Raw genomic sequence first — 182,079 nt, 5'->3', positions numbered from 1 at the left:
ATTCCCCACACGCGAGGGCCGTCCTTCATTCCTCTCGACGAGGGTTGTCCTTGTTCCCCTCGCCGAGGAACGAGGCGAGGGTCAGCGCGGGTTGCGGGTGGAGCGGCGCATGGCGGAGAGGGGGTCGGCGTAGAAGACGCTCAGGGCCGTTACGGAGGCGGCGTGTTCTTGGACTCGGCCGCCGAAGCGGCTTATGCGGAGGTCGGCTGGGGGGAGGGTGGTGCTTTGGGTGAAAGCCTTTGCGACTGTTTCTATTCCGGGGCGGTAGGCGGTGAAGGCTTGGCCGCCGAGGATTACTCGATCGGGGTTGAACATGTCGCGGACCAGGGCCGCGGTGCGGCCCAGGATTTCGGCTCGTTCCAGGAGGAGGTCGCGGGCGGGGGCGGAGCCGGATTCGGCGGCGCGGTAGAGGTCGGCGATGACGGGGCGGCGGGGCGCCTCGCGTTTGGGGACGATGCCCGCTCGGACGGCGCGGGCCAGCAGAGCGCCCTCGCCGACGGTGACCTCCAAGCAGCCGCGGCGGCCGCACGAGCATTCGACGTCCGAGCCGGTGGGCAGGTGGGCGATCGAGCCGGGGCCGTTGGCGGGGGTGTGCACCCGATCGTGCAGTGTCACAGCGACTCCCGCGGTTTCACGGGCGTAGATGTAGAGGCTGGAACCGGGCCGCTGTTCCTCGGTCCCGGAGCTGAGCAGCAGTTCGGCGGCGGCCATCGCCTCGACGTGCGCGGCCACCGATACCGGCAGGTCCAGGACCGCGCCGAATACGGCGGCCACCGGCGCGGCCTGCCAGTCCAGCCGCGGATGATCCACGACACCGGCGGACGGGTCGACCCGCCCGGCCAGTGCCACACCGGTCCACAGCGGCCGCCGGCGTGGCAGCCGATCCAGGAACGCCTTCGCGCTGCGCGCGATGATGGTCAGCGCGGCCTCCTGACCCGCCTGCGGGGTGGCGATCTCGAGACCGCCGAGAATGCGGCCGGACAGATCGGCCGCGACGATACGGCTCACCGTGGCGCCGATGTGCACGCCGAGGGTGGTGTAGGAATCGGTGTCGACCTCGAAGGGCACCCGCGGCCGCCCGACGGCTCCGGATGCGGTGAGGTCGGCCCGCTCTCGCAGTAGCCCCGCCGAAAGCAGCGCGGATACTTGGCGATTCACGGTTGCGATGCTCAAACCCGTTGTCTGGGCGGCGGAATCGCGGAAGATGGGCCCGCGAGTGGCGGCCCGAAGCACCGCGGCCGCGGGATTGTCGGCGATGCGCAGTTCGGGCGGTACGGCCGGACGCGCGGGGGCGGTCCGGGCGGGCAGGGTGACGGTAGACGGTCGCTCGAGGGTGGGGCTCGTCATGTGCGAAGTCCTTGTTGTAGTCCCGTGATCACGGGACATGTCCGAAAGGGGCAGCAACAAGGCAGCGAGAAGGGCCCGAAATCAGTCGACGAAAAGGACTGGAGCGGTTCTCAGCTGCGCGGACGGGGACAACACAGTTCCCGCTGCCGCGGCAGCCGCACACCGAGCGCAACGGTCACATACGTGACGCGTGCGGCGTTCGGACGGCTGGAGGACATGCGTACGAAGTTATCATCCTATGTCTGCCCGACGCCAGACCAGGCGGTACGCATGCATTGCGATCTGCCTGAATATAACTTTTCGAGCAGGTCCGCGGGGTGGCGCAATAGCCGGGAATTCGGGCGTTCGGGCAGGACCGACCGCCCGCGAGGCGGCGGATTACCCACACCCGCCCTGCCACCCGGAAGCGACTGCCCCGGCCCGCCCGATTCACCCACCTACAGTCACAAACCGCAGGTGAACGGCGGAAGGAGACCGAGGTGACGCTGCAATCGGTGCGCGGCGCCACGGGCATCCGACGGGCCGACCGAGCCCGGCAGGTGGCCGATGTCCTGCGTCAGCAGATCCACGCCGGGGCGTTCGAGGACGCGCTCCCGGCCGAGGCCGAACTGGCGTCGGAATTCGCCGTCTCGCGCAATACCGTGCGCGACGCCTTGGCGCTGCTCAAGGACGAGGGCCTGATCGAGCGCGCGCCGAAGGTCGGCACCCATGTGGCCCAGCGCAAATACGAACACGGCCTGGATTCGCTGCGCGGGCTGAAGGAGACCCTGCGCGGCCACGGCGAGGTCCGCAACGAGGTGCGCGCGGCCCGCGCGGTGCCCGCCCCGCCCGCGGTGGCGCGACGACTGGGCCTGGCCCCCGGCGAACAGGCCGTCTATATAGAACGGCTGCGCTGTCTCGGCGATCTACCGCTCAGCCTGGATATGACCTATTTGGTCCCCGATATCGGCGCGCGGGTGATCGCGCGCGATCTGGAGACCAACGACATCTTCGCGCTCATCGAGGACATCAGCGGCGGCCCGCTGGGCTCGGCCGATCTGGTGCTCGAGGCGATCACCGCCGACTCGCATTCCGCGGCCACGCTCCAGATGCCCGAGGGTGGCGCCCTGCTGCTGCTCGAGCGGCTCACCCGGCTGGAGGACGAACGGCCGGTCGATCTCGAATACATCCGCATGCGCGGCGACCGAATCACCATGCGCGGCAGCCTGATCCGGCCCGCCGACAGCGATTGGAGGCTGATCTGAATGGCCCTGGTGAATCAGCGGGCCGATGTCCCGGTGACCATCGACGAATCCCTGTGCATCCAGGGGTGCACGCTCTGTGTGGAGATCTGCCCGCTGGATTCGCTGGCGATCAACCCCGACAACGGCAAGGCCTATATGCACGTGGACGAGTGCTGGTACTGCGGCCCGTGCGCGGCCCGCTGCCCGACCGGCGCGGTCACCGTGAACATGCCGTATCTGCTGCGCTGATCGGGCGCGTTCTCCGAGGAATCCCATGAAGTACCGTCCCGCCCGTCCGCTCTCGGCGGCCGCCATCGTGGCGCTGGCCGCGAGCGGTTGCTCCCTCGAATCGGCCGCCTCCGGCGATACCGTCCGGGTCGTCATCGGCTGTCGATCCAACACCAGCAACACCGTCACCGCCGGAACCCTGTTGAAAGCCAAGGGTTTCCTGGAGCAACGCCTCGCGCACATCGATGGTCACCAGTACCGGGTGGAGTGGCAGGACTACGACACCGGCGCCCCGATCACCGCGCAGATGGTCGCGGAGAAGATCCATATCGGTTCGATGGGCGACTATCCGCTGCTGATCAACGGATCCCGCACCCAGACCTCCGAACGCTCGCGCACCGCACTGGTGTCGGTGACCGGATATCAGCCCAAGGGTGCGCTCAATACGGTCGTGGTCGCCGCGAACTCACCGGCCCGCACAATCGACGACCTTGCCGGACAGAAGGTTTCGTCGAGTATCGGCGCGGCGGGCGACGGCACGCTGAGCCGGGCCGGAATCGATCCCGAATCGGGCGTCGAGGTGCTCAACCAACAACCGCAGATCGACGCCTCGGCGCTGGAATCCGGTAAGGTGCGGGCGCTGTCGCAGTTCGTGGCGTGGCCCGGCCTGCTGGTGTTCCAGAACAAGGCCCGGCTGCTCTACGACGGGGCCGAACTGAACCGAGGCGCCGCGCCCCCGGGAGGCCGGGTGGATCGCGGTGCGCTGCGCGCCGAAATACTCGCGGCCCTGCGCCATTCGGACGAACTGGCGGGGAGTGGACACCGATGATGATTCCGGACCTGGCCGACACCACCCGCCTCGACTGCGATGTGCTCGTGATCGGCGGTGGCACCGCGGGCACCATGGCGGCCCTGACCGCGGCCGAGGCGGGCGCGAACGTACTGCTGCTGGAGAAGGCCCACGTACGCCATTCCGGCGCCCTGGCCATGGGTATGGACGGTGTGAACAATGCCGTCATTCCCGGTAAGGCCGAGCCGGAGGATTACGTCGCCGAGATCACGCGCGCCAATGACGGAATCGTCAACCAGCGCACCATCTATCAGACCGCCACCCGCGGTTTCGCCATGGTGCAGCGGCTGGAGCGCTACGGCGTGAAATTCGAGAAGGACGCCTACGGCGAGTACGCGGTGCGCCGGGTGCATCGCTCCGGCTCCTATGTCCTGCCGATGCCGGAGGGCAAGGACGTCAAGAAGGCCCTGTATCGCGTACTGCGCCAACGCAAGATGCGCGAGCGGATCCGCATCGAGAACCGGCTCATGCCGGTGCGGGTACTGACCGAGGGCGGCCGCGCGGTCGGCGCGGCCGCATTGCACACGCGCACCGGGGAATTCGTGGCCGTGGGCGCGAAGGCGGTCATCCTGGCGACCGGACCCTGCGGACGCCTGGGCCTGCCAGCCTCGGGCTACCTCTACGGCACCTACGAGAATCCGACCAATGCGGGCGATGGCTACGCCATGGCCTACCACGCGGGCGCGGAGCTGTCGGGTATCGAATGCTTTCAGATCAATCCGCTGATCAAGGACTACAACGGACCGGCTTGCGCCTACGTCGCCAATCCGTTCGGCGGTTATCAGGTCAATGCCGCCGGGGAGCGATTCGTCGACTCCGACTACTGGTCCGGGCAGATGATGGCGGAGGTCGAGCGCGAGATCGAATCCGCCCGCGGGCCGATCTATCTGAAGGTCTCGCACCTACCCGAGGAGACACTCGACGCCCTGGAGGGCATTCTGCACACCACCGAGCGCCCCACCCGCGGCACCTTCCACGCCAATCGCGGCCACGACTACCGCACCCACGATATCGAGATGCACATCTCCGAGATCGGTTTGTGCAGTGGACATTCCGCGTCCGGCGTATGGGTGGACGAGCATGCGCGCACCACCGTGCCGGGCCTGTACGCGGCCGGTGATCTGGCCTGCGTGCCGCACAACTACATGATCGGCGCGTTCGTCTACGGCGATCTGGCCGGTTCCCACGCCGTCTCGACTCTGGCCGAAGTGGCCGCGCCCCAGGAACTTCCGGCCGACCAGCTAGCGGCCGCACACGAGCTGATCTACCAGCCGCTCCATCATCCGGACGGTCCGCCCCAGCCGCAGGTCGAGTACAAACTGCGCCGCTTCGTCAACGATTATGTGGCACCGCCCAAAACGGCCACCAAACTGTCGCTGGCTGTGGAGGCGTTCGAGCGGATGCGCGCGGAGATCGGTGGCATGGGCGCGACCACACCGCACGAGCTGATGCGCTGCGCCGAAGTGAGTTTCATTCGCGACTGCGCGGAGATGGCGGCTCGCTCCTCGCTCACCCGCACCGAATCACGCTGGGGCCTCTATCACGATCGGGCCGATATGCCCGAGCGGCAGGACGAGGACTGGCGTTACCACCTGAATCTGCGTAAGGGCCCGGACGGGCGCATGGAGTTCCTGAAGCGGCCCGTAGCACCGTATTTCGTGCCGGTGCCGGAATTCGCCGATATCCCGTCGGAGTCGCGGGAGACGCTGCCGGTGGACGAACCCGCACTGGTCGCGCGCCCGCCCCGGACCGGATCGGCCGCACCGGTCGTCACGCGATCGGCCGGTCATACGATCGAGGCCGAGAACGGTTCCGCCGCACCGCGTATCGCGCAGCTGCTGTCCCTCGATTCGCCCACGCTGTGCGAACTGGCCTCCTACCTGGACGATCCGGATCCTCGCGTGCGGGTCACGGCGCTGTCCACGGTCACCGAGGGAACGCCGGACGGCTTCGCGGCGGCCCTGATCAATGCCCTCGGCGATGCGGCCGCGCCCGTACGTACGGCCGCGGTATCCGGTCTGCGCGAATTGGTCGAAATCCTGCCCGACTCGGGCGAATTGGCCGAGCACGCCGATTCACCCGACCCCGTGGTCCGGGCCGCGGTCGTGGATCTGCTGCGGGCATTGCGGTCCGGTTCGACCGAGCTGTTCGGCAAGGCCGCCGTCGACTCCGACCATCGGGTGCGGATCGCGGGGGTGCGGGCGCTGGTCTCGGTGGACGACTGGAACGCGCTGACCGCCGTGGCACATGATGAGAACCGTGAGGTCCGCGTCGCCGCCGCGCACGGGCTGGCCACCGTCGGGCGCGGCGGCGCGCAGACCCTGCGGGAGCTGGCGGCCGATCGCGATCCGCTCGTGCGCGCGGCCGCACTCGCGGCGCTCGCCGCCCTGGGCGGTCCCGAGGATTCCGCGATACTCGCCGGGGCACTTGGTGATTCGGCCTGGCAGGTACGGGTCGGGGCCGCGCGCGGATGGGGTTCGGCGGGTGTCGCGGCGGCGGCCGAACCGCTGCGGGAGGCGCTGACCGATCCGCATCCGGACGTCCGCAAGGCGGCCGTGCTCACGCTCAGCGAGTGGTCGGGCGACGAGCGGGCCCGGGCGGCGCTGAGCGCCGCGCTCGACGATTCCGACGCCGATGTCCGGGCCTACGCGCGCCGGGCGCTGACCGCCGTTTGACCCGGTCGAGCCAGGGTAGGCGAACGATATGACTCATGCACAGGAGACCGGAAACGTCACCGGCACCAAGGACAAGGATTACAACCTGCTGTGGTTCACCGAGGCCGCACTGGACAATGCGCTGCGACTCGAGACCTATATCTCCGACGCCGAGCGCGAGGGCGATACCGAACTGGCCGATTTCTTCCGCAAGGCTCAGGCCGACAGCCGCAAGGGCGCGCGAATGGGTAAGGAGTTGCTCGCCCAACGACTGGGCGCCACACAGCCCTGAATCAGCGCGCCGCGCAGACATACGCCTGGATCGACGAACCCGAATCGCCCGGCAGATGTTTGCAATGCCCCTCGACCCACCGCACCCGGTCGTCGTCGGCCCGTGCGAGCAGCACGATTCCGATCTCGTGCCGAGCGACCATCCGCGCGAGATCATCCACCGAGATGGCCGGGGCCGTTCCGGTATAACCGCCGATCGACGGTATCTCCCGGCCGCTGACGAAAATGAAGGGCGAGGCCACCATCGAGGTGTGCGCGACGATCGGATAGCGCGCGTTCGGCATATCCTTGTCCAGTTTCGCGAGCAACCCACCTGCCTCGTCGAATGCCTCCCCGACGAAGCGCTGGGTGATCGCGCTGGTCTGCGCGGATTCGAACGGCATATCCAGACAGCCGTAACCGCCGACCACCAATGCGGCCGCGGCGACGGCCGGGGCCGCGAGCGCGGCCAGTAGCAGCGGAATCACCGCGCGGGTCGCCACGGCCAGCGCGCACAGGGCCAGCGCCACGGACAGTGTGACCCAGCGCAGCGTCGGCGGCGCGGGAGCCAGCAACCACCAGCCGTAGGCGACCGTCGCCAGCACCGCGACGAGGGCGACTCGGCGCATTCGCGTTGGGGCGGAGCCATATTCGGCCACGGCCATACCGATCAGCGCGGCGATCGGCGGCGCGAGCGCCGCCAGATAGTACGGATTCACCGTGCCGATAACCAGGAACACCGCGAGGTATACCAACAGCCAGCCGCCCCACAACACCAGCGCGGCGGTCCGCGGATCGGTGCGACCACGACGCCGGGCCAGGACCGCGAGGGCGATCAGGGCGGCCAGCGCCAGTGGAACCAGCCAGCCCGCATCGCGGCCGCCACCACCGGTGAAGATATGGGCGAGATGGTCATCGGGCCCGAGGACCAGGGCGGAACGGTAGTTGCGGCCATCATCGCCCACGGCGAAATTGGCCGCGCCGACGCTGAAGGCATTGTCGGTGCGGTCGGCGGCGTTGTAGAGGAACACCTGCTCGAACAGCGAATTGTCGTGACTGCCATCGACATACGGGCGATCGTGCGCCGGAACCAGGCTGACAACCGTCATCCAGCTCAGCGAAAACACCAGTGCCACAACGCCGAACAGCGCCGTATCGGCGATCCGGCGACGAAGCCGACCGGCGGGCGCGGTAACCAGCAACGCGACGCCGATCACCGGTACGACCAACCACGCCTGCACCATCTTGACCTGAAAGGCCGCACCGATGAGCACGCCCGCCCAGACCAGATCCCGTCGGCGATCCGATTCGAGCGCGGCCAGCACCCGATCGACCGCCGCGACCAGCAGCAGCACCAGCAGGCTGTCGGGTAGATTCCCGCGATTCAGCGCCACGGTCACCGGCACACAGGCCGCGACGGCGGCCGCCGCGACCGCGGGCCACGGCCCCGAAACCCGCCGGACCACCCGATACAGCAGCAGAATCGTCAGCACACCCCAGATCACCTGCGGCAGCACCACGGCCCACACATGCGCCCCGAAGATCCGCACCGACAACGCCTGCGCCCAGAACGCCCCCGGCAGTTTGTCGACGCTCAGCCGCGCCTCGGGATCGAAGGCCGCGAAGACGAAGTTGTGCCAGCTCATCGACATCGATCGCGCCACGGCCGCGTAGTACAGCTGCGGCTTCTGCTGCGCGATCCCCCACGCGTATGCCCCGCCCGCGACCGCGGCGATGAGCCACACCGCGGGCCGCGCCCACCGCCGGTGGTCACCTGCATTCGTCACCCCGCCCACGATCCGTGACCTGAACATGCAGGTCAAACGGATTGCGGAATTTCCACCCGAAATTCCACCCGGAGGTGGACAGGCGAGGGGATCAGGCGGCTCGGATGTGTTGCAGGCCCCAGGCTTCGGCGAGCAGGCGATGGGAGGTGAGGCGATCCCGATGGTCGTGGGTGACGCTGGTGATCACCAGCTCGTCCGCACCGGTCAGCTGCTGGAGGGCTTGCAGCCGCTGGGCGACGGTGGCGGGGGCGCCGACGAATTGGGTGGTCACCCGGTCCCGGACCAGACGCAGTTGCTGTTCGGTCAGGGGCGCCGCGGTGTCGGGATCGAGGTAGTCGGCCGCGCCCGCACCGCTGCGGATGCTGTAGACCCAATGGCCGTAGGTGGAGGCGAGATGGCTCGCCGTCGCCTCGTCCTCCGCGACGACCACATCGGCCGAGACCACCAGATAGGGGCGCGGGTATCGGTCCGAGGGCCGGAACGATTCGCGGTATGCGGCAACGGTTTCCAGGATCGTTCCGGGCGAGACGTGGTAGTTCGCGGCGAAGGGCAGCCCGAGGCGACCCGCGAGCTGGGCGCTCTCACCGCCGCTGCTGCCGAACAACCACAGCTCCACATCCGCGCCCTCACCCGGAACCGCCTGCAGCGCAATGCCGTCCGAACTGCGATACGTCCCGCCGAGCAGGGCGCGGATCTGTTCCACCTGCTCGGTGTAGTCCAGCGACTGCGCACCCGGCAGCACCAGCGCCTCGTAACCCGCGGCCACCCGGCTGGTGTCGAGCACCTGCCCGGGCGAGAACGGCGGCGGGATCACCACGCCGTCGCGCACCTCGGTCGGCCGCTGCGGCGCGGGGACCGGCGGCACCCCGGCCGAGCGGATCTGCGCGAGCCGATGCGCCGACCGCCCGAGCCCCAGATCGAGGCGTCCGGGGTAGAGCGCATCGATCGTCCCGAATGCCTCGACCACCGAGGCCGAGGTGTGCTGGCCCAGCTGCACCGCGGCCGAACCGACTCGAATCGACTTGGTGGCGGCCGCGATCAGCCCGATCAGCGTGGCCGTCGACGAGCTGGCCACCCGCACGAAATGATGTTCGGCCACCCAGTACCGCCGATAGCCCCAGCTCTCCGCGTGCCGGGCCAGGTCGACGGAATTGCGGATCGCCTGCTGCGCGGTGGAACCCGCGCTGATCGGCGACAGATCCAGAATCGACAGCGGAACACTCATCGCACGACCTTCTTTCGGGGATCGCGTTCACCGGCCGAGATCGCCACCGGCAGCCGATTCTCGGCGGGGGCGACCGGGCAGGTGGCGTAGTCGGTGAACGCGCAGGGCAGGTTCTGGGCGCGGTTGAAATCGAGCAGCACCCCGCCGTCGCCGTCGGGCACGCCGATCGGCAGCAATCGCGCACCGGGATAGGTGCTCACGCCGCTGGTGGCATCGGTGAACAGAATGCGCAGACCGGATTTCGCGTCGCCGAAAGCGATGAGCCGGTATTCGGCGTCACCGATTCGGAAGGTGATGGTTCCGGCGGCCGGATGATGATGTTCCAGCCCCTGCACCACCGCGCCGGTGGTCAGGGTTCGAGCGCTGTCGTACGGCTCGAATACGCCGATCACGGCCCAGCGCGGATCGGGGGCGAAGGTGGGGATCTCGGTGAACGCCGCCAGCGTCGCCGCGGCCGGATCGTGTACCCGCAGCGCGAACTGCCCGGTCCGCCGGATCACCTCGATACTGCGCTCGCCCACCCGGATCTCGAGACCCGCCGCACCCTCGGCGGGAGTGAGTTCGGTACTGCCGGAGAGGATGTCGCCATCGAGGGTCAACCCGTCCGCGGCCGCGCTCGTGACGACCACCTTCTCTCCCTCGACGCGCCAGCGTCCCGGCAACCCCGCGATACCCTCATCCGCCTCGCCCAGCCAGTGCAGCCCGGTCAGACTCAGCCAGCCCAGCGGTTCGCGCGCCCAGCGCTGCCGCTCGGCGTGCCAGTCCCGCCACTGCTGTTCGAATTCGGTGGTGACAGCGGTCATGACGCCCGGACTCCTTCACTGCTCTGATGCGGATGGCGCACGCCCAGATGTTCACGCAGGGTCGTGCCGGTGTACTCGGCGCGGAAACTGCCGCGCTCCTGCAGTTCCGGGATCACCTTGTCGACGAATTCGTCGAGGCCGTGCGGGGTGATGTGCGGGACGAGCACGAAACCGTCGGCCGCATCGCTCTGCACATAGCGGTCGATTTCGGCGGCCACCGCGGCGGGTGTGCCGACGAACTGCTGGCGCGCGGTCACCTCGATGATCAGCTGCCGAATGGTCAGCTTCTCCGCCTCGGCCCGCGCCCGCCAGGCATCGGCCACCGCGCGCGGATCCTTCGCGTGGCGCACCCGGCCGCGGGTGATGTCCACATTGTCGACCGGATCGATCTCTGGCAGCGGACCGTCGGCGTCGTAGCCGGAAAGGTCACGGCCCCACACCTGTTCGAGGAAGGCGATCGCGGTCTGCGGACCGACCTGCTGCAGCCGGATCTGGCGCGCCCGCTCCTCGGCGTCCTCGGCGCTGTCGCCGAGAACGAAGGTCGCGGCGGGCAGAATCTTCAAATCGTCACGGGCCCGGCCGTATTTCGCGAGCCGCGCCTTCACATCGGTATAGAACTGCTGCCCGTCCTCGAGTTCGCCGTGCCTGCTGAAGATGGCATCGGCCTTGGCCGCGGCGAACTCCCGGCCCTCATCGGAATCGCCCGCCTGGATCTGCACCGGGTAGCCCTGCGGGCTGCGCGGCAGGACGAACGGACCCTCGATATCGAACTGCTCGCTGGTGAAGCGCACGGTCGGGGCGGGCCGCGCGAAAACGCCGCGCTCCCGGTCGATTACGAGCGCGCCCTCGGACCAGCTGTCCCACAGCGCGCGCGTCGCGTCCACGATCTCGGCGGCGCGGCTGTAGCGCTGGGCGTGCTCGAGATAGCCGCCGCGCCGGAAGTTCTCACCGGTGAAGGCATCGGAGGAGGTGACCGCGTTCCAGGCCGCCCGGCCGCCCGACAGATGATCCAGCGTGGCGAATTGCTTTGCCAGTTCGAAGGGTTCGTTGAAGGTGGTGTTGATCGTCCCGGCCAGACCGAGCCGCTCGGTCACACCCGCCAGCGCGTTGAGCACGGTGAATGTGTCGGGGCGGCCCACCACGTCGAGATCGAAGATCCTGCCGCGATGTTCGCGCAGCCGCAGCCCCTCGGCCAGGAAGAAGAAGTCGAAAAGCCCGCGCTCGGCGGTGCGCGCCAGATGGACGAACGAGTCGAAGTCGATCTGACTGCCGGAATCCGGATCGCTCCACACCGTGGTGTTGTTGACGCCCGGGAAATGGGCGGCCAGATGAATCTGCTTGCGTACCTTGTTGTTCGGCATATCCGTCCTCAGGCGGTGAGCGCGTAGCGGTTGACCGGGCGCGGCAGGCCGAGCCGGTCGCGCAGAGTTGGTGCGAGCTGCGGCAACTGAGCGACGAAGGCGGGCAGCGCCAGTGGGCGCAGGACCACACCGTCGGCGGGCAGCTCGGCGAGCAGCGCGCGCAGGGATGCGGGAGTTCCGATGTGCCGCAGCGTCTCCGGCTTCGTGGCCGTCCACGCCTCGAGCTGCGCCAGCTCGTCCGCGGCCGCCTGTTCGCTCGCCGCGAGATGCACCTCGATATCGATCAGCACCGATACCAGCTCCGGATCGCGACCCGCCGCGGCGATCGCGGCCCGCAGTTCCTCGCGAATCCGGCGCGCGCCCTGCGGGTCCGGTGTGGAGACGCGGATCAGATCGGCGCGCTCGACCGCGACGCGCGTGCTGTGTTCGTCCTCGGCCCGCACCGCCACCAGCGGCTGTCCCTGCGGCGGTCGCGGTGTGATGGACGGCCCCTTGACCGAGAAGTTCTCCCCGACGAAGTCGATGTAGTGCAGCTTGTCGCGATCGAGGAAACGCCCGGTCGACAGGTCGCGGATCTCCGCGTCGTCCTCCCAGCTGTCCCACAGCCGGGTCACCACCTCCACCGCCTCATCGGCCTCTCGCCACCGCGCGGCCGGATCCTGTTCGGCCTTGCGCCCGAACAGCGCCGCCTGACCGGCGGAGACGGTGACCTCCCAGCCCGCCCGGCCGTGCGTGGCGAAATCCAGGCTGGCGATCGCCTTGGAGAGATGGAACGGCTCGGTGTGGGTCACCGGCGCCTGCGGAATCAGCCCGATTCGCCGGGTGGCCGCGGCCGCCCGCGCGGCGATGCCGACCGCCTCGAGCCGCCCGATCGCACCGGCCTCCTGCGGCGCGAACGAATCCGGTAGGAAGGCCAGATCCAGTCCCGCGGCCTCGGCGGCCCGGATCGCGTCGAGCCAGTAACCGGCGGTGAACAGCTCCTCGGCGCGCGAATCGGCGCGTCGCCAGGAGGCGGGATGCGTTCCGGTGCCGGACAATTCGACACCCAGCAGCGGTTGTGAATGGGTCATTCAGGCCGTCCTTTCGATGGCGGTCGGCGTCCGGGCCCCCGGTATGGCCGACAGCAGTTCGCGGGTGTACTCGTGGCGCGGATGCTGGAACAGCTCCGCGGTCCCGGACGTCTCGACGATCGCCCCGGCACGCATGACCGCCACCCGGTCGGCGACGCGCCGGACCACGGCCAGGTCGTGGGTGATGAACAGATAGCTCAGGCCCAGTTCACGCTGCAGCCGCTCGAGCAGGTCGAGGATCTGGGCCTGTACCGAAACGTCCAGGGCCGAAACCGGTTCGTCGAGAATCACCAGATCCGGATGCAGGGCCAGGGCGCGCGCGATGGCGACGCGCTGACGCTGCCCGCCGGACAGTTCCGCCGGTCGCCGTCGCCCATAGGTGTGCGACAAGGCGACCTGATCGAGTAGTTCGTCCACGCGGGCGCGCCGCTCGGCACGATCGCCGACGGCGAAGGCCCGCAACGGTTCCGCGATGGTCTGCGCGACGGTGAGTTTGGGATTCAGTGCGGCATAAGGGTTCTGGTGCACGAATTGGATACGGCGGCGCAGTTCGCGCAGCCGCCCGCCGCGCAGCCGCCCGATATCGAGTCCGTCGAAGGTGATCGTTCCGGCGTCGGCGGGTTCGAATCGGGCCAGGATGCGCGCGGTGGTCGTCTTGCCGGAGCCGGATTCGCCCACCACGGCCAGGGTTTCGCCGCGATCGACATGTAGCGCGACGTCGTCGACGGCGGTCAGGGTCTCGCCGCGGCCGATGCGGAAGCCGCGGCGCAATCCGGTCGCCGAGAGCAGCGGCGTCTCGGCGGCCGGGCGCGCGGGCCGCACGTCGGTGTCCAGACTCGGCGCGGCCGCGAGCAGCCGCTGGGTGTATTCGTGCCGGGGATTGGCGAGCACCGCCGCGGTGGCTCCGGTTTCGACGATCTCGCCGCCGCGCATGACCACGATGCGATCGGCCCGCTCCGCCGCCACACCCAGGTCGTGGGTGATCAGCAGTACCGCGCTGCCGGTCTCGGCCGTGCGCGCGGCCAGATGATCGAGGATGCGCCGCTGCACGGTCACATCCAGCGCGCTGGTCGGCTCGTCGGCGATCACCAGTTCGGGGCGGCAGGCCAGCGCGATTCCGATCAGCACCCGCTGGCGCTGGCCGCCGGACAGATCCTGGGGATACTGCCGGGCCCGCAGTTCGGGCCGATCCAGTCCGGCCTCGGACAGGATCGCCACGGCCCGGGCCCACGCCGTTTTGCGGGTGGCGCGACCGTGGATCCGCAGCGCCTCACCGACCTGATCACCGATGCGCAGTACCGGATTCAACGAGGTGCCCGGATCCTGTGGCACCAAACCGATACGCGCGCCGCGGATTCGGCGCAGGGACCGCTGCGACGCGTCGTCGATCCGATCGCCCGCGAAAGCTATCCGTCCGCCGGTGATCGAGCCGCCGGACAGCAGCCCGATCACCGCGTGGGCCAGGCTGGACTTGCCCGAGCCGGATTCGCCGACCAGGGCCACGGTCTCCCCCTGCGAGACCGTAAGCGAAACGCCCCGCACGGCAACGGTGTCGGTGGCGGGGTACTCGACCCGCAGATCCTCGATCCGCAGCAGCTCGGCCGCACTCATCGCGCACCGTCCTGTCCGATGGCACGCGCGAGGCGCTGGGCGGCGAGAACGACCGCGACAATGACCAGGCCCGGCAGGGTGGTCATCCACCAGGACGTGGCCAGGAAGTTGCGGCCCTCGGCGATCAGCGAACCCCATTCGGGAGTGGGCGGAACCGCGCCGTAGCCGAGAAAGCTCAGCGAGGACACCGCCAGCACCGCGACCCCGAATTCGACTGCCGCCAGGGCCGCGACGGGCGCATAGGCGTTGCGCAGAATGTGTCGCCCCAGCACGATCGGCCAGCGCACACCCGCGGCGAAGGCGGCCTCCACATACGGCGCGCGTCGCACCCGCAGCACCTCCGCGCGCATCACCCGGGCGAACCGGGCCACCAGCGCGAGGCCCACCGCGATCGCCACATTGCGGGTGCCGAAGCCCAGCACAGTCACCAGCGCCAGCGCGGTCAGCAGTTCCGGAATCGACAGCAGCACATCCACGATCCGCATGATCACCGTGTCGACCACGCCCCCGGCCGCACCCGCGATCAGCCCGATCAGCGCCCCGAGCACCAGTCCGAGCAACACCGCGGCCACCGTGGCGGTCAGCGACAGTCCGGCCGCGTGCACCACTCGGGTGTAGATGTCACGTCCGAGATTGTCGGTGCCGAACCAGTGCCGCGCACTGGGCCCGCGCAGCTTCTCCGCGGGCACGCCGATCAACGGGTCACGCCCCGCGAATACCGACGGCGCCACCGCCCAGCCGAGGGCCAGCGCCAGCACGAGTACCGACAGCGCCACGAATATATTGGCGCGCAATGTCTTTCCCGCCCATGCCCAGCCGGGCGCGCCGAGCCGGTCGAGATCCGGCCGGGGAGCGGCGAGCACCTCGGTCATCTAGGCCCCTCCAATCCGATTGCCCCGCACGACCCGCGGATCGAACAGGGGAAGTACGAGGTCGACGGCGAGATTCACCAGGACGAACGCCAGCGCGGTCAGCACGATGACGCCCTGCACCACGGGGATGTCCTGATTCAGCACCGCGGTCTGGGTCAACCGGCCGATGCCCGCCCGCGAGAACACGGTCTCCACGACCACCGATCCCGCCAGCACCGTGCCGACCCACACCCCCGCCACGGTCAGCGCGGGCGCGAGCGCCGGGCGCAGCACATGCCGCAGTTGCACCCAGCGCCGCGAAGCGCCCTTGGCGAAGGCCACTTCCACGAAGGGCTGCCGCCAGGTCTGCGACAGGCTGCTGTAGAGCACCTGCGCGATCACAGCGCCGATCGGGACGGCCAGCGTGATCGCGGGCAGTACGACGCCTTTGAATCCGGTGCCGCCGAAGGCGGGAAACAACCGCAGCCGGAACGAGAACAGCTGCAGCAGAAGCAGACCCACCCAGAAGGTCGGCGCGGCCGCCCCGACGGGCGGCAGTGAGGTCAAAAACCCTCGCAGCCAGCGCTTCTCGGTGTAGGCGGCGGACAATGCCAAGGCCGTGCCGAACACCACCGCCAGCGTCAGCGTCACCGTGGCCAGCGCGAGCGTGGACGGCAATGCCTCCCCGAGCGCATCGGTGACCGACTGACCCGTACCGATGGACCGGCCCAGATCGCCGCGCACCGCGTGTTCGAGCGCCGTCCAATACTGTTGCCACACCGGCCGATCCAGCCCGTAGCGCGCCCGCATCTCGGCGATCGCGGCCGGATCGACCGGTGTGCCGGGAGTGGCTCCCGCGGCCAGTTCCACCGGATCACCGGGCAGCAGGTACAGCACGGCGAAGGAGGCCGTGAACGCCGCCCACAGCACCGCGACGGCCTGGAGAAGTCGGAGGGTCACATATCGGGTCATCGGCTCATCGCCCCCGCAACCAGGTGTCGTGGAACTGCAACCGGCCCGACGCCTCGAACTTCACATCCGCCACGCTGTTCGCCACGCCGATGGACTGCGACAGCTCGACCGTCGGAATCCACAGCCCCTCGTCGAGCACCTGCCGCTGCGCCTGCCCGATCAGCTTCGCCCGCTCCGCGGCGTCGGTGGTGGCCAGCTCGCCCGAGAGCGCCTGATCCAATGGCGGAATCGGTCCGCGCCCGTTGAGGTTTCGCTGATCCAGGCCGAAGGTGGTGCGCAGAATGTCGCCGTCGGCGCGGGTGAGGTTGTAGTAGGTGGAGTCGAAGTCGCGGGTGTTCTGCCGGGCCGTGGCCTCGTTCTGCGGGACCGGTTCCAGCCGCAACTCGATCCCGACCTTGCGGACCTGCTGCTGCGCCAGTTCCAGAATGGCCTGATTACCGGCGAATACCGCGCTGAACATGACCCCGAACGACAGCCGCTGCCCGTCCTTGGCGCGAATGCCGTCCGGCCCGGGCGCCCAGCCCGCCGCGTCCAGTGCGCGCTTGGCCGCGTCGGGGTCGTAGCCGAGTTGTCCCGACTGATCCACATAGCCCGGTGTGGTGCTCGCCAAAGCGCTGGTGCCGGTCTTGAACTGCGGGCCCAGTACGGTGTCGACCAGTTCCTTGCGATCGATCGCAGTGCGCAGCGCGCCCCGCACCGCCGCATCGCGCAGCGGACCCCGATTAACATTGGGCTGCAGCCCGAACGGCAGCCCCGGATTGGCGTAGAACAGCACCTTCCCGCCGGTGGCCTCGATCTGCGGCACATCCTGGGCCAGGGCGTCGCTGACGGCATCGAGCTGTCCGGACGACAGGCTGCCGGTCCGCACGCCCGACTCGGGGATGACGGTGAAGGCGATGCGGTCCAGATAGGCGTCGCCGTGATTGGCGAATACCGCCGAACCCCAGCGATATCCGGTGCGTTTGGCCAGCGTCGCCGACGCGCCCTGTTTGTATTCGGCGTAGGTGAACGGCCCGCTGCCGATATTCGCGCCCAGGCAGCGGTCGTCGGCGGATTTCGCGGTGTCGGCCTCGGACAGGATGCCCAGCTGCGGCGTCGAGGCGGCCTGCAGGAATTGCGCGTTGGGCGTGGCGAATTCGACGCGGGCCGTCTGCGGGTCCACGACCGTGGTGCCGGTGTATCCGGCCAGATAGCTCGCCGCCAGCGGTGCCTTGGCCGCGCCGACGGTGTGCACGATGGCGTCGAAGTTCTTGCGCACCGAATCCGCGGTCAGCGGCGTGCCGTCGCTGAAGGTGATGCCCTCGCGCAGGTGGAAGGTGAAGCCGCGGGCGTCGGGTGCGACGGTCCAGGTGTCGGCCAGCCACGGCCGGATCTCGCCGGAGGCCGGATCCTGGTCGACCAGCGAATCGACGATCTGCCGTGTCACATACAGGGTTTGGTTGGTGCCGGACTGCGCCGGATCCGAGCAGGTCGGCGGTTGCGACAGACCGTAGCGCAGGGTGCCGCCCGAATGTGGCGGTCCGGCGGACTCGCCTCCGGCGGTGTCGGCGCCGCACGCGGCCAGCGAGACGGTCGCGGCGACGGCGCCGAACAGGGCCAGGGGTCGTTTCATCGGGGTGGTTCCTTCTCTACAAATGTCGCTGCGCGCCCAGAGGGCGGCTCGCGATGCGGCGGCGCAGTTCCGGGGCGACCTCGGCCTGAAACAGTTCGAGGCTTTCGCGGTGCTGTTTATCGGTGAGGCCGTCGCCGTCGGCGCTCAGGTGGATCACCTCGTGGCCCAGGCCCCGGTGATAGCGCTCGACCTTCTCCAATACCTGCTGTGGACTGCCGACCAGAGCGGAACTGCGCTCGACGAAATCCTCGACGGTGGGAAAGACGATGGGCAGGTTGTGTTCTCGCGCGACGGCCTGGCGGGCCTCGAAGATCGGCCGGTAGGCGCGCAGTGCGTCCTGTGAATCGCGGGTGACGTAGAACCCGGCGGTGCCCGCGCCGACCAGGGCCTGTGCCGGATCGTGACCGTATGCGGCCCAGCGCTCGCGGTAGTGGGCGATCAGTTCGGCGTAGGAGTCGATCGGATAGGTGACATTCGCCGAGAACACCGGATCACCGTGACGCGCGGCCAGTTCCACCGAATCGCGGCTGGTGGCGCTGCCGTGCCAGATGCGCAGGCGCGGCTGCAGCGGCCGCGGCAGCGCCTTGGCCTCGGTCAGCGCCGGGCGGAACCGCCCGCTCCAGGTGACCGACTCGTTCTCCCACAGCAGCCGCAGCAGGTCGTACCCCTCACGGTTGCGCTCCCACTGATCCTCGGCCGTGACGTGGAACAGCTTCGCCTGCGCCGCGCCGTTGCCCTTGCCGATGATCAGTTCGAGGCGGCCGCCCGACAGATTGTCCAGCGTCGAATAGTCCTCGAACGCGCGCACCGGATCGAGCAGACTCAAGGTGGTGACGCCGGTGAACAGCGCGATCGAGGAGGTCACCGCGGCGATATGGCTGAGCACCACCGGCGGGGCCGAGGAGATGAACGGATCCTCGTGGCGCTCACCGACCGCGAAGCCGTCGTAGCCGAGTTCCTCGGCGAGCCGGGCGGATTCGACCGCGCGACGCAATCGCCGAGCCGGTGATTCGACCGCGCCGGTGACGGGATCGGGCTGATGGGTGATGAGGGTCAGCAGCAGGAACCTCATGCGACAGACGCCTCCTCGGTCAGATACTTCTCGAACGGATGCAGCGCGCCGACCTCGGTGACGATGTCGCGCGTCAGGGCGGTGTAGCCGGTGGCGTTGTAGAGGGCGACGGCCTCGGGCTGGCGCGGGCCGGTGGTCAGATAGATCCGCCGGTAGCCGCGCCGGGCGATTTCGGCCTCGAGATGTTCCAGGACGATGCGGCCCAGACCTTTCCGGCGATGGGTGCTCGCGGTCCAGATGCGTTTGAGTTCGGCGGTCTGCTCGTCGTAGCGCTGAAATGCGCCGCCCGCCACCGGTTCTCCGTCCTCGAGCACCACCAGCAGCCCGCCGTGCGGCGGCGCGAAATGATCGGCCGGATAGGTCACCAGATCCGCGTGCACCTCGCCCGCGGTGCGGCCGTAGCGCGAGCTGTATTCGATGGCCAGCTCGGCCAGCAGCGGCGCGGCCAGGGCGTCGTCCTGGGCGATGTGGCGAACCGAAGTCATACTTCTCCCCTTCGAGGCGTGGCGGGCCGAGGCCCGCTCAGAGGACATGCGCGAGAAAGGATTTGGTGCGCGAATGGGTCGGATTGTCGAGCACCTGCCCCGGCGGGCCCTGCTCGACGATCCGCCCGTCGTCCATGAGCACCACGGTGTCGGCGATCTCGCGGGCGAAGCCGACCTCGTGGGTGACGATGACCAGCGTCGCGCCGTCGCGGGCCAGTGCCCGGATCACGTCGAGCACCTCGCCGACCAGTTCCGGATCCAGCGCGGAGGTCGGTTCGTCGAACAGCACCACGCGCGGTCGCAGCGCCAGAGCGCGAGCGATAGCCACCCGCTGCTGCTGACCGCCGGACAGCCGCCGCGGATATTCGTGGGCCTTCTCGGCCAGGCCGACCCGCTCCAGCAGTTCCACCGCCTCGGCCTCGACCTCGGCACGCGAGCGGCCCTGGGCCGAAATCGGCGCCAGCGCAATATTTTCCAGCACCGTCAGATGCGGAAACAGATTGAAGCTCTGGAACACGAAGCCGATGCGCGAGCGCTGCCGCAGGATCTCCCGCTCGCTCAGCTCGTGCAGTTTCGCGCCGCGGCGGCGATAGCCGACCAGTTCACCGGCCACCCGCACGGTTCCGGCGTCGACCTTCTCCAGATGATTGATGGTCCGCAGCAGCGTCGACTTACCGGATCCGGACGGGCCCAGGATCACGGTCACCTCGCCCGGGCGTACCGCGAGATCTATCCCGCGCAGCACCTCGTTGACCCCGAAATGTTTACGCACGCCCCGTAATTCGACGGTGTATTCGCTCATCGCCGCTCCCCCGTGATCTCGGCCACCTTGCCGCGCACCCGCTGCCAGGGCGTGGGCGGTAGGTCACGCTGACTGCCCTTGGCGAAATGCCGCTCGATGTAGTACTGAACGACGCTCAGCACGCTGGTGAGCACGATGTACCAGACCGTGGCCACCATCAGCAGCGGCACCACTCGACCGTTGCGGCCGTAGATCACCTGCACCTGGTAGAACAGCTCGGCGATCGCCATCACCGAAACGATCGAGGTGCCCTTGAACAGGCTGATCACCTCGTTGGCCGCATTGGGCAGGATGCCGCGCATGGCCTGCGGCGCCACGATGGTGAAGAACTGTCGCCGCCACGGCAGGCCCAGCGATTTCGCCGCCTCCAGCTGACCGGGATCCACGGATATGATTCCGGCGCGGATGATTTCGGCCGAGTACGCCGCCTGATGCAGCGCCAATCCGATCACCGCGGCGGTGAAGCCGCTGAGCACGCCGTTGACATCGAAGCTGAAAAACGCGGGGCCGAACGGGATTCCGATCGACAGGCGCTTGTACAGATAGGCGATGTTGAACCAGAACAGCAGCTGCACGATCAGCGGAATCGAGCGGAACGCCCATACGTAGGCCCACGCGATCACTTGCAGTACAGGGATTTTCGACAGCCGCGCCACGGCCAGCCAGATGCCGAGCAGGAAGCCGAACAGTGTGCCCCAGAAGGTCAGCTCCACAGTCAGTTTCAGCGCGGCGAGGACCGAATCGGCGGTGAAGTATCTGGCGAAAGTCGGCCAGTCCCAGCCGGGATTGGTGATCAGCCCGTGCGCGAACTGGGCGACCAGCACCAGCGCGACGGCCGCCGCGAGCCAGCGCCACGGATGCCGGGTGCGCGCGACCGGCAGCGCGTCCTCGGCCACCGCATCGGTGGTCGAGGGATCGATAGCGGCCACTGTGGTCATATATCGCGGTCCTCCATCGGTCCTGGCGGTAGCACCCGCACCCGGCTCGCGGGGGGTTGCTGCGGTCTCGTCGAGCCAGATCTCTCAACCGCTCTGGATGGTGAATTCGAACGTATCGGACACCCTTATCCGTGTCTGCCGTCCCGATCAGCGTGAATTCAACGGTTGGCAGCGGGCGGAAATGAGCTGTGTACAACCTTGTTCGCAATAGCTAGGGTGAACATCCATGAAGGATCTGTCCGGCCGTAAATGCCTCATCACCGGCGCGGCCAGCGGCATCGGCCGGGCCACCGCGCTGGCCGCCGCCCGCGCCGGAGCGCATCTGGTGCTCACCGATATCGCCGCCGCGGGACTGGCCGAGACGGTGGAACTGGTCCGTGCGGCCGATGGTGAGGTGCTCGACGCGCAGGCGCTGGACATATCCGACTACGACGCGGTCACCGCGTGGGCGCAGCGGGTGCACGACGCACACGACAGTCTCGATGTGGTCATGAATATCGCGGGCATCTCCACCTGGGGCACCGTGGAGAACCTCGAGCATCGGCACTGGCGGTCGATGATCGAGGTGAATCTCATGGGCCCCATTCACATCATCGAGAACTTCGTCCCGCCGATGGTGCGGGCCGGGCGCGGCGGACATCTGGTGAACGTGTCCTCGGCGGCCGGACTGCTCGCCTTCCCGTGGCACGCCGCCTACAGCGCGGCCAAATACGGGCTGCGCGGGATCTCCGAGGTGCTGCGCTTCGATCTGGAGCGCCACGACATCGGGGTCAGCCTGGTGGTTCCGGGTGCGGTGCACACCCCGCTGGTCGGCACGGTGCAGATCGTGGGCCTGGATCCCGACGATCCGCGCATGGCGAAGCTGCGCGGGGCGTTCGTGGGCCGCGCGGCGACGCCGGAACATGTGGCCGATCGAATCATCGCCGGTATCAAGCGCAATCGCTTCCTGGTGTACACCTCCACCGATATCCGCGTGGGCTACTGGTTCGCCCGCAAATTCGCCTGGCCGTACGAGACCGCGATGCGCTACGCCAACCGGCAGTTCAGCAAGCTGCTTCCGGCCCAGCAGGATTCGATGTCGCGCTGAGTTCGGCGCGGCGGCTCAGATATTCGCGTTCGGCGGCATTGCCGGTGCGCGCGAGGGCCTGTTCGAATGCGCTCGCGGCCTCGGCGTTGCGGCCGAGCCTGAGCAGCAGGTCGGCCCGGATCGCGTGGTAGAGGTGATATTCGGTGAGCGGCAACTCCGCGAGCAGCGCCAATGCCGCGGCCGGGCCGTCGATTTCGGCGACTGCGACGGCCCGATTGAGCGTCACGATCGGGCCCGGGGTCAGCGCGGCGAGTTGATCGTAGAGCCGCAGGATCTGATCCCAGTCCGTCTCGGCCGGGGTCGCGGCGTCGGTGTGCACGGCATTGATCGCGGCCTGGATCTGATAGGGGCCGGGATCGTTGCGGCGCAGACACTGCCGCACCAACCGATGCCCCTCGGCGATCAGCTCGCGATCCCAGCGACCGCGGTCCTGTTCGGTCAGCGGGATCAGCCGACCGTCCGCGGCCGTGCGCGCCGGGCGACGGGCCTCGGTGAGCAGCATCAGACCCAGCAGGCCCAGTGCCTCGGGTTCGTCCGGCATGAGTTCGACCAGCACCCGGCCCAGCCGGATCGCCTCGGTACACAGATCGCCGCGGGTCAACCGCTCGCCGCCGGATGCGGTATGCCCCTCGGTGAAGATCAGATAGATCACCGCCAGCACCGCGGCGAGGCGTTCGGGCAGATCGAAGTCCTGCGGTACGCGGTAGGGAATGCGGGCGGCGCGGATCTTCGCCTTGGCCCGCGAAATGCGTTGGGCCATGGTCGATTCCGAGGTCAGGAACGCGTGCGCGATCTCGGGGGTGGTCAGGCCGCCGAGCAGGCGCAGGGTGAGGGCGACCTGGTTGGCACGTGCGAGCGCGGGGTGACAGCAGGTGAAGATCAGGCGGAGGCGATCGTCGTGCACAGCGCCCGCGTCGACGGGTTCGTCGACGAAACGCAGCAGCGCCGACTGCGCGTACTTGTCCGCGCGCGACGCCTCCCGCCGCAGCCGATCGACCGCGCGATTACGCGCGGTCGTGATGATCCACCCCGGCGGACTCGGCGGAATCCCCTCCACCGGCCAGCGCCGCACTGCGGCGGTGAAGGCGTCCTGCACCGCGTCCTCGGCGAGGTCGATATCGCCGAAGACGCGAATCAGGCTCGCGACCGCCCGACCGTAGTGTTCGGCGAACACCGCCGAAACATCCGTGGTCACCGGCGAATTCATTCAGTCACCCACGACCGGGCGAACCTCCACCGGCAGCCCGCGCAGAATCGTCGCCAGCCGCCGCCCCCACATCAGGGCCTCGTCCAGATCGGCGGCCCGGATCAGGCTGAACCCGGCGATGTACTCCTTGCTCTCCACATACGGGCCATCGGTGATCAGCACATCCGCGCCCGCGGCCCGCACGACCGTCGCGGTATCGGGGGCGTGCAGGCCGGCCGCGAACACCCACGAGCCGGCCGCCCGCAGTTCGTCGTTGAGCGCCTCGACCTGGGCCATGATGTCGGCCAGATCCTCGGGCGGCTCCCCGGCCTCGGGCTGATAGATGTTGAGCAGATATTCGGGCATGGTGTGCTCCTTCGCCGTGAGCCGATCCGTCACCGGCTCGCACCCTCTACACGATCGGGCGGGCCCTGATTCGACACGGTCCGGGAGATTCTTTCACCGAGTGGACACGCAGACCACGAATCGCCGCTGGTCGTAGACGACGCCCCGGTCGGAGGCCGGACAGCCGTTCACGTCGGTGGTGTCCGGACGGATGCCCTGCACCCGCACCCGGCCGGGCGTGGCACAGTCCACCGACCGCGGCGCACCGCCGGACAGGTCCACGCAATCGCCGACCACCCAGTTGATGTCCAGGCACAGATTGTCCGGATCACCGCCGGGCAACGTGCGGGTATAGGAACGATCGGCATCGCCGGGACATTGCGCGCCCGCGGCGGCTCGCTCGGCCACGCGATAGCCGGAACCTGAGGCACACGAGGTCTTCTCGAGGGTGGTCTCGCCGACCGAGACGCAATCACCCACGGCCACATCGACTACCGGCTTCCCCTGATCGGCCCCTTTGTTCAGGACGAGCGGCGCGAGAGGCGGCGCGGACGAAACCGGCTGCGACGCGGTCGTTGTCGCGGATGGCCGGGCGGACGTGGCCGCGACGCCGGGCTTGTCGGCCCGGTGCTCGCCGTTCCCGCCCATCGACATCGCAATCCCGATGAGGCCCGCGGTCGCGATCGAGGCCGCGATAACGCAGCCCATCAGGATGATTCCGGCGTGCGCCCGTCGTCGTGCCACTTCCTGCCCTTTCCCATGATCCGGAAAACAAATACACCATGCGACGGCCACTCGTCGAGTTGTGAAATATGCCGGTTTTCCAACCGCATTCTCTGGTCGGATGACTAGGTAACAATAGGACAACGATGCTCGGATACAGCTCGCCGAATCCCCTTACGAGCAGCCATCTTCGAACGCTGAAGTGAAAGGAAACACAACTCGATGAGATTCGGCACGTTCGCCGCCACGGCATTTCTGACCATCGCCGCGCTCGGCGGCAGCGCGGTTTCGGTGAATGCGGAACCACCGCGAGAAATCGCCGCGACCGGCTCGGACAACGGAATCAATTACCGTACGGTACTTTCCGATGCGTCGCGAATATCGGAGACAACCGTCGTGGGCGGACATTTCACGGTTGCCGACGACCGGGTGGTGCTGACCTCCGATGTCGGCGACCGGATGGCGGAGATCCCGCTGACATATCGGATCTCATATGCCGAGGTTCATGTGGCCCAGCGGATTTCGCGCGACGGTCGGCAGTTGGTACTGGAACCGAAGGTGTCCGCGCGCGATATCGGCGAGATGGAGTCGCTCAGCTCGATGGCCAGGCTCACCGATGAGCTCAACCGCAATGTGGTCGGTCTCACCGTCGGCGGACTACTCGGCGGACTGCTCGGCACCGTACTCGGCATGGGCTTCTTCAGCCTGCTGACCGGCCCGATCGGCCTGGTGATCGGTGCCGTGGCGGGCGGATACGCCACCGGCGGGCAGTCGTTCCTGGATGCGATCGGGGCGGTGCTGCAGGGCCAACCCTGACCGAACGCTTGCGGGACGGTCGGATTCGTGGCTCAATCCGAAGGGGCGTCATCGCGTCCGACCGTACCGACCTGGGGGCCTCGAGGATGACCAGGGAATCGCACCGCTGGGTGCGGACCGCCGACGCCGATATGGTCGAGTTACGGGATCTGGTCTCCGGGCGCGGGGTGCGAATCGGGCGGCCGGATGTCGACGATCTGCCCGCGGGCTTCCTGCTCGAGATCGAATCGCTGGTGTTCCGCTGGGTGAATCTCGACACCCACGACGAGGCCGAGCAGGAACTCGAGACCCGGCGCGAACCGCTGCACACCCTGCGCGCGTTGAGCTGGCTGTGCGCGCTGTGGGCCGTGGTGTGCGAGACGCGCCTGGGCAAACCGGCCGACGACATCATCCGGGATCTGGACTACCGCGGCGGCTGGCGGCGCATCCGCACCGCCGAGGAGGCCCGGATCTGGACCGGGCTGACCCAGCGGGTGCGGATCGGAGCGCTGGCCGCGCTCACCGAGGATCCGCGGGCCTCCTCCGACTATCGCCGCGCCTGCACCGATCCGCCCGATGTGGCCCCGATGCTCATCCGGCACACGCTGATTCACCTCGACGGCTTCAGCCAGGACATGTACCGCCACGATATCGAGGCGCGCGGACTGGCCGCGGCGGTGGTCGAGCACACCAGTCCGAGCGCGGGGGCGCGGCGGCGATTGTGCTTCCGGCCCTCGCATCCGCTGTGAGCGGAGTTCACATCGGCGCGGGTCCGATCACACTGTCGATCCAGTCGAGGTTGACCCACGACCAGCGCCCGGAATCCTCCCGCTCGGTGCGCCAGTTCTCCAGCCAGCGTCGCGCGTCCTCGGCGAACAGCGCACGCAGCGAACGGAATTCAGCGTGCCCCATTGAGCACCTCCTCCGGATGCAGACGACGGAAGCGACTGCCGTGGAAGACCAGCGGATCGACCTCGGCGCGGGTGGCCAGGCGGTGGATGCGCAGGATAACGACCTGGTGGTCACCCGCGGGCACCTGGGTTTCGACGCTGCCCTCGATCCAGGTCGAGGCGCCGTCGACGAACAGGGCGTTGCCCGCGCCGCGATGTAGCCGCAGACCCGAGAAGCGGTCGCCGACACGGGAACTCAGCGAGCGGGCCGCACCCTCCTGATCGAGGCCGAGCAGGCTCAGGCCGAGATGGCTCGCGGCGGCCAGGCGCGGCCAGGTATTGGAGCTGTTCTGCACGCAGAACGACACCAGCGGCGGATCCAGCGAGACCGGCACGAAGGTGCTCACGGCCAAACCGTGCGCGGTGCCGTCGATTTCGGCGCAGACGGCCACCACACCGCTGGGAAAGGCCGCGAACGCGCGGCGCAGGCCGGCGCCGTCGGCTGGAATCTCGGTCAGCTCGGCCATATTTCACCACTCCGATCTCAGATCACACCGTGCAGCGGTGGCGGCGTTCCGCGCAGGACCGTGCGGCCGATGTGCTGGAACTTCCACCGCACCGGATCGTGCAGGGTGTGGGTGCGGGCATTGCGCCAGAAGTGATCCAGATTGAGATCGGCTGCCGCGCTGCGGGTCCCACCCACTTCGAACAAAGCGGCGGCCACCTCGTTGGCCGCGCGATCGGCGACGATCTTGGCCGTCGCGACGGCGATCGAGGCCGCGACGATATCCGGCTCGACCGCCGAGGTCGCCGCGTCGACGGCCCGTCCGGCGGCGGTGAGCGTCGCCTCGGCGGTCGCGACCGCGACCGCGAGTTCGCCGAAACGCTGAATCGTCAGGGGATCGTCGATCGCCCGCTCGACGCCCGCCTCGAACCAGGGCCGACTCTTCGTGCGAACGAATTCGGCCGCGGCCTCGAGCGCCCCGCGCGCGATACCGGTATCGATGGCCGCGTGCAGCAGTTGCGCGAACGAGCCGTACGCGGTCGGGGCACGCACCGCGCCCGAGCGCTCGACCAGCTGCGCCCGCTCGACGAGCACGCCGTCGAACCGGACGGTCCCGCTGCCGGTGGTGCGCTGCCCCAGCGCGTTCCAGTCGTCGATGATCTCGACCCCGGGGGTTTCGGCGGGCAGATACGCGATGTACTCCCCCGCGGCCAGCCCGGCGCGTCCATCCGGATCGTCGAGCCGCGTGAGCACGGCCAGCACATCGGCGAACAGCGAACCAGTGCAGTAGAACTTGCTGCCGTCGACGCGAAACCGGCCGTCTCCCAGTGGTTTCAGCGTGGTGCCCACCTCGGCCACGGTCGCGCCGCCGCGCTCGGACTGGGCATTGGCGATGCGAGCGCCGTCGAGCACCCGCGTGAAGTAGTGCGTGCGCTGTTGGTCGGATCCGGCCAATCGCAACAGATTCAGATAGACGAAGTGGCTGTGCGGGATCTGCGCGATATTCGGATCGGCCGTTGCCAGAATCCGGACCACCTCGGCGACCTCGCTCGGCGCGAGATCGGCCCCGCCGTGCGCGGCGGGAACGGTGACGGCCAGCAGTCCGCTGGCCGCCAACCGCTCCACTTCGCGAAACGGCAATCGGCGCAGCCGATCCCGCTCGGCGGCGTCGAGGGCGAACTCCGACGCCAGCCGGGCGGCCACCTCCCGCGCGTGGTCGGCGGAGGTGATGCGTTCCGCCGCGACGGCGGTCATCAGCCCGCCACCGCCACCGGCTGACGCTGCGCCTCCAACTCGCGCACCAGTGGCAGCACCCGCTTGCCGAAGTATTCGATCTCCTCCTGGAAGTGCAGGAATCCGCCCAGGATCAGATCCACGCCGCGGTCGCGGTAGGCGACGATGCGTTCGGCGATCTGCTCCGGGGTGCCGATCAATCGGGTGCGGAAGCCGTCGTTGTACTGCACCAGATCCTCGAAACTCGAATCGGCCCACATTCCCTTGCCGTCCCTGGTGGACGATCCGGCCTGCCGCACCGCGTCCCGAAACCCCTCCACCGCTGGCTTATTGGCCTTGGCGATGATCTCGCGCAGGGTGTCCTGCGCCTCCTTCTCGGTGTCGCGGGCGATGATGAAGCCGTTGAGACCGAATCTCACCTCCCGATCGTGCTGCCGCGCGACCTCGCGCACATCGTTGATCTGCTCGGTGACGCCGTCGAAATCCTTGCCGTTGGAGAAGTACCAGTCGGCGTGGCGGCCACCGTTGCGGCGGGCGGCGGTGGAGTTACCGCCCTGGAACAGTTCGGGATTGGGCCGCTCGGGGGTGTTGAGCGGTTTCGGCTTGAGCGTGAAATCGCGGATCCGGTAGAAGTCACCGGCGAAGTTCACATTGTCCTCGGTCCAGATCTTGCGGATGACCTCGAGGAATTCCGCACTGCGCCGGTAGCGTTCGTCGTGTTCGAGCCACGGCTCGCCCAGGGCCTGGAATTCCCCGGCGAACCAGCCGGAGACGACATTGATGGCGAACCGGCCGCCGGACAGATGATCCGCGGTCGCCCCGAATTTCGCCAGCACGGCCGGATGCCACAGGCCCGGATGAATGGCCGCGATGACCTTCAGCCGCTCGGTCGCACCCAGCAGGGCGAGGCTGAACGAGGTCGACTCGTGCTGGAATTCCGCGCCGTAGGAGGCGGTGTAGCGCACCTGGGACAGCGCGTAGTCGAAGCCGTTGTTCTCCGCGGTCTGCGCGAGCTTCTTGTTGTATTCGAAGTCCCAGCCGGTGCGCTGTTCGATATCACTGGTGACCAGGCCCCCGCTGACATTGGGCACCCAGTAGGCGAACTTGATCTGGTCGGCGATTTTTTCGGTCGTCATCCCTACTCCGTTCGAGGCCGCCCCCGGTGCGTGTCTTCACTTCAGCAGCACGCAGGGCGCGACACGAGGTTTTGAATCGCTGCGATCGCATCGGTCAGGCCCGGGCGACCGCCGCGTCGTAACCCGACCGCTCGAATCGGCCCGCGGGCTGGAACCGGCCCAGCAGTTCGGCGGCGTCCTCGCCGGTCACCCGGGTGATATAGGCCGCGGCATCCTCGACCGATCGCACGTCGAGGAACGGCTGCGGGCGGTGCAGCAGGCCCACCAGCGCCGAGGCGAAGCGCGGATCCACCGCGGCGGTGGCGAAGAACTGATTGCCGATATCGCCGAATTCGGGATCGCTGAGGAACAATCGGGTGGTCTTCGCCGCGGCGTCGGAACGGGCGGTCAGGAATTCCGCGTATCGCGCCCGCAACCAGTCGGCGTCGAACGGGCCCTCGTGCGCGGCGGCCGCGGCGACCAGAAGCTGGGCCTGGATCAGCCCGCTCTGCGCGCCCTGTCCGGCGATCGGGTCGTAGGCCACCGCGGTATCGCCGATCGCGGCCACCGCGTGCCCGCCCGGCGTCTCGCCCACGCCGATCCGCACCACCGGGCGCACCGCACCCTTCAGCCACGAATGCGGATCCTCGGTGATCGGCTGGGTGGCAAGCACTTCCGGCAGATCCCAGTCGATGTAGTCGCGGTAGAGCTGCTGCACGATGCGATGGGCCGATTCGGCGGAGTCGGCGGCGGCGAAGCGCTTCTCCCAATCGCTGCCCGGGCGCGCCCAGCCCAGGAACGCCCACGTGGGCCCGGCGTCCTTGTGCAGATACGGTCCCCACCAGGCCTCACCCTGTTCGGCGAAGATGGAGAAGCCGCTGTGCGCACCGCCCTGCGCGCTGCGATGGGCGAAAACCTCGGGGCCGTAACCCAATCCGGTGACCGTGACGGTGAGCAGGCTGCGCTGCGGCTCGTCGTAGACCGTGCGCTCGGGATCGATCGGGAACAGTTCGGACAGACCGCCGCGACCGGTGGCGACCAGGGTCAGATCGTGCGATCCGGCGATATCGTCCAGCTTTTCCAGATTGACGGCCTCGACGACGAAACGACCACCGCGTTCGATGAATGCTGTCAATCGCTCATCGGCCTTGAGCCGGGTGTCCACCGCGATTCCGACATAGCCGTCGAAATCGCCGTCGAATGCGATCAATTCGGCATTCTCGGGTCCGGCGATCCGCACGCTCAAACCGGTGTGGTTCGGCGCGCGGTCGACGAAGGTGTCCAGCCCGAGCGCGGCCTCGGCCGCCTGTGCCTCGCCGAAACCGAGGGCGGTCCCGGTCGCGGGCACATCATCGCGCAGGCTGCGCTGATCACGGTCGCTGTAGAGGGTTACGGCGAAGCCGGCGTCGAGCAGTCCGAGTGCGGCGGTCACCCCGGTCTGTCCGGCTCCGACGATGGCGGCGGTACGAGTCGAATTATCGTTCGTCATAACGAAATACTGCTTCCGAACGGATGCTCACCCGAGTGTTGGAATCACGAAGAATCGATCGGTGAAAATTCAGGCGGTGAATATTCAGGACGAGGATATCGCCGCGCCCAGCCGCGACTCGGAATCGGGCAATACCGTCGATCCGGACGCACCGATTCGATACCGCGCACCGCGATGATTGTCCGGCAATCGATCACCCGCACCGAACAGCGCGTTGCGCAGCGTGCCCGGCGTATATTCCGCCGGATACGCACCGCGCTCGGTGAGCACCGGAATCACATGCGCCACAATGTCTTCGAAACTACCCGGTGTGATCGCGTAGGCGAGGTTGAACCCGTCGACATCGGTTTCGTCCACCCACTCCTGCAGGGTGTCGGCCACGGTCGCGCCGGATCCGACGAAAACCGGTCCCAGACCGCCGATTCCGCCCCAGCGGGCGATATCGCGCACGGTCCACTCCCGGCCGTCGTCGTCGAATTCCTGGAAGGCCGCGACGGCCGACTGGATGGCATTGCTCCGCACATCGCCGATCGGATCGTCCAGGTCGTAGCGGGACAGATCGATGCCCATCCAGCCCGACATGAACACCAGCGCGCCCTCGGGGCTGGCATAGGACAGGTATTCCTCGTATTTGCGGGTCGCCGCCTCGTCGGTGGCGTCGGTGACGATCGTCGCCAGGGTGTAGATGCGCGCGTCGTAACGGCCGCGACCGGCCGCCTCCAAGGCGTCGCGAATGCGCTGGACGGTTTGTGCCAGAACACGTTTCGACGGCGCGCCCACGAAGATGGCCTCGGCGTTCTCGGCCGCGAACCGGGTGCCGCGCGGTGAGGCGCCCGCCTGATAGATGACGGGACTGCGCTGCGGCGACGGCTCGGACAGATGGATACCGGGCACGGTGTAGTGCTCGCCCCGATGCCCGATGTGATGCACCTTCGCCGGATCCACGTATACGCCCTGGGCGGCGTCGCGAACCACGGCGTCGTCCTCCCACGAACCCTCCCACAGCTTGTAGAGCACTTCGAGGTACTCGTCGGCCTGGTTGTAGCGCTCATCGTGGTCGAGTTGGTCGTCCGCGCCGAAATTCCTTGCCGCCGAGGGCAGGTAGCCGGTGACGACATTCCATCCGATGCGGCCGTTGGTGAGATGGTCGAGGGTCGACAGTCGCCGCGCGAAGGGATAGGGATGTTCGAAGCCGGTGCCGGTGGTGATGCCGAAGCCGAGATGTTTCGTCGCCGCGGCCATCGCGGTCACCAGCAGCAGCGGATCGGCGACCGGGATCTGCGCGCCCTGGCGCAGCGCGGCGATATCGTTGCCGCCGTAGACGTCATAGGTGCCGAGCACATCGGCGATGAAGATGCCGTCGAAGCGTCCGCGCTCGAGCAGCCGCGCGAGTTCGGTCCAATAACCCAACTCCTTGTACCGATGCGACTGATCGTCGGGATGCCGCCACAGACCCGGTGACTGGTGGGCCACGCAGTTCATGTCGAAGGCGTTGAAGTGGATGCGGCGGGTCATCGGGCCACCTCCTGCGACTTGCGCTCGCCCGCGCTCCACGCGAACGGCAGTGCGGTCCCGTTGAGCAGGTGATCACCGATCGCGCGCGCCTTCTGGATCGCCGGATTGTGCACCGACACGGTGCGGGCATTGCGCCAGTGCCGATCCAGGCGCAGCCGCTCGGAGACGATCGAGGCCCCGCCGAGTTCGAACAGCTGCGTGGTCGCGGCGAGCACGGTGTCGATCACCGAAAGCTGAGCCTGCGCGGCGGCGAGTTCGACCGCGTTCAAGTCGTTTTCGTCATCGGCCCCGGCGGCCAGCACCTCGTCGAGCACATCGGCGACCGCGAGGACCGCCGCCCGAGCGGAGAACGCCGCCGCGGACAACCGACCGACCACCTGCTGCACCAGCGGATCCTCGCGGGGCAGATCCGCGGCCGAATGGGTGTAACCGCGGGTGCGCGCCGAAATCCATTCCCGCGCATCGCTTTCGGCACGTTTCGCAATACCCGCGAGCACCGCCAATTGAACCAACTGCAGATAGCCGGTGGAATAGGTCGCCCCGGCCGCGCCGTAACCCGGGCCGAGAATACGGTCATCGGGCACCACGACATCGGTGAATTCGGTTGTGCCGCTGGCGGTCAGGCGCTGGCCGAAGCCGTCCCAGTCGTTGTGCTGACGCACACCCCGCGCATCGGCGTCGACTAGTACGCCGACCCGCTCGCCGTCGTGATCGGCGGCGACCAGGATGTAATCGGCGTACAGCGAACCGGTGCTGTAGTACTTCACGCCGTTGAGCAGCCGACGCGCGCTGTCCCCGGTCAGCCGGGTCTGATAACGATCCACCGCGCCCACGCCCGGTTCGGTGATGGCATTGCCGACCAGCACCCCACCGGCGACCGAGCGCAACCAGCGCTCCCGGACCGGGCCGGGCTCGGCCAGCAACTGATCCTCCACGAAGGAGAAGTGCACCCGCAATGCCTGCGGCAGATTGGATTCGGCCGCGGCGAGGTCGATGAGCAGCCCGAACAGCTGCCGCACGCTCGCGCCGTAACCGCCGTATTCGACCGGCACGCGCAGTGCGCCGAATTTGGCCTCGCGCAGCCAGCCGACCTCCTCGTGGGGCAGGCGGCGATCTATCTCGCGATCGACCGCGCCCGCGGCTATCCGCTCGAACAGGGGCGCGAAGACCGCGTGCAGGTCCGCGTCGGAGGTGGGGTGCGCAGCTGTGGAGGTCATACCCGACGATCGCGCGACCACGCGGTTCGCTCACGGGTTAGGCGCAGCGGGATCCGAACACACGACCGCCGCCGGTCCGGGACGAGGGGATCGGCGGCGGTAGCGTGGTGTGAATTACTTCGGGGCCGGAGCCGGGGTGAAGGGCGCGTTGATGGTCGTGAAGTACTGCGCCGCGGCGAGAATCGCCACCGGCGCGGTCACCAACAGCTGGCCGGCGAGGGTGCCCAGGGCGCCGATCGCCAGGATGCCCGCGATGCAACCACCCACGGCGCCGATCGGAGCGCCCAGCATGGCCGAGATCGGGCCGGTCAGCAGGATACCCGCAGCGCCGCCCAGGATGCAGCCCACGGCCGCGCCGCCGACGCCACCGACCAGGGTGCCGATGGTGGCGCCCGTGGAGATGGTGTCCTTCATGCGGTTCCAGGCGGCCTGCTCACGGTCGTACGGGGTCTTCCACGGCGCGGTGTCCTCGTAGGGCAGCGCGACCGGCTGGTAGACCGCCTTCTCCGCGACGAACTGCGGGGTCAGCGTGGCGGTACGCCCGTCGATCTTCGCGTCGATCGGGAAGACGAAATCGTCGACCCGGAACTTGAGATCCGTTCCGGCGAGCGTGGTTCCGTTGTTTGCCTTGATCTTGAAGACATCGTCCTCGACCACCATCGAGCCGGAATCGGTCGAGATGACGGAGGACTTCTCGTCGGTGACGGACTTGTAGTAGACGGCGTCATCGGCGGCGGGAGCAGCGTTCACGGATCCGGCAGTGACGCCCAACGCGGTGGTCACCAGCGCCGCGACCACCGCGAATTTCCTCATTTTCACTTGGCATTCCTCATCTTCGGGCCGCAGCACAAACGCACGGCGCAGCGTCACCTTGCACAAAGTTCGGAGAATCCGCAACTTTTAGCGACACCACCCCCCGAATGGGGGGTATTACCGTTCGGAAGTTATTGCGCTACCGAGAGTTTCGTTGCATCCTCCGCAACCGAACCGACCCGTCACCAGCGAAACCTGTTATAGGCCCGTGATCGGGCCCGAAAGCGCCCTGCCGCGACCGATGTTCGCATATTCGAACCACTTCCGCAGCGGGGCGCCGACGTCCCTACTTCGCGGGCGGCGTGAACGGGGCGTTGATGGTCGTGAAGTACTGCGCCGCGGCCAAAATCGCCACCGGCGCGGTCACCAGCAGCTGACCGGCCAGGGTGCCCAGCGCGCCGATCGCGATGATGCCACCGAGGCAGCCCACGACCGCGGCCGGGAGGAAGCCACCGAACAGGCCGACGATCGCGGCCGAGGCCACGGTCGCGCCCGCGATGCCGCCCAGAACACAGCCGACAGCGCCGCCGCCGATACCGCCGACCAGGGTACCGATGGTCGCACCGGCGCTGATGGTGCTCGTCAGTCGGCTCCAGGCCGCCTGCTCGCGGTCGTACGGCGTCTTCCACGGCGCGGTGTCCTCGTACGGCAGCGCGACCGGCTTGTACACCGCATGCGCGGTGTCGAACTTCGGGGTCAGGGTCGCGGTGCGATCCTGGACCGCCGCCTCGATCGGGAAGACGAAATCGTCCACCCGGAAGTTCAATTCGGCACCGGCCACGGTGGTACCGTCGGCCGCCTTGATGCGGAATACACCGTTGTCGACATCCAGCGAGCCGGAGTCGGTGGCGATGACACTCGAGGTTTCGGTCGTCGTCGCCTTGTAATTCACCACGCCGTCGGCGGCGGGTGCGGCATAGGAGGCGCCGGAGCCAATTCCCACCGTCGTGGTCGCCAGGGCCGCGACCACGACGTATTTCCTGATATTCACAAGCTATTTCCTTATTGTTGGTGGCGGAGCGCTCCATATATCGACCGAGTGCGACATATCGGACGGTTGCGGCCAGCCTCTGGTACGCGCCGTCGAGCGACGAGGGTTGCATCCAGGCAGATTCGAACTAGTGACCCCGCCGACCGGGACCGGCAGCATCGGTCGACGGGAGGTTTTGCGTTGTCTTCACTCGCCTTGCGGTCGACACCGGTTCGGCTGCCGCGTCTGCCGCGGGCCCGCTGGGCACGGCTGATCAGTCCGGTGCTGCTCATCGTGGCCTGGCAGGTGGCCAGTGCCACCGGAGTCCTGCCCGAACGGTTACTGGCCGCCCCGGGCACCGTGGTGAACACGGCCTTGGATCTCGTTCGCGACGGCACACTGCCGCACGCGATTTCGGTATCTTTGCAGCGCGCGGCCGTCGGTTTCGCGATCGGCGCGGTGATCGGCGTGGGCCTGGCGCTGGTGGCCGGACTGAGCCTGCTGGGCGAACATCTCATCGATCCGCCCGTGCAGATGCTGCGCACGCTGCCGTTCTACGGCCTCATTCCGCTGCTGATCCTGTGGTTCGGCATCGGTGAGCTGCCCAAGATCGTGCTGGTCGCCTTCGGTGTGGCCGTACCGCTGTATCTCAACACCTTCGCCGGAATCCGTGGCGTCGACGGCAAGTTGGCCGAACTGGCTCGTGTACAACAGCTTTCACGATTCGGTGTGATCGCCCATATCGTCCTGCCCGGCGCGCTACCGCAGGCGCTGGTCGGACTGCGGCAGTCCCTGGGCGTGGCCTGGCTCGCCCTCATCGTGGCCGAACAGGTGAATGCCGACGCGGGCCTCGGCTTCATGATCAACGACGCCCGCGAATTCCTGCGCACCGATGTCATCGTCGTCGGCCTGCTGGTCTACAGCCTGCTGGGTCTGATCACCGATGCCCTGGTGCGGCTGATCGAAAGGAGGGCGCTGGTATGGCGACGCGGCTTCTTGGGGAGCTGACCACCGATTCCGCTCCGGCGCGCGGCGAGCAGGAGGCGTCCGCGCGACATGTGGCGCGAATCCACGGACTCACCAAGGCTTTCGGCGATCGGACCGTCCTCGATCGCATCGATCTCGATATCGCCCGCGGCGAGTTCGTGGCCCTGCTCGGGCGCAGCGGCACCGGCAAATCCACACTGCTGCGCGTACTGGCGGGCCTGGACACCGCACACGAGGGTGAGTTGAGCGTCGACGGCGATATCGCGGTGGCCTTCCAGGAGCCGCGGCTGGTGCCGTGGAAGCGCGTGCACGCCAACGTAACCCTGGGCCTGCGTCACCCCGATCCGAAGGCGGCCGCCCGCGCGGCGCTGACCGAGGTCGGACTCGCCGAACGCGCCGACGCCTGGCCGCTGACGCTGTCCGGCGGTGAGGCGCAACGAGCTTCACTGGCACGGGCCCTGGTCCGCGATCCGGACCTGCTGCTGCTCGACGAGCCGTTCAGCGCACTGGACGCCCTGACCCGCATCACGATTCACGGCCTGGTACTCGAACTGTGGGCCAAACACCGCCCGGGTGTGCTGCTGGTGACCCACGATGTCGACGAGGCGCTGCTGCTCGCCGATCGCGCGCTGGTGCTGGCCGAGGGCCGCATCGCCCGCGACATCCGTATCGACCTACCGCGGCCGCGACGGCGTGAGCACGCCGAATTCGCCGCGCTGCGACAGCAATTGCTCACCGAACTCGGTGTGAGCACGCACGAAACCGAAGGAACCGAATGATCTCCCGACGCCTGCTCGCCGCTCTCGCCCTCACCGCGGTGGTGGCGACCGGGTGCGGCACCTCCGAAACCAAGGATGCGGCGGTGCGCTCGGACGGCACGGTCGATCTTTCCCAGGTGACCCTGCGTCTCGGCGATCAGAAGGGCACTGGACTGCAAGCGCTGCTGGACGCGGCGGGCGAGCTGAAATCGGCGCCCTACAAGATCGAATGGTCGCAATACACCTCCGGGCCGCCGATGCTCGAGGCGATCAACTCCGGCGCGGTCGATTTCGGTGGCGTCGGCAACGCGCCGCCGGTGTTCGCCGCGGCCGCCAAGTCGTCGATCAAGATCGTATCCGGGTACGGGGCGGGCACCGCCGGGCAGGGCATCGTCGTACCCAAGGACTCGCCCCTGCGCGGCCCGGCGGACCTGCGCGGCAAGAAGATCGCGGTCGCCAAGGGCAGCTCGGCGCACTATCACCTGCTGTCGGTGCTCGACAAGAACGGTCTGTCCTTCGCCGACATCGAGCCGCAATACCTGCAGCCCGCCGATGCCCTCGCCGCGCTGACCACCGGGCGGGTGGATGCCTGGGCCATCTGGGATCCCTACACCGCACAGGCCGAACAGCAGGTCGGTGCGCGAATCCTGGTGGACGGCAAAGGCTATGTGAACCCCGACGCCTTCTATGTGGCGGGAAACAAAGCGCTGGAGAGCAAGTCGCGCACCGCCGCGCTGCGTGATCTGCTCGCGCGTATCCATCGTGCCCACGCCTGGGTCAACGAGCACCCCGACCAGTGGGCACAGACCTACGCCCAGTCCAGCGGGTTGCCACTGGAGGTGACCACCGTCGTCGTGAAACGGGTTGTATACCAGGATCATTCGCTCGACCGGGCCGCCATCGACGCCGAACAGCAGGTGGCCGACGCCTTCTCCGACGCCAAGCTCGTCCCCGGCAAGGTCAAGATCGCCGACTTCGTCGATACCCGCTTCAACGACCTCTATCCCGCATCCTGAAGGGAGCAGCTCGCATGAGCCTGTCTTTCCACTGGTTCCTTCCCACCTACGGTGACTCCCGCAATCTGGTCGCGGGCGGGCACGGCACCTCGATGTCCGGCGACCGACCGGCCTCGCTGCGCTATCTCAACCAGATCGCCGGTGCGGCAGAGGAGAACGGCTTCGAGGCCGTGCTCACCCCGACCGGCGCGTGGTGCGAGGACGCCTGGCTGACCACCGCCATGCTGGTGGAAACCACCGAGGCGCTGAAATTCCTGGTCGCGTTCCGGCCCGGAGTGGTCAGCCCGACACTGGCCGCGCAGATGGCCGGAACCTTCCAGCGGCATTCGCGCGGACGGCTGCTGCTCAATGTGGTCACCGGCGGCGAACCGCACGAGCAGCGCGCCTACGGCGACTTCCTGGACAAAGAGGCGCGCTACGAGCGCACCGGTGAATTCCTGCATGTGGTGCGCGAGCTGTGGCGGGCGCACGCACCCTTCACATTCGAGGGCAAGCATATTCACGTCCAGGACGCGCTGCTCAACAACCGGCCCGACCCGCTGCCGCCGATCTTCTTCGGCGGTTCCTCCGCGGCCGCGGGCCCGATCGCGGCACAGTACGCAGATACCTACCTCACCTGGGGCGAACCGCTGTTCGCGGTGAGCAAGAAGCTGGAGTGGATCCGCAAGCTGGCCGTGGACCACGGCCGCATCCTGGACTACGGCCTGCGCATCCACGTCATCTCCCGCGATACCTCCGAACAGGCATGGGCCGAGGCCGACCGGCTGCTCGAGGCCGTCGATCCCGCGGATATCGAACGCGTACAGGAGAATCTGGCGCGCAGCGAATCCGAGGGCCAGCGCCGTATGCTCGAACTGCACGGCGGCAGTACCGAGCGGCTGGAGATCGCGCCGAATCTGTGGGCGGGCGTCGGCCTGGTTCGCGGCGGCGCGGGCACCGCACTCGTCGGCTCGCACGAGGAGGTCGCGGAGCGGCTGATCGAATACTCGCGGCTGGGGATCAAGCACTTCATCCTGTCGGGCTATCCGCATGTGGAGGAGGCGTACTGGTTCGGCGAGGGCGTACTGCCGATCCTGCGGCGACGGGGCTTGTGGAAGCATCCGTCGCAGCGAGAGATCCGGCCGGTGGCAACGCCCTTCGCCTCCGCGGCGGCCAGCAGCAGCTAGTCGAGGACTCGATGGGTCTTAAGCCCCGGCTAAACACCCTGATCACATGATCATTCGTTGGATACGCTGCTGCCCGTTCTCATGAGTGATCGTTCGGGTGATGAAGGGTGAGTTCCATGCGTCGATTCGGCCGGCGATCGCTCATCGCGGCTCTGCTCTCATTGACCGCGGCACTGGCCTTCGGCTGGTTCGGGGCGCCGGTCGCACTCGCCGACGATTTCGATCCGGGCGATACCCCGCTGAGCCGGTACGCCCCCTTCGGTCCGCACGAGACCGTCAGCACCGCCGCGGTCTACCCGTGCGCCGGGCTGTACGCGGCGTACAACGCGATCGGACATCTGGTCGGCAATCACTCCGAAATGACCTGCACACGTGAGTTTCCGGGTGGTTTGGATTCGCCGGTCGGCGTGGATTTCTACTACCCCCGCGACATCGACACGATGAGTCGGGTTCCCACGATCATCTGGGTGCCCGGCTTCAGCTCCGAACCGGGCAACTACGACTCCAGTGCCCGCTTCTGGGCCAGCCACGGATTCGTGGTGGCCATGCCGCACGATCTGGTCAATTCGACCTTCGAACTACCGCTCGCGGCCGCCGCGGCCCTGTCGCACGCCAACCGCGACCCGGCGAATCCGATGCACGGCCGACTCGACCTGAGCCGCACCGTGATCGGCGGTCATTCCGGCGGCGGTGGCGCGGCCGTCAACGGCGCGAGCATCCCGCCGAACGTCTACCAGCTGGTCGATCCGGATTTCCGCGTGATCGGCGCGATGCCCACCGAACCCGGCCCCGTGGCCGCCGCCTTCCTGGTGAACGTCCCCGCCCTCTACCTGGCCGGCTCCTTCGACCTACTGGTCCCGCACTTCCTACCGCGCATCGTCGAATACGAAGTCAACATCAACTCCCCCGCCTACTTCATCTGTCTCAAAAACGTCACCCACTTCACCCCCTTCGACGACGTGGCCCACAACGCCACCTCCGGCATCACCCTCGCCTGGCTCCGTTACCTGGTCGACGGCGACCCCACGGCCGCAAGCTATTTCACCGGCCCGAACTGGAAACTCCGCGCCGACCCCGCCGTCGACTACGCCCTGCGCAACGCCCGCGCGGAGCACTGGGGCGTATAAGCTACTTCTTCGCCTCGGCCTTCATCTTCTTCTTGAATTCGCGGACCTGCGAGAGGGATTCGGCGTCGCGGACGTCGGCGACCGAGCGGTGCGAGCCCTGCTCACCGTAGGCGCCGGCGGCCTCGCGCCAGCCCTTCGGTTCGACGCCGAGTTGTTTACCCAACAGCGACAGGAAGATACGGGCCTTCTGGTCACCGAAGCCCGGGAGTGCCTTCAGGCGCTTCAGAACCTCTTTGCCGTCGGGATCGCCCTCGGTCCACAGGTTTTCGACCTTGCCGTCATAGTTCTCCACGACATAGCGAGCCAACTCCTGTACGCGCCGCGCCATCGAACGGCCGTAGCGATGGATCGCGGGCGGTGTGGCGCCCAGTTCCTCGAATTCCTCCGGATCGGCCTCGGCGATCCGGCGGATATCGAAGCCGTTCATCCGGTCCGCGAGCTTCTGCGGGCCCCGGAACGCGTGCTCCATGGGGAACTGCTGGTCCAGCAGCATTCCGGTCAGCAAGGCGAAGCGATCCTCGGAGAGCAGCCGATCCGCTTCCGGCTCCTGCGCCAGGCACAGCTGATGTGCCGGATCTTGCCGCTGTCGTGTCATCGGGGCCTCCTGACCTGAGTCCTGTTGCCGGGTCCGGACATGGTCCGATCATGTCAGATTCGCGAGGGTGACAGATATCACATAGCTACGCGCCCGTAGGGTACCCGCACGCGTAGGGTGTGCGCATGCCCGAACCTATGGCAACACTTTCCGGCCTGCGTCCGGACCGTTTCGATCGGGACGGCCGGGATCAGCTCATCGACGTTCGTGACCTACAGGCGGCGCTACCCGGCCTTCGTCGACTGCGGCATTGGGCCCACGAGGCCCTGGCGGTGCGGCCCGGCGAGAGTGCCGTGGATATCGGATCCGGGAGCGGGTCGGAGGTCATGACCCTCGCGGACGCGGTCGGTTCGACCGGGACCGCGATCGGCGTGGAGCCGGATCCGAGTCTGCTCACTACCGCGCAGCGGCGGGCCGCCGCGGCCGGATCGGGCGCGCGATTCGTCCCCGGCGACGCCTACAACCTGCCGCTGGGCACCGGCGATTTCGACGTCGCCCTGTGCGAGCGGGTGTTCCAGCATCTGACCTCGCCCAACCGGGCGACCGCGGAGATCGCGCGGGTGCTGAAGCCCGGCGGGCGCGTGGTCGTGATGGACAGCGATTGGGGTACCGCGATCGTGCATCCCGGCGACCGGACCGTGGTGCATTCGGTGATCGAGACGCTGATCGCCAACACCACCAACCCGTTCGCGGGACGCCGCCTGCCGGGACTGTTGACCGAGGCCGGATTGGTCATCGATGAGGTCGGTTCGCATGCGCTGGTGCAGGATCGCAGCGTGGGCGCGGGGGCGCTGGTGGGGCGCGTCTCGGCGATGGCCGTGGCGCGCGGATCCATTACCGAGCAGCAGCGGCAGACTTTGCTCGACGAGTTGGACGGTGGCGCGCAGACCGGGGATATCCACCTGTCGGTGACCATGTTCGCGGTATTGGCGCACAAGGCGAGCTGAGGTTCTGGGCGGCCCCCAATGTTTACTCGTCGCGGGGAGCCCCAAACTTTGCTCGTCGCAGGGAGCCTCAACGTTTCCTCGTCGCAGGGAGCCTCAACGTTTCCTCGTCGTCCCGGCACGCTTTTCGCCGGGACGACGAGGACCCGCCCTACTTCTCCAAATACTTCTCGGTAGCCGCCAGCAGCACACACGTCGCCAGCCCGTTCATCGCCGATTCCAGATCGGACAGCGACGGAAAGCTGGGTGCGATGCGAATGTTCTTGTCCTCGGGGTCTTTTCCGTACGGGAAGGCCGAACCCGCTGGCGTCAGGGCGATTCCGGCCTCCTTGGCCAGCGCGACGACGCGGGCGGCGGTTCCCTCGAGCACATCCAGGCTGATGAAGTAGCCGCCCTTGGGCTCGGTCCAGGACGCCACCTTGGACGCGCCCAGGCGCTCCTCGAGAATGCGCAGGACCAGCTTGAACTTCGGTTCCAGGATCGCGCGGTGCTTCTGCATATGGGCGCGCACACCGTCGGCATCGCGGAAGAATCGCACGTGCCGCAGCTGATTGATCTTGTCCGGCCCGATGCTCCGCTTCGAGGCGTGCTTCAGATACCAGTCCAGATTGGCCTTGGACGCGCCGATGAAGCTCACCCCGCTGCCCGCGAAGGTGATCTTCGAGGTGGACGCGAAGACGAAGGGGCGGTTGGGATTTCCGGCCGCGGCGGCCAGACCAAGGATGTCCAGAACCGGATCGGCGGTATCGGTCAGCGGGTGCACGGCGTAGGCGTTGTCCCAGATCAACCGGAAGTCCGACGCCGCGGTGGGCATCGAAACCAGTTCCCGCGCAATCTCTTCGGAGAAGGTCACGCCGGTCGGGTTGGAGTAGTTGGGCACCGCCCACAGACCCTTGATCGCCGGATCGGACGCGGCCAGTTCGGCGATCCGATGCACATCCGGGCCGTCGTGGCCGATGGCGATCGGGATCATCTCCACACCGAGCGACTGGGTGATCGAGAAGTGCCGATCGTAACCGGGTGCGGGACACAGGAACTTGATGGGCTCATCCACCCAGCGCCGCTCGGAGTCGGCGGTGCCGTGCAGCATCGCGTACGCGATGACGTCGTGCATGAGCTCGAGGCTGGCGTTGTTGCCCGCGAGCAGATTGTCGACCGGAATGCCGAGCAGTTCGCCGAAGATCGCGCGCAACTCCGGAAGTCCGTGCAGGCCACCGTAATTGCGCAGGTCGGTGCCGGCGGCGTCGCGGTACTCCCCCGGCCCGGGCAGGGTCAGCAATTCATTGGACAGATCGAGTTGCTCCGGCGAGGGCTTACCTCGGGTCAGATCCAGCGTGAGCTTCTCGGTCTTCAGAGTCGCGTAGTTCGCGGTCTGCGTCTCGTGTTCGGACACGAGTTCCGCATGGCTCATCAAACCGATCTGCGTTTGCCGGGGCATCCTGAGCAGCCTTTCAAGCAGCGAGGTACAGGGCTTGCGGACCGCGGCTTCCGGCGGCGATCCAGCCGCCCACGTTACCCGCCGAAGTTCCCGAAATGCAGGCGAGTTTCGGATCCGCGGAACGCGGAGATGAAAGGGGACCCCGCGCACCCGGCAGAGCCCGTTGACCCTTGCTGCCTTCCGGCCCTGGGGGAGTTCACAGGATGCGCGCCGCGCGGGATCCGTGGGCCAGTGTAGCGGGTCGCGCGCACCGGCCGCGGTGGGCCCCCACAAGTTGCCCCGCGACGTGCGCGATTCGAATCGTTACGATCTGTCCGACATTTCGAGGGGGCTTCCGCGCCACAACGGAGGATGTGAGAGTGACAGGTACCAACCCCGGCCATCCGCAGGACGGACAGGGCAACGAAACCGTGCAGTGGTGGTCGACCCCGCCCGCGAGCACCAGCCCGGGCACGCCGATCACCGGCACGGAGCCGACCGTCCTGGGCGGCGGCCAGCACGGGCCGGTCACCGGCGCGGATCCGACCGTGCTGGGTGCGGGCTTCGACGCCTATCGCGGTGTGGCCCAGCCGCCGCCCTACCCGCAGCCCGGCTATCCGGCCCAGCCCTACACCGGCGCGCCCTACGGCCAGCAGCCCGGTTATCCCCAGCAGTTCCCGCCGCCACCGCCGCCGCGCAAGGGCGGCAGCGCCGGATGGATCATCGGCGGCGTGATCGGCCTGATCGTGATCATCGGCGCGGTCGCCGGTGTGGTCGCGCTGACCCACAAGAGCGGCGGCGGGGGCAGCGTCGTGGGCCCCGACAAGAAGAAGATCGACGGCAACTACTCCATGGCGACCGTCACCAACGCGTGCGCACTGGTCGACCCGACCGTCCTACGCAAGTGGGCCCCCAATCAGAAGGGCCAGCCCACCCACACCGAGCGCGCACCCGACAGTTCCTACGGCGGCGGCTCACTGGACTGCCGCGCCACCTACGACGGCGCGGGCAAATACGGCAGCCAGGGCTCGGATCTGAAGCTCGAGGTCAGCTTCCAATCCCAGTACGGCACACCGGAATTCAACAGCTGGAAGGATTACGACACCAAAACCACCGGCAGCGGCCGCGCCTCGGGCAGCATCGCGGGCATCGGCGAACAGGCCTACTACGCGACCTACGAGCAGACCTACGGCAGCTTCGTCTCCCTGGACTACACCTGCGCGACCCTGGACTCCAACATGTCCGCCAAGGTCAAGTTCTCCATCGAGACCGCCACCCCCACGAGCAAGGACGACGTGGGCGCCATCTGCAAGGACCAGCTCAAAAAAGTCCTCGCCGGCCTGCACAAATAGCCCCTGAACAGCCCGGTTTAGACTCCCCCGCCTCCACCCGGTATATTGCTCGACGGAGGATTCGCCTAGTGGCCTATGGCGCTCGCCTGGAACGCGGGTTGGGTTAACGCCCTCAGGGGTTCAAATCCCCTATCCTCCGCTGTGGCAAACGCCCCTGATCAGACCTTTCTTGGCTGGTCAGGGGCGTTTTTCGTAGCTGTACACCCGTGCGTCGCAGCGGCGTTGTGGAGTTCCGAGGAAGGGGCGGGTGAATGCGAGAAGCTCAGTGGTCGCCGACTTCGGAGGCCGTCGATCCTTCGCCTGGGCATATGACCGCGGATGAGTTTCGGAAATACGGTCGCGCAGTGGTCGATTGGGTTGCCGACTACTGGGATCGAGTGGAGTCTCTGCCGGTCCTGTCTCAGGTACGGCCGGGGCAGGTGCGCGAACAGTTGCCGGATCGGGCGCCCGAGCTCGGGGAAGATTTCCATGCCGTACTGGAGGACATGGATCGGATCGTGGTGCCCGGTCTGACGCACTGGCAGCATCCAGGATTTTTCGCCTACTACCCGAGCAATGCCTCGGGGCCCGCGGTGCTGGCCGAATTGCTCACGGCCGGATTGAATGTCCAGGGGATGATGTGGCAGACCGGTCCGGCGTGTACGGAACTGGAGCAGCACGTCCTCGATTGGCTGGGTGGCCTGCTGGGGTTGTCCGACCGGTTTCTTTCCACCGGCGATGGGGGTGGCGTCATCCAGGACACCGCCTCGAGCGCGATTCTGGTGGCCCTGCTCGCCGCGCTGCACAGGGCTTCGAGCGGGCAAGTGACACGCGAGGGTGTGGCGAGCGGCCGGTTCACCGTCTACACATCCGTAGAGGGACATTCGGCCTGCGAGAAAGCGGCCCGCATTGCCGGACTCGGCGCCGCGGCGCTGCGACCGATCGACACCCGCGCGGACCTCTCGATGGACCCCGACGCACTTCGCGCGGCGATGAAGCGCGATGTCGCCGCGGGATGTATTCCCGCAATGGTGATGGCGACCATAGGTACGACCTCGACCGGCGCCATCGATCCCGTGCACCGAATAGGGCCCGTCTGTGAGGAATTCGACGCCTGGCTGCATGTCGACGCGGCACACGCCGGGGTGGCCGCCATATGTCCCGAACTGCGCTGGGTTCATGACGGCGTCAACGACTTCGCGGATTCCTATGCCACCAATCCGCACAAATGGCTGCTCACCACATTCGATTGTGACGCCTGCTACGTCGCTGATCGTGACGCACTGGTCGGCGCCCTGTCCGTGCTGCCCGAGTATCTGCGCAACCGGGCCAGCGAGTCACGGGCGGTGGTGGATTATCGGGACTGGGGGGTGCCACTGGGGCGCCGGTTCCGCGCCCTCAAGCTCTGGTCGGTCATCCGCTGGTACGGCGCGACTGGTCTGCGCGCCCACATCCGACATCACGTCGCGCTCGCACAACAGTTCGCCGAATGGGTCTCCGGTGACTGCCGATTCGAGTTGATGGCACCACATCCGTTGTCGCTGGTATGTTTCCGGTTGCGGGGTCCAGACGAGGTGAATCGGCAACTCCTCGAAGCGATCAATGCGACCGGACGAATTTACCTTTCCCACACCAAAGTTCGGGACGCGTTCACGTTACGAATGGCCATAGGCGCGATTTCCACCCGAGACCGGCACGTGGCAGACGCGTGGAGACTGATCTGTCGCGAAGCCACGCGGCTTCGGACGGAATAGGCCGGACCCCCGCTCACGGTTCGAGCAGACGACAGCGAGAACGAGCAAGGCGAACCAGCGCCGTCGTCGCGGGCAGGGCACTGTGCTGAGCCATCCGCAGACTCGGGTTGTGATCGCCGTCGAACCGAGCGCAGATGCCTTGGTGGGCAAGGTAGACGGAGTGCAGCGTGGCGCTCAGCGCCTCGCCGTGTGCGACGAATTCCGCGGGCATGGCGTGCAACAGCGGTCCCACCGCTCGAAGCAGTGCGACAAGGCAGGCGTGGTCCGCGGACGCCAGACCGGTGAACTCCGTCGGCATAGCGGGACGGACTGTCCGGCGATAGTCGTGGGGAGGGAAGTCCGCGGTAAACCGCAGGCACGCTTCGGAACTGGCCAGCATGGTGGTGCCGTAGTCCAGCGCGGTGACCGCGTCATGCCACGCGGCGCGTTCCGCGGCGTCCAGAAAGCCGCGTAGCCCGATGATGACGCACTGGGTGAGTACGAAGAACGCACGGTGCCCCAGCCGCCAGCGTCGGTCGGGATCGGGAGCGGAGCGAGAATGCGGTAGCGGAGAGTATCGGCAAGGGGCGTATCCCTCGGCGGGGAACAGAAGGCTCAGCGTGCTGTGTATGCCGGACGTCAGGGCACGCCATTGCGTCGACGAGAGATTCGATCGAGTAGATCGTAGATTGTCGAGGATGCCGTGGGAGCCGATGAGGATGCCGTGGGCCAGGGCGTTGCGATCCCGAGTTCTGCGGACTCCGAAATAGGCGTCATAACGGGCTTGCGCGTTTTCCCGCTGTGCGGCAGGAGCTTTGTCGCGCACCATCATCAGCGGCGGAAGGCGCCCGAGATCGGGTAACGGCGCATACTCGTCGTCCAACGCTCGGCGAAGCCGCATCGCCATATCGGAGACGAGCGGATTCGGGGAAATTGCCAGCCGTCGTCCCTTCATGCCCGGAAGTCTCCGAGGAGACAGGAGAGGGAGGATGGGCAGGGTCACAACAACTCCGGGTCGCGAGGCGAATACAGCTCAAGAGGTGATCGTGAAGGTCCCTACGAGGGTCGCGGAGGTCACGCCGGGGCACGGTTGTTCCGATGTCACCGTGTTGGAGTCGGTGGCGGACTTGCCCTTGTAGTTTCCGGTGTCTATACGCGTCGGGAAGACGCCGGGGCGGGACTTCTTGTGCTTGTTGTGCTTGGCGTGCCCTCCGCTGCTCACCTTGCTGTCTTCACCGAAGGACCATGTGATTGTTCCCGTGCTGGTGTTGTCGGTCGTCTCCTGGCCACAACTGGCGGTCTCGGTGCCATCGTCGGTCTCGCTTTTCGGGATGGGAAGGCCCTTGTCCACGGCCGTACCGGTGCAGTTGGTGAACGTGATCTCATCGGTCCAATGGATCTTCGCGGGAGAGTCGCCAATTCCCGGCGCATCCCACCGAACCTTGCCGGTTTCATCGCACGTGAGTAGTGGGGCCGCGGCGTCGGCTGGCCCCGCAAGAGGTATTCCGGTAAGCGCGGCGAATACCGAAACAGTCAGGGCGAGAGTGAAGCGCGAGTTCACCATATCCGAGAGAATATCAACGGCGCGTCGCGGTAATCGTTGTTCGAAGCCTGTGTCGTATCAACAGATAATTCAGTCTCCGCGAAATGCCCGAATCCGGCTGAATTCCTGGTCGGGGAAACGTCTCGGATAGCATGACGGGCCATGACGATCAGCGGGGTGGCCGGGCACAGAATGACCGAGTCCGGCCTTACCTCACAAAGACTCGCGAGGATCGACGGCATAGATCTGGACGCGGGCCTTGCCATGCTGGAAGCAGTGGTCGACGAGATTCACTGGTTGGATCGCTCACCCTTCCTGGCCGCATCGGCTCGCCCATCTCTCGGCGATGGCCGCGGACCCGAACTACATGCCTTTTCCCCGCTTTCGAATGCCGACCGCGGTCGTACCGGAACCTCGACCGCGCGTGCGGTGTGCGTGGCGTTCGCCCCCGAACACGGCCCGACGGCCGGAGAGTGGGCCGCGGGCCGGGGTTTGCCGTTGCTGAGGCCCGACCCGGCCGTATCGGCACTCGCGGCGGACAAGCTCGACGCACTGGACGTGTTCGCGCAAGCCGACGTCGAAACACCGGAATGCGTGCGGGTGCCACACAACGGCCGTGCCGCCGCGAGACAGTACTGGCCCGGTGCCTGCGAGGCAGTCGTGGTCCAACGCCGCGAGAACAATCTGATCGGCAGAGGCACTCGTTTCGCACGCGATCATGATGAATTGCAGAACTGCCTCGACGACTGGGCCGGAAGGCAATTGCGAGTGAGCCGATATGTGGACGGCCCCTCGGTCACCGTCACGGCGTGCGTCGCCGCGAACGCCACGATCGTCTCGGCGGTGTCGCATCAACTCGTCGGCATGCCGGGTCTGACCACCGCCTGGGGCGCCCACTGCGGCAATCAGCTCATCGCACCCACCGACCTTCCTGCGGGCGCCTACGAGGCCATCCGGACGGTCGCGTCGCGAGTGGGAGATCAGCTGCGCCGCCGCGGATACCGCGGAATCTTCGGCCTGGACCTGGTATTGCAACGCGACCGGCCGCTGGCTATCGAGATCAATCCCCGATTCCAGACGGTCGTGTCGTTGGTGCAGGCCGCCGAGCAGCGCGCGGGCCTGTTGCCGAGTCTCGGCCTGCATGTGCTCGCCTGCCTGCTGCCGGAGCTGCCGGTCCGGACCGTCACCCCGCCGGTACCCACCCTCGGCCAACTGGTCGTGCACGCCGACCGGAACCGGCGGCTGGGCACCCTGCCCGACTCCGGCGCCTACCGGCTGGAACACGGCACCCCGATATCCGGCGAGAACCATTGCCTGGTAAATCTTCCAGTGGATCACGCGCTGCTGTGGGCGCACGCACAACCCGGAGCGCAGGTGAACGAGGGAGACGAGCTCGTCCTGATCCAATTCGCGGAGACCGTCGCCACCATGCGGACCCACCCGGAACTCACCGCGAGCGCGTCGGACTGGGTGGCGGCCGTGTCCGCCTGCGTCGATGGGCCGTCGTGCTGACACTGCCGCGGCTGACACTGCCGCCGGACCAGATGCGTGCGGCGGGTGACCGTGCGATCGAGCTGATCATCGAGCGCATGAACGAAGGGGAGTTCGGACCGGTGCTCGTCCGCCGGTCCCGCGATGACCTCGAAAACAATTGGGACGAGCCGCTGCCCGACCACGGCCGAGACCTGGTGGATCTGTTGGAGCGGCTGGCGGTCGACGCACTGCCGTCCGGGATGCACTCCGACCATCCGCGATGCTTCGCATTCGTGCCGACCTCCGGCAACTATCCGGCGGTGCTCGCGGACGCGCTGGCGACAGCGTTTCTGTCGGTGCCGGGAGCATGGCTGGTCGGCTCCGGACCTACCCAATTGGAGCTGGTCACGCTCCGGTGGCTGCGGGAACTCCTCGACCTCGATGCGCATTTCGGCGGACTGTTCGTCTCCGGCGGCTCGATAGCCAACCTCACGGCACTGACCGCGGCGCGCGACAGTCGGCTCGGCGGCGACCTCACCGCAGCACGCGCCTACTGCTCGACGCAGGCACACCCCTCGATCGCACGGGCACTCCACATCATCGGCCTGAGACGTGATCAACTCGTCGTCCTGCCACCCGACGATCGGCTCCGGCTGAACCCGGCACGAGTGGCTGAGCGAATCCGTTCCGACCGTAGCGATGGCTGGCGTCCATTCCTCGTCGTCGCGACCATCGGCACCACCAGCACGGGCGCGGTGGACCCGATCGAGGAACTCGCCGACGTCTGCGAGCGAGAACAGGTGTGGCTCCACGCCGACGGTGCGTTCGGTGCCGCGGCCGCAGCCACCGACCGCGGCCGCCGCATGATGGCGGGCTTGAATCGCGTCGACTCGCTGACCCTGGATCCACACAAATGGCTTTTCCAGCCCTACGAACTGGGTTGCGTCCTGCTTCGCCGGCCCGAGCAGCTGAAAGAAACCTTCGCAATGGCCCGCCACTTCCTCGACAGCGGCTACCTCACTGCCGCCGAATCCGATGGCCGAGAACCGAATCTGTCCGACTACGGCCCGCAGCAGACTCGTGGCCTGCGCGCACTGAAACTCTGGTTGTCACTGAAAACCTTCGGCGCGAACGCTTTCCGCGACGCCATCGACCAAGGAATGACATTGGCCGAACACGCGGCCGTATTCATCGACAACCACCCCGAACTCGAACCGACCAGCGAGCCGGGACTGGGCATCGTCACCTTCCGCTACCGCCCGCCGACCATGGCGGCGAGCACGGACCTCGACTCCTTCCACACCGAGCTGGCCCGCACCGTGCTGGAGGCCGGATTCGCCATGATCACCACCACCCGGGTCCGCGGGCGAATCGTCCTGCGAATGTGCACGATCAACCCGCGAACCAGCGCCCAGCACGTCGACGACACCCTCGGTCACATCGTCAACTGCGGTCGATTCCTCGCCGCTCGCGCCGACCGTTCGGCAGACGCGGACCGAGACGTCAGCTAGGCGGTCCCAGCAACCAGTTGCCCGGTGCGTTCTCGTCGTCGCTGAGGTAGAACTCGACTATGGCGGTGCGGAATTCGTCGTAGCTGAGCGAACCGTCGCCGTTGCGGTCGAGGCGGCGGAAGGCGTCGGTGGAATGGGCTGGGTCGATGCCGAGGCCCTCGTACATGCGCACGTACTCGTCGAAGCTGAGGGAGCCGTCGCCGTTGGTGTCGACGATGCGCATGAAGGCGTCGGCGATCGTCAGTACCGCGTCCTCGAAATTCTCCGGGGCGGTGACGCTCGACTCCATGACCTCGATGAATTCCTGACGGTCGAGCCTACCGTCGCCGTCGCTGTCGCTGTCGGCCACGAGCAGGTCCCACCACCTGTCGAACGCGCCGCGCAGCGCCTTCTCGTTTTCGGGAGCGTGGCCCCCGGGTAGGTTGGTGAACAGGGTGGCCATCTGCTGGAAATCATCCGCGTCGAGGTAGCCGTCGCGGCCCTGATCGAACCAATCGAAGAGGGTGTTGAACTTCTGATTCTTCACGCGATCTGCCATGGGTCTGTCCTTCTCGCCGACCGAGATTCGGTTCGTGGATTCGCAGCAGCAATGTGGCAGAGCCCGAACGGACACGCCACGCCTTTTGGGACCGAATGGTCGTAACCTCTTGTCCCACTGAAGAACAGCTCCATTATCGCTCGGAAACAACTGTTTTGTCGCCACTTCGGAGGACGTGGTCGGCATCGACGATCCGATTTGCTTTGGGTCGGACCCCTACCGCCGTGCAGCAAACGAACCGGAAACCCCAGTCGTTCAACAACTTCCGTGCTGAAATGTGAATCGAACGTGTGGAGTCGATGATCTCGCGAAGGGCCGACCGATGGTTTCTGCACCTGCCCTACTGGTCGCCTGGTTTCTCGCCGCGGCCGCGTCACCGGCCGATCCGACCGGTGCGGTCTGGCCGCACGACGACATCTATGTATCCGCCGGGGCGGCCCACGCCTACGTCGACGTGCAATGCCCCAGCGGACAAAGACATTGGACACTGACGGTCCGACTCGCGGCGTACCGACCGGGCCACCCCGCCGCCACCGGCTCGGCCACCACCTCGGACGTCATCTGCGACGGCGTTACGAAATGGCATCAGCATCCGATCGACGTTCGCCCCGACACTGCGCCGTTCTTCGCCACCCACGACGAGCGGAACGTGGGCACGGCCGAACTCCGGGACCCCGATGGCACGCTCGTCGCCACTCGCACTCGACGCATGCATTTCTATTCCTGGGATTAGCGCGGCGGCATTGTTCACACCAGGGTGCGTTCGAATGTGATCGGCTGGGCCCGGGTCAGATGCTGATCGAAGATCACGATTCGGTTCTGTCCCTTTCGCAGCCAGGGCGCGGGGCAGTACAGGCGCTGTTGCGGGCCGATCTGCCAATATCTGCCCAGATTACGACCGTTGACGTAGACGAAACCCTTGGTCCACCGGGACATGTCGAGGTAGGTGTCGGCGGGCTTGTCGAGCGCGACCGTCGCCTCGAAGAACACACCCGGCCTGGCCGGATCGGACAGTTTCGGTCGCAGCGCGGCCACATAGGCCTCGTCCATCGGCAGCAGATACATCTGCCAGCCGGTGAGTTCCCCGCTCAGGCGACCGGCATCGCGCAGCGCGACCGTGCGCAGAATGCCCTTCCGATCGACCAGCGCATGTCCGAAGTTCGTGCGGCCCATACCCTCGACCAGGATGTCGAGTACGGGCGCGTCGCCCACCGCGGCCGGATCCTGCAGTCCGAGCGGCGCATTGTCATTGGTCACGTGCAGCGCCCGGGCCACCGCATCGGGAATCCGCGTTCGGGAGAATCCGCCGGAGTACTTACCGTTCAGGAAGACCGTGGCGTAGTCGTGCACCCACTGGATATCCAACTTCCCACCGGAATAGTCGTGCAGTGTGAGGCGATACAAGGCGAAACCGAAGTTCTGACCGTACATTTCGAACGGCTGCGGACGAACCGTCCGCTCCGCGGGCAAGGCTGCGGGCAGGTTGTCCCAGACCGAGGCGAATGGTTTCGGGACGCAGGTCGTCTTGTCGAGTGTCGGTACGGGCGCGGGGATTTCGGGCAGCGGCGCGGGGAGGTAGCCCGCGATCAGGGATCGATAGCTGTGGTAGCGCGCGGTGGCGACGCCCTGTTCGGTGATCGGTGCCGAATAGTCGTAGCTGGTGATGTCGGGCTGATAGTGACCGGACAGGTCATCGGCGTTGGCGCCGGCGAAGAAGCCGAAACTGGTGCCGCCGTGGATCACGTAGATATTGAACGACAGCCCCTTGTCCATGAACGCCTTCAGATCCGCGGAGATATCCGAGCCGCCGCCCTGGAATCCGGGATCGCCCCAATGCGTGAGCCAGCCGGGATACACCTCCCCCGCCATGGCGGGCACATCCGGAAACGCCCTGCGCGCCTGCGCGATCGAGGCCGCGTCTCCCCCGCTCAACGCGATCGCGCCGCCGGACACATTGGAATGATTGGCCCGCACCTGATCCAGACCGTCCTCGGTATAGAACGGGCCGGTGATACCGCCGTCGAGCCACATCTGCCTGATCCGCGCCGGATAGCTGGAATCGTTGCCGAAGGAGCCGTACTCGTTCTCGATCTGGATCATCAGGATCGGACCGCCGTTGCCGATCAACAGCGGTCGCACACGCGGGACGAGCTGATCGATGTAGCGGCGTACCGCGGACAGATAGCGGGCGTCGCCGCTCACGCGCAGCGCGATATCGGAATCGCTCAGCAGATAGGACGGAATTCCGCCCAGATCCCATTCGCCGCATACATAGGGTCCGGGCCGCAGCAGCACCCACATGCCCTCGGCCTGGCACAGCCGCACGAACGCCTCGAAATCGCGTCGGTCGGTCCGGAAGTCGAAGACACCGGGCCGCTCCTCGACATAATTCCACATGACATACAGCGCGATGGTGTTCATCCCCATGGCCTTGGCCATGCGGATCCGATGCCGCCAGTACTCCACCGGAATTCGGGCCGGATGCATCTCACCGGCGCGGATCTGGAACGGCTTGCCGTCCAGCAGGAACGCGCTGCCATCGGAGGCGAATCCGAACGTATGCTCCGACGCGGCTCGCGCGGGCCCGCTGAGGGCCAGGGCGGCGAGCGGACTCAGGGCGCTGACGACGAGAAGACGGCGTCGATCCATATCTCCCCCAGGCTGGGTAGATCGAATTCGATTGTCTCCCAAGGGTATTCGAGAAGCGGTCCGCGGCCCTACCGAACGGAACCGACCCCCTGCCGCTCGCCGCGCGCCCCCAGGCACCTCGAACAGTCACAGCCGCAACGCGTTCCGTCGCAACTGGGATGCCTCACGCCACATACCGCGCAGGCGTTCGGCGAGCCGAACTGTCGGTACAGCCCGTACTCAGTGGCGATGAACAACAGGACGACAGCGAGACCCATACCGTCCGATCAGACCTCGCGCTCGGATTCGTCGATCGGCGGCAGATTCTCCACCTCGCGCGCCCGGTCCACAATGGCGGCGATACCCGCGAGCGTTCGCGGCGCCAGGCCCGACGCGCGCAGCGCGAGATTTCGGATCCCCGAATCCTTCATGGCCTGCAGCATGCTCAGCTGCGATTCGATCGCCTCGTCGGGGCCCTCGTCGACGAGATAGGACGCGGGGACGCCGAAGAATTGGGCGATGGCCCGCAGATGCGCCACCGTCGGATTGGATTTCATCCCCGAACGCAGTTGCCACAGATACGCCGAACTGATCGAGGTGCCGGTGTCCCGCGTAATCGCCTCGGCGGCAGCCGCGTTCGACAGCGGGGGCTCGGAAGGTTTGCGCATCACGTCGAACAATCGGTTGATCTTGTTCGCGAGTTCGGTTGGGACCTGCGCGTTCTCGGCCGATGTTCTGCCGTCGTCCACGATCCTCCGTCCCCAAATGGCCTACGGTTCTTGATAGTACACACGATTGCGATTGACATGTACCCACGTAGATGCGAAAGTATTCGCCATATACAGAGGTACGTGTTCGGCGTATCGACATGTACTGGCGTCGAGGGGAGGTCAGTACACCCGCACTGGCAACACCTAGGGGTCGACGAGATGGCGAGGACCGGCGCTATCGGATACCTGCGGCGCGATGTAGCCGGCTCGCGTCAGCACTGGGAGGAAATCCAAATCCGCAGTCTGGCAAAACGATTGGGCTACGATCTACGCAAGACCATCGCCTTCGGCGCGCATACCGACAACCCGGCCCACCGATTACGCGCCATCGTGAACTCCCTGGGCGTCGCCGCGGTGATCGTACCGAGTCTCGCGCATTTCGACGGCGGCGAGATTCCCGCCCCGCTGCGCGGCGCCACGGTGATCACGGTGGCCGACAACAGCCCCGCCGAAAGTTAGCCGCCCGCAGGAAGAAATATGCTCGCCCAGCCGATTCCAGCCACCGGACGCGGATCCGGTCACCGCTACAGCCTGCGCGATGTCGTGGCCGCCTACGGATGCGACGCCGTGCGCACCAGGATCACCGCATTGCAGGCCGCCGGTTGCCACCGGCTCGCACAGGTCATCGAGCGCGAGCTCGATCAACTCGAATCCCCATCGAGCAGCAGAAACATCTGCGGCACAAGCGATCCCGTCCGGTAGTAACTCCACCGCCACGGCGGCGTTGGTCTATGCTGCACGCAAGTGGTGCTCGACCAGCGGACGAACCCGCGGCGGCGGCGTTCACCGATGGTCGACCTCGAGGTGAGGCAGGGGTATGTCCGATCACGCGCAACCACCGGCGCTGAAAGACCGGTTGCAGCGGCTGTTCGACGACATCCGCCCCGACGGCCGGCACGGCCGCCGTTACACCAACGACGAGGTCGCCGCCGCGATCAAGGACAGGCATCCGGCCGTACGGATCAGCGGAACATATCTGTCGGCGCTGCGCACCGGCAGCAAGACCCGGCCGTCCCAGGATGTGCTGGCAGCGCTGGCGGAGTTCTTCGGCGTGAAACCGGGATATTTCGTCGATCCGGTCACCGCCGAGGAGACCGACGCCGAACTCGCCCTGGCCCGGACACTCGCCGATCTGGGCGTTCGCCAGATCGCCCTGCGCGCGGCGCGCCTGGAACCGGACCAGCGCGACCTGCTGACCCTGCTCATCGATCAGATGGAGCGGGCCGCCGGGACGCAGCAGCGACGAGGGCAGCGCAGTGCGCGGTGAACAGAGGGCGGTGAGAGCCGATGCTGGAGCTCAACGTATGGCACGTACGGCCCGCGGGGGATGACGGAATGAGCCGGCGATCCCAGCGGCGGCGCGCCGCACGACTTGTCGAGGAATTCGTCGGCGACCTGCGGTTGCCGACTCCCGCTGCGCCCGAACAGGTTATGGGCGCGGTCTGCGAGGTCCTCACCCGACGCCTCGATCACCCGGTCAAACGGATGGCCGTGAAATTCCCGGCCTCCCAGGGCGAGGTCGTCTTCGGACTGTGGGTGCACGCCGACGACGCCCATTACATCTTCTACGAGAAGGACACCAGCCCCTGGCATCAACTGGTGATCTTCTGCCACGAGACCGGCCACCTGATCCACGAACACGATCAGACGCCGCTACTGGAGGCCGACGCACCGCATCTGCTACTGCCGAATCTGGATCCCAGTGCGGTGCAACGCATCATGGCCAAAAGATCCGAACAGTGCCACGGACCGGCCGAGGTGCAGGCCGAGATGTTCGCCGCCCACCTACTGACCCAGGTCAGCAGATGGCTACCCGAACGGCATTGGCCGGTACAGGATTCCGACGCCGCCGCGGTGCATCGTATGGAGACTGTCTTCGGACTGCCGCAGGCGGACGATCGTGTATAGCGGTCTGTTCTACGCCGCGGCCGTGGTCAGCATGATCGCCCTGGCCTACAAGGTCGATCAGCTGCGTCGCGATCCCAGCCTGCAGCGCTGGGCCGTCCTCGCCGCGATGTCGGTCTGGACCGCGGTCTGCGTCTGCGTTCCGCCGCCGTCGGTTCGATTCGTCAACCGCGTCACCGGAATTCCGAATCTGGCCGGGCTGATCGTCTACATCCTGCTCATCGCGCTGGCCGGGGCGATCCAGGCGGTCATTCTGGTCTGGCAGCGCTCGCCCGCCGAGATCGGTCGCAAGATCCGGGTGCGGATGATCGGTTACGCGGTGATCGCGCTGGCGCTGGTGGCGCTGTTCTTCGCGGGCGACGCGTCGGCGGAACGTCCCGTCGACTTCGACATCTATTATGCGAAGGCCCCGTGGCTGGCCGAGCTGATCGTCCTCTACAACCTCGTCTTCGCCTTCGCCGCGGGCGATTTCGTATACAGCGCGGTGGCCGCCGCCCGCGTGACCGGGCGGCCGTGGCTGCGCCGGGGGTTGTATCTGGTGGGGCTTTCCGGACTGTTCGGCGTGGTCTCCATCGTGGTCCGCATGATCGCGGTGGTGGCCCGCTGGTTCGATGTCACCGATTTCGATCGCCTCGACACCGAGATCAGTCCCAGCCTGGCCGCCCTCGGCATCTTCATCGGCTGTCTCGGATACACACTGCCCGCCGCGGGGGAACGCACCACCGATCTGCTCGCGCGCATCGGCGAATACCGCGCCCTGCGGCCGCTGTGGCGCGATATCCGCACGGCCGCACCGGAATTGGCCTCGCCCATCGAGGCTCCGTGGTGGGATCTCAAGCTGCGCACCACCCGTCGACTGGCCGAGATCCGCGACGGTCAGCTCGCACTGCGCGCCTACACCCATCCCGCCGCGGAACAGCATGCGCGCCGCCTCGCCGAACAGGCCGGACTCGGCGATATCGAGCGCGCGGCGGTCGTGGAGGCCGCCGAAATCAAGGCGGCCGTGCGGGTGCGACTCGGTGACCTGCCCGCGCAGGCCGCGATTTCCGCCGCCACCGGTCGCGGCGGCAGCGACAGCGCCAGCGAGATCGCGTGGCTGACCCTGGTCAGCCACGCCTACGCCCACTCGCCGATCGTGACCGAAACCCTGCGCGCCCTGCGGTCCGACGGGGTGCGCCCGGATGAAGCGCCGGTCGAATGACAGGAGTTCGAGCATGCTGACGACGATCACCGCCCTCGTACTTTTCCTGGTGTGGCTGGTGGTGGCCTTCGGAGTACGCATTCTGATCGCGGTGCGCCGCACCGGCGAGACCGGAATCCGCGCACCGGGACGCTTCACCACCCAGTGGTGGGGCGAACGCTGCTTCCATCTCGTGGCGGTGCTCGCGATCGCGGGCGCGATCGTCGATCTGACCGGGGCGATGCCGCTGATCGGTCCGCTGGATCAGCCCGGCCTCCGGCTGGCCGGGGCGGTCATCGCCGTGGCCGGAATCGCCGCCACACTGGGTTGCCAACTGGCCATGGGCAATTCGTGGCGGATCGGCGTGGACGAGCAGGAGCGCACCGCCCTGGTGACGACCGGCATATTCGGCGTCATCCGCAATCCGATCTTCGCGGCCATCCTGCTCACCGCCTTCGGCCTGACCCTGATGGTGCCCAATGTCTTGTCGGTGGCCGGACTGATCCTGCTGACGATCACGGTCGAACTGCTGGTCCGCGCGGTCGAGGAGCCCTATCTGCGCCGCGCACACCCCCGCGACTACCTCGACTACGCGGGCCGGGTCGGCCGATTCGTTCCCTATGTCGGCCGCATCCGCGGCTGAGCGTCAGAACCGGTAGGCCTCGACCTCCGCGAGATAGCGTGCGCGGGTGGGCGCGTCGATGAAGGCCGCCTCGAAGGAATTGCGGGCCAGCAGCCTCAGGTGATCGTCGTCGAGCCCCAATGCCTTCCGGACGCCCTCGAGATTCTCGTCGACATAGCCGCCGAAATAGGCGGGGTCGTCGGAGTTGACCGTGGCGAGCAGGCCGAGGTCGAGCATCCGCCGCAGCGGATGGTCGGTCAACTGATCGACCACGCGCAGGCGCACATTGGAGAACGGGCAGACCGTCAGCGGAATCCGTTCGCGCACAAGGCGTTCGACCAGGCCAGGATCCTCGAGAACCCGAATACCGTGATCGATGCGCTCGACGCGAAGCACATCCAGCGCCTCGGCGATATAGGCGGGCGGCCCCTCCTCACCGGCATGGGCCACCGCGCGCAGACCCAGTTCGCGGGCGCGCTCGTAGACCGCGGCGAATTTGGCGGGCGGATGGCCGACCTCGGCGGAGTCCAGGCCGACCGCGATGATCCGATCTAGGTAGGGCTCGGCCGCGGCGAGGGTCTCCAGGGCGGACTCGGCGGACAGATCGCGCAGGAAGCACAGGATCAGCGAGGTGGTGATGCCGTAGCGCCGCTCGCTGTCGCGCAGGGCCGCCCACAGGCCCTCGATGACGGTTTCGAACGGCACACCGCGCGTGGTGTGCGCCTGGGGATCGAAGAAGATCTCCGCGTGCCGGACGCCGTCGGCGCTCGCTCGCCGCAGATACGCCTCGGCCAGATCGGTGAAGTCCCGCTCGGTGCGCAGCACATCGGTCAGGCGGTAGTAGAGATTCAGGAACGATTGCAGATCCTCGAACCGATAGGCGTGATGCAACTCGTCCACCGATGCGAACGGCAGGTCCGCGCCGTTGCGATCGGCCAGCTCGAATGCGAGCTCGGGTTCCAGGGTTCCTTCGATGTGCAGATGCAGTTCGGCCTTCGGTACGGGCATCGAGGGATCCTATCCCCCGACGCCCCGACCCGACTCAGCTGATCTGGACGTTCGACCCGAGGCTGAAGGTATGACCCTTGGAAGTGCAGGACATGCCGCCGCGCGGCAGGCCCGCGATGCAGGTCGCGCCGCCGTAATCGATTCGGGTGCCCTGATACTGCCGATCCGGGGGACGCGGGACGTCGGTGATCAACCGGCTGCCGGGGCGGCCGTGCGCGCCGGTGAGGCCGAAGGTCGGATGGGCGGGCAGGAACGGCACATCGATGGCGATGTCGGTGATCGGGACGACGCCCCACAGCGCCTGCCCGCCCGGACGCAGATCGCATCCCACGTCCCCGTTCGGGTGGATGGCACAGCTCGGCCCGCCGTATTCGGCGAAGTACACGGTGTCCCCGACCAGGAAGTCCGCGGGATCGGCCTGCACGAGATACGGGTTGTCCCAGTCCGGCGCGGCGGAGGCGACGGCGGCGCCCGTCATGGTGATCGCGACGGCGGCCACGGCCGCACCGAGAAGGGTTCGCGCTTTCATGAGCGCCGACCCTACTCCCGCAGCGCCGAAACGACCTCGGAGAGCGCGCGATCGAGCAGTGCGGCGTAGCGATCCGGATCGGGCAGTACGGCCGGGTCGGCGTGCACCGAGACGGTGATCGTCTCGCCGAGGCCGTGCACGCCGTGCGTCAGATGCATGACGGTGCCGAGCGCCGGGAAACCCGCGGTGAACCGGACCGGCGCGGCCGCGAGGACCAGATCGGCCGGGCCGCGGTCGACGCTGGAGACGACCGTATGCGCCGAGAGTGTCGCGGGCGGCTGATCCAGGCGGGCGGTGAACACATCGCGGCGCAGTATCGGGGCGGGAATGGCCTCGGTGACGTGGTTCTGGGCCGCCAGGAGCGGATGTCCGGCGCGGGTTCGGCGCGCGGTGAGGGTGGCGGCGATGCGGTCGGCGCGGCGGCGATGATCCGGTTCGCCGGTGTGCAATTCCACGGCCGCGTCGCGATAGTTGTTGCGGGACTTGCCACTCGGTCGAGCCATCGACACCTGGGCCGCGAGATCGGTCCGGACATGTTCGTGCGCTTCGAGGTAGCGCGCGAGGGCCGCGCCGATCGCGGTGAGCGCCACCACCGTCACGGTATGACCGGGCACCCGCAGATCCGTGCGGACCAGCATCCGGATCGCGTGCGCTCGCGGTTCGGATCCATTGTTCAGCGGTGTGGGCGGCGTTTCGGGTGCGGGCGCTGCGACCTCACCGCGCGCGGTGCGGGCGGCGAGTTCACGGCGAGCGCGATTCGCCGCGAGGCCGCGAATCACCGTGCGGCCCAGATCGACCGGCAATGTCGCGATCGAACCGATCTCGGCCGCAATCTCATTCAGCGTGCCGCCGGCGGATTTCGCGGGCGCGGGCGGCGGCGGCTCGGCGGCGAACAGATCCCGGGCGATGGCGGCGGCGCGGCGGCCGTCGGCCAGGGCGTGCGACAGCTGCAGCACGGCGATCAGGGCGGGATCCGCACCCGCCGGGCCGCCGCGGACTCCGCGATACAGGTGCAGCCGCCAGGCGCGCTCCCCCGCGTGCAGCCGCTCACCGGCCAGTTTCTCCAGTGCGGCAACCAGATTCGCCCAATCGGGTTCCGGCAGAGCGTGCACCACGATCTGATCGTCGGCGATCCCGCAGGGCGTCCAGGCGGGGTAGGCGAAGCGGCGCTCGCGCACGCGCAGCCGCAGGTCGGGAATTTCGGCGGCGCGCCGCGTCAGCAGCGCCTGCAGCTCGGCGGGGGAGCGGGCGGGCTCGTCGAAGCCGTAGAGCAGGAACAGATCGGTGCCCGTGCGGCGGGACAGCCAGTATCTTGTCGCATCCTGCGGCGTCAGCTCGGGCACCCGACGACCCTATCCGTCGAAGTGGGACAACGACTTACAAGGTACAGACGGCATGACAGGAATTTGCCAATTCCCTCGATCCACACCGCCCGAAATGCTACGGTCTGTAGTAGTAGCAACCGATCACCGACCCGGTTGGGGGTGACTGCCATGGCAGTTGGAGAGGGTGTTCTCGGCCGCAGGCTCGCGGAGCAGGCCGATGCGGCCGACTCGCGGTATCAGGCCGCCGCATTCCTGAAGAGATCCATCAACAAGGTTTTCCCGACGCACTGGTCGTTCCTGCTGGGCGAGATCGCGCTGTACTCGTTCATCATCCTGCTGCTGTCGGGCGTCTATCTGACCCTGTTCTTCGACCCCTCCATGACCGAGGTGGTCTACAACGGGAGCTATCAGCCGCTGCGCGGGGTCACCATGTCCCGGGCCTACGAATCGGCCCTGAACATCACCTTCAATGTGCGCGGCGGCCTGTTCATCCGGCAGGTGCACCATTGGGCCGCACTGCTGTTCGCGGCCTCGATCATCATCCATCTGTTCCGCGTCTTCTTCACCGGCGCGTTCCGCAAGCCGCGCGAGGCGAACTGGGTGCTCGGTGCGCTGCTGCTGATTCTGGCGATGTTCGAGGGCTTCTTCGGCTACTCGCTGCCCGACGACCTGCTCTCGGGTATCGGCCTGCGCGCGACCTTCGGCGGCATCACGATGGGCGTTCCGATCGTCGGAACCTGGCTGCACTGGCTGATCTTCGGCGGCGATTTCCCCGGCACGATCATCATTCCGCGGTTGTTCATCGCGCATGTGCTGCTGTTCCCCGGCATCATGCTGGCCCTGATCGCGGCGCATGTGGCGCTGGTCTGGTACCAGAAGCACACCCAGTTCCCCGGTCCGGCGCGCACCGAGCGCAATGTGATCGGCGATCGGATCGTTCCGGTGTTCGCGATCGATCAGGGCGCGTTCTTCATGTTCACCCTGGGCCTGGTCGCCCTCATGGGCGGCATCTTCCAGATCAATCCGATCTGGAATCTCGGTCCCTACAACCCCTCTCAGGTCTCCGCGGGTTCGCAGCCGGACTTCTACATGATGTGGGCCGACGGCATGGAACGCCTGATGCCGCCGTGGGAGCTGTACCTGGGCCGCTACACGGTGCCGGGCGCGTTCTGGACCGCGCTCATCATGGGTCTGGTGTTCACGGTGCTGATCACCTATCCGTGGATCGAGAAGCGGCTCACCAAGGACTCCGCACACCACAATCTGTTGCAGCGGCCGCGAGATGTGCCGGTGCGCACGGCGATCGGCGCGATGGCGATCGCGTTCTACTTGGTGCTGACGCTGGCCTGCGTCAATGACATCATCGCGTTCAAATTCGATATCTCGCTGAACGCGACGACCTGGTTCTTCCGCCTCGCGCTGCTGCTGGCTCCGCCGCTGGCCTACACGGTGGCCTACCGGATGTGTCTGGCGCTGCAGCGCAGCGACCGCGCGGTCCTCGAGCACGGTATCGAGACGGGCGTCATCCGACGGCTGCCGCACGGTGAGTACATCGAGTTGCATCAGCCGCTGGGCCCGGTCGACGAGCACGGCCATCCGATTCCGCTGGAGTACCAGGGCGCGGCGGTGCCGAAGAAGATGAACCGGCTCGGCCTGTCCGGCAAACCCGGTAGCGGCAGCTTCCTGCGGGCGGATCCGCCGGAGGAGATGGCGCAACTGCGGGCGGCCGAACACGAGCACGAACATCAGCAGCTGGCCGCGCTGCGGGAGCATCAGGAAAACCGTTGATTCGATGGCAGAACTGCGAAGGCCCCGAGTCGTTTCGACCCGGGGCCAGTTTTGCCCAGCTACAGCCGACCTGTCAGGCCCGCCGGAACTCCCCCTCGCTCACACCACCGACGAATGCATCCCATTCGCCGGGAGTGAACGCCAACACCGGACCAATACCCCGGTCCTTGGTGTCGCGCACGCCGACATTGCCGTCCACGAGAAACGCCACCTCTACGCAGTTTCCGTCGGGACCACTGTGTCTACTCTTCCGCCACTGGGCACCGCTGTAATCAACCTTCACGGCACTAGCTCCTTTGCTGCGTCGAGAACGAAAATTCCTGGCATCGTTCGTACTGGCAACGGGATTCTGTAGCGCTCGTCGAATCCCACCATGCGCCTGTGGTTCCGGCGCACTGTGCATTCGCTGTGCACGTCCACTTAGTGCACCTTTGGGGGTTTGCCCCCGATGTGCACCCTAGCAGGTTTTCGCAATGCGGCGCTGTTGTGTTTTCGTCTTCAATCATGCAAATCACAGCAGCACCGAAACGGACAATTGATAGCGGAAGTATTGCTACCCACAAGTATCAATGGCGTCGCAATCCGGAGAATTCGAAAATATTACACACCGTCGTATGAATGTCGAACACAACGCATTTCACACCGGGCCCGCCGATGTGGATGATGGAATACGTGGTCGAACGCGATCGAGACGATGTCGGACGTGCCCGGAATGCCCGTCCCCGGGACCGACTGGGACGCCCGCTGCCGCCGGGCAGTGTCGGCGTCGAGCGGATTCCGGACGATTTGGACCTACCGCCCGAGGAAACGCTGGCCTACGCCCAGCGACTGCTCGACGACGGCCGCGCGTTCCACGCCCACGAGGTGCTCGAGGCGGCGTGGAAGAACGGACCGTTCGCCGAGCGAATGCTGTGGCAGGGTCTGGCCCAGTACGCGGTCGGACTCACCCATATTCAGCGCGGAAATCCGAAGGGCGCGCGAACGCTGCTGGAACGGGCCGTCGGGCGATTGCGGGCCGCGGATCCGGCGCCCTACGACATCGATGTCCCAGGTCTGGTGGCCGTCGCCGAGGCTCTGCTGGCGGATCTGGACGCCGGACGCGAGATCGACGAGGATCGGCTGCGTCCACGTCTACGGGGCTAGACACGCCGATCGGTAGCATGGGCGGATGTGTCCAGCGATGTCGCCCAGCCGCCGATGATCGGCGCGGGCCGCTTCGCGCCCAGTCCGTCGGGCGATCTGCACCTGGGCAATCTGCGGACCGCACTGCTGGCGTGGCTGTTCGCCCGGTCCACCGCACGCGCCTTCGTCGTGCGCGTGGAGGATCTCGATCGTGTGCGCCCGGGCGCGGCCGAGCGCCAACTCGCCGATCTGGCCGACCTGGGCCTGGATTGGGACGGTCCGGTCGTATGGCAGTCACAGCGCATCGATAGCCACCACGCGGCCATCGATCGACTCACCGAAGCCGGGCTGACCTACGAATGCTATTGCACCCGAAGGGAAATCCAGCAGGCCGCGAGCGCACCACACGGACCGATGGGCGCCTATCCCGGCACCTGCCGCGAGCTGACCGATACCGAGCGCGCCGCGCGTCGCGCCGAGGGTCGTCCCGCCGCGCTCCGATTACGTTCGGCGATAACCGAATTCGAGATCGCCGATGAATTGCACGGCCGATATCGCGGCCTGGTCGACGATTTCGTGCTGCGCCGCGGCGACGGCACGCCCGCCTACAACCTCGCGGTCGTGGTCGACGACGCCGACCAGGGCATCGATCAGGTGGTCCGGGGCGACGACCTGCTGCCCTCCACCCCGCGACAGGCGTATCTGGCCACCCTGCTGGGACTTTCGGCGCCGCGCTACGCCCACGTCCCACTGGTGCTCAATCACGAGGGCAAGCGGCTGGCCAAGCGCGACGGCGCGGTGACGCTGGCAGATCGCCGGGCGCTCGGCGAAACTCCCACGCAGGTCATGGCGTTGCTGGCACGATCACTCGGATACAGTGCGAACTCACCGGAAGAACTACTCGGCATATTCCATCCGGAATCGTTGCCCAGGCAACCGTGGACATTCGATCCCCTTGGCGTGGTGCAATACAGCGGAAATCCGTAACGTACGCAGTCGTCGCCGAACCTACGACCATTTCAACGAGGACTTTAGATGACCAGTGGTGGGTACGACCCCAACCAGTATCCGCAGGGCGGGCAGCCGTACGGCCAGCCCGGTCCGCAGGGCGGGCAGCCATACGGCCAGCCCGGCCAGCCGCCGTACGGCCAGCAGCCGTACGGCCAACAGCAGTACCCCGGCGGCCAACAGCCCTACGGGCAGCAGGATCCCGCGGGCGGACAGTACGGTCAGCTGGGCGGTCAGCCGCAGTACGGCCAGCAGCAGCCGTACGGGCAGCAGCAGCCGTACGGTCAGCAGGATCCCTACGGGCAGCAGCCCTTCGGCGGCCAGCAGCCCTACCCGGGCGGTCAGAACTTCGGCCAGCAGCCCTACGGTCAGCCCGGCCTCCCGCCGGGGACCGTGCCCGGCGATCTGGGCATGCGCTTCCTGGCCCGCCTCATCGACGGGCTGATCGTGAACGTGCCGATCGGGATCGTCTTCTTCTTCCTCGGTCGCGGGACCGGTATGCAGCTCATCGAGGGCGTCGTCGCGACCATCGCGACCGTGGCCTACTTCGTGCTCATGGAGACCTCGCAGGGCGCGACGCTGGGTAAGAAGATCCTCGGTCTGCGCGTGCTGGCCCCGGGTGGTGGCCAGCTCGATCAGGCCACCTCGCTCAAGCGCAACCTGTGGGTCGCGGCTCAGATCGTGCCGTGCCTGGGCAGCCTGGTGTCGCTGGGGCTGGCCATCTACATCGCCGTGACGATCTCGCAGGATCCCAACGGCCAGGGCTGGCACGACAAGTTCGCGGGCGGCACCCAGGTCGTCAAGGGCTGATCGACCCGAAAAACGAAGGGGCGCACTCGGTTGCCGAGTGCGCCCCTTTTCGTTCCGGTCGTGCGGTCAGGTGGTGCTGCTGTAGGCGAACATGAAGACGAACCACAGCACGCCGAGCACCAGGGCGATACCACTGATCCAGATACCGGCCAGTGCCAGGCCGCGGCCCTCCTGACCGGTCTGCTTGATCTGGTTCAGCGCGATCGGACCCATGATGAGGCCGACGACGAAACCCAATCCGCAGGTGACGAATCCGATCAGCGAGGCGATCAACGCGCCGATGGCCAGACCGTTGGTGCCGCGCTGCTGCGGATAGCCGTACGGTTGGTAGCCCGGCGCCTGGGGATAGCCGTAGGCGGGCTGGCCGTACGGGGCGACCGGCGGCTGCTGGGGATAACCCGGATACTGCTGCTGCGGCGGCGGGGTCATCGGCTGCGCCTGGTAGTGCGGCGCGGACGAGTAGCCGGATGACGGTGCGGACGGCGCCGGCGGCGGCACCGAAGCATGGCCGCCGGACTCCGACGACACGCCCTCGCCACCGTACTGCTTCCACCACTCGTCGGAATCGCCGGGATTCGTCATCCTCACAGCCTATTCGACAGTGGGCGGCTGCCGGTATCGTCCAGACCTCGTGAGTGACACCAAGCAATCCCCGGAAGTCGAGGGGTCTGGACGCCCCGCGCCCGAACACGCAGCATTCGCGCGGGCCGCGGGGGGACCGTTCACCCTGATCGTGACGTTGTTCACGGCGACCCTGATGATCTCCAACATCTGCGCCACCAAGGGGGTGCAGTTCTTTCGCGGCGAACATCTGTCGCTGGGGCCCATCGAGCTCCTGCCGATCACGACCGACGCCGCGTTCTTCCTGTTCCCGCTCGCCTACGTCATCGGCGATATCCTCAGCGAGGTCTACGGCTTCCGGGCCGCCCGGCGCACGATCTACTACGGCTTCGGCATGCTGGCGCTGATGGTGGTCTGCTTCTGGATCGCCATCGGACTGCCCGCGGCCGATTTCTACGACAATCAGGACGCCTTCCGCACGGTCGTGGGCACCACGCCGCAATTGGTGGCGGCCGGGCTCGCGGGTTATGTGATCGGCCAGTTCCTGAATTCGATGACGCTGGTGCTGATCAAGGAGCGCACCAAGGAGAAGCATCTGTGGGCGCGACTACTCGGCTCGACGGTCGCCGGGGAGTTCGGCGACACGCTGGTGTTCTGCTCGATCGCGGCCACGGCCATCGGGATCAATACCTGGGGCGCGTTCTTCAACTACGTGATCGTGGGATTCGTGTGGAAAACCTCGGTCGAGGTGTTCATCCTGCCGATCAGCTATCGGTGCATCGCGTATTTGAAGAAGCGCGAAACCAGTTACGCGCCTTTGGACAAGCCCGCTATCTACAGTTAGCGCAGACGACCGCGCCAGCGTCCGAAGAACTCCGCCTCGAATTCGTCGAAGCGGTTGTCATCGATGCTGGCGCGGATATCGTCCACCAACTTCACCGTGAACCGCTCGTTGTGAATGGTGCACAGGGTCGAGGCCAACATCTCCTTGGCCTTGAACAGGTGATGGATGTAGGCGCGGGTGTAGTGCGCGCAGGTGTAGCAGTCGCAGTTCTCGTCAATGGGGGTGAAGTCGCGACGGAACCGGCTGGTGTTGATATTGAATCGGCCCTCGGGGATGTAGATGGCGGCATTGCGGGCGACTCTCGAGGGGTTCACGCAGTCGAAAGTGTCCGCGCCGTTGGCCACGGCGACGAAGATGTCCTCGGGTTCGCTGATGCCGAGCAGATGGCGCGGTTTGTCCTCGGGCAGTTCGTCACAGCACCAGCCGACGATGGTGCCGAGGTTGTGCTTCTCGAGTGCGCCGCCGATGCCGTAACCGTCGAATCCCGTGCCGCCGATGCCGCGCATGGCGTCGAGATCGCGACAGGCCTTGCGGCGCAGGTCCTCGTACTGCGCGCCCTGGATCACCGCGAACAGCGCCTGATAGGGCCGATGGGTGCGTTCGGCGGTGAGCCGCTCGTGCTCATCGATGCAGCGCTGCGCCCACTCGTGCGTGCGCTGCAGTGATTTCTCCTGGTAGCCACGGGTATTGAGCAGGGTGGTCAGCTCGTCGAAGGCGAACATGACATCCGCGCCGAGCTGATGCTGGATACCCATCGAGACCTCCGGGGTGAACCGGTGTTTGGACCCGTCCAGATGGGAGCGAAAGGTCACGCCGTCGTCGTCGACCACGGCCAGGCGCTCCTTACCCTTGGCGATCACATCGTCGCTCTGCACGCCGACGGCCTCCATGGCCAGCACCTTCTTGAAGCCCACGCCCAGCGACATGACCTGGAAGCCGCCGCTGTCGGTGAAGGTCGGACCGGGCCAGTTCATGAATTTGCCCAGGCCCCCGGCCTCGTCGACGATATCCGGGCCCGGCTGCAGATACAGGTGGTAGGCGTTGGCCAGCAGGGCCTGGGAACCCAATTCCTTCATCATCTCGGGGAGTACGGCCTTGACCGTGGCCTTGGTGCCGACGGGGATGAAGGCGGGGGTACGGATCTCGCCGTGGGGGGTGGAGACTACGCCTGTCCGGCCGTGTCGCCCGTCGAGACGAGTGTTGACGGTGAATGAGAACGAGGCTGGATCAGGCACCCAGCAATAGTGCCGCACGGGGACTACACCGCGTCGACCGGTTCCTCGTCGATCAGGTCCTGGTCCACCGCCGCACCCGCGAATTGAGCGTTGTAGAGACGCTGGTAGGCGCCGCGGCGGGCCAGGAGTTGGTCGTGGGTGCCGGTTTCGACGATGCGGCCGGACTCCATGACCACGATCAGATCGGCGTCGCGGATGGTCGAGAGGCGGTGGGCGATCACGAAACTCGTGCGATCGCGGCGCAGGGCGGCCATCGCGTGCTGGACCAGCAGTTCGGTGCGGGTGTCGACCGAACTGGTCGCCTCGTCGAGGATCAGGATCGACGGTTTGGCCAAGAACGCCCGGGCGATCGTGATGAGCTGCTTCTCACCCGCGCTGACGCCCGCGCCCTCCTCGTCGATGACCGTGTCGTAGCCGTGCGGCAGCGCGTGGACGAACCGGTCGACATAGGCGGCCCGCGCGGCGTCGAGGATCTCCTCCTCGGTCGCGGTCGGATCGCCGTAGGCGATGTTGTCGCGGATCGTGCCGCCGAACAGCCAGGTGTCCTGCAGCACCATGCCGATATGCGAGCGCAGCCGATTGCGGGTGATGGTGGTGATGTCGACGCCGTCGATGGTGATGGTCCCGGAATCGAGTTCGTAGAACCGCTCCAGCAGATTCACCAGCGTTGTCTTGCCCGCGCCCGTCGGACCGACGACCGCCACCACATGTCCGGGCTCGGCGACCAGCGACAATTCCTCGATCACCGGCGTATCCGGCTCGTAGCGGAACGACACCGCGTCGAATTCGACCCGGCCGCCCTCGAGCGAGCGGGAATCCTCGAGCTTGGGATCGGGCACCTGCTCCTCGGCATCGAGGATTTCGAAGATCCGCTCGGCCGAGGCCACACCCGACTGCAGCAGATTGATCATCTGCCCGATCTGGGTGAGCGGCTGGGTGAACTGGCGCGAGTACTGGATGAACGCCTGCACCTCACCCAGCGACAGATTGCCCGAGGCCACCCGCAGCCCGCCCACCACGGCGACCAGCACGTAGTTCAGATTTCCCACGAACATGATCACCGGCATGATCAGGCCGGAGATGAACTGCGCGCGGAAGCTGGACTCGTAGAGCTGGGCGTTGCGCTCGTCGAACTCCTGACCCACCTCGCGGTTGCGACCGAAGGCGGTGATCACCTCGTGTCCGGTGTATGCCTCCTCGACCTGGGCGTTGACCAGACCGGTGAACTTCCACTGATTCACGAAATGCGGTTTGGAGCGCTTGGCGATCACGGCCGTCACGATCACCACCACCGGAACCGTGAGCAGCGCGATGATCGCCAGCAGCCAGGAGATCCAGAACATCATGACCAGCACGCCGATCACCGTCAGCACCTGCACGACCAGCTGACTCACGGTCTGCTGCAGGCTCTGTGCCACATTGTCGACATCGTTGGTGACCCGGGACAGCACATCGCCGCGCGGGTTGGAGTCGAAGTAGCGCAGCGGCAACCGGTGGATCTTGTCCTCGATATCGGCGCGCAGCCGCTTCATCGCCCGGTTGATGACCGAGATCAGCAGATACGCCTGCAGCCACATGCACAGCGCCGAGGCCACATACAGCGCCAGCGCCAGGACCAGGACCCGGCCGACGGCCGAGAAGTCCACGCCCACACCGGGAATCACATGCATGCCGCCGAGCATGTCGGCCAGCCGGTCCTGTCCCTGCGCCCGCATCGCCGCGACCGCCTGCTCCTTGGACAGCCCCGCGGGCAGCTGCTTGCCGACGACGCCGTCGAAGATCAGATTGGTCGCCTTGCCCAGGATCTGCGGACCGAGCACGGTAAACACCACCGAGGCGGTGGCGAGCACGAGAATCGCCGCGAGATAGGCCCTTTCGGGCGCCAATCGGCGCAGCAGCCGCCTCAGCGACGGGCCGAACGATTTGGCCCGGGTGCCCGGGGCGCCCGGGGGCGGTGCGCCGGGCCTCATCGGGCCGCCTCCTCGGGACTGAACTGCGATTCCACGATCTCGCGATATTCCGCGCAGTCGCGCAGCAGTTGGTCGTGAGCGCCCAGTCCGACCATCTCGCCGTCCTCGAGCACCACGATCTGATCGGCGTCGCGAATCGTCGAAATCCGTTGTGCGACGGTGATGACCGACGCGTCGCCGGTTTCGGGCCGCAGCGCCTCGCGCACGCGCGCGTCGGTGGCGACGTCGAGGGCGGAGAAACAGTCGTCGAACAGATAGATCTTCGGCCGGCGCACCAGCGCCCGCGCGATCGCCAGGCGTTGCCGCTGGCCACCGGACACCGTCGTACCCCCTTGCGCCACTTCGGTTTCCAGACCGTCGGGCATATCGCGAACGAAATCGGCGGCCTGCGCGATCTCGAGGCAGCGCCACAGCTGTTCGTCGGTGGCCTCCGGATCGCCGTAGCGCAGATTGGAGGCGATGGTGCCGGAGAACAGATAGGCCTTCTGCGGCACCAGTCCGATCTGCGCGCGCAGCAGATCCGGATCCAGGTGGCGCACATCGGTTCCGCCGACGTATATCGCGCCGTCGGTGACGTCTATCAGCCGCGGAATGAGGTTGATCAGCGTGGTCTTACCCGATCCGGTCGCGCCGACGATCGCGGTCGTCGTGCCGGGTTCGGTGCGGAATCGGATGCCGCGCAGCACCGGCTTCTCCGCGCCCGGGAACTTGAATTCCGCGAAGGCCACATCCACGGTTCCCGGATCGGTCGTGAACGGCTGCGGCGAGGCGGGTGGCACGACCGAGGATTCGGTCTCGAGCACCGCGCCGATCCGCTCGGCCGAGACCGCCGCGCGCGGCGCGAGCATGGCCAGGAAGGAGGCCATCATCACGGCCATCAGGATCTGCAGGATGTAGGACAGCAGCGCCGTGAGCGAACCGATCTGCATATCGCCCGCGTCGATCGCGCGCCCGCCGAACCAGATCACCGCGACCGTGGTCAGATTGCTGATCAGCATGACGGCCGGGAACATCAGCGCACTCAGCCGCCCGACGTACAGCGACGCCTCGGTGAGATCGGTGTTGGCGACGCCGAAACGCCCGGCCTCCTGACGCTCCCGGACGAAGGCCCGCACCACGCGGATGCCCGTGATCTGTTCGCGCAGCACCCGATTCACCGCGTCGATGCGATCCTGTACGCGCCGGAAACCGGGCACCATTCGGGTGATGATCAGGCCCATGGTCAACGCCAGCGCGGGCACGGCGACCAGCAGGATCCAGGACAGTCCCGCATCCTGCCGCACCGCCATGATGATGCCGCCGACGCACATGATCGGCGCCATCACCAGGATTGTCACGCTCAGCACCACGAGCAGCTGCACCTGCTGAACGTCGTTGGTGTTGCGGGTGATCAGCGAGGGCGCGCCGAAAATGCCGACCTCGCGGGCGGAGAAGGTGCCGACCCGGTGCAGCAGCGCGGCGCGGATATCGCGCCCGGCCGACATGGCCGCCTGCGCGCCGAAGTAGACCGATACCGACGAGGCGAGTATCTGCACACCCGAGACCAGCAGCATCCAGCCGCCGGTGGACCAGATGTAGTCGATATCGCCCTTGGTCACGCCGTTATCGATGATGTCGGCATTCAGGCTCGGCAGATACAGCATCGCGATGACCGAGATCAGCTGCAGCACAACGACGCCCGCCAGCTGAATGCGATAGGGGGCGAGATAGGCGCGCAACAGTCCGATCAACATATGGGTGCAGGTTACCGGCAAAATGTGACCCACGCCGCCAATAAATCCGACCGGCCTGTCGAGGTCAGGAGCCGTCCGGCACCGCCCGACGCGTCCAGGCGTCCGGATTGCCGGTCAGTTCGGCCACGAAATCCGGCAGTTTGTCCCAGGCGATATCGGCGATCGATACCTGTTCGAGCACCGCGCGAATATTGACCCGCAACGCGATCCACACCCGCTGCAGCGGTTCGGCCGCCCCGGAATAGGTCACATCCTCCGGACGCCGCCCGCGCACCGAGGCCAGCGGACCCTCCACCGCGCGAATCACATCCGCGACGCTGATATCGGCCGCCGGGCGCGCCAGCCGATAGCCGCCGTCCGGGCCGCGGCGACTGGTCACCAAACCGGCGCGGCGCAATTCGGCCGCGGCGGATTCGAGAATTTTGGGCGGTATGGCCTGGGCGGTCGCGATGACATCGGCCTTGACCGAATCCGGCTGCGCCCGGGCGATTTCCAGCAGGATCCGTACCGCGTAATCGACCCTAGCCGAGATGTGCACGCGCGCTCCCGACCTCGTTGCCGAGGGCCAGCACCCCGAGCGCGGAATCCAGCAGCACCCGCTCGATCAACTCGTCACCGGCACTGGGCACCAATTCCTTCGACCACAGCACCCCGCCCAGCACCTCGAGCGCGGCGCTCGCGCGCAGCAGCGCCTCGTCGGAGGCGTTCGGCCCGGCGACCCAGCCGCACAGCCGCCGATGCATATCGACCATGTCCGGAAAGCGATTGCCGATGGCGTTGACGATCGCGACCGAATCGCGCATGCACATCGCGCCCGCGGTGCGATGCCGCAGCAGCGTGTGAATCTGCCGGGTGAGCACCTCGCGCACACCCTCGGGACCGTGCGGGGTCAGCTCGGCCGCGTCGACCGCGGCCTTCAGATCGTCGAAGATCGGCTCGATGATCGCCAGCAGCAGATCCAGCTTCGAGGCGTAGTGATAGTAGAGCGATGCTTTTGTGATTCCCACCGCATCCGCGACCTCACGCAGGCTCGTCTGATCGAAGCCCTTATGCGAAAACAACTTCACCGCGGCTTCGCGAATCGCATCCTTGGTCCCCCCACCTGCGGTAACGGTTCCGGAAGTACTTCGGACACTCATTCGACGATCCTCTCATCACCCTGCCCCGGAAGCTGCGGCGACCCGAGAACAGAGGTTGTTCCTCCGCTTACCGGTCGGTAGTCTACCTACCGCACGGTAGGCAGAAGGCGTTATTGGAGGCAGGAGATTTCCCCGTGTCCGTATACCTCTACCGGTGGGGCAAATTCGCCTTCCGCCGAAAATGGATTGTGCTGCCCGTCTGGCTGCTCGCGTTTCTGGTCCTGGGCGGCCTGGGCGTCGGGCTGAAGAAGCCGACCACCGACGACTTCTCGATGCCGAATCTGCCGTCGCAGCGGGCCACCGACATTCTGGACAAGCAGTTCCCCGGAGCCTCGGCGGCATTCAAATTCGACGCCGTGACCGGCACCTACGTGATCGGCGCACCGGCCGGGCAGAAGCTCACCGATCCGGCCGACCGGGCCGCGGTCGAGGCGCTGGTGCAGAAGCTCAACGCACTCGACATCGTCGATCAGAGCAAGAAGCCCGCCGGGCAACCGGGCGGCGTGGTGGTGAATCCGATCGACGCGGCCGCGGCCATGGGCTGCGTCAGCGCCGATCGCAACGATCCCGAATTCCCCTCGCGCTGCAGCCTCGCGCCGCTGAACGTGCTGGGTAAGGGCACGGCCGAGGCCGACACCGTGGCCTTCATCCAGGTGCCGTTCAAGATCGCGAAATTCACCGATGTCACCGACGCGCAGCGCGACGCGGCCTACGACGTCGCGAACGACGCCCGCTCCGCCGGTCTCACGGTCGAGATGAGCGGCACCATCGCGATGAAGCAGATGGCCTCGAGCGGTAAGGCCGAGATGATCGGCTATGTCGTGGCCTTCATCGTGATGATGGTGGCCTTCGGCGCGCTGATCGCCGCGTTCGTACCGATTCTCACCGGCATCGTCGGCGTCGGCTCGGCGTCGGCGCTGATCATGATGGGCACCTCGGCGATCGATATCCCGAGTTTCACCATGATCCTGGCCTCGATGATCGGTATCGCACTGTCCATCGACTACGCGCTGTTCATCGTCTCGCGATACAAACACGAACTGGCCGTACAGGATTCGCCGGAGGAGGCCGCGGGCATCGCGATCGGCACCGCGGGTTCGGCGGTGGTGTTCGCGGGTATGACCGTGATCATCGCGCTGTGCGGGCTGAGCATCGTGCGGATCAGCTTCCTCACCTGGATGGGTCTGGGCGGCGCGATCGCCGCGGCCTTCGCCATCCTGGTCGCGCTGACACTGCTGCCCGCGCTGATGGGCGCGTTCGGCAAATACCTGTTCAAGCCGAAACTCCCGCTGGTCGCCAAGCACGACCCCGAGGACGAGAAGTCGGTCACCAACGGTATGCGCTTCGGCCGTCTGATCGGCCGGTTCCCAGCGGTGACGCTGATCCTGAGCATCGTGGTGCTCGGCCTGCTGGCCGCGCCCGCGGCGAAGTTGAGCCTGGGCCTGCCCGGCGACGACAGCCAGCCCAAGACCTCCACCGTCCGCAAGGCCTACGACCTGCGCACCGCGGGCTTCGGCGAGGGCAGCAACGGCATTCTGACCGTGGTCGCGGATCTGACCAATGTCGTTCCGGCGCAACGGCAGGCGGCGGTCGACGCGCTGCGCGAGCGGTTGGGCTCCTACGACGGTATGGACTATGTCACCGCGGCCAAGACCAACCGGGTCATCGATCCGAAGACCATGGTCAACGATTACGCCGACAGCACCGGCGCGCAGTTGATGGCCGTGCCGAAGTCGGGCCCGAACAACACCGCGACGCAGGACCTGGTGCGCGACGCCCGCGATGCCGAGGGCGAGTTCAAGGCCAAATTCGGCATGGAATACGGCATCACCGGCACCACGGCCATCTACGCCGATGTGTCCAACGCGCTGCTGAGCAAGATCGCCCCGTATATGGCGATCGTGGCGGCGGCCGCGTTCATCCTTCTGGTCCTGGTGTTCCGCTCGATTCTGGTGCCGTTGACCGCGGCGCTGGGCTTCCTGCTGTCGATGGCCGCGACCTTCGGCGCGACCGTGCTGATCTTCCAGCAGGGCAAGCTGGGCCTGATCGAGGATCCGCATCCGCTGGTCAGCTTCCTGCCGATCATGTTGATCGGCTTGGTCTTCGGCCTGGCCATGGACTACCAGGTCTTCCTGGTGACCCGCATGCGCGAGGAGTACATGCACGGCAAATCGCCGAAGGAGGCCGTGGTCACCGGATATCACCACGGTGCGCGGGTGGTCACCTCGGCCGCGATCATCATGATCTCGGTCTTCGGCGGATTCATCCTGGAATCCGATGTGACCGCCAAGTCGATGGGCTTCGCCCTGGCGGCCGGCGTGCTGTTGGACGCGTTCGTGGTCCGGATGGTGCTGATCCCGTCGCTGCTGGTGCTGATGGGTAAGTGGTCGTGGTGGATTCCGAAGTGGCTGGACCGGATCCTGCCCGATATCGATGTCGAGGGCAGTAAGTTGCGCGAGCTCCAGCAACGCGCCCGCGAAGATGCCGAGAAGCGGGAGCCGGTCGCGGTCGGCTGATACCCGTCGAGTTCAAAGGCCGGGCCCCAAGGTCGGGGCCCGGCCTTTCGCGTTGTCTCTTGATCTTGTGGCTACTTGACAGCAGACTCGGACGTGTTGTTCTCCAGGCTCGAATCCGCGACCGCTAGGAGACGCCGTGTCCGTCTATCTGTACCGGTGGGGCAAGTTCGCGTTTCGCCGCAAATGGATCGTGCTGCCCGTCTGGGTGCTGCTGTTCCTGATCCTGGGCGGATTGGGGGCGAAGCTGCAGAAGCCGATGAACAACGACTTCACCATGCCCAATCTCCCCTCGGAGCGGGCCACCGACATCCTCGACCGGCATTTCCCCGGTATGTCGAAGTCGCTGGAGTTCGGCGCGGTCACCGGCACCTACGTGATCGCCGCGCCGGCCGGGCAGAAACTGACCCAGCCGGAGGCTCGCGCGGCCATCGACGGACTGATCGGCAAACTCGGCGGCCTGGCGATCGTGGATCATTCGAAGCCGCTGGCCGACCCGGTGGCCGCCGCCGAACAGCTGGGCTGTCTCACCGGTGACCGCACGACGGCCGCCTACCTCTCCAAATGCAGCAGCGCGCCGCTGAACGTGCTGAACAAGACCGACCCGGATGCGGTTGCGGTGCTGAGCGTTCCGTTCAACATCAAGGCGGTCACCGACGTCACCGCCGACAATCGCAAGGCCGCCTACGATGTCGCCGACGATGCCCGGCGCGCGGGCCTGACGGTGGAACTCAGCGGCACCATCGCCATGGAACAGCAGCAGCCCAGCGGTAAGGCCGAACTGATCGGCATGGCGGTCGCGCTGGTGGTCATGATCGTGGCCTTCGGCGCGATCGTGGCCGCGTTCGTGCCCATCATCACCGCACTGGTCGGGCTGGGCGCGGCCATGTCGGTGATCTTCCTGGGCACCTCGTTCCTGTCGGTGCCCAGCTTCACCACCTTCCTCGCGTCGATGATCGGTATCGCGCTGTCCATCGACTACGCGCTGTTCATCGTCTCGCGCTACAAACACGAACTGGCCGTTCATGATTCGGGCGAGGAGGCCGCGGGCACCGCGCTGGGGACCGCCGGTTCGGCCGTGGTGTTCGCGGGAGCCACGGTGATCATCGCACTGGTGGGACTGGCAATCGTGAACATTCGCTTCCTCACCTTCATGGGCCTGGGCGGCGCGATCGCGGCGGCGTTCGCGGTGCTGACGGCGATCACACTGATGCCCGCACTGCTGGGCGCGTTCGGCCGCTTCCTGTTCAAACCGAAACTGCCCGTGATCGCCCAGCACGATCCCGAGGACGATTCGACGATGACCAACGGTGAGCGGGTCGCCCGCGTGATCGGGCGCGCGCCCTGGCTGACCCTCGTCCTGGCCATCGTGGTCCTCGGACTGCTCGCCGCGCCCGCGCTGCATCTGCAACTGGGCCTGCCCGGCGACGACAGCCAGCCCAAGACCAGCACGATTCGCAAGGCCTACGATCTGCAGACCGCGGGCTTCGGCGAGGGCGCCAACGGCAAGCTGCAGGTGGTCGCCGATCTGACGAAGGTCGATCCGGCGCAGCGACAGGCGGCGGTGAACGCCCTGCGCGACAAGCTCGCCGGATATTCGGATATGGACTACGTGACCGAACCGCAGTTCAGCCAGGACGGCGAGGGCGCGCTGCTGATGGCGGTGCCCAAGACCGGCCCCAACAATCAGGACACCAAGGATCTGGTGCGCGATGCCCGCGACGCCGAGGCCGGACTGCGGTCGCAGTTCGGAATCAGTTACGGCATAACGGGTCTCACCGCGATCTACGCCGATGTCGATCACGCGCTGCTGAGTAAGATCGTGCCGTATCTGGCGATCGTCGCCGGTGCGGCGTTCCTGTTGCTGATCGCGGTGTTCCGGTCGGTGCTGGTGCCGTTGACCGCGGCGCTGGGCTTTCTGCTGTCGATGGCCGCGACCTTCGGCGCGACCGTGCTGATCTTCCAGGAGGGCGCCTTCGGCTTGATCGACGAACCGCGCCCGATCGTGAGCTTCCTGCCGATCATGTTGATCGGCTTGGTCTTCGGCCTGGCCATGGACTACCAGGTCTTCCTGGTGACCCGCATGCGCGAGGAGTACGTCCACGGCCAACCGCCGACCCAGGCGATGATCAAGGGCTATCACCACGGCGTGCGCGTGGTCACCTCCGCCGCGATCATCATGATCTCGGTGTTCGGCTCGTTCCTGCTGGAATCCGATGTCACGGCCAAGTCCATGGGTTTCGCGCTCGCGGTCGGAGTGCTGTTCGACGCCTTCCTGGTCCGCATGATCCTGATCCCGTCGCTGCTGGTGCTGATGGGACGGGCGGCGTGGTGGATACCGGGCTGGTTGAGCAGGATCGTGCCGGATATCGATGTGGAGGGCGCGCGGCTGCACGAGTTGCGCGAACCGCGCAGCAAGGAACCCGTTTCGATCGGCTGAGATGTGAAAGGCTCGGCCCCGCAGCCGTTTCGACTGCGGGGCCGAGCGCATTCCTCAGCCCAGCTTCGGCGCGACCTCCGCGGCGACCAGTTCCAGGTGATCGAGATCGGCGAGATCCAGCACCTGCAGATACAGGCGGGTGATGCCTGTCGCCTCTCGGTAGCGCTCGATCTTCTCCACGACCTCGCCCGGCGTACCGGCCAGGCCGTTGCCCTTCAGTTCCTCGACCTCGCGGCCGATGACCGCGGCGCGGCGAGCCACCTCGGCATCGTCGCGACCCACGCACAGCACCTGCGCGGCCGACCGGACGATCTCGCCCGGATCGCGGCCGATCGCCCGGGCGGCGTCGGCAACCCGATCGAATTGCGCTGCGGCGGTGGCGGAATCGGCGAAGGGCAGGTTGAACTCCTGCGCGAAGCGGGCGGCCAGCTCGGGCGTGCGCTTCTTACCGCCGCCGCCGATGATCACCGGCGGGCGCGGGCGCTGCGCGGGCTTGGGCAGTCCGGGCGCGTCGACCAGCTGGAAATGCTTGCCGCGGTAGGAGAATGTCTGCTCCGCGGGCGTCTCCCACAGACCGGTGATGATCTCCAGCTGTTCGGCGTAGCGGTCGAACCGCTCCTTCACCTCGTAGAGCGGAATGCCGAAGGCGGTGTGCTCATCGGCGAACCATCCCGAACCGAAGCCGAAATCGACTCGGCCGCCGGACATCTGGTCGACCTGGGCCACCGAGATGGCCGTGACCGCCGGATGTCGGAAGGTGGCGGCGGTGACCAGGGTGCCAAGCCGGATCCGAGAGGTCTCGCGGGCCAGCGCGCCCAGGGTGATCCAGGCGTCGGTCGGGCCGGGCAGTCCGGAGACCCCGCCCATCTTCAGATAGTGGTCGGAGCGGAAGAACGCGTCGTAGCCCGCGTCCTCGGTCGTCTTCGCGACCCGCAGGAGGTCGTCGTAATCTGCGCCTTGCTGGGGTTCGGTGAAGATCCGTAGTTCCACCCACCCCACGCTAGTCCTGGAATCTTTCCGTCCGGCAGCAGGTCACCCGATATCGAACAGATTCGGCTGACCGGCCCGGTAGCGGGCGGCATCGGCCTGGCGCAACGGATCCAGAGCGGCGATCGTCTCCCGGGTGAACAGCCGGGCGCGCGGGGCCGGTGAACCCGAGGAGTCCAGAATCGCGTTCACCGCGTGCCGCGCGGCCTCGTTCGCGCCCTCCATGGTGGCCAGGTCGAAATCGGTGCGCACATAGTCCGCGGCCAGGAACAGATTCGGGATCGCGGTGGTCGCGGTCGGCCGCTTCTGCCAGGAACCGATGGTGTTGACCAGCAGCGGTTCGTCGTTGTGATTCGCGTCGCCGGACCAGGTGATGCCGGGATCGAGCATCCAATCGGCCACGATGCCGTCGGGCAGTTGTACCGCGCCGTCGTCGTTGAGCGCGGCGGTCAGCTGGGCCCAGGTCTCGCGGTAGATCTCCTCGCGGGTACACAGTTTCGCGGGTTTGCCGAACAGGGCGCCCGGAGTGTCCCAGTCGGCGATATCGATGGTCAGGCCGTCCACGATCGTGCCGTCGCCGTACTTGGCCGCGTAATCGCCGGGCCAGAACGCCTTCTGCGTATAGGAGGTCAGCCGCCAGGGCGAATCGAGGTAGATGTTGTAACCGTGGCCGAGGTTCAGCGGCTGGGTGACGAACATCTGCAGGCCGTTCATCCAGTCCACGAACAGCCCGTCCATCGCGGCCAGCGCGGGATCCAGCTGCCGCATCTCCGCCGACCAGAGCGCGCGGGCGCGATCGGTCGGCACCGCGCACACGTACCAGTCGGCCTCGACGCGCGCGACCGCGCCGCTGGGCTGCCGGATGCGCACGCCCGCGACGCTGCCGCCGTCGAGGTCGAAACCCTGGACCTCGTGGCCGGTGTGGAATTCCACACCCAGGCCACGCAGCAGTGCGATCCACGGATCGAGCCACACCTCGTTGGTGGGTCCGTTGAGCACCTCATACACCTTGGGCCCGCCGGTGGCCTCGGCGAGCAGTGCGATCAGGAAGGCCTCGGCCATATTGCCGATCGAGCGGACGCTGGCGACGGTCTCCTTCGCGGCGACCAGCGCCCGGGTCAGACCGGTCGCGGCGAGGCTGCGGTACTCCGCGGAACGCGTTGCGGCGCCGACGAAATCCCACCACGCGACGTTTTCCCACTGACCGAAGCGACGCTCCTCGCAGGAGGTCAGATAGGCGACCAGGCGGCTCGCCAGATATATCGCCTCGGGCACCGGTATCGCGCGGCCCCTGGTGAACATCTCCACCAGCACGCGCTGCCAGCCCTGCGGGGTGAGCAGTTCCCTGGGGTCGAAGTAGAAGCCGAACATGAGCGGGAAGCCGTCGGGCAGATTGTCCGTGCGGGGATAGCGCGGATCGCCGACCGAGAACGGCACCAGATTGTCGTAGACGCCGTTGGCGTTGCCCGGCACCGGAATTCGATGCATGGTGTCGTGCACGTGGTGATAGAACGAGGTGAAGCCGCGGGCGCCGTGCTCGCCCGGGAGCGCCGCGCGGCCACCGGCGGCGCTGCCCGGCACTCCGATGGTTCGGGATTTGCCGCCGAGTTCCTTGCGATCGAAAACCGTGACCTCGAAACCTCGTTCGGCCAGTTCGTGCGCGGCGGTGAGCCCGCCGATGCCCGCACCCAGCACCGCGACCCGATTGCGCGCCGGGCCGTTGCGCCGACGGCCGCCCGCAAGCGGTGTGGCCTGCGCGGTCGTGCCGCCGGTCAATCCGATCGCACCCGCGGCGGCCGCGCCGCGTAGCAGTGTTCGCCGCGACAGCGGCTGTCCCCCAAGCTCTTTCGTCACCCCGACCCGCCTTGCTTCAAATCTGACGATTACGATAGTCATATTTACCAGAGGTATGCGGTCGCTCGCTGGATAATGGCGAGGAGAATCCACAGGGAAGGAGTTCCGGGTGCCCGAACCCGCCGAGGACTCGCCCCGGCGTCGACCCAGGCGGCGCTACGGCGGTATCGATGCCGAGTTGCGGGTGGCGGCGCGGCGCGAGCAGTTGCTGCGGGCGGGCTATGAGCTGTTCGGCGCCCGGGGCGTGCTCAATACCGGCGTCAAGGATGTCTGCCGGGAGGCCGGACTCACCGATCGCTACTTCTACGAATCATTCGCGGGCACAAGGGAACTGTTCGTCACCGTCTTCGACGCGGTAGTGGGTGAGTTGTTCGACGCGGTGGCCGCGGCCGTCGCCGCCGAACCCGCCGCGGGCGATCGGAAGCTGCGCGCGGGCATCGGCACCTTCCTCGAGGCGCTGGCCGCCGATCGACGCAAACTGCGCATCGTCTTCGCCGAACCCGCACCCGCCCAGGCCGAGGGCCGTATGCGGGAATCGTTGCGCCGCTTCGCCGAACTGGTCGCCGAGACCGCCCGACGCGCCCGGCCCGATGCCGCGCCCGACGCCTCGATCGAGATCTACTCCCATGCCGTGGTCGGCATGCTGCAGCAGGTCATCACCGAAAAACAGGACGGCCACCTCGACCTTCCCATGTCCGGCCTCGTCGATCACTGCACGGCCCTGGCCGCCGCGGGCCTGCGCGCCCTCTACTCCGGCGAACTCACCGAAAGACACGACCACTGAACACTCGAACTGATGTTCGAATTCGGGTACTGTCGGTGCATGCCTCCCGACCGCCACATCCAGTTCGCGCAACTGTGGCTGGAGCAGGTCCGCGACCGCCTCGCCTCGGCCGCGGCCACCAGCGACCCACTCGGCCCCGAACAGCTCAACATCCTCTCCGGCAAGGTAGCCGAGGGCCTGCGCATCTTCACCGAACTAACCGAACACCACCGCTCCGAGCACCACCGCTCCGAGGTCGCCTGAACCAACGGCCACGCCCGAGCCCGATCGCCTACTCCCGCAGCCCATTTCCCGCGTACGAGCGATCGCCGCTCCCGTGGCCCCGCGAAAGTGCCCCTCACCTGACCACCCGGTGAGGGGCACTTGCCCATCGGCTGCCGGGCGACAGCTGACGTGGCTGTCACACAACCGGATTCGCTGCGCGCGTCCCGGACGAGCGCGATATAAGCCGGGGCATCAGGCCGCTGTCAGGTTCGTGTCAGCCGGTACGGCGACTGTATTCACAGGCCATCCGCCGAACCCCGGATCGAACCCAAGGAGTACCACCATGTTCGACGCTCGCTCGACCAACGCAGCCTGGACCGGCATGGTGCCGGTCGACGATACGGCCCTGGCCGTTACCGACACCGGAGGTTCCGGCCTGCCCGTGATCTACCTCAACGGCCAGTTCGCCACCCAGGGCTACTGGCGCAGGGTCCGCGCCGAACTCGGCTCCGAGTTCCGGCACATCACCTACGACGAGCGGGCGCGCGGCAAGTCGAGGCGTTCGACGGACTACTCCTTCGAGGCCGCCGTGCGGGACGTGGATGCCGTACTCGCCGCCCGGGGCGTGGACCGGGCGCTGGTTGTGGGCTGGTCCTACGGTGCGGTCGTCGCCGCCCACTGGGCCGAGCGGAATCCCGATCGCACTGTGGGCGCGGTCCTGGTCGACGGCGGTTTCCCGTTCGACTGGCTGGACGCGGCCATGGAACAGCGCATCCGCAAGCTGTTCAAACGGCTCAACTGGTTCATGCCACTGCTGCGCCCGACCGGTCTGACCCCGCGCATGAGCGCCACGCAGCAGGCCGAGAGCAATATCGAACTGGGCAAACTCTCCCGCGAGCGCGAACTGGGCGCGGTGCTGGACCGCATCGCCGTCCCGGTGCGCTATGTCGTCGCCTCTGGGACGTCGTTCGGAAGCCGTGGCGATGAGCAGGAGCGAATCCGCGCCGGGCTCGACGCCGTGGTGGCGCGCAATCCTCGCATTCGGATCGCCGCGAAGGTGCCCAGCAATCACGGAGCCCTGCTCCGTAAGGATTTCCGGGCCATCGCCGACACTGTGCGCGAGGTGGCCGGACAGCAATGCCGAGACTAACAACCGGTCGGTTCTATATGATGGACTTCGCTGTGGTCCGCTTCACTCCACTCAGGGAAGGTGATCGGAAGCATGAGCGATAACGCTGTGAGCGATGCCCTTTCGAGCAGGATCCGCACCCGCTTCGACATGCTGGACGCCAATCACAACGGGGTGCTGGAGGAATCGGATTTCCATATGCTGGCCGAGCGAATCATCACCGGCTTGGGCGAGCCGCCAACCTCGGCCAAGGCGCGGGCCGTGCGGGAGTCGCATCAGGGCTATTGGCAGGGCCTGTCGGCCCATGCCGATAACAACGGCGACGGAGTGGTGGATATCGACGAATACCTCGCCGCAGTCACCGATCCCGCGGCGAACATGGCCTATCTGCGACCGTATGCCGAGGCGATGGCCGCGATCTGCGATCGCAACGACGACGGTTTGATCGACCGCGCCGAATACGCCGCCTACATGCGATTGATCGGTTTCGACGCCGATAACGCCGCCGCGATGTTCGCCAAGCTCGACACCTCGGGAACCGGTGCGATCACCGCGACGGAATGGGCCGAGGTGATCTGCCGGTACTACACCAGCCCCGCCGAGGACCCGATCGCCGATCTGCTCGTCGGGGCATGAGCAGCCCGTCCCCGGCCGCCGCGGCAACGAGACCGAGAAATCCGTTCGATGTACGCGGTTTCGACGCAATCGTGTTCGCGGTGGGCAACGCGTTCCAGTCCGCGCATTTCTTCGCCACCGCCTTCGGGATGAATCCGGTCGCCTATCGGGGCCCGGAGACGGGCAGTCCGGACGAGTGCTCGTATGTATTACGTTCGGGCGCGGCACGTTTCGTGGTCACCGGCGCCGCCCGGCCCGGGACGGAATTGGGTGAGTACGTTCATCACCACGGCGACGGCGTGATCGACGTCGGTCTGGAGGTGACCGATGTCGGTGCCGCCTACGAGCATGCGCTGGCTCGAGGCGCACGCGGTCTGGTCGAACCGCATCGGACGAGCGACCGGGACGGTTCGGTGCTGCTCGCGTCGATCGCGGCCTACGGGCAGGTCCGGCATACATTCGTCGACCGGTCCCGCTACCGCGGCGTCCATCTGCCCGGCTACTCGGCGAGGAGATTCGCCATGTCGGGCGCCCCCGCCCCCTACTTCCACGCCGTCGATCACTGTGTCGCGGCCGTGGAAGCGGGCCGGATGGATGAATGGGTGGATTTCTACCAGCGCATTTTCGGCTTCGCCACGATGGCGGAATTCGTGGACGGAGAAATCTCCACCAAATATTCGGCCCTACGCTCCCGGGTGGTCGCCGACCCGCGACAACGGGTGAAATTCCCGGTGGTCGAACCGGCCGAATCCGTCCGCGACAGTCAGGTCGACGAATTCCTCCGGTTCCACGGCAGCCCTGGTGTCCAGCACGTCGCCCTCGCCACCGACGACATCCTGACCGCAATCGACGCCATGCGCACCCGCGGCGTCGAATTCCTTCCGACCCCGCACACCTACTACGAGGACCCGCGCCTTTCCGACCGTCTGGGCCCCATCACCACGCCCATCCCCGAACTGGCCCGGCGAGGCGCTCTGGTAGACCGAGACGAACACGGCCACCTCCTCCAAATCCTCACCCGCCCTCCCCAAGACCGGCCCACCGGATTCTTCGAACTGATCGAGCGCCATGGGTCGCAGGGGTTCGGAGTAGGAAACTTTGCGGCGTTGTTCCAGGCGATCGAGCGAGAGCAGGACCTACGAGGGAATTTGTGATGCAAGGAGAATCAGGGGGCGAAGCGCCACGAAAACCGCAGGCCACGTGGGGTTTCAGCGCGGCTCTCGAGCCGAGCTGTCCGGGCTGGCCCAACCCTCTCCTCGACGCTCCGGGTGCGCTGCCCAGTACCGGGCGACCACGCCGTCGATCTCGGCTCGGCGACGAGGCTGACCCGTCTGCTCGCGTAGTGCGGCAGCCACACGCGACAGAGTTTCCAGATCCGCTCTGCTGGCCTCCCGCAAGATAGCTTCGGCCTCTGCGAGTTGCCGGGCATCGAGCTTGCCGCGCCGGGGAAGCCGCCGCGCCTCGCTCATGATGCGGCCACCGATCGCCTTGCCCGATGCAAGCGCCCGGCAGCCTCCAGGGTGTTCAGCGCCGCACGCTTCTGTCTGCACCGCACCGAGTCGTTGTGCAGGTGAATCTGCAACAACCGGTGCGCCTGCTCTGCCATGAGCGGACCCGGATCGAAAGCGCAGTGGTCGTAATAGGGATAGTCGTTCGGATCGTCCGAGCCCATTCTCGAAGCGGATGGGCACTCGAACGGTCGAAACATTCATGGTCCGGCCCCACCGTGGCCGGCGCCTCGAAACCTGATGGGATAGCGAACTCTTCGTGCGGATTCAGGCTGAGAGTACAGACACTTGCTGGAGCGAAATACACACAGCGGCTTGCTGTTTCAGCCGTTCACACGGCATGGAATCGAGATACGAGGCTTGCTGGGAACAGGTCGGACAGCCGAAGCGGGTCGACTCGCGGGCATCCCCGCCGGGACCCCTTCCGCTCCACAGTGGCGAATGATCGAACGCGTCACAGCCGGCGAAGTGCTTGCGGCGATCAACGAGACCGACGCCGCAACAGACGCATTCATCGACGCCATGCGGTCGGCCGAGCACCATCGGTTGCCACACCGGATTCAGCGAGTGCCGCACGACAAGGCCGGTCTGCGGGGAACCGACCAGCGAGGCACGGGCGACTCTACGACGCATCCGATCGTCGCTGGTGGCCCACTCGTAGCCAGAAACCGCACCCTGCCCCTGGCTCTTCGGCGGCAGTCGGGAAACTTCGCTCCTCAGGGGTGGTGCTTCGAATGTGTTGCGGCATCCGGACGATGCCGAGAAGTTCTTGCCAGGTGAAGGTCCAGGAGATCACTCCGCACGATCTTCGGCACAGCTGTGCGGGCTTGGCCGTCTCAGCGGGCGTGAATGTGCTGGCGCTGGCGCGAATGCTCGGCCACAAGGATCCGGCGATCACGCTGCGGGTGTACGCGGACCTGGCCGCCGAGCCGATGCACGCCGCCTACGCGGCCTGATGTTGGGAATTCGTTGGGAAACCCGGTCTTGCCAGGCTTGCTAGAGCAATGAGAAAAGCCCCTGACCTGCAACAGCAGGCCAAGGGCTCTTGGCGGTGGCGGAGGGATTTGAACCCTCGGTGGGGGGTTACCCCACACACGCTTTCGAGGCGTGCTCCTTAGGCCGCTCGGACACGCCACCGGTGGTGACTTTACCGGACGGACCCTGGGATCTGAAAATCGGCTGGGTGGCGGGGTGGGGAGGGGTCAGGGGCGGTGGGTGCGGAAGAAGGCGTCGAGGGTTGCGGCGCAGTCGGATTCGAGGATTCCGCCGCGGACCTGGGGGCGGTGGTTGAGACGTCGGTCACGGACCACGTCCCAGAGGGAGCCGACGGCGCCGGTCTTGGGTTCCCAGGCGCCGAAGACCAGGCGGTCGATGCGGGCCAGGGTCAGAGCGCCCGCGCACATGGTGCACGGTTCCAGGGTGACCGCCAGCGTCGCGCCCTCGAGACGCCAGCCGTCGCCGTGTACCCGGGCCGCGCGGCGCAGGGCCAGGACCTCCGCGTGGGCGGTGGGGTCGCCGGTGGCCTCGCGGGCGTTGGCGGCGCGCGCCAACTCCCGGCCGGAGGCGTCGAACACCACCGCGCCCACGGGGACGTCGCGGGGGTCGGCGGCCGCGGCCGCCGACAGCGCCGCGCGGATCAGATCCTCGTCGGAGAGCACCGGATCAGCGCGGGAGTTTGTCCAGGACCGCGGCGAGCTCATCGGCGAAACCGAGCCGCTGGGCGATCATGCCGAGCTGCTCGTCGGGGTAGAGATCGGTTTCGGCGAGGATCACACTGAGTACCGGTTCGGGCAGGCCGAGATCGGCCAGTACGCCCAGATCGCCTTCCTCCCAGGGCTCGATATCGTCGAGTTCGTCGGGGTCGATATCCGGAATCTCGACGTTGAGCGCATCGAGAACCTCCGCGGCGATGTCGTAGTCGATGGCCGCCGTCGCATCCGAGAGCAGCAGTCGGCTTCCGGTCGGAGCCGGTCGCAACACGATGAAGAATTCATCGTCCACATCGAGCAGTCCGAATACCGCGCCCGTGCTGCGCAGCTCGCGCAGTTCGTTCTCGGCCACGGTCAGACTGGTCAGAGCCGCTGGGCTGAGCGGGCTGCATCGCCATTTACTTTCTTCGTGGACAACCGCCACGGCGAAGCCTTCTACGTCGTCGTATTCGTCCGACGTCGCCCTGTTGGTGCTCGAGCGCTGTGCCATGGCCGCAACGGTAGTCCGCCTGAGCGGAAATGTTGAAGTCGTATGCGAATCTGGTCCGATGAAGACATCGGCGGTCTGCGTGCTGGGTGCGGGTTTGATCGGCGGATCGGTGCTGCGCGCCGCCACCGACGCCGGGTACGAGGCCTGGGGATACAACCGTTCCGAGGCGGGCGTGCGGGCCGCGCGGGCCGACGGTTTCGACGTCGACGGCGATATCGCGGCCGTGCTGCGGCGGGCCGCCGCGGCGGACGCGCTCATCGTGATCGGCGTGCCGATGCCCGCGCTGGATTCGATTCTGTCCGATATCAAGGAGTTCGCGCCCGGCTGCCCGCTGACCGATGTGATCAGTGTGAAGGCGCCGGTCGCGGCCGCGGTGCACCGCCACGAACTCGGCGCGCACTACGTGGGCGGCCACCCGATGGCCGGGACCTCCGAATCCGGCTGGGCCGCATCGACTTCGGATCTGTTCCGGGACGCGGCCTGGGCAGTCGGGGTGGATCCGGGCACCCAGGTGGAACCGTGGTCGCGGGTCGCGCGACTGGCCCTGGACTGCGGTGCGGTGGTGGTGCCGGTGATCGCGGCCGAACACGATCGCGCCGTCGCGCGGATCTCACATCTGCCGCATGTACTGGCCGAGGCCCTCGCGGTCACGGGTGCGGGCGGCGGCGATCTGGCGCTGGGTCTGGCCGCGGGCTCCTTCCGCGACGGCACCCGGGTCGCGGCCACCGCGCCCGATCTGGTCCGGGCCATCTGCGAACCGAATTCCGCGGCCCTGCTCGAGGCCCTCGACGACGCCCTGCGCCTGCTCACCGATGCCCGCGACCGCCTGGCCGCCGACCACACCCTCGGCCCGCTCATCGACGCGGGATACAGCGAACGCGACCGCTACGACACGCTCCGGCGCTGGGACATCACCGATATCCGGCCCGGCGACCACAATTGGCTGGAGCGGCTGCGCGAGGCCGGACAGCGCGGCGGGGTCATCCGCGTCCTCTGAGTAATACGGGTCGGCCTCAGATGCGCTCGGCCAGGCCCGGATAGTCCAGCAGGAAACCGTCGGAGTCGACCTTGACGGTCGCGCTCGACACCGGCGACAGCACGTGAATGCCGTCGGGCCCGCTGGAGTAGGTGAGACTGGCCTCCTGTACCAGCAGATCGGGCAGTCGCACGTAGACGACGGGCACGTGGACGTCCTCGGTGGCATGGGCCAGACCGTAGCGGCGGATCGGCAGGGTGTTGAAGAACGGGCTCAGCACCACATCGACATCCAGCGCGCCGCCGAAGGTCGAGCGCACATGGGTGCCGCCGGCGTCGATCAGCCAGTAGTTCTCCTGATCGCGGGCGATCGAGGCGTGCCGCTCCCCCGCCGCGACCGTACTGCGCAGCGACAGCCGCTTGGTCATACCGTTCTCGTCGGTGATCAGGTCGTAGGACGCGCTGAAGGCCGGGTGATCCTCGCAGCCACCGGCGATGATGCGGCCCGAGGCGCGAATCCGATTGCCGGACAGCGTCACTCGCACCGACTCCATACGCGAGGCGTTATGCGCCCGCCAGGTGAGAATCGCCGGCCAGCGCGACGTTTCCGCGGGCGCGTCCCCGCCTGGACCGCTCTCCGGGGCGGCCGCCGAATTGCCCTGGGCTGGATTGCTCACCCCTCTACCGTAGGTGACGCCCGCCGCCGCGGAGAGCACTGCCTTGCTCACATCCGGTTCCACTACACCAGCGATTCCCGCCACGCGGTGTGCAGTGTCGCGAAACGGCCCGTGGCGGCGATCAATTCGGCCGGACTGCCGTCCTCGACGATGCGACCGCCCTCGAGGACCAGCACGCGGTCGGCGATGGCGACCGTGGACAGCCGGTGCGCGATGATGACCGCGGTGCGCTCGTGCAATACGGTCTCCAGCGCTCGCTGCACCTGCCGCTCACCGGGGATGTCGAGGCTCGAGGTGGCCTCGTCCAGCACGATCACCGCCGGATCGGCCAGGAATACGCGCGCGAACGCGACCAGCTGACGCTGCCCGGCCGACAACCGGCCGCCGCGCTTGCGCACATCGGTCTCGAACCCCTCCGGCAGCGACATGACGAACTCGTACAGACCCACCGCGCGAGCCGCCGCGTGCACCTCGGCATCGGTGGCCTCGGGCTTGCCCAGCCGAATGTTGTCGGCGACCGAACCGGAGAACAGATACGCCTCCTGGGTCACCATCGCGATATTGCGGCGCAGATCGGTATCGGAGATCTCCCGCAGATCGACACCGTCGAGGCGGACCGCCCCGCCGCTGGGGTCGTAGAACCGCGCGATCAGCTTGGCCAGCGTCGATTTACCGGCGCCGGTGGCCCCGACCAGCGCCACTACCTGTCCGGCCGGAATGGTCAGCGAGAACAGCGGCAGCACAGACTTTTTCGCCGATGCGCCGTCGATCTCCCCATCGCCCTGCGTCTTTCGCGGCGGATACTCGAAACGCACATCCGCCATTCGCAATTCGCCGCGGGCCCGCTCGACCCGCGTCGGCGCGCCGGGCTCGGCGACGGTCGGGTGCTCCTCGAGCACACCGGAGATCCGCTCCAGCGCCGCGGCCGCGGACTGATAGGAGTTGAACACCTGCGCGAGCTCGTCCAGCGGTCCGTAGAACTGCCGCAGATACAGCAGGAACGCCGCCAGCACGCCGATCGCGGTGTCGCCCTGGATCACTCGCCACGCGCCGACCACCAGGATCACCACCGTGGAAGCGTTGTTGATCAACCGCACCAGGCCGATATAGCTCGCCATACCGCGCAGCGCGGCCGCATTGGCCTCGCGATATTCGGAGTCCTCATCGGCCAGAATGGTCTCGTTGCGCCGCTCCCGCCGGAACGTCTGCACCGCCCGGATGCCGCCCATCGTCTCCACAAAGTGCACGACGACCTTCGCGATCGCGCCGCGGGTGCGCCGATATCCGGCCCGCTGCCGCCGCTGCGCCCAGCGCGTGACGTAGACCAGCGGCACGAATCCGGCCAGCACCACCAGCGCCAGCGGAACATCCAGATACAGCAGGATGACGGCGATCGTGCCCACCGACAGCACCGCGCTCAACGCGTCGTTGAGCGCCCGATCGAGCAGATCCTCGAGCGATTCCAGATCGCTGGTGAGCCGCGCGACGATCTTGCCCGAGGTGTAGTTCTCGTGGAATGCGATCGACAGCCGCTGCACGTGGGTGAACACCCGCAGCCGCAGATCGAACAGCACCTGCTGGCTGAGCCGACCGGAGATCCGCAGGAACAGGAAGGTGGTCAGCCCGCCCAGCAGCGCGCAGCCGGTCGCGCCGCCGACCGCGAGAATCAGGGGCGCCCAGTCGCCCGCCGTCGCCCGGCCCACGCCGGTGTCGAGGCCGTGCGCGACGAACAGCGGCGCCGACACCATGGCGGCGTTATCGATGACGATCAGCACCAGCGACCACAGCGCGGCCACCCGATACGGCCGCACCAGCGACCACAGCAGCCGCCGCGAGCGGGCCGCGAGGGCAAGATTCACCGCCTCGGTCGCCTCGGATTCCTCGGCGGCGACGCCGCGCCACTCGGTTTCGAACGAATCCTCTTGGGCGGCGGCCGGTTCCCGAACCGCCAGCGCGCCGGTTTCAGCGCTGCCGTTCTGCGGCGAATTCGGTTGCTGCGGTCGAGTCATCGAGGTCACCTCCCATCAGTTCGCGATAGCGCGGACAGGTTTCGAGCAGTTGTTCGTGCGGGCCGTCGGCGATGATGCGGCCACCGTCGAGCACGGCCACCCGATCGGCCCAGGCGGCGGTGGAAGGACGGTGGGCCACCAGCAGTACGGTCGCGCCCGCCAGCGCGGTGTGCAGCCGGGTCTGGACCTCCTCCTCGGTGGTGACGTCCAGCGCCGAGAGCGGATCGTCGAGGACCACCAGATGCCCGCCCGCGTGTCGCTGCCGGTTCAGCACCGCGCGGGCCAGCGCCAGACGCTGCCGCTGACCGCCGGACAGGCTCAGTCCCTGTTCGCCGATGCGGGTGCGCAGACCCCACGGCAGCTCGTCGACGAATTCCGTGGCGCGCGCCACCTCGAGGGCCGCGCGGACCTGCTCGATCGTGGCGTCCGGATAGCCCAGCGTGATGTTCTCCCGCACACTCGCCGAGAACAGCACCGGATCCTCGAAGGCCACCGAGACCACCGTGCGCAATTCGGCCAGCGGCACATCGCGCAGATCGATCCCGTCGACGGTGACCGCACCCGAACTCACATCGAACAGTCGCGGTACCAGGCCCAGCAGCGCGGATTTACCACTGCCGGTCGCGCCCACGACCGCGACCGTCTCCCCCGGGCGGATCCGCAGCGAAACATCGTGCAGCAGATCGCGTTCGGCGTCCGGGAAACGGAAACGCACGTTCTCGAACCGCAATTCACCGCGCAGCGGGCGCGGCAGCGGCACCGGACGCTCCGGATCGACGATGGTGACCGGGGTGTCGATGATCTCCCAGTACCGCTCGGCGGCGGTGCGGGCGTGATTCAGCTCGGCCAGCAGGAATCCCAGGCCCATGATGGGCCACTGCAGGAAGGTGGCCAGCGTGATGCCCGCGACCAGCGTGCCCAGCGTCATCGCCTGCTGCACCAACAGATAGCCGCCGATGGCCAGCGCCGCGGCAATACCCAAGCCGGACAGCATGTTCAGGGCCGTCCACAACCGGGCGGCCAGGCGCACCTTGTCCATCTCCAGGCCCTGCAGCACCCGCGACTGGGCGCGGAACCGCTCACCGAACCACGGCCCGCGCCCGAACGCCTTCAGCACCCGGATGCCCTGGGCCGACTCCTCGACCGTGGTCGCGAGATCGCCGGACTGATCCTGGGCGCGCCGCGAGGCGCGGCCGTACTCCTGCTCGAACCGCAGCGACAGCAGCACCAACGGAACCGCGATCGCCGACTGCACCAGACCGATCTGCCAGCTGAAGACGAACAGCAGGCCCAGACCCACGATCAGACCGCCGATCAGCGACACCAGCGACGGTGCGACGAACGCGAAATACCGTCGCAGCGTGGACATATCGGTAATGGCGCGCGAGGTCAGCTGACCCGACTCCATCCCGTCGTGTGCACCCACCGACAGCGTCTGCAACCGGTGGAACAGCTTGCCGCGCAGATCCACCTCGAGCCGGGCGGCCGGGCGGGCGATGATCCAGCGCCGGGACCAGGCCGTGATCGTGCTGATCACACCGAGCAGGGTCACCAGCGCGATCGGCCCCCACACACCGGCGAAATCGCGATGCGCGACCGGGCCGTCGACGATGCGCCCGGTCAGCACCGGCAGCAAAATATCGCAGAGCATGCCGGTCCAGGACAGGGCGGCGCTGCCGAACAGCGCGTAGCGGTACCAACGGATATCGGGCCACAGCCGGCTCAGCGGACCGGTCCGAGACACCCGGGGCGGTTCCGGCCGCCGGGTACTGTCGGCCTCCGCATCGGACGAGGCTCCCGCCAGGGCGACGGACAACAGTTCTCCCCCTTCGTCGTTAGCAGGATTCGATCCCCTACCCATCGAACGTGGTCGTGCGGCGCGCACCTGGGGTATGGACCTCCAGGCTGCCAGCAACCGCGGCTCCCGCCAACCGATTTTTCGTCACCCGATGTCGAAGTGGTCCGTGCCGCTCGAGCGGGCGCGGGTTGTTTGGATTACGGCCTCGTCGCACCCGATCGGGTCAATGGTCGATGTCCATGAACGGTGGACCAGCCCTCATTCACAACCAGGCGGGCAGGGTGGGCAGCTCGCCGGTGAGGTCGGCGCCGTCCGAACGACCGATGAGCCAGGCCAGTACGTCGTAGGACGGTCCGGTGATCGTCGCCGTGGGCGCGGGGCCGATCGTCGCGGAATAGCCGGTGTCGGTGGTCTCGAGGACGAAACTCGGCGGAGCCGGATGCGCCGGATCGGTGGTCATCGGCTTGGCATCGGCGGGGCGGTTGGAGGCGGCCGCGTGGTCCAGGCCGGCGACCCGCTCGGCGAGCATGCGGGCGACGAACTCGGCGGGCCAGTCCTGGGGTGTGTAGCCGATATTCAGATCCACGTGGTGGATCTCCAACTCGCGCAGGCGAAGCCACGGTATCGCCGAGGCCGGGAGCTGTTTGCCGGTGCGGGCGCGAACCTCGTAGGCCCAACGATCGGCGGGCATGGTGCGCGCCAGGGCGAGCCAGCGGTCGGAGGCCGCGCGCAGATCGGTGAGCTGTTCGGCGATCGGGCGCGGCGCGCCGTTCTCGATATCGGAATCGCGCAGGAATTGGCTTGCGTACTGCGGGGTTTCGATGCCGGTGCGCGCCCACAGCAGCAGATTCAGCAGGCCGTCGGCATTGCGCGCCAGATGGGCCAGCAGGTGGCCGCGGGTCCAGTCGGGCAGCAGCGACGGGGCGGGGACATCGTCATCGGTGAGTTTGTCCACAGCGTTCAACAGGCGCTGTGTGGCCCGGTCGACGGTGTCGAGCATGGGTTCCGGCGTGTCGCTGGTCACGGAAGTCGAGATTACTCACCGAGACCGCCGCGCGTCCCACCGGATTCTCAGGTTTTTCCGATCATCGACACGGACCCCTGCCAGCCGGGACCGTCAGTCTGGATCCATGAGCATGATCATCGAAGTTGTCGTCCTGGGCCTGATGCTGGCGGTGTTCGCCGCGATGGCCGTCTCCGGCGCGCTCGCGTCCTCGGCGCCGCGATCGCTGGTGGCCGTGCGGGTTCGTCGTCGTTGAGCGCACGCTCGGCCACCCAGATCTGCACAGCCAGCGCGATCAGCCACAGCGACATCGATCCGACCTGGATCCGCTGGGCGATGCCGAGCGCGTAGTTGCCGGGCAGATTGTCCGCGATCAGCATCCAGGTCGTCACGGCCGAACCCAATACGAGAATCCACAGACCCGAATGCCGCAGGATCGGCCAGCGCCGATAGCGGAACGCGGCCAGGCTGAAGGCAATCATCGCCACGAAGATCGAGGTCACCGCCAGCGTGCTGGTCAGCGCGTGCACCTGATGTAGCTGCGGGAACAGACCGCTGTCGGAACCGCAGTCGGCGCACGGCCGTAGCGGCCACTGCGCGTCCGCGATCGTGGCGGCGCCGAAACATCCCAGGGCCACCCAGGCCACGGTCGACAGCGGCCGACGCGAGAAGGCGAACAGCCCCGCCAGCGCCGCGGCCAGGGCCAAGCTGCCGGTGATGGTGTCCGCGGTGGAGAACACCCAGCCGTACGGGCGGCCCACCGCATCGAGTTCGCTCAGAAACGATGTGACCGGATTCAGCCCCAGCGGCAGCACGAACTCCAGCACCCAGGACGAATAACACAGTCCGGAAAGGGCGATGGCCGCCGCGATAGACCAGCGCAGCACCCGGGGACGGCGATGTCCGGGCGGTGTCCGTCGTTCCAGAACGGCCACCGCCGCGCGGCTATCCTCGCTCGACGTCATTGCCCTCGTCCCTGCGGTCTCGTGGGCCCCGACCTGAGACTGGTCGGACGGTCAGCGTGCGTTCCCTTTCCATCATGAACTACCGACCGGCCAATGCCGCCTGCACTCGATCGGCCGCGTCGCCCGCGTCCTCGTGCTCCCAGATCCGAACCACCAGCCACCCGGCCGCCGCCAGCCGCGCATCTGTGTCCCGATCGCGGGCCACGTTCCCGGCCAATTTCTCGGCCCACCACTGGGCGTTGTTCTTGGGATGGGTGGCGTGCCGCGGGCAGCTGTGCCAGAAACAGCCGTCGACGTACACCGCGACCCTGCGGCGCGGAAAGACCAGATCGGCGCGCCGCCGCAGTCCGGGCAGCGGGGGACGATCGACGAAAAAGCGCGCGCCGCGGCGGTGCAGCTCCTTGCGCAGGGCCGTCTCCGGGGCGGTGCCGGTGCGTCGCTGACGGGACATTCGAGCGCTGGTCGCCGCGTCGGTGGTCGGTCGTCCGGCGGTCATACACGTCCTGTCCAGCGTGTTCGGCCGTGGAAATGTTCCCATTCCACAAGTGTGCTGGCCGAAATGTGAGGTCTTCGTGAGGCTCAGGCCGCCTCGCGGGGAAAGCCTCCCATTCGATGCAGATGGTTCTCAACGTCGAGGATGAATCCCGGCGGGAACCGCAGAGTGCCGCGGGCCGCCCGGCGCAGGAATCCGGCGGTGGCCCGAGCCGACAGCAGCCGCGCGTCGTCGAGGAACCAGCGCAGATCCTCATACGGCTCATGGACCGGCCAGGTCGACACCGGCACCCGATAGGCCTGCCCGTCCCGGCCCCACGCGGCGCCCGGCCAGGGCTGACCCGACAGCGGCAGTTCGTCGGGCAGCGCGGCGTCGGCGGAGGCGGCCAACCGTCCGCCGATCCAGGTGGCCATGCGGACGCTCACGGCATTGCCGACCAGTTTCCATCGATGTCCCGACCGCACGCCCGCGGCGTCCAGTGCGGGCGTCGTCCAATCCCGCGAGAAGCCCTGCAGCCGTTCGGCATCGGTGATCCCCGGGGTGACGATCTCACCCGACGGCAGGCGAACCGCGGGCGGACTGGCGATTCCGAGACCGGAGCCGCCCTTCAGCGTCGGCACGGCATTGACCGCCCAGCCCAGTCCGCGCACACCCTCGGTCCAGTAGAAACCGCACGGATCCGCGCCCGCGTCGCCGACCGTGCGCGGCCCGGCATCGGTCCCGAACAGCACCGGTCGCGGATCCTCGGTGCGCGAGGCCAACATCAGCACGCGCTGTCGGCGCTGCGGCAGACCGAACGCCCGCGCGTCCACCACCCGATAGGCCCAGGTGTATCCGAGTTCCTCGAGCGCGGCGGTGATGTGACGCATGGCCTGCCCGCGCCCCAGCTGCAGCATGAACGGCACATTCTCGATCAGCAGCCAGCGCGGCCCGCGCCGACGTCGCACCAGCCGGAACACCTCGTCCACCAAACCCGATCGCGCGCCGGTGATTCCGGCCGTGCGCCCGGCCTGGGACAGGTCCTGACAGGGAAATCCCGCGGCCACCAGATCGGTCCCCGACGGCAGGGCCCGCAATCTCGTGACGTCGCTGTGCAATTCGACCTCGGGGAACCGCGCGGCCAGTACGGCCCCCGCGCCGGGATCGATCTCACACAGCAGTTCGGTCTCCCACCCGTGCGCGGACAGGCCCAGCTCGAGTCCACCGATCCCGGCGAACAGCCCGACCATCCGCGCGCCCGTCACACCAGTCCTTTCGCCCGAGTCCCGAACCGGATCCACATCCACCGTGCGCGACCCGCGCAAGCACGTTACTCGAGCCGGTGGGTTCAGTCAGCGATCGACACCTGATCGACCGGCGGGTGCGCCGGAGTCAGTCCTCGAACTCCTCTTCGTAACCTTCTCGGACCAAGCAGTTCCGGTAGGGCTTCTTGGTCATCTTCGGATACTTGCCGCAGACCTCGTCGGGCAACCAGGCCGGTTCCTTCGCCTTGTCGCGCTCCTGATCCTCCTGGGTGATCCTGATGAACGCTTTCGCCTTCGTTTCGAAGAATTCGGCCAACCCCTCTGCGGTCAAGCAGTTGAACTTGTTTCGGCGTTCCGGCTCGACATCGACGTAACAGTCGGGCTCGAGTTTCCCTTGATGGCGATCACGTTGTCCTCGAGGACCGTTGTATACCTTTGCGGGTCCTTGCAGAACTCCTCGCGAGTTTCCGGCGTGACACACGTTTCCCTTCCGGCGCAGACGGATCCGTACGCACGACCGAACTACTATTCGGAAGGACCCGGGGGTGTGGATGGGTGGCGAATGTGAAGCCCAACCTTCTGATCCGTAGTCAGATGGACGCCGGGCTGAGAGCCCACATCCCACGGGTGTCACTTGTTGCATAGCCAGCTCATGGCTGTGATTTTATGGGATGTGAAGCAGTTGCATGCATCCTGATGTGACCAGTTATTGTGACCAGTGGCTTGTGACCAGTAGCGGTTTGCAACCAGTTTCCGACGGTCCGTACGGGCCCGGCTCTCGTTCCGAAAACGTTGTGAGGAAACGCCCGGTGAGCAGAACCACCACGAAGACGCGCGCGCCGAAGGGCACGGTGTCGATCCGCTGGGACGCCAAGCGCGGGGTCTACGCGGCCTCGCAGCGCAATCCCAATCCCGCAGCGGGCGGCCCGGTTCGGCTGAAGGCCTACGCCAAGGACTACGACGAGGCGCTGGAGAAGTTGCGCCAGAAGGTCGAACGCGCCCGCCGGGGCCTGCCGACCGCGGTCGACAAGTCCACGGTGAACGGCTGGCTGGACTACTGGCTCGAGAACATCGCCAAACGCCGCTGCACCCCCAAGACCTTCGTCGGCTACGAGTCGGTCGTCAACGCGCACATCAGGCCCCTGCTCGGCGAGCGACGCAAACGCGAGCTGAAGGTCGACGAGATCAACGCGATGTACGACGCGATCGTCGTGCGCGTGCGCACCACATCCAAGGGCCGCTGGAACGGCATCTCGACCGCCCGGCTCGCACATCGGGTGATGCACACCGCCTTTCAGGACGCCTATGACCGCGACGAGGTCGACCGCAATGTCGTCGACCAGGCCACGCCCCCGGATCCCAGCGACGCCAAACGCCGCGCCATCGCCGCCGACAACGCGAAGCTGTTGCTGCGCACCACGTATCAGCACGGGCATCCCTACACCGTCGCGCTGGCGGTCCTGCTGTTCACCGGCGTCCGGCTGGGCGAGGTGCTCGGCCTGACGTGGGATCGGGTACAGCTGTCCGATCGCGCCGACGGCACCGGCGGCTGGCTGGATTTCGAATGGCAACTCCAATCGCATTCCAAAAAGCACGGGTGCGGCCCCCAGCACACGGACGAAACCTGGCCGTGCGGCAAGGCGCGCGGATTCGCCTGCCCCGAGGGCTATTTCGACTTCCCCCTGGATTACGAGCATCGTCATTTGGTGGACAGTTTGTTTCTGACCCGTCCGAAACAGGGCGGTATGCGTATGCTCCCCGCTACCCCGCAACTGAACGCATTCCTGATGCTCCAGGCGCAGAAAACCCTTGGCCGCCCGGACAATCCACACAATCTTGTTTTCATCGACCCCCGCTACACCGACGAAATCCGCCCCCTGCCACCACGTTACGGCTGGGTGCTGTACAAGGAATGCGCCGAACTGGCCGGACTTCCCGCAGACCTACTCGTCCACGAAACCCGCCACACCACCGCGACCCTGCTCCACGAAGCTGGAGTCGACCCGAAAACCATCCAGATGATCCTCGGCCACACCGACGTGGCCACAACCATGATCTACACCCACATAGGCCAAGCCGTCGCCCAGGACGCCCTCAACAAACTCGACGCCTTCCTCGGCATCGACACCACCACCCTGCCCGCCCTCCCCGCGGCATAACCCAAAGCCCCCGCCGACCGAGGTCGACGGGGCCCAACCAACCCAACCAAGAGAAATGGGAGATAACTCGAGGAGGGTGGGGCAATTCTACTCGACACGCACCTGGGCTGTCCGCGACCGGACACAGCGGTGATCGGTCAGCGAATACTCTTGTCGTCCACAACTATTCACAACTCAACCCCTCTGCCCTGGGTGTAACGTGACCAGCGACCGGCATGGACCATCGACGTGGGGCGTAGGTGATGACCAAGACGGGGGCCGGCAGCGGCCACCGGCCCCACCATCTCGAATGACACCGCGCGCCAATTGGCGATCCTCGACGCCCGAACCCACGAATTGGTCCGGACGGCCGCGACCTGGCATGCCCCGAAGTCGGTGGACATGGACAAGACCGTACGAATCGGACTCGAACTGGGCAACGGGCAGGAACTCAGATCCCGCATAGCGGCCCTGCTACCGAACACCTCACCCATCAACGGGGGAACCGTTGAGGTGGGACCGACGGTCAAGGCGAAACTGCTGGTCGATTCGAGCGACGCCGTCCGCGATTGCCGCAGCCGTGATTGGTGCGGGCGGATGGTGGTGGCGGCGGTTGCACCGCAGGCCCGAGCCCGCGTCGAGCACGAAACGTCAACCGGTCAAAGCGAAATCCGCTCGTAGACGTAAACGCTCACCCCGATCACATTTTCGCCGATATCGCCAACACCTTGTGCCACAAAGCCTTTCAGTACGATAGAGGGTGGGCCTCGTCAGGCCGGTAAAACTGAATAGCGAAAGGTTCGTCATGGCCTACAAACAGATCAAGCTGCCATTCAAAAATCTGGGAGGGCCGATCGGCCTCGAGGTCGATTCCGCAGGCAACACCTATGTGTCCAACCAGCGTCCGCGCCAGGTGGAGAAGCTCTCGCTGGACGGGACGCAGGCCGCACTCCCGATGACTTTCCAGGGGTCGCCCGCCGGTATCCGAGTCGACCAGATCGGCAATGCCTACGTGGTCGACTACGGCGGCAGCCGCGTACTGAAGCTCGGCACCGACGGTGTCGTCACCGTGCTCCCGTTCACCGGTCTGGGACGATTCCCCAACGACGTCGACGTCGACCAGGCAGGAAATGTCTACGTCACCGACGGCAGCAACAACCGCGTGGTCCGACTCTCCCCCGACGGCACCCAGGTAGACCTCCCCTTCACCAATCTGCTGGTACCGCATGGCATCCGAGTGGACAAGACCGGCAACATCACCGTCACCAACAAGGCCGAGGGCTCGTCCTCGTCGGGCAGCGTCGTCCGCCTGACCCCCCAGGGTGTACAGACAACCCTGCAATTCCACAGGGTCGACGCACCAACCGGCATCGACGTCGACGCCCAGGGCAACACCTACCTCACCAACTTCGGCAACACCACCATCAGACACAACGTCGAAATACTCTCTCCCACCGGCACTGTCACAGAGCCGCCATTCGAGGAGTTCAGCGTCCTGCGCCCCATCGACATCCGCGTCGACGACTCCGGGAACGTCACCGTGCTGGACTGGGTGGGCACTGTGCACCGGCTGATCCCCACGGCATAGACGAGGCCCCCGGCAAACGTGCGGACAGCCAGCCGCGTTCATAGCCCTGTCCGAAGCGGCCGCCATTGCGGTACAGGAACTCTCAGGCCATCATGTCCGACACTGTGCTGCTACCGTCCTTGCGTGCACAGAGTTCAGACGCGCACCATTCTGGCTGGTGCGATGGGGGGCGTGGTGCTGGCAGCCACGGTCGGCTGCGGTTCCGACAGCGAGCCGAAGTCCGCCGCTTCCACCAGTACCCAGATATCAAGCGCCGCCGCGGCATACACCGTTCCCCGAACCACAGCTGTGGCGCAGCCACTCAGCGAAGACGACAGATTCGTCGGCTTGGTCAAAGGCAAGGGCGGCGCCCTGACGGCAGTGGCAAGCTCCACCCCGCGCGACAACCTGACCACGCTGGGCAGGACGACGGCGGATTCGGTCGAAAAGCTCACTCTCACAGGCCAACCGCTGGAGGCCGCCGGGCGCACGGTGGCAATGATGCTGCAGGACAGCTACCGCAAGGAACCGGATATCCGCCTACACATGACGCCATCCGAGGCTTTGGATTTCATCGCAATATCCATCGCTGTATACAAGCCGAACCTCGGATAGCGGATATGGGATAATTGTCAATTTCTGTGGATCTCGGGTGATTCAGGTTGCTCGCAGCCATTGATCAAGGGCTGCGATGTCCTCGTCGCTGAGTCCACGGAACGACTCGACGTGGCGGAGGAACGCGCGACCGGGATGCTGTGCGGAGACCCAATTGCGGTCGGCGTCGGTGATCTCGTCGTCGACCCAGGCGAATGGGCGTCCGGCCGCCCAGTCGACCAGTGTCCGGGTCTTCCAGCACAGCCCGAACCACTGGTCTTCGTGTTCGTGCTCGACGGAGGAATCGGGCCGATGCACGACCGGCAGCCGGGGTAGCCCGAGGCGCGGCGCGATCTCGGCATTCGCGTCGTCTTCCCATGTGGTGGCCCAAACCAGTTCGCACGGTAGTGCCGCCAGTCGGCGCCCGAGTTCGGGGCTGAGCCGCGACAGGTGCGAATGCGACACGACATCACGCGGTTCGCGTTGCGGGTTCTCACCGAACGGGAGAAGCGGCCCGTCGACATCGAGGAATAACAGCGGGCGGTCGGTCATGCTGCGGTGCCCTGCTCACGCTCGACGAGAATGCCTCGATCGAAATGTGCTCCCGCGCGGACGAGAGCGACCAGGTGCGGCGCACTGACCGCCCGCCACCGGTTCTGAGCGGACTCGAGCAGTTTGAACGCCATCGCCGGCAGGATCGTTGAGGAGAAACGTTGATGCTCACCGTTTTCCGGATCGACACGCTTGTCGTTGACCCGTGGTGCACGGACCTCGACCGCACCCGCGGAGGTGGTCACGGCGCGGGCGGCGTAAAAGCCGTTACGGACCACCAGTCGATGCCCGTTCTCGTCGAGCCGATCAGCGAATCGAGCGATATACGCGGCTACTTCGGCCTGCAACGCCGCCGCCAGCATCGCCCGCACACCCTCGCGCACAATCTCGTCAATCGGCGAACCCGGCTCGGCGTCGTTGTTGGAGCCGGCACCACCGTCGATTACTTCGAGCATTCGGGACATACCTTCCACCCGGCGTTGGCGCGCCAGGGTTGATCAGATCCAGGATTCGAAGATCATCCCGGAAGGTACTCCTTTCCGGTCATCCACAGGTTCTGATCATTGCTCTGAAAGAGAACTGCGGATACTGCAACCGAGCGCGAAACCATCTGCGCTGCCGCGCACGCCGCAAGGGCTCACCGCTGGTTGTCGGGGCCCGCCGGACACGCACGATGGGACAGGTACGTGGAGGGGAAGCGTGACGGATGGCTGAGGAAGCCTCCGAAAGCGGCATTTTAGCTCGCCATGATCGGCATCGTTGTCGTCTTCATGGTTCACGCCTGCGGATAAGGGGCGCTGACCGCAAATCTCCGCCGGCCCGCGAACGGGCCGGCGGAGATATCGCGGCCACTATGTGGCAGACAGGATTTCGCTCGTATAGGTCGCGTACCGGTACCGTCCGGGCTCATGGACGATCCCCAGCTCGACAGTACCGGCAGTCAGGTCCGGCTCATCACTCTTCGCCGAAACCTGGAGGTGGTGGATCTGGTCCTTCTTGCTCAGGTCCATGCGGATGTAGAGCTCGACGGTGCCCCATTCGTCGATCTGGCGCATCTTGTCGACGCGAACGAAACCGGGGATATAGATGTCGATCGGTGTCCAGCCGAGTTTGGCGGTCACGACCCGGGTGTGCGTTCCCGTCCACTGCGGCGGGATCGGCTCGGTGCGGTAGTACACGTAGAAGGACGTGCCGGTGAAGTCGTGGACCTTTCCGAGGGGGGTGAGGCCGGTCGACGTGTCGCTCGGGTCGGGTAGTGAGATCTCGAACTCCACTCGGTGGATCCCGTGGAGTTTGGTGTCGTCGTAGAGGATGGAGAAGTCGTACCAGCCTCGATTGTCGGTCTGGCGCATCTCTTCGATTTCGACGAAACCGGGAATCCAGAATTCCGGAGCCAGGCCGGAGGACATGACGATGTTCTTGATGGCCATTGGGATCAGCCCGCCTTCGCGGTCGTGACGATGGTGTCCTCGTACCGCACGTAGAACGACTCGCCGCCCTTGCGGTTGCCGATGCCGACCGTCATCGGAGACGGGGTCGGGTCCGGGTTGTAGTCCGAGCGGAATTTCAGGTGGTGAATCTCGTTGGTGCGCTTCGGGTCATAGACGATATGCAGCTCCAGCCGTTCGTCCGCGAGCTGACGGAAGTGATCGACGCGCAGGAAGCCCGGAACGTAGAAGTCGAGCCGGTCCATGGTGTCGGCGACGACCATGACGCTGATGCCGTCGCTGTCGGGTTGGGGGACCGGGCGGGCATACCAGTAGACGTAGAAGCGGGAGCCATTGGCGAGATGAACTGTGCCCAAGCGGATGTCGAGGGCGTTCGGGCGCATCGGGTAGTAGTCGCCGGAGAGTAGGACCTCGGAGACTTCGTCGAGTTTGGTGTCGTCGTAGACGATCACGAACTCGCACAGGCCGTTGTCGCCGATCTGGCGCATTTCGTCGATCTTGACGAAGCCGGGGATGTGATAGGTCAGGGCGGCGGGGAAGCCGGTGACGGTCACGATTCCGATTGCCATGGAATCTCCTATTAAGTTGTGTAGCAGAGTCTTACGGCCGTTTCAGAGCTTCAGGGTCTGGATGGCGCTGAGACCGTCGGCGATGTAGAGGACACCGTCACGGACGACGAGGTTCCCCGGGGTGACGAGGTTGCTCAGCTCGACCGGCAGGACCGATTGTTCGCCACTTGGGGTGAGCTTCAGGACCCGCGGATCGCCGGGGAGCGCTCCCGCGGCCAGGGCGACGTACACATTGCCGTCGGAGTCGATATCCAGGCCGGTCGGCTGATCGAGGTTGGTGAACGGCAGGACCGTTCGCGTGCCGTCGGTTTCGAAGCGGACGACCTGACTCGGTTCCATCATCGTCACCGTGATCGCGCCCGCCCGATCGATGTGGAGGGCGTACGGATAATCGAGTTGGATGGGCACGGTCTCCTGGACGCCGTTCGGCGCGATCCGGACGATGCGGCCCGCGTAGCCGTCCACGACGTAAAGATTGCCCGCCGAATCGAACCGCAGCTGAGTGGGCTTTCTGAGTTCGGGGACTCTGATGGTCTGCTGCGCGCCGTTCGGGCGAAGTCGAATGATTTCCTCCGACCCTCGCTGACTGTTGGCGATGTACACATTGCCCGCCGCGTCCACCGCCACAGCACTGGGTTTGCGAGCCCCGGCAACGGGCAGTTTCGTCTCCGCGCCCTGCGGGGTGAACTTCCACACCTGGTCGTATAGATTGCCGGTGGCGTAGATATTCCCGGCCGCGTCGAGCGCGACGCCGGTCGGCCGCCCGTACACCGTGTAGGTCGGATTTGTCATTCTGTTCGCTCCTTGCTGAATGTTCCGAATCGGAGAGAGATGTATTCGGTTACGCGGCAGGCAGATCCGGCAGTTCGGCATCGGTGGCCTCGGTATGCGCCTTCAGGTTCTCCAGGATGGAATCCAGACGCGAGAAGTCCAGGTTCTCGGCCGGGGGGTTCCTCTTCATGTTCTGGATCTCGGCGTGAATCTTGAGGACCAGGTCGCGCACCTGGCCGATGGTGGAGGCGATGGCGTTGATCTTGTCCTGGTTGCTCATGGGAATCTCCTTTGTCAGATGTTGAATTCGTAGATCAGGGCGCTGTAGCCCATCCCGTAGGTGATCGCGTCCTGAAGCAGCGCGTCGATGCGTTGCCGGTCGGCGGGATCGGTCGGCCACGGGAAGTCCTGCACGACCGTCGTGCCGGGCAGCAGATATCCGTTACGGTTCGGCTCGGTCACGGTCTTGCGGACGTATTCGCCGTCCTTGGTGGCAGTGCTCACCTGGACGGAGGGAAATCCGTTGGGGCCCTTTTGTACTGCCTCGACGATTGCGTATTCGGTCATCTCGATATCGTCGGGGGAGGCGGCGCGCTTGGTCTGGATCGGCGGCACGAATTTGCAGGCCCAGCCGATTCCTTGATGCCGCCCGGTGCTGGTCTTCTGCATCAGGACGGCGGTGGCGCCGGGAAAGCTTTTGTAGTGGCCGAGGACCTCCAGCGCTCGCACGTAGTACTGGTGGTAGTCACCGTGCTGCGGCGGGTCGTATTGCGCGGATTCGGCCACATGGCTACCGGGCAGATGGACGTTGAAGTCGGTCCCGCTGTCGGTGATCGGGCACACCTGCACGTAGACGAAATTGCCGTTCTGGGTGCGAGGATCGTGTTCGCGATAGACGATGCTGATGGTCCACAGCTTGTGCCCCTGGTAGTCCAGCGGCGGGTAGAGCCGGTAGTTGTCGTACTCGGTGCCGTCGGGCAGCATGCCGTGATAAAAGCGATAGGCCTGATTGCCGTCACTGTTCTTATCGGTCAAGGCGACTTCTCCGTATTCAATTGTGCTGCGAATCAAGCAGCCGGAAGGATTTCGTCGGTGGCATAGACGTATCCCCACAACCCCAGAGGGTGGATGAGGCCGAGATCGATTGCGCCCGCGGGAATTTCCTTGTCCGGCGCGGTGTACGTCACGCTCACCTTGTGAATCTCGGCCTTCTTGTCACCGGATGCACGCACATAGATCTCGACCATCTCGCCGTCGCCCTTGCCGGTCGCGCGCATCTTTTCGATGGCGACCAGTCCCGGCACGTAGAACTGCATCCCATAGGCGCGGCCGACGAATGCCATCGTCTTCTCGCCGCCCCACTTCGATGGAATGGGCGAGTACTGGTAGTAGGTGTATACCCACCGGTCTCCGAATATGCGGGCTTTCGGGAGCGGATAGAACGGATCCGTCGTCTGCGGTGGGTTCTCGCCGGAGTTGCTGACGAAGACCATCGATACCTCGTGCACCTTGCTCTCGTCGTAGACGACGTCGTATTCGGCGGCGAAATCACCGATTTGACGGACATCGTCGATCTTGACGAATCCTGGAATCCAGAACTGGGCATCCGTAGCGGATCCCATCAGCACGACAGTTTTCAACACGATTGGCTCCTTGGGTTGTTCGAACGGTGTTGGCACTAAAGGTCTCTGAAGGCAAAGTCGTCCAGGTCCGCGGAATAGGTGGCGGTGCCGGAGAATTCCTTGGACGAGGACGCCCACAGTCCGCCGTAGCGTCGGGTCGGTCCGGGCTTGACGTCCGCATCGGTGTCGGTCCACGTCGCGACTATGGTGGCGGCGGAGTCCGGGTTGCGGACGAGTTGGTAGATATTGCCCGATACCCGGAATTCGGCGATATCTCCGGGTTTGAAACTGGTTGTGGCGGCGCTTTTCTGCCGCGTCTGATCACCGGCGTCCATGGTCCAGATGCCGGACTTGTCACCGCTGGTGGTGATCTTGGCGATGACCATGTCCTTCAGGCCGGCGTTGGCGCGCACGATCAGTCCGGCCTGTTCGGCCGTGAGCGCGGTGGCGATGGTGACGCGCACGGCATGGTTGTCGGTGAGTGCGGCCGTGGCGGTGTAGCCGGCGGCCATCTCGTAGCCGGAGAGGAATCCGGCCGGTTCCCCGGCGTGGAATCTATTGGAATTCAGTGTCGGCACGGCGGGTTCGTCGTTGTATCCCGCAGTGGTCCAGTTGCCACCCAGGCTGGCGCGATTGAAGTTGTCGTTCACATTGGTCCCGGCGCTCCACAGCAGCGTCGTGCCGAGACTGATCTTCTGGATGGCGGCAGCGCCGAGGGAGGCTTTGGCGATGCCGGTGGCCGCGAGGCTGATTGCCATGGAACGATTCCAATGCGAGATGGAGGTCTAGGTTCTGACGAGCGGGGTGGGCAGGTACACGCGCAGGTAGGAGCTGGCGCTGACCTGCGCGGTGGGACCGTTGCCGAACATGGACTCACCGAGCGCCTCGACGCCGACGACGCTGCCCGTTTTGACGTCGATACCGCTGGCGACGACCTCGGCGGTGACGCTCCCCCACGCGGGCGCAGAGACCTTTCGACCCGCCGCGCCGACGGGCTTGTCGTCGAGGGTCAGGCGCATGGTGACGTCCTGCTTGTAACTCGAAGTCGCCGACCAGATGACCGAGGCCGCGATGGTGACGCCCTTCCCTGCGGCCGGGACAACCAGCTTGTTGGACGCCACGGCCGACCCCGGATATTTCGGATCGGCCTTCCAGCCCTGCATCAGCGCGAACGGCGATCCGGAGGTCGCCGCGGTGCCGACCGTCGCCCCGACGGGAATGAAAACGACCGCGCTCCACACGTCGATCGCACCAAGGCTGATCTTCTGAATATCGTTGCCGCCCAATGCGACTTTCGTGATACCGACCGTGCCGAGACTGGCTCCCATCAGGCAGTCCGCAGGTAGAGGGTGTTGGCGTCCTTGGTGGCGATCGCGTTGAATTGCGCCTCGGTACCGACCCAGAGGGTGAGCGTTCGGGGACCCGAAGTATCTTGTCCGGCAACATATCCGGTCGCCAGCTTCGACAATGCGATCGCGGCCCCACCGGCGATCTTGACATTGGTGACACTGCCGTCGACAGGCACTCGTTGATCGGACAGCCGCGCATCGTCCCCGGCGGCGGCCGTCCCCGCGATAGTGCCGAGAGTGAGGCTGGAAGTACCCGCACCAAGGGTCGAGCGCGCCGCGGCGGCGGTGGCTGCGATGAGGACCGCACGCCCGACGCTGGTGGCGTCGGTGATATCGACGGAGGCCGTGGTGACCGCGCCGGTGCGGCCGTTGACCGAGGACACCGGAGAGGCCGGGTAGGTGCGTTCGCGCCAATTCGCGAGCTGCCCTGCGGGTTCGGCGATGAGCTGCCAGTCGGTGCCCTTGTCGGTGCGAGTGCACCAGTCTCCCCGCTGCCCGCTCAGAGCGAGCATCGCGGACTCACCGGACACCGCACCGAGGAATTCCGTAACCGCGATGGCGGGCATGATCGCGGCCGAAATCTTGCCGGTGCCATCGACCTGCACGGCGGTATCGGCGCGGGTGAGGGAGGTCTGCACCGCAGAGTCCAAGTCGCCCTTGGGGATTCCTGCAGCGGGTTTCTGATAGGCCGAGTCCGCGTGCCCGAGCGAGGTCTGCACAGCCGCAGCCAGATCCGTGGCCGGGATGCCGTTGCCGGGCCGGGTGTATTTGGCGTCGACACTGGCCACGTCGGCCTTACCGGACCAGCCGACGACCACGGGATGTTCGAAGGTGCCGCCCAACTCGCCGGGGGTGCCGCCGGGCAGCATGATGCCGCCCTTGATCGTCTTGTCCGCGTTGGGAATCCCGCTGGAGACGGTTTCGGCGGCGTGCTCGGCCCAGTGTTTGGCCTCGGCCGCCGACGCCGCGGCATTGGTTTTGGCATCGGTGGCCGAGTCGGCGGAAGTCTTGGCGGTGTCGCGGGCCGTTTGGGCGTCGGCGCGGGCGGCACTGGCCGAATTCGCCGAAGCGACAGCGTCATCGGCGGCCGTGCGGGCCGCGGCGCGCGCACCGTCGGCGGTCGTGGCCGAGCTCGCGGCGGCCGAAGCCGATCCGGCTGCCTTGTCCGCGGCGGAACCAGCGTTGGTCGCCGCGGTAGTGGCCTGGTCTCGCGCACTGTTCGCGGTACTCGCAGCAGTGCCCGCGGTGGTAGCGGAATTGGCGGCATTGCGGGCCGATGTATCGGCGGCGGCGGCCGCGTTGGTGGCGAGTCCGGCCGAGGTCAGGGCCTCGTCGGCCTTGCTGGTCGCGGTGGCGGCGGCCTGGGTGGCGTTGGTCAGGGCGGGCACCGCGACGTCGACCGGGGTCACGCCGGTGGTCATGGCGAAGCGCAGGCCCGCAGGCGTGGCGGTGATGGAGTCGATGCCCCGGCCCGGATCGCCCTGGTCGCCCTTGATCGGCGCGCCTTTGCCTTTGGCCGGCCAGGCCGCGCCGTTCCAGAAGTAGGCGAGGTTGTCCTCGAGGACGAGGTAGCAGACCCCGTTGTCACCGGGCCCGAGCCCGGTGGGCAGATCGGCGTAGGTGTTCTTGACACCGGTGAAGCTGATGCCGTGGCCGTCGCGTCCGGCGACCGGAACCAGCACTCCCCCAGCGGGAATCGTGCCCGGGCCGAGGGCGGGCGTGGCGGGCGGCAGGCCGATGATCAGGGGCGCGCTCATTTGGCCTTCCACTGTTTGACCTTGCCCATTTCCAACTGGACAGGCAGCGCCGCGGCATTGGCCTTGAACATCAGGTAGAAGGCGGTCCGGTCCGGAATGGCCGCGGTCACTTCGGGTTTGATGGCGATGGTGGCCATATCACCGGAGATGGTGAAATCCCAGCGCTGCGGGGTGTCGTCGTCGCCGACAAGCAGATACAGCTGCGCTCCGGCGGGGAATTCGCCTGCATACCAACGGAATTGCCATTCCAGGCCGGAGAACTTCTTCAGGTTCATCGTGCCGACCGGCGGCGGCAGTCCGATCTGGCCGGGGGCGGTCATCGCGACCGCCAGCCCGGGTCGTCGGCATCCAACGCCGCATACAGGTCGTCCATGAAACAGCCGGTAGCGCCCGGCGTGCACATCATCAGATACAGGTCCCCATGCGGGTCGATGCGTCCGAGCGACTGCATATCGCGCTGCAGGTCGCTGACCCACGCCAGTGTCGCCGCATTCGTGGCGGCCTCGGTCGGCGCGCCCTGCGGGTCGTAGTCGGGATCGTCGGTCATGATCGCCGCATACAGTCCCGGCACCGCATAGTTGTGGATGTACTTGCGCGCCGGATCCAGATCGTGATGCCCGATATAGCGGCGGGATCCGAAGCCGTCGAGGACATTGGCGACGAAGAAATTCTTGATGTGCTTGAGCTTGTCGGCCATAACCTATCGCAGTACGTAGAAGGGGACCTTGTTCGATTCGTTGTAGTTGAGCGCGGATTCGCCGATCGCCGCGGGAATCGCGGAGAAACCACCGGCGTAGCAGTAGTTCTTGCGCGGGAACGCCGAGCTGATCTGCGGCGGAGTGATGTTGTTCATCGTGATGCACAGCAGCGACGAGCAGGTCTGCCCGAGGGCGGTGACCTGGAGCAGTCCGATCGCGAACACATCGCCCTGCTTGGCGGTGAGCGCGGTGCCCAGGTTGAACCGGTATTCGGTATTGGTCGCACCGAAACTGCCCTTCATATCCACCGCCGCGGAGACGGGATTGAGCAGCGTCAGGTTGCCGGTCGCGGTGTCGACCGAATACACCCCGATGTAGAAGCCGCCGATTCCGAAGGCGGTCACCGATCCGCCGGTGATGAATCCGACCTCGGTGTAGGTTCGGTCGCGTTGGGCCTGGATGTATCCCAGTTCGAGGTAACTCGCGCCGTGTCCGGCGGGCTGATAGTCCGGCGTGACACGCAGCGAATGGGTGTGGCTGTTGTTGCTGCCGCCGCCGGAGGAGGTCGACGAGGCGGCGCCGAAGGTCAGCTGGGTGCGGGGAAAGGTGGTGTCCTCGTTCGCCCGAAACGATTGCCACATCGGCGATCCGACCGGCACCTGCGACAGGGACGGCTTGTCCTTGATCGGATCCTCGACCTGATCTTTGTAGGTACCGCGCACATCGGTGAACTTCTGCTTGATGCCCCCGGTCATGATCGCGACCGCGGTGTCCTTGTTGAGGTCCTTACCGAACTTCGACCCGACCTGGAACGCGCCGTCGGGCGGATTGCCTACCGGGAATGTCACGCCTGCGCTCCTCGATACTCTGCCAATTCGGCTCGCAGCGCCGCGATTTCGACTCGACTGGCGGCGAGCTCACGTTTGGTATCCGCCAATTCGGTACGCAGGGAGGCAATTTCGGTTTGATAGCGAATGGCATCCTCTCTCGACTGGCGCAGCACGCCGTCCAACTGCGCGGCGACGCCGGACAATTGGACTGAGAGCAGTTCGACGCGCTGATCGTTGAGGACCGCCGCGGCGGCCTCGATTCGGGCCTGACGCTTGATGCGGCTCACACGGAATCCGTAGATGAAGTCGAGAAGCGGGCGGAGGAGTTCACGGACCTTCGGCACGGCCGCCGCCGCGATCGTGATGACCGCGACGACGACCGAGGCCCACACCACCCACGGATGGGTGTCGGGCACGGTGGCTTACCGCACCTGACCCGAGGCGGCCGCGTCACCGGCGATGTTGTGCAGCAGCGAGATCAGGGCCGCGAGACCGGCCGCGCCGAGGCTGGCGGTCCAGTTGGTGTCCAGCACACCGGTGAATACGGCCAGCGAGGCCGCGAGCGTCTGGGCGAAGGTCTTGAGCGCCCGCTTACCGGCGTCGACGAGACCGGCCTTGGTGAAAACATCAGCCATGGGAATTCTCCGTATCGGTGGTGGGGGCCGCGATCGGGCGCGCGAGCAGTTCGGTGAGCCTCTCGGCGAGCACCGCGTTCTCGCGGGACAGGGTTTCGACCTTGGCGTCGAGTTCCTGGATGAAGCGGGTGACCGTGCCGTGGAACACTTCCGCGCCGGGTTTGCCCGCGCGGATGTCGTAGAGCGACGGATGGCCCGGGTACTGGCCGGAGTCGCGGCCGCCGGTCAGCTCGAAGCGAATGTCTTTGATATCGCTGCCCATCGGGCCGACGTAGGTCTTCAGGCAGTCGAAGACGATCGCTTTGAGATCTTCGGGTGTGTAGGGCAAGTCGTTCTCCTGGGTGTCGAACAGGGCGGCCAGTTCGGCGGGTGTGCCGCGAAAGGCGTTGACGTCGAGTGCGTGTCCGGCGGCCAGGCCCCTGTCGGAGAACTGGAACACCGCGACGGAATTGCCGCCGTAGCCGTTCCAGCCGCGATGGGTGTCGCCGGGGTAGAGGGTGGCGGCGTAGCCGGAGCCGTCGACGTAGTTCGACGACATCAGCGGCGGCAGGCCGGTGAGGTCGGGGCTGCCCAGATTGCCGGACCAGTACCAGTTGGGCAGGTAGATCAGATTGACGCGGTAGCCGCGGGCGGTGAACTCGGCGACCAATTCACGGACGAGTTCCACACCACCGGAGCCGATTTCGACATCGAGCATGACCGGTATCGCCCGGTCCGGCTCGGCCGCGGCGTAGTGCTCGGCCTGCGCTGCGGCCGAACTGCCCTCGCGCACATAGTGATACGCGCCGAACAGCATTCCGGCCGCGCGCGCACCGTCGCGCTGCTCGCAGTAGAACGGGTTGACGTAGCTGTCGCCCTCGGTGGCCTTGGCCAGCACGTAGGCGAAGCCCTCGGCCTTGACCGCGGCCATATCCAGCCCGGCCTGATACGAGGCGATATCGATACCGAAGTAGGTCTGCGGCTGCGGCGGCACCGGAGCGCCCGGTTCGGTCGCACCGGCCAGCCACAGCGCCGGGTCGATCTGCGAGCCCGGCCGCCACACGCTCGGGTGTACCTCGAAATGGCAATGCGGGCCACTGGATTCGCCATTGTTGCCGACGTAGGCGATCAGCTGTCCGGCCGCGACCCAATCACCCAGTTTCAATCCGGTGGCGTGCGCGTCCCACATGTGCCCGTACACCGTGGTGCCGCCGCCCGCCTGCGCCGGATGATCGAGGACGATCCATTGCGCGAAGCCCTGCGCCGGCCCGATATAGGCAACGGTTCCGGCCTGCGCCGCGTAGATCGGAGTGCCGTCGGCGGCGGCGAAGTCCAGGCCGTAATGCATGCTGCCACCGCGGATTCCGAACCCGGAGGCGATCGTGTAGGTGCCTTGTTTCAGGGGCATGCATCGAATCAACGGGGAACTCCAACGAACCTGTGCGGGAAGCAGCGACGGCGAGACAGCTGCGGCCGCGGGGAGATCGCGGCCGGTTGTCTCCCGATTCTCACCTGCCGTTCGGGCGGGTGGTAGATGTTTCCCTCGGTGTCGGGACAGGCTCAGCCCTCGATCACACGGGCGATGTCGTCGTCGAGGACCGGCTCGGGCAGGTCGCCGCGGGCGCGGAACATCTCCAGCAGCGCACCGCGTTCCTGGTCGGTGAGGGTGTTGACGTCGGGCAGCACGACCGGTTCCGGATCGGGGGTGTCCATGGGCACCCAGCGCACCGCGGGATTCCACGCGTGGTTCGGGCCGCGCGCCGGACGCTGCAGCTTCTTGGTCTGCTCGGGCAGATTCTTCACGTCGATCCTGCCGTCCGCGTCGGCCAGCCGTCGCAGCCAGGGCGCGAACACATATCCGCATTCGACCAGGTGTTTGGAGATGATCTGCGCCCAGGCCAGCGGGATCGCCACACCGCCGGGGCCTAGTCCCGGGACGTTCTGCAAGGCGGCCGCGAAGTGGTCTTCGGGGTCGTCGAAATCGGTGTCCTCGATGGTCTTCAACATCGAAACGTATGTCCTCTATTCAGTTTTCGGTCACAGCACGCCGAGATCCTGTATCAGGCTGAGGATTTCGCGCAGTTGCTCCCATGCCTTGATCACGGGGTCCTGGTCTTCGCGTTGGCCGACGGTGATCTTCCAGCCGGGCGCCTGCTCGCGGTTCCATGCCAGCGACACCTGGGTGACGCGGTCGACGAATACGCGGCCCGGGGCCATACCGCGCACGGTGGAGCCGACGCGGTCGCCGAGGTAGAAATGTCCGAATCCCCGGCCACCGATATGGTACGGCGCACCATCGGCGACCACCACTTCATGACTGGTCGTCTCCCGGGTCGCCCACTGCCCGGCGCGCATCGCCAGCAGCCAGCCGAGGCTGTAGGCCTTGTCCGCGCCCTCCTGGAAATGCTCGTGATAGTGCGACCAGCCGAGTTTCGCCTTGCGGTCGGGAAATCCCCACTTGCCGAAGCTGAACAGCACATCGGTGTAGAGCGGGGCCAGGATCCGGTCCAGCGCGCCGCCGATCGGCGGGACGAAGACCGCGGCCGCGATGAGGTCGCCGACGGTCTGGATGGCCGCGCCGATCAGCTCGTTCACGCCCGCCGGTGAGTGGCCGCCCGCGATGACGCCGACGTCGGTGGCGGGTTTGACGGTGAACTCGCTGGTCTGGATGCCGGTGTGCGGGCCGTCGCGGTAGATCACCCAGGGTGCTTCCGGCAGTGTGCCTTTGAAGTCGGGGTCGCGGTATTCGGCCGGTATCGAGGGGTCGTCGATGATGTCGATGCCCTCTTTCAGGCCGTCGGAGCCGAGGTTGACGAACGCGCGGACCAGGCCGCCGAACAGATCGCCGAAGAAGCTGGTGCCCTTGGTGAATCCGGAGCGGTCCTCGAGGTCGATGACCAGACATCCGTAGCGCAGGTTCGCGCCGGGCCACGGTTCGGGGTCGCCGGGGAGGAATCGGCGGAAGGTCCAGGTCAACTGGGCGTCGGCGACGATCTTCTTACTGGCGTCGTGCAGCGACTTCATGCGCGAGATCACCAGCGCGGGAAGGGAATTGTCGATTCCGATCGGATCGGGCTTGACCACCATCGACCAGCTGGAGCGGCCGTCGGAGGGCCAGTAGGCGGGATCCATGGGGTCGGGGCTGAGGTCCCAGAACTTGCCGTTGAGCCGCATGATGTTCAAGTGGGCTGTCAGCTTCAGCGCCCACTTGGCCGGGCCGAAGCAGAACCACAACTTCGGGAACTGCACCTCCGGCGGCAGGAACGGATTCGGATAGCAGATGATGTGTTTGAGTTCTTCGTAGTCGTGTTTGAACGACAGCGCCAGCACACCCGAACCGTCGGCGTTCTTGCGGACGGTGAACGAATCCATCCGACCCGACCAGCGAATATTGTCCTTGTCCACGGTCAGGTGGATATTCGACGTCCGCTTCTCGAGGTTGACCACCCAATCGCTGATCCAATAGTCCAGCGGCAGTTCGATCGTGGCCATGCCGGTGTCGTTGTTGACCTCGTTGATCTCCGCGGACACGATGCGGGTGACCCGGCCGCGCAGCTGCCAGTTGCCGTCCCAGATTCGCACCAGCGGCGGTGCGAGCCGCCGGAACCGCTCATCGGCGGCGTTGGCGCGGAATCGTTCATAGACCGCGTCGAAATCGACTGTGGGGACGCTCATTCCAGCCCCCACGGTCGGCTCCACGCGCGCGCGCACCGCACCTGCACGCCGACTCCGGCGTCGGCTTCGGCCACCGACACCGGCAGCTGAATCCTCGTGGTGTAGGCGGGAAGTGGGTAGTTGAATGTCACGCCGCCCATCAGTGACCACACCTGCGTGCCCGCCGGGTCGCGCAGCATATCCTCGTGCGGATCGGTGTCGATGCGGAATTCCTGGCCCGGCTTCTGTTTGGGCATCTGTATCTTGCGGTCCTTGTCCTGTACCGCACGTCCGAAGGTGTTGTCGCCGAAGCTGAAATCGGGGATCGTCCATCGCGCGCCGCCCTGGAGCACCCATTTCATCCACACCGGCTGATCGGTGGGATTGTCGACGGTCACCGTGCCCGAGCCCGACGTCCCCGAGCTCAATACCCAGGTGCTGGTGTAGTCGCGTTCCTCGTACCACCAGGGGTCACCGCTGACGATGGTCATCACCACGCGCGCGGATTTGGTGAGGTTGGGATCCTTCTCCGGTTTGAACTGCGGCTGTTCGGACAGTCGCGCCTTCAGACAGCGGCGGCCCGACTCCTGGGTGGTGACCCAGATCTTGGTGTCCCGGTCGTAGGACCATGCCTTGCGCCACTCGCTGTCGTTGAACTGCCAGGTGTCACCGTTGAATCCGTCGATCCACACTCCGAATACGATGTCGCGCTTGAGATATCGCATTCCGGCGTAACTCGCGCCGATCTGGTGCGCATGCTCGGTGTAGATGGTCTTGACGGGCGCGTCGTAGATGCCTTCGAGATCGGTTCCCAGGATGATGCCCTGGTCGCCCATGCCGGGCCCGGAAATCGTGAACCAGCTGCCGTTGCAGCCTTCGATCTCCACGAGCGTGCGGTTGTCCACAGCAGTATTCGCCTATTCGGTTGTCGGTGGTCGGCTCAGCGCGCGATGAACGCGGCCGCGTTCTGACGCTGCCGAATCGCGTTCTTACGCAATGCTTCTTCGATATTGGTGACGTGATAGTGGATGTGTTCCTCGACCACCCGCGGCGCGTCGGCGATGGCCTTCTGGACGGCTTTGACCGTGTCGTTCTTGTTCAGCTCATGGGTGATGACCTGGTTGAGCTGGTTGTCGGAGCTCTGGCCCGCGGACACGATCTGGGAGAGGAAGCCGTTGCCGGTGATGCCCAGGTCGGAGGTGAACTGGTTCCAGGTGGATTTGAGGAAGCTCTTGCCCGCGGTATCCCAGATCTGCTGGTAGTGCTGGGGATCGCGGGTGGTCATGGCCGCTGTGCGGTAGGCCTCGTCGGCAGCGTCCTGGGTGTTCTTCTGCGGCTGGGTCGCACCCGCGGGGTCGCCCGGGGATGCCGGGGTCGGGTTGCCGAGGGTGCCCGAATTGTCGCTCTGGTCGGTACCCGTGGCCGGGGAGCCCTGGGCGAGGCCGGTGGCGGCCGATTCCGGGTCCGGGTTGGTCGGGGTGATGTCGCCGTCGCGGTTGCCGGTGGGCACCGCGTCGGTGTTGAGTTCGCCGGTGGCAAGGCCGTCCTTGGCCTGATCGACGGTGTTCGGATCGACCTTGGCCTGCGTGCCGCCGCCGCTGGCATCCGGTGAGGTTTGCGGCGTACTGCCCTTCTGGTTCAGCTTCGCCGTAGCGGCATCGCGCGCCTGGACCAGATCGGCAATCGCCTTGCCCGCGGCCGCCACGACCTTGCGCAGATTGTCGACGAATTCCGCGGGCCCGGTCGGCACCGTCATCTTGCCCAAACCCGGTACCGCAGAGGCTAACTCACTCAGCTGCGCGGTCATGAGCTGCCACTGCTCGTTGGTGAATACCGGCTCGGCCTTGCCCGACAGATTCCATCCCCAACCGCCGTGCGGCAGCCAGCCGCCCTGGTCGTAGCCGTGTCCCTGACCCCATTGCGCGCCGAGGTCGTTGCCGTAGCGGCTGCGGTAATACCGCAGCGCCGCACTGATATTCGCGTCCGGGTTGGTGCGATCGTTGGGCAGCGCCGGATTGCGATGGGCGGCGAAGGTACCGGGGGTGACCTGCAGCAGACCTATGGCCTCATTGCCGCCGGAGTTCACATCCTGGACCTGCTGGGTGATATTCGGATTGCCTGCGGATTCGGACTGGATCTGCGCCAGCGTCAGCCGGATATTGCGTTCATCGGCCGCCCAGCCCTCGCGCTCCAGTGCGGCAATCACATTCGGCCGCCACTGCGCGGCGCCCGCGGAGATATCGAACGGCGTCAGCCCTACGTCACTGGACTTGCCGACCATCTCCGAGACGGCCGACATCACCGTCGAGAGCATCTTCGACGGAATCTGCGCCATCCCCGCGCTACCCCAATCGGGCATGGAGGCCGTCAACTGCGACATGGGCTGCCACAGCAACTGCTGCACCTGCCCTATCGCCGCCGACAACCCGTCCCACGCCTCATTGGGAATCGTGGTTCCCGCCGCACTGCCCAGCGCCTGCGCGAGCGCCCAGTGCACGTGATTGCGATGCTCGGCCATCGTCGCGGGGCCGTACACCGAATTGCCGTCGCCGACATAGGCACGGTTCTTGATGTTGTGATTGAACGGCTGATGGATCAGCTCCATGGTGGAGCCGAGGAAGTTCGACGCGATCCACGCGGCCAGCCGCTGCATGCCGGGGGTGTCGTCGGTGCCGTCGGAGAAATCCCCCGCCTGACCGGTAGAGTGATAGCTGCCCGGCTCATTGCGGTAGCCGGAGGTCAGCTGCATTCCCGGGAAGCGTTCCTGGATGGCCGATTTCATCGTATCCACGATGCCGCCGTCGGCGAAGGCACCCGCGAATCGTCCGCCCAACTGCTGCTGAACCTTGTCCACGCCGCCGGTCCGCGCCGCCGAATTTACCCCGTGCACCCAATCGGTGCCGATCGCCCGCACGACTTCGGGGCGCAGGATGGCCTCGCCGCCGCCGACCGCGATGACTTGGGTGTCACGCCCCGGGGTGTAGCCGGGGATGACACCGCCGGAGTAATAACCGGTGATCGGCTCGACGGTGACCGTCCACTCCGGCAGCGACGGAATCACCTGCCGCACAGCGTTCCACGCGTTTTTCAGACCGCCGTTGAAGACGTTCTGAATCAGCCAGTTGATCGGTTCGGCGACGCCGCGTTTGATCCCGCCGAAACTCGTCGCGATCCCCGACTGGGTTGTGTTGAACTGGTTCCCCAGATCGGTCAGCGCCTGTACGAGCTTCGGAAACATGGTGTCCGACATCGCGGTGATATCGATACCCATGGTGTTGTAGAGCGTCTTCCACGCTTTCAGCGCACCGTTCTGGTCACCGAGGTTGTCGCCGAACACGATATTCAAACCGTTGACATAACCGGTGATCAGCTCGAACGCGGGTTTGGCGGTATCGGCGGCACCCGAGACCGCGGTGCCGAGCGCGTTCGCCTTATCGATGGATCCGGTGAAAGCGGGCAACAGCTTCTGGTTGTAGCCCGCCTCGACAGCGGCGACGTAATCGTTGTAGGCCTGCAGGCTGCCGCTGTAGTCGGGCACCTTCAGCTGAACGGGAACCACCTGGGGCGCGGGATTCGGCTGCTGAACGGCCGACTGCGGCGCGGGTTGTGGCGCGACTTGATTGGGCTGAGTTGCGGGCAGGCTTGGGAACAGTGAGGACAAGCCGCCCGGCTGGGTGTTCTGCGGAACACCTGGGACCAGAGCGGGAAACAACGCCGCGAGGGTCGGGTTGTTCGCTACCGAAGCGGGGACGGTCGGATCGACCGCGGTGGCCACCGCCTGATTACCGCCGCGCGCGGCATCGATGCGCTGCTGGAGGCTGTTCGGACCCAGCTGATATTGAGTGATCAGGTTCTCCAGTGCCTGACCCTCGCCCACGTACGCGGCGATTCGTTCCCGCACCGAGTCGGTGATCACCTGCGTAGCGTTCTGAGCGGCGACGGCCGCCGCACCCTCATTGTTGTTGACACTCAATGAAGCCTGATACGACGCCGAGGCCAACTGGTCGTAGCCACCCGCGACCGACAGCAGCAGAGCGCGGTATCGTCGGCCGTTCTCGCTCCGGAGGTTGATCTGGTCGCCTTCGAAGACCGTTCCGCCGTTCTCGACCGGCTTGAAGTTGTTCAGCTCGTCCAGCGCGCTGAAGGCCTGGGACTTCGCGTCGTCCTGGGTCATATTGTTCTTGCGTTGGCGCGCAAGAACACTGGTCAGTTTCTCGACCGCATCGGCGGCTTCGAGGTTCTTCGACTTCAACTCGTCGATGGTGTCACGCAGCCGCGATGCGGTCTTCTGCGATTCGACGAACTCGTCGCGAGTCCTCTGCAACTGCTCGGCCGCGATTCGGCCGCCCTCACTGCCGTCGAGCAGGCGCACCTTGAATCTGTCCCATTCGATATTCGAACCGGTCAGTGCGGAGGTCAGGCCTTCATTGGTGATCTTCAGATCCGACAACCGATCCTTGACCGCCTTGGCGGCGTCGGCGGCCTGGTCCAGCTTGTAGGAATCCGGAGCAGCTCCACCCGTCCCACCGAGTAGACCGCCGATGGCCATATCGCCACCGATCAGATTGATCAGGTGCTCACCGACATTCCACCAGTCGGTGTCTTTCCACTGCTCGCCGTATTGGTCGGCGAAACTGGTCTTCTTCGAGATCGCGGAGTCGAGTGTCTTCTGATACTGCTCGACCTTCTGGAGCATGACCCCCTTGACCTGCTCGTCGACCAGGCCGTCCGAATTGTTGAGCGCCTTGCTCAGGTCGAGCTTGAACTTCAGGTCGAACTGCTGCGCCTCCTGCATATCCTTCTTTGCCGCGGCGACCTTGTCGTTGAAACCGGATATGGCACTGGAGATCTGCGTGAAAGCCAGCACACCCGCGATCGCCACGACATTGAACCAGCCGCCCATCGCACTGACCAGCGAACTCGTCATCGAGCGAACGCCGCCGAGAGCGCTGGTGGCCGCGGTCTGGATACCGGAGAAGGCTGCGCCGGCCCGCGATTGCAACTGGCTGTAGCGCCCCCTGGCATCTTCGACGTGGTCTGCCTGGTGTCCCCGCATGAGCTGGTAGGTGCTGCGGGACTCTTCACGAATTCCCGTAAAGTAGCCGGTCATGTTCTGGCGGGCATTGATTGCCGCCACACCGATGCCGGTGTAGGCCGTCATCGCGGCGGACTTGATACCTGTGAATACCGTGCTCAGAGATCTCAGCGTGTACATGGCCGCGAAGACGGTCAGTACGCCCTCGATCAGCTTGGCCGTGGGGCCGAAGGACATGAGGGCATCGACGATCTTGGCGATCGCCGATGCCAATTTCTCGGCGACGGTCAGGGTGAATCCGAAGTTGTCCGCCACCGGAGCGACGATCGAGGCAACCGAGGAGACGATCGACTTGATGATCGACCAGACCTGCCCGGCCTTTTCGTTGATCGCCGCGAAGACGCGTTGGATCGAGCTCGCGCCCTCGGCGGATTTCGTCCAGGCTTCGAATCGCGCGGTGGAGTGATCCAGGGTGGCGAGCAGTCCGTCGCCTTCGCCGCGCAGGGCTTGGAAGAAGCCGCGCAGGCCGCCGAAGGTATTGCCGATGACGTGACCGAACTGCTTCATCTTCTCGATGCCGCGGTCGATGGCGGCATTCAGTTCACCGGTTTCGCGGGCTCCAGCGATACGGTCGGCCCAGCGTGATGCGCTGTCGGACAGGGCTTGGCCCAGTCGCGGCAGGACAGCGGAACCCGCGGTGGACAGGTCGATGAAGATTCGGGAGAGGGGCGCGGCGGCCTGCATCAGGTTCCGGAATCCGGAGGTGGTGTTGCCCAGGAATGCCGAATAGTCCAGCTGGGCTTTATTACTGCCGAAGACGGCGAGGCTCTGTTTGAGGCCCGCGTTGATTTCGTTGTTGATCGCCGCGAATCCGATGCGCATCAGCGGCAGCTGTTTGGTGGCGACGTCGGTGAATGCCTGGCCGAGTCCACGGGTCAGCGCGTCCTGGGCGGTGGTGCGCAGTTTGGTCCACTCCGGTCCCAGCGATCGCACCTGGTCCACCAGGTCGCGGGCGTGGGGTGAGAGCTTCCGGTATTCCTCGGCGAAGGTCTTGGCGGCCCCGGATTTTCCGAGTGTGTCCAGCACCTTCTGCTGTTCGCGCAGGGCGTCGTTATAGGACTCGACCGCTCGTTCGGCGCGCCGGTTGGCGTCGTCGTTGGCGTCGGCGACCTGCTGTACGACTTCGCCGACTCGCTCCTGCGCTTCGGCCAGGCGTGAATTGGCGTCGATCAGAGCCTGTTTGGCCTCGACGACCTGGTCGTCGCCTTCCACGCCTTTGGCATTGGCCTCGGTGGCGGCTTCGAGTTTCTTCTGATTGGCCGCCTGGACCTGTTCGACGTTGTAGTTCGCTTCATCGCGGGCCTGGACGGCCTCGGCGATGTCGAGCCAGTCGGAATCCGGATCCGCCGAGACTTTCCACAGGTTCTTCTCGGCACGCAGCGCCGACAGTTTCGCGCCGCGTTCGGACAGCGCGTTGCCTTTGAGGGCGTCGTTGAGGTCTTTGATCTTCTCCGCGGCGTCCTTGCGGGCGCGAGTCAGTGATTTCTGCGCGTCCTCGCTGGTGCGCTGGGCGCTCTGGACGGATTTCTCGGCATCGACGATCTGTCTGACGCCACTGGCGGCCGTGCGCGCGGCGTCGCGGCGCGCGGTGGCAAGGTTCTCGCCGGACTCCCGAACTCGGCGGTCGGCGTCGGTCTGCTTCTCGGCGGCGGACTCGGCGTCGGCGGTCGCTGATTTGCTGGCCTGGCCCGCGGCTTTGAGTGTGGAGAACAGGCCGTGCCCGCCAACGGCGATCGCGGCGATACCGGTTCCCGCCGCGACGATCACCGCGGGGAGCGAGGACAGCGCAGCGAGGGCCTGGCCCAGTGACGAGATCAGCGGCAGCAGGTTGACCGCGCCGAAGGCAGCCAGCGCGGCCGCGGAGGACATCGCGATCTGCCCGACCGAGGACAGGTAGCGGCCCATGTAGATCAGCTTGTCGTTGAGTGCGCCCCAACGGCTTTCGAGTCCGGAGCCGACGCGTTCCATTGCCCGGAGTACGGGGCTGACGTTTTCGCGATCTCGCAGCGATCTGTCGGCGCCCTGGTATCGGGTGGCCGCGACGTCGCGGTAGTGCTTCGTCGTGGAGACGCGCGCCTCGGCGATATCGCGGGCGCGCATGGCGTTGGTGAGTTCGTTGTTGATCGCGGCCAGGCGGGTGGCGTCGGTGATCGACTGCGCGTCGGCCTGGTGTTTGGCGACCGCGGCACGGGTGAGCCGTTCCTGCGCGCGGGTCCGTTCGATCTCCGCTTGGGACACCTTGCGTTCGGCGCTGTCCAGTTCGGCGGCAGCGGCAATGGCGGTCTGCGCGGCGTTCTGATCGTTGCGGTTCGCGCCTCGGCGTTTGAGCAGATCGGCGTTGCGGTTGGCGATGCCGATGACATTGGAATCGGAATCGGCTGTGCCGGAGTTGAAGTCGCGGCGTTGGCGGGCCTGCGCGGTGACATTTCTGACGATCGCGTCGAGTCGCGTCTGATCGTAGGACGACAGTGCGTGCGCGGACCGGAACTCACTCCCCGCCCGATCGGCCTCCGCCCGAGCCCGAGTGACCGCATCCTTTGCAACAGCCTTGCGGTCATTGGCAAGCCGCTGATTGTCCAGCGCATTGTCGAGCCGATTCTCGGCCCGACCGACCTGCCGCCTCGACGCATTGGTGGCGCGCTGCTGGGCCAGGTCGTCGATGGCGTTGTCGACATCGCGATCGGCTTTTCGTGAGGCCTGCACGGCTTTGGCGTAGTCGGCCGACGCACGGTCCTGGGCGGCCGCGGCCTTGCGCCAGGCGTCGGCCTGTTTGTTGCTGAATTGGGTGAGCTGCCCCGCGGAGAGGATCTGTTCCTGGACGTGCCGCGTGTATCCGCGCAGACGTCCTCGGGCGTTTCGGCCCGCGGGGTTGAGTGCGTCGGCGATCTGTTGCCGTTCGCGGGCGGTGCGCGCGGTGAGATCACTGTTGCGGGCGAGTTTTTCGGCATGCTGGGCGGCGCGTTTGGCGTCGTTCTCGGCCTCGCGTTCCTGCCGGGCCTGGCGAGTGCGATTGCGCCGCAGCCGCGCGGACTCTTCCTTGCGGATTTCGTCGTCGAGCCAGTCGGCGTCTTTTTTGGCGGCGCGGGAGCGCTGCCGGACGGGCTCGTCGTCGTCTTCGATCTTGCGGCGGATCTTGCGGCGCTCGCGCAGTTCTTTTTCGTAGTCGGCGAGCCGCTCGTTCATTCCGCGGCCGCGGCCGGGGCGGGTGTGTTGGTCGGAGGCGTCCTGGAATGCCTTGCCGTGCGCGACGCCTTCGGCTTTACCGCGCGCCCGGCCGCGTTCTACGGCGGCTTTGTCGTCGCGGGCGTTGTCGGCGGCGGAATCGCTTCTGGTTTTGCGGAATTCCCGCTCGACGGCTTCGGTGAAACCGCTCATGTCCGGGCTGACGGTGATCTTGATATGGCCAGCGATATAGGACATGTGTCGAACCTTTGGGTCGGAAGGTCAGGCGGAACGGTTCAGATGCCGAAAACCTCGAGTTGAGTGGCGAGGTCGGCGCGCTCACGTCGGGCGCGCACGACCTCGACCGCGGATACCGGCCGCGGCAGGGGATGGATCTTGGGCGGGGACTTGTCCGGCGGCAGGTTGACCGCGATCAGCGTGGCGTTGAGCTGCTGGATCAGGTCCGCGATGGTCATCAGCACCTGGACGTTGAGGTCGTAGCCCGCCGAGGACCGCAGTATCGGGCCCTCGTCGGCGGATTGCGCTGCCACGCCGCCGGTTTCATCCTCGACTTCGAGGATGTGTTCGGCGAGGTCGAGGTCCATGGCCTGGGAGGCGCGGTAGCGCGAGCCGTCGGGGACCTGGGCGAGGAACCGCCAGAGTTTGGTCCACGGCAGGCTGCCGCGGAAGAAATCGAGTAGGTCCACGCCCCAGTAGGCGTGCAGATCCCACTCGATGGCCTCGCAGTGCCGTTCGATCAGGACTGCGAGGCCGACTCGCCCCCCGGCAGTTCCTCTGCGCCCGCGTCGGCGCCACCGTTGAAGTGGCGGTTGAGGTCGTCGATCAGCGCCAGGGTGACCTCGATCGGCTCGTCGCGCAGCACGGCCCACACCTTGGGAAAGGCGTCCTCGCCGACCAGGGCCTCGATCATGTCGGGCAGGTCCTCGCCGGAGACCATGCCCGCGGAGTCGGCGAGGCGGGCCAGCATGAGGGTGCGTTCGATGCCGACGGGCGGGGAGATGAGCACCGGCGGCTCGTAGGCGTCGAATTCATAGGGCTTGGGCGGGTTGAGGTCCTTTTTCGCTTCGCGGACCAGACGCGCCCATTTGGATTCGACGGTCTTCTTCTGCGTGCTTTTCGCCGCAGCGGCCATGGTGCTCGACTCCCGGTATTGAGTTGTGTTGCGCCCGTTACTTTCCGGCAGGGCGGAGGACGGGCTTGGGCTTGCGGTCACCGGATTCGGTGTCGGCCTCGACGGGCTGGGCGACCGCGCTGGTACCACTCTTGCGGACATAGCCCGAGCACGCCAGATTATTGATCTCGGCGGCGCTGTGCGCGGTGACCTCGACGTTGTCGGGCGAGATCATGATGGTGGCGGACATATGCGAAAACCTTTCGGCGGGTTGGGTCAGACCGAGGCGGAGAAGCCCGCGGCCGCGGCGATCTTCTTCCAGCCCGGGCCGCCGAAGACGGTCTTGATCGCGTAACCCAGCTTGTCGTCCAGCTTCGCGCGGGCGGTGAACTGGTAGGACAGCGCCTCGTCCTGCTTCCAGGACTGTTCGGCGACCTCGACGATGGTCAGCTTCGGCACGACCTTGATCACGTAGATGGTGTCCGCGCCCGCGCCGTCGATGCCGACGAACAGCGCGCGGTGGTACATGAGCGACGGTTCGGTCGGGTCGGCGAAGGAGGTCTCGCCGGTGACCTTGTCGTAGGTGACCGTCGACAGGTCCCGGTTGTGGTACAGCTCCAGATTCGCCTTGTGGGTTTCCTGCCCGGTCCAGGTGATCTTGGTGTTGCGCTTGGTGATATCGGTGCGCGCGGATTCCAGTAGCCCCCAGCTCTCCACCTCGGAGGTCTCGGTCTCGGGCGTGAACGCCGGAGCGCCGTCCTTGGCGACGTGGCCCAGCGAGGTGAAGCCGGTGGTCTTGAGGTCGATCAGATCGGCGGTCTCACCGGCGGTGAACGCGGCGGGCAGATTCGTCGACAGCGGGGCCAGCAGGACAGCGCCGGCGAGGGGCTTGCGGATCAGGCTCTGCTGAAGATTGCGCAGGGCGGCGGTATCCACCATGGGGTGACTCCCTTTTCAGTTGTGTATTCCGAGGTAGGCGGCGGCGCGCAACAGCGTCGCCGGATTGTCTTTGAGCAGTCCGATGCCGGTATTGCAGCCGTGGCACAGCAGTCCGCGCACCTGACCGCTGCCGTGCTGGTGGTCGACGACCAGCGGCACGTCCTCGGCGGGTTCGGCGCAGATCGCGCACACGCCGCCCTGATCGGCGAACAGTCGCCGATAGCCGTCGCGCGTTATGCCGTAGCGGCCCTGAAGTTTACGATCGGCGGCGCAGTCGCGGCAGCGCCGTTCGATACCGTCGCGTTTGCTCGCATTACGGTGGAACTCGTTGGCGGGCCGGGCTTTCCGGCAGCCGGTGCAGGTATGAAGTTGTGTGATCACGGGTCTCTACCGGGCGCGGAAGCTGATCCAATAGGTGGATTCGACGAATCTGTTGTCGCTGTTCAGGTCCGGTTCCTGGGTGTTGCCGACTTCCTCGTCGGTGTAGTCGATCAGCACGCCACCGGCCTTGGTCGCCCCGGCGGACAGGATGCGTTCGCGGACCCTGTGCGCGCTGGCCCAGGCCTTGGCGCGGGTGTCGGCGACGACGACCACCGACATCAGCGCGCGATCGGTGATGCCGTCGCGGCAGCCGCCGCCGATGCGGTTCACGGCGATGATCGGCATGAGTGTGGGCCATTCGGCGGGGTCGGGCAGCGCGGTGCACGTCCAGCCCAGGTCGTCGAGCAGGGCCAGCAGGACGATTTCGGCGTCGGGGAAGGTGGCCATCATCGACCGCCGTACAGGCGCTCGATATCGGTGACCACCGATCGCAGCCGCCGGTTGTCGCCGCCGAGGACGTGGCGGCCGCCCACGCGGGGCGGGAACTGGCCGGGTTTGACACGGGTCCGCACCGGCGGGCGTCGATTGCCGTGGGTGGCAAGGTTTTTGCGACCGAATTCGACCGCCGCGGCGTAGTCGGCGCGGGCGTCGAACGAGACCGCGATGCGGCGGCCGTCGGAACCGACGGTTTTCAGCGGTTCGGGGTAGATGCTGGTGGAGCTGGCCAGGTTCCCGGTCCGGTGCGGGACGCGAGCGGCCCACAGCGCTCTGGCCTCGCGCGCGATGCCGTACAGGCCCGCGGCCATGTGCGGACTACTGGCGACCGTGGCCAGCGCGGGGTTGGTCGGAGCGCCCGAGGGGGCGCGGTCCTGCTCGCCGTACCAGACCAGCGCGCCGAAGCGGTACATCATCGGTGCCTCTATCCCTCGATCCGCCGCAACCGGACGATCACCCCGGGTGTCCATCCCGTCACCGGATGCTTGGGCCGCTGCGGCCGCCCGATGACGTGGTATTTCTCCCCGTCGGCCAGCTCGATCAGGTCGTTCGCCAGCACGTCGGATCCGACGGGCACGTACGCCGTCGCGTCGTAGCGGGCCATTTCCCGGTTCGAGGTCGCGACGCCGTTGGCGTTGGGTTCGTCCTGGTCGCCGAAATCAATGACGGCACAGCGGATTTCGTGGTGCTCGACGTAGGAGGTGTCGCCGAACCGGTCGCGGGCCGGACGCCGCCACACGGTCACGGTCTCGCCGTGTGGAGTGGGCAGCATCATGCCGACCACCGCACCGGCGCGATTCCTACGACTCCGTAGCGGCGGCGGCGTTTGCGCAGCGGCGCGAGTTCCTCTGGGGTGAAGAACAATTCGCCGGTCGACGCCTTGTCGGACAGTCGCGTGGTGTACCCGCCGGCGGCCTGGTAGGCGACACCGGCGGGGTTGCGCACCACGCGCAGCACGGCCGCGCAGACCGCGCGGGTGGCGTTGGCCTTCACCAGCGCGGGCAGGGTCGCCGGATCGACGGCCAGCCGCGGTACCTGCGTCATCAGCAGCGCCTCGGCCTCGACGATCTTGGTTTCCGCCCAGACGATCTGGCGTTCGGTCAGCTCACCTTCGTAGGAGGCGAGCAGATCCGCACGCGTGGCGAACACACCCACCGGCTAGGCCCCCTCGGTGGCGGCTTTGCGGGGACGACGTTTCGGCCCGGAACCCGCTTCCTGTTCTGCGGCAGCGGATGCCACAGCGCCATCCCAGGCGGCGGGGTTGGCGATCTGCGCGACCGCCCACTCCGGCACCGCGTCGCCGGGCCCGAACCATTGGTCCGCGCCGTCCGCGTCGCGCACGCAGACATACGAAATCAGTTGTGCCACTGCGCTGCCGATCAGCCGATGGTGGCGACGAACAGCGCCTTGGGGTCCTCGAGGACCGGCAGGCACAGCGCGTCGACCACGGTGGTCTCCTTGAACGGCGGGCCGCTCTTGACCACCACCCCCGTCAGGCCCGGCGCGTCGGCGAAGCTCATATCCGACTGCGCGGCATTGACCAGCTCGAGCGCGGTGGCGGTGATACCCCACTTCACCGAGCCGAGCGTGTTGGTCGGGGGCACGAAGATGACCTTGCCCTCGGGGATCACGCGCTTGTCGACCCCGTCGACGCGGATGACCGTGTCGTAGACCTCGGCGATGGCCGGGAGGTTGAAGTCGTCGAGGATGTTGTTCACCATGCTGCGCGACACCAGCTGCGGGGTGCCCGCAAGACTGGCCGCGTAGGTGCGGAATTCGGCGTTGCGCTGCAGCAGCGACGCGGTCTTGCGGCTGATGATCATGCCGCCCGGCGCGTAACCGGTGTCCTGGGTGTACTTGTCGACCCAGGCCGCCAGATCCGACACGATGGTCGCGGCCGGATCCGACCACGGCTTGGCCGCGGTGACGAAATGGTCTGCGGGAACACCGAAATCGGCGTTCAAATACAGGCCGTTCTCGCCATTGAGCTGGATCTTGCCCGAGTGCAGCAGCTCCCCGCGGGCCACCTCGATGCGGTTGCGGATCGCGCGGACCGCCAGGGTGATGTCGTCGTAGATGGCGGTGGTGATCGCCGCCAGCGAACCGCCCTTCTGCCGGGCGCGTTCGAGCTGCAACCGCTCGAGTTCGCCCTTCATGCCCTGCACGCTGATGGGCAGCAGGTCCACCTCGCGGGTATCGACGTAATCGCGCTCGAGCTGCGGGATATTGCCGTCGAAGGAGCGGAACGACGCGGTGCGGTTGACGCGGGTGGCGTTGACCAGCCGGACGGTCTGTTCCTGCACGAGCACATCGGGCAGGAAGTTGACCAGCTTGTGGTCGGCGGGCAGCGGCACTTCACGGGCAAAGACGGTCGCCGAGTCCGGATGGACCGGGGCGTCGAAGACTAGAGTCATTCGTGGCCTCTGTATTCAGTTGTCAATTCGATGGTGGGAGAAGCGGATTCGGTTCAGAAGAACTTGAACCAGGCGCCGAGCGCGGTCTTCGCCCCCGCATCCAGGCCCGAGCCGGTCGGCAGCTTGCTCTCCTTGATCGCACCCGGGCCGAACCACAGCGGCGCGGCCTCCTGAGTTCCCGTGGGGGTGAACGCATTCCACAGGAATCCGGCCGGAACCTTGCGGCCGTCGGTCGCGGCGGGATCGTAGGGCCCGTACAGGCCGGTGGCGTCGATCTTGCCCAGCACGATGCCCGAGGGCAGCGAGCCGGCGGCCAGCTGGGCCGCGGTGAACTTGCTCATATCCAGCGTCACCGACGCGCGCCCGGGCTGGCCGGAGACGTCGGCGTAGACGAATGCCCGCGAATCACCGCTGTAGGTGCCGGTGACGCGGGTTGCGATATTGCTCATGGATGCTCCAAACAGTTAGGCGGCCTTGGTGAATCGGCGTCGCGCCTCGGCCAGGCCGTCGGACTTGGTCGACTTCTCCGGATGCGCGCCGGACGATCCCTGCCCGAAGTTCGGGTAGGTGCTCGGCGTCGCGGGTTCCTCGCCGTACTGGGTCCGCAGGTGTTCGACCACCTTCGCGCCGTCGACACTGCCGTCCTCGGCGCAGAACGCGGTCACGTTGACCGTCGCGACCCAGCCGTCCAGGCGGGCGCCCTTGATCACGGTGGAGGCGTAACCGCGCAGCTGCGCCTCCTGAACCAGCGGCATCAGCTGCGCGCGGGCCTCATCGCGACCGGCGATGCGGGCCGTTTCGACCGCGTCGGCGTGTGCGCGTTCGGATTCCGACAGCTGTGCGCTGCGCAGCGCTTCGAGCTCCTCACGCAGGGCCTGCACCTCTTCGGGGGTGTGACCGGCCTGCTTGGACTTGGACCGCTGTTCGTGCACGCGCGCCTTGTGCTTCCAGTACGCCGCCTGCTGTTCGATGCTCATCTCGGTCAACGGGGTGGCGTCGGGGTAGCCGTAGCGGTTCAGCTCCTGCTCCCCCGCGGCGTCGGTGGCCTCGTCGCCGTCGACGAAATCCTCGGCCTCGGTGACGGTGTCCTCGATTGCGGCGTGCTGGTTGCTCATAGTCAGTTGTGATCCCTTGCCGGGTAATGAATTCGGTATTTCAGTCAGGTCTCGCCCATGCCGGGTTCGGCCCTGCTCGTCCGCCCCCGAATCGGGGTGGGAAGTCTCTACGCCGCCGATACGATGCGCTCATAGCGCCGCACCTGCCCCCGCTGCCACAACAGCCGCGGATCATCGGCGGCCAGCCCCTCGCGCTGCGTCGCCGCCAGCAGTTTCCGCATGATCGACAACTGCCTGTGCGTATTCGGCGTCGCGTCGTCGGCGATCGCGCCTCGCAACCGTGGCACCGGTTCGCCGCGGCGGACGGGTACCAGCAGCGCCTGCAGTTCGCCGTGCTCGTCGACGCGATATTTGGTGCGGTGCAACAGTTCTGCCGCCGTACCGCCCGCATCGCCGTAGATCCGGTCGAGGTCCTCGCGATTGAGCGAGCGCCCCGGATCCGAACCGTGCTTCACCGGCAGCACGGCGCAGTTGCACCCGGTGTGCAGCGGCTTCAACTCGTCGGTTCGATAGATCCGATCCGACGCGGCGACGCACAATCCGCAACTCCCGGTCCTGGCGAGCTCGGGGCGAATTACTCGCCGCCAGCCGATCACCTCCGGATCGACCCTGCCCGCACGACCGATGATCTGCGATTCCGCCTCCCGCTCTGCTAGGGCGACGTTCATAGCCAGTTCCATTTTCACACGGGCGGCGGTGACGTCCAGAGCTTCGTTCGGGTCGCGGCCATCCTCCAGCATCCGCCGGTAGCGCCGCGCCGGCCGGTTCCATACCTCGGTCACCGGCAGGCGCTGTGACACACCGGCACTCGTGCGAACCAGTCTCGGCTCGGCGTATCGGTAGGGTCGGGTGGTGGAGTACAGGCGTACCTCGTCGGGCACCTCGGGTATGAAATCGCCTATTTCGGTACCCATTTCGTGCAGGTAGCGGCGCTGGACCGCCGACACCAGCGAGACCGCGCGGCGTTGAGTCGCGATCGATACTCGCGCGGCGTCGTGCGAAAATGCTTCTACCGCGAAGCCGTCGGACGGATCGGTCATTCGCCAGCGCGCCTGAACCCGATCCTGCGCGTCCAACAGGAGCAGATGTCTGCGTCGCGAATGCGACAGCAGCAGACCCGCCAGCATCACGCCGCCGTCAGCAGTCGGGTCATTCGCGCGGCCGCGTCGCCGCAGGTGTGCCCGTCCCATTCGGCGGCCACATCCCGCGGCGGGATTCGGAACTTGCCCCAATGCTCGACGGGGTAGTGGTTGCTGATCTGGCCGCCCGGCAAGGTGGCCACGACAATGAACCAGCCACCGCCCAGACATAATTCGCCGTCGCTGTGGCGCAGACTCTTGTGCACATCGTGGCTGCCCGTGGCCGCCCATTCGTTGAACAGCAGCGCGTTGTACAGCATTCGGTATTCGTAGAGCTCGGCGAAGGTGTGGTGGCCGTCGGAGATCATCGGGCCGTCTCCACCGTCTGCTCGTCCTCGGCCCCCGGATTCTCCACGGTCGGCGCGGCACCGGCCGACAGATCGGGCAGCGGCGACGCGGCGGATTCGGAGGCCATGGCCTCTTCCAGCAGTTCGGTCTCGTTCAACTTCGCGACCACCGGGTCGAAGCCCAGAATGTCCACCACCTGCCGCTTGCGCGACAGAATCCCACGCGTCTTACTCGCCGCATCGGTCCGCGACGCCATCGGAACCCGTTCGGTCGGCCCCCACTGGATCCGCACATTCGCCGTCCGCCCCGCCTGTCCGGACAACCCGAACACCATCTGCCACAGCAGAATCCACTGCGGGTCCTGACGGCTCTGCCGATCCTCGATCTTGTCGGTCAACCCCTCGCGGGCCATCGCCGCACCCTCGGCGGTCTGATTGGCGCCATCCGGAGCCATCATGTGCATGGGAATCCTTGTGCACGAGGCGAATTCCTTTACGTCATCACGCACCGCCAGCAGCAGCGGCTGCAGATCGGTGGCACTGGATTCCCAGAACTCCACATCCGGCGGCACAATCCACAGACTGCCCGGATCGGCCTCGAATACATCCGACAGATGCGCGTCGGACAGATCTCTGATCAGCGAATCGGAATCGTCGCTGAAATCCGCGCCGCCATCCAGATCGCCTTTGATGGCCCGCTGCTTGAAGGACTGATACCAGGTGATGACCATCCGGTTCAGAATGCCGTCGGAGATGCGATCCAGCAGATCGATATACGGTTCGAACTCCCCCAGCCCCATCTTGTTGGTGAACTTCACCACCGGCACGCCGCCGAAATCGTCCAGCCCGGACAGGCTCGCCGAATCGGTCTTGGTCCACTGGTCGAGGGTGAACTGCTCGGTGAACTGGCCGGGCTCGCGGACGAAGGTGTGCTGCTGCCCCGGGACGAACAGAATCGCCTGCTGCCGATTATTGATCTTGTCGTTGAACACCTTCACGAATGCGACCAGATGCCGCGGATTCAACGGATCCACCTCACCCACACAGAACCGCGGATCCTCGGCCAGCAGCATCGGCACCGACCCCGCCGCGGCGCCCGGCAGCGGCGGCACGATGGTGACGTAGCTTTCACCCAGCGTGTACAGGTAGGTCTGCATATCCCGTTGCAGCGCGGCGAAACCCGACACATTCATCACATTGCGCGCGATATCGTCGCCGTCCAGATCCTTGTCCGGATCGGTGTAGATGCCCTTGAGCACCGAACGATCGGCCATCGCGTCGATCGCCATCATCGCGTAATTGGGGCGCGCCTTACGCAGTAGCTCCCGGAACGTCTCGCGATACTTCTCATTGATGTACGGCAACGGCGCGTCGCCGATGTAATACGACCACAGCAGCGCCAACCGTTCCCGCCGCGTCGTGGGCGTATGGGAGGTCACAACCCGCGGCTTACGCTCCAGCTTCTCGTTGAACCGCTTCATCAAATACTCGAACCACCACTCGGGCGGCTGCTGTTTCTGCTGCTGACCAGCCATTGTTCAGTTGTTCTTTCGCTCTAGCGGACTCGAACCGCGATCCGTTTGCGCTTCTTCCCGCCGATACCCTTGGCGACCGCGTCGAGCCGGGCCTGCCACGCCAGCGTGGCCGCGACGGCGGCATCGATCTTGTTCGCCGAATCCGGATGCTCCTTGCGAATCTGCACACCCTTGGTGGAAGCGAACCGCCGCGCATTGAGTACATGCTGGGTAAGGATCGGCGAACCGTCGTGACACAGCTCGCCATCGAGCACCGCGTCCTGGAACTTGCGCAGCGCCTCAACGGTTTTGAATGCCCGCGCGCCGGTCATCCACCATTCGATCGGATGCGGCTGCGTGGACTTCACCAGCAATCTCGCCCCGTACTTCGCCTCCCACTTGGCTACATAGGTTTCCCACAGCGCCGGATCGGCGTAGAAACCGACGACGTTGTAGGTGCGAAACGCCTGCTCGACCGCCGCGTCGACCGCGGTCGTATCGACCTCCCAGCCATCGGGATGATGCCCCGGCGGCTGCTCCCACACCTTGACCTCGAACAAACAACCGTCCGACACCCGACAACCGATCAGAGCCGTCGAATCGGTAATGCCGCGCTTGCGTTTACGAGAACCGTCGAAACCCAGCACGATCACATCACCCGGCTCGATCCGCCGGTGCGTGTCGAGATCATCGTCGATCGGTCCGCAGCGCGCCCATTCCCAGGGCGACAACCACGCATTCGACGCCGTCGACGGTGAATTCAGAAAGTACCGATACGACGCCTCGACCGGATTACGCGGATCCTGCACCTCGGTGACCAGCGCATCCAGATCCATCCACTTCGCCGCGCCGCCATAGGCCTCCGCCAGCGCCGCGCGCAGCTTCGGAGTATCGCCCAGATCGGCGGGCTCGATATCGCCGTACCGATAGTGCAGCAGCAACCGGTCGTTCTTGACCTTTCCCGCCCGGATCTTCAGCGCCAGCTCGTGCTGCTCCTGACAGATCGACCCGTCGGCGGGATCGTAGTAGGTCGACGTCGCAATCATCAGCGGCTCAGCGAATTTCGCACGCTTGCGCAGATTGCGGTTCACCACCCGGAACATATTCTTCAACTCGGGCAGCACATACAGATGGGTCTCGTCCGCATTCGCCGCGGTCTCGCGGCCACCATCCTTCGACGAGCCCGACGCGGTCGACGGGATGATCTCCCCGCCCTCGGGCAGCACGATCCGCGTGATACCGGCATTGTCCCGGCGACGCATCGCCTCCGACAGTGGACCGTCACGGAAGTTGTACAGGATGGATTCATAGGTATTCGACGACTGATCCGCCGCCGTCGCCAGGCACCGGATGAACGGATTGTCCACCGGACGCCCGAGCGGCTCACCCGGCTGGAATTCGTATTCGAAGCCGAGGCCCCACGGATCCCGATAGACCTCACCACCCTTGGCCCACCCGTCGAATCGCGACGGCCCGATGGCCTCCCACATCAGCATTCGCGCGGCGAGACCGGACTTGTCCGCACCCTTGGGAGCCAGCATCAACACCTCGTCGACCAAGCGTCGACCCTCATCCGGCTCACCGGGCGCGGCAAGGGCATACGTGTCGAGCAGAAACGCGGCCTGATCATCGATCAGCTCCACCGGCATACCGACCACGTCACCCGCGCCGTGCACAACCAAACTCTCGATCCAATTGATCGCCAGCCAACCCAGCGAACAACTGCGCGAGGAACGGCGAGGCTTGACGACTTCAACCGGCATCGCGGCTCCGGTCCTCGGCCATCAACCAGCCATCAGCCGCTTGCGACGATCCGCCAGCGACGCCACCCGCGCACTGCGGGCCCGCTGCTCGGGCGAGGCGTCCTCCTCGGTCACCGGCGCCGCGACCCGCACCCGGGCGCGCGCCAGATCGTCCTCGGTAAGGCGCAGCGCCGCTCCGAGAGTCGTCGTGATGGCCTTGTAGTTCTCCGAACCCGGACGCGTCAGATACCGCTCGATGAGCGGGAGCGTCATATGCAACTGAAACCAGGTACCCGGGCCGTACATCGCCGCCTGCGGTAACCGCGAAAGATGTTCGTAGACAGCGCGACCCGTCGGCCCCACCTCGATCCACTCGGGGATCTCGGGCACCTCACCCGTGAACGGCGTCGAACCGATCTCGGTCCACCCATCCGCGCCGACCAGCGGATCGACATTGCGTCGCGCCCGCTCCTCCGGCGATTTCGGCGGCGGACCACTCCTACGTCCAGCCATATCCAAGTCACTCCCGTGTCGGGTCCGCTCGCCGGACACAACAGGGCCCCTGACGGATCACATTGCGATACACCGGCATTCAAATCTCGCGCGTTGTTCTCACCCGCATCGCACACGCGGGCAGGCAGACGCACCCCTGCCACCCACCCACGGTATCGATACCGCGGGTGGGTGCAAGATGATCAGAACCAGCCCAGCACGATCGGCAGGACCTTCACGATCACACCGAGAACCGTGACCAGGGCCTGGCCCACGACGATCACATTGTCAACATCGACCGACATTGCTACCTCACTTGTATCCGGGGTGCTTCAACAACGAATTCGGATGCCGTGCCGCATGTTTCACCTCGGCCCGCGCCTGCGCGGACTCCGATCCGGTCTTCTTCCGATGACATGGCGCGCACACCGCCTGGAGGTTGTCGATCTCATCCGACCCACCCCGCGCATGGTTCACGATGTGGTCCACTTCGACCGCATCACCCGCGCACCCCGAAAACCGAAGCCGACACTGAAATCCGTCCCGCGCCAACACCAACGGCCGATTCCGCCGATGCAGCGCACTCACCGCACGCGTACCGCCGGAACCCCACGTCACGACACCACCACCTGAAGCACCTCCACCGATTCTCCCAGCGCCCTATGGCCGCAACCAGATCAATTGTTCGAATCCCATTGATACTCAGCGGCTTCCATCTATCAAGATCAACCACCTCGCCAACCAGGCCCTCCCGCTCGGGAGAGAGCGTGAAGGGGAGCCAGGCAGGGTAACCCCGTAACCGCTCGGCTACGGATCACCCCACGTGCACACGCCCGGTCGGTCGGATCGGATCGCTTCGTCGGACAACGGGCCCACGGAAATTACTCGGAGCCCCAGGACTGGGTCACTCCAGGAAGCCACTGCGACCAACCACGGCCGCCCCTGCCCGAGTCTGCCTTTACCAGGTGGACTCCCTGAATCGGGAACGAAAGCGAATGGCCCTCTGACGGCACGACGGCAACGCGGGTCAGGCGTCCCACCCGTTGAAAAACCCACGGGCGCAGGGGGTTGCGGCATGAACAGTGGCGCTCACCAACCGTACCATGCATCCCATGGGATATAGACGGCGTGACATGTACGCCGCCTGCGGTGAATGAGACAGTGTCGGTACACTCATCCACATGCCCACCAGCCTCGAACTTCGCACCAAGCTGATCGATGCGATAGCAGACGCCATCGAGGCCAAGGATGAGCAGATTCAGGAGATCGCCCTCGACACGGGCATTGATCGACATGAGGTCGGTCGGCTCGCGGATCGGAACGTCACCCGCTTCTCACTCGAGCGGCTTGTGAACTACTGCGCCCCCTTCGGCCTGACCGTAAGGATGAGCCTGGAGGGAGCGGACACCGAGCCGCACTCCATCGACGATCCCGCCTGGCTGGAAGCTCGAAACCGAAGCGCCGACACCGATTACACCGACAGCGGGTACATGAGCCGCGAGCTCGGCCTCGCGATTGCGGTCGCGGTCGATCGCTCACCGCTCACCCAAGGCGCTCTCGGCGACAGCGTCGGACTCCCTCGCACCACCGTCTCGAAGCTGAAGTCACGGCGCCCCAACCTCTTTCGACTGGACTCCCTGGTCGACTTCGCACCGAAGTTCGGCCTGACTGTGGACATCATCGCGGAACCAGCGCGTCAGACATAGCGTCACCGTGACGCTTTGACCGGGGGCCAACCCAGAAGCCCCCGAGAACCCGTACATCCAGCGATCACCCGAGTCATGCGCTACGCGCTCGCGGGCGCGGGGGAGGTCTCCCCCCCACCCCTCGAACCAGCAAGGTGCGAGCCGCATCCAGGCGCGCGAATTCGACCGCGCGGCAACCGTTTTGCCCGCCCGTTCGGCGCGAGTCCATGCACCGGATGACCCTGGTTTCGCGATGATTTCGCCCCCGAAGCGATGTATGTGTCGCACGTCACATCACCTTATTTGCGCAGGTCAGCGACATGATTTGGCGATGGCCCGCACCGCCTGATAACGCGCGCAGGATCCTCTACCCTTTTCAAAATCACTCACAGTTGACGTGTGCCAATCTTGTCCCCTAGCTTTGTGTCATCGCCGCACCGACCGGAGCGGCGACGGGGATCGGGTGAACGAACTACGCACCGCGACAACGCAATCCGCCACTTCCGTGGCGGTCGCGCGGCTCTCCCGAAGGTTCCAGGTCGATTCGACCAACTCTCACCACTCACTCATGAGGAGGCACCCCATGAACGGGGCAGCTAATCAGTTTGCGCAGGAACAGAAGTCGGGGACGGTGTATCTGGATGTCGCCACCAACGATCACGGCGACGAGAAAGGAATGCTTGTCCATCGGGCATTGAGTCGGATCGAGAATGATGTCCCGCATATCGTCGAGATCGGCCCGGGTGGCGGTGCGGCAGTCGAATACTTGACCGATCGACTGGTGGAAGGGTCGCGGACGGCGCGGCTGACCTTGATCGAAGCACCCGGTGTGGTCTCGCAATCGCTGCTCACCGCGATGGATCGGTTCAATACGATCGGTTCCAGTGCGCTCGTTCACGGGTGGGCGCAGGACATCGCGTCACTGTTGGATGAACCGGTCGATATGGTCTCGGCGTCGGCGCTGTTGCATGAGATCTACTCGTACGGGGACGCGTATACGGGACTGCATTCGATGATGCGGATTCTGCCGACTGTCATCCAGCCGTACGGCTACTTCGTGTATCGCGATGTGTACGCGGTCGATGCACCGAGTCTGCATGAGCGTGTGGTGCAGTCGTACAGCAGGCAAGCGTGGTTGCAATTCCTGCGGATGTTCCTGCCGCATTACCTGGCGACGGGTGCGCATCCCTATCACCATCACGCCGATGAGGTTGTGGTGCGGCAGAATTCGCGGATTGTGCCGCTCGCCGAGGTGGATACGCGGGTCTGTGCGGTGATCGAAGCGCCGATCGGCGTGTTTCGCGAGGTGCAGCGGCATTACATCACCTTCCGTGATCACGTGTGGCGGTCGGGTGTGCTCGGTTTCCATCCGAGCGTGGACGGTCCGCTGTCGCAGGATTGGATCGATTTTCGGTTCGGTCACAAACGTGTTCATTACTCGCTGAGCGATTCGGGCTGGATGTCGTCGGCACAGAGGGCGAATCTGTTGGCAGTGAGTGAACGGTTCACCGATCACTACGTCATCGACGGGGATCTGTTCGACGCGATGTCGGATGTGTCATTGATGGCATTCCTGGCATCGGCCGAGCGGGATGATCGAGATTGCGCGCCGGTGTGGGAATCGTGGCTTACTCGGGAAGGGCGCGAGACGTATGCGTATCTGACCATTGATGAGTTGCTCAGTGCGTTCGCCGTGAATTCGATCGAGGCGGGTATTGGTCAGGACAGTGTATTGATGCCGGTGAGTGCGGAGGACGTGTTCACTCGGGAGCGGCGGTACTACAACCGGTTTCTCACGAAGCGGTTGTCGAATCCGTTGACCGACGCGAAGCAGCTTGTGTTGTTCCAGAACATCCCGGTCGCGGATGCCGAGGCGGTACAGCGTGGGCTCGGTACGCTGCATCGGCTCTGCTCGAAGCCGAACCTGGCGCGGGTGCAGGGCGCGATTCACTGGCGAGAGTGAGCGCGTGACCGGTTGTGACCGGCGGTAGACGGTAGAGGGCTCGGATCATGGCTTAGATGATCCGAGCCCTCGCCCATCGTACCGAGGGGTGCGGGCGAATCCGCCCGCAGCCGTGCTTTCAGCGGTTGCGTGGGGTGTAAATACTCGCTGCGCCGCATTCTCATATCGATAAGTTGCTCATAGGAAAGCGCCAGATGGGCGCATCTGGTAGATGGAGATAGTAGAAATGGCGTGGAATTTCCGAACGAAGAAGACGAATCGTGTCGAGGTGGCACTGTCCAACTTCTGTGTTTGCGGTCGATGCCGTGGTAAGAAGGGCGCGGTCGCGGCGGTTATCGAATACGCCGCCCTCACTGGTCACGCTGGGAGCCGGGAGGATGTGTTGCTGTGGTTGGCCGACGCCGCGAGCAACAGCGACGGGCGGGAGCGGCTTGGTGAGGCGGTGGGCGATATGATTGTCGATATCGCGAAATACGCTGAGCGGCTCGGGGTTTCCGGAACGGCCGTGCTCGATAGCGCCAGGGCGCGTGTTGAGCGTGAGGCGACAGCGGTTGCGCGCGTAGACGATTCGCGTTGGTACGAGATCGAGATCGGTGGGCTGATCTGGCGGATCGGACATTTCCGAGGTGGGGCGATCGGTGGCGCGCACCAGGGCGTCTGGGAATACCGGGCGCACTGGGGCCGTGATCTGATCGATGACGGCGCGCTGTACTGCCCGCAGTTGATGACTCATTGGGAGGCGGCCGAGATGATCGCGGGTGATCCCGATGTTCGAGAACGGGTCGCCCTGGCCCACAGTCGGGCGGTGGCTTGTCTGGATTCGTTCGCTGGTGCCGGGCGACAGGGATGAGTCTGTTCGTCAGACCGGGTCCGCAGCAGGTCGTGGTATTGCTGCGAGCTGTCGCCGACGCGGTTCGCAATGGTGATGCGGGTGCTGCTCAGGCGGCGGTCGGCTGCGGTTATCTGCATGGGCTGACCGATGTCGAGATTGCGGCCGCGATCGAGTGCGGGCGGGCCGAGACCCCGATTGGTGGGCCGGTGTTGAGTCTCGAGGAATTGCGGCGTCAGCCATCGATGCGGCGATAACTGAATCCGCCCCGGGCGCACGGAAAGGACATTACGTGCGCCCGGGGCGGGGTTGGCTCGGCGCGGATCCGCGAGGCTCGAGCCGGGGTGCCGGGACTTCAGATCGTCACCGGCGGGTATTCAGTTGTGTATTCAGTTGTCCCGCTTACCACCAGCGGGTTCCCTAGGCGAAAGTGCCTGCGGGACGCTTGATTACGTGCCCACGGTTTCGAGGTTAGTGGGCTGGAGGTGGTTGTCACGATGTTTGAACACCCTTCGGAGGGGCCAGCTGCCGTCGGTGTGGGCGGCGCGGGTGGTCAGTTCGGTGGCTCGGTGCTGTAGTGCGGTGGCCTGGTCGCGGAGTTCGGCGGCTTTGCGGGTGGCCCAGTCGCGATAGTTGTCGGAATGGGTTTGGTGCCAGTCGGTTTGGGCGTTCATCAGCTGTTCGGGGGTGAGGGCGCCGATCCGGGGGTGGCGGCGGCCGAGGAGCCAGGCCAGGCGGGCGGCTGCCAGTGCGTCGGCGTCGGCGGTGTGTGCGTCTCCCATGGGGAGGCCGTAGTGGGCGATGGTGGCGTCCAGGCGTCGGGGGCCGGGTCGGTCCGGGTCGACGGCGCGGTCGATGACGTACGGGTCCACGGTGAGGCCGACGTGGAGGGCGGGCCAGTCGAGTGCGCGGCCTTGTCGGTCCATTACGGTGCAGTCGTAGGCGCCGTTGTACATGGCGATCGCGTAGCCGTTTTCCCACGCGCGGCAGAGTTCTCGGCGTATGTCGCGGTATCCGCTCGCGTAGTCGGTTCCTTCGGTGCGGGCTTGTTCGGTGGTGATGCCGTGTATGGCTGCGGCTTCGGCGGGGATGTCGATGCCGGGATTGAGTAGCCAGGTTCGCAGGCGGGGGCCGGTTGGTTCGATCAGTACCAGGCAGGCCGACACGATCCGTGCGGATTCGGGGTCGGGGCTTGTGGTTTCGAGGTCGAAGCCGCCGAGGGGACGCTCGATCCAGGGGCGGTCGGTCATCGTGATTGCCTTCCGATCCGACGTCGGTTCGACGGGTGAATGCCCGGTCGGAACCCAATAGCCTATGAACCATAACCGGCGCGTTGGGTGGTCCTGGCTTGGATTTACAGTTGCCCGGCCATGCACTCGGCATAAGTCGGCGCTGACTACCGCGACCCTGATTCGAGCGAAATGCCGGAAATGACCCGGTGTGCGGGGCGCGAAAAATATTGCGCGTCTGTGTGGTTATGAATTCAGAAGCCTGGGTAGACATGGATTACGAAGCACCGCACCGGAATACCGGACCATCAGAAAGGACACGCTCCATGTTGCTGCCCGTCGTTGGAAGTATTGCTGGTGTCGCCGTTGCCGCAGTGTCGGCTTTCGTCGGCGTCCTACTGGGTGCCGCGGTCGCGATTATCTGATCGCGGAAGACGTTCGTAGTTCGCATTCACGTTTCCCCAGGCCACGCACCTGCTGTGTCGTGTGCCTGCTTCAACGTTCGCACTGCAATTCGCCTACGAAAGGACCTGTCATGTTGCTGCCCGGTGTCGGAAGTCTGCTCGGCGTCGCTGTCGCTGCTGTGGTGACTTTCGCTGGTCTTCTGCTCGGATCTGTGGTGGCGGTTCTGTAATCGACTGCGCGGCCCTGAAAGCACTACCTACCTATTCACAGTCAACCGAAAGGAACGGTCATGTTGCTGCCCGGTGTTGGAAGTCTGCTCGGTGTCGCTGTCGCTGCCGCGGTGTCGTTTGTCGGCTTGCTGCTCGGTTCGGTGGTCGCGGTCGTGTAGTGGTGGGGTGAGCTTTTCGTAGGCCGGGCGCTATCCGGAGGGCGCTCGGCCTACCCATGTCTCCCAGCCTCAGAGCAAACTCGGGTTGGCCGCGCGTATATGCGCTATTGCTGTATCGGGGAACAATTCCCGCGGGTACGCCGTGGCACGGCCGCCGTGGGTCATGAGCACCGTGTGACGGCGGACGGTCAGTTTGGCGATTCTGTCGTATCGGATGTGGCTGTGCATTTCGGCGGTGCGCACCGCGAACGCGTCGGGTCCGAACCTGGTGGCGAGCACGTCGCCGTCGGCGGCGTAAGCGGTGAATCCTCTTTGCATGCGGGCGAAGTCGATCACCGCCGCGGTCAGGCGGGCGGCCAGCACGACGAGAATGATCACGCCCGCCGCGAAGGCACCGGCGGCCAGACCTCGTTCACCGCCGACCACTACGGCGGTGAGTACGAGCGTCACGGCAACGATGGCATTGAGCTGGGTCAGTTGCCGATTGCTTCGCCAGGTGACTGCCCAGGCAAGCTGCGAAGCAGTGTCCGGTCCGGCCGTGACCTGCGCGGTCGGCTGACCCAGCGGCGGGAGCGAGGGCAGCGGCGGCGGAGCGGCGACATCGTCATGTCCGGCTAATCGGGCGCGGAGGTAGTCGATCGCCGTGTCCGGGAACAGTTCTCGCGGGAAGGTGATCAGGGTGTTTCGCATGCGCAAGGTAATCGTTTCCGGCTCGACCTGAATCGCGCGGAAGCGGCTGTGCGGGAAGCGGACCCGGTCGCCGGGGCCTTGCAAGTCGAACGCGTCGGGACCGAATCGGATGGTCATCGACTGCCCGTCGAGTGGGATCACCGCGCGATAGGTCCGCGCCAGCGGCCCGATTCCCATCCACCGCAGGAATACCACGAAGGCAGCCACCGCGGTCACGGCCATCGCGATGGCGTCCTGGTGCAACACCCACAGCACGACCATCAGGACAAGCGGGATCGCGGCCGCCAAGCCCACCAATCGACCGTGTATCCGGGCACGCCGACGGACGGTCGTCATCAGCAGTTCGGCGTACTCCGGTTTACCCACCAGCGCGACGTCCGGCTGCTCCATCGCCGGAATCGCGGACAGCGGGCCGAAACGTCGAGTCTGGGCCGGGTTCGGTTGCGCCGCTTCGGGATTCTCGGTCGCGGACTGTGTCGGTCCGTCGATCTGATCACGCATATCACGCAAACTAGCCCAAACCTGGAGATCTCGCTGGCGTAGCGGTCTGGCTGAGTCGGCCAGGGCCGAGGATGTCGGGGTGCGTCGCTATGTTGTTGGCGATCAAAGGGATTGGGGATAACTGTGACCGAATACAGCTGGGAGCGATTGCTCGAGGATCTGCCGCTGTACCTGTACAGCCACGACGGCACCAACGATGGAAGTCTCGTCCAGATCCGCGACGTCGAGACCGGACATCGGGTGCTGTTCCACAACATGGCTGGAACGAGGTGATCGTGCCGATTCCCGAGGGTCCGGTGGCGGCGGGGCGACTGGTGGACGTGCTTCGGTCGAACCGGACGACCAATGTCGGTTCGATTCACCTCCCCTCGGGAGAAGTGCTGCGGCAGAAAGACGGTCCGATGTGGGGGCCGTCCTCGGTATTCAAGGAAACGCGCGATATGTCGGTGCGGCAGTGCAAGACCGGCTGGCCGAACCATGAACGGTTTCGCAAGGAGATCGCGGCCACGCTGGTCGAGGTGCTGCGGGATGGTTTGGGTGCCGCGCCGCAGCGGCTGCGGTACACGGCGGCCGATAACGACGGCCCGGTGGACGCGCTGTACGGGGGGACTCGGAAGCTGACATCAGTCGCTCCGGATCGCCCGTTTCACCGCGATGCGGCCGAAACCTGCATCGACTGGGGTGATTTCGCCGAGCGGCTGGATTGGGCCATCACGACCTTGCCGTCGGGCCAGGTGCTGAGCCTGCACGCGCCGAGTGAGACAGGCGATGCACCAGCATCGAATTCTTCAGTCAGTTCGAAATCCACAGCCAATGTCTGCTGGGTGGAGCGGTGTCACTCGATCGCGCGGAACTGCACGCTCGGATGGACTCGCTCAGATGGCATCGGGCACCAGAGGATTTCGGTGGCGTCGAGTACCCGATCTGGAAGGGTTCTCGCACACGGACGTTGCAGAACCGCACCCTTGGCGAGCTGGTCCCCCGCACGATAGCGACACTGCGGGATATCTTCGGCGCGCAGCATCCTCGGGAATTGTCTTTCGCCGCAGAGGGTTTGCGCTACCTGGACACCGAGCTCGGCGTGCGACGCCGACGCGACTGAACCGTACATGACCAGCACCGCTCCGCACCTGCGGGCTTGACGTAGTTCCCCGTTTACGTGAAGCTGATGCGAGCGCCATATCTGTGCGCTCATCAGGTCAGTGAGACTTCCTCTCTCTGAATAACTCTCACTCGAAGCCCCGACTCAGCGACCCGAGTCGGGGCTTCACGCATCTCAGCCACATCCCGCCTTTGTTCCCGCCCCGAGCCGTCGGCCGGTGAGCCGCAAGGACCGCCCTCCTGTCGCGCCCCGGCCCTCGGCGGGGGTGTGACCTCCGCCTTTGCATCCCGTCCACCGCTCAGGCCGCAAACATATTGCCGCCTGGGCTTTTTCATGCCCGCATGGAGTGTGATCAATGGCTCCCCAGCCGAACTCGTCGTCCGACTCAACCAAAACCCCCCCACTCGATCCAGGTGCAGCCGCGATATTGGGCGACCCGGCCGCGCGGGCCGCGATCCAGGCGAACAACGACAGAGTCGCCCAGGATCCGGTGTGGTCCACGATTGCCAACCAGCAACAGTCACAGTCTCCCGCCTCGAATTCTCAACCGGGACAGAATTCCTCGCGCCCACAAGCCTCGGACCTCCCGGCCTACAACCCGAACTCCCCAGGCCTGGTCCCCGCCGCGCCGCAACCGGCCCACACCTATCACGGTTACGACCCCAGCGACGGTAGCCGCGTCGAAATCAATGTCCCCGCGGAACAACCCCATTACGCCAGCGACCCCTACCCCGCCACTAAGACTCAGCTGGCCGATGGAGCCGATGGGAAGCCTCGCTACGCGGTTCTGAACCGCGCGGGTGAGTATCTGTACACCATTGACGGCCAGGGCAATCGAGTCTCATCGGGCAGCGACGGCGACGACAGGAGCGACGGTAACAGCACCGCGCTGTTGGGTGCGGGCGCAGGTGCGGCGCTCGGAACCGGCGCGCTCGAGGCAGGGGCGGGTCTCACAGCCGCCGAGCTCGCGACGATGGCAATCGAGGGAGGTGAAATCGGTGCGGCGGTGGGCACCGTCGGCGGCGGAGGCGTCGGAGCTGTTCCCGGTGCCGTCATCGGCGCTGGCGCGGCTGTCGTCGTCGGTCTCGGGCTTACGGCTCTGCACTTCTACCTGACACGCAACGACGACAAGCCCCGTAGCGAATCCGACGATCGCCTGGATCCCAATTCGCTGCCCGATACCCCCAGTCCCAACACCCGACCCGGTGCGACTACGACCGTAACCCCCGGCCCGAACGCGCTGAACCAAGGCAACCCCGGCACTGCGCCGACCACAATCCCCGGACCAGCAAACGATCCGAATACCAACCATCAGCGACAACTGTTCCCCAGTACGAAGCCTGGGCAAGCCTGGGTTCCGGTAGAAGGAACGTACTGGGACGGCAACACCCTGCGATGGGGGCAAGGAAACCCAGAGGGAAAACAGCCAGGCAGTTTCGCCGCTAAGGGCGACGGGAGGATCAGTCTCAGGTCCGAGTTGATCCGCCTCCTGAGCTGGAAATTTGAAGACTTGGACGAAGAGTATCGCCCACCTGTCTTGCTGGCCATGGGCGTCGTCGAGGTCGCCAAGATCTACCGGAACATGTTTTACAAGGGGATCGAAGGTCTGGCCTCAGGACTCGAGGAGCAGAACCCCAACCTCGACATCGATATCGGCAAACTCACCAGCAGCGACAAAGATGTACGCAATGCTCAGTTGCGGGATCTCAGCGACCTCGGATTGCCCACCGCCCCTCTGCAGGCAGCAATCGACGCCTGGTGGAAGGCGAAAGCCCCCGTGGACCGCGCCAAGGAACTGCTTGGTGAGGCCGGAGCGGTCGCGATGCTCAAATCCGACGGCTGGACAGTGAATACTCGGCCCTCTGGTGCGTACACGCATGACCTGGTCGCCGTGAAGAACGGCCAGATCATGGTCATCGAATCGAAAGGTGGCGATCCAGGCAAGCCCAGACCGGGCACCGCTATGGTTCCCGACGGTCCCGACAGCGATACGACGATTCGCGCTCAGCAGATGACCGACCCTTACCTGTGGGGCAAACTCAAGGAAGATGCGGCCAATGATCCAGCCTTCATGCAATGGCTGGTCGACAATGGAGTGTGGGACGCGGTCCAAAATGAAGACCCCGCCCGAGTCGGCTACCGCCTGATCAAAACCGACACCGATGGAAACATCATTATCTACGGCTCCAATCAAGAGCCGGCCAACGGTTGGACCCCCGGCGACACTGTCATAGGTAAGACAACTGGCCAAGAGCCAGGGCATGGCCCCACTATTCACGGAGTAGCGCAACCGCTTACACAACCCGCCCCCTACACCGACAACTCGTTGGGCGGCCTGCTCGGTCAAGCCACAACGTGGTTCGGAGAGCTGGTTCAGGGACGACTGCACGACGTGTCCGCTCTCGCCCAACTCCACATCCCCGTACCCGAGATTCCGGAGTTGCAGCAGGGGTTCTGGAACCGCCGCCGACCGGCAGATCAATCAATGGTGGTTACCATCGCACCCCGCCCAGCATCCGCCCAGGGTGCTCCTTGGGATGAGTGGCTCAAATGTCTCACTCACGGCGCTCATCTGTGAGCGCACCCTTCACGACCTTGTTGTGGAAAGCTACACCCACAGGGGGTGCTGTGAAGCCCCGAACCGCAGCAGCGAGAAAGTACTGTTCATACAGATGCGTACAGACATCGAACGTGCCGCGCAGATCGTGCGCACCGCAACGGAATTCGACTGGACCTGGACCGCGGCCGACCTCCCCGCCTTCAGCGACCTGGTCGGCTGGCAGCTGACCGGTCTGGATCAGACGTATCCCGAACTGACCACCGATCTCGACGTCAATCGTCGCGACACCATGCTGTCGGTCGACAACACAGTCGGAACCGGCGACTCACGTCCGCTCAACCATATCTGGTTCAGGACAACCGACGTGATACTCGACGATACGAATCTGAAGCCCGAGATCGACCGGGTATTCGATGAGCTCGCACAACGGGTGTTCGAGGTGTTGGGGCGACGGGCCGACGAGTGGTGGGTCGAACCCACCCGCGGCCTGCGCTGGCATTTGCCCACGATCGCAGTAGCGGTGACGACCAGTGCTCGCACTGTCTATGTCGAGTTGGTCAGTCCCGAGTATCAGAGATGGCAGGACAAAATCGAGGCCGACGGCGACGAATAGAAGCTGAGTGATCGAGCTCGCCGTGTAGATCGCTTGTGCGGCAACCGCGTGAATCTGGGGCCGGAACCGGTCCTAAGTGAGTAAACAGCACGCCGCATCAGAGAGGCGAGACGACGGATCGAGTGGGAAATGTCCCGACGACACCGAAACCGGCAAAGCCACTGGCCACTCCACCTGCGGACGAAATCTCGGAGCCGAGACTACATGGCGTCGCGCTGCCAATTCCCGCGGTCGCCGGCTCCGAGAACAGACCGCTCGACAACTTGCTCGCCCGGCTCGCAGCTGGCTCCGTGACCTTCGCTGTTGCGATCCCGCCGGTAACTGTCGCCATCGCACAACGCAAGCCTTCCGCCCAGGACACGACCCGAGCGGAAAGCCTCAGGTGTTTGACCTACCTATGAACACGTACCTTCACCGCGCGGTGCGAGGCGGCACCAGCCTCGCACCGCCCCGAACCGGCTTGCCCCACAAAGAAGAGCAGTCCATCCATGCGAGCAGACCTCGACCGTGCCATTCAGGTCATCCAGGGTGCCTTGGAGTTCAATTGGGCCTGGACCGTCGACGACCTCCCCGAATTCGTCCGGCAAGTTGGCTGGCAGCTGGCCAACCTCGACCAGCGCTCCCCCACACTGACTACCGACTTCGACATCAACCGAACCGACGTCATGGCATTCCATGACAACTCAGTCGATCCGGCGCGTCCAACAAAGCGGATCTGGATCTACTTCACCGATGTCATCCTGGATGATGCGAATGTAAAGCCACTGCTGTCCAATGCTTTCGACGAGCTTGCACAACGGATATTCCAGCTCGTCGGTCAACGCCCGCTGGTCGGTGGTGGCAAGATCCGAATCGGATGTTGCGTTGAGACTTGCCCGGACTCGTGCTGAAAATTTCGGTGAGCGACACCTCGGACAACGTTGCGCTGGTCAGCCCCGAATACCAGGACGATATCGATGATCGCATCGACCCCGATATGCACCCTGATCTCGCCAGTGTCTGGACCCCGCGGAGACTAGACTCTCACTTAGGTCACAGACAGGTGTGAGTGGGTGACCTCCACCGAAATCCTCTGGCGTGACCGGGTTTCGACATGCTGTGAGTGGCGATCGCTACTCGTCGGTGGCTGTGGGGACGAGGACAGCACCAAAGTCGAGTAGCTCAAATACCTGACGCACGGCGCCTTCCTGTGAAACGCACTTGCGCTCTCGGGTTATGGGAAGCAACAACCGCTCGTGATGGTCTGAAACCGAGCCGCCACAGCAAGAAAGCAGTGTCCCAAGATGCAGAGAGACATCGAGCGCGCCGCACAGATCGTCCGTGCAGCATCCGAATTCGAGTGGGCATGGACCGTTGCAGACCTGGCTGATTTCAGCGACCGAGTCGGTTGGCAACAGAGCCGACCCGAGGACCGATCCCCCTCCTTGACCACCGATCTCGCGATCGAGCGCACCGACGCCTTGCTGTATATCAACAACAGAGTGAATCCGGACGTGCCGCGGCCGTTGGAGCAGATCACGTTCAACGTCACCGATGCGATCGTCAACGATCCGGGGATGAAGCCTGAAATTGATAGGGTATTCGACGAACTCACGCAGCGCGTGTTCGAGGTGGTCGAGAAGCGCCCGGACGGAAGCTGGGTCGAGCCGACCCGCGGGCTGCGTTGGGATCTTCCTGGCATCGTGGTGACGGTGACCACGAGCAAGACCGGGGTGTATTTGAACTTCATCAGTCCCGCGTATCAGAAGTGGAACGACGAGAACGACGCGAACCTGGAAGAAGACTGAATCGATCCCGGTCGAGCAGAACACATTCCAATGCGATCAGACATCAGTACGGGGTCGCCTCGGAGTTCGATTGGACGTGGACCATCGATGATCTCCTCGGATTCGCGCAGCAAGTTGGCTGGCGAGTGACCGATCTCGACCAACGACCCCCGCACTGACTACCGACTTCGACCTCAACCGCACCGAAGCTATAGCCTCCTCGACAGGTTCCTCGATTGCGGGCCTCGGCCTGTCGATCAGGTCTGGTTCTACTTCACCGACGTGGTCTTGAATGACTCGAGCACAAAGCCGTTGTTGTCCAATGCTTTCGACGCATTGGCGCAGCGGATATTCGTGCTGGTAGGGCAGCTTCCGACAGGATGGTGGTGGCGAGATCCGAACCGAATGTTGCGTTGGGACGTGCCCGGTATTGTTCTGAAGATTACGGTGAGTGATGGCTCGGGCAATGTCTCGCTGGTCAGCCCCGAACCAGGCATGGCAGGACGAAACGATGATTGGATCGAGCCCGAAGCTCATCCCGATCTCGACAGCGTCTGGCCCCAGAACTGACCGCGGCTCCCCCAGTACCCGATGCGACAGGATATCGAGGCCGTGCAGATCTTTTGCGCAGCAATCGGATTCGACTGGCCGTGGCCTGTAGACAGGCCTGGCCATCTCAGCGAGCGACGCGGCTGGCAATTGGGCCGACTCGATGGCCGAACTCCGGTGTTGATCACCAGCCCGCAGTCGACAAGCCCGGTCGCGCGGGCGTTGAAGAATTTCTGGGTAGCCGGTCTTGTGCCAGCGGCAGATATTTGCGCTCATCATGACCTGGGAGACTCCTTCCCGCTGAAGGGCTCTCGCGAAGTCCTGACTCGATCCGAGTCGGGGCTTCACGCATTTCTACTCTTACCACTCAGGCGAAACATCCACCTGCATCCCAGCCATATCTCGCCATCGTTACCGCCTCCTGCCGTCGGCCGGTGAGCAAGTGAGCGACAGCTTCTCCGCTCTCAGCACAGCTCTGACAGCAATCCCAGGCGCGCCGAATCGACATGAACCGGGGGTCGACGCGACAATCGGTTGGAACCTGCCGAACGTGGTCGTCAATTTGTCTGCGATCCCCAATGTCATCAGTCTGGCTATCGTCAATCCCGAATATCAAGCGTGGCTTGATGAACCCGAGGACGAGTAGGAGAGAAGATGAGGCGCCCCGACCAGCCGTGATCGAATCCTCGGTTTCAAGGCTACGAAGCCGTGCTTCCAGACGGCCGACGATGTCCACCTTGAAAGCAGGAATCGGCTGGCCGGCGCACGGACGAGCATCGAATGTCAGGCGAGCCTTCAGTCTTTGAGTCCCAGTTCGATAGCGACGTAAGACATTTCGTCGAGGCGCGATCGTAGAGAAGTGACCTCGACCTGTAACCGCCGTAGGCTGTCGATGCCGTAGACCTCGCGGAAGGTAGTGACCGCACGGTATGCGGCGTTGTTCAGTACTGGTTTGCGCCCCGCTCGCCCGGTTGGTGGCGACCAGAGTTCGAACCTCGGGTAGCTGGTGGTTTCATATGTCCAACCCAACTCCGCCATGCGCCTGGCGGATTCGGCATTGCCAGGGTCGTGGCTGGCTTCGCAACTGAATGTTCCGTTGTACTGGTGTGTGAACTGAATTGTCTGCTGATCGGGAGCGGTGAGAGTGATCGCGCTCTGCGGCATGGTGTGTAGCACCCAGTCGAGCCTGTCGGTAAAGTCGTCCCAGTCCGTGCACCGCGCCGCGGCATTGCGACTTGTCGGCCAGTCGCTTTCAGTGTAAAAGAGCTGAGGTCCTTTGTCATCCCAAGCGCGGGATCGCAGTCGACGCATGTCCATGCCCAGCCCATTACACATGACTGTCACGACGGAAGCGGCGACAGCGGGGTCGCCGTGGAAATATCGCCAGCCGGTGTTCAACTCGTCGGCGTCGTCGGGCCACTACACGCTGTCCCTTATCCACATCCCGGCGGGCTGCTTCTGGATGATGCTGAGGGTGCGCTCGGCGACATCGGGATCTGGCGGGGTGGGTACGGTAATCTTCAGACCTTTTCCCTCCCCGGTGAAGTCGACGAAGTAGCCCGTCTCGAGATCTCGCAGTTGGAAACGTTCATTGGCGGGAATGATGTCGCCGCCAGCGGAGACGTCCGGCTCCAGAAAGTCTGGCATGACCTGGAGTAGCGTTGCCCAGTCTCGTGTCACAGTTCTCCTCCCGCCCAACAGAAATGAGCTTAGCCCGAGCGCGGTGGATGAACCGATGACCGGTACCCCGCGCCTCGACAGTGGACCGCCTCTGCCCAGTTGGCACCTTCTTCTCTCGCTGGGCATGTTTGAGTCGATGAGGCGACCTGGGCAGATCAGTTGCACCGCAATAGAATCCGGCTCGATCGCAGTAGGCGGAGGCGCACCCGTCAGCTTGTCAACGCTTGCCGATAACCGGGTCGATCGCGGTGCCGATCCGGGTGGCGATGCCACACTGATCTGATCCCGCGAAGACCGAGATCACCTCTACGCCCTGCTTCAGTTCCATGATCAGATCGCATTTGGACAGAAAGCCTTCCACCGACTTGGTGTACGCATTGCGGTCGTTGATACGCGCCGCCTTGACCGTTACGCCCTGTGCGATCTTCTGCTCTCTCGCCAGCTCCGACGAATAGGTCAGATTTGAAAGCTGGTCGAACCGCACCGATCCGGCGGGGTTCTTCAGCCCATATACGCAGCTCGGCGTCAGCGGTCCGGTCACTACGGTGTCCTGCTTGCTGGCCGGATCGATTCCCGCTTGTGTCAGCATGGTCGTGCTGAGGTCGCGGCAGGTGTCGAACGGGCCGGAGGGACGAGTCTCTTCGCTGCATCCCGCAAGCGCGATCGCCACGGCTACCGCGACCACGATCCGAGGCCACACGGACATATCTCCCCCTCCAGTGCACGTCTGCCCGCGCAGCTTAAAGCAGCTCGGCATAGCAGACAAATCAGGCGATAGGGGACGGGGACTACCACTGGCTCCACTGCCAATACGGGCCGATCCGGCTGTGCGCGTATGCATTCCGAGCCGGGTGGCTTACAACAGGGTTCAAGCTCGGTAGTTGATGGCGGATTGGCACACTTGCCCGGTCACAGGGCAGAGCAGTGCGTTGTAATCCTCGGCCAGGGAACTGAGCAATCGCTCGTTGGGTGCCCAGTTCCAGTTCAGCCACCGCGAGACGCACAGGACTGTCACAGTGGCGGCACCTGCTTGCTTGGCGGCGATGGCTGCGCCTTGAGCGCTTGCGCCTCTGGTCCACGTATCATCGACGATCAGTACGTTCTTGCCATCGACGGCGGAGCGCCATTTTTCCGGTACCAGGAAGCGGTCCTCGACCAGTTGATGTTTCGCGCTTATGACTGCGCCTGGGCCTGTCTCGAGAAGGAACCGGTCCAGGGGAGAAGTCGGCCCGTCGGGAGATTCCACGGCACGCGCGAGCGCAGCGACGGGATGGCTGGCGTCGGGCCGTTCTCGTGACGGAATGAAGGTGAGGGAATCCCAGGATATGCCGAGCCAGCCTTCGAAGCATGGCCGATGGATTTCGGCCGCGACTCGGACCATCAGTTTCATGTATTCCTGACACTCCGGGGAAGCGGGAGTACCGAAGTAGCCCTTGTACGCCCGGACGACATGGGCGGACTGGTGCGGGCCCCCCGGGTGCTTGCCCTGCGCATAGGTGAGCAGGATCGTGCGGTCGGCCAGTTGGTTTCCGTAGTCGGCGCGGTGGCTGCGGCAGTCATCGCAGAGGTTTCCATTGGCCGGCGCTCGGCATACCGAACAGATGTCGAGAGTGCCAGGGGCATAGGTGTTGCGGAAGAACGCTCCAACGCTGTCGCGAACGAGGCGTCGGACCAGTTGTGCGGCCTCGCTGATCTGGGGGTTCTCATTCATCTATCACTCGGATTCGCGGGCGTCCATCTCAGAAAGCGGGCGCGAGACCTCGATCACGCCGCTGCTCACCGTGCGGAGCCCAGCAACTGGGAGACCATCTCGCGATGATGCAGAATCTTCTGAACGTGCTCGAAGGCCTGTTGTGCCGATTCGGCTACATAGACGCCCGGTTCGTTTTGCAGCGCCCTTCCCCAGGTTGTCGAACCGACCACGGCGGCGTTGATGATGACTGGGCGGCCATGCGCGACCGCTTCGCGTGCTTGGATCCTCGTGCCGCTTTTCTCGCTGGCTTCGACGATCACGGTGGCTGTCCCGTATGCGCTCATGGTGACGTTCCGAGCCGGGAAGGACCACCGCGACGGCGGGTATTCGGGCAGGAAGTGTGTGAGCAACATTCCGCGCTCGGAGATTTCGTTTTGCAGGTCGCGGTTCTCTTGCGGATACACGCGATTCAGCCCGTTGCCGAGCACTGCCACCGTTCGGCCGTCGGCATCCAATGCTGCGCGATGGGCAGCGGTGTCGATTCCTTTTGCCAATCCGGCAATCACCGTCAGGCCGGAGTCGACCAAATATCGGCAGATGGTGCGCGCGAAGGTCAGACCGGCGTCGGTTGCGTTGCGTGAACCGACAACACAGATTCCGATTTCGCCCGGTTTCAGTTTTCCGTGTGTGAATACCATCGGCGGAACCTGACGCACCGATCGCAGCTGGGAGGGATAGGACCGGTCGGTGAAGGTGTGAAATTGGAACGGCGCGCGCTTCCATGTCTGGATGTCACGTTCGGCCTGCTGCAATACCGCCGCATCGCCGCCATCGCCGAACAGATCCTTCGGATGCTCGTCTTCCCACAGCAGCACCGCGCTCCCACGTTCGCTGAGTCGCTCGGTCAGCTTCGACCAATCCACCCGCTTCGACTCGAGCCGCATCATGGCTACCAGCGCCGCACGCTCCTTGTCGTTGCCGAGGAGCGATCCTTCGACCTCGCCACCTTCCCCCTGATGCGCGGCGTAGGAGTGTGTCACCTGACCTCCTCTCAGCTCAGGATCATCGAACATGCATTCGAATTATTGCACTCGGAGGCGACATAGACCGCCAGACTGCCATACTTACGAACTCTACGAGCCCTGCTTCACTGCGGTCGGAAACTTACGAGGCGACAGGCTGGGCTTTTCATGCTCACCAGCTATCCAGGGATGGATACGCGCGCGCCTGCCGGGCTCGCAGCCGCGGGTTCGTCAGTAGCGTGTGGGACATTTGCGCGAGGTGCGACTCCTGCCGATCGGCCAAAATGCCCGAAGCGTTTTCGGCTTGATACGGCGGCTTTCGCAGCTCGGCTCAGTCGTCCTCGTCGCCGGTGAAGGTGTCCTCGACGACCGCGGGGAGGTGGCCCGCCAACCCGCTGGCGGCGTGGTAGCTGATGCCCTCGGAGAGCGCGAGGTGGTAGCCGGTGCCGTGGCGGGCGGGGTCGAGGTAGGCGGAGAAGAGGATGTAGTCGGTGGCCAGGCCGCCGCTGGTTTCGTTGGCGAGCCAGCGGCGGATGGCGCGGTCGAGGTCGTCTCGGGGTGAGAGTTGTTCAGCCACTGGGGTTCTCCTGGCAGTTGTGGTGGAGGACTAGTTCGATGGCGTCGGCTCCGGCGATGGGTTCGGTGAGGCCCTCGAGGAGGAGTTCGCCGCAGCGGCGGCAGGAGTAGGCGTAGCCGTGGTCGCTGAGGATCGGGATGGCGCCGGTGGCTTGCAGGGGGGTGGTGGGCGTGGGGAGGTGGTCGGGGAGGGTGGCGCGGTGGCGGGTGATGGAGGCGATGGGGACGCCGAACAGGCGGTAGACGGTGCGGGTGAGGGTGAGGGTCATCTGCGTTTCAGGGTGGAGTTGTGGCGGGCGATGAGGATGGTGGTGCGGGGGTTGGTGCGGTCGAGTTCGATGACGCCGAATTCGGCGGTGCATTGGGAGTCGTCGCGCCAGGCGATGCCGTTGCCTGCGTCCATGACGTGTTTGATGAGGTTGTCGGCGTCGACGGGGCGGCGGGTGCTGCGGTAGAACACGCAGGCGACGGCGAGGTTTCCTGTCAGTGGTTGTGGGATCGCTTGGGCCAGATGCCATCCGGTGTGTGCTTCGGCGTTGTGGTCGTCGCGGGTGGTGAAGGCGCGGCGGCCGTCGAAGCGGGGGCGTTTTTTGGGGACCGGTTCGCCGGGGATGGTGATGGTGTAGAGCGGTTTGGTGAATGTTGCTGCGGCGGTAAGCAGTTCGGGCGGGGTGGTCATCGGGCGTTTCTGGCGATGACGCGGAGTCGGTCCAGTGCCCGGTGGTAGTAGATGGTGGTGGGTGATTCGGGGATGGGGACGCCGGCCCAGATCATGCCGCCGATGGTGGATTCGTGTTTGAGTGCGTAGGCGGCGCATTCGGGTTTGACGGTGCAGCCGCCGCAGGCACGTTCGAGTTGTTCGGCTTGGCCGCCGCCGCGGTTGTCGGCGTCGTAGGCGGCGTAGTCGTCGGTGCCGCGGCATTTCGCGCGGACCATCCAGTCTCGGTCGTGGGGGGCCATATGAAGTTGTGGGCGCTCTCTATTCCGGGCGTAGGCGGATGCCGCTGTCGAGGAGGGTGCGTAGGCGGTGCATGGCGGATTGGGTGGGTTCGTCGCTCGGTATTGCGCGGTCGAGGATTTGGGTGATGTCCTCGTGCAGGATTTCGGTGTCGAGGAGATGCATGGCGTGCGCCTTCTAGAATGGCGGGGCGTCGGTTGGCTGTCGGGCCGGTGCGGCTGCTGCCCACTGAGGTTGTGCGCCAGAGTTTTTCGTCGCGGACTTGGTGACTTTGGCTTGGGCGTTGCGGAGTGAGGGGCCGATCTCGTCGACTTCGAGTTCGAGGACGGTGCGTTTGTCGCCGTCCTTGGTGTCGAAGGTGCGGGATTTGAGGCGGCCGGTGACGATGACTCGGGTTCCGCGGGTCAGGGATTCGGCGATGTTCTCGGCTTGGTCGCGCCAGACGGTGCAGCGCAGGAACAGGGCTTCGCCGTCTTCCCACTGGCTGGTGGTCTTGTTGAACGAGCGGGGGGTGGAAGCGACGGTGAAATTGGCTACGGCTTGACCTTGGGCTGTGAAGCGTAGTTCAGGGTCGGCGGTTAGGTTGCCGGTGAGGGTTAGGAGGGTGTCTCCTGTGGCCACGGTGGTGGTCCTTTCGGTTGGCTGCTCCGAAAATACCTCACAGTTCATAGCCTATGGGATGTATAGACAGCTAAGCGGGTGGGAGGAACCGAAGACGCAGCGGCGGGGTCGCGGACAAAGCAGGTTCGGTGGCTGCCCTGAATCCGAAGGGCGCAGGGGCGTTCGTAGTCGCGTCTTCTTCACTGCCGCAACGATTTTCGAATCTGCCCAGCGAGATTTACGTTTCCAGCTGCGATGAACCGACGCCGCTGATCCATGGCTTGTTTGATATCGGTCAACGAGTCGAGGTTGTAGTCGAGCGCGATGGACGCCCCTTGCAGATCGGTTACGACGCCCCCTGCCGCATGCAGAATGTAGTGGCCCGGGGAGAGATCCCAGATCGCAAAGCCTTTGGCGAATTCGATCATCGCATCGGACAGGCCAGCCGCGACGTGGCAGAGGCCGATGGACCCGAAATCAACGCCGATGCGGCCGCGGGCCTTGCCGTCTGGCGATTCAGCGCTGAGGGCGGCGAGGAAGTCCTGCTGAGCGGCAAGGGGTTGGAATCGTTGTTCGGGTCGCATGAGGTAGTTCGTCACGAGCGCTGCGGGTAGTTGAACTTGGGAAGGGCGATCGAGGGTGTGTTCGTGGCCATCCCGCGTGAGTAGGAATGCGCGATCGTTGCCGTCTCGGTCCTGGGCTGCGACGTAGACCTGTAGGTGATGGAAAATGTCGCCGACCACGGCGATGGTGGGTCGGGCTTGTCGGCGTGAGTAGACCAGCACGTGGGTGTAGCCGTAGAGGCCGCGAACGGCGAGTTCGCTGGTGTCGAGTGGGTCCACGATGACACACAGGTCTGGGTCGGGGTCGTTGCCGATCACCTCCGGATCGGCTTCCTCGGAGGCGTAAACGAACGACGGGATGTGGCGGCTGAGGAGCTCTTTGTAGCGCTGGTGCATCCAGAGGTCGTAGCCGGACAGGAAGTTGTCGCTGTGGCGGCGGTTTTCGTTCTCGCCGCGGTCACCAGTGAGTGCGGTGGCTACATCGGTGATCTACGACGGCGCCGATCGGTGGATCGCGACGGCACCCTGGTAGGGGGTGGTGGTTGTATCGGTGAAAAGTGATGGCGTGATCTTGCTTGCAGTGCAAGGCTTCTCGTGCTTCGCGGTGCCGCGCTGGAAGAGAGTCGTCGTTACCTCGTGCGTCGAAGGTCGAGCTGTATGCCGCCATCCGGCGAGACGCGCGTGCGGGAATGTCGGGACGCCAGCTCGAGGCCAAGTACGGGGTGGGGTGGCGGACGGTGCGGGCCGCGGTAGACGGGGTATGGCCCGCCGAGCACAAACCGTATCCGCGGCGGGGATCGAAGCTGGATCCGTTCAAACCAGTAGTCGATGAGATCCTGCGAGCAGATTTAGACGCGCCGCGCAAACAACGGCACACGATCAAACGCATCTACCAGCGGCTGATCGACGAACACGGCATGACCGACGTCGCATATCAAACACTGCGAGACTACGTCGCCGTTCGCAAGCCGAAGATCCGGATCGAGGCCGGTCGTGGTCCGGCGCAGGTGTTCATCCCGCAGAGCCATCGCCCTGGTGAGGAGGCCGAGGTCGACTTCGGTGACGTGACGGTGCGGCTGCGCGGCGAACTAGTGCAGGTATACCTGTTCGCGTTCCGGATGTCGTTCTCCGGCAAGGCCGTTCACCGCTGCTTCCTCTCCGGTGGGCAGGAGGCGTTCTTCGAAGGCCACGTGCACGCGTTCACCGTGCTCGGTGGGGTGCCCTTCGGCAAGGTCCGCTACGACAATCTGCGCGCCGCGGTCGCCCGTGTGCTGGGCTTCGCTCGGATGCGTGAGGAAACCGATCGCTGGACCGCGTTCCGCTCGCACTACAACCTTGAGCCGTTCTACTGCCAGCCCGGTATCGACGGGGCACACGAGAAAGGCGGAGTGGAGGGACAGATCGGGTGGTTCCGGCGCAATCATCTTGTCCCCGTGCCGGAGATCGAATCGATCGAGGAGCTCAACTCGATGATCGACATCTGGGACGTCGCCGACGATGCCCGTCGAATCGGCGCCCGGCCTCGGACCATCGGTGAGCACTTCGCGGTCGAGAAGCCACTGCTCAAACCGCTACCTGTCGAGGAATTCGAGACCGGCCGCTGGTTCACCCCGCGAGTCGACCGTTACGCGCAGATCACCGTGCGCACCAACCGCTACTCGGTTCCGGTCCGACTTATCGGCCGCCCGCTGCGGGTGTTACTGCACGCCAACAACTTGATCGTCTACGACGGCCGCACCGAGGTCGCCCGCCACGAACGTCTGCTCGGCCGTGGGCTGTCACGACTGGAGCTCGACCACTACCTGGAAGGGCTGCTGCGCAAACCCGGCGCACTGCCCGGCGCGACAGCACTCGAACAAGCCCGCGCGGCGGGCAAATTCACACCCGTACACGACGCGTGGTGGGGCGCGGCCCGCGCCGCACACGGCACCCGCGAGGGCACCCGAGCGTTGATCGAGGTGCTCCTGCTACATCGGCACATGCCACACGACCACGTCGTCGCCGGACTTGCCGCGGCATTGAAGGCCGGCGCGCTGACCTCGGACGCGGTCGCCCTGGAAGCCCGAAAAATCGCTGATGTCACCCCGGCAGCCGAGACGGTAGTCGAGTTGGACGAACCGGATCCGATGCCGTCACTGACCGAACGTCGCCTGGCCCAGTTGCCACCCGATCGGCGTCCGCTTCCATCGGTGGCCGTCTACGACCAACTTCTTCGCCACACGCCCGTCACGGAAGGAAACACCAGTTCATGACTTCCACGACCAGCACGCCCCGCCGCCACGGCATGACCGAACAGGCCGCCGACGCCGCGGTTGATCAAGCCTGCCGCATGCTGCGGTTGCCGACGATCCGCACCCAATTCGGCGAGATCGCCGACACCGCGACCAAAGAGCAGATGACCTACCGGGCGTTTCTGGCCGAGCTGTTGTTGGCCGAATGCGACGACCGCGCCCGCCGACGCTCCGAACGCCGCATCCGCGCCGCAGGATTTCCACGTGACAAGTCGTTGCGCGCCTTCGATTTCGACGCCAACCCCAACGTCGACCCGGCCACTGTCCACACCCTCGCCAAATGCGAGTGGATCCGCAAAGGTATGCCGCTGTGTCTGATCGGCGACTCCGGCACCGGCAAGAGCCACCTGCTCATCGCAATGGGCACCGAGGCGGCGATGGCCGGATTCCGGGTGAAATACACCCTCGCCGCCAAGCTGGTGAACGAGCTGGTCGAAGCCGCCGACGACAAGGTGCTCACCAAAACCATCGCCCGCTACGGCCGCGTCGATCTCCTCTGCATCGACGAACTGGGCTACATGGAGCTGGACCGTCGGGGCGCCGAGCTGCTGTTCCAGGTGTTGACCGAGCGGGAGGAGAAGAACTCGGTGGCGATCGCGTCCAACGAGTCGTTCTCCGGATGGACGAAAACCTTCACCGACCCGCGGCTCTGCGCCGCGATCGTCGACCGGCTCACCTTCGGCGGGCACATCATCGAAACCGGCACCGATTCCTACCGGCTCGCCCGCACCCGAGCGATCAAGGGATGACACCGTTCATAGCCTTGGGTGACGCCGAAATTCACCGATACAACCGTGGTCATCGGCTCTCGAGTGCCGTCGGCATTCGCCGATAGATCAACCACGCGTCCGACCAGTTACGGCTCTCCGCGACCGTCCCGCGGCCCGAACGAGTCCAGTGCTTCAGCGTCCGACGCACGCGCGTGAAGGAAGTAGTCGCACCACTGCGCGGCCTCCGGATATCCCGACGACGTCACCACTTCAGCGCTGGCCGCAGCCGGATCGAACACGGTGCGGCGCAGCTGGACACCGGGCCCCAGCAGCGCCCAATGCGCGCCCGGCCGGCCATACGGCATCCCCACGCTGCCCGGATTCACCACGAACCGTCCGTGCGCGAGGCGGGCGAAAGGCATGTGGGTATGTCCACAGACCACCGTCTCGACACTGTCCGGCAGCCCGGCCAATACCTCCGCCCAGCGATGCAGACGGGAGTCGACCAACACCACCTCCTCGTCATCGCGCGGGGTTGCATGACAGAACAGAACCTCACCGAGGCCCTCGATACCCAGCGTCACCGATTCCGGAAGCCCCGCCAGCCGCTCCACCTGGTCCTCGCGCAGTCGCTCGGCAGCCCAGACCCCGATCGGATCCGGAATCGTGCTCCTGCCACCGCGCCGATACTCCACCAACTCCCGATCAGCATTGCCTCGCAACAAGATTACCCGCTCGCCCAGCACCGCCAGCCGGTCGAGTACTTCCCTCGGCTGCGGTCCGGCAGCGACGTCACCCGCCACCACAATCCGCTGCGCTCCCACCACATCCGGCTCCGCCAGCACCGCTTCCAACGCCGGGAGCACACCATGCACATCCGCCACAACGGCGACTCGCGAGTAAGTCATCATGCCGCCATCCTCACCGTTCGAGATCATTCGATGCTCCGATTACGGGCACCACCCCTGACGCTGCAAGGGTCCGACACGCCGATCCCGCAGTGACACAACGATTCTCTGCCGTCAATTTCCACCGATACGACACCACCCCCACACCCCAGAACGACGCCACCATTCACCAACAAACGACGTCAGACTTCACCGGCATAGCCAAGTGCGGCCTCGACGAGTCGAGGCCGTATCTCGTCCATGGCTTGGCGGACCATGGTGGTGATGTGCTGAGCGCGTTCGGGGATCGCGCTGGGGTTGTTCACTTGGTGGGCCCCTTTCGGGTTAGCGCAACTCGAGCGGCGGTTCGATTCCAGGCGGATTCATAGTGGCGGCGACGAATACGGCCTCGAACTTGGCGGCGCGCATAATCTCGGCGCCGGTCAGATCGTCGAAGCTGTCGACGGCGAGGTCACGGTCCTTGGTCATAGCCCCGAAAACGGCGAAGTAGAGTTCCGCGCCGGGATACCGCGCCCGGATCTGACAGGCGAGGTAACCGATGACATCGGCGTGTTTCACTTCGAAATCGCAGATGACGATGGTGGGTTCGGCTCTGGCGGTGGGGAAGAAGGAGGCTTCGTCGAGATCGATGCCATCTCGGATCTTGTTGCAACGCAGGTATCCGATGGGACATCGGCCGAAGCGGGCCGATGCAAGGAATGTAGCCATCACCAGCCCGGCTTCGTTGACGCCGAAACAGATGTCTACATCTAGGCGTTTGCCGACGTTCTTGATCTGCGTCGACAGCCGTTCGACGCCGAGCCCGAAAGTCTTCCACGTCAGGTCGAGCAATCGCCCCGGGTTCGGGTTCGGGTTCGGCAGGGTGTACACGCAGATTTCCGGGTTTCCGTACTCGACAGTCGGCACGGTGAGGGTGAACTCGCAGCCCTCCTGACCTGTCGGGTCGGCCGCATGATGCTCGCTCCGTGGGAGCAACTGCGGCTGTGTGGATGAAATCCTTCGTCCCGGGCCAGTGTCAGTGTCGAATTTTTTGAGGGACAGCTGGTCTTCGATCGGAAGCCGTTCGTAGGCTTCGGCGATCAGCGCGGCGGGCGAGATTGGTTCATCAGCGACGCCCAGGGGCCGCGGCCATAGGCGGCGCACAGGATCAGCAGGCTGGACAACGACGGTGGTGAGCCTTGGCCTCGACCTCGCGCCCAGGATTCCCATGCGTTGATCGTGGTCCCGCCGAGGCTCGTCTGATGACCAGTGACCTCGTTATAGCGCTCAGCGGCACCGTCTCGAGATAGGCCTGCGGCGTAGCGGTGCGCCGGCAGCCTCGGCACATCCGGGTACCGCGCCATTAGCTCCGTCGCTGCCAAAGCCACTGAGCCGAGCTGGGTCCAGAGCTTGCCGCCCACGGCTGCGATTGCCCTACCGCGCGCTTGTGGACTGACCGGACTCTGCGGTCGTGCGGGATTCGTATTGGGTGGGGTCGCGGAGACTTCCACAGTGAGTGGCCTCTCTTGTCCGGAGACAACGCCAACGCACTCAGATTACCCATTCGGATGGGCAAGCCTGGACCGGCAGGGCGGCATAACAGTCGAGAACAGCCCACAACCTCGGTGATTGTCGCACTGTCACGCAGGTGCCCCGAGCTGCCCTTGAATGCGACGGTGAACCGACGCTGCAGCGATCCCGAAGCCATGGGGCTTGAGTGGCGTGAAGGCTCCAGTTGTCTCGACCGAGACTGCCTCACCGCCAAGCGGATTCACACACAGCCTGATCCTGCGACAGCAACGGTTTTTGACCGCGGGTTTGATCCACACGTTCCTAACGCGGCCCGGATCTACGACTACCTACTCGGCGGAAAAGACAACTATGCGGCGGATCAGCTTGTGGCACAACGGATGTTGGCGATCGCTCCTGATACCCGCATGTTGGCGTGGTTCAGCCGTCAATTCCTGATCCGTTGTGTCGAGGATGCGCTGGATGAGGGCATATGGCAGTTCATCGACTTGGGTGCGGGTATTCCGATATCACCGGCGGTTCACGAAGTTGCGCAGAAGTGTGACCCGTTGGGCGCTCGTGTGTTGTCGGTCGACTACGACCCGATGGTGTTCGCCCACGCGAACGCGATGATTCCTGAGGATCCGGCAGTGCGGTCGGTGTTGGGCGACCTGCGGGATCCGCTGCTGATCGACCAGTTGCGCGACGAGAAGGTTGTCGACTTCGACCAACCGGTTGCAGTGATGTGTGTCGGCGTTCTGCACCACATCATGGACGGCGAGTGCCCGGGTGAGATCCTCGGCCGGTTTCGAAAAGCGCTGGCCCCGAACAGCGTCCTTGCCGTCACACATGGTTCCTCCGACAGTGATCGCGACTTCGTCGAGAGTGTGATTCGCGACACCGCCTGCAGCACAGCTGCATTCCGCCTGCGATCTGACGATGAAATCGTCGCGCTGCTTGACGACTTCGAGATCCTGCCGCCAGGCGTGGTGACCATTCAAGACCGGCTCGGCGGAGACCTGCCGCCGACAACGTTCCGAATCGTCGGTGGAATGTGCTACGTGCCGTGAGGTGAACAGACAAATCTACTGCAGCACAACAATATCCAAAAATTACAACGAGACGCAGGGTGGACGATCTTGTCCGGCGACTGTCGACCTACTGGGACGAGCCGGTCCCAGGCCCTGGCGAGCACGGGGTGCGACGGTTGGACGGCTCGGTGATCATCCGCCGTGACGACGATCTGAGTGTCGTCAAGCGGTATAACCCGAACGCGAGTTGAATGTCGTCGAGAAACCTAGGTGGGCCAGCCGTATTCGCTGAACGATGCGGTGGCCCCGGATAGAAATGCTCGGATACCTGTGGCTGCGTATTCGATGATGTCCATCGTGTGCAGTTCGTCGAACGAGACCCATTGGAGGGCAGGGCATTTGTCTGGTTCTTTGTTGGTGGGGTTGCCTTGCCAATGGGTGGCGTGGAAGAAGATGCCCAGTCGGGGTTCGTGGCCGGAACCGGTTATGTGGGTTATGTGGATGGCTTGGAGGTCGGAGGGGTTGATGGTCAGGCCGACCTCTTCGTAGGCCTCTCGGGCTGCGGCTTGGGTTAGGGGTTCTGCGGGGTCGAGTTTTCCGGAGGGGAGGTGCCAGCGGGTGGTGAATTCGTCTTGGCCGCCTCTTTGGGAGAGGAGTAGGTGGTTGTTGCGGGTTAGGAGGACGTGGGCGTCGATGAGGTGGCGGGCTGCCATGGGTTGGGCTCCTGGCTGGTTGGGTGTGCTCGGGGACGCTACGCCTGGGTGATGGTTTCGCTTGTTACCCATCCGGGTTGGGCTGTTGTGGCGAATGGATTGTCGGTGCTTGTTGTGGCCGCGGTGTGCTGTGACGAGGGCCGTCCGTGTCAGGTATCGGGAAAGGGGTAGGGGATGTTGGGTCGGAAGGTTTCGGTTGTCTCGTTCGGGGTCGCGGCGCTGGCTGTTGTGTTGCTTGCCGGGCCCGCTGGGGCGGCGCCTCTCAGTGCGGAGCAGAAGGAGCTGGCTGGGAAACTGAAGCCGGAGGTGAGTGAGTGTTTGAAGGTTGTTGCGGGGATCCCGCGAGATGAAGTCAAGCAGTTCATGGACTCATTCGGGAAGTGCATGAAGGAGAAGATGTTCGGCTCCGATAGTCAATTCAGTGAAGCGGAGCAGGACATGCTCGCACCGCGCCGGGGTCCATGTATCGAGAAGAGTCAGGACAGCAGTGAGGGCGACAGGTATAAGTTCGGTGATCAGTTCTTGAAATGCATGATCGACGCTTAGTCTCCGGCGGTGGGTGCCCGGGCCGGGTACCCACCATGCGGCGGATCAAGCTGCTGGCGTGAGGATTTCCGACGCCTGAGCGCGGTCGTGGATCGAGTGGCGCGAGATGCGGAAGACCAGTTCGAATTCGCCGTCGGAGTCGCCGATGACCGGTTGGGTGGTGCGGATTTCGGGGCCGTGGGCGATGGTGAAGACGCAGGAGCGGGTGTCGGTGGTGATGACTATGAGGTGTTCGTTGCCCCAGATTTCGAGTTCGGGTTTGGTGGGCATGGGTCAGGCTCCGATCTTGGCGTAGTTGGGGCGCCAGGGCAGCGTGATTGTGGTGTCGCGGGGGCCGGTGCGGTTTTTGGCGACGATGATTTCGACTTCGCCGGTGGGGATGCCGTCCATCTGGGGGTGGTGTAGGAGCAGGGCTACGTCGCAGTCCTGTTCGATGTCGCCGGTTTCGCGGAGGTCGGAAAGGATTGGGGGGCGGTTGGATTGGTCGGGGCCGCGGTTGAGTTGGGAGGCGATCGTGACGGCCAGGTCGAGTTCCTTACTCATTTTGACGGCCTCTTTCATGATGTGGCCCAGGGATTCTCGGCGGTCTCGGTGGCCTTTTGTGGCGGTGATGAGGCCGATGTAGTCGATGAATACGCCGTCCAGGCCGGTCGAGGCTTTCATTTGGCGGGCGATGGCGCGTATGTCCTCGATAGTGAGGGTGGAGTGGTCCATCAGCCACAGGTCGGTGTTGTCGATGCGGCCGCCCCGGTGGAACAGTTCGAGTTTGCGGCGGTCCCATTGATCGAGTTCGCGGCGGGTGATGCGGCCGTAGTTGGCTTCGGCTCCGGCGGACATGACGCGGGAGACCATTTCCAGTTCGGGCATTTCCAGGCTGAACACCAGTGCGCGGTGGCCGTTTTCGGCCATGTGGTGGGCGAGGTTGAGCAGGCCGATGGTTTTGCCGCCGCCGGGGCGGCCTGCGACGATGTAGACGCGTTTGGGGTGTTGGCCGCCGCCGATGACCTCGTTCAGTCGCACCCATGGCGTCGGGAAGATCCGGACCTGGGAGGGCGGGGCGTCCAGCCAGGTCCACCAGTCGGCCACCGCGTCGGACAGGCGGCGTGGACCCTCGGGCATGGGTGGTGTGACGGGTGGGAAGTCCTGCAGGCCATAGCCGTTGACGATGTGGTCGGCGGCGTCCTTTCCGACGGCCGGGCGTACCAGGGTGACCTCGGCGCGCCCCTCCAGCAGTGAAAGTGCCTGGCGAGCATGGGATTCGCCGATCTCGTCCATATCGCGGACGATGACGACCTTCTTACCGTGCAGCGGGGTCAAGTCGAACAGATGAAGTTTGCCCGCACCCATGGCGTTGCAGGTGGCGGTGCCGCCGAGCGATTCGATCGCCAGGACGTCCTTCTCCCCCTCGACCAGAAACACCGTATCCACGTCCGCCAGACGAGAGGCGCGGAACAGGCTGCGGCCCTGAGTGTTTCCCGTCTGGCTGAACTTCTTGGCGGGCGTGCGGCGCACGATGCGGCCGTCGTCGTAGCTGTAAGTAGCTCCCTGGGGGCTGTCGAACAGGTCGGGCATGGTCAGCCCGACGGCGTCGAGGACGGTGGCGGTGTCGTCGCTGTGGCTGTGGATGAGGACCTGGCCCTCGATGCCGCGGATCGACACCGAGCGATCGGCCGGGGAATGGCCGGGGGCCTGCGCGGAGGCGGTGTGGGTGCCGCGCTCGATCACGATCAGTCCGTGGGCGCGGAAGGCGTCGACGACTCGCTCGTAAGCGGTTGTCATGCGGTCAGTTCCAGTTGTTCGCCGTGGGCCAGGGCGCGCTGTTCGAGTTCGGCGCGATGGGTCGCGATCCAGGTCTTGTAGGCGGCGCGGTGGTATGCGCGCAGCGCGTCGGGGTCGTCGCGGTCGATATCGGCGGGCGGCGGGTAGGGCGGCGTCCAGGTCATGCCGGTGATGCGACTGATCGCGTCGGAGTACGGGTGGTCGGACCAGCGGTCGATGAAGGCGCGGATGCGTTCGGGGCTGCTGGTGACGGGCATGCGGCGCACGCGGGCAATGATGTCGCCGGGTTTGATCGGGAAGCGTTGGGGCTGGCGGTAGAAGTCCTTGACCGCCGCCAGGGCCTCGGCCGGGCCGATATTGTCGTCGACGAACAGGTCCGCCCACGCCTGCAGGCGGATCAGGTCGGCGGCGGGCATCTGCGGGTCGAGGGCTTCGGCGGCCGCGTAGGCGGTGGTGGCCGCCTCGATGTGACGAGGATTCATCGCGGTCCTCGCAGGGCGGGAAGTTGTTGTGCGGCTGCCAGTCTGCGGCCGAGTTCGACGGTCGCGCTCACCCGGGCGGTGGCATTGGTGCTGCGCGGGTCGGCGGGTTGGGGGGCGTCGAGCCAGCGTTCGCCGTTGAGCCAGGTCGCGGGGTGGGGTGTGTAGCGGTCTTCGCGGTTCGGGTCGTCGGCGAAGCGGTGGGTGGCCGCCATCAGGTCGTCGAAGCCGATCTTGGTGAGCGCCTTGGCGAATGCCTGCTGCGCGGCGCGTTTGGCTTGCTTGCGCGGCCAGACCGACCACCACGCCTCGAATCGAGCCGAATCGTGGGGTGCTACTGCGCGATGGGGTCGTTTCGGCTTTCCACCGCCGTGACAGACGATTCCCGCTGGGGTGGACCGTATTTCGATCAGCCCGGCGCGCTCCAGTACACCCGAGGTGACCTCGGAGGTGAACGACGCCCAGATGCCCGACGGCACGATGGTGGTGTCGTAGCGGGCACAGTACAACCAGCCGAGCAGCAGTGAATACTGGTGCCCACGTTCGAGTTCGCTGAAGCCCGGGCCGTCCGGGAAGTTGTCGGGAATGTGCACGAGGGTCACGCCGCGACCTCGAGAGGCCCGGCCGCGTCCATCTCGTGGCGGCGACTGGTACTCGGCGCGCACGGCCGGGCGCGGCGGCGATCCAGATCATCCTCGTCCCACTCCCAGGACAGATGCCAGCGCCGCGCGGCACCATAGCGGCGAGTCTGTTCACACGTGCCGGGAATCATCTGCAAGCTCGAGAAAGCACGCGCGAGCCGCCGCGCGACCTCCTCGGGAACGTCGCCGACCTGCCCTTCCGCGATTGCCGCTACCGCTTCGACGGTCAGCCGGGCCCGGGCCGCGATCTCGGTGATCGGATGGCCGTCGGCGATCAACGCACGCGCCCGGCGCAGCGAGCCGAGCACGTCGACATGTCCGGCGGGGATGCCGTCGTCGCCGGGGCGCACGCGCAGGATGCGTTCGTGGATATCGCGGGTGATGCGCTGATTGCGGCCGCGGTGGATCGCGACCACCGTGGGTCGGGCTATGCGGGCGGCGCGGGCTATGCGGGATTGGTTGCTGCCGTTGTCACATAGGAATTGGATGTGATTACGGGCCGTGTCGGCGGGTAGGAGGTCGACATACATTGCGGGCGAATCCATATCGAGGTCGAAGGTGGGACCGGCGGCGGTGTGGTCGGCGCTGCCGGTCGAGGGTGCGAGGCGAAAGATCAAGCGGCCGTGGGCCTGCCGGGCTGATGGGATTTCAACCAGCGCATCAGCTCGTCGTGCAGGATCACCTTGTTGCGACCGACCTGCAGGTAGGCCAGTTCGCAGTTGGTCATGGCGTCGTAGATGCGGCGCGGTTTGAGGCCGGTGCGGGCGGCGGCCTGTTCGGCGGTGTAGGAGATCTGTTCCATCACGGTTCCTGGTAGTAGTCGGCGGGTGCGTCCTCGACGTCGGGCGCGGCATTGCGGACCGCGACCTCGCGCATGTCCTCGGCGGAGGTGGCGACGAACTTCTCCAGCTGCCGGATGGCGACCTTGCGGTGCATCGGCGCACCGGGTGCGCGCCAGGGCGAGGAGGCGTTGTCCGCGCCGCGGGCCTTGGCTTTGGAGGCGGCGATCAGTTCGGGGGTGGCCTCGGCGACCGCGGTGACCGCCCCGTTGGGATAGACCGCGTACGCGTAGGCCGACACCGGTTCGCCGCGATCGGCGGCAGCGCGCTTGTGCTGCGGGCGATCGTCGAGGTTGGGGTCGTAGGCGTAGTCGTCGTTGGCGTGCACGACCTCGACCACCACGCGGGCATAGACGCCGGAGCGGTCGATGCGCTGCAGCACGCCCTTGTAATCCTCCCAGCCCTCGATCCGCGGACCCTTGGGGACCAGGTGGAACAGGCCCGAACCGGGTTCGTGGCCCAGGGCCGCGCATTTCATGAGCGTCTGCATCATCGACGCGCCCTGGTCGGCGCGGACGCGGTCGACCAGATCGGCATTGCTGTTGACCGCGCCGATGGCCAGGCGCAGCCAGCGGTCGATGCGGGCCTGCAGTTTCGGGGGCAGAACCGCGGCGATGTCGTCGCGGTACCTGTTGACGATGGACGCGGGGGTCAGCTCGGAGGCGTTGGCGGCGTTGGCGATCGAGCTCACGCGGCATCGGCTTCCGGGGTGGGCAGATAGCGGGCCCAGACATCGCAGCCGCGGGCGGCGGCCTCGAAGGCTCCGGCCGGTTCGAAGGAGCGCAGTTTGCCGCGGCGGATGTTGTTGGCTTGCGACGCGGCGACGGCCGGGTTGCCCGCGGTGAGGATGCGGCCCCACTTGTACGGGTTGGTGCGCAGGGTCGCGGCTTCGGCGGCGTAGGCGTGCGGGCGACCGCCCGTGGCGGTTCTCGGTGGCAGAGAGTCGGTGAGCTGCACGGTCATCCTTTCGGGAGGGCTTCGGTGATCGAGCCGTGGTGCGGGTTGGGTGCGGATTTGAGGAATGGGACGCCGTTGCCGCGGGGGCGTTGGCGCCAGGCGAGGGTTTGGTCGCCGCATTGCGCGCGCCAGGCGTCGCCCATGGTGTCGGCGAGTTCGTTGCGGACGTGCTGGAGTTGCCTTTCGGCCGTAGCGAATTCGGCTTGGGCGGTCCACCAGCGGTCGGCCAGATCGGCGGATATCTGGATCGTGCTGCCATCGATTTCGGGATGCAGGGTGCGCACGGCCTCGTAGGTCATGAGGTGGCTGTCGAGGTTGGGGGGCTGCCGGGCGGCGAGGGCGGCCATGAAGTCTGCGCCCGCGGTGATGAGAGTGTCGATGTCTTCGGCAGTGGGTTCGTAGCGGTAGGTGCGCCAGTCGCCGACGCCGAAGACGACGCGCAGATTCATGCCGTCGAGGCCGAGAACGATGCAGTACCAGCAGATCTGGGTCTTGTAGTAGATGGGGATGGCGTCGGTGCCCTCGGGTCCCCATTGATGATCGCGTGCGGCGCATTTGATTTCGATGCCGTCGACGAGGTCGCCGTCGGGATTCCAGATCAGGCCGTCGGGGTTTGCGATCATCCAGGGGCGGTCGATGTGGCGGTAGGTCCAGCCGGTGGTCATGGTGTGGTCGGGTGGGAGGAGTTCGCGTTCGTAGTGGTCGTAGATGACCGGCTCGAACAGCGAGCCCATGCGCATGTAGAGGTTTTCGCGGACCGGGGGCAGCAGATTCTGTTTGCGGTGCCACAGCGACCAGTAGGACTCCCAGGGGCTCAGGCCCAGGACCGCGGCGATCTCGCTGCCGCCCAGGCCGGTGGTGCGGGCGGTGTGCCATTCGGGTGAACCGGCGCGGAATCGGCCCAGCGGGACGGCGCAGCCGTTGATGGGCTGGGAGGTATGGGATGTCACGGGGTCCTTCGTCGACTGGTTCGGGGGCGTAGCTGCCCGAATCGCGTCCATGGTTCGGCGGGCGGCCGGGGGACGCTTCATCGGCGATGAGGATCGGGGCTCATCAGGTGGTTCACCTGATGCCGAAGCGCTCATGTTCCACGTACTATAGGACATATGGGACGTAACTGTCCAGTAGCGGAAGGCAGCTCGAGCTAAAGATCAGCGTGTGAAGCGTCCTACCGTCCCAAATCCCATGAACTCTGTGCGCTACAGTGGTCGGCACATCAGCGCAATCAGGGAGGACGCCCGGTCATGTCACGCGGAGAAATCGCGCCCGAGCCGTGGGCATCGGAAATGGCCGCGGCGGGATTCCTGCACCCGCGCACCGGGGTGCCCAGCCTCGCCCGGCTCGCCGAGGCCGCCGGGTTGGGTCCGAGCACTGTGCATCGACTGCTGACCGGTAAGGGCAACCGGTCCATTCCCGATGCGACGACGGTCATGAAGCTGGCGGATGCGCTCGGGATCGATCCGAAAGTCGTTGCGGCACGTCTGGATGTGAAGGCGCCCGCCAAGGGGTGGGCTCCTCCAGCCGGGATGGAGCTGCTGGAATCAGCGGATCTGGCGGTGCTGGAGGCCGTGGCGAAACGGCTGATCGCTCAGCGGCGCAAGGTTATTGCCGCCGAGGCCGGGCAGTTGGCGGCTGCGCAGCAGTAGCACAACACGATTCAACGCGAAGGCTCCAAAACTCAACAGACTGAACGAATCAGCTCCACCGCTTCGGTCATTGCATACCGATCGATCAGAAACCCGAGCACCTGTTCGACAGTCAGTGGCGGTCGCTCGAAGCGGACGATCATCGTTTCGATCGCATGCAACGCCGTCTCCGGAGAGACCGCGACAGTGTCGGCAGCGAACTGAGCTGCCGTCAAAATCTTGATCCGCGAAGGGATGAGGTCTTCACGCTCGGGAAAATCAGAGACGTTGTCGGTGACGATCGCCCCCGCGCCACCGACAACCGCCGCGGCGAGGACGTGCTCATCGTTCGGATCGGGCAGCCGGAATGTACCCTCCAGCGATTCCCAGTTCTCTACGCATGCGTCATCGAATCTCAAGGTCATCATGTCGATCAGATGACACGAGCGTTTTCGAGCTGTCTCCGGATCCTCGCCCCAGGCAACCAGTTTGGCGCTCTCGTGATATTCCAGCTCGCCGATGATCGCGCTCGACCATAGCGGCCGGTACATGCCCTCGACTGCCAGCGACAACAAGAAGTCACGTTGCAGGCTCGGCCAGAGCACGCACGTATCCAGCACTACGGCGAACATGTCCCGATTGTTTCAGTTCCGCCGCTCTGTCTTTCGGCGTTCGGCCATGATTCTGCGGGCTTGACGCAACTGTTCCCGAATCTCTTCCGGATCGTCCTCGGCATCGATGTCCACCGCGGTCTCGGCCAGTGCTTCGTACTGACGGTTACGTCTTGCTTCCCGGTAGACGAGGACGTCGTCCAGCCGCAATCGATGGCGATTACCGACCCGTTCGGCGGGCAGATCCCCTCTGTCGATGAGTCGTATCACCGTTGGGCGGCTGACCCCGAGCAGATCAGCGGCCTGCTGCGAGGTCAAGGTCATGCTTCGCGGCGCGACAGTTACCGCCTTGCCCGCCAGCAAGGCGGCAACGACCTGCTTCAATGCCTGATGAACTTCCTCCGGAAGCTCGATCCGGTCGTGCTCGTCGATGCCGACAAGGGCATAGCTCAGCTGCGCTTGTGTCCCCCAACGTTGCTCATGCGCCGTGAGGAAGCTCAATACTGGAGCCAAGTCCTGTGGATCACCAGCGGGGATGAAGGTTTTCTCTTCCAACGCTCGCCCACCCACGGTGCACACCTCCCTTGCCCGTTTGCCTCGGATGACGGACCATCGAACGATGAGAACGAGCTTTCGAAACTTGCGAATAGCTTCTCATGCCATCGCTCCGCGGCGGCACATATCAGTGGATACTGGTCCGCGTATCTATTGATACGTATCTGAACTTCGACGTATTCTCGGCTGGTGATCGAGTTCAACGTCACCCCGACTCGCACCGCATCCGGTCACCAGGACGACGCCGTGGCGCAGTCGTTGCGGGACCGAACCGCGCGCTGGTGGACCTGCTCGGATGTGAAACTCGAACAATTCGGCGATATCGCGCTTGCCGTCGAAAGCAACGTGGTGACCGGGGCTTTTGCCATCACCAGCTGGCAACGCGAGCCTGCCACCGGCAAGGTCGAGCTCACATTGGCCGATCTCCCGGCTGCCCACCTGGCCTGCGGGTGGGTTGGCCAAAGCGCGCCGATTCCGTGGGAACCCGGCCATCGTCAGCCCTTCAAATACGTCAGCCGTAAAGGTCTGATGCCCGCATCACCGTCCGATCAGGTCGGTCAGGACCCGCACAAACTGATCGCCGACCTGGCGCAGGCAGGGTGGTACCAGCTTTCCCGTGCGCACCGAAGCGATGCGGGTCCGATCGCCAGGCTCTCGCGTGCATACGAGACCTTCCAGCTCGTCGCGCGACTTGCGGTGCAGGGCACGCCGATTCCCGGCGGGCCCCGCTTACTCCAACCCATCCCCGAACTGGGCAAGACGGTGACACACGTCCGACGGGAACTTTCGGGCAAGATCGAGTATCTCCTGAGCAGGCCAGGCGTCGGCGCTGACGTGGACCTGATCATCGAGGAAATTCTCGAAGCTTTGCGGATGATCCATCGGAGAGCACTCGATTCCCGTCGGTCAGACGGTTGATTCATCCGGAGGCGTGCGAACGACGCCGCAGAAGATGGCCTGTCACGGGCAATCCACCGCGCGCTACCGAAAACCGATCCGGCAGCATCGCTTTCGATCGGTCAGGCCGCGGCCTCCAGGGCGAAGCGGACCCAATCGGCGACCAGCGCGACGCCCAGGCCCGCCGTCATGCCCGCTACAGCCTTGCTGTGACCGGGGGCAGAGTTGCGCCACCCCTTGAACTTTCCGAGGACGCTGCGGGGCGAGTGGAAGGGCGTAACCGCCTCCGGCTCGCCCGTGGCGGACCGGTACTCGGCCGCCATGCGATGCGCCTGGACTCCCAGGGCCGCGATGACGTCCGTGGCTTGGGCCGCGGTGATCTCGTCGGTCGTGCCGTCGGCATGCGTGATCACCACGTAGCCGGTTCCCTCTACCTGGTACGCCTCGAGGTGGACCTCGTGACCGCACTGGGTCACCAGGGTGGTTTCGCTCAGTGGGTCGGTGGCGGGGTCGCCGTCGGACATGGACGACTTCCTTTCTGGCGCAGCGTCATTGATCCACTGGGGACCGGGTTGTCGCAATGCTAGTACCGACCGTTCATGGAAAACAAGTCCGAACGGACCTTTTTGTGGAATCGGTCATCTTCGTACGAACCAGCAGGTTCGTGTTCTAGTTCACTTCACTGGGATTCGAGTAGGCCAGCCCGTGGAAACTCGATGAAAACCCCAGTTCCGAAGGGCGCGTGGGGAAAATCAGATGCTCCGCCGGGCGCACCGCCGCAGCGAGTGACCAGTCTTGTGACCACGTCGAGTGGTCCTTGATAGTGCAAATCCCCTATGACCAATGGTCACAGGGGATTTCTCTGCGCGCCCGGAGAGACTCGAACTCCCAACCTTCTGATCCGTAGTCAGATGCTCTATCCGTTGAGCTACGGGCGCAGGGTCGTATTCAGTTGTGTAAGCCCGACGGATCGGGCTTGGCGGAGGCGAGAGGATTTGAACCTCCGGTCCCCGTGAAGGGACAACTCATTAGCAGTGAGTCCCATTCGGCCGCTCTGGCACGCCTCCTGGAGCCTTCTCGTCGAGGGCCCGGTCCTTTCGAACCGCCGAGAGGCAAGAGTACAGATCGACCGCTCAGTAAGCAAAACGGCTGGTCATCGCAGGTGACAGTCGAACCAGTCGAAGATTCTGGTGCGGGCGTCCACGGCGGTGTGCGGGTCGTCGGTGTGGGCGTCGAGGCCGGGCTCGTCGGCGCGGTGGTGGAGGCCGGGGTAGGTGACCACGAGGGTGGCGGTGGCGGCGCGGGCCGCGGCCTCGCGCAGACTTTCGACCTCGCCGAAGGGGGTGGCGGCATCGGAGGCGCCGTAGAGGCCGAGCCAGGGGGCGCGTAGTCGGGGCGCGGCGCGCACGAGGGCGGTGGCCTGGGTGGTGAGCGGTTCGGCGATACCGGGGGCCGCGACGCTGACCGCGGCGCCGATCGGGCGGTCGGTGGCGACGAGCAGGGCCGCGGTGCCCGCGGAGTCGAAACCGAGTACGCCCACGCAGTCGGGGATGACGCCGCGGCCGACCAGCCAGTCGACGCACGCGTCGAAATCGGCGAACAGATCCGCGCCGAACACCTTGTCCGCGGGTGGGCCGGAGCGGTGGAACAGATTGGGCGCGACCACGATCCAACCCTCGCCCGCGAGCGATTTCAGGAACTCCAGCAACGCCTCGGCGAACTCGTGGGACTCGTGCAGGACGACGATTCCGCCGCGCGCGAAGCCGTCCGGTTCGAGGACGGTGATGGGCACTCGCGCCGGTGCCGCGTCCGGTTGCCGATCCGGATGTTCGGGACCGGTGTCGCGCGCCGACGCATGATCTCGATATACGCCCGACATGGATCCAGGGTAGTTCGCCTTTATAAAGTTCGGGACAACTCGCATGTAGGGGGTGGTCGGCGGAAAATTTTACGGCCACGACGACTGTCCGATCACGATCGTCCGGCACGTTCTAGGGTGGTTGATGTGACCGCTCGCATTCGTCCGGACCTCGAGTCCATCCCGGCATACACCCCCGGCCGCAGCAATCCCGGTGCGGTGAAGCTGGCCAGTAACGAGACCACCTTCGGCCCGCTGCCGACCGTCGCCAAGGCGATCGCCGAGGCGGCCGAGCTGGTCAACCGATACCCGGACAACGGCGCCGGCGAACTTCGCGCGGCCGTCGCGCGGTTCCACGATGTCGATATCGCGAATGTGGCCGTCGGCTGCGGCAGCGTAGCGCTGTGCCAGGAACTGGTCCAGATCACCTGTGCCGCATCGACGGACGAGGTGCTGTTCGCGTGGCGGTCGTTCGAGGCGTATCCGATCGTGACCCAGGTGGGCAATGCCCGGGCCGTCCAGGTTCCGCTCACCGACAGCTATGCGCACGACTTCGACGCCATGGCCGCGGCGATCAGCGAGCACACCAAGCTGATCTTCGTCTGCAATCCGAACAATCCCACCGGCACCGCCTACGGGCGCACCGAGATCGAGCGATTCCTCGACGCGGTGCCCGACCACATCCTGGTCGTGCTGGACGAGGCGTATTACGAATATCTGCGCGTCGAGGATCATCCCGACGGCATCGAGATCGGCCGCGGCCGTCCGAATGTGCTTGTGCTGCGGACCTTCTCGAAGGCCTACGGACTGGCCGGACTGCGCGTCGGCTACGCCGTCGGTGATCCCGAGGTGATCACCGCGCTGCTGAAGGTGCACATCCCGTTCAGCGTGAACCGGCTCGCCCAGGCCGCGGCCGTCGCCTCCCTCGAGGCGCGCGAGGAACTGCTCGATCGCACCGACAAACTCATCGCCGAACGGAATCGGATTCGCGAGGCCCTGCAGACCGCCGGGTACACCGTGCCGCCGAGCGAGGCGAACTTCCTCTGGCTACCACTGGGCGATCGCAGCGTGGCCTATGCCGAGGCCAGTGCCGACGCCGGAGTTCTGCTGCGGCCGTACGCGAACGACGGCGTGCGGGTGACCGCGGGCGATCCGCACGAGAACGACCTGTTCCTGGCCTTCGCCACCGATCCCGCGGTCCTCGCGCGTTTCCTCGGCTGAACCGCTAGCCCACGCCCAGCGCCTGTGCGAGAGTCGGCCAGGCCCTGGGCAATTCGTCGGCCCAGTACGGCCACGAATGGGTGCCGACCGGCCGCAGATCCGTCGCGGCCGGGATGCGCATGCGCTCGAGTCGATCGGCCAGGGCCATGGTGCAGGCGTTGGCGGCGGCTTCCAGCGGGCCGCCGAAACTGATCGAGGTCGGATAGTCCGGATGGCCCGGGGTGTCGTACGGGCCGGGCAGGCCGCTGGACGCCGAGAGGAAGATCGCGGTGCCGCGCAGGCTGTCGGCATGGGTCATCACGTCGTGGGCGAGCCAGTCCGGATCTTCCTCGTTGCCGAACATATTGTTCGGATCGCCGCCGTAGGTGCGCACCACCGCCCGCGCCTGGGCCTGGCCGAGATCCGAACCCATGGCGTAGCAACCACTGTGGGCCGCCACGGCGCGATAGACGCCAGGATTGCGCATCACCAGCATCATGGCCGCCTCGGCCCCCATCGAGACGCCCTCGATGGCGTCGCGGCCGTTGCCCTCGAAGGTCGAGTCGATCAGCGGGGGCAGTTCGCGGGTGAGGAATGTCTCCCACTGGTTGTTGCCCAGGACCGGATCCGTGCGCTGCCAATCGGTGTAATAGCCCGCCGGACCGCCGACCGTGAGAACGACATTGACCGGCTTGTCGGCGAAGAAGTCCACCGCGCCCGCGCGCTCGATCCAGTTGTTGCTGTCCTTGACGGCGCTGCGACCGTCGAGCATGTAGAGGGTGGGGCGCGGTTTGGAGCGATCGGCGGGCAACAGCACCTGCACCTGCACGGTGCGTTCCATCGCGGGGGATTTCACGAAGACCCGCAGGCGGCGTTCGGTGATCTGTTCGATGTGATCGATCGAGGCCACCGCCGGGCGGGGGTCCTCGGTCGCAGGCGCGGGACCGTCGGCCGAACCGGAGTTGACCGGCGGCGATGCCGGGGCGGCGTCGACGGGCGCCGCGTACAACACCGCACCGAGCAACAGTGCGGCGCTGGCGAGGGCGCCGGGCAGGCGGCGCCGGAACCGGCGACGAACCATGGCGCCATCCTGCCAGAGCGCATCGAATGCGTCGAAGCGGCTCATGGCCGCGTCGTCACAAAAGTGACCCGCGACACACGAATTGGATAGGGGTCAATCGGACAGGCGCGCGCCCCAGCGATGTTCGACATCGGCCAGCCGCCAGACGGCCACCGCCGCCGCCCACGTCAGCACGAACAGTCCGACGATGATGAAGCCGAGCGCGCCCAGATCCAGATTGCCGATCCAGGCCACGATCCCGGAGTCCACACCGGCCTTCTCGACCAGCAGCGAGATCAGCTCCTGACCGCCGACCAGCAACGCCACCGCGACCGAGAGGCCGGTGATCACCAGGTTGTAGTAGATCTTGCGGATCGGCCGCACGAACGCCCAGCCGTAGGCGTAACTCATGAACGAGCCGTCGAGCGAGTCGAACAGCGACATCCCGGCCGAAAACAGCACGGGCAGCACCAGAATCGCGTACCAGGGCAGTCCGGTCGCCGCCGCGCCGCCCGCGATCACCAGCAGTCCCACCTCGGTGACCGTGTCGAAGCCCAGCCCGAACAGCAGCCCGACCGGATACATGTGCCAGGGGCGACGCACGGTGCGCATGACGGGCCCGACGGCTCGCGCGAGCACCCCGCGCGGTTCCAAGGCACGCTCCAGATCGCCCTCGTTCACCTCGCCGCGGCGCATCCGCCGGAAAACGCTCCAAATGCCCAGCAGCGACGCCAGATTCAGCAGGCCGATGAGAATCAGGAAGACCCCCGACACGCTGGTCCCCCACACCCCGGTCCAGCGCTGCAGCGAGGAGTTGTCGTCCTCCAGATTCGCCGCCAGCGCCCGCACGCCCAGCGCCAGCAGGGCGACCAGGATGAACACCACCGAGGAGTGACCGAGGGAGAACCAGAATCCGACCGACTGCGCCTTCGCTCTGCCCTTCTCCGCCACCAGCTTTCGGGTGACATTGTCGATGGCGACGATATGATCGGCGTCGAAGGCATGCCGCATGCCCAGCGTGTAGGCGGTGATCCCCAGCCCCACCCCGTACACGGCCCCGTTGACCATGTGATGCTGCGGCACAACCAGAAACAGCAGCGTCCCCCAGCCGAGTACATGCAACCCCACGACGGCGACCGCCATCCCGACCACGCTGCGCACTGCCGAACCCCATTTCCCGATCGAGCCGAACAATCGTATCGCCGACCGATTGCGTACCGCGCCCCGACCGCCAGTACGCTGAAAGCGCTTCGGCTCACCCCCGAAGCGAGGTGGGTTGCCCGAGCGGCCTAAGGGAACGGTCTTGAAAACCGTCGTGGTTCACGCCACCGTGGGTTCAAATCCCACACCCACCGCACGGACTCGTTGCATGACCGAGAACCCGATGGTGACATCCGGGTTGTCGTTGAGGACCTCGCCGTAGAGCTCGGTCCAGGAGTGACATGCGTAGCGGGGATTGGTGCAGGTGCGTTCGCGGGCGATGATTGCCTCGGCGGGTAGGCCGATGGCCGACAGGTAGGCGCCGAGGGACAGGGAACGGTAGGCACATTCCGCTCGGAGGCATTGCTCGCAGGGCCAATTGGCTGAACAGGATTTCGCGGCGGGCCAGTCGGATCGCGACCGGCGGTGCCAGCGGGTCGGGGAGTAGGGGCTCGGGGGCGGGGCCAGGTCTCGGAGGTAGCGGTGGGCCGGTCCCCGGCCTTGGGCGCGGAGCAGGCGTAGCGCCGTCCAGGTTCGCCGGAGCGCGTAACCGCGGAGCCGATATGGCAGGCGGGGTGGCGGCGGCACGCCGTCGATATCGGACAGCATGGACTCGAGCCAGGGCGCCGGATCGGTCATCGGGCGTCCGTTCGCGCGAGCAGGCGATGTTCGGTGAGCTGACCGATCGGCTCGGCCAGTCCGGCAGGCAACAGCTCGGGACTCGCGTCGACGCGCTGTTCGAGCTGCCGCACCACTTCGGCTTCGGTTTCGCAGGTCATCGCGATCTGCACCATGAGCGTGGCGGTGGGGTTCAGTTGGAAGTAGACGCCGTCCCGGGTGTCCATGATGACGCCGACTCCGTCGGTGGTATCCAGGACGGCATCGTCGCCGAGTCGCAGCAGTGACATGGGTTATCAGCTCCTCACCGGTTGTGACGACCGGCTTTCCAGGCCGCGCAGAAACAGCTCCGTCATGGCGGTACAGATCAGGGCTTCGGCACTGCGGCGGATCGACAGCGGGTCGGCCTGGACGGCCGCCAAACCGCCGGGGGTCGACGATGTTCATCCGCGCCAGCATCGAGTCGTCGCCGAGGAGTTCGGCGAAGATCGGCGGATGGTTCAGCAGCCCGGCCAGCTGTGCGTAGCGTCCGCTCCGGAGCGCGGCGACGAGCCGGTCGACGAGCGGATCGTCCACGACGCCGGCGAGTGCGCCGCCCAGCGCGAGACAGGCGGGCTGCGCCGGGCGGGCTGATCGGGAACCGCGGTCCGTCCCCGGGCGAATTGCGGGAGTTCGGAAATGAGGCTTCGGACGACGGATAATATTCCTACCGGTCCGGTGAATTCTATTCACACGCGGCCGGTCCTGCACGGACTACGATGCGCCGCAAGAGATCTCGGAACCGAGTGCGGGCAACTGTCAGAACTCGACCGCAACCTCTGGAGGGTCTTTTCGTCGACCCCTATCCGGTATTCGAATGCGGAAGAATTCTCGTCCGGTACGCCGGCCGAATTATACTGTCGTGCATTTATTTTCGAATGGATCGCAATCCGCGCTACGGGCGGTTGTTGATCTCCTTATCGATGAGTTCGAAGACCTCGCCGATAACCGTGAGTTGTTCCGGGGTCAGCAGATCGATGAAATCGCGGCGGACGGCGGTCACGTGGCCGGGGGCGGCGGCTTGCAGGCGGCGGACGCCCTCCTCGGTGAGGTGGGCGCGCACGCCGCGGCCGTCCTCCTCGGCGCTGGTGCGCCGGACCATGCCCTGGGTCTCCATGCGGCGGATCTGGTGGGTCAGGCGGCTGCGGGAGGACAGGACGCCGTCGGCCAGATCGCTCATGCGCAGTGACAGGTCCGGCGATTCGGACAGCAGCACCAGGATGCGGTATTCGGGCAGGGTCAGGTCGCTGTCGCGCTGCAGCTGTCGGTTCAGTTCCGACATCAGGCGCTGATGTCCATCCATATAGGCACGCCACGCGCGCTGTTGGGCCGAGCTGAGCCACCTCGGCCCCGGCGCCGTGCGACCGCTCGGTTCCTCAGCCATATGGTCATTCTATTAGCAGGAAATCTTGGAATGTTGCCAGGTCAGCGCTGCGTCGACAGCAGCGTGCGATCGAGGTCGGCGATCGAGGCGCAACCGGCGAGACCCATGGTCTGATCGAGGTCGCCCAGCAGCAGTCGCAATGCGTGCCGCACACCGTCGCGCCCGGCCAGACCCAGGCCGTAGGCCCACGGGCGGCCGTACAGCACGGCCTTGGCGCCCAGCGCGAGCGCGATCATCGCATCCGAACCGCTGCGGATGCCGGAGTCGAACAGCACATCGGCGCGATCGCCGATGGTGGCCACGATCGCGGGCAGGGCGTCGAGCGCGGCCGCGGCGCCGTCGACTTGGCGCGCGCCGTGATTGCTCACCACCACCGCGTCCGCGCCCGCGTCGACGAGCGCGCGGGCGTCGTCGGGATGTAATACGCCCTTCACCGCGATCGGCAGATCGGTCCACTCGCGCAGCCGGGCCAGATCGGCCGGGCGCAGACCGTGATTGCCGAACAGCCCGACCCAGGTGAGCACGGCCATGCGCAGCGCCTCCTCGCTCTCCTCGGGCGGGGTCGCCAGCTTGGCGCGAAACACCGGATCGGACAGATAGTTCGCTATGCCCTTGCCCTGCAGGAACGGCAGATGCCCCAGCTCCAGATCGCGAGGACGCCAACCCAATCCGGGCGTATCGGCGGTGACGACGATCGCCCGGGCGCCCGCCTTCACCGCGCGCTCGACGAACGAGCGGGCCAGCTCGTGATCGCCCGGCCAGTACAGCTGATACCACCACGCCCCGGCCGCGGCCCCGGCCTCCTCGATCGTCGAGGACGCGGCGGTCGAAAGCACCATGCCGATACCCAATTCGCGGGTCACCTCGGCGACCAGCGTCTCGCCGCGCTCGTGCAGCAGTTCCAGCACGCCGATGGGCGCGGTCAGCACCGGCGCGGCCAATTTGGTGCCCAGTACCTCCACCGACAGATCGCGCGCGCCGGGCGCGGTGGCGCCCCGCCACATACGCGGTAACAGCCGATACCGGTCGAATGCCGCGAGATTGGCCGCCGCGGTGCGCTCCGCCGACGCACTGCCCGCCACGTACGCGAAGACGGCCGGGTCCAGCACCTCGCGGGCGCGCTGTTCCAATCCGGCTGCCGTCATGGGTAATTCGGGCACGCTACCGGACAATCCGGCCAGGTAGATCTCGTACTGGAAGTCGGCGAAACTACTCACCCGGCACACGCTAGTCCGCCGGATCGCGGTGCGGAGGCGAGCCGCCGAACTGGTGTCACCCGGGGCCGCACGGGTATTCGGTCGGCGGGCGGAAGGAGGTGCGATATGACCGATACCGAGCGATTGCAGGAACTGCGACGCCGGGGCGAGGCCGCGGGCATCGCGGGCTGTGCCGAGATGACCGCCGACGAATTGCGGGCGGCGCTGGGCCTTATGTCCAAGGGGGTGGATGCGGAAACGGCCGAACGTGCAGCGGTCGAGCGCTCATGACCACCCGAGCGTCGTAAGGTCGCGGGTATGTACGCAGTGACACTCGACGGATTCGGTGGGCCCGAGGTGATGCGGTGGGCGGAGGTGCCGGACCTACCGCCGCCCGGGCCCGGCGAGGTGGCGATCGATGTCACCGCGGCCGGGGTGAACCGAGCCGATCTACTGCAGCGCCAGGGCAATTACCCGCCCCCGCCCGGGGCGAGTGAGATCCTCGGTCTCGAATGTTCCGGGGTGATCGCGGAAGTCGGTGCGGGCGTGGCGGATCGGCGCGCGGGTGAGCGCGTGTGCGCCCTGCTGTCCGGGGGCGGTTACGCCGAGCGGGTGGTCGTACCCGCGACGCAGGTGCTGCCGATTCCGGAAGGTCTGGACACCGCGGCGGCGGCGGCGCTGCCGGAGGTCGCGGCCACGGTCTGGTCGAATCTGGTGATGCGGGCGGGTCTGCACGCGGGCCAGTTGCTGTTGATCCACGGCGGCGGCAGTGGGATCGGCACCCATGCCATTCAGATCGCGGTCAGCCGCGGCGCACGGGTCGCGGTCACCGCCGGTTCGGCGGGCAAACTGGACCGCTGTAAGGAACTCGGCGCGAATATCCTGATCAACTACCGCGAGGAGGATTTCGTCGCGGTCCTCGGCGAATTCGGTGGCGCCGACATCATTCTGGACAATATGGGCGCGGCCTATCTGGGCCGCAATATCGACGCCCTCGCCCCGGACGGCCAGCTGTGCGTCATCGGCATGCAGGGTGGTCTCCGCGGCGAGCTGAATCTCGCGACACTGCTCGGCAAGCGCGGCACCGTGCACGCCACCAACCTGCGTCGCCGCCCGGCCACCGGGCGCTCGAGCAAGGCCGAGATCATCTCCGAACTGCACCGCCACGTCTGGCCCTCGGTCGCCGACGGCACGATCGTCCCGGTCGTCAGCGCCGAGATTCCGGTCGACAAGGCCCCCGAGGCGCACCGGGCGCTCGACTCGTCGGAGACGGTCGGCAAGGTCCTGCTTCGGATTCGCGAGGATTGACCGCTAG

At 65.9% G+C, this 182,079-nt stretch carries 197 protein-coding genes, 5 tRNA genes, 1 other RNA gene, 2 pseudogenes and 1 riboswitch; of the genes and pseudogenes, 67 read left to right on the top strand and 138 right to left on the bottom strand.

Annotated elements, in window-relative coordinates; genetic code table 11:
• Positions 1–81 precede the first annotated feature (81 nt).
• The gene (locus NP4_RS20855) at positions 82–1,347 is read right to left on the bottom strand and encodes an ROK family protein (RefSeq protein ID WP_068000205.1); all 1,266 of its coding nucleotides are present in this window, start codon (positions 1,345–1,347) and stop codon (positions 82–84) included.
• Positions 1,348–1,826: 479 nt separating this feature from the next.
• Between NP4_RS20855 and NP4_RS20850 the strand changes: the two genes are divergently transcribed.
• The 5 genes and pseudogenes from NP4_RS20850 to NP4_RS20830 all read left to right on the top strand — a co-directional run bounded on the left by NP4_RS20850 (position 1,827) and on the right by NP4_RS20830 (position 6,594).
• Complete coding sequence (locus NP4_RS20850) at positions 1,827–2,591, top strand: GntR family transcriptional regulator (protein WP_068000204.1); 765 nt, start codon at positions 1,827–1,829, stop codon at positions 2,589–2,591.
• Positions 2,592–2,819, top strand: coding sequence for a 4Fe-4S dicluster domain-containing protein (locus NP4_RS20845; protein ID WP_040744775.1), 228 nt, complete (start codon positions 2,592–2,594; stop codon positions 2,817–2,819).
• A 25-nt stretch (positions 2,820–2,844) separates the two neighbouring features.
• Positions 2,845–3,516: pseudogene (locus NP4_RS20840) on the top strand (type 2 periplasmic-binding domain-containing protein); the annotation flags it as partial.
• A 107-nt stretch (positions 3,517–3,623) separates the two neighbouring features.
• Positions 3,624–6,323, top strand: a complete 2,700-nt coding sequence (locus NP4_RS20835) for a fumarate reductase/succinate dehydrogenase flavoprotein subunit (protein WP_068000203.1) — start codon at positions 3,624–3,626, stop codon at positions 6,321–6,323.
• A 28-nt stretch (positions 6,324–6,351) separates the two neighbouring features.
• A complete protein-coding gene (locus tag NP4_RS20830; RefSeq protein WP_068000201.1) occupies positions 6,352–6,594 on the top strand; it encodes a hypothetical protein in 243 nt (80 codons plus the stop codon).
• Between the two features lies 1 nt (position 6,595).
• Here the strand turns inward: NP4_RS20830 and NP4_RS20825 are convergent, their stop codons facing one another.
• The 13 genes from NP4_RS20825 to NP4_RS20765 all read right to left on the bottom strand — a co-directional run bounded on the left by NP4_RS20825 (position 6,596) and on the right by NP4_RS20765 (position 21,161).
• Positions 6,596–8,359 (bottom strand): ArnT family glycosyltransferase, encoded by a 1,764-nt coding sequence (locus NP4_RS20825; RefSeq protein ID WP_169813775.1) that lies wholly within the window; start codon positions 8,357–8,359, stop codon positions 6,596–6,598.
• A gap of 91 nt (positions 8,360–8,450) precedes the next feature.
• Positions 8,451–9,584 carry an LLM class flavin-dependent oxidoreductase gene (locus NP4_RS20820; RefSeq protein WP_068000196.1) on the bottom strand — a complete coding sequence of 378 codons (1,134 nt, stop codon included), beginning with the start codon at positions 9,582–9,584 and terminating at the stop codon, positions 8,451–8,453.
• Complete coding sequence (locus NP4_RS20815; RefSeq protein WP_068000194.1) at positions 9,581–10,387, bottom strand: DUF1684 domain-containing protein; 807 nt, start codon at positions 10,385–10,387, stop codon at positions 9,581–9,583. The genes NP4_RS20820 and NP4_RS20815 overlap by 4 nt, the downstream gene beginning before the upstream one ends.
• Positions 10,384–11,748 (bottom strand): NtaA/DmoA family FMN-dependent monooxygenase, encoded by a 1,365-nt coding sequence (locus NP4_RS20810; RefSeq protein WP_068000192.1) that lies wholly within the window; start codon positions 11,746–11,748, stop codon positions 10,384–10,386. Before NP4_RS20810 ends, NP4_RS20815 begins: the two co-directional genes overlap by 4 nt.
• An 8-nt stretch (positions 11,749–11,756) precedes the next feature.
• The gene (locus NP4_RS20805; RefSeq protein ID WP_068000189.1) at positions 11,757–12,818 is read right to left on the bottom strand and encodes an LLM class flavin-dependent oxidoreductase; all 1,062 of its coding nucleotides are present in this window, start codon (positions 12,816–12,818) and stop codon (positions 11,757–11,759) included.
• Positions 12,819–14,429 (bottom strand): dipeptide ABC transporter ATP-binding protein, encoded by a 1,611-nt coding sequence (locus NP4_RS20800; RefSeq protein ID WP_068000187.1) that lies wholly within the window; start codon positions 14,427–14,429, stop codon positions 12,819–12,821.
• On the bottom strand, positions 14,426–15,301 hold the full coding sequence (locus NP4_RS20795) for an ABC transporter permease (RefSeq protein WP_068000183.1): 876 nt from the start codon (positions 15,299–15,301) through the stop codon (positions 14,426–14,428). The genes NP4_RS20800 and NP4_RS20795 overlap by 4 nt, the downstream gene beginning before the upstream one ends.
• Positions 15,302–16,252: an ABC transporter permease gene (locus NP4_RS20790; protein ID WP_068000181.1), complete on the bottom strand. Its 951-nt coding sequence runs from the start codon at positions 16,250–16,252 to the stop codon at positions 15,302–15,304. It abuts the gene before it with no gap.
• 4 nt (positions 16,253–16,256) lie between these two features.
• Entirely contained in the window at positions 16,257–17,864 is a 1,608-nt protein-coding gene (locus NP4_RS20785) for an ABC transporter substrate-binding protein (protein WP_068000179.1), read from the bottom strand.
• A gap of 16 nt (positions 17,865–17,880) precedes the next feature.
• Positions 17,881–18,936 (bottom strand): LLM class flavin-dependent oxidoreductase, encoded by a 1,056-nt coding sequence (locus NP4_RS20780; protein ID WP_068000177.1) that lies wholly within the window; start codon positions 18,934–18,936, stop codon positions 17,881–17,883.
• Positions 18,933–19,421 (bottom strand): GNAT family N-acetyltransferase, encoded by a 489-nt coding sequence (locus NP4_RS20775; RefSeq protein WP_068000176.1) that lies wholly within the window; start codon positions 19,419–19,421, stop codon positions 18,933–18,935. The genes NP4_RS20780 and NP4_RS20775 overlap by 4 nt, the downstream gene beginning before the upstream one ends.
• A 37-nt stretch (positions 19,422–19,458) precedes the next feature.
• Positions 19,459–20,223: an amino acid ABC transporter ATP-binding protein gene (locus tag NP4_RS20770; protein WP_068000175.1), complete on the bottom strand. Its 765-nt coding sequence runs from the start codon at positions 20,221–20,223 to the stop codon at positions 19,459–19,461.
• Entirely contained in the window at positions 20,220–21,161 is a 942-nt protein-coding gene (locus NP4_RS20765; RefSeq protein WP_068000174.1) for an amino acid ABC transporter permease, read from the bottom strand. Before NP4_RS20765 ends, NP4_RS20770 begins: the two co-directional genes overlap by 4 nt.
• Before the next feature lie 10 nt (positions 21,162–21,171).
• Positions 21,172–21,265, bottom strand: a riboswitch (SAM riboswitch).
• Positions 21,266–21,387: 122 nt separating this feature from the next.
• On the opposite strand from NP4_RS20765, the gene NP4_RS20760 reads away from it, so the two are divergent.
• A complete protein-coding gene (locus tag NP4_RS20760; protein ID WP_068000173.1) occupies positions 21,388–22,248 on the top strand; it encodes an SDR family oxidoreductase in 861 nt (286 codons plus the stop codon).
• Here NP4_RS20760 and NP4_RS20755 read toward each other — a convergent pair.
• From NP4_RS20755 to NP4_RS20745, 3 genes are all read right to left on the bottom strand, one after another.
• Complete coding sequence (locus NP4_RS20755; RefSeq protein WP_068000172.1) at positions 22,205–23,455, bottom strand: RNA polymerase sigma factor; 1,251 nt, start codon at positions 23,453–23,455, stop codon at positions 22,205–22,207. The two genes, NP4_RS20760 and NP4_RS20755, sit on opposite strands and share 44 nt — an antisense overlap.
• Positions 23,456–23,800 (bottom strand): YciI family protein, encoded by a 345-nt coding sequence (locus NP4_RS20750; protein ID WP_068000244.1) that lies wholly within the window; start codon positions 23,798–23,800, stop codon positions 23,456–23,458.
• Between the two features lie 93 nt (positions 23,801–23,893).
• Positions 23,894–24,523, bottom strand: a complete 630-nt coding sequence (locus tag NP4_RS20745) for an LppU/SCO3897 family protein (protein WP_068000170.1) — start codon at positions 24,521–24,523, stop codon at positions 23,894–23,896.
• A gap of 201 nt (positions 24,524–24,724) precedes the next feature.
• Between NP4_RS20745 and NP4_RS20740 the strand changes: the two genes are divergently transcribed.
• Together NP4_RS20740 and NP4_RS20735 are read left to right on the top strand one after the other, a co-directional pair.
• The gene (locus NP4_RS20740) at positions 24,725–25,318 is read left to right on the top strand and encodes a DUF8020 domain-containing protein (protein ID WP_068000169.1); all 594 of its coding nucleotides are present in this window, start codon (positions 24,725–24,727) and stop codon (positions 25,316–25,318) included.
• A gap of 86 nt (positions 25,319–25,404) precedes the next feature.
• On the top strand, positions 25,405–26,046 hold the full coding sequence (locus NP4_RS20735) for a hypothetical protein (protein WP_062506381.1): 642 nt from the start codon (positions 25,405–25,407) through the stop codon (positions 26,044–26,046).
• 7 nt (positions 26,047–26,053) lie between these two features.
• On the opposite strand, the gene NP4_RS41060 is transcribed toward NP4_RS20735, so the two are convergent.
• The 9 genes from NP4_RS41060 to NP4_RS20695 all read right to left on the bottom strand — a co-directional run bounded on the left by NP4_RS41060 (position 26,054) and on the right by NP4_RS20695 (position 35,065).
• Positions 26,054–26,209, bottom strand: a complete 156-nt coding sequence (locus tag NP4_RS41060; RefSeq protein WP_156524928.1) for a hypothetical protein — start codon at positions 26,207–26,209, stop codon at positions 26,054–26,056.
• Positions 26,196–26,714 carry a flavin reductase family protein gene (locus NP4_RS20730; RefSeq protein WP_068000167.1) on the bottom strand — a complete coding sequence of 173 codons (519 nt, stop codon included), beginning with the start codon at positions 26,712–26,714 and terminating at the stop codon, positions 26,196–26,198. The genes NP4_RS41060 and NP4_RS20730 overlap by 14 nt, the downstream gene beginning before the upstream one ends.
• 17 nt (positions 26,715–26,731) lie before the next feature.
• Entirely contained in the window at positions 26,732–27,946 is a 1,215-nt protein-coding gene (locus tag NP4_RS20725) for an SfnB family sulfur acquisition oxidoreductase (protein ID WP_068000166.1), read from the bottom strand.
• Entirely contained in the window at positions 27,946–29,061 is a 1,116-nt protein-coding gene (sfnG, locus tag NP4_RS20720) for a dimethylsulfone monooxygenase SfnG (protein WP_068000165.1), read from the bottom strand. Before sfnG ends, NP4_RS20725 begins: the two co-directional genes overlap by 1 nt.
• A gap of 94 nt (positions 29,062–29,155) precedes the next feature.
• Entirely contained in the window at positions 29,156–30,529 is a 1,374-nt protein-coding gene (locus NP4_RS20715) for a styrene monooxygenase/indole monooxygenase family protein (protein WP_068000164.1), read from the bottom strand.
• Positions 30,530–30,613: 84 nt separating this feature from the next.
• Entirely contained in the window at positions 30,614–32,044 is a 1,431-nt protein-coding gene (locus tag NP4_RS20710; protein WP_068000160.1) for an LLM class flavin-dependent oxidoreductase, read from the bottom strand.
• The gene (locus NP4_RS20705) at positions 32,041–33,261 is read right to left on the bottom strand and encodes an acyl-CoA dehydrogenase family protein (protein ID WP_068000242.1); all 1,221 of its coding nucleotides are present in this window, start codon (positions 33,259–33,261) and stop codon (positions 32,041–32,043) included. Before NP4_RS20705 ends, NP4_RS20710 begins: the two co-directional genes overlap by 4 nt.
• Before the next feature lie 114 nt (positions 33,262–33,375).
• Positions 33,376–34,074 carry a DUF8020 domain-containing protein gene (locus tag NP4_RS20700; protein ID WP_373863854.1) on the bottom strand — a complete coding sequence of 233 codons (699 nt, stop codon included), beginning with the start codon at positions 34,072–34,074 and terminating at the stop codon, positions 33,376–33,378.
• A 286-nt stretch (positions 34,075–34,360) separates the two neighbouring features.
• Positions 34,361–35,065, bottom strand: coding sequence for a DUF8020 domain-containing protein (locus NP4_RS20695; RefSeq protein WP_068000156.1), 705 nt, complete (start codon positions 35,063–35,065; stop codon positions 34,361–34,363).
• Positions 35,066–35,245: 180 nt separating this feature from the next.
• On the opposite strand from NP4_RS20695, the gene NP4_RS20690 reads away from it, so the two are divergent.
• The 5 genes from NP4_RS20690 (at position 35,246) to NP4_RS20670 (ending at position 40,098) form a co-directional block, all read left to right on the top strand.
• Positions 35,246–36,052 carry an ABC transporter permease gene (locus tag NP4_RS20690; protein ID WP_068000155.1) on the top strand — a complete coding sequence of 269 codons (807 nt, stop codon included), beginning with the start codon at positions 35,246–35,248 and terminating at the stop codon, positions 36,050–36,052.
• Complete coding sequence (locus tag NP4_RS20685) at positions 36,025–36,810, top strand: ABC transporter ATP-binding protein (RefSeq protein ID WP_082876052.1); 786 nt, start codon at positions 36,025–36,027, stop codon at positions 36,808–36,810. Before NP4_RS20690 ends, NP4_RS20685 begins: the two co-directional genes overlap by 28 nt.
• Positions 36,807–37,805, top strand: a complete 999-nt coding sequence (locus tag NP4_RS20680; RefSeq protein WP_068000154.1) for an ABC transporter substrate-binding protein — start codon at positions 36,807–36,809, stop codon at positions 37,803–37,805. Before NP4_RS20685 ends, NP4_RS20680 begins: the two co-directional genes overlap by 4 nt.
• 14 nt (positions 37,806–37,819) lie before the next feature.
• Positions 37,820–38,971, top strand: a complete 1,152-nt coding sequence (locus NP4_RS20675; RefSeq protein ID WP_068000153.1) for an LLM class flavin-dependent oxidoreductase — start codon at positions 37,820–37,822, stop codon at positions 38,969–38,971.
• Positions 38,972–39,087: 116 nt separating this feature from the next.
• Positions 39,088–40,098 carry a poly(ethylene terephthalate) hydrolase family protein gene (locus NP4_RS20670; RefSeq protein ID WP_068000152.1) on the top strand — a complete coding sequence of 337 codons (1,011 nt, stop codon included), beginning with the start codon at positions 39,088–39,090 and terminating at the stop codon, positions 40,096–40,098.
• Position 40,099: 1 nt separating this feature from the next.
• Here NP4_RS20670 and NP4_RS20665 read toward each other — a convergent pair whose 3' ends face one another.
• On the bottom strand, positions 40,100–40,693 hold the full coding sequence (locus tag NP4_RS20665) for an HhH-GPD-type base excision DNA repair protein (protein ID WP_068000150.1): 594 nt from the start codon (positions 40,691–40,693) through the stop codon (positions 40,100–40,102).
• Positions 40,694–40,818: 125 nt separating this feature from the next.
• Between NP4_RS20665 and NP4_RS20660 the strand changes: the two genes are divergently transcribed.
• Complete coding sequence (locus tag NP4_RS20660) at positions 40,819–41,640, top strand: methyltransferase domain-containing protein (protein ID WP_068000148.1); 822 nt, start codon at positions 40,819–40,821, stop codon at positions 41,638–41,640.
• 148 nt (positions 41,641–41,788) lie between these two features.
• On the opposite strand, the gene NP4_RS20655 is transcribed toward NP4_RS20660, so the two are convergent.
• Both NP4_RS20655 and ffs read right to left on the bottom strand, forming a co-directional pair.
• Entirely contained in the window at positions 41,789–43,075 is a 1,287-nt protein-coding gene (locus NP4_RS20655) for an aspartate aminotransferase type Ic (protein WP_068000145.1), read from the bottom strand.
• A 131-nt stretch (positions 43,076–43,206) separates the two neighbouring features.
• Positions 43,207–43,301, bottom strand: an RNA gene (gene ffs / locus NP4_RS20650) — signal recognition particle sRNA small type.
• A 133-nt stretch (positions 43,302–43,434) separates the two neighbouring features.
• On the opposite strand from ffs, the gene NP4_RS20645 reads away from it, so the two are divergent.
• The 3 genes from NP4_RS20645 (at position 43,435) to NP4_RS20635 (ending at position 46,139) form a co-directional block, all read left to right on the top strand.
• Positions 43,435–44,406 carry a hypothetical protein gene (locus tag NP4_RS20645; RefSeq protein WP_068000143.1) on the top strand — a complete coding sequence of 324 codons (972 nt, stop codon included), beginning with the start codon at positions 43,435–43,437 and terminating at the stop codon, positions 44,404–44,406.
• Between the two features lie 54 nt (positions 44,407–44,460).
• Positions 44,461–44,545, top strand: a tRNA-Ser gene (locus tag NP4_RS20640).
• Positions 44,546–44,657: 112 nt separating this feature from the next.
• Entirely contained in the window at positions 44,658–46,139 is a 1,482-nt protein-coding gene (locus NP4_RS20635) for an aminotransferase class V-fold PLP-dependent enzyme (protein ID WP_307597445.1), read from the top strand.
• A 13-nt stretch (positions 46,140–46,152) separates the two neighbouring features.
• Here the strand turns inward: NP4_RS20635 and NP4_RS20630 are convergent, their stop codons facing one another.
• Both NP4_RS20630 and NP4_RS20625 read right to left on the bottom strand, forming a co-directional pair.
• A complete protein-coding gene (locus tag NP4_RS20630) occupies positions 46,153–47,121 on the bottom strand; it encodes a 3-methyl-L-tyrosine peroxygenase-related protein (protein ID WP_147287959.1) in 969 nt (322 codons plus the stop codon).
• 30 nt (positions 47,122–47,151) lie between these two features.
• Positions 47,152–47,682 (bottom strand): hypothetical protein, encoded by a 531-nt coding sequence (locus NP4_RS20625; RefSeq protein ID WP_068000137.1) that lies wholly within the window; start codon positions 47,680–47,682, stop codon positions 47,152–47,154.
• Between the two features lie 141 nt (positions 47,683–47,823).
• On the opposite strand from NP4_RS20625, the gene NP4_RS20620 reads away from it, so the two are divergent.
• Together NP4_RS20620 and NP4_RS20615 are read left to right on the top strand one after the other, a co-directional pair.
• A complete protein-coding gene (locus NP4_RS20620) occupies positions 47,824–49,173 on the top strand; it encodes an ATP-grasp domain-containing protein (protein ID WP_082876051.1) in 1,350 nt (449 codons plus the stop codon).
• Positions 49,167–50,645 (top strand): pyridoxal phosphate-dependent decarboxylase family protein, encoded by a 1,479-nt coding sequence (locus tag NP4_RS20615; protein WP_068000130.1) that lies wholly within the window; start codon positions 49,167–49,169, stop codon positions 50,643–50,645. Before NP4_RS20620 ends, NP4_RS20615 begins: the two co-directional genes overlap by 7 nt.
• On the opposite strand, the gene NP4_RS20610 is transcribed toward NP4_RS20615, so the two are convergent.
• Positions 50,638–51,183: an EF-hand domain-containing protein gene (locus tag NP4_RS20610; RefSeq protein ID WP_068000128.1), complete on the bottom strand. Its 546-nt coding sequence runs from the start codon at positions 51,181–51,183 to the stop codon at positions 50,638–50,640. The two genes, NP4_RS20615 and NP4_RS20610, sit on opposite strands and share 8 nt — an antisense overlap.
• 322 nt (positions 51,184–51,505) lie before the next feature.
• Between NP4_RS20610 and NP4_RS20605 the strand changes: the two genes are divergently transcribed.
• Positions 51,506–51,916: a hypothetical protein gene (locus NP4_RS20605; RefSeq protein WP_068000127.1), complete on the top strand. Its 411-nt coding sequence runs from the start codon at positions 51,506–51,508 to the stop codon at positions 51,914–51,916.
• A gap of 14 nt (positions 51,917–51,930) precedes the next feature.
• On the opposite strand, the gene NP4_RS20600 is transcribed toward NP4_RS20605, so the two are convergent.
• The gene (locus NP4_RS20600; RefSeq protein WP_082876050.1) at positions 51,931–53,832 is read right to left on the bottom strand and encodes a beta-galactosidase; all 1,902 of its coding nucleotides are present in this window, start codon (positions 53,830–53,832) and stop codon (positions 51,931–51,933) included.
• Between the two features lie 266 nt (positions 53,833–54,098).
• Positions 54,099–54,560 carry a helix-turn-helix domain-containing protein gene (locus NP4_RS20595; protein ID WP_373863852.1) on the bottom strand — a complete coding sequence of 154 codons (462 nt, stop codon included), beginning with the start codon at positions 54,558–54,560 and terminating at the stop codon, positions 54,099–54,101.
• 180 nt (positions 54,561–54,740) lie between these two features.
• Between NP4_RS20595 and NP4_RS20590 the strand changes: the two genes are divergently transcribed.
• The 6 genes from NP4_RS20590 (at position 54,741) to NP4_RS20565 (ending at position 58,309) form a co-directional block, all read left to right on the top strand.
• Positions 54,741–55,040, top strand: a complete 300-nt coding sequence (locus NP4_RS20590) for a PIN domain-containing protein (protein WP_062506361.1) — start codon at positions 54,741–54,743, stop codon at positions 55,038–55,040.
• Between the two features lie 18 nt (positions 55,041–55,058).
• Positions 55,059–55,283 carry a hypothetical protein gene (locus NP4_RS20585; RefSeq protein ID WP_068000124.1) on the top strand — a complete coding sequence of 75 codons (225 nt, stop codon included), beginning with the start codon at positions 55,059–55,061 and terminating at the stop codon, positions 55,281–55,283.
• Between the two features lie 115 nt (positions 55,284–55,398).
• Entirely contained in the window at positions 55,399–55,848 is a 450-nt protein-coding gene (locus tag NP4_RS20580) for a helix-turn-helix domain-containing protein (protein WP_068000123.1), read from the top strand.
• A 68-nt stretch (positions 55,849–55,916) separates the two neighbouring features.
• Positions 55,917–56,489: an amidohydrolase family protein gene (locus tag NP4_RS20575; protein ID WP_147287958.1), complete on the top strand. Its 573-nt coding sequence runs from the start codon at positions 55,917–55,919 to the stop codon at positions 56,487–56,489.
• Positions 56,482–57,687, top strand: coding sequence for an MAB_1171c family putative transporter (locus tag NP4_RS20570; RefSeq protein ID WP_068000118.1), 1,206 nt, complete (start codon positions 56,482–56,484; stop codon positions 57,685–57,687). The genes NP4_RS20575 and NP4_RS20570 overlap by 8 nt, the downstream gene beginning before the upstream one ends.
• Positions 57,688–57,700: 13 nt before the next feature.
• On the top strand, positions 57,701–58,309 hold the full coding sequence (locus tag NP4_RS20565) for a methyltransferase family protein (RefSeq protein ID WP_068000116.1): 609 nt from the start codon (positions 57,701–57,703) through the stop codon (positions 58,307–58,309).
• Positions 58,310–58,312: 3 nt separating this feature from the next.
• Here NP4_RS20565 and NP4_RS20560 read toward each other — a convergent pair whose 3' ends face one another.
• Genes NP4_RS20560 through NP4_RS20550 form a run of 3 tightly spaced genes read right to left on the bottom strand, consistent with a single transcriptional unit; the run spans position 58,313 to position 61,168 of the window.
• Positions 58,313–59,296 carry an adenosine deaminase gene (locus NP4_RS20560; RefSeq protein WP_068000114.1) on the bottom strand — a complete coding sequence of 328 codons (984 nt, stop codon included), beginning with the start codon at positions 59,294–59,296 and terminating at the stop codon, positions 58,313–58,315.
• Between the two features lie 34 nt (positions 59,297–59,330).
• Complete coding sequence (locus NP4_RS20555) at positions 59,331–59,825, bottom strand: hypothetical protein (protein ID WP_068000112.1); 495 nt, start codon at positions 59,823–59,825, stop codon at positions 59,331–59,333.
• Positions 59,826–59,836: 11 nt separating this feature from the next.
• Positions 59,837–61,168, bottom strand: coding sequence for a wax ester/triacylglycerol synthase domain-containing protein (locus NP4_RS20550; RefSeq protein WP_082876049.1), 1,332 nt, complete (start codon positions 61,166–61,168; stop codon positions 59,837–59,839).
• Positions 61,169–61,318: 150 nt separating this feature from the next.
• Here NP4_RS20550 and qcrB point away from each other — a divergent pair, with 150 nt between their 5' ends.
• Positions 61,319–62,938, top strand: a complete 1,620-nt coding sequence (gene qcrB, locus NP4_RS20545) for a cytochrome bc1 complex cytochrome b subunit (RefSeq protein ID WP_068000110.1) — start codon at positions 61,319–61,321, stop codon at positions 62,936–62,938.
• 73 nt (positions 62,939–63,011) lie between these two features.
• Here qcrB and NP4_RS43200 read toward each other — a convergent pair whose 3' ends face one another.
• On the bottom strand, positions 63,012–63,341 hold the full coding sequence (locus tag NP4_RS43200) for a DUF397 domain-containing protein (RefSeq protein ID WP_082876048.1): 330 nt from the start codon (positions 63,339–63,341) through the stop codon (positions 63,012–63,014).
• A gap of 260 nt (positions 63,342–63,601) precedes the next feature.
• Here NP4_RS43200 and NP4_RS20535 point away from each other — a divergent pair, with 260 nt between their 5' ends.
• The 3 genes from NP4_RS20535 to NP4_RS20525 are packed head-to-tail and all read left to right on the top strand — an operon-like array spanning position 63,602 to position 65,878.
• Positions 63,602–64,081, top strand: coding sequence for a DUF309 domain-containing protein (locus NP4_RS20535; RefSeq protein ID WP_068000233.1), 480 nt, complete (start codon positions 63,602–63,604; stop codon positions 64,079–64,081).
• A 54-nt stretch (positions 64,082–64,135) separates the two neighbouring features.
• Complete coding sequence (gene gluQRS / locus NP4_RS20530) at positions 64,136–65,047, top strand: tRNA glutamyl-Q(34) synthetase GluQRS (protein WP_068000235.1); 912 nt, start codon at positions 64,136–64,138, stop codon at positions 65,045–65,047.
• Positions 65,048–65,095: 48 nt separating this feature from the next.
• Positions 65,096–65,878: an RDD family protein gene (locus tag NP4_RS20525; RefSeq protein ID WP_082876047.1), complete on the top strand. Its 783-nt coding sequence runs from the start codon at positions 65,096–65,098 to the stop codon at positions 65,876–65,878.
• Positions 65,879–65,944: 66 nt separating this feature from the next.
• On the opposite strand, the gene NP4_RS20520 is transcribed toward NP4_RS20525, so the two are convergent.
• Entirely contained in the window at positions 65,945–66,460 is a 516-nt protein-coding gene (locus NP4_RS20520; protein ID WP_068000107.1) for a DUF4190 domain-containing protein, read from the bottom strand.
• A gap of 49 nt (positions 66,461–66,509) precedes the next feature.
• Here NP4_RS20520 and NP4_RS20515 point away from each other — a divergent pair, with 49 nt between their 5' ends.
• Positions 66,510–67,283, top strand: coding sequence for a queuosine precursor transporter (locus NP4_RS20515; RefSeq protein ID WP_068000105.1), 774 nt, complete (start codon positions 66,510–66,512; stop codon positions 67,281–67,283).
• Here NP4_RS20515 and tgt read toward each other — a convergent pair.
• From tgt to NP4_RS20490, 5 genes are all read right to left on the bottom strand, one after another.
• Positions 67,280–68,518: a tRNA guanosine(34) transglycosylase Tgt gene (gene tgt, locus NP4_RS20510; RefSeq protein WP_068000230.1), complete on the bottom strand. Its 1,239-nt coding sequence runs from the start codon at positions 68,516–68,518 to the stop codon at positions 67,280–67,282. The two genes, NP4_RS20515 and tgt, sit on opposite strands and share 4 nt — an antisense overlap.
• Positions 68,519–68,541: 23 nt before the next feature.
• A complete protein-coding gene (locus NP4_RS20505; RefSeq protein WP_068000103.1) occupies positions 68,542–70,488 on the bottom strand; it encodes an ABC transporter ATP-binding protein in 1,947 nt (648 codons plus the stop codon).
• Positions 70,485–72,221, bottom strand: a complete 1,737-nt coding sequence (locus tag NP4_RS20500) for an ABC transporter ATP-binding protein (RefSeq protein ID WP_068000101.1) — start codon at positions 72,219–72,221, stop codon at positions 70,485–70,487. The genes NP4_RS20505 and NP4_RS20500 overlap by 4 nt, the downstream gene beginning before the upstream one ends.
• Before the next feature lie 64 nt (positions 72,222–72,285).
• On the bottom strand, positions 72,286–72,759 hold the full coding sequence (locus NP4_RS20495; RefSeq protein ID WP_068000099.1) for an RrF2 family transcriptional regulator: 474 nt from the start codon (positions 72,757–72,759) through the stop codon (positions 72,286–72,288).
• Positions 72,743–73,360, bottom strand: coding sequence for a TetR/AcrR family transcriptional regulator (locus tag NP4_RS20490; RefSeq protein WP_068000097.1), 618 nt, complete (start codon positions 73,358–73,360; stop codon positions 72,743–72,745). Before NP4_RS20490 ends, NP4_RS20495 begins: the two co-directional genes overlap by 17 nt.
• 134 nt (positions 73,361–73,494) lie before the next feature.
• On the opposite strand from NP4_RS20490, the gene NP4_RS20485 reads away from it, so the two are divergent.
• Both NP4_RS20485 and NP4_RS20480 read left to right on the top strand, forming a co-directional pair.
• Positions 73,495–75,876 (top strand): MMPL family transporter, encoded by a 2,382-nt coding sequence (locus NP4_RS20485; protein WP_068000095.1) that lies wholly within the window; start codon positions 73,495–73,497, stop codon positions 75,874–75,876.
• A 136-nt stretch (positions 75,877–76,012) separates the two neighbouring features.
• On the top strand, positions 76,013–78,313 hold the full coding sequence (locus NP4_RS20480; RefSeq protein ID WP_068000094.1) for an MMPL family transporter: 2,301 nt from the start codon (positions 76,013–76,015) through the stop codon (positions 78,311–78,313).
• A gap of 54 nt (positions 78,314–78,367) precedes the next feature.
• Here the strand turns inward: NP4_RS20480 and NP4_RS20475 are convergent, their stop codons facing one another.
• Together NP4_RS20475 and NP4_RS20470 are read right to left on the bottom strand one after the other, a co-directional pair.
• Positions 78,368–79,303: an LLM class F420-dependent oxidoreductase gene (locus tag NP4_RS20475; protein ID WP_068000092.1), complete on the bottom strand. Its 936-nt coding sequence runs from the start codon at positions 79,301–79,303 to the stop codon at positions 78,368–78,370.
• A gap of 42 nt (positions 79,304–79,345) precedes the next feature.
• The gene (locus tag NP4_RS20470) at positions 79,346–81,154 is read right to left on the bottom strand and encodes a hydroxysqualene dehydroxylase (protein ID WP_245997847.1); all 1,809 of its coding nucleotides are present in this window, start codon (positions 81,152–81,154) and stop codon (positions 79,346–79,348) included.
• A gap of 109 nt (positions 81,155–81,263) precedes the next feature.
• Here NP4_RS20470 and NP4_RS20465 point away from each other — a divergent pair, with 109 nt between their 5' ends.
• From NP4_RS20465 to hppD, 5 genes are all read left to right on the top strand, one after another.
• Positions 81,264–81,938, top strand: coding sequence for a TetR/AcrR family transcriptional regulator (locus NP4_RS20465; protein ID WP_068000090.1), 675 nt, complete (start codon positions 81,264–81,266; stop codon positions 81,936–81,938).
• 39 nt (positions 81,939–81,977) lie between these two features.
• Positions 81,978–82,181, top strand: a complete 204-nt coding sequence (locus NP4_RS20460) for a DUF6374 family protein (protein ID WP_147287957.1) — start codon at positions 81,978–81,980, stop codon at positions 82,179–82,181.
• Between the two features lie 304 nt (positions 82,182–82,485).
• Positions 82,486–83,292, top strand: coding sequence for an alpha/beta hydrolase (locus NP4_RS20455; RefSeq protein ID WP_068000085.1), 807 nt, complete (start codon positions 82,486–82,488; stop codon positions 83,290–83,292).
• 72 nt (positions 83,293–83,364) lie between these two features.
• Positions 83,365–83,907, top strand: a complete 543-nt coding sequence (locus NP4_RS20450; protein ID WP_082876045.1) for an EF-hand domain-containing protein — start codon at positions 83,365–83,367, stop codon at positions 83,905–83,907.
• Positions 83,904–85,040 (top strand): 4-hydroxyphenylpyruvate dioxygenase, encoded by a 1,137-nt coding sequence (hppD, locus tag NP4_RS20445; RefSeq protein ID WP_068000082.1) that lies wholly within the window; start codon positions 83,904–83,906, stop codon positions 85,038–85,040. Before NP4_RS20450 ends, hppD begins: the two co-directional genes overlap by 4 nt.
• A gap of 311 nt (positions 85,041–85,351) precedes the next feature.
• Here the strand turns inward: hppD and NP4_RS41055 are convergent, their stop codons facing one another.
• Entirely contained in the window at positions 85,352–85,558 is a 207-nt protein-coding gene (locus tag NP4_RS41055) for a hypothetical protein (RefSeq protein WP_068000081.1), read from the bottom strand.
• Positions 85,559–86,149: 591 nt separating this feature from the next.
• On the opposite strand from NP4_RS41055, the gene NP4_RS41050 reads away from it, so the two are divergent.
• Positions 86,150–86,350, top strand: coding sequence for a tyrosine-type recombinase/integrase (locus tag NP4_RS41050; RefSeq protein WP_068000079.1), 201 nt, complete (start codon positions 86,150–86,152; stop codon positions 86,348–86,350).
• A gap of 90 nt (positions 86,351–86,440) precedes the next feature.
• On the opposite strand, the gene NP4_RS20430 is transcribed toward NP4_RS41050, so the two are convergent.
• The 3 genes from NP4_RS20430 to NP4_RS20420 form a co-directional block, all read right to left on the bottom strand.
• A tRNA-Ser gene (locus NP4_RS20430) sits at positions 86,441–86,531 on the bottom strand.
• A 65-nt stretch (positions 86,532–86,596) separates the two neighbouring features.
• A complete protein-coding gene (locus NP4_RS20425) occupies positions 86,597–87,052 on the bottom strand; it encodes a nucleoside deaminase (RefSeq protein ID WP_373863851.1) in 456 nt (151 codons plus the stop codon).
• A gap of 4 nt (positions 87,053–87,056) precedes the next feature.
• Positions 87,057–87,593, bottom strand: a complete 537-nt coding sequence (locus NP4_RS20420) for a tRNA adenosine deaminase-associated protein (RefSeq protein WP_068000075.1) — start codon at positions 87,591–87,593, stop codon at positions 87,057–87,059.
• Between the two features lie 58 nt (positions 87,594–87,651).
• Between NP4_RS20420 and NP4_RS20415 the strand changes: the two genes are divergently transcribed.
• Positions 87,652–88,590, top strand: coding sequence for a prephenate dehydrogenase (locus tag NP4_RS20415; protein WP_068000073.1), 939 nt, complete (start codon positions 87,652–87,654; stop codon positions 88,588–88,590).
• Positions 88,591–88,606: 16 nt separating this feature from the next.
• Here NP4_RS20415 and NP4_RS20410 read toward each other — a convergent pair whose 3' ends face one another.
• The 8 genes from NP4_RS20410 to NP4_RS20375 all read right to left on the bottom strand — a co-directional run bounded on the left by NP4_RS20410 (position 88,607) and on the right by NP4_RS20375 (position 97,088).
• Positions 88,607–89,155 (bottom strand): putative glycolipid-binding domain-containing protein, encoded by a 549-nt coding sequence (locus tag NP4_RS20410; RefSeq protein ID WP_255285529.1) that lies wholly within the window; start codon positions 89,153–89,155, stop codon positions 88,607–88,609.
• Between the two features lie 152 nt (positions 89,156–89,307).
• Positions 89,308–91,254, bottom strand: coding sequence for an ABC transporter ATP-binding protein (locus NP4_RS20405; RefSeq protein ID WP_082876043.1), 1,947 nt, complete (start codon positions 91,252–91,254; stop codon positions 89,308–89,310).
• Positions 91,208–93,070 (bottom strand): ABC transporter ATP-binding protein, encoded by a 1,863-nt coding sequence (locus NP4_RS20400; RefSeq protein WP_245997846.1) that lies wholly within the window; start codon positions 93,068–93,070, stop codon positions 91,208–91,210. The genes NP4_RS20405 and NP4_RS20400 overlap by 47 nt, the downstream gene beginning before the upstream one ends.
• A gap of 244 nt (positions 93,071–93,314) precedes the next feature.
• Positions 93,315–94,076: a maleylpyruvate isomerase family mycothiol-dependent enzyme gene (locus tag NP4_RS20395; protein WP_068000071.1), complete on the bottom strand. Its 762-nt coding sequence runs from the start codon at positions 94,074–94,076 to the stop codon at positions 93,315–93,317.
• Positions 94,077–94,192: 116 nt separating this feature from the next.
• Positions 94,193–95,020: a DUF998 domain-containing protein gene (locus NP4_RS20390; RefSeq protein ID WP_082876041.1), complete on the bottom strand. Its 828-nt coding sequence runs from the start codon at positions 95,018–95,020 to the stop codon at positions 94,193–94,195.
• 79 nt (positions 95,021–95,099) lie between these two features.
• Positions 95,100–95,516, bottom strand: coding sequence for a very short patch repair endonuclease (locus NP4_RS20385; RefSeq protein ID WP_068000068.1), 417 nt, complete (start codon positions 95,514–95,516; stop codon positions 95,100–95,102).
• 83 nt (positions 95,517–95,599) lie between these two features.
• On the bottom strand, positions 95,600–96,742 hold the full coding sequence (locus NP4_RS20380) for a DNA cytosine methyltransferase (protein WP_082876056.1): 1,143 nt from the start codon (positions 96,740–96,742) through the stop codon (positions 95,600–95,602).
• A gap of 142 nt (positions 96,743–96,884) precedes the next feature.
• Positions 96,885–97,088 (bottom strand): hypothetical protein, encoded by a 204-nt coding sequence (locus NP4_RS20375; RefSeq protein WP_114755636.1) that lies wholly within the window; start codon positions 97,086–97,088, stop codon positions 96,885–96,887.
• A gap of 478 nt (positions 97,089–97,566) precedes the next feature.
• Between NP4_RS20375 and NP4_RS20370 the strand changes: the two genes are divergently transcribed.
• The 4 genes from NP4_RS20370 (at position 97,567) to NP4_RS20355 (ending at position 101,077) form a co-directional block, all read left to right on the top strand.
• A complete protein-coding gene (locus NP4_RS20370; RefSeq protein ID WP_068000064.1) occupies positions 97,567–98,916 on the top strand; it encodes a tyrosine-type recombinase/integrase in 1,350 nt (449 codons plus the stop codon).
• Between the two features lie 306 nt (positions 98,917–99,222).
• A complete protein-coding gene (locus NP4_RS20365; protein ID WP_068000062.1) occupies positions 99,223–99,576 on the top strand; it encodes a hypothetical protein in 354 nt (117 codons plus the stop codon).
• A gap of 124 nt (positions 99,577–99,700) precedes the next feature.
• On the top strand, positions 99,701–100,483 hold the full coding sequence (locus NP4_RS20360) for an NHL repeat-containing protein (RefSeq protein WP_068000060.1): 783 nt from the start codon (positions 99,701–99,703) through the stop codon (positions 100,481–100,483).
• Positions 100,484–100,606: 123 nt separating this feature from the next.
• Positions 100,607–101,077: a hypothetical protein gene (locus NP4_RS20355; protein WP_068000058.1), complete on the top strand. Its 471-nt coding sequence runs from the start codon at positions 100,607–100,609 to the stop codon at positions 101,075–101,077.
• Positions 101,078–101,119: 42 nt separating this feature from the next.
• On the opposite strand, the gene NP4_RS20350 is transcribed toward NP4_RS20355, so the two are convergent.
• From NP4_RS20350 to NP4_RS43395, 40 genes and pseudogenes are all read right to left on the bottom strand, one after another.
• Complete coding sequence (locus NP4_RS20350) at positions 101,120–101,608, bottom strand: HAD domain-containing protein (protein ID WP_068000039.1); 489 nt, start codon at positions 101,606–101,608, stop codon at positions 101,120–101,122.
• A gap of 122 nt (positions 101,609–101,730) precedes the next feature.
• Positions 101,731–102,063: pseudogene (locus NP4_RS20345) on the bottom strand (transposase); the annotation flags it as partial.
• A 396-nt stretch (positions 102,064–102,459) separates the two neighbouring features.
• Positions 102,460–103,038 carry a hypothetical protein gene (locus NP4_RS20340; protein ID WP_068000036.1) on the bottom strand — a complete coding sequence of 193 codons (579 nt, stop codon included), beginning with the start codon at positions 103,036–103,038 and terminating at the stop codon, positions 102,460–102,462.
• Between the two features lie 5 nt (positions 103,039–103,043).
• Entirely contained in the window at positions 103,044–103,625 is a 582-nt protein-coding gene (locus tag NP4_RS20335) for a hypothetical protein (protein ID WP_068000034.1), read from the bottom strand.
• A gap of 42 nt (positions 103,626–103,667) precedes the next feature.
• Entirely contained in the window at positions 103,668–104,417 is a 750-nt protein-coding gene (locus tag NP4_RS20330) for a virginiamycin B lyase family protein (protein ID WP_068000032.1), read from the bottom strand.
• A gap of 49 nt (positions 104,418–104,466) precedes the next feature.
• Positions 104,467–104,676 carry a hypothetical protein gene (locus NP4_RS20325; RefSeq protein ID WP_068000031.1) on the bottom strand — a complete coding sequence of 70 codons (210 nt, stop codon included), beginning with the start codon at positions 104,674–104,676 and terminating at the stop codon, positions 104,467–104,469.
• Between the two features lie 14 nt (positions 104,677–104,690).
• A complete protein-coding gene (locus NP4_RS20320; protein ID WP_068000030.1) occupies positions 104,691–105,431 on the bottom strand; it encodes a hypothetical protein in 741 nt (246 codons plus the stop codon).
• A gap of 32 nt (positions 105,432–105,463) precedes the next feature.
• On the bottom strand, positions 105,464–106,075 hold the full coding sequence (locus NP4_RS20315) for a hypothetical protein (RefSeq protein ID WP_147287956.1): 612 nt from the start codon (positions 106,073–106,075) through the stop codon (positions 105,464–105,466).
• Positions 106,075–106,776, bottom strand: a complete 702-nt coding sequence (locus NP4_RS20310; protein ID WP_068000024.1) for a hypothetical protein — start codon at positions 106,774–106,776, stop codon at positions 106,075–106,077. Before NP4_RS20310 ends, NP4_RS20315 begins: the two co-directional genes overlap by 1 nt.
• Positions 106,777–106,803: 27 nt before the next feature.
• Positions 106,804–107,346: a hypothetical protein gene (locus tag NP4_RS20305; RefSeq protein ID WP_068000022.1), complete on the bottom strand. Its 543-nt coding sequence runs from the start codon at positions 107,344–107,346 to the stop codon at positions 106,804–106,806.
• The gene (locus NP4_RS42675) at positions 107,346–109,124 is read right to left on the bottom strand and encodes a phage upper tail fiber protein (RefSeq protein WP_068000020.1); all 1,779 of its coding nucleotides are present in this window, start codon (positions 109,122–109,124) and stop codon (positions 107,346–107,348) included. Before NP4_RS42675 ends, NP4_RS20305 begins: the two co-directional genes overlap by 1 nt.
• Positions 109,121–109,444 carry an LtfC-like domain-containing protein gene (locus tag NP4_RS20295; RefSeq protein WP_068000018.1) on the bottom strand — a complete coding sequence of 108 codons (324 nt, stop codon included), beginning with the start codon at positions 109,442–109,444 and terminating at the stop codon, positions 109,121–109,123. The genes NP4_RS42675 and NP4_RS20295 overlap by 4 nt, the downstream gene beginning before the upstream one ends.
• Positions 109,441–109,821 carry a hypothetical protein gene (locus NP4_RS20290; RefSeq protein WP_068000016.1) on the bottom strand — a complete coding sequence of 127 codons (381 nt, stop codon included), beginning with the start codon at positions 109,819–109,821 and terminating at the stop codon, positions 109,441–109,443. Before NP4_RS20290 ends, NP4_RS20295 begins: the two co-directional genes overlap by 4 nt.
• Positions 109,822–109,824: 3 nt before the next feature.
• A complete protein-coding gene (locus NP4_RS20285; protein ID WP_068000014.1) occupies positions 109,825–110,670 on the bottom strand; it encodes a hypothetical protein in 846 nt (281 codons plus the stop codon).
• Positions 110,667–111,068: a hypothetical protein gene (locus NP4_RS20280; protein ID WP_068000012.1), complete on the bottom strand. Its 402-nt coding sequence runs from the start codon at positions 111,066–111,068 to the stop codon at positions 110,667–110,669. The genes NP4_RS20285 and NP4_RS20280 overlap by 4 nt, the downstream gene beginning before the upstream one ends.
• A 6-nt stretch (positions 111,069–111,074) precedes the next feature.
• On the bottom strand, positions 111,075–111,287 hold the full coding sequence (locus NP4_RS20275) for a holin (RefSeq protein ID WP_068000010.1): 213 nt from the start codon (positions 111,285–111,287) through the stop codon (positions 111,075–111,077).
• Entirely contained in the window at positions 111,280–112,674 is a 1,395-nt protein-coding gene (locus NP4_RS20270; RefSeq protein ID WP_068000009.1) for a peptidoglycan DD-metalloendopeptidase family protein, read from the bottom strand. The genes NP4_RS20275 and NP4_RS20270 overlap by 8 nt, the downstream gene beginning before the upstream one ends.
• Before the next feature lie 152 nt (positions 112,675–112,826).
• Positions 112,827–113,273, bottom strand: a complete 447-nt coding sequence (locus NP4_RS20265; protein WP_068000007.1) for a phage gene 29 protein family protein — start codon at positions 113,271–113,273, stop codon at positions 112,827–112,829.
• A gap of 30 nt (positions 113,274–113,303) precedes the next feature.
• A complete protein-coding gene (locus NP4_RS20260) occupies positions 113,304–114,941 on the bottom strand; it encodes a Gp37-like protein (RefSeq protein ID WP_068000221.1) in 1,638 nt (545 codons plus the stop codon).
• The gene (locus tag NP4_RS20255) at positions 114,938–115,825 is read right to left on the bottom strand and encodes a hypothetical protein (protein WP_068000005.1); all 888 of its coding nucleotides are present in this window, start codon (positions 115,823–115,825) and stop codon (positions 114,938–114,940) included. Before NP4_RS20255 ends, NP4_RS20260 begins: the two co-directional genes overlap by 4 nt.
• A 35-nt stretch (positions 115,826–115,860) precedes the next feature.
• Complete coding sequence (locus tag NP4_RS20250; RefSeq protein ID WP_068000003.1) at positions 115,861–123,435, bottom strand: transglycosylase SLT domain-containing protein; 7,575 nt, start codon at positions 123,433–123,435, stop codon at positions 115,861–115,863.
• Positions 123,436–123,473: 38 nt separating this feature from the next.
• Entirely contained in the window at positions 123,474–123,884 is a 411-nt protein-coding gene (locus NP4_RS20245) for a hypothetical protein (protein WP_068000001.1), read from the bottom strand.
• A 50-nt stretch (positions 123,885–123,934) separates the two neighbouring features.
• A complete protein-coding gene (locus NP4_RS20240; RefSeq protein ID WP_067999999.1) occupies positions 123,935–124,330 on the bottom strand; it encodes a hypothetical protein in 396 nt (131 codons plus the stop codon).
• 37 nt (positions 124,331–124,367) lie between these two features.
• On the bottom strand, positions 124,368–124,559 hold the full coding sequence (locus NP4_RS20235; RefSeq protein ID WP_067999994.1) for a hypothetical protein: 192 nt from the start codon (positions 124,557–124,559) through the stop codon (positions 124,368–124,370).
• A 26-nt stretch (positions 124,560–124,585) separates the two neighbouring features.
• A complete protein-coding gene (locus tag NP4_RS20230) occupies positions 124,586–125,248 on the bottom strand; it encodes a phage tail tube protein (RefSeq protein ID WP_067999992.1) in 663 nt (220 codons plus the stop codon).
• Between the two features lie 15 nt (positions 125,249–125,263).
• Positions 125,264–125,629 carry an endonuclease VII domain-containing protein gene (locus NP4_RS20225; protein ID WP_082876039.1) on the bottom strand — a complete coding sequence of 122 codons (366 nt, stop codon included), beginning with the start codon at positions 125,627–125,629 and terminating at the stop codon, positions 125,264–125,266.
• A gap of 6 nt (positions 125,630–125,635) precedes the next feature.
• Positions 125,636–126,019, bottom strand: a complete 384-nt coding sequence (locus NP4_RS20220; RefSeq protein ID WP_147287955.1) for a phage tail termination protein — start codon at positions 126,017–126,019, stop codon at positions 125,636–125,638.
• Positions 126,016–126,480 carry an HK97 gp10 family phage protein gene (locus NP4_RS20215; protein ID WP_067999988.1) on the bottom strand — a complete coding sequence of 155 codons (465 nt, stop codon included), beginning with the start codon at positions 126,478–126,480 and terminating at the stop codon, positions 126,016–126,018. The genes NP4_RS20220 and NP4_RS20215 overlap by 4 nt, the downstream gene beginning before the upstream one ends.
• Positions 126,481–126,488: 8 nt before the next feature.
• Positions 126,489–126,839, bottom strand: coding sequence for a hypothetical protein (locus NP4_RS20210; protein WP_147287954.1), 351 nt, complete (start codon positions 126,837–126,839; stop codon positions 126,489–126,491).
• On the bottom strand, positions 126,836–127,213 hold the full coding sequence (locus NP4_RS20205; protein ID WP_147287953.1) for a Gp19/Gp15/Gp42 family protein: 378 nt from the start codon (positions 127,211–127,213) through the stop codon (positions 126,836–126,838). The genes NP4_RS20210 and NP4_RS20205 overlap by 4 nt, the downstream gene beginning before the upstream one ends.
• A gap of 9 nt (positions 127,214–127,222) precedes the next feature.
• Positions 127,223–127,432, bottom strand: coding sequence for a hypothetical protein (locus NP4_RS20200; RefSeq protein ID WP_067999980.1), 210 nt, complete (start codon positions 127,430–127,432; stop codon positions 127,223–127,225).
• Positions 127,433–127,443: 11 nt separating this feature from the next.
• Positions 127,444–128,478 (bottom strand): major capsid protein, encoded by a 1,035-nt coding sequence (locus NP4_RS20195; RefSeq protein ID WP_067999978.1) that lies wholly within the window; start codon positions 128,476–128,478, stop codon positions 127,444–127,446.
• A 53-nt stretch (positions 128,479–128,531) separates the two neighbouring features.
• Complete coding sequence (locus tag NP4_RS20190; RefSeq protein WP_067999976.1) at positions 128,532–128,927, bottom strand: head decoration protein; 396 nt, start codon at positions 128,925–128,927, stop codon at positions 128,532–128,534.
• 15 nt (positions 128,928–128,942) lie between these two features.
• Entirely contained in the window at positions 128,943–129,593 is a 651-nt protein-coding gene (locus NP4_RS20185) for a hypothetical protein (protein WP_067999974.1), read from the bottom strand.
• Positions 129,594–129,700: 107 nt separating this feature from the next.
• Positions 129,701–130,720: a hypothetical protein gene (locus NP4_RS20180; RefSeq protein WP_067999972.1), complete on the bottom strand. Its 1,020-nt coding sequence runs from the start codon at positions 130,718–130,720 to the stop codon at positions 129,701–129,703.
• Positions 130,720–131,040 carry a WDGH domain-containing protein gene (locus tag NP4_RS20175; RefSeq protein ID WP_067999970.1) on the bottom strand — a complete coding sequence of 107 codons (321 nt, stop codon included), beginning with the start codon at positions 131,038–131,040 and terminating at the stop codon, positions 130,720–130,722. Before NP4_RS20175 ends, NP4_RS20180 begins: the two co-directional genes overlap by 1 nt.
• Positions 131,037–132,554: a phage portal protein gene (locus tag NP4_RS20170; protein WP_067999968.1), complete on the bottom strand. Its 1,518-nt coding sequence runs from the start codon at positions 132,552–132,554 to the stop codon at positions 131,037–131,039. Before NP4_RS20170 ends, NP4_RS20175 begins: the two co-directional genes overlap by 4 nt.
• A 20-nt stretch (positions 132,555–132,574) precedes the next feature.
• A complete protein-coding gene (locus NP4_RS20165) occupies positions 132,575–134,296 on the bottom strand; it encodes a terminase large subunit domain-containing protein (RefSeq protein WP_067999967.1) in 1,722 nt (573 codons plus the stop codon).
• A gap of 21 nt (positions 134,297–134,317) precedes the next feature.
• Positions 134,318–134,788, bottom strand: a complete 471-nt coding sequence (locus tag NP4_RS20160; RefSeq protein WP_067999965.1) for a phage terminase small subunit — start codon at positions 134,786–134,788, stop codon at positions 134,318–134,320.
• Between the two features lie 291 nt (positions 134,789–135,079).
• Positions 135,080–135,322, bottom strand: coding sequence for an HNH endonuclease (locus NP4_RS43395; protein WP_373863853.1), 243 nt, complete (start codon positions 135,320–135,322; stop codon positions 135,080–135,082).
• A 626-nt stretch (positions 135,323–135,948) separates the two neighbouring features.
• Here NP4_RS43395 and NP4_RS20150 point away from each other — a divergent pair.
• From NP4_RS20150 to NP4_RS20135, 4 genes are all read left to right on the top strand, one after another.
• Positions 135,949–136,473, top strand: coding sequence for an XRE family transcriptional regulator (locus NP4_RS20150; protein ID WP_067999960.1), 525 nt, complete (start codon positions 135,949–135,951; stop codon positions 136,471–136,473).
• Positions 136,474–136,915: 442 nt separating this feature from the next.
• Positions 136,916–138,415 (top strand): hypothetical protein, encoded by a 1,500-nt coding sequence (locus NP4_RS20145; RefSeq protein WP_245997845.1) that lies wholly within the window; start codon positions 136,916–136,918, stop codon positions 138,413–138,415.
• A 391-nt stretch (positions 138,416–138,806) separates the two neighbouring features.
• Positions 138,807–139,265, top strand: coding sequence for a hypothetical protein (locus NP4_RS20140; protein WP_147287952.1), 459 nt, complete (start codon positions 138,807–138,809; stop codon positions 139,263–139,265).
• On the top strand, positions 139,262–139,501 hold the full coding sequence (locus tag NP4_RS20135; RefSeq protein WP_067999955.1) for a hypothetical protein: 240 nt from the start codon (positions 139,262–139,264) through the stop codon (positions 139,499–139,501). The genes NP4_RS20140 and NP4_RS20135 overlap by 4 nt, the downstream gene beginning before the upstream one ends.
• 192 nt (positions 139,502–139,693) lie before the next feature.
• Here the strand turns inward: NP4_RS20135 and NP4_RS20130 are convergent, their stop codons facing one another.
• Together NP4_RS20130 and NP4_RS20125 are read right to left on the bottom strand one after the other, a co-directional pair.
• Positions 139,694–140,494, bottom strand: a complete 801-nt coding sequence (locus NP4_RS20130; RefSeq protein WP_067999953.1) for an exonuclease domain-containing protein — start codon at positions 140,492–140,494, stop codon at positions 139,694–139,696.
• Positions 140,495–141,335: 841 nt separating this feature from the next.
• Entirely contained in the window at positions 141,336–142,457 is a 1,122-nt protein-coding gene (locus NP4_RS20125) for a hypothetical protein (protein WP_067999950.1), read from the bottom strand.
• A 123-nt stretch (positions 142,458–142,580) separates the two neighbouring features.
• On the opposite strand from NP4_RS20125, the gene NP4_RS41045 reads away from it, so the two are divergent.
• Positions 142,581–142,730 carry a hypothetical protein gene (locus NP4_RS41045; protein WP_156524927.1) on the top strand — a complete coding sequence of 50 codons (150 nt, stop codon included), beginning with the start codon at positions 142,581–142,583 and terminating at the stop codon, positions 142,728–142,730.
• Positions 142,731–143,103: 373 nt separating this feature from the next.
• On the opposite strand, the gene NP4_RS43590 is transcribed toward NP4_RS41045, so the two are convergent.
• Positions 143,104–143,265: a hypothetical protein gene (locus NP4_RS43590; protein WP_507762158.1), complete on the bottom strand. Its 162-nt coding sequence runs from the start codon at positions 143,263–143,265 to the stop codon at positions 143,104–143,106.
• Positions 143,266–143,289: 24 nt separating this feature from the next.
• Between NP4_RS43590 and NP4_RS43585 the strand changes: the two genes are divergently transcribed.
• From NP4_RS43585 to NP4_RS41030, 7 genes are all read left to right on the top strand, one after another.
• The gene (locus tag NP4_RS43585) at positions 143,290–143,559 is read left to right on the top strand and encodes a hypothetical protein (protein WP_507762157.1); all 270 of its coding nucleotides are present in this window, start codon (positions 143,290–143,292) and stop codon (positions 143,557–143,559) included.
• Positions 143,560–143,914: 355 nt separating this feature from the next.
• The gene (locus NP4_RS41040; RefSeq protein WP_147287950.1) at positions 143,915–146,137 is read left to right on the top strand and encodes a hypothetical protein; all 2,223 of its coding nucleotides are present in this window, start codon (positions 143,915–143,917) and stop codon (positions 146,135–146,137) included.
• A 94-nt stretch (positions 146,138–146,231) separates the two neighbouring features.
• Positions 146,232–146,732, top strand: a complete 501-nt coding sequence (locus tag NP4_RS20105; protein ID WP_067999942.1) for a DUF6301 family protein — start codon at positions 146,232–146,234, stop codon at positions 146,730–146,732.
• 488 nt (positions 146,733–147,220) lie between these two features.
• Positions 147,221–147,622, top strand: coding sequence for a DUF6301 family protein (locus NP4_RS20100; RefSeq protein ID WP_067999941.1), 402 nt, complete (start codon positions 147,221–147,223; stop codon positions 147,620–147,622).
• 393 nt (positions 147,623–148,015) lie between these two features.
• Positions 148,016–148,519 carry a DUF6301 family protein gene (locus NP4_RS20095; RefSeq protein WP_147287949.1) on the top strand — a complete coding sequence of 168 codons (504 nt, stop codon included), beginning with the start codon at positions 148,016–148,018 and terminating at the stop codon, positions 148,517–148,519.
• A 132-nt stretch (positions 148,520–148,651) separates the two neighbouring features.
• On the top strand, positions 148,652–149,068 hold the full coding sequence (locus NP4_RS41035; RefSeq protein ID WP_255285528.1) for a DUF6301 family protein: 417 nt from the start codon (positions 148,652–148,654) through the stop codon (positions 149,066–149,068).
• Positions 149,069–149,489: 421 nt separating this feature from the next.
• Complete coding sequence (locus NP4_RS41030; RefSeq protein WP_147287947.1) at positions 149,490–149,693, top strand: DUF6301 family protein; 204 nt, start codon at positions 149,490–149,492, stop codon at positions 149,691–149,693.
• 149 nt (positions 149,694–149,842) lie between these two features.
• Here NP4_RS41030 and NP4_RS20090 read toward each other — a convergent pair whose 3' ends face one another.
• The 12 genes from NP4_RS20090 to NP4_RS20040 form a co-directional block, all read right to left on the bottom strand.
• Entirely contained in the window at positions 149,843–150,445 is a 603-nt protein-coding gene (locus NP4_RS20090; RefSeq protein ID WP_147287946.1) for a TY-Chap domain-containing protein, read from the bottom strand.
• Between the two features lie 21 nt (positions 150,446–150,466).
• A complete protein-coding gene (locus tag NP4_RS20085) occupies positions 150,467–150,694 on the bottom strand; it encodes a hypothetical protein (protein ID WP_147287945.1) in 228 nt (75 codons plus the stop codon).
• 250 nt (positions 150,695–150,944) lie between these two features.
• The gene (locus NP4_RS41025) at positions 150,945–151,412 is read right to left on the bottom strand and encodes a hypothetical protein (protein WP_169813774.1); all 468 of its coding nucleotides are present in this window, start codon (positions 151,410–151,412) and stop codon (positions 150,945–150,947) included.
• 183 nt (positions 151,413–151,595) lie between these two features.
• The gene (locus NP4_RS20075) at positions 151,596–152,438 is read right to left on the bottom strand and encodes a hypothetical protein (protein ID WP_067999931.1); all 843 of its coding nucleotides are present in this window, start codon (positions 152,436–152,438) and stop codon (positions 151,596–151,598) included.
• Between the two features lie 65 nt (positions 152,439–152,503).
• Positions 152,504–153,460: a DNA-processing protein DprA gene (locus tag NP4_RS20070; protein ID WP_169813773.1), complete on the bottom strand. Its 957-nt coding sequence runs from the start codon at positions 153,458–153,460 to the stop codon at positions 152,504–152,506.
• A gap of 313 nt (positions 153,461–153,773) precedes the next feature.
• Positions 153,774–154,019 carry a hypothetical protein gene (locus NP4_RS20065; protein ID WP_067999929.1) on the bottom strand — a complete coding sequence of 82 codons (246 nt, stop codon included), beginning with the start codon at positions 154,017–154,019 and terminating at the stop codon, positions 153,774–153,776.
• Complete coding sequence (locus tag NP4_RS20060; RefSeq protein ID WP_067999927.1) at positions 154,012–154,287, bottom strand: hypothetical protein; 276 nt, start codon at positions 154,285–154,287, stop codon at positions 154,012–154,014. Before NP4_RS20060 ends, NP4_RS20065 begins: the two co-directional genes overlap by 8 nt.
• Entirely contained in the window at positions 154,284–154,697 is a 414-nt protein-coding gene (locus NP4_RS20055) for a RusA family crossover junction endodeoxyribonuclease (protein WP_067999925.1), read from the bottom strand. Before NP4_RS20055 ends, NP4_RS20060 begins: the two co-directional genes overlap by 4 nt.
• Entirely contained in the window at positions 154,694–154,978 is a 285-nt protein-coding gene (locus NP4_RS20050; RefSeq protein ID WP_082876054.1) for a WhiB family transcriptional regulator, read from the bottom strand. Before NP4_RS20050 ends, NP4_RS20055 begins: the two co-directional genes overlap by 4 nt.
• Before the next feature lie 19 nt (positions 154,979–154,997).
• Positions 154,998–155,141: a hypothetical protein gene (locus tag NP4_RS41020; protein ID WP_156524926.1), complete on the bottom strand. Its 144-nt coding sequence runs from the start codon at positions 155,139–155,141 to the stop codon at positions 154,998–155,000.
• A 12-nt stretch (positions 155,142–155,153) separates the two neighbouring features.
• The gene (gene ssb, locus NP4_RS20045) at positions 155,154–155,597 is read right to left on the bottom strand and encodes a single-stranded DNA-binding protein (RefSeq protein WP_373863850.1); all 444 of its coding nucleotides are present in this window, start codon (positions 155,595–155,597) and stop codon (positions 155,154–155,156) included.
• Positions 155,598–155,776: 179 nt separating this feature from the next.
• Positions 155,777–156,628 (bottom strand): inositol monophosphatase family protein, encoded by an 852-nt coding sequence (locus NP4_RS20040; RefSeq protein WP_255285526.1) that lies wholly within the window; start codon positions 156,626–156,628, stop codon positions 155,777–155,779.
• 164 nt (positions 156,629–156,792) lie between these two features.
• Between NP4_RS20040 and istA the strand changes: the two genes are divergently transcribed.
• A complete protein-coding gene (istA, locus tag NP4_RS20035; protein ID WP_114755651.1) occupies positions 156,793–158,391 on the top strand; it encodes an IS21 family transposase in 1,599 nt (532 codons plus the stop codon).
• Positions 158,388–159,179: an IS21-like element helper ATPase IstB gene (istB, locus tag NP4_RS20030; protein ID WP_067999916.1), complete on the top strand. Its 792-nt coding sequence runs from the start codon at positions 158,388–158,390 to the stop codon at positions 159,177–159,179. The genes istA and istB overlap by 4 nt, the downstream gene beginning before the upstream one ends.
• A gap of 107 nt (positions 159,180–159,286) precedes the next feature.
• Here istB and NP4_RS20025 read toward each other — a convergent pair whose 3' ends face one another.
• The 3 genes from NP4_RS20025 to NP4_RS41015 all read right to left on the bottom strand — a co-directional run bounded on the left by NP4_RS20025 (position 159,287) and on the right by NP4_RS41015 (position 161,257).
• Positions 159,287–160,051: a metallophosphoesterase family protein gene (locus NP4_RS20025; protein ID WP_114755650.1), complete on the bottom strand. Its 765-nt coding sequence runs from the start codon at positions 160,049–160,051 to the stop codon at positions 159,287–159,289.
• Between the two features lie 179 nt (positions 160,052–160,230).
• Entirely contained in the window at positions 160,231–160,353 is a 123-nt protein-coding gene (locus NP4_RS42670) for a hypothetical protein (protein ID WP_255285525.1), read from the bottom strand.
• Positions 160,354–160,372: 19 nt separating this feature from the next.
• Complete coding sequence (locus tag NP4_RS41015) at positions 160,373–161,257, bottom strand: hypothetical protein (RefSeq protein WP_147287944.1); 885 nt, start codon at positions 161,255–161,257, stop codon at positions 160,373–160,375.
• 434 nt (positions 161,258–161,691) lie between these two features.
• Here NP4_RS41015 and NP4_RS20015 point away from each other — a divergent pair, with 434 nt between their 5' ends.
• A complete protein-coding gene (locus NP4_RS20015; RefSeq protein ID WP_245997844.1) occupies positions 161,692–162,606 on the top strand; it encodes an SAM-dependent methyltransferase in 915 nt (304 codons plus the stop codon).
• Positions 162,607–162,833: 227 nt separating this feature from the next.
• On the opposite strand, the gene NP4_RS20010 is transcribed toward NP4_RS20015, so the two are convergent.
• Positions 162,834–163,280, bottom strand: a complete 447-nt coding sequence (locus tag NP4_RS20010; RefSeq protein WP_067999912.1) for an NUDIX domain-containing protein — start codon at positions 163,278–163,280, stop codon at positions 162,834–162,836.
• 174 nt (positions 163,281–163,454) lie between these two features.
• On the opposite strand from NP4_RS20010, the gene NP4_RS20005 reads away from it, so the two are divergent.
• Positions 163,455–163,826 (top strand): hypothetical protein, encoded by a 372-nt coding sequence (locus NP4_RS20005; protein ID WP_067999910.1) that lies wholly within the window; start codon positions 163,455–163,457, stop codon positions 163,824–163,826.
• Positions 163,827–163,871: 45 nt separating this feature from the next.
• Here the strand turns inward: NP4_RS20005 and NP4_RS20000 are convergent, their stop codons facing one another.
• From NP4_RS20000 to NP4_RS19960, 9 genes are read right to left on the bottom strand one after another with little or no spacing between them, the layout of a single operon-like run.
• Positions 163,872–164,096 (bottom strand): hypothetical protein, encoded by a 225-nt coding sequence (locus NP4_RS20000; RefSeq protein WP_067999908.1) that lies wholly within the window; start codon positions 164,094–164,096, stop codon positions 163,872–163,874.
• Positions 164,097–164,099: 3 nt separating this feature from the next.
• On the bottom strand, positions 164,100–165,605 hold the full coding sequence (locus NP4_RS19995) for a DnaB-like helicase C-terminal domain-containing protein (RefSeq protein ID WP_067999906.1): 1,506 nt from the start codon (positions 165,603–165,605) through the stop codon (positions 164,100–164,102).
• Entirely contained in the window at positions 165,602–166,087 is a 486-nt protein-coding gene (locus NP4_RS19990) for a hypothetical protein (protein WP_067999904.1), read from the bottom strand. Before NP4_RS19990 ends, NP4_RS19995 begins: the two co-directional genes overlap by 4 nt.
• Positions 166,084–166,686: an LvrA C-terminal domain-related protein gene (locus tag NP4_RS19985; RefSeq protein WP_067999903.1), complete on the bottom strand. Its 603-nt coding sequence runs from the start codon at positions 166,684–166,686 to the stop codon at positions 166,084–166,086. Before NP4_RS19985 ends, NP4_RS19990 begins: the two co-directional genes overlap by 4 nt.
• On the bottom strand, positions 166,683–167,342 hold the full coding sequence (locus NP4_RS19980; RefSeq protein WP_067999901.1) for a hypothetical protein: 660 nt from the start codon (positions 167,340–167,342) through the stop codon (positions 166,683–166,685). Before NP4_RS19980 ends, NP4_RS19985 begins: the two co-directional genes overlap by 4 nt.
• Positions 167,339–167,527, bottom strand: coding sequence for a helix-turn-helix domain-containing protein (locus NP4_RS19975; protein WP_062503346.1), 189 nt, complete (start codon positions 167,525–167,527; stop codon positions 167,339–167,341). Before NP4_RS19975 ends, NP4_RS19980 begins: the two co-directional genes overlap by 4 nt.
• Entirely contained in the window at positions 167,527–168,255 is a 729-nt protein-coding gene (locus NP4_RS41680) for a RecT family recombinase (protein ID WP_067999899.1), read from the bottom strand. Before NP4_RS41680 ends, NP4_RS19975 begins: the two co-directional genes overlap by 1 nt.
• The gene (locus NP4_RS41675; protein ID WP_169813772.1) at positions 168,252–168,521 is read right to left on the bottom strand and encodes a hypothetical protein; all 270 of its coding nucleotides are present in this window, start codon (positions 168,519–168,521) and stop codon (positions 168,252–168,254) included. Before NP4_RS41675 ends, NP4_RS41680 begins: the two co-directional genes overlap by 4 nt.
• Positions 168,522–168,523: 2 nt before the next feature.
• Positions 168,524–169,471: a YqaJ viral recombinase family nuclease gene (locus NP4_RS19960; protein WP_067999896.1), complete on the bottom strand. Its 948-nt coding sequence runs from the start codon at positions 169,469–169,471 to the stop codon at positions 168,524–168,526.
• Positions 169,472–169,765: 294 nt separating this feature from the next.
• Between NP4_RS19960 and NP4_RS19955 the strand changes: the two genes are divergently transcribed.
• Positions 169,766–170,167, top strand: coding sequence for a helix-turn-helix domain-containing protein (locus NP4_RS19955; RefSeq protein ID WP_082876030.1), 402 nt, complete (start codon positions 169,766–169,768; stop codon positions 170,165–170,167).
• Between the two features lie 32 nt (positions 170,168–170,199).
• Here NP4_RS19955 and NP4_RS19950 read toward each other — a convergent pair whose 3' ends face one another.
• Together NP4_RS19950 and NP4_RS19945 are read right to left on the bottom strand one after the other, a co-directional pair.
• Entirely contained in the window at positions 170,200–170,778 is a 579-nt protein-coding gene (locus NP4_RS19950) for a PIN domain-containing protein (RefSeq protein WP_067999892.1), read from the bottom strand.
• A 12-nt stretch (positions 170,779–170,790) separates the two neighbouring features.
• Positions 170,791–171,327: a helix-turn-helix domain-containing protein gene (locus NP4_RS19945; protein WP_068000209.1), complete on the bottom strand. Its 537-nt coding sequence runs from the start codon at positions 171,325–171,327 to the stop codon at positions 170,791–170,793.
• Positions 171,328–171,501: 174 nt separating this feature from the next.
• Between NP4_RS19945 and NP4_RS19940 the strand changes: the two genes are divergently transcribed.
• Positions 171,502–172,230, top strand: coding sequence for a hypothetical protein (locus NP4_RS19940; RefSeq protein ID WP_067999891.1), 729 nt, complete (start codon positions 171,502–171,504; stop codon positions 172,228–172,230).
• A 101-nt stretch (positions 172,231–172,331) separates the two neighbouring features.
• On the opposite strand, the gene NP4_RS19935 is transcribed toward NP4_RS19940, so the two are convergent.
• The 4 genes from NP4_RS19935 to NP4_RS19920 all read right to left on the bottom strand — a co-directional run bounded on the left by NP4_RS19935 (position 172,332) and on the right by NP4_RS19920 (position 174,088).
• Positions 172,332–172,733, bottom strand: coding sequence for a hypothetical protein (locus tag NP4_RS19935; protein ID WP_067999888.1), 402 nt, complete (start codon positions 172,731–172,733; stop codon positions 172,332–172,334).
• A gap of 341 nt (positions 172,734–173,074) precedes the next feature.
• A tRNA-Arg gene (locus tag NP4_RS19930) sits at positions 173,075–173,147 on the bottom strand.
• Positions 173,148–173,186: 39 nt separating this feature from the next.
• Positions 173,187–173,276, bottom strand: a tRNA-Ser gene (locus NP4_RS19925).
• A gap of 86 nt (positions 173,277–173,362) precedes the next feature.
• Positions 173,363–174,088, bottom strand: coding sequence for a dienelactone hydrolase family protein (locus NP4_RS19920; protein WP_067999886.1), 726 nt, complete (start codon positions 174,086–174,088; stop codon positions 173,363–173,365).
• A 126-nt stretch (positions 174,089–174,214) separates the two neighbouring features.
• On the opposite strand from NP4_RS19920, the gene hisC reads away from it, so the two are divergent.
• Positions 174,215–175,288: a histidinol-phosphate transaminase gene (gene hisC / locus NP4_RS19915; protein ID WP_067999885.1), complete on the top strand. Its 1,074-nt coding sequence runs from the start codon at positions 174,215–174,217 to the stop codon at positions 175,286–175,288.
• 4 nt (positions 175,289–175,292) lie between these two features.
• Here the strand turns inward: hisC and NP4_RS19910 are convergent, their stop codons facing one another.
• Together NP4_RS19910 and nicT are read right to left on the bottom strand one after the other, a co-directional pair.
• On the bottom strand, positions 175,293–176,348 hold the full coding sequence (locus tag NP4_RS19910) for an alpha/beta hydrolase (RefSeq protein ID WP_068000207.1): 1,056 nt from the start codon (positions 176,346–176,348) through the stop codon (positions 175,293–175,295).
• A gap of 93 nt (positions 176,349–176,441) precedes the next feature.
• Complete coding sequence (gene nicT / locus NP4_RS19905) at positions 176,442–177,488, bottom strand: Nickel transporter NicT (RefSeq protein WP_484194062.1); 1,047 nt, start codon at positions 177,486–177,488, stop codon at positions 176,442–176,444.
• Between the two features lie 109 nt (positions 177,489–177,597).
• On the opposite strand from nicT, the gene NP4_RS19900 reads away from it, so the two are divergent.
• Positions 177,598–177,682 (top strand) — tRNA-Ser (locus NP4_RS19900).
• Here the strand turns inward: NP4_RS19900 and NP4_RS40040 are convergent.
• The gene (locus tag NP4_RS40040; protein ID WP_082876029.1) at positions 177,648–178,166 is read right to left on the bottom strand and encodes a lasso peptide biosynthesis protein; all 519 of its coding nucleotides are present in this window, start codon (positions 178,164–178,166) and stop codon (positions 177,648–177,650) included. The two genes, NP4_RS19900 and NP4_RS40040, sit on opposite strands and share 35 nt — an antisense overlap.
• On the bottom strand, positions 178,163–178,435 hold the full coding sequence (locus NP4_RS19895; RefSeq protein ID WP_067999882.1) for a PqqD family protein: 273 nt from the start codon (positions 178,433–178,435) through the stop codon (positions 178,163–178,165). Before NP4_RS19895 ends, NP4_RS40040 begins: the two co-directional genes overlap by 4 nt.
• A gap of 64 nt (positions 178,436–178,499) precedes the next feature.
• On the opposite strand from NP4_RS19895, the gene NP4_RS19890 reads away from it, so the two are divergent.
• On the top strand, positions 178,500–178,778 hold the full coding sequence (locus NP4_RS19890) for a hypothetical protein (RefSeq protein WP_067999880.1): 279 nt from the start codon (positions 178,500–178,502) through the stop codon (positions 178,776–178,778).
• A gap of 301 nt (positions 178,779–179,079) precedes the next feature.
• On the opposite strand, the gene NP4_RS19885 is transcribed toward NP4_RS19890, so the two are convergent.
• Positions 179,080–179,568: a MarR family winged helix-turn-helix transcriptional regulator gene (locus NP4_RS19885; RefSeq protein ID WP_067999879.1), complete on the bottom strand. Its 489-nt coding sequence runs from the start codon at positions 179,566–179,568 to the stop codon at positions 179,080–179,082.
• 41 nt (positions 179,569–179,609) lie between these two features.
• Positions 179,610–180,785 carry an alpha-hydroxy-acid oxidizing protein gene (locus tag NP4_RS19880; RefSeq protein WP_067999877.1) on the bottom strand — a complete coding sequence of 392 codons (1,176 nt, stop codon included), beginning with the start codon at positions 180,783–180,785 and terminating at the stop codon, positions 179,610–179,612.
• 105 nt (positions 180,786–180,890) lie between these two features.
• On the opposite strand from NP4_RS19880, the gene NP4_RS41010 reads away from it, so the two are divergent.
• Together NP4_RS41010 and NP4_RS19875 are read left to right on the top strand one after the other, a co-directional pair.
• A complete protein-coding gene (locus NP4_RS41010; protein ID WP_156524925.1) occupies positions 180,891–181,055 on the top strand; it encodes a hypothetical protein in 165 nt (54 codons plus the stop codon).
• 27 nt (positions 181,056–181,082) lie between these two features.
• On the top strand, positions 181,083–182,072 hold the full coding sequence (locus NP4_RS19875) for an NAD(P)H-quinone oxidoreductase (RefSeq protein WP_067999875.1): 990 nt from the start codon (positions 181,083–181,085) through the stop codon (positions 182,070–182,072).
• Positions 182,073–182,079: the final 7 nt, after the last annotated feature.

Origin of the sequence: Nocardia pseudobrasiliensis NBRC 108224, assembly GCF_001613105.1 — a bacterium.
Taxonomy (GTDB): Bacteria; Actinomycetota; Actinomycetes; order Mycobacteriales; family Mycobacteriaceae; genus Nocardia; species Nocardia pseudobrasiliensis.
Note: the sequence above shows the minus strand (reverse complement) of the source record. Positions and strands in the feature narration are given on the sequence as shown.

What these genes read in the sequence shown, in the direction of transcription:
- NP4_RS20385 (WP_068000068.1), bottom strand. Translation starts at nt 95,516, where the DNA reads ATGACCGCCGGACGACCGACCACCGACGCGGCGACCAGCGCTCGAATG.
- NP4_RS19910 (WP_068000207.1), bottom strand. Translation starts at nt 176,348, where the DNA reads ATGGTTCGTCGCCGGTTCCGGCGCCGCCTGCCCGGCGCCCTCGCCAGC.
- NP4_RS20310 (WP_068000024.1), bottom strand. Translation starts at nt 106,776, where the DNA reads ATGGCAATCAGCCTCGCGGCCACCGGCATCGCCAAAGCCTCCCTCGGC.
- NP4_RS40040 (WP_082876029.1), bottom strand. Translation starts at nt 178,166, where the DNA reads ATGACCGATCCGGCGCCCTGGCTCGAGTCCATGCTGTCCGATATCGAC.
- NP4_RS20175 (WP_067999970.1), bottom strand. Translation starts at nt 131,040, where the DNA reads ATGATCTCCGACGGCCACCACACCTTCGCCGAGCTCTACGAATACCGA.
- NP4_RS20420 (WP_068000075.1), bottom strand. Translation starts at nt 87,593, where the DNA reads ATGGCACAGCGCTCGAGCACCAACAGGGCGACGTCGGACGAATACGAC.
- NP4_RS20625 (WP_068000137.1), bottom strand. Translation starts at nt 47,682, where the DNA reads ATGGTGAACTCGCGCTTCACTCTCGCCCTGACTGTTTCGGTATTCGCC.
- NP4_RS20815 (WP_068000194.1), bottom strand. Translation starts at nt 10,387, where the DNA reads ATGACCGCTGTCACCACCGAATTCGAACAGCAGTGGCGGGACTGGCAC.
- NP4_RS20160 (WP_067999965.1), bottom strand. Translation starts at nt 134,788, where the DNA reads ATGGCTGGACGTAGGAGTGGTCCGCCGCCGAAATCGCCGGAGGAGCGG.
- NP4_RS42675 (WP_068000020.1), bottom strand. Translation starts at nt 109,124, where the DNA reads ATGAGCGCGCCCCTGATCATCGGCCTGCCGCCCGCCACGCCCGCCCTC.
- NP4_RS20705 (WP_068000242.1), bottom strand. Translation starts at nt 33,261, where the DNA reads ATGACCTCCACAGCTGCGCACCCCACCTCCGACGCGGACCTGCACGCG.
- NP4_RS20230 (WP_067999992.1), bottom strand. Translation starts at nt 125,248, where the DNA reads ATGGTGGATACCGCCGCCCTGCGCAATCTTCAGCAGAGCCTGATCCGC.
- NP4_RS20770 (WP_068000175.1), bottom strand. Translation starts at nt 20,223, where the DNA reads ATGAGCGAATACACCGTCGAATTACGGGGCGTGCGTAAACATTTCGGG.
- NP4_RS20560 (WP_068000114.1), bottom strand. Translation starts at nt 59,296, where the DNA reads ATGCCCGTACCGAAGGCCGAACTGCATCTGCACATCGAAGGAACCCTG.
- NP4_RS20055 (WP_067999925.1), bottom strand. Translation starts at nt 154,697, where the DNA reads ATGACCACCCCGCCCGAACTGCTTACCGCCGCAGCAACATTCACCAAA.
- NP4_RS20685 (WP_082876052.1), top strand. Translation starts at nt 36,025, where the DNA reads ATGGCGACGCGGCTTCTTGGGGAGCTGACCACCGATTCCGCTCCGGCG.
- NP4_RS20730 (WP_068000167.1), bottom strand. Translation starts at nt 26,714, where the DNA reads ATGGCCGAGCTGACCGAGATTCCAGCCGACGGCGCCGGCCTGCGCCGC.
- NP4_RS20415 (WP_068000073.1), top strand. Translation starts at nt 87,652, where the DNA reads ATGAAGACATCGGCGGTCTGCGTGCTGGGTGCGGGTTTGATCGGCGGA.
- NP4_RS20455 (WP_068000085.1), top strand. Translation starts at nt 82,486, where the DNA reads ATGTTCGACGCTCGCTCGACCAACGCAGCCTGGACCGGCATGGTGCCG.
- NP4_RS20380 (WP_082876056.1), bottom strand. Translation starts at nt 96,742, where the DNA reads ATGGTCGGGCTGTTCGCCGGGATCGGTGGACTCGAGCTGGGCCTGTCC.
- NP4_RS20780 (WP_068000177.1), bottom strand. Translation starts at nt 18,936, where the DNA reads ATGAGGTTCCTGCTGCTGACCCTCATCACCCATCAGCCCGATCCCGTC.
- NP4_RS20215 (WP_067999988.1), bottom strand. Translation starts at nt 126,480, where the DNA reads ATGATGTACCGCTTCGGCGCGCTGGTCTGGTACGGCGAGCAGGACCGC.
- NP4_RS20600 (WP_082876050.1), bottom strand. Translation starts at nt 53,832, where the DNA reads ATGGATCGACGCCGTCTTCTCGTCGTCAGCGCCCTGAGTCCGCTCGCC.
- NP4_RS20670 (WP_068000152.1), top strand. Translation starts at nt 39,088, where the DNA reads ATGCGTCGATTCGGCCGGCGATCGCTCATCGCGGCTCTGCTCTCATTG.
- NP4_RS20250 (WP_068000003.1), bottom strand. Translation starts at nt 123,435, where the DNA reads ATGTCCTATATCGCTGGCCATATCAAGATCACCGTCAGCCCGGACATG.
- NP4_RS19955 (WP_082876030.1), top strand. Translation starts at nt 169,766, where the DNA reads ATGTCACGCGGAGAAATCGCGCCCGAGCCGTGGGCATCGGAAATGGCC.
- NP4_RS20760 (WP_068000173.1), top strand. Translation starts at nt 21,388, where the DNA reads ATGAAGGATCTGTCCGGCCGTAAATGCCTCATCACCGGCGCGGCCAGC.
- NP4_RS20715 (WP_068000164.1), bottom strand. Translation starts at nt 30,529, where the DNA reads ATGACGAACGATAATTCGACTCGTACCGCCGCCATCGTCGGAGCCGGA.
- NP4_RS20025 (WP_114755650.1), bottom strand. Translation starts at nt 160,051, where the DNA reads ATGATGACTTACTCGCGAGTCGCCGTTGTGGCGGATGTGCATGGTGTG.
- NP4_RS19950 (WP_067999892.1), bottom strand. Translation starts at nt 170,778, where the DNA reads ATGTTCGCCGTAGTGCTGGATACGTGCGTGCTCTGGCCGAGCCTGCAA.
- NP4_RS20325 (WP_068000031.1), bottom strand. Translation starts at nt 104,676, where the DNA reads ATGAGCAACCAGGACAAGATCAACGCCATCGCCTCCACCATCGGCCAG.
- NP4_RS20675 (WP_068000153.1), top strand. Translation starts at nt 37,820, where the DNA reads ATGAGCCTGTCTTTCCACTGGTTCCTTCCCACCTACGGTGACTCCCGC.
- NP4_RS20765 (WP_068000174.1), bottom strand. Translation starts at nt 21,161, where the DNA reads ATGACCACAGTGGCCGCTATCGATCCCTCGACCACCGATGCGGTGGCC.
- NP4_RS20330 (WP_068000032.1), bottom strand. Translation starts at nt 104,417, where the DNA reads ATGACAAATCCGACCTACACGGTGTACGGGCGGCCGACCGGCGTCGCG.
- istB (WP_067999916.1), top strand. Translation starts at nt 158,388, where the DNA reads ATGACTTCCACGACCAGCACGCCCCGCCGCCACGGCATGACCGAACAG.
- NP4_RS20710 (WP_068000160.1), bottom strand. Translation starts at nt 32,044, where the DNA reads ATGACCCGCCGCATCCACTTCAACGCCTTCGACATGAACTGCGTGGCC.
- NP4_RS20680 (WP_068000154.1), top strand. Translation starts at nt 36,807, where the DNA reads ATGATCTCCCGACGCCTGCTCGCCGCTCTCGCCCTCACCGCGGTGGTG.
- NP4_RS20800 (WP_068000187.1), bottom strand. Translation starts at nt 14,429, where the DNA reads ATGAGTGCGGCCGAGCTGCTGCGGATCGAGGATCTGCGGGTCGAGTAC.
- NP4_RS20580 (WP_068000123.1), top strand. Translation starts at nt 55,399, where the DNA reads ATGTCCGATCACGCGCAACCACCGGCGCTGAAAGACCGGTTGCAGCGG.
- NP4_RS20095 (WP_147287949.1), top strand. Translation starts at nt 148,016, where the DNA reads ATGCAGAGAGACATCGAGCGCGCCGCACAGATCGTCCGTGCAGCATCC.
- NP4_RS41020 (WP_156524926.1), bottom strand. Translation starts at nt 155,141, where the DNA reads ATGCATCTCCTCGACACCGAAATCCTGCACGAGGACATCACCCAAATC.
- NP4_RS19990 (WP_067999904.1), bottom strand. Translation starts at nt 166,087, where the DNA reads ATGAATCCTCGTCACATCGAGGCGGCCACCACCGCCTACGCGGCCGCC.
- NP4_RS20405 (WP_082876043.1), bottom strand. Translation starts at nt 91,254, where the DNA reads ATGACTCGACCGCAGCAACCGAATTCGCCGCAGAACGGCAGCGCTGAA.
- NP4_RS41050 (WP_068000079.1), top strand. Translation starts at nt 86,150, where the DNA reads ATGCCGAGAAGTTCTTGCCAGGTGAAGGTCCAGGAGATCACTCCGCAC.
- NP4_RS19975 (WP_062503346.1), bottom strand. Translation starts at nt 167,527, where the DNA reads ATGGAACAGATCTCCTACACCGCCGAACAGGCCGCCGCCCGCACCGGC.
- NP4_RS20535 (WP_068000233.1), top strand. Translation starts at nt 63,602, where the DNA reads ATGGAATACGTGGTCGAACGCGATCGAGACGATGTCGGACGTGCCCGG.
- NP4_RS20235 (WP_067999994.1), bottom strand. Translation starts at nt 124,559, where the DNA reads ATGTCCGCCACCATCATGATCTCGCCCGACAACGTCGAGGTCACCGCG.
- NP4_RS20735 (WP_062506381.1), top strand. Translation starts at nt 25,405, where the DNA reads ATGACCAGGGAATCGCACCGCTGGGTGCGGACCGCCGACGCCGATATG.
- NP4_RS20795 (WP_068000183.1), bottom strand. Translation starts at nt 15,301, where the DNA reads ATGACCGAGGTGCTCGCCGCTCCCCGGCCGGATCTCGACCGGCTCGGC.
- NP4_RS20450 (WP_082876045.1), top strand. Translation starts at nt 83,365, where the DNA reads ATGAGCGATAACGCTGTGAGCGATGCCCTTTCGAGCAGGATCCGCACC.
- NP4_RS20085 (WP_147287945.1), bottom strand. Translation starts at nt 150,694, where the DNA reads ATGCCAGACTTTCTGGAGCCGGACGTCTCCGCTGGCGGCGACATCATT.
- qcrB (WP_068000110.1), top strand. Translation starts at nt 61,319, where the DNA reads ATGGCAGTTGGAGAGGGTGTTCTCGGCCGCAGGCTCGCGGAGCAGGCC.
- NP4_RS20520 (WP_068000107.1), bottom strand. Translation starts at nt 66,460, where the DNA reads ATGACGAATCCCGGCGATTCCGACGAGTGGTGGAAGCAGTACGGTGGC.
- NP4_RS20740 (WP_068000169.1), top strand. Translation starts at nt 24,725, where the DNA reads ATGAGATTCGGCACGTTCGCCGCCACGGCATTTCTGACCATCGCCGCG.
- NP4_RS20605 (WP_068000127.1), top strand. Translation starts at nt 51,506, where the DNA reads ATGGTTTCTGCACCTGCCCTACTGGTCGCCTGGTTTCTCGCCGCGGCC.
- NP4_RS20210 (WP_147287954.1), bottom strand. Translation starts at nt 126,839, where the DNA reads ATGATGCTGCCCACTCCACACGGCGAGACCGTGACCGTGTGGCGGCGT.
- NP4_RS20005 (WP_067999910.1), top strand. Translation starts at nt 163,455, where the DNA reads ATGTTGGGTCGGAAGGTTTCGGTTGTCTCGTTCGGGGTCGCGGCGCTG.
- NP4_RS20620 (WP_082876051.1), top strand. Translation starts at nt 47,824, where the DNA reads ATGACGATCAGCGGGGTGGCCGGGCACAGAATGACCGAGTCCGGCCTT.
- NP4_RS20100 (WP_067999941.1), top strand. Translation starts at nt 147,221, where the DNA reads ATGCGAGCAGACCTCGACCGTGCCATTCAGGTCATCCAGGGTGCCTTG.
- NP4_RS20790 (WP_068000181.1), bottom strand. Translation starts at nt 16,252, where the DNA reads ATGACCCGATATGTGACCCTCCGACTTCTCCAGGCCGTCGCGGTGCTG.
- NP4_RS20585 (WP_068000124.1), top strand. Translation starts at nt 55,059, where the DNA reads ATGCTCGCCCAGCCGATTCCAGCCACCGGACGCGGATCCGGTCACCGC.
- NP4_RS19920 (WP_067999886.1), bottom strand. Translation starts at nt 174,088, where the DNA reads ATGTCGGGCGTATATCGAGATCATGCGTCGGCGCGCGACACCGGTCCC.
- sfnG (WP_068000165.1), bottom strand. Translation starts at nt 29,061, where the DNA reads ATGACGACCGAAAAAATCGCCGACCAGATCAAGTTCGCCTACTGGGTG.
- NP4_RS41055 (WP_068000081.1), bottom strand. Translation starts at nt 85,558, where the DNA reads ATGGGCTCGGACGATCCGAACGACTATCCCTATTACGACCACTGCGCT.
- NP4_RS20000 (WP_067999908.1), bottom strand. Translation starts at nt 164,096, where the DNA reads ATGCCCACCAAACCCGAACTCGAAATCTGGGGCAACGAACACCTCATA.
- NP4_RS19885 (WP_067999879.1), bottom strand. Translation starts at nt 179,568, where the DNA reads ATGGCTGAGGAACCGAGCGGTCGCACGGCGCCGGGGCCGAGGTGGCTC.
- NP4_RS20275 (WP_068000010.1), bottom strand. Translation starts at nt 111,287, where the DNA reads ATGGCTGATGTTTTCACCAAGGCCGGTCTCGTCGACGCCGGTAAGCGG.
- NP4_RS20490 (WP_068000097.1), bottom strand. Translation starts at nt 73,360, where the DNA reads ATGAGTGTCCGAAGTACTTCCGGAACCGTTACCGCAGGTGGGGGGACC.
- NP4_RS20525 (WP_082876047.1), top strand. Translation starts at nt 65,096, where the DNA reads ATGACCAGTGGTGGGTACGACCCCAACCAGTATCCGCAGGGCGGGCAG.
- NP4_RS20855 (WP_068000205.1), bottom strand. Translation starts at nt 1,347, where the DNA reads ATGACGAGCCCCACCCTCGAGCGACCGTCTACCGTCACCCTGCCCGCC.
- NP4_RS20180 (WP_067999972.1), bottom strand. Translation starts at nt 130,720, where the DNA reads ATGCTGGCGGGTCTGCTGCTGTCGCATTCGCGACGCAGACATCTGCTC.
- NP4_RS20700 (WP_373863854.1), bottom strand. Translation starts at nt 34,074, where the DNA reads ATGAGGAAATTCGCGGTGGTCGCGGCGCTGGTGACCACCGCGTTGGGC.
- NP4_RS20010 (WP_067999912.1), bottom strand. Translation starts at nt 163,280, where the DNA reads ATGGCAGCCCGCCACCTCATCGACGCCCACGTCCTCCTAACCCGCAAC.
- hppD (WP_068000082.1), top strand. Translation starts at nt 83,904, where the DNA reads ATGAGCAGCCCGTCCCCGGCCGCCGCGGCAACGAGACCGAGAAATCCG.
- NP4_RS20335 (WP_068000034.1), bottom strand. Translation starts at nt 103,625, where the DNA reads ATGGCAATCGGAATCGTGACCGTCACCGGCTTCCCCGCCGCCCTGACC.
- NP4_RS20135 (WP_067999955.1), top strand. Translation starts at nt 139,262, where the DNA reads ATGAGTCTGTTCGTCAGACCGGGTCCGCAGCAGGTCGTGGTATTGCTG.
- NP4_RS20835 (WP_068000203.1), top strand. Translation starts at nt 3,624, where the DNA reads ATGATGATTCCGGACCTGGCCGACACCACCCGCCTCGACTGCGATGTG.
- NP4_RS20845 (WP_040744775.1), top strand. Translation starts at nt 2,592, where the DNA reads ATGGCCCTGGTGAATCAGCGGGCCGATGTCCCGGTGACCATCGACGAA.
- NP4_RS20575 (WP_147287958.1), top strand. Translation starts at nt 55,917, where the DNA reads ATGAGCCGGCGATCCCAGCGGCGGCGCGCCGCACGACTTGTCGAGGAA.
- NP4_RS20820 (WP_068000196.1), bottom strand. Translation starts at nt 9,584, where the DNA reads ATGAGTGTTCCGCTGTCGATTCTGGATCTGTCGCCGATCAGCGCGGGT.
- NP4_RS20555 (WP_068000112.1), bottom strand. Translation starts at nt 59,825, where the DNA reads ATGAAAGCGCGAACCCTTCTCGGTGCGGCCGTGGCCGCCGTCGCGATC.
- NP4_RS20775 (WP_068000176.1), bottom strand. Translation starts at nt 19,421, where the DNA reads ATGACTTCGGTTCGCCACATCGCCCAGGACGACGCCCTGGCCGCGCCG.
- NP4_RS41060 (WP_156524928.1), bottom strand. Translation starts at nt 26,209, where the DNA reads ATGGGGCACGCTGAATTCCGTTCGCTGCGTGCGCTGTTCGCCGAGGAC.
- NP4_RS20750 (WP_068000244.1), bottom strand. Translation starts at nt 23,800, where the DNA reads ATGCCCGAATATCTGCTCAACATCTATCAGCCCGAGGCCGGGGAGCCG.
- NP4_RS41010 (WP_156524925.1), top strand. Translation starts at nt 180,891, where the DNA reads ATGACCGATACCGAGCGATTGCAGGAACTGCGACGCCGGGGCGAGGCC.
- NP4_RS20150 (WP_067999960.1), top strand. Translation starts at nt 135,949, where the DNA reads ATGCCCACCAGCCTCGAACTTCGCACCAAGCTGATCGATGCGATAGCA.
- gluQRS (WP_068000235.1), top strand. Translation starts at nt 64,136, where the DNA reads ATGATCGGCGCGGGCCGCTTCGCGCCCAGTCCGTCGGGCGATCTGCAC.
- NP4_RS20105 (WP_067999942.1), top strand. Translation starts at nt 146,232, where the DNA reads ATGCGTACAGACATCGAACGTGCCGCGCAGATCGTGCGCACCGCAACG.
- NP4_RS20305 (WP_068000022.1), bottom strand. Translation starts at nt 107,346, where the DNA reads ATGGGAGCCAGTCTCGGCACGGTCGGTATCACGAAAGTCGCATTGGGC.
- NP4_RS20565 (WP_068000116.1), top strand. Translation starts at nt 57,701, where the DNA reads ATGCTGACGACGATCACCGCCCTCGTACTTTTCCTGGTGTGGCTGGTG.
- NP4_RS20190 (WP_067999976.1), bottom strand. Translation starts at nt 128,927, where the DNA reads ATGAGCAATATCGCAACCCGCGTCACCGGCACCTACAGCGGTGATTCG.
- NP4_RS20785 (WP_068000179.1), bottom strand. Translation starts at nt 17,864, where the DNA reads ATGAAACGACCCCTGGCCCTGTTCGGCGCCGTCGCCGCGACCGTCTCG.
- NP4_RS20505 (WP_068000103.1), bottom strand. Translation starts at nt 70,488, where the DNA reads ATGAGGCCCGGCGCACCGCCCCCGGGCGCCCCGGGCACCCGGGCCAAA.
- NP4_RS20340 (WP_068000036.1), bottom strand. Translation starts at nt 103,038, where the DNA reads ATGGCCATCAAGAACATCGTCATGTCCTCCGGCCTGGCTCCGGAATTC.
- NP4_RS20590 (WP_062506361.1), top strand. Translation starts at nt 54,741, where the DNA reads ATGGCGAGGACCGGCGCTATCGGATACCTGCGGCGCGATGTAGCCGGC.
- NP4_RS19890 (WP_067999880.1), top strand. Translation starts at nt 178,500, where the DNA reads ATGGCGGTACAGATCAGGGCTTCGGCACTGCGGCGGATCGACAGCGGG.
- NP4_RS41040 (WP_147287950.1), top strand. Translation starts at nt 143,915, where the DNA reads ATGGCTCCCCAGCCGAACTCGTCGTCCGACTCAACCAAAACCCCCCCA.
- NP4_RS20665 (WP_068000150.1), bottom strand. Translation starts at nt 40,693, where the DNA reads ATGACACGACAGCGGCAAGATCCGGCACATCAGCTGTGCCTGGCGCAG.
- NP4_RS20265 (WP_068000007.1), bottom strand. Translation starts at nt 113,273, where the DNA reads ATGTTGAAGACCATCGAGGACACCGATTTCGACGACCCCGAAGACCAC.
- NP4_RS20725 (WP_068000166.1), bottom strand. Translation starts at nt 27,946, where the DNA reads ATGACCGCCGTCGCGGCGGAACGCATCACCTCCGCCGACCACGCGCGG.
- NP4_RS20050 (WP_082876054.1), bottom strand. Translation starts at nt 154,978, where the DNA reads ATGGCCCCCCACGACCGAGACTGGATGGTCCGCGCGAAATGCCGCGGC.
- NP4_RS20360 (WP_068000060.1), top strand. Translation starts at nt 99,701, where the DNA reads ATGGCCTACAAACAGATCAAGCTGCCATTCAAAAATCTGGGAGGGCCG.
- NP4_RS20660 (WP_068000148.1), top strand. Translation starts at nt 40,819, where the DNA reads ATGCCCGAACCTATGGCAACACTTTCCGGCCTGCGTCCGGACCGTTTC.
- NP4_RS20810 (WP_068000192.1), bottom strand. Translation starts at nt 11,748, where the DNA reads ATGCCGAACAACAAGGTACGCAAGCAGATTCATCTGGCCGCCCATTTC.
- NP4_RS20390 (WP_082876041.1), bottom strand. Translation starts at nt 95,020, where the DNA reads ATGACGTCGAGCGAGGATAGCCGCGCGGCGGTGGCCGTTCTGGAACGA.
- NP4_RS20195 (WP_067999978.1), bottom strand. Translation starts at nt 128,478, where the DNA reads ATGACTCTAGTCTTCGACGCCCCGGTCCATCCGGACTCGGCGACCGTC.
- NP4_RS20610 (WP_068000128.1), bottom strand. Translation starts at nt 51,183, where the DNA reads ATGGCAGATCGCGTGAAGAATCAGAAGTTCAACACCCTCTTCGATTGG.
- NP4_RS20220 (WP_147287955.1), bottom strand. Translation starts at nt 126,019, where the DNA reads ATGATGGCCACCTTCCCCGACGCCGAAATCGTCCTGCTGGCCCTGCTC.
- NP4_RS20260 (WP_068000221.1), bottom strand. Translation starts at nt 114,941, where the DNA reads ATGAGCGTCCCCACAGTCGATTTCGACGCGGTCTATGAACGATTCCGC.
- NP4_RS20170 (WP_067999968.1), bottom strand. Translation starts at nt 132,554, where the DNA reads ATGGCTGGTCAGCAGCAGAAACAGCAGCCGCCCGAGTGGTGGTTCGAG.
- NP4_RS20240 (WP_067999999.1), bottom strand. Translation starts at nt 124,330, where the DNA reads ATGGCCGCTGCGGCGAAAAGCACGCAGAAGAAGACCGTCGAATCCAAA.
- NP4_RS20165 (WP_067999967.1), bottom strand. Translation starts at nt 134,296, where the DNA reads ATGCCGGTTGAAGTCGTCAAGCCTCGCCGTTCCTCGCGCAGTTGTTCG.
- NP4_RS19995 (WP_067999906.1), bottom strand. Translation starts at nt 165,605, where the DNA reads ATGACAACCGCTTACGAGCGAGTCGTCGACGCCTTCCGCGCCCACGGA.
- NP4_RS19895 (WP_067999882.1), bottom strand. Translation starts at nt 178,435, where the DNA reads ATGTCACTGCTGCGACTCGGCGACGATGCCGTCCTGGATACCACCGAC.
- NP4_RS20755 (WP_068000172.1), bottom strand. Translation starts at nt 23,455, where the DNA reads ATGAATTCGCCGGTGACCACGGATGTTTCGGCGGTGTTCGCCGAACAC.
- NP4_RS20075 (WP_067999931.1), bottom strand. Translation starts at nt 152,438, where the DNA reads ATGAATGAGAACCCCCAGATCAGCGAGGCCGCACAACTGGTCCGACGC.
- NP4_RS20830 (WP_068000201.1), top strand. Translation starts at nt 6,352, where the DNA reads ATGACTCATGCACAGGAGACCGGAAACGTCACCGGCACCAAGGACAAG.
- NP4_RS19875 (WP_067999875.1), top strand. Translation starts at nt 181,083, where the DNA reads ATGTACGCAGTGACACTCGACGGATTCGGTGGGCCCGAGGTGATGCGG.
- NP4_RS20185 (WP_067999974.1), bottom strand. Translation starts at nt 129,593, where the DNA reads ATGAGCAACCAGCACGCCGCAATCGAGGACACCGTCACCGAGGCCGAG.
- NP4_RS20500 (WP_068000101.1), bottom strand. Translation starts at nt 72,221, where the DNA reads ATGTTGATCGGACTGTTGCGCGCCTATCTCGCCCCCTATCGCATTCAG.
- NP4_RS20270 (WP_068000009.1), bottom strand. Translation starts at nt 112,674, where the DNA reads ATGCCCCTGAAACAAGGCACCTACACGATCGCCTCCGGGTTCGGAATC.
- NP4_RS20290 (WP_068000016.1), bottom strand. Translation starts at nt 109,821, where the DNA reads ATGGCCGACAAGCTCAAGCACATCAAGAATTTCTTCGTCGCCAATGTC.
- NP4_RS20655 (WP_068000145.1), bottom strand. Translation starts at nt 43,075, where the DNA reads ATGCCCCGGCAAACGCAGATCGGTTTGATGAGCCATGCGGAACTCGTG.
- NP4_RS20350 (WP_068000039.1), bottom strand. Translation starts at nt 101,608, where the DNA reads ATGACCGACCGCCCGCTGTTATTCCTCGATGTCGACGGGCCGCTTCTC.
- NP4_RS20805 (WP_068000189.1), bottom strand. Translation starts at nt 12,818, where the DNA reads ATGACCCATTCACAACCGCTGCTGGGTGTCGAATTGTCCGGCACCGGA.
- NP4_RS20130 (WP_067999953.1), bottom strand. Translation starts at nt 140,494, where the DNA reads ATGACCGACCGCCCCTGGATCGAGCGTCCCCTCGGCGGCTTCGACCTC.
- NP4_RS20060 (WP_067999927.1), bottom strand. Translation starts at nt 154,287, where the DNA reads ATGACCCTCACCCTCACCCGCACCGTCTACCGCCTGTTCGGCGTCCCC.
- NP4_RS20460 (WP_147287957.1), top strand. Translation starts at nt 81,978, where the DNA reads ATGCCTCCCGACCGCCACATCCAGTTCGCGCAACTGTGGCTGGAGCAG.
- NP4_RS20295 (WP_068000018.1), bottom strand. Translation starts at nt 109,444, where the DNA reads ATGACCGCCCCCGGCCAGATCGGACTGCCGCCGCCGGTCGGCACGATG.
- NP4_RS43200 (WP_082876048.1), bottom strand. Translation starts at nt 63,341, where the DNA reads ATGCACAGTGCGCCGGAACCACAGGCGCATGGTGGGATTCGACGAGCG.
- NP4_RS20635 (WP_307597445.1), top strand. Translation starts at nt 44,658, where the DNA reads ATGCGAGAAGCTCAGTGGTCGCCGACTTCGGAGGCCGTCGATCCTTCG.
- NP4_RS20125 (WP_067999950.1), bottom strand. Translation starts at nt 142,457, where the DNA reads ATGCGTGATCAGATCGACGGACCGACACAGTCCGCGACCGAGAATCCC.
- NP4_RS19935 (WP_067999888.1), bottom strand. Translation starts at nt 172,733, where the DNA reads ATGTCCGACGGCGACCCCGCCACCGACCCACTGAGCGAAACCACCCTG.
- NP4_RS41015 (WP_147287944.1), bottom strand. Translation starts at nt 161,257, where the DNA reads ATGGGAATCCTGGGCGCGAGGTCGAGGCCAAGGCTCACCACCGTCGTT.